Origin of the sequence: Pseudahrensia aquimaris (assembly GCF_042676045.1) — a bacterium.
GTDB classification, from domain to species: Bacteria; Pseudomonadota; Alphaproteobacteria; order Rhizobiales; family Rhizobiaceae; genus Pseudahrensia; species Pseudahrensia aquimaris.
In genome coordinates this window covers 401,993-629,038 of the sequence record NZ_JBHTJV010000002.1, presented here as the reverse complement: position 1 = coordinate 629,038, position 227,046 = coordinate 401,993, and the positions used below count along the sequence as shown (strand labels likewise).

Genomic DNA, 227,046 nt, shown 5'->3' with positions numbered 1-227,046 from the left:
TGGGCGGCTCGTGGGACGTCGACTTGGGGATAATCGCACCACGCGTTCAGCTTATCGCTTCCATCATCGCGCATATGTGAACCCCTCAAGAATATTCTTCCTCAAAGCGAGATTACCCCCGCTTCACCCTCTTCCGAGCCAAAAGCCAGACGCATTCCTGCCGCATCCCATGCAAGGGACGAGATCGCGCCGTTGCCGGGGCGCCGCAGCATGTTTTCGGCAGCGTCTTCAATGCGAACGGCCATCACCATGCCATCGGCATAGCCGATCGCCAAAACGTCTTCCATGGGGTGGCAGGCGACCTGCACCACCATCGTATCGCCTCGCGTTCCCAGTTCTTTGGGCGCTTTGCCCATCGGGCCATCCTTGCCGGAAAACGGCCAGCAGATCGCAGCCTGCGCACCGGAAGACGCGAGCCACTTTCCCTTCGGCGACCATGAAAGCGACTTCGGCTTGGCGGGATATCCCGTCATCCGCATGTGTTTGCCATCGCCGGATTTCTTATCATCCAGCCGCCAGCCATGCAGCGCGTTTTCAACCATTGAAGTGACGATATATTTTCCATCGGGCGAAAACGTAACGCCGGTATGCGCACCGTCCCAATGCAGATCGACAGTCGCGGCACTGCCCACCGCCCAGTGCATGGAGACGCCGTTATAGCGAGCGCAAGCCAACCGCATGCCCTTGGGCGCAAACGCCAGACCTTCCACTGCCCGCTCATGCGGAAATTCCTTCAACGTGCCGTCAGCCTGCGCCAACCAAGCCGTCCGACCACTGGCAAATGCCACTGCATCCTGCGGCCCGGCTTCCACCACATCAATCCATTTAGAACCCATATTAACGACTTGTGCGACACTGCCATCAGCACCGACGCGCATCACTTTGCCGTCTTCACCGCCTGTGATGAGAGACTTGCCGTCGAGCGCGAGAGCAGCGCTCAACAAGCCATCATGTGCAGCCACGGTGCGATCTTTGCCTGTTGGCAAAACCACATCGCCTTCAACCAAAGCAAAGCACGGTTCGTCTTCTACAAAACCCGCCCATTCGACATGACAATCGAAGTCATAAGGAGCCACTGTCGCCACGATCTAAACCTATGCCGCAACGCAGGCATTGAACGTGCGTTCGATCTTCTCTTCATCAAGATTACGCCCAATGAAGACCATCCGCGTCTCGCGCTTTTCATCGTCTCGCCATGGTCGTTGATGATCGCCTTCAACGATCATGTGCACCCCTTGAATCACAAAGCGCTCCTCGTCTTCCTTAAAAGCAACAATACCCTTCAGCCGCAAAATATCCGGCCCATCGATCTGCGTCAGCTTGTTGATCCACGGGAAGAACTTTGTGTGGTCCATCTCACCAGCCCGCAACGAAATCGACTTCACCGTGGTGTCGTGGGTGTTGGCATCCAGTTTGCTGTGATCATGGGCATGATCGTGACCATGATGCGAATGGTCGTGTCCGTGATGATCGCAGGCCGGACTGCATTCGTGCTCCGGGTGGTCGTGATCGTCTGCGTGCAGGAAGTGCGGATCATTTTCCAAGATCCGCTCCAGATCAAACGCACCACGATCCAAAACCTTGTCCAGCGAAACGCCGGCGCGTTCAGAACGATGGATCACGGCGTGGGGGTTGATCGTGCGAACAGTCGCCTCGATTTTGACCAGCTCGGCTTCGTCCACCAGGTCCGTCTTATTGATCAAAACCACATCAGCAAATGCAACCTGATCTTCCGCTTCCGGCGCGTCTTTCAGACGTTGAGCGAAGTGCTTGGCATCGACCATTGCTACCACGGCATCCAGCTTGGCCTTGGCCCGCACGTCTTCATCCATGAAGAAAGTCTGTGCCACCGGCGCAGGGTCAGCCAGTCCCGTTGTCTCAACGAGGATGGCGTCAAAGCGCCCCTTGCGCTTCATCAAACCTTGAACAACGCGCACGAGATCACCGCGAACGGTGCAGCACACGCAGCCATTGTTCATTTCATAGATTTCTTCGTCAGACTCCACGATCAGGTCGTTATCAATCCCGATCTCGCCAAACTCGTTGACGATGACTGCAAACTTCTTGCCGTGATCTTCCGACAAAATGCGGTTCAGCAGCGTCGTCTTGCCAGAGCCGAGATAGCCGGTCAGCACGGTCACGGGGATTTGGTCGGTCATGGCGCATTTGCCTGCTTGGGTGAAATGTCTCCACCCTAACTAGGCTGCTGCGCCAGACTCTTCAATCACCCAATCTATTCCGCAGCGTCTGGCACCTTGGTGTCAGCATCATCCAAAGGCTTGGGGCGTTTGAACGGATAGAGAAACTGCTTCCAATAGCCCCGCGGAACCTCATCGCCCACCACCCCATAGGCCAACGGCCACGATTTATCTTTGGGCATGTGATGCGTGCCGAACAGAAAATCGAAGATCGGAAAATGCACCGCATAATTTATATCAATCGCCGCCCGTTCGTTGCCATGATGCCAATGGTGAAACCGTGGGGTTACAAAAAAGCGCTCGACGAAACCGAGGTTCCAACCAATGTTGGCGTGAACGAATGACGAGTAGAAATACACGACCAGCAGATAGGCCTGCACTGCAACCGGATCAAAACCCAGCGTCAGCATTGGCACGGCCGTCAAGCCACGCAACAGCGCGATTTCCAGAATGTGCATCCGAGCACCAGCAAGCCAATCCATCGACTTGGCTGAATGATGAACCGCATGAAAGCGCCACAAAAACGGGAATGTGTGGAATGCTCGGTGCAGCCAATACTGCACGAAATCCGTAAACAGCATGATGAGAACAATTTGCAGCACCAACGGCTGCCCCCCGATGTAATCGCGCACCGTTGTCAGATCGAAAGACGAGGAAATGAAATTAGCTGGCGCGGTCGACAGAAACGTCAGCACCTGCACGAGCAGCGAGGAAACCATGTAATAGAACATGTCCTCCTGCCATTCCCGGCGGAAAACGGGTTGCTGGCGATAACGCGGCGAAAGCCGTTCCAGCGGGATGAACAAGAAACCAATAATCAAAACATTCAATATGAAGAAATCGAGGCCGAAATAGATCGAGCCTCCGCCGCCTTCAGACACTTCGCCCGGCATCGTTCCGATCAGTGCCGCTGCCATAACCAGCGCTAGGCCAACGAAACCCAGCGTTTTATCTTTGCTCAAAAGCAATGCGAGAATGGCGCAGACATAGCCCCACATCAAAATAAGGTGCGTTGCCGGCTGCAACAATCCAGATTCGTGAATGAAATTCAGTTCCGGCGTGGTCAACCAACTGGGATAACGCAGTACCAAAACAAGCGCCAAACCAACAGCGCCTGAAAGCACCGCACCGGCACCACTTAACCAGCCTGTTCCAAACTTGCGTTCCCGCGTTGGCCGCTCCAGCGACTGTCTGATTTTTTTGATGATCGCCATGGTAATGGTTTCCGGCCCCTAAAGTTGGCAGGAAAACTACCGAAATTACTTAAACATTCGCTTAAGCAAGATAATCTCAAAGGATTAGTGTCGAGATAGGCGTTATACTGCTTCCAGAAAAGCTTTTGCCGCCTCGCCGTGCTCATAGCGAAGTTTAGCCACATCCATATTCACCGGCATGGCGTCTTCAACTTTCCACTCGCCCGTAATCATCACCCGATCAGCCTCATGTGCTCCGCACAAAACCAGCGCGGCGAGAGGGTCGCCCGCGCCGGAGAAGCGCAATTCATCGAGTGTGTACATGGCGAAGTCAGCCTGTTTACCCACCGCAATTTTACCAATGTCATCACGGTTCAAACACTTTGCCGAGCCTTCCGTCGCCCAACGGAAGGCATCGAAATGGGTGATGCTTGCTGCGTCGTAAGTCAGACGGTTTATCATCAACGCATGGCGCACGCCCTCGATGAGGTTTGAGTTATCATTAGAGGCCGAGCCGTCCACACCCAACCCGACGGGCGAACCGGCTGCTTCCAATTCCTTAGTGCGGCAATGGCCAGAAGCGAGCACCATGTTCGACGTGGGGCAATGGCAGACGCCAACCCCATGCTTGCCCAGCCGCGCAACTTCATCATCGTTGAAATGGATGCCGTGTGCCAGCCAGACCCGATCGTTCATCCAGCCGAGGTCTTCAAGATAGTCCACAGGCCGACAGCCGAAATGCTCAAGGCAATAATCGTTCTCGTCATGCGTCTCGCCCAAATGTGTGTGACAGGTGCAATTGTGCTGTTCAGCGAGCTTCATCGTCTCGACCATCAGGTTTTTCGTCACCGTGAAAGGGGCACAAGGCGCCAGCGCCACCTGCAACATCGAGCCTTCAGACGTGTCGTGATATTTGCCCAGCACCCGCTCGCAATCGGCCAAGATCTCATCATCGTCTTGCACGATGGAATCCGGCGGCAGGCCACCATCTTTCTCAGATAAGCTCATTGAGCCACGGTTGAGCGTCATGCGGATGCCGAGCCGTTCTGCCTCCTCCGCCTGAATGTCCATCGCGTTCTCCAGCCCATCGGGATAGAGATAATGATGGTCGGAAACGGTCGTGCAGCCTGACATCATCAATTCCGTCAGCGCCAACCGCGACGCCATGCGAAAAGCGTCCGGCTTCACGTTGCGCGCCCAAATCGGATAGAGCGCCTTCAACCAAGGGAACAATTCCTTGTTAATCGCCGCCGGATGCGCCCGTGTAAGAGTTTGGAACATGTGATGATGGGTGTTAATCAACCCCGGCAAAATCACATGACGGCTGGCATCAAATACCTTGTCATGCGCGGGAGCCTCGCCTGACGCGACCAGCGCGACGATCTTGCCTCCTTCAACAACAACACCACCTCCAGCGCCCTGCGCCAATATCGCCAACGGGTTCTTTATCCAAAGCCGCATGAATTCTCCATAAGGGTCGCGGTGCAAAGCATAGCAAGCTAGCCACTCCCACAACATTGCTCAACTGCCCATTACGGGCAGCACACGCCTTGCACAAAAGCGGATTTCCGTTCTAAATCGATTGATACGTGGCGGAGGGCGCCACTTTCCATAACGGAACGAACCCTTTGGCCGGCAAGATTACACTATCAACCATCGCAGACGACCTTGGCATTTCCACCGCCACGGTATCGCTGGCCTTGCGCGATTCGCCGCTGGTCGCCACCGCAACGAAAGAACGTGTTCGCACCAGGGCTGTTGAAATTGGCTATGTCTATGACCGCCGCGCCGCCAGTTTGCGCACGCAGCGTTCAGACATTGTCGGCGTTCTGGTGCGAGATATCATCAACCCGTTCTTTGCGGAAATCCTGCGCTCCATCGAAGCTGAGCTTGGCTCGAACCGTCAGACATTCTTGCTGTGCAATCATTCTGACAACATAGATCTGCAGAACGAATTCATCTCCACGCTCATGCAATTCGGCGCTGACGGGGTGATTATGTCGCCTTCGGTGGGAACAACGGCTGAAGACATTGCGCGCGTTGAAGCCAATGGCCTGCCAGTAACGCTGGTTGCTCGCACGGTCGAAGGTGCTGGCGTTCCCGCCTATTTGGGCGATGATCAAGCAGGCTTCAAACTCGTGACCGCACATCTGATTGAACGCGGTCACCGCGACATCGTGATGGTTGGCGGCACCCGCAAAACCTCAACGGGCCGCACACGCCGTGCAGGCTTCGCGCAAGCCTTTAAAGAAGCCGGTATCCCATTGCCGCAGCGCGAAGACTTTGAAACACCCTATGACCGCACGGCAGGTTTCGAGGCTGTGAAAACCATTCTTGCCTCCGGCAAACCACCCACAGCAATCGCCTGTGCCAGCGACACCGTCGCTATCGGCGTAATGCATGGCCTGCGCCAAAATGGGCTGGAACCAGGAAAAGATGTTGCAGTGACCGGTTATGACGACATCGAGGAAGCCTCCATTTCCGCCCCGCCACTCACCACGGTTGCAGACGGACACGATGAGATTGGCCGCCTTGCCGCTCGCACGCTGTTCGCCAAAATCCGCAAAGAAGAAACGATAAATGGCGACGTAATGATTGCTCCAAAATTAATGATACGCAGCTCAGTGCAACGCATCAGTTAGCGTTTTTGTTGATGGTCGGTTAACCATCTCGATAAACAGTTCAAAATATTCACGATTTGATCCATCCACTTAACGGTGCGGAAGCTCCGCTGCGCCATGCTTTGCGCCTTCTTGAAGGAGGCATGTATCATGGCCCATTTTTTCTCGGCCACATTGGCAACAACCGCCCTGGCCGGGATTGCTGTTCTGGCGAACGCACCCGAACATGAACCAATTCGAGCTCCCGAATTCCAAGCAGAAGCCTTGATTGAGGATTCAAAGACTTGGGTTTTCAAAAACAGGCAAAACGATGCTTCGTGCCTCGTCACCAAGACACGCCAAATCTCGCGCGCCACGAGCCTGATCGAATTTGAGCCAAAGTGCGCAAGCGTCTATCCGGAAACCGACAGCGTGAAAGTCTGGCAAGCAGACGGTGATGGCGTTATACGTCTCGCCGACGAAGCGGGAAACACGCTCAAGGAATTCCGGCGCAATGGCACCGACTTCACTTTCTCCAGCGACCGTCTGCGCCTCGCCCCAAGAAGCTAAATTGAGCCACCCAATTCATCTTCGATATGGGCTTGGATAATCTCATCGAAGGATGACTCCGCAACAAAGCCCAGGCTCTGCGCACGAGCTGCATGAAATTTGCGCGGCCAGTTATCCACGATCGACACGATGGTATCGTCGCGAACTTCGTCAATTCGTGCGACTGCCTCCGCACCTGCAACACGCCCCAACGCCTCGATCATTTCGCCCACAGTGATTGCAAGCCCCGGCATGGTGAGATTGCGTCTAGGGCCAATTTCCGTCCCGTCGATTTCAGCAGCCCGAACACAAAAGCCCACGGCAGAACGGGGGCTCGCCATCCAGTGCATCACATCTTTGGACACAGGCAATACGGCCCGTTTGCCAGCCAGCGGTTCGCGAATAATGTTTGAGAAGAATCCCGATGCAGCAAGGTTGGGCTTGCCCGGTCGCACAACAATTGTCGGCAAGCGCAAGCCCACACCATCCAAGTGTCCCTTACGGGTCAAATCGGCCAACAGGAGTTCGCCAATCGCTTTTTGCGTGCCGTAAGATGTGAGCGGGGTAAGATGAAAATCATCTTGAATCGCTTCTGGAAACGGCGCGCCAAACACTGCGATAGACGAAGCGTAGACGACGCGGGGTGTATAGCCCTCTCGCGCCACAACAGCATCAAATAAATTCTGCGTGCCGCCCTGGTTGATCCGGTAGCCCTTATCGAAATCCGCTTCCGCCTCTCCCGAAACAATCGCTGCCAGATGGAAAATTACGTCAGGCTTCGCCGAAACCATTCCATCGACTGTCGCCTTATCAGCCACGTCGCCATGCGAAACCGTGATGGGAAAGCCATCGCTTTCAAAAGCAGGCTCCACCACATCAAAAGCGTGCAGGCCGGTGATCTTCTCACCACGCAGACTCCCAATAGAAATCAAATGCTCGATCAGTTTGCGGCCAACCATACCGGCCGCGCCAAGAACCAGAATTTTCATAGCGCGATCCTCAAAGCGTCCAACCGCCATCGATCGGAATAACAGTACCAGTGGTGAACGCGCTTTCATCGGACGCCAGATACAAAGCCAAAGCAGCGATTTCATTCGCCTCACCCACACGTCCCATCGGCTGGCGAGACACGAACACTTCCATCGCTTTTTCTGCGCTGCCAACTTCCTTGCCAAGCTCCGCAACCCGCTCCTCCCAAGAGGGTGAACGAACCGTACCGGGGCAGATCGCATTGCAACGCACGCCCTGTTTGATGAAGTCCACGGCTACTGATTTTGTCAGCCCGATCACGGCAGCCTTGGTCGCGCCATAGACATAGCGGTTGGGCGCTCCTTTGATTGATGACGCACCCGAAGACATGTTGATGATAGAGGCTTTGCCGCCCGCCGCTGTGCGTTCCAACATGCTCGGCAAAAAGGCACGGATCATGCGGTGCATGCTCTTGACGTTCAGATCGAACGAAAAATCCCATGCCGCGTCGTCGCAATCCAGCACAGAACCATGGTGAACATACCCCGCAATATTCGCCAGAATATCTATACTGCCGACATCTTTTGCCAAAGCTACGACCGCATCGCTGTCACAGACATCCAGCGCCCGAACAACACCGGAAAAGCCGTCCAGCTTATCCACCGATAAGTCTGTAGCAATCACTTCAGCGCCTTCGGCAGCAAACATATCCGCAATCGCTCGCCCGATTCCCTGTCCTGCCGCTGTTACCAAAGCTCGTTTTCCATCCAATCTTCCGGCCATGCTTCCCCGTCTTTCAAATTTCATTGAGTGTCGCAATTTGCCTACCTTGGCTGTCGAAATTCTCTGGCGCAAGCCAGCGCTCAAAGCGGGCCTTGGTTGCTGGCCATTCACGGTCCAGCAACGAATACCAAGCGGTATCACGGTTCTCTCCCTTCACAACAAGCGCTTGGCGAAATACCCCCTCAAACGTCATGCCAAACCGCTCCGCTGCGCGTTTAGATGGCCCGTTACGGTTGTTGCATTTCCATTCGAACCGACGATAGCCGAGCACATCAAACACGTATTGAGCGAAGAGAAAATACGCCTCGGTCGTCACCGGCGAGCGCGAAATAGCGCCACCCCAAAACACGTTGCCAACCTCGATTACCCCGTTAGCAGGATCAATCCGCATCAGTGTTTGCCGCCCCTCAGCGCGGCTAGTGCGTTTGTCTATGACGGCGAAAAACAGAGGATCATCGCTGGCTGCGGCGTTTGCCATCCATTCATCAAATTCCACCCGCGTGGCTGGCGTCACTTCAGGCAACCACCGAAATCGTTCATCGGCATCTTCAGCAGTCGCCGCCGCAAACAGATCATCGCCATGAGCTTCTACGCTCAGTGGTTGGAGACGGCAAAAGCGTCCCTCCAAGACCAACCTTTCGGGTTGTGGGCACGGCTTCCAAGCACTCAAATCATTCGTATCTCTTACCCCACAGCTTTGGTCTGTCTGGCGAACTTGGCGCGGGCCGCCGGCTTGCAACAGAACCAGTTTCCCGCGAAACTACATCCAACGCCGTTCCATACATTTTCCAGAAGAGCCATTCCATGCACGTCATTTCCGGTTTCGACCGCATCGGCGAGGAAAACGCCTTTGCCGTTCTCGCCCGCGCCACGCACCTTGCTAGCCAAGGGATGGATGTCATCAATCTGGGCATCGGTCAGCCCGACTTTCCAACGCCAGAACACATTTCGGAAGCCGCCATCAAGGCAATCCGCGACGGCCACCATGGCTACACTCCCGCCACCGGCATTCTGCCGTTACGCGAGGCGGTCGTGCGACGCACACTGGCCACAACAGGTGTAGAAGTTTCGCCCGAAAACGTGTGCGTCATGCCCGGTGGCAAAGTGACTATGTTCGCCGCTATCTTGATGTTCGGCGCACCGGGCCGCGAAATCATGTATCCAGATCCAGGCTTCCCCATCTACCGCTCAATGATCGAATTCACGGGCGCAACACCCATCCCGATCCCGGTCCGCGAGGAAAACGGCTTTGCTTTCTCAGGCGAGGAAGCACTGTCGCTCGTCAACGACAAGACCTCACTCATCATTCTCAATTCACCCGCGAACCCAACGGGCGGCGTGACGCCAAGGGCTGAAATCGAGACGTTGGTGCATGGCCTTGAAGGCTTTCCAGACGCTGCCGTTATGTCGGACGAAATCTATGATTCCATGACCTATGATGGCGAAGAGCATGTCTCATTGCTGACATTCGAATCCATCCGCGACCGCCTGATCATCCTAAACGGCTGGTCCAAAACATGGGCGATGACAGGCTGGCGCATGGGGTGGTCAATCTGGCCCGATGCGCTGATCGACAACGTGCGCAAACTCGCCGTCAACGCTTGGTCCTGCGTCAACGCCCCATCACAATTTGCCGGAATCGCGGCAATTGATGGACCACAAGACGCGGTGTTCTCTATGATGTCTGCATTTGATGAACGCCGCCAGATGGTTGTGCAACGAATGAACACGCTGCCCGGGATCACCTGTGCCACACCGAAAGGCGCATTCTATGCCTTTCCCAACATCTCGCAGACCGGCTGGAAGGCCAAAGAACTGGCATCTGCTCTGCTGGAAAAAGAAGGCGTTGCAACAATCGGCGGACCAGATTTCGGCATTTTAGGTGAAGGTTTTCTGCGCTTATCCTACGCCAATTCAGCGGAAAACATCGAAAGAGCCATAGACCGTATGGAACGCTTTTTAATTGAGGAGAAAGCCGCTTAGGGCAGATTGTGCGTGCGCTCTATGCCGTCCAACACAGCGCGCGCACCCGGCAATGCGGCGTAGGAGTCAGTTATGGTTGCCAACGCCGCCCGCCATTCTTGGCGCTGCTGACGGGTGAGCAGGTAAACAGCTTTTCCAGACCGCATGATCTGTTGCATCGCCCGCTCCTCCCGCTGCGCTTGACGTGTTGAGAATAAATCAACAGCGCGGCGAATTGAGCGTTCAATGGCCGCGGCATCATCAGCCTTCAACTCACCGAACCAATCGGCAGCGGTTAGAACCTGGGCACCGACAAGAGCATGGTTGGTTTGTGTAAACACTGCGTGCTTATCGCTTGTGCCCGACTTTACAAAACCATCCCAACGCGCCATCTGCCCATCCAGCGTGGCGTCTTCAAATGCCTTTCTCATATCCGCAACAGCAACGACACGGCTGGTTGCACGAAGACGCGAGATCATTGGGCGCGTCGCTTGACTGGATGTTAGCGCAAACCGAACACCAGCCATTTCCCCCGGCTCAAACAGAGCCTTGCGGCCGCCAATCTGCTCTAACCCGAAAGGAACCAAAGCAAGTGACCGTACGCCATTTGTACGCCATTGCCGCAAGGGTTCACTTTCAGCACTGTTGAGAAAAGCGCGAACAGCGAACATATCGCGAAACACGAAAGGCAATTCAAAAACACGGTGCAGAGGAGCAGCAAACGAAAGATCATCAAGCGTGATCAACGCCAAATCAGCCAGCTTATCCCGCAATTTCGCAACATTTGCGCTGCCCGCTTCACCTTCTTTCGGCTGAACGAATTCCACACACCACTTGCCGTTCAAATTGCGCTGGAACTCGGTCTGTATCTCTTTTGCCAACTGCCCCTGCGGAGTAGCGTCATTTCCACTGAGCACAGCCAGACGCACCCGCACCTCACTGCCCTCGCACCGCGCGAAGGCGCCGCTAAGCGAGAGTGACACAAGGCCCAAAGCCAAGACCAAGATAGAAAGAGAGCGCCGCATCATCACCACCGTCAAATCATGGTTCGCCATTTGAGGGAAGCCGTTTACGCGCGAATTCGTCCACACTCATATCGCCAATTACGCGTCCGCTGTCGACACTCAACACCCGTTTTGCAAGACGATCGATTTCGTCCTCGCTGTGCGTGACGTAAACAATCGGCACATCCGTGAGCTCCGGCAGACACTTCAGATACGGATAAATCGCCTCGCGCAACGTCCTATCAAGGCCTGTCAGCGGTTCGTCTAGCAATAACAGGTGCGGCTGGGAAAGCAGCGCCCGCCCCAAGGCCACACGCTGCGCCTCACCGCCGGAAAGATGGCGTGGTCGGCGGCGTTCCAGGGCCGCGATATCCAGCAGTTCCACAATTTGTTCGTATTCAATCGAACCATCCCGAAGGCCATATCGGAGGTTATCGCGCACGTTCATATGCGGAAACAAAATCGGTGCCTGAAAAACACAACCAATGCGCCGCTCGTGCACGGGCACGTCTGAAACACCCGCTTCAAACAGCAACCGTTCGCCAAGTTTAATCGATCCCGCTTCGGGCGACCAAAGCCCCGCGACGGCCCGCAAGATGCTTGTCTTACCGCTACCCGAGCGGCCAAACATGGCCGTTATACCAGCGCCAACCTCAAAGCTCGCGTCAATGGACAATTCTCCGCGCTTGCCCGAAATCGACACTTGCAAAGCCGCACTCATCGGTCTGCCCGCAGCGCCATGCGTGCCGTAAGAATTTCGGAAGCTAAAACCGCCAGCACCGAAAGCAGTATCGAAAAGCCAATTAACTTCAGCGCAGTATCATCGCCGGCAGGCGATTGCAGCAATGTATAAATTGCTAGGGAAAGCGTCTGTGTTTCACCGGGAATGTTGGAAACGAACGTGATCGTTGCGCCAAACTCGCCCAAGGCTTTGGCAAATCCCAAGACAAGACCTGCCAGCAAGCCAGGAACAGCAAGGGGTATCGCAATGGTCGCAAACCGTCGCAAACCGTTTGCCCCAAGGGTCGCCGCCATTGCGTCCAATTGCGGATCTTGCTGCTCAAACGCAAGACGTATCGGCCGCACCACCAGTGGAAAGGCCATGACCGCAGCAGCAAGCGCAGCACCTGTCCAGTTAAACGAAACACCCAGCCCAATGCTGTCAAGAAACTGCCCCACAATCCCCCGTCGCCCAAACACGATTAGCAGCACGTAGCCCGTCACCACCGGCGGCAAAACGAGCGGCAGATGCACCGCGACGCTCAAGATCGTGCGCGGGATGGGCGCAAGCCGAACCAGTGCCCATGCCGCCAAGATCGCCAGCGGCAAAACCAAAGCCGTGGCGAGAAAAGCCACCTGTAGCGATAGGAAAACTATTTCTGACATCAACCGAACAGCGAGCCTATTGCGCTTCCAGCGGAATAAAACCCGCATCTCGGAACACCTTGCCAGCCTTGGGCGATTTCACAAAGCGCAGAAACGCGGCAGCGCCATCCGCGCGTTCGTTGCGCGCCACGAGCCCAGCCTTATATTGAATAGGCGAATGCAGTTCAGGACGAAATGCCATCGCCTCACGGACGTTCTTGGCAAGGTTTAGATCAGAGGCATAGACTATTGCCGCCTCCACTTCGCCAAGCTCCAGCCGACGCAAAGCTAGGCGCACATTCTCTCCGAACACAGCATTGCTCTTCGCTTTGTTCCACAGCCCGAGAGACATCAACGCTTCACGAGCATAGCGTCCAGCCGGAACACTTTCTGGCTCCGCCATCGCAAAACGTGAACGCGTCAGCAATGCTGGCACATTGGCCCAGTTCTCGGTTTCGCCACGCACCGCAACGATCAATCGATTGCCGGCAATTGGCAAAACGCTTGTCACATTAACCAGTTGGCGTTGCGCCAGCCAATTCATCCATTCCTCATCAGCTGTCACCACCAAATCAGCAGGCGCTCCCGCCTCTATCTGGCGTGCAAGCTGTCCTGTTCCCGCAAACGAAAGCGTAACGGCAACGCTGCTTTCTTGCTCAAAAGCCTTTGCGAGATCCTTCATAACATCGGTAAGGCTGGAGGCGGCAAAAACCAAAATTCGGTCGCTCGCCTGAGCAGAGGCTGCAGAGAGAAAGACCAACAAAATGAAAATTAAGCGAGGCATGGCAGCGCCCTAGCCCAATGCCACAGCCTCGGCTGCAAGTTTTGTAATCCCATCCCAGTCTTTATCAGCGATCATGCCGGCCGGAGCCACCCAAGAACCTCCGACGCAAGCAACATTTGGCAGCTTCAAATAGTCAGGTGCGGTCTTGGCGTTAATCCCACCAGTTGGGCAAAAAAGAATTTCCGGCAAAACAGGCGCGAGCGATTTAAGGAAGCCCGCACCACCCGATTGCTCAGCGGGGAAAAATTTAAGCGTATCAATTCCCTCGGCATAAAGGCCCATTGCCTCACTCGGCGTACAAACACCCGGAAGCAGCGGAATGTCGATCTTGCGCAGACCATCGATCAGATCAATCGTTGCACCGGGCGACACGAGGAATTGCGCGCCAGCCGACACGCAATCCTTCATCATTGCGCGGTTCAGAACGGTTCCGGCACCAACAACAGCACCGTCAACATGCTTCGCCACAGCCGAAATGCACTTCAGCGCTACAGGAGTGCGCAGCGTGATTTCAATCACAGGCAAGCCACCCGCGACAAGCGCGCGGGAGGTCTCAATGGCGTCATCAACGTCATCGAAGGCCAACACAGGAACAACGGGGCCAAGCGCCAGTATCTGACGTATGCGTTCGCTTTTGGTTTTCATGCGCATTGTTTAGGCGAAGTGACGCGAAAGGGAAAGCAGGCGTTTTTTCAATGCCGCACCACCGCACTTTATCCCCGAAAATAAACGCTTGGCAGCCGAACGGGCTTTCCAACCGCTTCCACGCTTCACAGCAACCCCTGTCTGCAGAATGGTATTGGCAATCGGATTGCGATTCGCTGCCAAAAAAACACGCTCGGCACGCCCCACCACGCCCGTCTCGGCAAGCTGGTGGTCGCGTTGGAACGCACGCACGGTGCGATCGGTTTTTAGCCCGAAAATACCATCAGGCCGCAGAACATAGCCCAGTTTCGCAAGGTGCTTTTGCAGCGCTTTAACGGCAGAGCCACGCGCACCAAACATCAGTTGACTTGCATTTTCATCTGTTGCTTCGGGAAGAACCGGCCGCTTAGCCAACAGCTTTGAATGGCGCTCGAACGCCGCAGCCATCTTCTTGTCATATCGGTTCTTGGCGTAGGCGGGTCCATTATATTTTCGTGCAAATGTGCGCCAATCCTGTTTGCGCAAAGCACCCGTCAGCCCAGCCTTTTCAATGAAACGAGCCATCAAACGCACCTGTCCGTCCACGCCTGAACGCGCTTCAGCCACCAGCGCGTCGACGGAACCATAGCCCAACCATTTCCAGTGAGACCCCATCACCTGGCCCAGCCCCCAGGAGCAAGCGGACAGCGCAGCCACCCGGTTTATCGCTATTGCCTTTTCTAGCTTTTTCCAGCGGCCCGCTTGCGAGCGTGGGTTGGTTACGCGCCCTGCAATGGGGCTCGCAAGCCGCGCTTTCCGCGCTTGCACGCGTGCATCGCCCCGCAGGAAACGATCAAAGTAGTGACCTTCAAATCGGATCAAGGGTTCTTTTCTAGCGCCCACTTCCGCTAGCACCCTCCCACCCGATTCAACTTCTGCAACGGCAAGCAAGGCGGCCGCGGGAACGTCCATAGCAGCCGCAATTTCAATGATGGAATCGTATGTCTTGGCCTCGAACATAAGCAGGCTCCTCGATTGTGATAATCGAGGAGAACCTGACCCGGAGTCGAGGTGCGGGGATTATTTCAGCACGTCTTTGCCAGCGCGAAGCCACACTACCCCATAGTGGGAATAGAGAATTCAGCCCCATCTTTGATGCCTGAGGGCCAGCGCGAGGTGATCGTTTTGGTGCGTGTGTAAAACTTGAACGCATCCGGCCCGTGCTGATTCAAATCGCCAAAACCGGAACGCTTCCAGCCACCAAATGTGTAATAGGCTAGCGGCACAGGGATCGGCACGTTAATGCCCACCATGCCGATATTGATACGCGAAGCGAAGTCACGCGCAGCATCGCCATCACGGGTGAAGATCGCAACGCCATTGCCATATTCGTGGCTCATGGCAAGGTCGAGACCTTCCTCATATGTCTGCGCGCGCACGACCGAAAGCACAGGACCAAAGATCTCTTCCTTGTAGATCGACATGTCCTTGGTGACGTTGTCGAACAAGCAGCCGCCGAGGAAATAGCCATTCTCGTAGCCCTGCATTTTGAAATCACGGCCATCGACTACAAGATCAGCGCCCTCTTTAACACCTGCATCAATATAACCGCGCACGCGCGTCTCTGCTTCTTTTGTAACCAAGGGCCCAAAGTCGGCATCATCGCCCGCCGTGTAGGGCGCAATTTTCAAGGCTTCCACGCGCGGTGTTAGTTTTTCCATCAAACGGTTTGCCGTGTCTTCGCCCACGGGAACAGCAACCGAAACTGCCATGCAGCGCTCGCCCGCTGCACCGTAGCCCGCGCCGATCAACGCATCGACCGCTTGGTCCATGTCCGCATCCGGCATGATCAACATATGATTTTTCGCGCCGCCAAAGCACTGAACGCGCTTACCGTTGGCGCACCCACGGGTGTAGACGTATTCAGCAATCGGCGTTGAGCCGACAAAACCAACGGCCATAATATCTTCGTGGTCAAGAATGCCGTCCACGGCTTCCTTATCGCCGTGCACCACGTTCAAGATACCGTCTGGCAAACCAGCTTCGCTCATCAATTCGGCCAGCATATTCGGCACGGACGGATCACGCTCCGAGGGCTTGAGGATGAAGGCATTGCCGCAAACGATGGCTGGGCAGAATTTCCACATCGGGATCATTGCAGGAAAGTTAAATGGCGTAATGCCGGCCACAACGCCCAATGGCTGTTTCACCGAGTGCATGTCGATGCCAGGGCCAGCACCTTCAGAAAATTCGCCTTTGAGAAGATGTGGCGCACCAATACAGAATTCGGCTACTTCAAGCCCCCGGATGATGTCGCCTTTTGCATCAGGGATCGTCTTGCCGTGTTCGCGCGAAAGCGCTTCGGCAAGCTTATCCATGTCGCGGTGCAAAAGACGCACAAATTCCATCATCACGCGGGCACGTTTTTGTGGATTTTGCGCAGCCCAAAGTGGTTGAGCTGCTTTGGCGTTGGCGATTGCAGCGTTCAACTCGTCAGCAGATGCCAACGGCACCTTTGCCTGAACTTCGCCGGTCGCCGGGTTGTAAACGTCAGCCGTTCGGCCCGATGTGCCGGAAACATATTTGCCGCCGATATAGTGCTTGATCTCGTCCATAACGCCCATCCGTTTGTCGCTAAAGTGTTCAGCCTGTGGTGTAGGCAAAAGCGAAACGGCTGTGAAGCACTTTGAAAAATTTCTACCCGCTCATTTGAAACGCGGCCTAACCCATCTTCAAAATGATCTTAGGTGGCGCGTTGCCCTCGTGGATATCAACGAAGCTCTGCGCACCTTGCTCCAGGGGCCGCACTTCAATCCACTCGCGATTGCCCACCAACCCACGGGTCAATAATTGAAGCGCAGCAGCGAAGTCATAGCGGGTGTAGCAATAGGTGCCAGCAAAAGTGATTTCTTGCAGCGTAAAATAGCGGGTATCCAAACCCTCGCCCGCTTCTTGCAACCCCACATGAACAATCGTGCCGCCGGGCATGACCAACCCTGATGCCGCTTTTCGAGTGACTGGCGCTCCAACGCAATCGATCACCAGATCGGCGCTTTTCTCTGCCGGCCCACCTTGCGCTGGATCATAGGCCTTCACCGCACACGCCTTTTCCAGCACCTCGCGTCGCAGGGCGTTTGGTTCCGCTATCCAAAGATCTTTAGCTCCCTGATCAGCCAGGACCATTGCCGTCAAAACCCCAATCGCGCCCCCGCCAAGCACGACACAACGGCTCTCGGACACGGGGCGGCGCAGCGTTTTGCGAGCTATTTCAACTGCGTGAACACAGACCGCCAGAGGCTCGGCCAACGCGGCGTCTTCATCAGAAATTTCGTCAGCCAGTGGATAGAGGTTGCGCTCGGCAACAACCACCTGTTCGGCATAGGCGCCTGCCTTAAACATGCCGATCAAGTCCCGCTCAGCGCACAGATGATCGTCGCCACTCAAGCAATGGCGGCAGGAACCGCATGTCATCAATGGATTGATCGCCACCCGCTTGCCTGCATATTGGCCAGCGCGAGCAATGCCCACAGCTTCATGACCCAAAATCATTGGTGGCACTCGTCGCGGGTCATGCCCATGCCAAGCATGCATGTCGGATCCACATATTCCGCAATACGAAACATCAACATGCGCTTCACCGTCAACCGCCACAGGGTCCGGCGTTTCACGAATTTCAGATTGTTGGGTGCCAGTGTAAAAAAGCGCGCGCATGATATGGTTCCTGATACGATCTAACCGCACATTCGCGTCCGCACCGCACCAAGGCAAGACTGTAAACCGATGGACAGCGACAGCCCACAGAGTTTCGCCCCTTCTCACGACGCCATCGTCGTGTTGGGCGCCGCTGTATGGGCCGATGAGCAGCCAAGCCCAACTCTCAGATTGCGCACTGAACATGCCATTCACCTTTACCAAGAAGGAACCGCAAACCTTATGGTTTTGTGCGGTGGCTTGGGCAAAAACCCGCCATCGGAGGCCGAAGTCATGGCTCAGCTTTGCCGTGAGGCAAATGTGCCGGAAAACGCTTTGATATTGGAAGATCGTTCGACCACAACACTGGAAAATGCCAAGTTTTCCGCCATTTTGTTGGCTCCACACAAGGCAAAACGGTTGATGATCGTCTCAGACAAGTATCATCTGCGACGGGCAAGAATGGTGTTTCAGTCTCTCGGTTTTAGCGTTGAGACCTCCGCCCCAGTTTCTCGCCTTCCCCTTTTGAAACGGATGGCGGCAAGTATCCGGGAAGCCATTGCAATGCCGTACTATTGGGTTCGGATAAGTCTGAACCGTTAGCGCCACTACTTGTCATTCCACGGCTATCAAAGTGAGAACGCGGAACCCGCTGCCGCCGCGCCTGTTCTGGGTTCCAAAAGTGTCGGATCCGGAATGAGGAGTGATGATAACCCACCCCAAACGCAAAAAACCCGACCAAAGCCGGGTTCCTCACGAAGATTGGATTGTCTTGAAGGCTTAGGCGCTTTCGGCCAGTTGCTCTTCTTCAGGCTCGCGCAGCACGTAGCCACGGCCCCAAACAGTCTCGATGTAGTTCTTACCGCCGGTTGCCGAAGCAAGTTTCTTGCGCAGCTTGCAGATGAAGACGTCGATGATCTTCAGTTCCGGCTCGTCCATACCGCCATAAAGGTGGTTCAGGAACATTTCTTTGGTCAGTGTCGTGCCCTTGCGGAGCGAAAGCAATTCCAGCATCTGGTACTCTTTGCCCGTCAGGTGAACGCGCTGGCCACCCACTTCGACGGTCTTGGCATCCAGATTGACCTTCAGATCGCCGGTCGTAATGACCGATTCTGCATGGCCCTTGGAGCGGCGCACAATTGCTTGAATACGGGCGACCAGTTCGTCCTTATGGAACGGCTTGGTCATGTAATCATCGGCACCAAAACCCAGTCCACGCACCTTGTCCTCAATTCCAGCAAGGCCGGAAAGAATAAGGATTGGCGTCTTCACTTTAGAGAGACGCAGGGTGCGTAGAACCTCGTAGCCGGACATGTCCGGCAAATTCAAATCCAGCAAAATGATATCGTAATCATAGAGCTTGCCGAGATCGACGCCCTCTTCACCAAGATCGGTGGTATAGACGTTGAAACTTTCGGACTTAAGCATCAGTTCAATCGACTGAGCGGTCGCGCTGTCATCTTCAATCAGCAGAACTCGCATTGTATTCCCCTTGCAAGCGGCTTCATGGTCCGGACACGCTTTTTTCGCGCTTAATCCGCCATAAGGCCCGATTTACAAAACTACCCGAACGCAACGCTGACACCGAATGGTTAACAAAAGATGATTCCTTCATGCAACCCTTAAGTCCAGGAATCAGGTTTTATCTTTTACAGCATTGAATTCCTTGAATTTTCACAGTTTGAAATTAGTTAAAGTGCTGCGTTAACAAAGGGTTTCAACCCTCACTCAACACCCCAACCTATTTCGGGTGACTCGAAATTGAAGCGTTTTGCGTCTCTTTGGTGAATCGCAAATCAGCCTCAAATCCTGAGCCATGATTAAACAATCGGGTTAACGAACCTTTACCAAAAAGGATTTGGTAGGGATTGTTAATGAAAATAAGGGTTTGCAGGGGATGCGTTTTCTTAAGCGGAAAGCATCGCTGAAATTTCATCTTTTAAGATCATCCGCTTTTTGCGCAGTTCGGTCTCAACAGTATCAGACGCAGGCTCGACGCGGGTCTCGATGCGGTGAACATGCCGATTGACCTCGTGATACGCATCGAAAAGCTTAGCAAAATGAGCATCGCTTTGCTTCAACTCACTCATTTTTGCGACATGCTCGGGAAATTCTTCTGCAAGTTCATGCGGAACATTGGACATGATATTTTCTTTCCATTTCAATCGGGAACGCGAAATCGCCACCCGACGGAGAATAGCCATCAGCGTCAACCTAAATCATTGATGCAAGTCAACCAATCCAGCCTAAGACGCTACACGCCCAGTTTTTCCAACAGCGCTTTGGGATACCTTCGTGGCCTGCCGTCAGGGTTTACCAGCACAACAGTCACAAGCGCCGAGAGCAACGTTTCATCGCCGCGTTTGATACGCTGATTGAACGATAGTTTGGGCCCGGCCAACGTGCCCCGCTCAGTTTCCACTGTCAGCACGTCATCAATCCGTGCTGCACCTGAAAACGTGATGTCCATGTGGTGGACGGCAAAGGCCAAACTTTCGCCAAACACACCAGCCGCCATTTCGCTGTGATGCACGCCAAGCATGCGCACATAATCGGACCGACCATGCTCCAAAAAGTCGAGATAGCGGGCGTGATAGACGACACCGGAAAAGTCAGTGTGTTCGAAATAGACCCGCTCTGTGCGGGCGTGGGAATTTTCAAACAGTTGTCCGTTATCCGGCTCGCTCACTCATCCCCCTCCTCGAACAAAGTAGCCTGACGCGTAACCAGCGTTTCCGGCGTCGCCATACCCATGTGGTCGAACGCACGAGGCATCAAAACACGGCCCCTTGGTGTGCGCTGAATGAAACCCTGCTGGATCAGATAAGGCTCGATAATGTCTTCAATTGCGTCACGTGGTTCAGACAACGAAGCCGCGATCGTCTCGATTCCCACCGGCCCACCACCAAAATTCTCACCAATTACAGTGAGATAACGGCGGTCCAATTCGTCCAGCCCAATCGGATCAACACCCAATTGGTTGAGTGCCTTATCGGCAATCGCCCGCGTCACCTTCTCGGAACCATCCACAATCGCAAAGTCGCGCACCCGACGCAGCAAACGCCCCGCGATGCGGGGAGTGCCCCGCGCCCGACGCGCCACTTCCAACGCGCCTTCGTCGTCCATGCCAATGCCAAAAATGCGGGCACCGCGTTTAACAATCAATTCCAGCTCCGGCACAGTGTAGAATTGCAGCCGGATGGGGATGCCAAAACGGTCGCGCAAAGGCGTGGTCAACAGGCCAAGCCGTGTGGTCGCCGCCACAAGCGTAAACTTCGCCAGATCAATCTTCACGGACCGCGCCGCAGGCCCCTCGCCGATGATTAGATCAAGCTGATAATCCTCCATCGCCGGATAGAGAATTTCCTCCACCGCCGGATTGAGCCGGTGGATTTCGTCGATGAACAACACGTCACGGTCTTCAAGATTGGTCAGCAAAGCCGCCAGATCGCCCGCCTTGGCGATCACTGGCCCGGAGGTCGAGCGGAAATTTACCCCCAATTCCTTCGCCATAATCTGCGCCAGCGTCGTCTTCCCAAGCCCCGGCGGTCCGACGAACAACACATGATCCAACGCCTCACCGCGCTGCTTCGCCGCTTCGATAAAGACAGCCAAGTTAGCCCGCGCCTGTTCCTGCCCTGTAAAATCGGCGAGACGATCAGGTCGGATGGAAGCATCAAAATCGTCGGGCTTGCGCTCACCATCCAGTATGCGGGGTGTTGTGTCGCTCAAGAGCTCAATTCCTTCAGCCCGAGCCGAATAAGCGTCCCGCTATCCGCATCTTCTCCGGCACTCGCCAGTGCCACTGATACCGCCGCACTCGCCTGCTGGCTTGAATAACCGAGATTGGAGAGCGCCGACACGGCGTCCTGCACCGCGCTTCCCGCAACACCCGCGCCCAATTCTTGCTGCAAGCCAATCGTGCCGGAAGCATCTCCGGAAAGCGCGGGCGCTTTGTCTTTCAGTTCCGCCACGATCCGCTGCGCCACTTTCGGTCCCACTCCGGGGGCGCGGGAAACCATCGCTTTGTCTTGCAGCGCTATGGCCGACGCCAGATCGCCCGGCGCAAGCGTGCCCAAAATGGCGAGTGCGACTTTCGCGCCCACGCCCTGCACGTTTTGCAACAGGCGGAACCACTCGCGCTCCAAGTCGGCTGTAAAGCCAAACAGCTTGATTTCGGTTTCGCGCACATGGGTCTCAATCGCCAGCACCGCCGCTTCACCAACCGAGGGCAAAGCGCTCATGGTGCGGGTGGAGCAATGAACTTGATACCCAACGCCGTGTACGTCGAGGATCACCCAATCCTCGCCGTATGAATCTACCGTGCCTTTGAGTTTGCCGATCATCGCACAACCATCCGCTTTTCGCTTCGTTCGGGGTTACGGCTGGAAAGAGAACACGTCAAGAACATTCACCGCGCCGCAGCCGCTGCAATCCGCGCACCAGCTCCTCCGCGATGGTGCGCGTGGCAGATGGCGATTGCGAGCGCATCGGCAGCATCATCGCTGTCCCACGTCGCTTTCGGCAACAACATACCGACCATCAACTGAATTTGCTTTTTATCGCCGTGGCCAACACCGATCACGGCCTTTTTCACCGCATTGGGCGCATATTCGGCAACCCGAAGACCTGCCCTCGCTGGCACGAGCATGGCAATGCCTCGCGCCTGGCCAAGTTTCAGCGTCGCGCCAGCATCTTTGTTGACGAACGTGTTTTCAACCGCAGCTTCGTGTGGTTGGTGGCCATGCAGCACATCCGCCAAGCCATCGTGCAGTTGGCACAGCCGCGAGGCGAGGTCGGCCTTCGCATCGCTCTTTACCGTGCCAGCAGCAATAAACCGCAAGCTGGAACCCTGGCTTTCCACCACGCCCCAACCGGTAAAGCGCAGGCCGGGGTCAATACCGATAATGCGGATGGTGTCGGTCACGCGCTTCCTTGGGTGCAAATCACTCTTTGCCCGTCCCTACCAGAAGCCGGTCCAACCGCAAACGCTCGCAGGGAAGCGCACGGGCAAAACCCGTTGCACTTCCACGCAGGTATTAAGTATTTCCGCCGACAAGACGCCGGCGCAAAGCAGACTATCCGATCATCCCCGCAGCGAGCGGGTCCGGACCTTTTTCGGGCTCTGTCGATTTGCCGTCACGCTCTTCGAGCTTTTCGACTTTGACGAGTTCTTCCTCAACGTCGGAAAGTGCCAGCTTTGCCGCAGCATGCTGTTCTTTCAAATCGTTGATGGATGTTGTCAGGTTTTCCCGGCGCAACCGCGCAGCCTTTGCGAAGGTCGGATAAGCGAAGTGGTCGACATCATCGATCCCCGCTTTTTTCTCTTCATATGCAATTTGGCTATCGAGATCCGCTGCCATGCGGTCAAATTCCGCAATCATCGTCTCGATCTGGGCCACCTGTCGGGCCTTTTCCTGCACCTGAAAACGTTTCAGGCGCAGCACACTTTCACGCGACTTCATACTCAATACTCCTGCAAGTCCTGCGTGTTACTCGGAACCGACGCATACACCGCCGATCTTGGCCCGGTGCAAACACCACCGCGCATCCAGCCACTGTGCCGTCAAATTGTTAAAATTGTTTCCACGCGGGCAAAGAGCAGTCCACCATGGGCACAATATTCGCAATTTCGCCCGATTCTCGCACGTCCAAGAGGAAAAATGTCCACCACCACACATCTGCCAAAGATCATGGTTGCTCCGAACGGAGCCCACAAAACCAAAGCAGACCACCCCGCACTGCCGATGACAATCGCGGAAACGGTTGCCACCGCCAAAGCCTGCTTCAAAGCTGGAGCACAAGCTCTCCACGCCCATGTACGTGACGATACTGGCCGCCACGTCTTGGATGCGGGCCTTTACACCGAATTGCTCAGCGAAATGAAAAACGCTGTACCCGATATGGCAGTTCAAATCACCACCGAGGCCGTTGGCCGCTACACCCCAGATCAGCAACGTGCACTTGTACGAGCGGTGCAGCCCAAATTTGTTTCAATCGCTTTGAAGGAAATGGTTCCAGACAACAACACAAAGGAGGCCGCCAGCTTCTACGCATGGGCACAAGAAGCGCAAATTTCGGTTCAGCATATTGTGTACGAGGCCAAAGAAATCACCCGTCTTGCAAATTTGGTAGCCACCGATGTTATTCCCACTGATGGGCTGACGCTCCTGTTCGTTCTTGGCCGCTATTCCCACGCTCAACAGAGCGAACCGTCCGATCTCAACCCGTTTATTGAAGCACTGGAAAAATCCGAGCTTCAGACCGATTGGGCATGCTGCGCATTTGGCCATCAAGAAACCAATTGCCTGCTTCACGCTTTGAACAGCGGCGGGAAGGCCCGCATTGGTTTTGAAAACTCGCTTTTCAATTCCGACGGCTCGATCGCCCAGAACAATGCAGAACGGGTGCGGGAACTAACCTCGCTGATTTAGGCCGCATCAATCCAGCAAAGGCGACCATGCCGGATCCGAAGCGAAGGACGGCGTTGGCACCTTCAATTCGTTGAAACCCGTAAGGTCGATTGAATGAAGCGTTGGGCCACCAGCACCCCGTACATCGCGGAAGAACATCAACGTGCGCCCATTGGGCGCCCATGTCGGGCCTTCATTGTGAAAGCCCTCGGTCAGAATGCGCTCGCCCTTGCCGTCAGGCCGCATAACGCCAATCAGAAATTTGCCGCCAGATTGCTTCGTAAAGGCGATCAGATCGCCACGGGGCGACCATACGGGTGTCGAATAGGAACCGGAACCGAAGGATATACGCTGTGGGTTAGAGCCGTCCGCACCCATCACATAAAGCTGCTGCCGCCCGCCACGGTCGGACTCAAAGACGATCCGGCTGCCATCCGGTGAATAGGAGGGTGAAGTGTCGATGGCGGTCGTGTTTGTCAGCCGTGTCGTGCGGCGCGACCGCAGGTCCATTGTATAAATATTGGAATTGCCGTCGGCGTTCAGGCTCATGATCACCCGCTGCCCGTCTGGCGAAAAGCGCGGCGAGAACGTCATATTGTCAAAATTGCCCACGGCTTCGCGCTGACCTGTCTCGATGTTGAGCAGATAGACGCGCGGCTGGCCGCCCTCAAACGACATGTATGTGATTTCCTGACGCGATGGTGAAAAACGCGGCGTCAGAACCAGATCGTTGCCATTGGTCAGATAGCGCACATTGGCACCATCTTGATCCATAATCGCAAGCCGCTTTTTGCGGTTCGACTTCGGACCGGTCTCGTCCACAAACACGATGCGCGTATCGAAATAGCCCTTCTCGCCCGTCAGCGATTCGTAAATTGTGTCCGCAATGATGTGCGCCACACGCCGCCAGTTTTGCGGATTGGTAGAATATTGCTGCCCCGTGATTTGCTCATTCGCAGCCGTGTCCCAGAGACGAAATTCCGTGCGGAAGCGGTTGCCACCCTCGCTTACAACCTGCCCCGTGACCAGGGCTTGCGCACGAATGGCTGTCCAATCGGCAAAACGGGGCGTTGCGTTGGAATCTGAAATTCGCTCAATGAAAGCTGCTTGCGAAATTGGCTCAAACAGGCCGGATCGTTTCAAGTCTGCTTCCACCACTGCGGAAATTTTTTGACCCAATTCAGACGAGCCAAGAAACGGCACAATCGCAATCGGCAGTGGCTCGGCATTGCCTTTTGTGATGTCGATTTCAATACGCGCTTGCGCTGGCGTAAGCGTGGCAAGCGCAAGCGTAAACAGAGCAACGAATGCAATGGCAGGGCGCAAAAATTTCATCATCAGTTGGTTCGTCACTTTCTGGATTTGGCTTTTGCTTAGAGCATATCTTTAAGGCTGAAATTCACAACGACATCGGACCATGTGTCATACTTGTCGGCGGGCAATCGGTAAGGCGCGCAAGACATCACAGCACGGCGAGCACCGCCTGCAAATGTGCGGTTAAGGCGGTTGTCACCCCCTGTTGCAGTCGCTTTAGGGCGCCCTTCAATGGCGCCAGAACGGTCCAGGCGAAACTCCACCCGTGCGCGAAGAGCCTCCGCGCCTGGCAAGCCAGCAATTCCCATCACGCTCCAACACTGCTGAATCTGACCGCGCAAAGCATCCAATTCGCTCTGGGACATCTTCGCGTTGTTGTTGCCCTTTTTCGCCCCAAGGCCAGCCTTCTTGTCTGATCGTTTTGCGCCACCAGCGGAAGATTCTTCCTTGTTCAGCAACATGGCAATTTCGTCATTGGCCTTTTTGTCAGATTTCTTTGAGGCCTGTTTGGTTGGCTTTTTTTCGTCCTTGCGGTCGTTCGTCTTTGCTTGCTGAGGCTGCGGCCGTGTTGGTCGCTGCTTGGGTGTGACAACACGCTCTGGCTTTTCAAACGTCTCTTCTTTGGGCTCTTCTGCCGCTGGTTCAATCGCGTCTTCGGCAAGCTTTGCAATATCAGTCTTCGGCTCCGGCTTGGGCGCAACTTCCGGTGTGGGCACGGGTGTTGGCTTTGGCGTTGGTGCTACGGGCTCTGGCTTGGCAGCAGGCGCTTCTGCCTTCTCAACGGCTGGCTTTGGCGCAGGCTCGGGTGCATCAGCTTTCTTGTCATTGTCAGCGTCACCGACATTTTGAGCATCCGGCACCGTTTCTGGACGGGTCGTCGGCTTCACAGAAGGTGTAGGGGAAGGATCGGCTTTTCTCTCACCCTCAATCGTCTTCGTGATGCTTTCAATCGGAATGATATCGATGGGCAGTGCCTCAACCTCGGCAACGCTAAGCGGCGCTGGCGTCGACAACGACATTACGCCAAAAGCAAACGCTCCAATATGAGCAACCACCGATGTTGTAAGACCTGCTTTCATGGATTGCGCGCGGGCGTCAGCCCTCTTGCTCCTGCAATGTCACAAGGCCGATTTTCCTGAAACCAGCCTGATTGAGAAGACCCATAACCTGCATCACGACACCATAATTCGTGGTTCGATCACCGCGCACGTAAAGGCGCTCGTCGTAGCCGTTTTTGGCAATCGCCTGCAGCTTGGGCACGAGTTCAGAAGCTACGATTTCCGTTTCCTGAAGATAGATTTTGCCTTCGTTGTTGACAGAAATCGTGATCGGCTGCGTCTCCTGATTGAGCTGCTTTGCCTGCGTCTCAGGCAGATCAATCGGAACACCTACCGTCAGCAACGGAGCAGCGACCATGAAGATGATGAGCAGAACCAGCATCACGTCCACAAAGGGCGTGACGTTGATTTCGCTGATCGGTTGGTGGCGCTTGGCGCGCCGACGACGTCCGCCGGAAACACCGGAACCGCCTACAGACATTCCCATCGGGTCGCTCCTCGTTTGGCTCTATGCAGCCGTCTCATCAATTTGGCGCGAAAGTATGGCCGAGAACTCATCGGCAAAACCTTCCAAGCGCGTCGAAATCTTCGCCGCATCGGCGGAGAGTTTGTTGTAGGCGATGGTCGCCGGAATGGCCGCCAACAGGCCAAGGGCGGTGGCCAGCAGCGCCTCCGCGATGCCGGGTGCAACCACCGCAAGGCTTGTGGATTTCGAGCCTGCAATCGCCTGAAATGACGTCATGATGCCAACAACCGTACCGAACAATCCAACGAAGGGAGCGGCAGAACCGAGGGTTGCCAAGAACATCAGCCGCTTTTCCATTTTTTCCATTTCCCGCGCCAGCGACACATCCAGCACCTTGTCGATGCGGGTCTGCAAGCCGATGGGCGAACGGGCGTTGCGTTCGAAAGACCGCTTCCATTCGCCCATAGCGGCGACGAACAATGCGCTCATGCCGGAAACGGGGCGACCGTTTAGCGTCTGGTAGAGATTCTCCAAGCTTTGCCCTGACCAGAAGGTCTGCTCAAACAAATCGATCTGCTTCTTCATGCGCGAGAAGGCCAGCCACTTGTCCACGATGATCGCCCAGCACCACACGGATGCGAGGATAAGCCCGATCATTACGATTTTAACAATCAGCCCCGCTTCCATGAACAGGCCGATCAGCGATGTGTCGACTGTCGCCTCCAACCCGCTGGACTGCACCTCTTGGGCAAAACCAGCGCTTGCAAGCAAGCTGAACAAAAGGGCCGTAACACTGGCGCGGCTAAGCAAACGGTTCATCATTAAATCACTAGTAAAAAGAGGGGCAATCGCGATGCGGCTTCCTGCCGGCCCTTATGCTCTAGCGTTAATCTTGGTGAAACCATGACACGCACATCCGGCCGCGAACAGTTAGCCGTAAAGTGCACGATTTATGGTTAACGAAGTGTTAGGAAATGAGGCGATGCGCGCATTGTTCAAACGCACATTCGCCTCGCTTGTTTTGTCAGGTCAATTCGGCAAACGCCTCGGGCTTGAACTCGATATGCGGCTCCGGGTTGGTGCCTTTTACCTTCGACACCCAATTCGGGTCCGCCAAAATGGCCCGCCCCACCGCGATCAAATCAAACTCGTCGCGCTCCATGCGCTGCACCAGTCCATCCAGTTCGGTTGGCTGCGATGACTTGCCACCGAACGCGCCGAAGAAGTCGCCTGACAGGCCAACGGAGCCGACAGAAATCGTCGTTGCGCCGGTCAACTTTTTCACCCAACCGGCGAAGTTCAGCCCTTCAGCTCCATCAATCTCGGGAAATTCCGGCTCCCAGAAACGCCGCTGGGAGCAGTGCAGCATGTCGGCACCCGCCTCAACCAACGGCATCAGCCAGTCGGTCATGGCATCCGGTGTTTCCGCCAGGCGCACCTTGTAATCCTGCTGTTTCCACTGGCTTACGCGCAGCGCAATCGGGAAATCATCGCCCACCGCAGCCCGCGTTGCCTTCACCACTTCAGCGGCGAAACGCGAACGCTCTTTCAGCGTGGCCCCACCCCAGCGATCATCGCGCAAATTAGTGCCTTCCCAGAAAAACTGGTCAATGAGATAGCCGTGCGCGCCGTGCAGTTCGACCATGTCGAAGCCAAGGCTTTTCGCTTCTCCAGCAGCTTTCGCATAGGCAGCGATCGTGTCGGTCACGTCTTCATCGCTCATCGCCTTACCGCGAGGATTGTCAGGGCCAATCAAGCCAGACGGGCTCTCAACCTCATGGGGAGGCACCCATTTGCTCTGCCCCCAGTTCGAGCCGGTGTGCCAGATCTGTGGGCCCATTTTACCCCCCGCCTCATGAACGCCATCGATCACCTGCTTCCAGCCGGCAAGCGCTTCCTGTCCGTGAAAATCTGGAATCCCTTCCTCATTTTTGGAAGTCGGCCTGTCGATCACCGTGCCTTCGGAAAGGATCAGCCCGACATCACCAGCCGCGCGGCGGCGGTAGTAATCGGCAACATTTGTCTTCGGCACACCACCCGGCGAGAAAACCCGCGTCATCGGCGCCATGACGACGCGATTCTGCATCGCCAGCGACTTCAATTTGAAAGGTTGAAAAAGGATATCGGTCGCATCTGTGTGGGTTTGGGTCATGAACTGGGTCTCAATTGAAAACGAGCACTGCTCTTAAAAAAACATGGGTTGGAAACGAAAAAGGCCGACCCATAGGTCGGCCTCTCGTCGGATTTATAGCCCTGATTATTGGGCCGCTTCGAGTTGCGGAACTGGCTTTGCCAATTCTTTTGCAGCGTTCAGCATGGCCTTTTGGACCTTCTCGAAAGCGCGGACTTCAATTTGGCGCACCCGCTCGCGGGAAATGTCGAACTCGCCTGACAATTGCTCCAGCGTCAGCGGATCTTCCGAGAGACGACGCGCTGTGAAAATGCGCTGTTCGCGCTCGTTCAGGACTTCCATCGCATCGCCCAGCATTTCGCGGCGTGCTTCCAGTTCGTCCTGCTTCACCAGCATGTCTTCCTGGTTTTCGCTCTCGTCCACCAGCCAGTCCTGCCACTGCCCGCTTTCGCCTTCAGCCGCGCGGATCGGCGCGTTGAGCGATGCGTCGCCGGAAAGGCGCTGGTTCATCGACCGCACTTCTTCCTCGGATACACCGAGAGTTTTGGCGATCTTCTGGGTGTGATCGTGGGTCAGGTCGCCGTCTTCCAGCGCCTTCATCTTGCCCTTCAACTTACGAAGGTTAAAGAAAAGCCGCTTCTGGTTGGCGGTCGTGCCCATTTTCACAAGGCTCCAAGAGCGCAGGACGTATTCCTGAATGGAAGCCTTGATCCACCACATGGCATAGGTCGCGAGGCGGAAGCCACGCTCGGGGTCAAATTTCTTCACCGCCTGCATCAGGCCCACATTGCCCTCGGAAATCACTTCCGACATGGGCAAGCCATAGCCGCGATAACCCATGGCGATTTTCGCCACGAGACGCAGATGGCTCGTCACCAGCTTGTGGGCAGCCTCGGTGTCATCGTGTTCGGCAAAGCGCTTGCCGAGCATATATTCTTCGTCCGGCGTCAGCATGGGGAATTTGCGAATCTCCTCCATATAGCGCTGCATACCGTTCGCACTTGCGGAAATTGTTGGCATCGTATTGGCCATATCTATTTTTCCTCTTTCTTAGTTCCGGCCCCCATTCAGGCGAGCCGCCGACATCTTCCTCTTTCTGATGCCGGTCAGTGATCAGCACTTGCAGATGCAAAACACCTGTCGTTCTGTCTAGTTCCCATATAGGGCTATTTTCGGATCTTTCATCGGTAAAATACGATGAAAGAGTGAAAATCGCATATCTATATGATTTCGTTTGCTTAATTCAATGTAAATTTTTGTGCAATTGGGCAAAATGGCACGTCAAAGCCCCTTCAAGAACGTCTCTGAACGCTCCAGATGCCCTTGAAGCTTCGCTTCATCCATTTTGCGCACCTGAGCGCACATCATGGCCCAGCGGGGGTTTTTAGAAAGCTCATCTTTATGCTTGTTGATCCAGCGCCAATACAGTCCGTCCCAGATCGTGGCCCATTCGCCTTCGTTTTCCTTGCCCGTGTAATGGCTCATTTTCTTCACATAGGCAGAGCCGGAGAAATACGGCTTGGTGGTTATCAACCCGCCATCAGCATTCTGGCTCATCGCATAGACGTTCGGCACCATCACCCAATCGTAGCTGTCGATAAACATCTCCATGAACCAACGGTAGATATCATCCGGGTCGATCTCGCACAGGAACATGAACCCGCCAAGCACCATCAACCGCTCGATATGATGGCAATAGGCGGTCTCGTTGAGCCGTTTGATCGCATCATCGACGGGAAGCACGCCGGTGGTGCCGTCATAAAAACTGTCCGGCAGTTTGCGCATGTGGTTCCAATGGTTGGTCGTGCGCATTTTCACACCGAGATCGTCATAGGTCGCCCGCATGAATTCGCGCCAGCCGATGATTTGACGAATGAAACCTTCCAGTGAATTGAGCGGCACTTCGTTTTTCTGCGCAAAGGCCAGAGTTTCGTTGATGATCTGTCTTGGGGTCAGCAAGCCAGTGTTCAGCATCGGCGTCAGCACCGAATGCCAAAGCCAGCTTTCGCCCTCCAAGATCGCATCTTCGTAAGGCCCGAAATCGTGAAACCGCTCTTCAAGAAACGCCTGCAACCACGTCTGCGCCTGTTTGTGGGTAACAGGATAGACCAGTGTATTAAGCGCGCCGGGATTGTCGGCGAAATTCGCTTCGACCCACTCCTGCGACGCCGCATCCACATCATCGCCCTTGCGCATGGGTATGTGTGGCAGGGAGCCGAGCAGTTTTTTTGGCACCTTCTTGCGGTTATCCTCGTCAAAGCTCCATTGCCCGCCTTCCGGTTCGCCATCATCGTCGACCATCACTTTCAGCCGCTTGCGCTGAAACTTGTAATAATCAGCCATGAACCAGCGCTTTTTGCCCGCCCGATAGTCTGCGTTCAGTTCCGGCGTGTTGATGAAAGCGGGGCTGTCCAGCACCTCCAAGGTTAGGCCGTGCGCTTCCGCGGCTTTGCGCAGCCGTTTGTTGAGGGTGAAATCGTGCACATCGCACACCACGATGTCCGAGACACCGTCTTCCACCAGCTTTCCCAATTCGACAGAGACAAAATCCGCCTCCTCTCGCGTCTCGATATGACGCACGTCCACACCGCTGTCTTTCATACTCTGAGCGTAGTGCGTCATCGTCGTGCGGTGATAGGCGAGTTTCTGCTTGTGCATTTTCGCGGGATAGGTCGGATCGCGGAAGAACAACGGCTCTTCCAACAGAAGCACCTTAGATACGCCTTCCAGCGCGGGGTGATCGTCATACAGCTGGTGCGGGAATATCAGTGCAGCTTTTTTCATTATTTTCTCCTGCTCAAAATCCCCAACGCACAAACGCCCGAAAGGTGGCGGGAAAGCTCAATTTGTCACCTTGCACGCGGCTTCGCTAACCGCCATCTTGAAGGTCAATCGAATGATCGCAGGAGCTTTCCCATGCCCGTCAACAACCGCATCGCAGACCTTTCCGACGAAGTTGCCGAATGGCGTCGTGAAATCCATCAGCACCCCGGCCTGCTCTATGATGTAGAGGAAACGGCGGCATTGGTGGAAGCCAAGTTGAAGGAATTCGGCTGCGACGAAATCGTCACCGGCATTGGCCGCACCGGCGTCGTTGGCATCATCAAGGGCCGCCAGAATGGCTCCGGCAAAGTCGTTGGCATGCGCGCCGACATGGATGCCCTCCCCATCGTTGAAAAGCGCGACCTGCCATACAAATCCAAATACGAAGGCAAGATGCACGCCTGCGGCCATGATGGTCACACCGCCATGTTGCTGGGCGCAGCCAAATATCTGGCCGAGACCCGAAATTTCGACGGCACCGCCGTCGTTATCTTCCAACCTGCCGAAGAGGGCGGCGCTGGCGGCAAAGCTATGGTCGACGACGGCATGATGGACAAATTCGGCATCCAGGAAGTCTATGGCCTCCACAACATGCCGGGCCTGCCCGTGGGAGAATTCGCCATCCGCACCGGCCCGATCATGGCCGCAACAGACGAGTTCACGATCACCGTCAATGGGCGTGGCGCCCACGCCGCCATGCCGCACAACGGCAACGACCCAATCATCATTGCCACGCAGATGGTGCAGGCCTTGCAGTCCATCGTTTCGCGCAACGTAGACCCGCTCTCCTCCGGCGTTCTGTCCGTCACCGCCATTGAGGCTGGCAAGGCCTATAACGTGATACCGCAGGAAGCGAAGTTCTGGGGCACTATTCGCACACTTGACCGCGACGTGCGTAACTTGATTGTCGATCGTCTGCATGAAGTGGTGAATGGCATCGCCAGCGCCTACGGCGCGGAAGTGACCATCCACATCAAAGAAGGCTATCCGGCAACCGTCAACCACGCCGAACAGACTCAGTTCGCCGTCGAAGCGGCGGAAGAAGTCGTCGGCAAAGGCCGCGTGGACACCGAGCAATTGCCCGTCATGGGCGGCGAGGATTTCTCCTATATGCTGGAAGCCCGCCCCGGTGCCTTCATCTTCATGGGCAACGGAGACACGGCTGGCCTCCACCACGAGGAATATGATTTCAACGACGAGGCCATCCCCGTCGGCTCCAGCTATTGGGCCCGGATCATCGAGAAGAGCATGCCCGCCAGCGCCTAGCGCAGGTCGATGCGGCTCAACAGCCCGCCATTGGCTTCATAGATCAAGATGGTGCGGGAGCCGGAAGCCTCCCGCACCGTCAGCATTATACGGTTGCCTTCAAACGCCGTGTGCAAGATTTCACTTCCCGCGGGCAACGCAATGGCCGATTGCGGCGGCAAGGGCGCGTTCACGCTGGCAGCCGCAGCGGCAGCCTCATCAGGGTCCGCGCGGTTCACGCGGTAGACAATCGCCGCCAGCACCGTCATAAGCCCGATCATCATGATCCCACCCGATACGGCGAGCAGGCGCACCATTTTGCGGCGGATCGCCTCTACTTTGGGATCAAGCGGTTCGTCTTCTTGGGGCAGATCGGTCATGGATAATTTTCGTCATGCGGGAGCTGGCTGTTGAGTGAAGCTGATAAAGCCCCTGCCGGGCAAATGGAAGCGCTACTTGTGCCTGCCGAGGCCGATGGCAAACGCGTAGACCTTTTCATTGCCGCCAATGCGCCTGACGATATCTCCCGCGCCCGCGTGCAGGCGCTGGTGCGCCAAGGCCACGTGACGATCAACGGCGTTGTGCCACCGGGGACATCAACCAGGATCAAGACCGACGACGTGGTGCGCTGGCTGATGCCAGAGGCCGAAGAAGCCATTCCGCAGCCGGAACCGATCCCGCTCGAAATCCTTCACGAAGACGCCGATCTGATCGTCATCAACAAGCCAGCAGGCATGGTCGTCCACCCCGCGCCGGGCAATTGGTCCGGCACGCTTGTCAACGCCCTGCTCTATCACTGCGAAGGCTCACTTTCAGGCATTGGCGGGGTGCGCCGCCCCGGCATTGTCCACCGGCTCGACAAGGAAACCAGCGGCGTGATGGTGGTTGCCAAAAGCTACCGCGCCCATCTCGATCTGCAGGAGCAATTCGCAGATCATGGACGAACCGGCCCACTGGAACGCGCCTATCTCGCCCTCGTCTGGGGCGCACCATCGCGCATGAAGGGCACGGTTGACGCGGCTCTGGGCCGCCACCCGAACGACCGATTGAAACGCGCAGTCGTGGACATCACCAAGCCGGACGCGAAAGAAGCGATCACTCATTTTGAACTCCTCAAGCGTATTCCCGACCCGAAGAATGACGGGGAGTTTCTAGCCAGCCTCACCCGCTGCGAACTGGAGACGGGCCGCACCCACCAGATCCGCGTTCACATGGCCCATATTGGCCATCCGCTGCTCGGCGATCCGGTTTACGGCAAACACTTCGCCACCCGCGAAAGCCGATTGCCGGAAGCGGGGCGCGCGGTGCTGAAAACCTTCCACCGCCAAGCGCTCCACGCCCAGACCCTCGGCTTCCGCCACCCCTCAACCGGCAAAAGTGTGCGCTTCGAAGCCGGCCTGCCGCAAGACATGCAAAATCTGCTGGAAGCCCTATCGGTTAGCGACTGAGTGATTGTTGGCGCTGGCGTGCCTAGGGAATGCGCGGCCTCGCTATAGCAAGCCAACACACTCCCGCCGTTATCCGATATCCACCACCTGTCGCTCCAGACCCACCCGCCGTCATTACCGGGCTGGGGCAGCCAAAACCCGAAACCCAGTTCGGCGTGGGTGGGCCTCTCGGTGCTGGATCACGGATTCCGGCTCAGGCGACTCCGTGATGACGGATTGTAGATAGAGGACGTGCGTTCGCATCTCCGCCGGACGAACCGTCCGCGAGAGGATGCTGCTTTCCACCCTTCTGGCAGAACTGATGGAGCGGGCGGAAGTCCGCCGTGTCTGTTGTGTGTTTGTGTGGCAGGCTGCCGCCCGCTCCACCCGATATTTTTACGACTACCCTTCCGACTGCGTTTGCATGGACCTTTTCAGCCCATGGGAGCAACGACCGCGTGACCTTCGGGCTTTAACCGAATGGCGCTGGAAACTGGGTGACGTGCACTTTGGGATGCGATCCGGTCATCGCCCCCAGTTACATACCGGCCCCTTGCGCATGACGAAGCCGGACCGACGCCACCGTTCTTACGCACGAGATGGCGGCGAGGTTAGAGGAAGGGGAGGAAGCGTGAATAAGTCTTTTTCGATTTCCCCTCACTCCACCACCGTCATTCCGAGGCTGGCATTGCCAGAACCCGGAACCCAGAGCCGCGCGGGCAACGCTCTCAGCATTGGATCCCGGACTCCGCCTCCGGCGTCTCCGGGATGACGAATTGCGGTGCGGTGCTTCGTTGTTGGCTTTTCGCATAGTCGCCTTCAATCGAAAGAATGCACCCCGCCGTTTGCTATGGCACAGGCCTCAAAACACCCTATCGCAACTCCACGGCGTAGCTTTCAAGCGGCACGGTTTCTTTGATGAGACCACTCGCCTTCATGAAATCCGCAAAACGCTCGTAGCGTCCGCTGTCCAGAGCCGCGGGGCGTTTGGCGAAGCGGGGCAGCGTGTCGACCCATGCGCGGCGGTTCAACTCGTTGTCGAGGTCGGGATAGGCTTTCAGGAAGGCGGCCAAAGCGGCGTCAGAATCGTTTGTGAGGTATAGTGCGGCTTTCTCGATGGCCAACATGAACTTCCTGAAACGCGGATCGTCCAATCGCTCGTTGTTCACGACGAAAATCAGTTCGTCGTAAACCGGCACACCATGCTCCTCAGGGTAAAACGCAATGCCGGGACGCTTTTCCAAATCCAACTGGTTCAATTCGAAATTCCGAAACGCGCCGATAACACCATCTACCGCTCCGGTGATGAGCGAAGGCGACAACGCGAAATTGATGTTGATGAGTTCAACCTCTGACAGTTCAACACCATGCGTTTTCAGCATCGCGCCGAGCAGCGCGTCTTCAAACCCACCGACCGAAAAGCCAACCTTCTTGCCCTTAAAATCAGCAATCTGCTTGATCGGACCATCGGCCAGAACAACCAACGAATTGAGCGGCGTTTCAACAAGCGTTCCAATGCGCGTCAGCGGCAGGCCCTCAGCCACCTGCACATGCAATTGTGGCTGGTACGAAATCGCGATGTCCCCCTGCCCCGCAGCAATCAGCCGTGGCGGCGCGCTGGGGTCGCTGGGCGGGACGATTTCGACCTCCAACCCTTGTTCGGCGAAATAGCCTTGGGTTTCAGCAATCACCAAGGGCGCGTGGCCGGGATTCACGAACCAGTCGAGGTAAACGGTCAGCTTTTCCGCTCGTGCGGGCAGAACGGCCAGCGCCGCGAAGGCAGCGACCAGAAAAAGGCGAAAGAAAGACATGGATTTTCTCCTGTTAAGCGGGTGACGCGATGCTGCGCGGAGCCCAATGGACGAGACGGTCAAGCGCCATATCGACGAGCAGCCGCAGCGCGATGACCATGATGATGAGAACGACCAGACCGGCGAAGACGGTATCCGTCTGCATCCGGGCATTGGCCTGATTGATGATGTAACCGATGCCAGCCGCCGCCCCGACCCATTCTCCAACCACCGCACCAATGGGCGCCACGGTCGCTGCAACACGGATGCCGGAGGCGAGCGACGGCATGGCCGCAGGCAGGCGAAAATGCACCAGCGTCTGCCACGGTCTTGCCCCACACAGCCGCGCAAGATCGATGAGCGAACCTTCGGCCCGCGCCAAACCGTCGTTCAACGCCGAAGCGATCGGGAAGTAGATTATGAGCGTGGCCATCGCGATTTTTGAGCCCAGCCCAAGACCGAACCACAAGATCAGCAGCGGCGCGATGGCAAAAACCGGCAGTGCCTGGCTCGCCACCAGCACCGGCATGATCGTGCGGCGGGCGAAGGGAAATGCGTTGACCAGAAGCGCAGTTGACGTGCCAAGGACGATGCCGAGCGCAAGGCCGATCAGAATTTCTGCCAGCGTGATGCCCGCGTGATAGGCGAGCGAGGAGGATTGCGCGACAAGGCTGACCAGAACGCGCTCCGGCCCTGGTAGGATGAATGGTGCAGGCTCAAACACAGCAACGCCGAGCCACCAAAGCCCAACCAAAAAAGCCGCAACCGCAAATCCGCGCAGGATTGAATTGCTAACGCCTTCAGTTTTCGGCTTGATGGTGGCATTTAGCTCGCGCACGGCACACTGTTCCCGCTCAATTTGCGGCCGTGCTGCGAATTTTAGAGAAGCGGAGTGCGCCTTGTAAGGCGCTCGTCTTTTCCCGTCCCTTCGCCGGCATGACCCGGATCAGGTTCCCGATCAGCTTTCCAGGAAAGCCGATCAAGGGTTTGGCCGATGCCATCTCAGCCGCCGGAAGCGACACCCCTTGGAACACGATATTTGTGTGCGAAATATTCGCAGATTGCAAGACAGATTAGCCGCTTAGATTGCCCGATCCCAAACGGCGAAAACTTCCTGAAAAACACGCTCGCCCTCGCTGCCTTTTTCAATCGTCACCAGAGCGCGACGGCCCGTGCGGTATTGCACCGGAATATCAATCCAGCCCCGCGCTTTCAAAAGATCTACATTGGCTTTGCGTGACGCTTCGGCATTGTCCAGCGCGATAAGGAAAATACCGCTTTGAATTTTCACCGAGGCGGCAGTCAGCGTTTCGCCGCGTCCTTCCTCGGTTTCCTTCATCACAATGCGGTTGATCTCTTCAATCGCGCCGCCCGAAAAATCATCAGGAACCGCGAAGATGATGTCGATCAGATGGCTGGCCGATAGGCTTGGGTCGGTGTTGCGCTTGATCGTCATGATAAGAACGGTCTTGCGCTCGGGAATTTCAATTTGCGCACGGATGGCGGGTTCTTCAGGCTTACCAGGACCGGGGCTTTCCTGCACGACGCTCCACGAAACCGAGCCTGTATCCACACTGCTCGTGCCGCTGGCGGCGTCTTCTTCGTAAAGGAACGCACGAATTCCGGTTGCGGCATCGGCAGTTTGCTCTGTCGCCGGCGCAGCTTCGGTTTGCTCAGGCGCGATCGTCGGAGCTGTTGCCTCCGGCGCAACCTCTTCTCCATCTTCGGTTAGGCGAACCTCGTTTTTCGGCTCCGGTGCCGGTTCCGCTTCTGGCGCTGGTTCTGGCGCTGGTTCGGCGGTTTCTTCTTCGGTCGCAGGCTCGTCTTCTGATGGCGGCGTAACTTTGATGGTTTTCACCTTGGTCGGAGGTGCCGTCGCCGTCTGTTCCGCCAGACCCAATGTCTGCATGACTTGATCTTTGAAAGTAATGTAGGCCGCTCCAAGGCCGCCTAGAATGACCAACAAAAGCAGCAGCCAGAGCAACCAGCGGCTTTTCTTTTTGCGCACTTCGCCGCCGCCCAAACCGGGCGCTGGTGGTATCGCCAACTCATCCGCACTGCTCGCACCAAAGTTTACAGGGCTCAATTCAGCCAAGGACGGATCAGATTTGGGAAGCGTTGGCCGCGAGGCATCGGCAACGCGCGGCCCTGACAAGTCAGCAGCGGGATCGGTGTAGTCTTGTTTAGCGGCACCTGCGCTCAAATCGGCCTGAATGGATGATTCCGGCTCCAAGCTCAGGGGCTTGTCTGTCAATGTCGCGGCAGTTGGCATCTCTGCCAAGGCCCGCTGCACCGCGCTGGCTGCCGCACTTTCAAACTCAGGCTGCGGCACTTGTTGGAGAGACCTTGCAGCTTCAACCACATCCCCGGTCGTCTTTTCAGCCTTCCTTTCCGCATCCGCCTTTGTGAAATCAACCAAAGCTGCGGCGATGGGATCTGATGCCACTTCAGCGGCCACAGGCGTCTCTGGTTCAGGCGTGGGCGCTGGCTCTGGTTCGGGTACAGGTTCTGGATCCGGGGTGAAAACCGGAATTGGCGAAGTTTCCTCAACCGCTTCAGGCTCAGGCTCTGGCTCAGGCTCTGGCAGAACCTCTTTCACTATTTCGGGCTCAGGTTCAGATTCAGGTTCAGGTTCAGGTTCAGGCTCCGGCTCCGCAGGAGCTTCAGCAACAGGCTCCGGCTCCGGATCTGGATCCGGTTCTAGTTCAGGCTCTCGCGTTGGCTCTGACGGAGATTCTGGTTCAACAGCCTGCTCCAGATCATCTTCCGATATCACCGAACCGCTATACTCAAGCTCAATATCAGCAATCGCCTTCTCAAGTTTAGCCATTTCGGCCGTCACGGCTTCTGGGCTTGGCGCGGGGGTACGGCCATCCAACTGACGCCGAATGGTCAGCCGCGCGCGCTCATACAGTTTTTCGCGCAATTGCTCTTGCGGGGAGTCAAACCCTGCAAGGGTTCGCTGAAGTACGGCGAAATAGTCAGCCATGAACCATCAAATTCCTGTAACGTGCCCAGCCTGACTATTCAGCGCCAAGCCTCCCGAACCTAATCATGAAAAGGGTCATCAACAAGTATCGTGTCCTCGCGCTCTGGCGATGTCGACAGCATCGTGACCGGTGCGCCAATCAATTCTTCGATATGGCGCACGTATTTAACCGCCTGCGCTGGCAGATCAGCCCAACTCCGAGCCCCCACAGTTGGCTCATTCCAGCCTTCCAATGTCTCGTAAATCGGCTCAACCCGCGCCTGCTCGCCCTGGCTTGCAGGAAGGTAATCAATCTCGCGACCATCAATTTTATAGCCAGTGCAAATTTTTAGCTCTTCCATACCATCGAGCACATCCAACTTCGTAAGCGCGATGCCAGTGATGCCGTTGACCTTCACAGCTTGGCGCACCAGTGCGGCATCAAACCAGCCGCAGCGTCGCTTGCGGCCTGTCACAGTACCAAATTCATGGCCGCGTTCGCCGAGCAATTGCCCAACTTCGTTTTGCTGCTCTGTCGGAAACGGCCCTTCGCCCACGCGGGTCGTATAAGCCTTCGTGATGCCGAGAATAAAGTTCAAAGAGCCAGGCCCGACACCAGAACCCGCAGCAGCTTGTCCTGCCACCACATTAGAAGATGTGACGAACGGATAGGTTCCGTGGTCGATATCCAGAAGCGTGCCCTGCGCGCCTTCAAACAGGATGCGCTTGCCACTGCGCTTGGCTTCATCCAGCAGTTTCCAGACACTCTCGCGAAACGGAAGGATTTTGTCGGCAACCGAGGTCAATTCTTCTAAGATAGTCTCAACCGAGACTTCAGGCTCACCAAAGCCGCGCAGCAAGGCGTTATGGTGCGCCAGCAGTCGCTCGATTTTCGCAGGCAGGCTTTCGAGATTTGCCAGATCCATCACGCGAACGGCGCGGCGACCGACTTTATCTTCATAGGCCGGGCCAATGCCGCGGCGCGTCGTGCCAATCTTCGTGCCAGACTTCGCAGCGTCCTCACGCAATCCGTCCAGATCACGGTGTAGCGACAGGATGAGCGTTGCGTTGTCAGCGATGCGCAGATTGTCCGGCGAGATGGTGACACCCTGCTCTGCCAATCGGCCAATTTCGGCAACGAGCGCATGGGGATCGATGACCACGCCGTTTCCGATCACACCCATTTTGCCGGGCCGCACAACACCCGAAGGAAGCAGCGACAGCTTATAGCTAACCCCATCAATGACCAGCGTATGGCCAGCATTGTGCCCACCTTGGAAACGAACAACCAAGTCGGCGCGTTCCGACAACCAGTCGACGATTTTGCCCTTGCCTTCATCACCCCATTGGGAGCCTACGACAACCACATTGGCCATGCCTGAATTCCTTGCTTGCGAGCCCGCGAAAAAGCGCTGTTCGTTTCGGCCTTTGCGCCGCGAAGGTCAAGGGCGCAAGCGAGGCTTTGCCCACCTCATGCAATCAAGCGCTTGCCCCTTCCCCCGCCGCACATTAACGCTGACACCTGCCCAGACGCTTTCAATCCCTTTCATGCCCGCTATTTTCAAAAACCCCTATTTGCTGCTCACCATCACCGCCCTGTTCTGGGGCGGCAATGCAATTGCGGGAAAATTCGCCATCGATCACGTCTCGCCAATGGTGCTGACTTTCGGGCGCTGGGCCATTGCCCTTACAATCATCGGCATTATAGGCCGCGCCCACATCGCCAACGATTGGCAAAAACTCAAACAGCGGTGGTTTTATCTGCTGATGATGGGCGGCTTCGGCTACACCGCTTTCAACTTCGCGCTGTATTCCGCCCTGCACTATACCAGCGCCATCAACATCACGATTGAGCAAACGGCGATGCCGTTTTTCATCTTCGTGATCAGTTTTCTTGTCTACCGCACCAGCATTCAAAGCCTGCAAATCATCGGCTACGCCCTGACTGTGATCGGCGTCATCGTCACGGCCACGAACGGAACACCCCTTGCGTTGCTGGAAGGGACGAGCGGGCTAAACCGGGGCGATCTGATCATGCTGGGCGGCGGAATTTTCTACGCTGCCTATTCAGTCGGCCTTCGCGCAAAGCCTGATATCCACTGGCAGAGTTTTCTCGCAAGCCTCATCGCCGGCGGCGTCGTGTTCGCCAGCTTTGGCCTGTTCTACGAAATGGCGCGTGGTGAATTGCTGTTTCCCACAACGTTCCAAGGCGCAGCCGTGGTCGCCTATGCGGGCATTTTCCCCTCGCTCGTCTCGCAAGGCTTCTTCCTGGCGGGCGTTGCCGCGATTGGGGCCAATCGGGCGGGCATTTTCATCAATCTTGTACCCGTCTTCGCCGCTATTTTGTCGGTCATGATGCTGGGCGAACAGCTCTATCCGTATCACGCGCTAGCGTTTTGCCTCGTTGTCGGCGGTGTGCTGATCGCCCAGCGGGGCACCCGCTGAGCGATCGATCAAGCACTAGAACGTAAATTCAAGCGGTTTGGCGCTGGTGATATCCGGATGTCCTTGCAGTTTCTCCAGGAAATCATCCGGCACGGGTGCGTCCAATTCCACAAGCGCAATCGCATCACCGCCCGGCTTGTTACGACCGAGATAAAAGTTGGCAATGTTGATGCCGGCTTCGCCAAACATGGTGCCCAGCTTGCCGATAATGCCAGGTGTGTCGCCGTTGGTTGTGTAGAGCATGTGCGGCCCGGCTTCAGCCTCCATGTTGATGCCCTTGATCTGGATGAAGCGCGGCTTTCCGTCGGAAAACACCGTTCCAGCAATTGAGCGCGTCGTCGTCGCCGTGGTCACATCAATGCGAATATAACCATCAAAGACGCCGCTTTTCGCGCGGTTAATCTCCATCAGGCGGATACCGCGTTCGCTCGCCATCACCGGCGCGGAGACCATATTCACATCAGCCATTTGGGGCCGTAGCAATCCCGCAAGCACAGCCGAAGACAGCGCCTTGGTGTTCATCTCCGAGACATGACCGTCATAGAGAATTTGCACATCTTTGATTGCGCTCTCCGTAACCTGCCCCACGAAAGAACCCAGCGTTTCAGCGAGTTTAACGAACGGCGTCAGGCGCGGTGCTTCCTCCGCGGTGATGGACGGCATGTTGAGCGCGTTGGAAACGGCGCCGCGGGTCAGATAGGCGGCCATCTGTTCGGCCACCTGCACGGCAACATTCTCCTGTGCCTCTGTCGTTGCAGCGCCGAGATGTGGGGTACAGACCACGTTGGGCAGGCCAAACAGCACGCTGTCCGTGGCAGGTTCCACCTCGAAGACGTCGATACCGGCGCCAGCGACTTTGCCCGACTTGATCGCCTCCGCCAGATCAGCCTCGACGATCAAACCGCCGCGCGCGCAGTTCACGATTCGCACGCCGTCTTTCATTTTGGCGATGGCGGCGGCGTCGATGATGTTTTTGGTCTTATCGGTCAGCGGCGTGTGCAGCGTAATGAAATCAGCGCGGGCCAGCAGTTCATCCATCTCCACCTTCTCAATGCCAAGGCGCTCGGCTTTCTCGTCCGTCAGATAGGGGTCAAACGCGACAACCCGCATTTTCATCCCTTGCGCACGGTCAGCGACGATGGAGCCAATGTTGCCCGCACCGATCAGACCGAGCGTCTTGCCGGTCAGCTCAACACCCATGAATTTCGATTTTTCCCACTTGCCTGCCTGCGTGGAGGCGTCCGCCGAAGGAATTTGACGGGCCACGGCCATCATCATCGAAATAGCGTGTTCCGCTGTGGTGATCGAGTTGCCGAAGGGCGTGTTCATCACGATGATGCCGCGACGGGAGGCGGCTTTGATATCCACGTTATCGACACCAATGCCCGCGCGGCCAATCACTTTCAGATTGGTGGCGGCGTCGATGATTTTCTCTGTTACTCTTGTGGCGGAGCGAATAGCGAGGCCATCATATTGGTCAATCACGGCCAACAGAGCGTCTTTGTCTTTACCCAAATCGGGCTGGAAATCGACGTCACAGCCGTTATCGCGGAAAATATTGACGGCGGTTTCGGACAGTTTATCGGATACGAGAACTTTGGGTTTGGTCATCGGTTTTGTCTTTCGAAATTGGTTTGCCTCGCCCTTTTGGGGAGGCCGGAGAAGCGAAGCTGATCCGGGTGGGGGAGATTGGGTTTCTGAGCGAATGTCCCCACCCGAAACTGATTTGCAGTTTCGACCTCCCCGCAAAGGGGAGGTAAGGAAGTTTAATCGCCTTTGGCCTGTGCAAAGGCCCAATCAAGCCATGGCGTTAGCGCTTCAACGTCGGCTGTTTCAACCGTCGCGCCACACCACACCCGCAGGCCCGGAGGCGCATCGCGGTAGCCGCCAATGTCCAGCGCAACGCCCTCTTTTTCGAGCGCCGTGGTCATGGCTTTCACAAACGCACGTTGATCCGCCTCTTCCATCGCCGCCACGTCCGGGTCCGTGATCGAAAGGCAAACGGACGTGTTGGACCGTGTGTCTGGATCAACGGCGAGGTTTTCCACCCAGTCCGTCTTCGCCACCCAGTCGTGCAAGACTTGCGCATTGGCATCGCAGCGGGCGTGCAATGCCGGTAAGCCGCCAAGTCCCTGCGCCCATTCCAGCGTATCTATGTAATCTTCGACGCACAGCATGGAGGGTGTGTTGATCGTCTCACCAACGAAAATGCCTTCGATGAGTTTGCCACCCTTCGTCATGCGGAAAATCTTCGGCAGCGGCCATGGCGGGGTGTAATTTTCAAGCCGCTCAACAGCGCGGGGCGAAAGGATCAGCATGCCGTGGGCCGCTTCGCCACCCATTACCTTCTGCCAAGAGAACGTCACCACATCGAGCTTGTCGAAGGGCAAGGGCTGCGCGAAAGCCGCAGACGTTGCATCGCAAATCGTCAGCCCTTTGCGGTCAGCGGGGATCATATCGCCGTTGGGCATTTTCACGCCGGACGTTGTGCCGTTCCATGTGAACCCAACATCTTGGTCATAGTCCAGCGCGGCCATATCAGCGATTTCGCCATAGGGCGCGGTCACGATGGTGGCATCGTCAAGCTTGAGCTGTTTGACGGCATCCGTCACCCAGCCAGCGCCAAAACTCTCCCACGCGACCATGGTGGCCGGGCGTTCGCCAAGCAGCGACCACATCGCCATTTCGTAAGCGCCCGTATCCGAGGCCGGAACGATGCCAATGCGGTAATCGTCCGGCACGCCCAGCACTTCGCGGGTCAACTCGATGGCCTGTTTGAGTTTGGATTTGCCCACAGATGCACGATGCGAACGGCCAAGCGCCGCATCGCCAAGCGCATCGAGCGACCAACCGGGTCGTTTCGTGCAAGGGCCAGAAGAAAATTGGGGGTTGCGCGGACGCACTTGTGGCGTCGCGACGTCATGTCTTTCAGTCATATCCTATCCTTCCAGATAGCTAGCCTCTCGTTGGGGAGAGGTGTCCCACGGACGCAGCTATTGGAGGATCGAATTCGCGTCAAGAGAAAATGACGCGAATGGTTGACCAAATGTCGTAAATTTTTGGCGCTGGTAGCTTACCAGAGTTCGACGCGAATGCCGGCGGTGACTTCATTCATCGTCCACGCATCGGCTTCGTCACGGTCTGCATAACGGCGACTGCCGCCCAAGTATGTAAAGCGATAGCCCAAATCGAGTTTGGTGTTTTGCGTGAGTGAGTATGAAACACCAGCCATAGCGTTGAAGCTTCCGACAAACTGACCATCGGTCTCAAAGTTGTCAGTGTCGCCAATCTGGTTGACGCCCGCGCCGCCTGCAACACCGCAATCAGATGCATTGTCGCCCCGGCAGTAATAAGCGCGCTCCAAAGGTCCACGGCGTACGAAACCAAAACCGGCACCAGCACCCACATAGGGCTGGAAGCTGCCAAATTCAGGCAAATCGTAATAGACGTTGGCCATCAGATTGGCCGCCCACGGCTCGGATTCAGACACCGAGTAGCAATCACCCGTAATCGGGATATCACCACCATTGGGATCGTTTGGATTAGGTTCCGTGCCGCATGAAATGTCTCCGGTCGAGCGCGATGCGAGGTTTTGGTAAAAACCAAGCGCTGCTTCCAAACGCACGTTTTCGGTCATGCTGTAACCAACGGCAGCTGATGCTTTAACAGGATGCCCAAGATTACCGACTTCGCTGTCTTCCAGCTCGGAAATGCCCACACCAATATCGCCGCGGATATACCAACCGGAGCCAAATTCGACCTCGGTCACCTCGGTCTGTTCGAAGACTGGAGGATCGAGATCTGCGGCCATAGCCGGGTTTGCGATCACTGCGCCTGCCATGCATAGCGCCAGTCCGAGAGCTTTAACACTGCCCCATTTGATATCCATCGAAGCCACTCCAGCGAGCTTGGTTACACAGTCACCCCATTGGTGACGCGAAAAGAAATTGCCTTTTCAGGCTTTGCCCTCAACGCATTGCGCGAAGGCGGCGGACCGGCCGTTATGGGCAGCCGGCCCGCAGCTTGTTAGGTCGGACCTACCAGAGAGAGTAGCGAACGCCTGCGCGGATGACGTGATCGGTGAAACCGTCGTCATATGCGCGTGGCTTGCCGCCACCCAGGAAAGAGCCCATCGCACCGCCAGAAATGTCGGTGTAGGAATAGCCAACATCGAGCTTCATTTTGTGGGAGACATCAAAAGATGCACCAGCATGAAGCGCGTATGCAAAGCGCCAGGAGCTTTCGCCGCCAAAGTCGTCAGCACGCTGATCGAGGGTCAAGCAGCAAGCCTGAACCGTACCAGTCGTGGTCGACTTGTAGTCGTCATACATGACGTATGCGCCACCGATACCGGCACCAACATACGGCGTGAAACCGCCAAACGTGCCAAGATCGAGGTATGCGTTACCCAAGAGTTTGATCATGGAAACATCGGCACTCTCGTTCGTGGCGCATGTGCCAGGCTCGGTGCCGTCTGTGATCGAACCACCGCCAGCGGCTTGAAGGCCGGCGCAGGTGAAGTCTGGGTTCAACGTGTTGCCGCGCCATTCAGCGCCGAACACATACTCACCCGTCACGTCTGCACGGAGGTAATCGTTGATCTGATAACCGATACCGATGCCGATATCGTAGGAATCATCCATATCGACATCGGAAAACATGCCCATGCCGTTTTCGTAATACGTGCCACCCTCGGAGGAGCGGAAATCGTAGGTGATATCGCCACGCAGATACCAACCGCCCGTCGAATATGTTTCGGGTGCTTCGATGACCGGGGGGTCAACAAGCAGATCGGCTGCAATAGCCGGAGATAGGGACATCGCGCCAACTGTCATCGCGACAGCAGCAGCCAGTCCAGAGAGTTTTGTTACGGTGCCCATAACATCGTCCTTCCTTACTGAACCGTGAGCTTATGCCCACGGTGAACATACGGTTCGGGAAGGAAGATGACAGCGATTGGTTAAAGCACGCTTAACCGTATTTTTTAACCGCGTTTGGTAAGGATAATTCTTCGTAAACGTCAGCAAATAAAAGGGTTTAGCGTTGTGCAGCTTTCAACACAATGTCCTCTCCATCGGCCGTAGCCGTTAGAGAAAGACCACATTCTTGGGCCAAAAGGATGGTGTAATAGGGCTGAACACCGTGGGCGGAAATCTCTTCCTCTTCGTCTTCCACCACCCCATTCAACATAGACACAAATTCAGATGGCACCCGCGCACGCGGGCCAACACATCTGATATCGAATGTCGCCGTTTCACCTTCGCCATGTATGGATATGTGCAAAACACCGCCACGTGGCACAGCACCAAGCGCCAAAAGCACCAGATTGAGCAGAAGCTTCACACGGTTTTTCGGCACAAGAGAGCGCATGCCTTGCCATTCCATGTCAGACTTTTCGCCTTCCATATAAAGAGCGACAACTTCTTGCGCCTCGCCCGTATCGATAAAGGCACCGGCAGAACCGGATGCACCGAAGGCCAGACGGGAGAATTTCAACTTGGCAGATGCAGATTTCGCGCTCTTCTGAATGAGTTCCATAGCGAATTCTTGCATTTCCTCGCCCTGATCTTCGCCCAGCACCTCCAGCCCATTGGCCAGCGCGCCAACGGGGGAGATGATGTCATGACAAATGCGGCTGGCGAGCAAAGCCGCCAAATCAAGTGCGGAAAGTTTAGGCAATTCAGGCATGGTGATCCCCTCATGGATCGGGCGATGCGCAAATACTGTTGAACGAATCACCCGCAAAACCAGACTGCCCCTGCGTTACACAAGCCCGCGATTCCTGCCAAGCTCAACGCGGCTTTCAAAAGCGGTGAAAGCCTTTGTTTACTTAAACGCAAACCTTTTCATTCAAATTATATCGATATCCCGCCTGTTGCCGCATTTGTTGGCCACATCGGGACCAAGCCTCCCGTTCACGAGGTTCATGCGTTTTTCGTCTTCCAATGGAGGTTGACCCTATGTTGAAATTTATCCGCACCAAAGCAAAAGCCACTCTTGCCGTAACGGGCCTCGCGCTTGCGCTGGCCGTTTCCGCCCCCGCACTGCTGCCCAACGCGCCAACCATTGCGCACGCTTCGCAAACTCAGGCTTTCTCGTCTGGCGAATTGGTGAATGTTGGCCATAAGTTCTTTGGCTCCACATCCTCCGGCCTCGCCTCGCTGATTGAGCGGGCGGTGAGCAATTACGGTCTGCCAAACGGCTATGTCTTGGGCGAAGAGGCCTCCGGCGCACTTGTCGGCGGCCTGCGCTACGGCGAAGGCACACTCTACACCAAAAATGCGGGCGATCATAAAGTCTATTGGCAAGGGCCATCCATCGGCTGGGATTTCGGCGGCGATGGCAACCGCTCCATGATGCTGGTCTACAATCTCAACGAGACCGACAAGATTTTCCGCCGCTATGTCGGTGTTTCCGGCTCCGCCTATCTGGTTGGTGGCCTTGGCATGACAGTTATGAAACACGGCGACACGATTCTTGTGCCCGTGCGCACCGGCGTTGGTGCCCGTCTTGGCGTTAATGTCGGTTATTTGAAAATGCGGCCATACGCGACCTGGAACCCTTTCTAGGGCTCCAAACACCCGCGTTTACGCTGTTGACGGAAAGTCCGCGAGCATCAGCACACAATCCTTGTGAAGAGCCTGCCCCCGTGGCAGGCTTTTTTCATTGTTCAGTAACCCTGATGAAAGCCTGTGCCCGTGCTTGAAAGCGGTTTATTCTTCGCCCTTGGGTTTTTAGCCAGCGCCCTGCTCGCGCTGATGGTCGCGCCCGCGATATGGCGGCGCGCAGTCGTGCTCACACGCCAGAAGATCGAAAGTTCGGTCCCGCTTACCCTCAACGAAATTCAAGCGGACAAAGACCAGCTGCGGGCAGAATTCGCGATGAGCACCCGTCGCCTCGAAGTCAGCCTTGAGGATCTGAAGGAACGCGCTGCCGAACAACTGATTGAAATCAACCGCCGCCGCGACGAAGTTTTGGCGCTGGAAGACGAACAGGAAAAACGCGGCGAGCGGATTGCCGAATTGCAAAACCAGTCCGAAGAACTGCGTGCGGAACTTCATGACCGCGAAGAAAAACTTTCCGAAACCACATTCGCGCTGCGATCTTTGGAAACCCAGCTTGAGGAAAAAGCAGCAAGCCTTGAAGCGCTTGACCGCCGATACAAAACCGTCATGAGCGAATTTGACGATCAAAAAATTGAACTTGTCGCTCGCGAAACCCGTCTTGATGGAGTGACTGACGAAGTCCGCGAACTGAAAAATCAGGTTAAGTCCTTTCGCAACGAAGCCGATGCCGCCCGCGAAGAAGCAAAAGCCAGCAAGATCATTGCCGAACGGGAAATCAGGCGTGCAGCCGACCTTGACGAAAAAATATCCCGCCTCACCTCCACTATGGCCGACATGGAAGCCCGCCTCGAACGCCGCGACCGCGATCTCGCCAAGCTGAAGGAAAGAGCAGGCAGCGACGACAAACGCGCGTCTAAGGCACAAGGTGACGCAAGCAACCTGCAAGAGCAAAACGTGAAACTTAAAGCCGAACTGGCTGATGCCGCATTGCGCATGGAATCACTGATGCGGGATGCTTCAGGCGAAAACGTTGAAAATGCCATTGCCACATTTGAAACCGAGCGCCGCGAACTGCGCGATCGCCTCAAAATGGCCGAAGCCGAGCGCGATGCGTTAAAAGCTGAATTGCAGGGCACACAATTGGCAAGCGGAGAAGATTGGGAAGTGGAGCGACGCGAAAATGCGATCATCCGCGAACGCATCAATGATCTGGCCGCAAAAGTGACAGCGATGACCGCACAACTGGAAGGCCCTGACTCGCCCATCAACGAAGCGCTGGCGCTCAAAGGCAAGCGCACGGACGCTGGCAAGAGCGCGCAATCGGAGGTCAATTCTCTCGCAGACCGTATCCGTGCCATTCAGCAAGCGGCGGAAAAAGCCTAGAGCGGCATGGCCCACAAGAAGCCCATTTTGCCAGAAAAGGATTGCGTAACTTGCGGCCGCCCATTCACGTGGCGCAAAAAGTGGGAGCGCAATTGGGACGAGGTGAAATACTGCTCCAAGCGATGCGCCACCAACCGCCCCAAAAAGACTGACCAGCAGGCTTCTTAACGGCCGGCACTGCGTCACAAACTTCCGGCGTACTTATCTTGTGATTGCCATATTGCCGTGTAATCAGACTTGAGAGAACAACCAAATCCGGCAGTTTCATGAGACGCACCATCACTACCCTGGTAAGCAGCTTTGCCACTGTTGCCTTGCTGACCTTTTCCGCAATCGCAGCCGATACAGTCATTGGTGACCTAACGCTCAGCGAGCCCGTTGCTCGGGCAACACCAGCCACGGCGAAAGTCGGCGGTGGCTATATCAAAATCACCAACAACGGTAGCGAAGCTGACCGTCTCGTCAGCGTGTCCGCAGATTTTGCAGGCATGAGCCAAGTGCATGAGATGAAAATGCAAGACGACGTGATGAAGATGAAGCATCTCGAAGAAGGGCTTGAAATCCCTGCTGGCGAGACTGTCACGCTGAAGCCCGGCGGCTATCACCTTATGTTCATGCGCCTGAAAGAGCCGCTGTCGAAAGGCGAAGAGCGCAAGGTCACGCTGACGTTTGAAAAAGCGGGCAGCGTCGATCTCACCTTTACCGTGAAATCGCTTGCCGAAACGATGGAAATGAACTGAGGGCTGATCTCACCCCACATGATCTTTCCAGCTATCGCGAATTTCATCTAGAATCGCAGGATCATCGATTGTGGCGGGCATTTTAAAGTCCGCCCCATCGATGACCTTTTGCATTGTCGCCCGCAAAATTTTGCCTGACCGCGTTTTCGGCAATCGCTTGACTGGAACGGCAATCTTGAACGCCGCCACCGGCCCGATCTTTTCGCGCACCAGTTTGATGACTTCCGCCTTGATCTCGTCAATCGGTCGGTTGACACCGGAATTAAGGATCATAAATCCGGCAGGCAACTGCCCCTTGAGATCATCTGCAATCCCGATCACTGCGCATTCAGCAACATCTTTGTGGCTCGCGATCACCTCTTCCATTCCGCCTGTCGAAAGGCGATGGCCAGCAACGTTGATGATGTCGTCAGTGCGAGCCATGATGAAGAGGTATCCATCCTCGTCCATAATCCCCGCGTCAGCGGTTTTGTAGTAGCCGGGAAACTCCTCCAGATACGCCTGCTTAAAGCGCTCATCTGCATTCCACAGAGTCGGAAAACAACCCGGCGGCAACGGCAGTTTCACCACCACGTTGCCCAACTCGCCTGCGGCAAGGGAGTGCCCCTCGTCGTCCAGCACCTGAATGTCGTAACCCGGCATCGCAACCGTGGGGGAGCCATATTTGATCGGCAGCATTTCCACACCAATTGGATTGCCCGCTATCGTCCAGCCCGTTTCCGTCTGCCACCAATGGTCAATTACCGGCTTGCCGGAGACATTCTCCAACCAATGGATCGTATCAGGGTCAGCCCGCTCGCCCGCCAGATAGATTATTTTGAGCGCTGATAGATCGAATTCGCCGGCGAGCTTGCCTTCAGGATCCTCTTTCTTCACCGCTCGAAAGGCGGTTGGAGCCGTAAAGAACGAAACTACTTTGTGCTGAGCCATCACCCGCCAGAAGGTTGAGGCATCCGGCGTCCCAACGGGCTTGCCCTCAAACAGGATCGTTGTGTTGCCGTGCAGAAGCGGCGCATAGACGATGTAGGAATGGCCAACGACCCAGCCGACATCGGACGCCGCCCAATAAACCTCGCCTGGGTCAACATTGTAGATGTTCTTCATAGACCAATGGAGCGACACCGCATGGCCACCATTGTCACGTACAACGCCTTTTGGCTGGCCGGTCGTGCCGGATGTATAAAGGATGTAGAGCGGGTCCGTTGCCGCCACTTCCACGCAGGGAACGTCAGTGCCTTTGGCCTTTGCAACTTCGCTCGCATAGTCGAAGTCACGTCCCTCGATCAAATCACAGCCCTGCTGCTCCCGCGCGAGAATGATCGTGCTTTGCGGCTTGTTCTTTGAAATCTCGATCGCTTCATCAAGCAGCGGCTTATAGGCAATCACACGCCCCGGCTCGATGCCACACGAAGCCGAGATGATGAGTTTGGGCGCACAATCGTCTATGCGCGTTGCTAGTTCGGCGGCTGCAAACCCTCCGAAGACGACGGAATGAACCGCTCCCAACCGAGCGCACGCCAACATGGCAATCGCGGCTTCTGGCACCATCGGCATGTAAATGATAACCCGGTCGCCCTTCTCCACGCCCCGTGCGCGAATAACGGCAGCGAGCGCGGAGACTTCGTCTTGCAAGGCAGAAAACGTGTAGGTGCGGGCGCTTCCGGTAATCGGGCTGTCGTAAATGATAGCCGCTTGATCGCCACGCCCTGCTTCCACGTGACGGTCGACGCAGTTGTAGCAAGTGTTCAGCGTGCCATCGGCAAACCAGCGCCCGTAAATCCCTTCATCCGCGTGAAACGCTTTCGTCGGAGAACGCATCCAGTCGATCTGACCGGCAGCCTCCATCCAGAAACCTTCCGGATTGTCTTTCCAACCTTGGTAGAGTTCGCGATACGCGCCCATAACGTCCTCCCAAATGCGCCAAACTGTGCGACCTCTGATCTACAGCGCTGCTGCAAGAGCGTCTATCGCCACTTTTTGCTAAGACGCCGTGTCGGACACATCCATGTGCGCAATCATATGATCGGCCCACGCATCATAGCCCCCGGCATTGGCGTGGAAGCCGTCGAGGCAAAATCCCGCCGCTGTCACGTCCGGTAACGGCGGCACGCAGACGGCCCCGCGCTCCAGACACAGTTTCGCGCCGATGCGGTTCAGCACCTGTTTGCGCCAATTCAAAATCGTTGCCAGCGGGTGCGGCAGTGCTGGCGCGACAGAAAGGTCAATCGCCTGATGCCACAGGATAGTGGAGGCCGGAAAGCGCGTGCACAGTGCGTAGATCAGCGTGCCGAATTCCTTCTTCCAGCGCGGGCCGGAATGGAAATTCTTCATGTCGTTGGTGCCAAGCATAAGGACAATATGGGTGTAGTCGGATGGCTCAAGATGCGGCACCACATAGTCGCGCACCTGCCCCGCCGTTGCGCTGTTGTGGCCGCTGGTTCTCCAACTCACCGTCTTGCCAGTAGTCTCGTGCAGCTTTCGCGCCATCTGCGGTCCAAGCTGATCGTTCGTTGTCTCCAAACCCACGCCAGCCGCAGATGAATCGCCCACCACAAGCAAGCGTAGGCTCGGCTCACCTTTACCGAACACACCATGAAGCGGCCCTACGGGCGGCGGCAGACGCATTGAATTCATGCGCACCCACGCGCCCTGGCCAAAATAGACCGGCAGTGCGAGCCAAGATAAGAAAGAAGCGAGAGCGGTATTCATAGCGCGGTCTATTGAAGCCAAACGTAGCAAATGTCACGCCCTTGCGGCGGCTTTTGCGCAATGATTGTCTAAAGCAAAAAGGCCAAGGGAAAATCAATGAGCAAGAAGGCGCGGGGCGATCACCATGCGGGCAAGACCCCGCCGAAAGCGCCCAAGCGCATTTTCCTGTTTTCAGACGGCACCGGCAACGCCGCTTCTACACTCACCAAAACCAATGTCTGGCGCATGTATCAGGCGCTCGAAAAAAGTGGGGAGGGCGAACCGATCCAGGTCGCGCTGTATGACAATGGTGTCGGCACCTCTTCCTTTCGCCCGCTGACGATCATCGCAGGGATTTTCGGCTTTGGGCTGAAGCAGAACGTTCTCGATCTCTACCGCTTCTTGTGCCTGCAATATGAGGAAGGCGCCGAGATCTATCTGATCGGCTTTTCACGTGGCGCTTTCACCATGCGTCTGCTCGCCTCAATGGTGGCGTTGAACGGCATTTTGAAACTGGGCCGCGCCGAGGGCGGCATTGACCCCACGCAGATCGACCGTGCTGGAAACATCGCTTTCCAAAGGTTGAGTGATCTGTTCCCCGCACGAAACCCGCTGCTGCACCCCCTGCGTTGGCTGCGCAACCGTTTTACCCGCAAGAGCTTTGGCGAAGATAAAACCCATTTCGACGATCTCGCCCGTCATACATCGCGCGATATCACCTTCATGGGCCTGTTCGAAACGGTGTCCGCCTATGGCGGTCCGGTTCAGGAATTCACCGATGCATTCTCGTGGCTGTTTTTTCCCACCGAGCCGGAAGACTGGACCGTTGGCCCCCATGTGAGACAAGTCTGCCACGCGCTTGCTCTGGATGAGCCGCGCCATTCGTTCTGGCCAAAGCTCGTCAACGAAGCAAAAGACCCAAATTGGAACGATCCCCACACCGTGCCGGAACTGGAACCGGGAGATCGTATCGAGCAGGTGTGGTTTGCCGGAGCGCATGCCCATGTCGGCGGCGGTTATGCCAATGACGGGCTTTCAATGGTGCCGCTGAACTGGATGTTCGACAAGCTGCGCTTCGGCCACAACATCAGATTTGATGAAAGCGCATTGGATCAATTCAAAGCGGCAGAAGATGTTTGCGCACCACTGGCGGACCCGCGCGACGGGGCCGGTTTCGTCTACCGCTACAACCCGCGCAACTTGTCACGAATGACCGAAGACCCGCGCAACAACATTTACACCGCCAAGCCCAAAATACACCATTCGGTCTTTGATCGGATGAAACAAAACCCCGACTACGCGCCCATCGCTATCAACCGCGACTACGAAATCGTCGATAAATGGAAGGCCAAAGACCACCACGCCGTTTACGACCGCAAGGCCGATTTCCATCTTAACGAATCCGAATGGACACCGCAGGACACGCAGGGGCGCGCCTTTGTGCCGGACGCAAACCCTATGAACCCGCTTTTCACCGCCAAGCGGTTCAACGCTCATGTGGAAGCGGCATGGGACGACGTTTGGTTGCGCCGTATCCTTTTCGCGGTTCAGATGATTTTGATGTTCGCGCTCATAGCCTCACCGTGGTTGCTGGGTGCAGAGAAGAATTCAGCCTGCGAAAGCCCGTTATGCTTCTTGCGCGAACCCATCCGCACCCTTGCTTCGCTCTTACCCGGACCAGCGCAACCCTGGGCCGATGTCTTCAGCGCCAACCCAACCATCATAACGCTGGGGCTGATCGCGTTTGCAGGCACCATCGTCACGGGCCGCCGCATACGCCACGGCATCAACGCGACGCTGATCGGCTACTGGCATTATCTGGTGGGCCGAACGGACACGAAACCACCAGAACCGGAGAAAAGCTGGATTTACACGCTTCGCAACAGCGCTTGGTATCGCTTTTTCTTCCATAAACTGAAGCACAACCTGATGACGGTTTTTTTCGGCCTCGTCATTTTGAATATCCTGATCGTCGGCATCAATCAGGGCGTGTTGTATGTGCGCGACCGATCTTCGCCACAGCTTGCCGTTTGCAACCCGCCCATACCACAAACCAAAGAACCGATCACATTCAATAACCGGCAGGTCTGCATAGACACTGGTGTTGATGTGGTTTTAGGCGGGCAATATCGGGTAACGCTCACACCAAAAGTGGAAACGGGAAACACCGCCCGCTTTCCATGGAAAGACGGATATGCCGCCGCAGGCCCCAACGGCTTGGAAGACACATTCTATGCGTTCGCCGCGAAAGTGTTCTCCATCAGCATAAAGCGCCATCCTACCCGCGCACTCGGCGTGCCGGCCGTCACAATCGGACAGCGGTTTCCGACGCTGCAAAAGGTTACAGACTTTGAATTATCAGAAGATGGCAGCGAATGGAGCGCAACGTTCACCTCTACGGCAGAAGGTCGCGCCTACATGACGATCAACAACGCCGTCATCAGCCCATTGCCTGCAAGGTGGCAATTCTTCTACGCCAACAATCAAGGCGGGGGCAACGTGCGGATAGCTGAGTTTTTTGGTCCGGTGTTTTAAGCGGCTCTAGCCAGCCTCCTGTTCTTGCGTCCACTCACCCAGCGAGGCCAACGAATTCATTCGTGCACGATGGGTGAAGGCAGCACTGGCAGCGCCGACATTCTCCGCCTTGCCACCCCAAGCCGAAAGGGCCGCCGCCTGCAAGGCACGGCCATAGGAATAGGTCACAGCCCATGGCAGTTCATATTCTGCGTTCATTGCAGAGAGGTTCGCTGTCGCTTCGATATCTGATTGTCCGCCGGAGAGAAACGCGATGCCCGGCACAGCCGCTGGCACATTGCGCAGCAGAACAGACACAGTATGCGCCGCCACCTCTTCAGGATCGCATTGGCGCGAGCACTTGCAACCGGGAACAACCATGTTCGGCTTCAAGATCATGCCTTCCAGCATGACCTGCTGTTCATAAAGCTCATCGAAAACGGTTTTCAAAATCGCGCTGGTCACTTCATGGCAGCGTTCGATTGAATGGTCTGCCGGGTCGCCATCCATTTGCACTTCCGGCTCTACGATGGGCACAATGCCCGCTTCCTGACAAAGCGAAGCGTAGCGGGCCAAGGCATGGGCGTTGGCTTTCAACCCACCCAAAGTTGGCAAATCTTCGCTAACGGTTATGACCGCCCGCCATTTGGCGAAGCGAGCACCGGCTTCATGGTATTTTTTCAAACGATCGCGCAGGCCGTCCAAGCCTTCCGTCACCGTCTCACCGGGATGGCCAGCAAGCGGGTGGGCGCCCTTATCGACCTTAATGCCCGGCACCGCACCAGCGGCTCGGATCAAATCAACAAATGGCGTTCCATCGGCAGCTTTTTGAAAAAGCGTTTCTTCAAACATGATGACGCCGCCGACATAGTTTTCCATCGCCTCGGTGGAGCGAAACAGCATCTCGCGATAATCGCGGCGGTTCTCCTCGATGTTCTCTACACCGATGGAATCAAAACGCTTCCCGATTGTCGCGGTGGATTCGTCCGCCGCCAAAATGCCCTTTCCGGGCTCGACCATCTGGAAAGCAATATCATCAAGCCGTTCACTCATCGGGGATTTCCTAGCTCTTTGGCAAAAGGTTTCGCCTTAGCTACCAGCAAACAGGCGTGGCGCAATCCCCGCGCAAAACTTCAAACGGTTTATGTTGAAAATTGACCGTGGAAAAGCGTGCCTCAGGCGCTCAGCGCTGCAACACCAGGCAATTCTTTGCCTTCCATCCATTCCAGAAACGCACCACCCGCTGTCGAAACATAGGTGAAATCGTCGGCCACACCCGCATGGTTGAGCGCTGCCACCGTATCGCCACCACCAGCGATGGAAACCAGCGTGCCAGCCTTCGTCGCTTTGGCGGCCACTTTCGCAGCAGCCACTGTTGCAGCATCGAAAGGCTCGATCTCGAATGCGCCCATCGGGCCATTCCAAACCAAAGTCTTGGCCGCAGCGATACGCTTTTCAATCAGTGCCAGCGTTTTTGGCCCCGCATCCAGGATCATCATATCGGACGGCACTTCGTCTCTCCCGCAAACATGGTTGGGGCTATGCGCTGCAAACGCTTGCGCGACGACAACATCCTCCGGCAGTATGATTTCGCAGCCAGCGTCTTGGGCTTTCGCAACGATGGAAAGCGCAGTGTTCGCCAAATCGTGCTCACACAGGCTTTTGCCGACACCCAGACCGAGCGCGGCGAGAAACGTGTTCGCCATACCGCCGCCAATGACCAGATGGTCGACTTTAGCCACCAGATTGCCGAGCAGATCGAGCTTTGTAGACACCTTGGCCCCGCCAACGATCGCGATCACAGGACGGTCAGGATTGCCGAGCCCTGCCTCCAGCGCCTCCAATTCCTGCTGCATCGTGCGCCCCGCATAGGAAGGCAAAAGCTGTGCAATGCCTTCGGTAGACGCATGAGCGCGGTGTGCTGCAGAGAACGCATCGTTGACGTAGATGTCGCCCATTGCCGCCAGCGCCTTTGCAAATTCAGGCTCGTTGCTTTCCTCGCCCGGGTGGAAGCGTGTGTTTTCCATCATCAGCACCTCGCCATCGCCCATGTTTGCAATTTGCGCGGTGATTTCATCAGGCATCTTCGTCCCAACAAATCCGACAGCAACGCCCAGCACGTCCGCTACTGCAGAAACGATGCGCCCGAGGCTCATCTCCGGCACATACTGACCTTTGGGCCGCCCATAATGCGCCAGCAAAATCACTTTCGCGCCTTTGCCAGAAAGCTCCATAATCGTCGGCTTCACCCGCTCGATGCGCGTAGTATCGCTGACCCGATCACCGTCCATCGGCACATTGATATCCACCCGCACCAAAACGCGCTTACCGATAATGTCTTGAAGATCGTCGAGGGTTTTAAAGGTCATATGTGCGGCTCACACGTTAAGATTTGAGTAACCATATATATTTACGGGTTGTTAAAACACTCCGGGCGGCAGCAATCCAATGAACATTCACCTCGCAGCGGCATTTGCCGCCACACTCACGCTTTCTGCCTGCGCCAACGCAGTCAAGCCAAGCGAATTGCCTCAAATGCGGATCGTCGATGTTCAGGTGGAAGTCAATCCAGGCGTGCAAGCGGCTTCCGACATCAGCACCAAAGTACGTCAATCTAGCCTTGCAGCAGCGCAGGCCTACAACGCCTATATGCCTGCCGATGCGCCTTTAAAAACGATGCAGATCAACATCGACAAGGTTCACTACAAAAATCCGCTTGCCTCTCTGCTTATCGGCGATGCCAACTCAATCGCAGGCGTGGTCGCGGGCGGTGTCACACCAGCAACACGCGTTGGATATTTGGATGCGGGATCTGGCGCCATCAACGGGATTGCTGGCGCAGTCATTGCCGCTGCCAGCGACAAGGCCAAAGCGGACACGCGCCTTGCCAAGGGCCTTGCAAACTCAGCAGTTGCGAAAGTTTACGGACAAAACAGCGTTCCAATGTTCGTTTCCAGACACATGGAAGGACGTCCAACCAAATTCACGCCGCAGCGTCAGACGGTTGCTGCGCAAGCGCCAACAGGAAACTCTTACGCACGCCCCAAAAGACAGCCAGCAAGTTCACCAACAGCGCCAACCGCACCCGTGAACTAGAGCAGCCCGCCCATGACCCGTGTCACGTCCGTCATGCGGCACGAAAAGCCCCATTCGTTGTCATACCACGCCATGATCTGAACCATCGTGTCGCTCATCACCCGCGTTTGTGCCGGCGCAAAGCAGGACGACGCAGGATTGTGGTTGAAATCGACGGAAACCTTCGGCTCAGGATCATAATCCAGAATACCTTGCAGCGGTTCGCTTGATGCCGCCACCCGCATGGCCTCGTTAATTTCTTCAACGGTCGTCTTGCGAGATGCGACGAATTTCAGATCAACGAGCGACACATTCGGCGTCGGCACACGCACGGCAGACCCGTCTAGTTTGCCCTGTAGTTCCGGGATCACCAGCCCAACAGCCTTCGCAGCGCCCGTAGACGTCGGGATCATGGACACAGCAGCCGCGCGGGCGCGGTAGACGTCTTTGTGGTGACGGTCGAGTGTCGGTTGATCGCCGGTATAGGAATGGACGGTGGTCATGAAACCGTGGTCGATCCCGATGGCGTTGTTCAAGGCAAAGACAACCGGCGCAAGGCAGTTTGTGGTGCAGGAAGCAGCGGAAATCACCAGATCATCCCTGGTGATATCGTTGTGGTTCACGCCGTAAACAATCGTCTTGTCAGCAGGCTTGCCCGGCGCAGAAAGCAGAACGCGCTTAGCACCCGCCTGCGTGATATGCGGCATTGCTTTCTCAGTGGAATTGAACGCGCCAGTGCATTCCAAAACGATATCAACGCCCAACTCACCCCACGGCAGATTGGCGGGATTGCGGTCTGCGTAAAACGGCACGGGCCCACGGCCGATATTGATCGTGTTGTCTTCGACCTTGACCTTGTCGGGGAAATTGCCGTGCACACTGTCATAGCGCAGCAGATGGGCGTGGGTTTCCACAGGACCGGAATTGTTGATCGCGACGACTTCAATGTCATCGCAACCCAACTCGTGAATGGCGCGATAAGTCAAACGCCCGATGCGGCCAAAGCCGTTGATGGCAACACGAATAGCCATGAATATCTGCCCCTGAAGATGCTCGGACTGCTTGCCTAAGATCAGACAAGCGGCGCTCTTGGCAGCCTCTTAAAGACAGCAATTGCCGCGCACCACCCTTTGAAAAAACATCAAACGATTGAAATTGGGGACTGTCGTTATTCTTTGGTCGAAGGGCCGAATTTATGCCTGAAGCCGTGCCTGAACAGCATCCACTAGCGCATCAGCGGTTATGCCAAAATGCTCGTAGAGTTCCTTATACGGCCCGGACGCGCCGAAGCTGTCCATGCCGATAAAGATGCCATCGGAACCGATAATCGCGTCCCAGCCTTGGCGAACCGCAGCTTCCACACCCACACGGATAGGCGCATCACCCAATGTGGCGGCGCGGTATTCGCCGCTTTGCGTCTCGAACAGCTCGAAACACGGCACCGAAACCACGCGGGTTGGCACACCGGCGCTATCAAGCTTCTCTTTCGCTTCCAAAGCCAGTTCAACCTCAGAACCGGAGGCAAAGATAGAAACCTGCGCTTCGTCTTCGGCAGCAGCCAGTTCGTAAGCACCCCGGGCGCAAAGGTTTTCGGCTTCAAACGTCGCACGAACTGATGGCAAATCCTGGCGCGTCAGCGCGATGGCCGACGGAGTCTTTTCCGCTTCAAGCGCCAATTGCCAACACTCGGCAGTTTCGGTCACGTCAGCAGGGCGGAACACATTGAGGTTTGGGATCGACCGCAACGCAGCCAATTGCTCTACCGGCTGATGGGTCGGACCGTCTTCGCCCAGGCCGATGGAATCATGGGTCAGCACATGCACAACCCTGATCTCCATAAGCGCCGCAAGGCGAATAGATGGGCGGCAATAATCCGAGAAAATCAGAAAACCACCGGAATATGGAATAAGCCCGCCGTGCAGCGCGATGCCGTTCATTGCAGCCGCCATCGCGTGCTCACGAATACCGTAATGGACAAACCGACCGGAAAAATCGTCTGGCGTAATCGGCGGTGTCTGACTCGTATTGGTGTTGTTCGATCCAGTCAGATCAGCCGAGCCGCCAATCGTTTCCGGCACCACGCCGTTAATGACTTCAAGCGCCGCCTGTGAAGCCTTGCGGGTCGCTTTCTTTGGCTGTTCGTCGGCAAGCTCTTTCTTGTAGGCGGCAATCGCATCGCCAAATCCGGCAGGCAATTCGCCCCGCTGACGGCGTTCAAACTCGCCGCGCAACGTGCTGTCGCTCGTTTCCAAACGTTTCTGCCATTCCTTATGCGCCTGTGCAGAACGAAGACCGGCAATGCGCCAAGCGTCGCAAATATCGGCAGGCAGTGTGAACGGCTCTGCGTCCCAACCGAGCGTTTCGCGGGCGATCTTGATTTCTTCATTGCCAAGCGGCGCACCATGCGCGTCTTTAGTACCGGCCTTGGTGGGCGCTCCGAAACCGATAATGGTCTTGGCTGCAATCATCGTCGGCTTGTCCGATTTCTTGGCCTGCTCCAGCGCGGCGGAAATGTCTTCCGGGTCGTGGCCGTCTACCTCAATCGTGTTCCACTGGCAGGATTTGAACCGCATGATCTGGTCGGTGGAATCCGACACGGAAATCGGGCCATCAATCGAAATGTTGTTGTTGTCCCAGATCACTATCAGCTTGTTGAGCTTCAAATGACCCGCAAGCGTGATCGCCTCTTGGCTGATGCCCTCCATCAGGCAACCATCGCCGACAAGGCAGTAGGTGTGGTGATCGACGATATCAGCACCGAACTCATCTGCCAGCTTGCGCTCCGCCATCGCCATGCCAACAGCGTTTGCGATGCCTTGGCCCAGTGGTCCCGTTGTTGTCTCGATGCCAGCAGCGTGGCCGTATTCGGGGTGACCCGCTGTCTTCGAACCGATTTGGCGGAAATTGCGGATCTGATCCATGTCAATGTCTTCATAGCCCAGCAGGAAAAGCGAGGAATAAAGCAGCATCGAACCGTGGCCAGCAGACAAAACGAATCGGTCGCGGTCCGGCCAGTTCGGGTTCTTCGGGTCAAACTTCATATGCTGGGTGAAAAGCACCGTTGCGATGTCGGCTGCGCCCATTGGCAGGCCCGGATGGCCGGAATTGGCGGCTTGCACCGCATCGGCAGAGAGAAAACGGATGGCATTTGCCATACCGGCATGTTTCGATTCTGAGGTCATGAAATTGCGCGGAACGTCCGCTTCCTTCGCCTTGGCCGCACCATGTTTTTCCCAACACGATCAACGGTCTGTGTGACAAATGGCAGGAACGGCGGATGCCTGAGGCACGTCTCCACCACGCCCTGCCGGAAAGTGGGCGAGACATAGCACCCTGCCCCGATGAGTCAATTCAACCTGTGGTCACAAATTCGCCTCTGTGGAGACTGCTGCAAACGTCACAATTTCAGCCACTTTGTGCTTTGCCTAAATGCATCGGGATAACCTCCCGTGCTGATTGACGATTTGAGCATTTTGGAGTTTGACTGTGAACGAGTTCGACTAACGCAGGCACGCAATAGACGCGCGCGCCAGCTTTTTGGAAAACAGAGAAAGCATCTCTTTCATGGCAGAAGACGCCAAAGACAAAGCGGCTAGAGAACCCAAAGTCGGCGTGAGCGATGCCGAAGCCCAGGGAAAATCTCTTACGGCTGCTTTGAAAAAACTCAACGATGCTCTCGACAAACTTGAGCACAAAGCGGGCGCTTATGTACCAGCCGACAAAGACGAAGAACTGCAACGTCTCGCAGACGACCGCGCCCGTCTGGGCCGTGACCTCGACGCTGCGGCGGCCCGCGCCGAGCGGTTGAAAGAGGTCAACAGCGAAGTGTCCCGCCGTCTCGTCGGCGCTATGGAAATGGTGCGCGGCGTCATCGAGAAAAAAGGTTAGTATGATGCCTCAGGTGGCAGTTCAGATAAACGGCAAGACGTATCGCATGGCGTGCGACGAGGGGCAGGAAGACCATCTTCTCGACCTCGCCAAGCGCTTCGATAAGACGATCACCTCTTTGAAGGGTTCTTTCGGCGAAATCGGCGATCAGCGCCTCACAGTCATGGCCGGTATTATGGTGCAGGACGAGTTGGTGGAATTGAAACGTAAAATCGCTGGCATGGAAGCGGAACTGGCTGAATTGCACCGCGAAGCGGATTCCGGCAGCCAACAGGCCGAAATCGCAGCAGCCCTCACCAAAACCGCAGAGCGCATTGAGGCGGTGACACGCAAATTGGCATAGCAGCCCCAAGTGCAGCTAGCTATTCCCTCGGCCGCGCCCTATATTCGCGCTCTGGCGGGCTGCGCGGTTTGTGTCGATCTTCACATCCCCGGGGCCTTACCATTCCGAACGGGAGTTGTCCCTGTCCTCGACCGTGGTCTTGGCTACACGACGCCCACCTACCTAGTAGGTTTCCGGGATCGAAACATATCGCACGGCCGATGTGGCTCGCCTACTCATTCCGTTTAACGGGGAACTTGTTCAAAACCGTGCATAGGCAGACATGACTGAACTTGTTTTGAACAACCCAACCCAACAAAAAGCCAACCTTCGCAAGACCGCCCTCTCCCGCCGCGATGCGCTGGCGGAAGACGCGCGCATTGAAGCCTCGCTTGCTGCGGCAGAATTCGCCGCCAACTACGCGCCTCTCAATCAAGAATTCATGCCCGGCACGGTCGTTGCGGGATTTCATCCCATCCGCTCCGAAATTGACCCCCGCCCCTTGATGGCCACCCTAGCCGCCCGCGGCGCGCGGCTTTGCCTGCCGGTGGTCACCGATAAAACCACCATCATCTTCCGCGAACTCATCCGCGGCGCACCGATGGTGAAAACAGGGTTTGGCACTGTCGGGCCAGATGAGAATGCTGCCGTTCTCGACCCTCAAATCCTGCTTGTCCCGCTCAGCGTGTTCGATACGCGCGGCGGACGCATTGGCTACGGAGCGGGCTTTTACGACCGCGCCATCGACAAACTCATCGCAAAAGGCATTACGCCCAAACTGATTGGAATGGCTTACGCTTTGCAACAGGCCGATGAAGTGCCAATGGAACCCCATGATCGCTTTCTTGATGCGGTCATCACCGAAAAAGGCGTGATAGACGCCAAAGGAAACAATACATGAGACTGATGTTTCTCGGTGATATGTGCGGAAAGACAGGCCGTGAAGCGGTGTGGGATTTCCTGCCGGATGCCCGCAAAAAACTCGATCTGGATTTCGTTATCGTCAACGGCGAAAACGCAGCCGGTGGCTTTGGCATTACTGAAAAAATATATCACCAAACAATCGAAGCCGGTGCAGATGTCGTCACCACAGGCAACCACGCCTTCGACCAAAAAGAAGCACTTGGTTTCTGCCAGCGCGAAGACCGCTTTTTACGGCCTGCCAACTACCCGTCCGGCACGCCCGGTCGCGGCTCAAACCTGTATGAAGCGAGAAACGGTGCGCGCGTTCTGGTCTCCAACATCATGGGGCGCCTTTTCATGCACCCCGATCTTGACGACCCGTTCCAGGCCGCCGAGCGCGAACTTGCAGCCTGCCCACTGGGCGAAGCGGCGGACGCGGTGGTGATAGACTTCCACGCGGAAGCGACGAGCGAGAAACAGTGCTTCGGCCATTTCGTTGATGGCCGCGCCAGCCTTGTTGTCGGCACGCACACCCATATCCCAACCGCCGACCACCAAATCCTAAGCGGTGGCACGGCCTATATGAGCGATGCGGGCATGTGCGGCGACTACGATTCATCCATCGGCATGGCGAAGGAAGAACCGCTCAATCGCTTTCTGTCGAAGATCGGCAAGAACCGGATGGAACCGGCAGAAGGTCCAGCAACCATTAGCGGCGTGATGGTGCAAACCGACGACCGCACAGGGCTGGCCACCAACATCGCGCCCATAAGAGTTGGCGGACGCTTGAGCGAAGTCTGGCCGGACTTCTAAGCCCGACTACGCGCCGATAAAGCCCGTCCGTTCGAAGAACCAGAACGCGCCCATCGCAGCGATGCCCAAAGATGCGGGAATGACAATCAGGCGACGATACCAGGACTTGCGCATAAACCAGCCGACCAGGGCGAAAGCGATGGCGATCACCGCCAGCTGACCAATCTCCACACCCACGTTGAACGAAATAAGCGCGGTCGCGAAATAATCCGCGGGCAAGCCGACTTCTCCCAGAACACCAGCAAAGCCCATCCCGTGCAAAAGCCCGAACAGGAACACAATGATCGGTCGCCAGATATGAAGTTTCTGCGTCAGAATATTTTCAACCGCCACATAGACGATCGAAAGCGCAATCAGCGGTTCCACGATTGATGGTGCCAAAGCCACCACACCGTTTACGCTCAGTGCCAGTGTAATCGTATGCGCGATTGTAAACGCCGTGACCTGCGCCAGAAGTGGCTTCCACGACTGGCTAAGCAGGAAGAGGCCCAGAACAAACAAAATATGATCCAGACCAGCAGGAATGATGTGAACGAAACCTTGGTAAAGGTAGTAGCTGACGGTTCCCCAGAAAGTGCGCTCCTCAGCAACCGATAAATCCATCGGCCCACTTTCCGCACCTGTGTTGAAGAATTGCGCAAACTGCTCTTGGCCAGGACGGTTGATACGCAAAATCGAAGCGCCATAACGTGACGCATAAGCCCACGCAACCGTCTGTGTGCCTTCTGGAACCATGCCCGTCAGTTGCAACGTTGAAAGGCGAGCCAGCTCAGTGTCACCCACTTCAGGGATTGTCATGCCCGCAATGTCAAAGGCGGCAGTGCTATCGCCAAAAGACAGCCCGACCGCTGCCAGCCAATCCGGCGCAACGGCGCGGAATGCCTCTTCCAGCGCGGCAGGCTCAAGCGTGCGCAATTCGTTGTAGCGCTGCGCATTTGGGCTTTCACTCGTGTCTTCGTGTTCGCTGCCAATATCGGCAACGATCGCCTCTATATTGGCTGAAACATCGAGCTGAAACGATCGATCCTCGTTGAGCGTCAGTTCAAAAATCGCTGGACGTATTTCATGGGCGTAGACGCTGGCAACAAAAGACAAGACGAAAGCGAGGGCGAAACCGAACAAAGGCAGGCGGCGCATCGTATACAACTCAACTAATCAACTGACACTATGCCTCCCTTTAATCACGCTCTCATTTGCTGCACAATGCGACTTCCAGATTACGTCTCCCCTCCAACACGGATATCCAAAACGTGAAACGCTTCGCCGCATTTTTCTGTCTAACGCTGTTTTTGTGCAGCGCTGCCGCCGCCCATGAATACTATCTTGAGCCGACAAAATATTCTGTCGCGCTGGACGAGCAGTTTGGCGTCGAACACAAAAACGGCATGCGCTTTAAGGGCAATGCCTATCCATTCATCAACGCATGGAACGTGCGCTCCGAAGCATGGCAAAACGGCGCGAAGGTCGATTTGCGTGGCAAAGACGGTGACCGCCCTGCACTGACGCTGAAATCCAACCGACCCGGCCTCGTAATCCTTGTGCACGAAAGCAAGCCTGAGACGCTCAAATTCTTGAAGTGGGAAAAGTTCGTGAGCTACCTCGCTGACGAAGGGCTGGAGCATATGGAGGCCGAGCATTTAAAGGCTGGCCACCCCCGTGAAGGCATCAAGGAAATTTACACCCGTTTCGCCAAAACGCTGGTTAATGTTGGCGGCACCGAGGGGAACGACCAGCCCACCGGCTTAAAATTCGAGCTTGTCGCCCTGGAAAATCCGGCCCGCCTTGCCAAAGGCGCTCCACTGCCTATTCAAGCGCTGCTTGATGGCAAACCATTGGCGGACGCTACGATCAAAGTCTTCGCCGGCATCGATACCGAAGCCGCTCACCGCATCAAGACGGACGCTGAAGGCAAAGCAATGATTCCAGACGATGGTGCTGGGCCTTACCTGCTCAACGCCGTGCACATGGTCCCACCCGTTACAAACGGCGGCCAGTATGACGATGCCCATTGGGAAACTTACTGGGCCTCGCTGGTGCTGGCGCGTTAAGCGGATATGCGAACGCTCATCGCCTTGCTGCTGCTGTTTGCTGCCATCGGTTTCGGCATCGGCATCAGCCTGCCAATTGTTCGCTTCGAGCGGCTTTTCTTCTTCGAGGACACACCGTCGCTGATAGACCTCGTCATCGGATTATCGGCACAAGGCAGTTGGTTGATTGCGCTCGCAGTTCTTCTGTTCTCGATCATCTTTCCAATAGTAAAATTGTCGATCACCTATCTAACGGCCTTTGCCCCCGAAGCATTCACCGAAACAACGCACACATCGCTGGCACGTTGGGCACCGGCGTTGGCAAAATGGTCGATGATGGATGTTCTGCTGGTCGCGCTGGTAATCTTCGCGGCCAAGACCTCGGGCTTGGCAACAGCCTTTACGCAGCCCGGCCTGTGGTTCTACGCGGCTTCATCAATTTGTGGCGCAGTCGCAGCAAATTTGCTGAAGCGGCAAGAAACGAAAATTGCTGATTAAGACGGCAAGCAATTTCCTGGATTGAAAGACTTCAAACGTGACGTCATTGCGTCTTCATCAGCGCTGGCATTTTCTGAACGGGTAAAATGGGGATCGCGCGGCTGGCCGGAGGAATAACGGTTCAGCTTGTTGCGCAGTGTGCGCACGGAGATGCCAAGAATATCAGCCGCCCATGTTCGGTTTCCACCACATCGGGTCAGCGTTGCCAAAATCAGATCCTTTTCCACATCGTCCAAAGTGCGGCCCACATGGGGATCAATGTCGAACAACTTTACACTATCAATGTTCGAAGACGCTGGTTTGGAATTTGGCATGTGCGGTATGGCCCTGATGCTGGTGGGGCGCCGATCAACGTGCAGCGCTCTCAGCCACCAGATTTGCAAACTATGGTAAACCGCGCGTTAAACCTCAAAGAAAAAACAAGAAAAATTGCCCGAAGAATTCTTCGAGATCACATCCAATATCAAAAAATGGATTCGCCCCACCACAAAGCCTGCCCGGCAAAATTTCCGGGTAAGCGCAAAGGAGTGCTGGCTAGTGCCTGTATTGCTGAATGCGCGTGGTGCGCAAGCCGGCAAGTCCATGGCTCTCGATAGAGGCCTGCCAGGACAGGAACTCTTCCACCGTCAACGTATATCGCTGACAGGCTTCTTCGAGGCTCAACAGACCACCCCTCACCGCCGCAACGACTTCCGCCTTGCGACGGATAACCCAGCGACGCGTGGTCGTGGGGGGGAGATCAGCGATCGTTAGTGGACTTCCGTCCGGGCCAATGACGTATTTTACGCGGGGCCGAATGTGCTCGGTCATATTACTCTCAACTCGATACAAATTACACTGTCTGACCAGACAAGCCCAAGTTACGCCGCAGCCCTTAAATTTCCACTAAGTCGCCACTAACCTTTCGGTAACACTCCCAAATACGGAAAACGGCCCCCAAAAGACCAACAAACCAGCGGCGAAGAAGCGCGGAAACCCTTGAAACACTTGCCGTTGAGCGTTTCTTGTTTCACAACACGCCACCGCTGAATGCGCCCTTTTGAACCTGACCAAAGAACTTTTTCGATGTCGCAAACCAATTTTTCTTCACGCGATTTGCGCAATGCGCTCTCAAGTTTCGCAACCGGCGTCACAATTGTAACATCCCGTGAGGACGATGGATCGCCTGTAGGAATGACGGCATCCAGCTTCAATTCGGTGTCTATGGAGCCGCCGCTTGTTCTGTGGTCGGTTACAAAAACCGCCCATTCGGCTGAAATCTTCAAATCTGCCAAGCACTTCAATGTGCACGTTCTGGCAAGCGACCAAACCGACCTGTCGAACGCATTCGCTAAATCAGGCGCCGATAAGTTCTCCGGGGTCGAATACAAAACCAACGATCACGGCATCCCAATCCTTCCCTATGCAGCGGCGCGGTTTGAATGCAGCACATGGGCGGTATACGAAGGCGGCGATCACTGGATTATCGTCGGTGAGGTGCAAGCCATTGAGAGGCAACCGACAGAGCCGCTCGTCTTTTCCGGCGGAGCTTATGCCACCGCTGCTTCTCTGCGTCCCGCTTCGCCAGACCCGGAGGAAGCCGCCAAAGACCAAAGTCACGTCGATGGCCTGCTGATCTATAATCTTTCCCGCGCTTACCGGCAGCTGGCCGACACTTTCCACGCCACGGTGCGCGAAAGCGGCTTGTCTATACGCGAATGGCGGGTGCTGGCATCGCTACACGGCGAAACACCAAGAACGCTGAACGAACTGACCACGCGCACCTTCATCAACCCGCGGGGCTTGATGGAACTGCTCGCCAATATGCGGGAGGCCGGCCTTTGCATAATCGAAGGCAGCGGCGACGACACACGCTACAGCGGCACTGAAAAAGGCAACGAACAGGTTGAGCGCCTTTTCGCGCTCAGCGGCAAGCAGGAGCAAGCGGCAGTTGGCGACGACGAGAAGCGCGATCAACTGCTTGATCTTCTTCAACTCGTCGTGCGCAATACACACGACTAAGATCGGCCTTGCGAGAGGCGGCCGACGGGACTCTAGGTGTCCGTTGGCAGCTTTATGCTGTCGCGAAGCCTTTGCTTCGTCTCGCTGTCCAGAGCGCGCCAATCGACGTCTTCAAGACCCGCGGCCATTGCGTAAAGAGCGTTCAGCGAAACGTTTCGGCCAAAACGAAAAACCATCCGCTGATAAGCGGCGACGGCACCAATTTCACGCAACTCTTCTTCGCTATGGATATCAACCTCGGCCAACATTTCTTCAGTGGCGGGACCGAGGTTTCGGATGTTGCGGATTTTGCCCAAGGCTCCGACAGCCGCTCGCAGTCAGCCGGCAGCTGCGCTTGCTAGCGCTTGGCGCTCGGCGGTGGCGTATGGCTTCTCAGCGGACTTGATCCAACCGCCGCCCAACACCCGCGTGCGTGGGTCGTCGCTTGCATAAAATACGCAAGCCTGACCGGGCGCGATACCATCTTCGCCATCGGCAAGCGTTATCACCGGCACGCCATTTTCCAGCGCCAACCGTGCAGGACGCGGAGGACGGGTCGAGCGCACGCGCACGAACATGTCGATGCCAGCGTCGCCAACCGATTCCAGATCGCCATCACCCAGCCAGTTAACATCACGCAAGTGGATGCGGCGCGTCGCCAAAGCTTCTTTGGGCCCAACGGTCACGGTCGCAGAGGAGGAATCCAGATCCACCACATAAAGCGGATCACCGGTCGCCACCCCAATGCCCCGTCGCTGGCCGATGGTGTAGTGAATGATGCCTTCGTGACGCCCGAGCACGCGGCCATCGACATGCACGATGTCGCCCGGTTCGCCCGCACTGGGTTTCAGCTTGGAAATGATATCGGCATATTTGCCCTTAGGCACGAAGCAAATGTCTTGGCTGTCAGATTTAGTGGCAACCGAAAGCCCCATATCCTCAGCCATTTGCCGCGTTTCTGATTTCGGCACTTCGCCCAGCGGGAAGCGCAGAAAATCCAGCTGGTCCTGCGTGGTGGCGAAGAGGAAATAAGACTGGTCTTTGTCCCCATCCGCAGGGCGATAAAGCTGACGGTGACCGTCTTCGCCTTCGCGGCTTACGATATAATGACCTGTCGCAAGGCAATCCGCACCCAATTCGCGCGCGGTCGTGAGCAAATCAGAGAATTTCACTGTCTGATTGCATGAGACGCACGGAATCGGCGTTTCGCCTTCGATGTAGGAATTGGCGAACGGGTCGATCACCTGTTTGCGGAAGCGCTCTTCATAGTCGAGCACATAATGTGGAAAGCCCATCTGCTCCGACACGCGCCGTGCATCGTGAATATCCTGCCCCGCGCAGCATGCCCCTTTGCGGTGGACGGCCTCGCCATGATCGTAAAGCTGCAACGTCATACCGACGACGTCGTAGCCCTGCTCTTTCAACATGCAGGCAACAACAGACGAATCGACGCCCCCAGACATGGCAACCACCACGCGGGTATCTTCAGGCGATTTATCGAAACCGAGGCTGTTGAGAGCCATAGGACTTTACCTTGCTAACTGATCAGGCACTTTTCTTTTGCACAGGTTGGAACCGGCGGCAAGAAAATCGCTGTTTTCGGCCAGTTACATGGGGTCGCAACCCGTAAAGCGCAAGCGAAAGGCTATGCAGGCACCGCAACCCTTGCCGCATTGCGCTTGGAAAGGAACACCGCAAGCAACACGCAACCAGCGCCAGCAAGGTTCGCAAACAGCATAAGCGGCCAGAATGTGAGAACCACGCCTGCAATCAACAAAACAATCGCTACTGGCCCGATTGGCCCTTCGGAATAGAACTGGATCAAACAATTGAGCGCATAGATGCCGAAAATGCCGAAAAACCCGATGTGCATGACTTCCCAGAAGTCTCCCGAGATAAGCGGCGTGTAAGCGAACATGATGGGCATGATGTAGAGCCCCTTAGCGATCTTCCACGATTGGAAGCCCGTCTCCATGGGCTTTGACCCTGCAATCCCGGCAGCAGCAAAAGCGGCCAGACAGACCGGCGGTGTCACGTTCGAATCCTGACTCAACCAAAAGATGATGAGATGCGCCGTTAGCAAAAATGTCGCCTGCAGCGTCGGATCAATCAGCAGCGGGCGAACTGTGATGGAAAGCTCAAACGGCATGGCAGCCATCAGCGCCACGGCTTCTTCGCGCGCCATGCCTGTCGCCACCTTGGCCGCATAGGGCGAATCCACCAACATGAACATCGCCGATTTTGCAGGGTCCGTTATGCCTCCCACCAATTGCTCAATGATAATGCCATCCGCCAGCAAGCCAGCAAGAGCAGGCGCTGTGAGAATTGCCAGAATGATGTAAGCGGCCGTCACCGGAAGCCCCATGCCAAGAACCAGCGAGGCCAGCGCGATCAACAAAATTGCTACCACAACCGAACCTTGCGACCACTGCGCGATCATCAAGGAGAAGCCATTGCCGATGCCGCTGGTCACAATCGCATTGTTCATGATGCCTATGGCAACCAACAGAATACCTGTCATGACCGATGACTTCATACCGATCAACAATGCTTCCGCGATTTTGCCCGGTCCCATGGAAACGGGTGCGAACAAATCGCCACCCACAAACTTGGAAAGCAGCGTTGTCGCCCATGATGCAAGAATGAGCGCGGCAATCGCCCACGAGGCCGCGTAAGACGGCGTCACACCGGACATGAGCAGCCAGATCATGACGGTCAGCGGCAAGATGAAGACAATGCCACCAGAGATCAGCTTGCCGCGATCAACGGTCAGATCAACGCCATCACCCACCTGATGCTTCATCGCCTCAATGCGAACGATGAACGCGACCGACAGAAAATAGAGTATGGCGGGAATGATGGAGACTGAAACAATCGTGGCGTAGGGAATGGATGTGTAGCTGGCCATCACAAAAGCCCCCGCCCCCATGATCGGTGGCATGAGCTGCCCGCCCGTGGAGGCCGCAGCCTCAACACCAGCGGCGAACTTCGCGCGAAAGCCATTCGATTTCATCAAAGGAATGGTGATAACGCCCGTCGATGCAGTGTTGGCAATTGCCGAGCCGGAAATCGTGCCTGTGAGCGCGGAGGATATGACGGCGACAAAGGCAGCACCGCCGCGCACCTTTCCCGCCACGATCTTCGACAATTCGATCACGAAATCGCTGGCGCCAGAGGCCACGAGGAAGCCGCCGAAGATCATGAACAGCGTGATATTTGTAGACGAGATCGTCGCCAAAATGCCGAACATGCCTTCGTCATTATAGAGAGTGCGGAACAGCACATCATTCGGCGGCAGGCTGGCAGCGCGGAAAACGCCGGGAAGATAGGAGCCGAGAAACATAATATAGGAGAGCGACAGGATGATGAGGATCGGAATGACCCATCCCGCCACGCGCTTGGACAGATCAAGCGCTGCGAAAATCAGCAGCAGACCAGCCGCCCAATCGATCACACCGAACTGCCAGCTTTGCCCCGTCACCGCCAGCGAACGGTCGTACAAGCCGCTCTCCCCCGCCGCGATCCACAGCGCAGCCGCAGCCACCAGCGCACCATAAAAAAGATCAAGCCCCTTGGCCCAGCCTTCGTCGGCTCGTTTGCCGAAAGGACTGACGGTCAGTGCGGCAAGAAACGCAAAACCGGCGAAGTGTATGGCATTCTGCCATTTGCCCGGTTCAGTCAGCCAGATGTTTGTCGCAATGTGCCAAATCGCGAACAGAACGGCGAATGAAACGGTGAGAATTTGTAGGGGACTGCTCCCAAAGCCTTCAAGGCTCATCAGGTTAGGACGTTCACCCGACGGGCGGTCCAGCACGATATCGGCTTGGGTGTCACTCACCAGCGCCCCTCCCAGAACGTCGTGTAGTCTATGTCACAAAAAGCAATCGGCGAGGCAACACGTGCGCCCCGCCGAAAAGCATTGGTTCTTACTTCGCCATCAGGCGCTCAGGAACGGTCAGACCGACTTCCTTATAGTAGCGTGCAGCACCGGGGTGCAGCGGCAGCGGCAGACCAGCCATCGCGTTTTCAATCGCCATCGCTTTCGTGGCCGGGTGAATGGCCTGCAAGAATGGCAGGTTTTCATACATCGTTTTGGTCAGAAGGTAGACGTGATTTTCATCAACATTGGCATTCACAGCCAAGAAGTTTGGCTGGGCGATTGTCTGAATGTCAGCGGTTTGGCCCGGATACGTGCCAGCAGCAATCGTGTACGGCACCCAAAGGTTGCGGCCGCCATCCATAGCTTTGGCTTGCTCTTCGGTAACGTTCAAAATCGTGAACTTGTCGCCGTTTGCCGCCATCAGTTTGGTGATCGCACCTGTTGGCGGGCCGGATGGGATACCGGCAGCCATCGCTTGGCCGTTGGCCAGCGCGTCAGTCGTCGGGCCGTAACCAGCATAGACGAGATCGAAGTCTTTCTCGATATCCATCCCAAGGCCAGCCATCAACACGCGGTTGGAACCGAGCGTGCCGGAGTTCTTGTTGCCCATGCCGGCAGCCATACCTTTAAGCTCCATCAAATCGGCAACGGTGCCTGTTTTGGCCTTCTCTTTGGGAACGACAAATTGCTCGACATTCTGCCAGAGCATCGTGACCGAACGCAGGTTTGTCTGCGGTTCTGTGATCGGCCCTGTGCCGGTCGCAGCGTAGGAGCCAAACAGACCTTGCAAAATCGCAAAGTCGGCTGTGCCAGCACCCAGCGCTTGGACGTTTGCGCCAGAACCGGCGGAGTTCACGGCGGTAAGGCTGAACTTTTCCTTGGGCAGCAATTTCACCTTGGACAGCGTGGAAATCGCCGTGCCAACGGGGTGATAGGTGCCACCGGTTGATGCGGTGTTCAAAATGTAATCTTTCGACTGCGCGAACGCCTGGCTTGCGCCAAGGGCCATCGCCATGCCGAGAGCGGCTGTAATCAGTTTTTTCATGTGGGTTCCTCCAGATACTCGAATGAGAACAATGTTGTAACGACAACGCGGCACGAAAGCCAAGGCCCTTGCAGCGAGCAGGTCAAACTGGCGCACCGTTATGGACAACCATTTCAGTAAAGAGCGACGATCACAGTTAATACAATACTAGCGATTTACACCGACAATAGTGTTGTTGCGTGACTTGCGCCTAGCGTAACCCATTTCCATTCTCGTGTCCCTCGCAAGGGCACGCAGAGCATCGGCGCGTATTGAATATACGGGTGGATCGTATGGCTAAAAAGGGGGCATCGCTGTTTGGGCGCAAGCGCATGCCGCTTGTCGTGCCAGCGCCAACCAATGCCCACATGCAGGCATTGGAACCCCGTATCCTGCTTGATGCTGCTGCGGTTGAAACAATCCAAGACGCGGCAAGCGCAGCGGTGCATGCAACGCTAGCAGAAACCTATACTGCAGAAAAACCAACAGATACTTTGGTCGAGAGCGGCGCAGCTCCAACCGGGCAATCTGAGTTTTTTGCCGATAGTGACGACAGCGAAATCTTCTCGTTCGATACAACAGAGCGTGTGGAAATCGCCTTCATCGCACCCGATGTTCCGGACATTGAAGCATTGCTCACCACTCTGCCAAAGGGTGTAGAAGTTGTGCTTCTGGAGCCGGAGCGCGATGGCGTTGTGCAAATGGCCAACCTTTTGGAAGGTCGCTCGAATGTCGACGCGATTCACATTCTCAGCCACGGCAAACCCGGTGAACTGAGCCTGGGCAATGCGAGTTTGAACACATCCAGCGCGATTGAGTCCTATGCCAAGCAATTGGTGATAATCGGCAACGCCCTCACAGATGCAGGCGATATCCTAATCTACGGTTGCGATTTCGGTGCTGATGAGGTTGGCGCTGAAACGTTGGAGGTTCTCTCCGTTCTCACCCGCGCTGACATTGCCGCAAGCTCCGACATCACCGGCCATGCAGACAAGGGTGGCGATTGGGATTTGGAAGTGTCGGTTGGTGACATTGAAGCCCGCAGTGTTGATGCAGGACTTTTATGGCAGGGCACTTTGCCAGAGCTGCTCAACCCTGTCGGTGATCAGAATGATCCCGGCAACGAAGACAACCTCCGGGTCGGTGACGATCTCGCACAGGAATTCACCGTTGTACCAAGACCTCAAGACACGGGAAGCCACTATGAAGTTGACTTTGCCACTATCGTCCTTCTTCGAGACAGCAATGCGGGCGGCGCGCAACTGACTGCAACAATCCGCACTGAATACGATGGAACAATTCTCGGTTCGGTCACCATTCCAGCATCCGACGTGACCAATTCCTTGACGCGTGTGGAGTTCGACTTCGTCCCTGAGATAGTGTTGGCGTATAACCAAAAATACGTTCTGCAGGTGAGTACCGACAGCGACAGCCCGGATTTTAAAGTCGGCATCCGGGGTGGGGACATATATAGCGGACACGATTATATAGACGGTGACGCCACGAACACCTCGTCTTCCGATGACATGAAGTTCGAGATCCACGGTTTCCGAAACGCTACCCCTCCAGTCAACACAGCGCCGGAATTTGACATTCCGGGCATGCCAGGAACCGATCTTGATCTACTGGTTCCAGAAGGCACCCAGTCACTTGGAATTTTTTCAGCAACAGATGCTGAGAACGATACGCTAACCTATTCGATTTCTGGCGGACTGTCGGCTTCCGCATTTACGGTTGATCCCACCACAGGCGAACTCAGCTTCCAGCAGGTTTCTAACTACGAAGACCCGCAGGATAATGGCGCTGACAACAAATACACCGTGCAGGTCAAGGTTGAAGATCCCTCCGGCGCCGCCGACTTCCGCACGATATTTGTTGAGGTTGAGGACATCGATGAAGTACCGGTGTTTGATCAGTCGGGAACCGGGCCCCTGGATCTCATTGAAGTTGGAGTGAACGAAGGACAGGCCGAGGTTGGTGTATTCGGCGCAACGACGCCCAACCCCGCCACCATTACATATTCAATCAGTGGCGGCTCGTCAGCGGCCAGCTTTGCAATTGATCCCACCACCGGTGCGCTAAGTTTCTTGCAAGCACCGAACTTTGAAGCCCCCACCGATCCGGGCTCAGACAATACTTATTTTGTTTTCATCCGGGCTACCAATGAAGACGACCAGTTTGATCGGCGCCTTATTCGCGTCGAAGTGCAGGACGTTGATGAAGCCCCCACAGCTTTTGACGTGACCGAAAGCACCATCGAAGACACGCCACTTGGGCTGAACAGATTGTATTTCGAGGTGTTCAACGACCCTGACGATGACAACACCATCGTCTCGGTGCAGTTCGACAACATTGATCCACAGTTTGGCACGCTGACGCGCGACAATGGCAATGTTGAAATCGTGAACGGCACTGAGCTTACGCTCGCTGAGCTGGATGACATCGTGTTCACCCCAGCTGAGAACTACAACGGCGATGTGACCATCGGCTACCGTGTGAAAACCACGGACACCTACAGCAACCTCGCCAACATCATCATCACCGTTGATCCGGTCTATGACCCACTTTACGCAATCGATACAACCGACCCATATCTGGAAGACGCTGAAACGCAGATAAACCCCGTTCGCTTTGGTTTTGTGGGAACTGAGCCCGGCGACATGCCGCAAACGGTCGAGTTCATATCGGTTAATCTCAACGCTGGCGACAGCTTGGTCTATGGCGCGGGCAACACGCCGATCACTAACGGCACCCTGATGCCGTATTCGCAAGTGTTTGACGTGCGCTTCACGCCCGCTCCCGACAGCAATGCCGATGCCTCGTTCGAGTTCCGCTTGAACGGTGACGGGCCGGGTGTTCGAACTGCCGTCCACACTATGGAAATCACTGCCGTCAACGATGCGCCCACGGTGTCAGACATAAACCTACCTGGCACAGAAGATACGACCCTAGCGATTGGCAACACGAACTTCGGATACAGCGACGTTGATTTTGGCGATCTGCCGGAGGAAGTGACATTCACCGGTCTCAATCTTCAAGGCGGCCGCCTCCTCTATGACGGCGACGATGAAGTTGAAGAAGGCGATACAATCGACTTCGATAAACTGGACGATCTGCGCTTCGTTCCACAACCAAACGTGAACGGCATGGCGACGTTCAACTTCTCGGTCAGCGATGGCGACGCCGACTCGGCGGTCGCAACGATGACGCTCGACATCGCACCGGTTAACGACCGGATGGTACCGTTGAATCAATCGGTGGATGTAATTGAAGATACGCCCACGGTCATTCCTGCCGACAAATATTCCTGGATCCAGTTTGATGATCTGGCCGAAGTGCCGGTCTCAATCACCTTCGACAATCTCGACCTCAACTTGGGAACGCTCATCGCAGCCGACGGCGGAGAAATCAGCAACGGAACAACAATCGCTTTCGCCGACCGTTTTGGTCTGACCTTCACCCCCGCGCCGAACAGCACGGAGAACGCCAGCTACGACTACTATCTCAATGATGCAGACACCGGCGATGTAACGGGAACGATGACGCTGCGATTGCAGGCTGTCAATGATGCACCAACGGTTCAGAACATCCTCGAAACTGCCACGGAAGACACTCCGCTAGTGCTCGGAAACACGCGCTTCGGGTTCGATGATGTTGATGCGGGCGATGCGCCAACCGACCCTACCTTCGCCGATATGAACCTCAACGGCGGTCGGTTGGTCTACAATGGCGGCGCAAGCACCGTATTTGCTGGCGTGCCGATCAATTTTGCCGATCTGGTTGACCTCACATTCCTTCCCGCGCCCAACAGCAATGCTGACGTCAGCTTCACGTATGTGATCGACGACAGTAACGGCGGATTATCCAACACAGGTACCGGCAACATTATCGTCTTACCAGAAAACGATGTTCCTACGGTAAGCAACGCTGCTGAAAATGTTACCGAGGACACCCCGTTCGTCATCGGCAACACACGCTTTGGTTTCCAAGATATCGACGCGGGCGACCAACCGGACGAAGTGCGCTTTGTTGCTCTCAATCTGGAAGCGGGCCGTTTGGTCTATGACAATGGCAACGAGCAGGTGAACCAAGGCGATGTTGTCGATTTCGCAGATCTTGACGATCTAACCTTCATCCCGGCACCAGACAGCACGACAGCTGCGAACTTCGTTTTCTCGATTTCTGATGGAGAAGCGTTCTCGAACGAGGCGACATTCGCTCTCAACATGATTGCGCAAAACGATGCGCCAACCGTCACCCCAATTAATGAAACCATCGCAGAAGACAGCCAGATACTGTTAGGCAATTCCCGCTTCGGTTTTGATGATGTCGACTTTGGCGATCAGCCCACCACAGTCTCCTTCCCCGATTTGAATTTGGGCCTTGGCACGCTCACCTATAATGGCGGCTTGGAGATCGCACAGGGCGATCTGGTTCTGTTCAGCAACCTGAACGATCTGACATTCACACCGGAGCCAAACAGCAGCGGCACATTCAGCTTTACCTTCAACATCGGTGACGGCGAAGCGCGTTCCAACACAGAAACAGCAACCATAACGGTAACACCCGCAAACGATGCGCCAACGGTGGACCCCGCCAATGCGCAAACCAATGAAGACACCGACGTGCTTCTCGGCAACACGCGCTTCGGTTTTGACGATATTGATCAAGGCGATACCCCGGACCGCGTGATCTTCACTGGTCTGAACGCTCTGCCTGGCCAATTGCTCTACGCCAATTCAGATATCGCTATCGCAGAAAACGATGACGTCGATTTTGCCGATCTTGCCGACCTGACATTCCGTCCGGCAGCAAATTATGGCGGGCCTGCGGTGTTCTCCTTTGCCATCACAGACGGCTTGGCGACCTCCAACACCGAGACCTTCACCATCAACGTTCTGCCTGTAAACGATGCGCCCGATGTTTCGCCGGTTGATGTAACCATTCAGCAGGGCGAGCCGCTGCGCATTGATCCATCAAGTTTCAATTTCACCGATATCGACTCAGCCGCAATTGACTACATTCGCGTTGAAAACTTCGATATTGGGTCAGGCCGCCTGACGGTCTCAAATGGCAACGTTACAATCTCAGATGGCGACATCATCCCCAGCGCCCAGCTGGCACAACTGGTTTTCGAACCGGGCGAAAATCAGTCCGGCCTCTTTTCTTTTGACTATTCCGCCAGCGATGGAATCGATGAATCTGCAACGCGCCGTTTCGAAATAACCATTGAAGAGGCAGCCGAGCCCGTTATCGCTGATCCGATACCAACACCTCCACCCGCTCAAGAGCCGGATGAGGTGGAAGACGAGGACGAAGAAGAGAAAAAAGAAGAAGTCATCATCTCTGATCCGCCAACGCCTGTATTGGAAACCGGAGTAACATCTGCCCCGGACTTGCCGACGCCGCCTGCTCCACCAACGATTGTGGCTATTGCAACTGTGGCTCCGCCCGCCGAAGTTCCAGCCGAAGAGCCGCAACCTTTTGCGCCGCAACCACAGCCGATCATACCCGAACCAATTGACATTACGCCGGACCGGCAAAGCGACTACGACCCTGAGCCGATTTCGCAGCCAACAGTGCTTGAGACGCCGCAATACAAGTTCACGCCGGTCAACAAAGTGGCGTTCGATCAGCAATTGGACAAAACCGGCGAGGAAATGCGTGATTCAGAGGAATTCTCCATCACAACCGTTGCTAAAGCGAGTTTTGCTTTCAGTTCGGTCCTTTCGGTGGGGTCAGTTGCCTGGATGTTGCGCGGCGGCGCACTCGCAGCCGCCTTCTTAAGCGCCCTGCCGGCATGGAACCGCTTTGATCCGATCTCGATTGTGGCTGGTAACGTTAATGAAACCGAAAGCGACGATACTCCTGATGTCGACATGATGCGCGACTTCGTAAACGACGCCCGCTCGCGGGTAAAAGAGGAATCGTTTCTTTGAACAGGTTCAAACCGACCCTTTTCATCAGCTTCGGACTTGTCTCCCTCACGCTCGCGCTGACGCTGACCGCTTATCTGTTCGGTTTGCTGCCCGATGGGCACAGAGCCGAGCTGGATTCTCGTGCAAAAGTCGCTGAAGCGCTCGCTGTGCAACTTGCTAGCGCTGCCAACCAAGACAATCCGCTGGCCATGCAAGAAACCATGCGCTCCGTGGTGGAGCGCAACGATGACGTGTTCTCAACCGCCTTCCGCAACGCCCAAGGCAAAATTGTTTTTTCCCACGGCGACCACGAGAAACACTGGATGCCAGTCGCAGAGGGCCGCTCAACGCCCACCCATGTATCGGTGCCTCTGCTTGGCGCAGACGGCAAACAGGGGACGATTGAGATTTCATTCAGCCCGCCCACAACGGGCGCGCACTATTTTGGTATACCCGGTTCGCTGCTGACGTTTCTCGCTTTCATCATGATCTGCGGATTTGCAGGATATTTCTTCATTTTGCGCCGCTCATTGAAGGAACTGGACCCAAGTCGCGTTATTCCCGAACGGGTACAGAAGGCTTTCGACACATTGTCGGAGGGTGTCCTCATTCTTGATGAGCGAGAGCGCATTCTTCTCGTCAACGCATCTTTTGCAGGCATGTATGATGACGAAGGCGAGAAACTCGTCGGTGCCAAAATCAACAACCTACCATGGCGCATGGTCGATGGCCGCGCTATTGCAGGCGGCTACCCCTGGCACACCGCACTGCGCGAAGAGCGCGAGACGCGTGAAGAAGCATTAAGCCTGCGCACACCAAGTGGCCACATCCACAATTTTAACGTCAACGCGACAGTGATTGCCAATGACAAGGGCAAGTCGATTGGCGCTATTGTCACCATGCGTGACATGACGAACGAAAATTACACCCGTCATGAGCTTGCCAAGGCACTCAAACTGCTGGGCGAAAAAGAAGCCGAACTTTCGCAGCAAACCCGCGAACTGACCTATCTCAACACCCACGACGCGCTGTCCGGTTGCCTCAACCGCCGCACCTTTTTCACCAAATTTGTTGAAGACATGGAACGGGCCCGCGAAAGCGGCGACGGCACGGTTGTTTTAATGGTCGGCATCGATGACTTCTCCACAATCAACGACCGCTTCGGCCCCGCAACCGGAGACAAGGCAATCATCGAAGTTGCAAAGACATTGCGTTCTATGGCGTTCGATCCGGCCTATGTCGCCCGATACGGTGGCGACGAATTTTGCATCGCGTTGCCACAATCCGACACCACCCGCGCAGCCGCATTGGCGGAAGCTCTGCGCAGCACTGTTTCCCGCCAAGGCAGAAACTTTCTGCCCGCAGGCGAAGCGATCACGATCAGCATCGGCGTTGCCATTTTGGAACAGGAAAAATGCACCGCGCACGAGCTCGTTCATCGCGCCTCCCACGCCCTCAACGCTGCACGCAGCGAAGGCACATCGCAAATCAAAAATTGGGATGGTTTGTCACTTCAGCTAGGCAACAAAGCCAGCGACGACAAGCGCATGAGGGAAACATCCAACGCTTCTGCACCATCCGCAGAACTTGCCTTGCCCATTACCAGTCGCATGAGCGAAGACGAAATGATTCAGGCCGCCGCTGCAGCCGCTGAATCTGAATTCACCTCCACCGTCGATAGTGCGCTGGAGGAAAGTGCTCGCAACAAGAAAATCGTTGCCCTGCTGCACCTTCGCATCGACTCCTGGGACTATCTGTTGGAAGCGTTAGGCGAACCGCTATGCGAATTGTTGATGCGAACGCTAAAGCGTCAGATTGAAGCCACGTTGCGCGACCAAGACAAACTGCTCATCGTCGGAAATACCGGCGACATGCTCATAGCACTCACTGACCTCAACCAGATGGACGATGTTCACTGGATGATTACGCGCATGTTGGATTCAACACGCAAGGCGGTCGATCTGTCGGAAGGCGTGGTCTATCCAACTTGCATGATCGGAGCTGCCATCTTCCCGGAAAGTGGCCAAACCGGCGAGATACTCATTCGCAACGCAGGCATTGCCATGAGACGCGCCTGCAGGGACAAACCGCTTTCTGGATATCTGGTCTATGAAGATGGTCTCGTCCAAGGTTCAAAGGCACGTTTGGAAATCGAGACAGGCATTCGCGAAGCGCTCGAAAACAATGAGTTCGATCTATCATTCCAGCCCGTTGTCTGCGCAAAAACCGGCGCATTGACCGCCGCAGAAGCTTTGCTTCGGTGTGAGAACAGCCGTTTGAAATCGGTCCGTATGGACCACATCATCAACACGGCAGAACAGTCCTCGCTGATCGCGGAAGTCGATATGTGGGTCATCCGCACCGCTCTTGCTCACATGCAAAAATGGTGTGCGGCTGGTCTGCAATTGCCAAAAGTATCCATCAACATTTCTGCCAAACAACTCAGCAATGTGACTTTCATGGATCAGGTCTACGATCTAATGCAGGCCCTACCTTTTGCTCCTTCACGGGTACAATTGGAAGTGACGGAAACCGCGCGTATGGCCGATGTTGAAATCGCAGCGCCACAGCTGAAGCGCTTGCAGAATCTCGGCGTTCACATCGCGCTTGATGATTTCGGCACGGGCCAAGCCTCACTTACATATCTTCAGCGGCTTCACCCTGATGTCATCAAAATCGACCGCTCCTTCATAACCGGCGTCAATACAAACCATGCCAATGCGACTATGGTTAGTGCCATGACCGTTATGGCCCACTGCCTTGGTTTGAAGGTCGTTGTTGAGGGCGTTGAGGACGAAGAACAACTCACCTTCCTTCGCGAGACGCGGTGTGACGAAATTCAGGGCTATTACATTTCCAAACCGCTGCCTGCCAAAGTCTTCACCGAATGGCTGGGCGTTTTCGTCTCGAAAAACGGCGCGGTGGAACACGTTACTGCATTTGAGGACGCAGCTTAAACCGCAGGACTTTCCAACAGCTGCGCCAACATTGGATGCGGATATTTGCGCGAGATGGTGACCGCGTAGAACGGCTCAGCGATATCCAGCGAAAACGGTGCTGTCGCCAAACGGCGTGAGGCGATTTCGTCTGCCAGCACCACCGCCGGCGCAACCGCCAACCCCGCCCCTTCCCGCGCCAGCAACCGAACCATCGCCATATCGTCGACACTGGCCGCAATGCGGGGCGTGATGCCCAGACGCGATAACAAACCTTCAAAACCTGTGCGGATTGCCGTGTCGGTCGGCAAGATCAACGGTTCGCTCTCCAGCAGTTCGCGCAACGTCGAATATTTCACTCGATCAGGAACCCCGTGAATGCCGACCTCCTGGTCAGCAATCCGCTGGGCAGCGAATTCCTGCCCATGCTCGCCTTGGGGAACCTCCGTCGTCAACACCACATCAAGCGACAGCGTGCGCAAACCCTCCAGCAGCGTTTGCGTGTTTCCCGATTTAAGTACGAAATCCACATCGCCCCTGCGGATGGCCGGACGCAAAAAAGCCATCTGAAAGTTGCGCGACAGCGTGGACAGCGCGCCGAGCTTCAACGGCGGCAAAACGGTCGCATTTTGGCTGAGCGTGGCCAGCAATTCCTCACCGGCACCGAAGATGCGGTCGGCGTGATCCAGCGCGATACGCCCCACCTCCGTCAAAACCAGCCCCCGCCCAACCCGTTCAAAAAGCGGGTGGCCGAGGCGGTCTTCAAGGTTTTTGATCTGAATCGACAGCGCCGACTGCGAGACGTTGAGCCGCTCCGCAGCACGGCTCAAATTTCCCTCATGGGCGACCTCACGAAAATAGCGCAGGTGATGATAGTTCAACGCAGCCATACATCTATTTTATAGAACGAAATTATAAATACTATATATTTTTATCATATTCTACGATGCGCTATCCACGACGAAATCAGCCCGTGCCCGGCTCCGTGCCGCGCACCCTGCCTCTTCGAAGGAAAGTCCCATGGAATTCGCCGCAGACATACTCAACACAATTTTGACCCAGTTCCAAAAGCCCACACTGGCTTTTCTCATCGGAGGCATGCTGCTGGCAGCCTTCAACAGCAAGTTGGAAGTGCCGGAGCCGGTCTACAAGTTCATCGTGATCTTGCTGCTGCTGAAGGTCGGCCTTGGCGCAGGCATTTCCGTGCGCGAGGCCGACTTCATGTCCCTTGCTGTGCCAGCGCTTGGCGCAGCGATCGCCGGCGTTGTCATCGTGCTTCTGGGCACGGTGACGCTGGCGCGGCTGAAAGGCGTGTCCCGAGTCGACGGCATTGCGACAGCAGGCCTGTTCGGCGCGGTATCAGCCTCAACGCTGGCGGCCGGAATGGCCGTTCTGGACGGCGATGGCATTGCCTATGAGGGCTTTATCGGCGCGCTCTATCCGTTCATGGACATCGCCGCTTTGGTGACCGCAATCGTGTTGGCACGCATTAGCGTTGCACGGCGCGAAGCCGCTCAAATGGCCGTAAGCGGCCAAGGCACGATGACGATGGGCGGCGCTGGTGGCGGCGGCAAACGCACACAAATCAGCGGTGTGGATGGCGACATGATCAAGGGCATCCTTGTGGACACGTTTCGCAGTCCAGCCATCTCCGCGCTGATGCTAGGGCTGGCGCTTGGCATATTCGCAAAGCCAGACAGCGTCTATCAAAGCTTCTACGAGCCGCTGTTCCGGGGTCTGCTTTCCATTCTCATGCTGATCATGGGAGCCGAGGCTTGGGCGCGGATTTCCGAAATGCGCAAGGTCGCCCACGCCTATATTTTCTACGGCATCGCTGGCCCCTTGGTTCACGGTATGATCGGCTTCGGCATCGGCCTTGCCGCCCATCACATGACAGGCTTCTCCGCCGGCGGCGTGGTGCTGCTGTCGATCATGGCCGCTTCTAGCTCGGATATTTCCGGTCCGCCCACCGTGCGCGCCGCACTGCCGGAAGCCAATCCGTCAGCCTATATCGGCGCATCGACAGGCATTGGAACGCCGGTCGCCATTCTCTCAATCCCGCTCTTCATGGCGCTGGCTGACATGGCGATTGGCTTCTAACCAGCCCTTGCCAGAGCCCGATTGAACTTCGCAACCAGTGCCGGTGTGAGATACATCGGTATCTGGTAGCAGCCGATAAAAACCATCATCGGCGCGGCAACCTGCTCCGGCAGAACGGTCAGGAAGAGAGCGATGTTACGGTTGCCGCTATAGACGGCAACCGGCAACGCCTCATCAGGACGCCGATTTTTCAGCACGGTAAAGGTGATCCATTGCAGCCCGAAATTCACCACCACAGCTGCGATGAACCACATGAGCAAGGTGAGCGGCTCAGAGCGCAGCAGCGGCCCAATAGCGGACATCAACCCGACAACAACCACCGCAAGCAACAGTGCCGCAACACCATCCAACGCGCTGCGGTTCCGCTCATCGCCGAGTGAGGGAACGAGCGCGCGAAGCGCAAAGCCAACAGCCACCGCGCCGAGGATGACCGTCAACAGAACGAATGCCAATCGCAACGACGCCCACACACCGCCGCCAAGCGGATCGACAACCAACAGCAGCGGCAGAGCCGTGAGCGGAAACAGCAGCGTGCCTAAAATGAGAATACGCATTCCAGGTGCGGGGTCGCCGCCAACCATCGCCACGAAGTTGGGAGCACCAGTCACCGACGGTGCCGAAAGCAGCAGCGCGATCACCAGCGCCAACGGCACGGACAGCAAGCCGAACGCATAGACCGCAGCCAAGACCGCAAGGGGCAGGACGATTTGCAGGAAGCCCACCGCTGCGAAAGCAGAGCGCACATCGCCCATTGATCCCAAAGCGGCCCGCGCGCCAACGCGGACGGCGGTGACCACAAGCAGTGCCGCAATAAGTTCGCCAATCCAGGGGCGCACGAGCAGTGTGATTTCCGGCAACGCCAAACCAACCACCAGACCGACGATCAGCCAATACCGCCCCGTTCGCCCTACCCATTGCAGAAGGCGCAGCACCGTTAGGGCAGTTGTTGGCGCATGTTTTCAGGCAACCAAAGCGCGATTTCCGGGAACCAGATCAGCACGAAACACATCAGCACCATGATCATGAACATCGGAAACGCAGCCCGCGTTATGTAGCCCATCTCGTGTTCGGTCATCCCTTGCAGCACGAACAGATTGAACCCAATGGGCGGTGTAATTTGTGCCATTTCCACCACCACGACCACGAAAATGCCGAACCACACAAGATCAATGCCAGCCTCACGGACCATTGGCTCCACCACGGCCATGGTCAACACGACGGAAGAAATCCCGTCGAGGAACATGCCCAACACGATGTAGAAAACCATCAGGATCATAAGCAATTGGAACCGCGATAATTCCATTGTCGCAATGCCATCAGCCAACGCGCGAGGCAGGCCGGTGAAGCCCATTGCAAGCTTCAGGAACGCAGCACCGGCCAAAATCAGCGCGATCATAGCGGAAGTGCGCGTCGCGCCCATCAGGCTTTCGGTGAACGTGTTCCAATTCAGCGACCCCTGCCCGGCCGCCAAAATGAGCGAGCCGATCACACCGATTGCAGCAGCTTCGGTTGCCGTGGCAAAGCCGCCATACATGGAGCCGATGACCACGAAAATGAGCAGCATAACCGGAATGAGAAACCGCGAATTTGCCAGTTTTTCCGAAAGCGACATTCCGGTTTCCTGCTTGGGATTCCATGTGCCGGAAATCTTTGAGTAGATCGCAACATAGCCCATAAACATCAGCGCCAGAATGAGACCGGGAAACACACCAGCAAAGAACAATTGCGTGATGCTTTCGTTCACCGTCACTCCGTAGACGATCAGCGCCAGCGACGGCGGGATCATCAAGCCGAGAGTTGCCGCGCCGGCCAATGTGCCAATCACGATTTTCTCGGGATAATCCCGCGCCCGCAATTCAGGGATCGACATTTTGCCCACCGTTGTCAGCGTCGCAGCCGAAGAGCCGGAGACGGCGGCAAACACCGTGCAGCCAACGATATTGGTGTGGACCAACCCGCCCGGCAGACGCGCCAGCCACGGCGACAGGCCGCGAAACATGTCCTCGCTAAGCCGCGTTCGGAACAGGATTTCCCCCATCCAGATAAACAGCGGCAGGGCCGTGAGCGTCCAACTCGACGAACTGGCCCAGATCGTCGTAATCATCGTATCGCCCACCGGGCGCGTGGTGAAGAGTTCCATCCCCACCCAGGCAACGCCCATCAGCGCGAGGCCAACCCAGACGCCGGTGCCGAGCAGCAGAAACAGCACAAAGAGAAAAAGCGCAATCGCGTAGAGTTCTTCCATAACGTTCGTGCGCCCCTATTCCGCGTGACTCTGGTCAACCAGATCGCGGGTGATGCGGTGGTCACCGCGGAAAATGATGTGAATGAGATGGTCCGTAAGAGATATGGCCAGCATGACCCCGCCGATCACCATCACCGATTGAGGTATCCAAAGCGGCGTGGCGTCCTGTGCCTGACTGACCTCGTTGAACTTCCAAGACCAATAGGTGAACCAGTAGGCATGGTAGGTAAAATACCACATCACCGCTGCGGCGACGCCAAAGCACCAGACTTCCAGAATTCTGCGAACCGGCGCAGCCACAGCGTTCAGCAACAGCGACACCCGGATGTGTGAGCCGCGATTGAGCGCGTTGGCAAAGGCAAAAAAGCTCGCCGCTGCCATGGCATAGCCCGCATAGTTTGCGGCTCCGGGGAATATCTCACCCGTCCAACGGGCAATCATCTGCGCGACGATCAGCGACAAAATCGCGATCAGGCACAATGCCGCCAACACACCACAGGCCAAATAGGCAAAGTCTAAAATGCGACGCGTGCCCCGTAGCAAGGCTGCCATAAGAAAACTCCTGAAGGAAAAGGCTGGACCCGCAAACCGTGTGCGGGTCCAGCGTTCAACCGCTAGACGGTTGGCGCTTTACTGCGCTGCTTTGTAGGCGTCGAGGATCGCCTTACCGGTATCACCGGCAGCTTCCAGCCATTCAGCCGACATCGTCGCGCCGATTTCCTTAAGCTCGTTCATCAGGCCATCGCCAGCGCGTTCCACGGTCATGCCACCAGCGCGAAGGCCAGCCATTGTGAAGCCGGTATATTCCTTAGCACGCCACGTGCCCGCATATTCAGCCATGTCGGCGCACGCCTGAATGATGTTCTTGTTGGCATCCGACGTTTTGTTCCACACCTCGGAATTGACCATGATGTAGTTGCGCGGCAACCAGGCATCGACTTCATAAAAGTGTGTCAGGCTCTCCCAAACTTTACGGTCGTAGCCAGTGGCACCGGAAGAAACCATCGATTCAGCAACACCGGTTGCAAACGCTTGGCTGATTTCAGCCGCTTCGATCTGCACCGGCAACATGCCCGTCAGCTCTGCAAGGCGTGCGGTGGCGTTGTTGTAGGAACGGAACTTCACGCCCTGCATGTCGGCAACCGATTTCACTTCTTTCTTGAAGTAAAGACCCTGCGGCGGCCACGGCACGGAGTAGAGCAAGGTCATGCCTTGTTCACCCAATAGTTTTTCCACATGCGGCTTGGCAACGCTGTAGAGTTTGTCGTGCTCGTCAAAAGACGAGACGAGGAAGGGAATGGAATCCCAGCCAAAAATCGCGCTCTCATTCTGGTGGCCGGAAAGCAGGCGCTCACCGATTGGCACCTGACCCGTCTGAATGGCGCGTTTGATATCCGCACCGGCAAAAAGCGAGCCGGACGGGTGCGTGGTGATGGAGATATCTCCGCCGGTTCCCTTCGTCACACATTTTGCAAATTCAGCACCGGTCACAGAATGGAAATTCGAACCGGAATAGGCCATCGGCATATCCCACTTTTCCGCAGAGACGGCAGGCGTGGCGATCATCGCCGTCGCGGCAAAGGCTGCCAGAGTTGATGTCAGTTTCTTCATAGGTGTTCTCCCTTAGGTTTCATTTTATCTGCCTCGCCCCTCACCCGTCAGCCAAAGCGCATCGGGTTGAAAGGCGAAAGATCGGTGTTGGCGGGTTTTCCCGCAACGAGGCCAGCTGTCAGTCTTCCGGTCTTCGGGCCACCCGTCAATCCGATATGGTGATGGCCGAAGGCGGTATAGATGCCGGTATCGCGGACTTGCCCGATAAGCGGCAAGCTGTCGGATGGTGCGGGGCGATGGCCCAGCCATTCGATTTCTTCCGAATATTCAAGATCGGGAAAGGCGGCTTTGGTGAACTTGCGCAGCAGAGCGAGAGCCGCGTCGTTCGGCCCAGCATCAAGCCCGCCAAACTCGACAATGCCCGCGCAGCGAAGACCGGCCGCCATGGGCGTTGCCACGAATTTGCCGCTCGCCACCATGATAGGGCTAGCAGGACCACCCGTGGCATCTTTGAAAACGATGTGATAGCCGCGCTCGGTTTCCAGCGGCACATCGATGCCCAACTTTTTCATCAAGGGTTTGGACCACACACCAGTGGCCAGAACCGCACTGTCACATTCCATGCGGCCCTGATCGGTGAGGAAAGCGGAAATATGCTCGCCCGTCAGTTCCACATCCTTGATTTCAGCCCGCAGGATCGTTCCGCCAAGGGCCTCAAATTCGCCCGCCAGCGCCTTCACGTAGCCGCCAGGATCGCGAATGAAACCGTGGTCCTGCATGCTGGCCAGCAGGCCGATGGAGGGCGAAAGGTTTGGCTCGTATTCGCGAACGGCATCGCCTTCTCGCAAGACGGGTTCAAATCCAGCCGCTTTGCGCAAGCCCCACGTATAGGCGTCCGCCTCGAAGGCTGCGCGGTCGGCATAGGCGAAGGAATAATCGCTCTCCATCACCCAGTCTTCCATATTCGTGCCCGCGACGAGCGACTTGTGCTGGTCAACGCTGTCGCCAACGATGACCTCCAACCCCTGCGCGATACGGCGCGTGTCCGTGTCGTTGGCGTTGCGCAGATATTTGAGCAGCCATGGCACGAGTCTGGGGAAATAGCCCCAGCGCATGAACAGCGGAAAGTCCGGATTCATAACCATCTTCGGCGCTTTGCGCACCAATCCCGGCGCAGTCACCGGCGCGACCGAACATGAGGCCAAAACGCCCGCATTGCCGTGGGACGTGCCTTCGCCGGGTGCAAGCCGGTCGATGATCGTCACATCCATATCGCTCATGCGGCGCAGCCAGATGCCGGTGGAAACACCGACAATCCCAGCACCCGCGATGATGACTCGCTTTACCAAAAACTGGCTCCCCGCAACGCAAAACGACGTTCACCAGTCGGCCACAGCTTGACTGAACGGTCAAGACAAAAGCGGCTCATCCCATCCACCGGCGCACGGGAGCCGCTGCCTCTTCCAGCGGCTGCGTGATGATATCCACCAAGGTCGGCCCATCATGGGCGATAGCTTCGCGCATCACCTTTTCCAGATCGGCAGGGTTTTCCACACGCCAGCTTTTCACCCCATAGGCACTGGCGATGGCGGCATGGTCGGTGCGGTTGAAATCGACATTGTAATACCGCGCACCTTTGTCGGCCATCTGGCTTGCCTTGATCCAGCCAAAGCTGGAATTGGAAAGCACAACGAAAGTGATATTTGCCCGCGACCGACATACCGTCTCAAGCTCGCCGCAGGTGAAGCCGAAGGAGCCATCGCCCATGAGCGCGACAACCTTTGTGCCCGGCTCGCCATACCAAGCGCCAAGCGAGGCCGAGAGCGAATAACCCAGCGCCCCGTGGGCGCGGTTGGTGATGAAGCGTCGGCCCGCTTGGGGCAGTTGGTAATAGGCAGAAAAATAGGGGCAGGTCGTGCCGGGGTCTGAGACAATGATGGCGTCTGGCGGCAGCGTTTTTTGAAGGGTCGCGATCACCCGTTCTGGACGGATCGGCGCTTCGTCGCTGACTGCCAGATTGTCGAGGGCATCAAACTTGCGCCGCTTGATTTCCTGCGCGGCCGCCGCACCGCCAAAAGTTTGTGCTCCTTGCTTCCGCGCATCAAGAACCGCGTTGACCTCCGCCAACGCCAGCCGCAAATCGGCCACCACCCCCACTTCGGTGGGATAATTGGCGCCAATAACCATCGGGTCGGAATCGAAATGTACGATGCGCGCACCGGGCTTCGGCGCTTCCCACCGCGCAGTCGTTGTGGAGCCTGCGCGACAGCCCATGAAAATCACCAGATCAGCTGCTTCCATCGCCTGCCAGGTCTCGTCCGTGCCGCCATTGGAACCGACAACGCCCACGGCGTTGGAATGCGTCTCGGCAAGCGAGCCTTGGCCGGAGATCGACGTGGCAACAGGAATGTCCAGCCTCATGCTCAGCCGCTCCAACTCCTCCATCGCACCAGAAATAACAACGCCGCCGCCACAGACAATCAGCGGGGATTTCGCGGACAAGATTGCATCCACAGCCGCCTCAGCAGCGCGCGGTTCGGGTGCTGCGCGATAGGCAGGATAGGTGGACAAAGCCTCGTCCGCCCAAATGTCAGACGGGTCCACCATGTCGTATTGGATGTCATAGGGCAGACCAAGATGAGCCGCTCCGGGCCGCCCAGTCGTCATTGCGCGAAACGCTGCCCGCACCATGCGCGGAATGTGGGTCGCCTGTTTGATGACGGTGTTCCACTTGGTCAGCGGACGCATCAGCGCTTCTTGATCCACCTCTGTGAGCGGATATTTGCCGTAGCTGCCAACAGAAATGTCAGACGTGATGCCCAGCACCGCATAGCTCGATTCACTTGCCTCGATCAGACCCGGCAAAATGTAAGTCGCCCCGCCACCCGATGGCCCTTCGCAAACGCCGGGACGGCCGGTGATGCGCGAATAACCATCCGCCATATAAGCCGCCGATCGCTCGTCGCGGGTGAGAACATGGGTGATGCCGTGGTCGAGTTTCAAAAGTGAATCGTAGAGCGGGAGGGTCGTATCACCGCAGAGGCCGAAAATGTGGCGCACACCGTGCGCCTCAAGCATCCGCACCATTGCATCCGCGCCATTCATCTCGTTCGACATTCCCGCTCCCAAAGAAAGTTCGCATAAGCTCCGTGAGCGTTACATAGCGTTGCCAGCCTCACAAGAGCCGGTCTACGCTGCCTGTCACTGCGGGGCTTTCCGCCTCAATCAGTGCAAAAAGGTGGTCGTTTCAAATGATGGGTGGCAAGACAGTTTTCGGCGCAACGCTCGGCATCTTGATGCTGGATACGCAGTTTCCCCGAATTCCGGGCGATATTGGCAATGCGCTGACATGGCCGTTTCCCGTTCAGTACAAAGTCGTGCGCGGCGTCACGCCCGATGACGTTGTGCGCGGTGATGCGACTGCTTTCCTGAACGCATTCATCGAAGCCGGTCGCGAACTCGTTGCGATGGGCTGCGATGGGATCACCACCAATTGCGGTTTTCTAGTCGGCTATCAAGATCAGATGGCGGCAGCCCTCGGCGTGCCCGTAGCCGTATCTTCGTTGCTGCAAGTGCCAATGGTCCAGCGCACACTACCGGCTGACCAGAAGGTCGGCATCCTGACGATCTCCGCAGAAACCCTAACTGAATCACATATCGCCGCCGCGGGAATTGCGCCCGACACGCCGGTTATCGGCACAGGCGCGGGATCGGAATTCACCGACCGCATTTTGAACAACGATCTGGAGATTGATTTCGTCAAGGCACAAGCCGACAACATCGCCGCTGCCCGCAAGTTGGTGGAGGCGCATCCCGATATCGGCGCAATTGTTCTCGAATGCACCAACATGGTGCCCTATGCCGCCGACATTCGCCGCGCGACGGGACGACCCGTCTATTCGATTTACACTTATCTTGTGTGGTTTCAGGCAGCGCTCATGCCCCGCCGTTTCGCTGACGGAATAGACGACACGCGATTTTAGATCACGTTGCTGAACGACAAATACAATCGAGAAAATTACGCACTCGCTGCACGTTGCACCATCCCGAACAAATCACGCGGGTCGTCGGGGTCCGCCAACAGATCCAATTCGACGAAATGCCCGGTTCTGGCCAGTTGATCACGAATATAACGCAAGGCCGAGAAGTCTTCTGTGGCGAACCCGACGCTGTCAAAAAGCGTGATCTGATTGTCCGATGTGCGCCCCTGCGCTTGGCCTGACATGACTTGCCAAAGCTCGGTCACGGGATGGTCATCAGCCAGTTGCTGTATCTCGCCCTCAATGCGGGTCTGGGGTGGATATTCTACGAAAATATCGGACCGCAAAAGGATGTCTTTGTGCAATTCTGTCTTGCCGGGACAATCACCACCAATCGCGTTGATGTGAATGCCTGCGCCAATCATGTTGTCGGTCAAAATCGTGGCGCATTGTTTGTCGGCAGTGCAGGTGGTCACGATCTGTGCGCCGGCCACAGCGTCCTCTGCGGAATTGCAAGCGATGACAGACAGGCCGCTGTCGGCAAGATTGTGAACGACTTTTGCCGTTGCGGCGGGGTCGATATCGTAAAGACGCACGGTGTCGATACCGACCACTTCTTTGAAAGCCAGCGCTTGAAACTCGCACTGCGCACCATTGCCGATCATGCCCATTACCTTGGAGTTTTTAGGTGCCAAGTGCTTCGCGGCCACTGCAGATGTTGCCGCCGTACGCAGAGCGGTCAGGATTGTCATTTCCGAAAACAGGACCGGATACCCGTTGTCTACACGCGCAAGCACGCCAAATGCCGTCACCGTCTGGAAACCCCGCGCCATATTGGCGGGATGGCCGTTCACATATTTAAACCCGTAAGTTTCGCCATCACTGGTGGGCATGAGTTCAATCACGCCCTCCTTGGAATGCGCCGCAACACGAGGCGTCTTATCAAACTGATCCCAGCGCAGAAAGTCCGCTTCGACGTATTCGGCAATCTCCGAGATTATTTTCGGCGCACCAATCGTGTTGACGATTTTCATCATGTTCTCGACGCTGACAAACGGCACCATTGCCAGCTTTGATGGATTTGGGTTCGTTAAAGCGGTCATAGAATTTCCTTCGACGTATCGGTTTGAAGAATTGTTGGTTCAATAGCTGCGGGTGGGACGGTCCAATACTTTACGGCCCAGCAGACTGGCGCAGAGATCGACCATGAGTTTGGCTGTGCGCCCACGTTCATCGAGAAAAGGATTGAGTTCCACGAGATCAAGCGACGTCACCAAGCCGCTGTCACACAGCATTTCCATGACGAGATGCGCTTCGCGGAACGTCGCACCTCCCGGCACCGTGGTTCCGACAGCCGGCGCAATCTGTGGCTCCAGAAAGTCTACATCCAGGCTGACATGCAAAACGCCATTGGTCTTTTTGATACGCTCCAGAAAGGCGCGAAGCGGTCCAGCGACTCCGCGCTCGTCAATTGCGCGCATATCATGCACCTCAATGCCAGTTCGGGTGAGATGTTCGTTCTCTGCCGGATCAACCGAGCGAATGCCCATCATGCAGATATTTGCCGGATCAACCCTATACCGCAGCTCTGGATAAACGCCGTCAAAGTCTTCTTGACCCGTGAAATAGGCAACCGGCGTGCCGTGGAGGTTGCCGCTGGTGGTGGTCTTCAACGTGTGAATGTCTGGATGCGCATCCAGCCACAAAACGAATTGTTCTCGCCCCGCCTCCGCCGCATGACGCGCCACACCCGGAACAGTGCCGATTGAGAGGCTATGATCGCCACCAAGGAAAATCGGCAGGCTCGATGATTTGATCGCCCTATAGGCAACGTCTTCCAGCGCGCTAGCCCAGCCAATAGTCTCGCCTAGATGGTGGATCGAGGGATTTACATGCGCTGCATCGCCATAGGCCCTTGGCACGATATTGCCGAGATCAACAACCCGATAGCCAAGATCTTCGATCGTCGTTTTCAATCCCGCAGTGCGAAAGGCATCCGGGCCCATCACACAACCGACTTGGCTTGCACCGCTTTCAACGGGTGCCCCAACCAAAGTGCAAGTCAACATCGCCAACCCCTTTCAACAATCGCCCCAACAGACGTCTTTGTTGAAAGTGTTTAGGAAAAGCATCTGCGCATATAGTGGAAAAATTGCCTATTCTGATTTATATAACTATCATAATGATAGGCCTTATGGGCAAATTGTTAAGCGTTTCATATGTTCGACCTGACACCCACCGATCGAAAACTGCTCGCTGCCCTGAAAAGCAACGCACGCGCTTCGATAACAACGCTCGCTCAGCAAATCGGCGTCTCCCGCGCAACCGTGCAAAGCAGCATGGAAAGGTTGGTCAATTCCAACACGATCCAACGTTTCACAATCGACATAGACAGTTCGGCTGGCGGCGAATTGGTGCGCGCCGTCATGACGATTGAGGTTCAAGGCAATCTCACATCCACAATCATTAAATCCTTAAGGCAGATGCCAGAAATCGTAAGCCTTCACAGCACCAACGGCGCTTGGGATCTGGTTGCCTACATCGAAACATCAAGCCTGCCGGAGTTTGACGGATTGTTGAGGCGAACACGCGAAATCGCCGGCATCCTCAACAGCGAAACCAGCATTTTGCTCAACACAGCGAAATAAGAAGTCTGCTCGATACATTGGCTCGGCCAAGTCCGCATCTCCGGCTTCAAAACGCTATTTGGCGAAATGACAGGCAGCAAATTGCGACGGCTTTATCTCTCGGAGTTGTGGATCTCGCTTTCGACATTCCTCAGTAAAAATGGGGCAGCGAGGAGAGAAATTACAGCCTTCCGGGGGTGAGAGCGGCGAAGGAATTTCGCCCTTGATCACGTCCAGCGTGACCAGTGCATCCTCATCAAGCACCAGCCGCGGCACACTGGCGAGCAATCCTTTGGTGTAAGGGTGACACGGTGCTGTATAGACTTGTTCCGCCGGTCCTTCTTCAACAATTTTTCCCAGATACATCACTGCAACCCGATCCGACAAATGCCGCACCACGGAAAGATCATGGCTGATGAAAATGAGCGTCAATCCGAGATCGCGCTGAAGTTTAAGAAACAGATTGATGATTTGCGCCTGAATGGAAACGTCGAGTGACGCCACCGGTTCATCGCAGACAAGAACTTCAGGCTGCATCGCCAATGCGCGCGCAATGGCAATGCGCTGGCGCTGGCCACCGGAAAACTGATGCGGGAAACGCCGGGCGAGAGAAGGATCCAATCCCGCACGAACCAGATAGCCCGCAGCGTAGTCAGCGGCATTTTCTTTGTCGGTGAGCCCGTGGACAAGCGGCCCCTCAGACACAATATCGCCAATTCTCATTCTGGGGTCGAGCGAGGCAAATGGGTCTTGAAAGATCATCTGGACCCGCGTGTCGACCTTCAATCCCCCGGACATAACCGGTGCATTATCGACCTGCACACTGCCTTTGTCTGGCGCAATAATCCCGGCAACCATTCGCCCTAACGTCGATTTTCCGCAGCCCGATTCCCCAACCAATCCCAGCGTCTGACCTCTAGCGATCGCAAGACTAACATTATCAACGGCACGTACGGAGCGGGTCTCAACCTTCGCGCCCAATCGGTGAGCGATTTTATCGCCTAGCGTCAATTGCGGTCCAAAGTGCTTGTAAAGTTTTTCTAGCTGAATAAAGCCTGACGCTTCTTGCAGGTGCCCGGTCATGGTGTTTTCCCATCCAGATTGAGAGGATGAAAACAGCGGTAGCCGCGTGAACCTTCGGCTTCCAAAACAGGATCTTGAGCACACTCATCGCTTGCATGGTCACAACGGGGACGAAATGGACAACCGACCGGAGGGTCCAGCAAAGATGGGGTTGTGCCACGTATTTGTTGCAACTCTTCGCCCGGCTTTACCGTCGCTGGAAGCGAACGAAGCAACCCCGCTGTATAAGGGTGGTGTGGCGCCCGCAGCACCGATGCCACCGGCCCCTCCTCCACGATGCGGCCAGCATACATGACCATAAGCCTGCTGGCCAAAGTTGATACCGTAGCAAGGTCATGGCTGATCCAGACCAGAGCGGTTCCCATTTCGGCGGCAAGATCTCGCATTTCTGTCAGGATTTGCGCCTGAATGGAAACGTCCAACGCCGTTGTTGGTTCGTCCGCAACAAGCACCTGCGAGCCGTGCAACAGCGCGACAGCAATGGCAACGCGCTGCCTCATGCCACCTGAAAACTCATGGGGGTATGCTGACAATCGCGAACGCGCCTCGGGAATTCCAACCCGTTCCAAGGCTTCAGCCGCACGGGCATCCGCAGCCTTTTTTGAAACTTTCTCATGGGCCAGCAGAGCAAGCCGCATCTGCGTTCCAATTTTCAAGACAGGGTTGAGCGTCGCCATCGGATCTTGAAAAACCATCGCAATACGCGAACCGCGTATCGCCCTCAATTCTTGCCACGGTTTTCCGATTAGCTCTTCACCGTTCAGTTTCACCGAGCCGGAGACAATGCGTCCCGGCGGGTCAACAAGGCCCAAGAGCGAGAAGCCTGTCACAGATTTGCCTGAACCGGATTCCCCCACCAAGCCGACAATTTCACCTCGATTGACAGTGAAAGACACACCATCAACCGCCTTCACAACGCCTCCCCGCGTGAAAAAGTGGGTCCGCAAATTATCGACTTGCAGGATAGGATTGCTCATGGCGACCTACCGATCCAAGCGCGGATTAAGAATGTCGCGCAAGTGATCGCCAACGAGATTGATGGAGACGATCAGGATAATCAGCGCAAGCCCCGGATAGAGCGATATCCAGGTTCGCCCGCTCATCATGTATTTAACGCCGTTGGAGATCAGCATCCCCAACGAGGGCTCAGTGACCGGAAGGCCCAAACCCAGGAACGACAAGGTTGCTTCCAATGCAATCGCATAGGCAATTTGAACGGTGGCAACGACGATCAGCGCGGGCATGGCATTGGGAAGGATGTGCCGAAACACGATGCGCCGCGCACTGAGCGGCGTTGCAGCGGCGGCTTCAACATAGTCCTTTGATCGCTCCGCAGATGCCGCCCCATAGGCCGTGCGGGCAAAATATGCGTATTGAGCAGCCACAAGAGCAATGATCAATTGCATCTGCCCTTGGCCAAGAATAGCGACAAGGACCAGAGCCAAAAGAATAGCGGGAAACGAGAGCTGCAAGTCCACAATACGCATCAGAATCGCCTCAACAAAACCACGCGCATAGGCAGCCGTGATGCCGATAGTGGTGCCGATCACGAGGGCCGCAGCACCGGCCGCTATGCCAATTTGAAGCGACACCCGCAGCCCGTAGAGGATAGCGGAAAGCAGATCCCTGCCCTGCGCGTCGGTGCCGAGAAGATGGATATAACCGCCAGAGCCCACATGCCCGGGAGGGCGTCTCGCATCGCGCAGCGACAGGCCGGACAGATCATAGGGGTTCTGTGGCGAGATCAGAGGCGCAAAAACTGCAAGCGCCAGAAGAATGATCACGACGGCTAAGGCGCAGACAGCAACTTTGTCTTCTTTGAAGCGCGCCCAGAGATCTTGCCACGGCGAAACAACTTTAACAGTCTTGGTCTGCGGATCACTCATGCCGATTGGCCTTTGCGCAAACGCGGATCGAGTAATGCGTAAACCAGATCAACAATGAGATTGATCGCAACAAAAAGACCGGCAGTAAGCATAAGATAAGCCATCATAACCGGCCGATCGAGATTTTTGATCGAGTCGATGATCAGCTTTCCGACACCGGGCCAAGAGAAAATGGTTTCAGTCACCACAGCAAATGCCAGTGTTGAGCCTAGCTCCAATCCAAAGACGGTAACAATGGGAATCGAGATCAGTTTGAGCACGTGGCGGGTAACAATCGTCCATTCCGATATGCCGGCAGCACGTGCGAATTTCACAGTGTCACCCAGCATAATCTCACGCGTTCCCGCTCGCGCAAGTCGGATCATGATGGCGATCTTGAACAAAGCCAGATTGATGGCTGGAAGCAGAATGTGAGACAAACCGTTTATCGTAAGAAAACTCCAGCCCACACCAAACAGCTCAACCGTATCCCCCCGCCCACCGGAAGGCAGCCATCCCAGTTCAACCGCGAACGTAAGAATGAGGATCAGACCCACCCAGAAAGTCGGAACGGAAAACCCAAGGATTGATATCCCCATGATGATGCGCGACGAAAGCGCCTCGGGCCGATATCCGGCCAGCACGCCGAGGGGGACGCCGATAAACAGAGCACCGAGAACTGATATCAGGACCAGTTCCAGCGTGGCAGGCAGCCGCTCCGCGATTAGTTTTAGAACTGGCTCGTTATAAATGTACGATCGGCCAAGATCGCCTTCGAAAAGGTTTCGGATGTAAATGAAATATTGTTCCAGCAGCGGACGGTCTAAGCCAAAGCGGGCGATAGTGCGCTCGCGAACGTCTTGCGTCGCTTCCGGAGGAATGAGAATATCGAGCGGATTGCCGATGGAATAAATGCCGGCAAAGACGATCACCGACATAACAGCCATTACGAGAACGGCCTGCATCAAACGCTGAATGATATACCCCGACATTGATGCTCAACAGCCCGTCAAAAAAAGCGCCATGCGGGTGATTTCTGCCCGCATGGCGTGGGTGTGTTTTCCAGTTTATTGCGCTGGCTTGATAAAGTAAGCCTGCGTTTCCTCGTCAGCCCGTGGCGTCACAACAACCTTGTCGGCGCGGCCTGCCCAAACCGATTGCAAAACCACAATCGAAATATAGGCGCGGTCTGCCATTGTCTTCTCCATAGCCTGCTCGAAAAGCGCCTTGCGCTTGTCTGCATCAGGTTCCTGCGCACCCTCTTGCAGAAGACGGTCAACCTCGTCGTTCTTGTATTCAATGCGGTTGAACGCGCCCATTTTCACCATGTCGTTGGGCGAGTGGGCCAGCGAACCGAGCGTGTAGGAGGCTTCGCCAGTTAGCGTTCCCCAGCCATTCATAAAGACGGAATATTCCTTCCGCGCTTGTGTCGGGAAATACACCGTCTTGGAAATAGCGTTCACGTTCGTGTCTATACCAATTTGCGAGAACATCTGGCCGAGCCCCTCGCAGATTGCGCCATCGCCAGGCAAGCGGTCATTGGTGCAGAAAAGGTCAATCTCAAAGCCATCAGGATAGCCTGCTTCCGCCAAAAGAGCCTTCGCCTTTTCAGGATCATAGGCAGGGGTCGGGATTTTGTCTGAGAAGCCGAAGAAGCCTGCGGGCATCATCTGGTTTGCTGGCTTGCCAAGACCTTCCAAAACCACATCGACCATCGTTTCGCGGTCGATCGCTAGATCAATCGCTTCACGTACACGCGGGTCACGCAGCGGGTTCTTGTCCAGTTTGCCGCCGCCTTTCGCGCGAACTTTTGGCGTTTCTTCGCGCTGATCAAGCTGCAAGTTCATCACATAGACCGAGTCGCCGATAAACGTTGCGATATCGGAATCATTCTCCAACGCCTTGTAGTCAGCAGATGAAACGTAGTTGATCACATCGACATCACCGGCCTTGAGCGCGGCGAGGCGTGAGGAATCGTCAGAAATCTCACGGCGCACGACCTTTTCCCAAGGTGCAGGCCCACGCCAATGGCTGTCAAAACGCTCCAGAACCAAGTCGCTCTTCGGTGCCCATGAAACATATTTGAACGGGCCGGTCCCGATTGTGGCCTTGCCGGAGTTGAAACCTTCAGCGCTCGTTTCAGCGGTGGAGAAGTCTTTAGCCGCATCTGAAGACACGATGAACAGGCGCACAAAATCATAAGGCAAGGTCGCCGCTGTGCCGTTCGTATGAATGTGGATGGTAAAAGGGTCGATGATTTCGACTTCTTTCACCCGACGCACATAGATTTCGGTGGTTGTTGGTCCGGTGACATTCGGGATGCGCTCGATGGAAAACTTGACGTCCTCGGCATCGAATGCGGACCCGTCATGAAAAGTGACGCCCTCGCGCAGCTTAAATTCCCATGTGTCGTCATCAACAGCCTTCCACGAAGTTGCCAGTCCCGGCTCCAGCTGAAGATCATCACCCGTCCAGACCAGCGGGTCGAAAATGTGTTTTACGGCGTCAGCCTGCGAACCGAGCGCGGAAAAATGGGGATCCATAGATTCCGGCCCACCACGTACGCCAACGGTGAGCGTTTGCGCGCTGGCAACGAATGTCGTCGCCCCCATCGCTGTCGCTAACACGAAGGTTTGGATCAGTTTTTTCATAAAAATTCTCCTTGCTGGGCTGACAATCGTGGGTCACAAGCTCCGACAGAAATTCTTCCATTTGGAACTTGTTTCACAAAAGATGCTGCGCCATCATGGGTTCGTCAAGACAATTTTTTAATGCGGTCACCGGAATGGAAGACAGCCAAGGCAAATCGCGCAACGGTGAACAGACGCTACCGACTGTGGTGGGGGCACCCATTCATGATGGCCATGACCAGATGACGAGCGTCAAATTATGGCAAAACCCCTGCTGGTTCACTTACCGCCTAAATTACCTCGCTTTGCGCTATAACGGCCCTCTTTATGCGTGGGTTGAGGAGCATTACGGCCTGTCGAGGCCAGAATTCGTCGTTATTTTCTCGCTCGGGCTGATGGATGGCGCATATGCTCGCGATATAGGAGCATCGTCAGGCTTCCCGCAAAACACGCTCAGTCGAGCCATTCATAAATTGACTCAAACCGGACTGATTTCGCGCGAACCGGACCAACAAGATGGCCGCCGCTACATTGTGTCGCTCACCCGCGACGGGAGAGACCTTTTCAATGAGGCGCTTCCGAAATTTGTGTCATTCGAGAAAATGATGCTGGATTCACTATCGGACAGCGAGCAACAAACGCTATCGCATTTGATGGCCAAAATGGTTTTGGCCTCGCCGCAATGGCCTAAGTCCATATCTGAAAAAGCCGATGCCTGAACAAGACACACTGGGAGAATAAGATGCGCGTTGCTGATATGAATTGGTCCGATATGGAAAAACGGATCGCCCATGATGATAGATGCATCTTACCGATCGGTTCGACAGAGCAGCACGCTCAATTGTCGCTATGCGTCGATCTCATTCTGGCTGAGCGCGTTGCCACTGAGGCTGCGGAAAAAAGTGGTGTCCCGGTCTTTCCGGTCATGCCTTATGGGTTGGCCCCTTACTTCGCTGAATATCCCGGCACGGTGACTTTGCGGGTGGAAACCCTCCTAGCCGTGGTCCGCGATGTGATCGCATCGTTTGCCCGCATGGGCTTCAAACGTGTTCTGATTGTCAACGGCCACGGCGGGAACCAGCCGGCCGCAGCCGTTGCTAACGAATTGATGATCAACTTTCCGGACATGAGCATCAAATTTCACAATTGGTGGAATTCTCCGCAAGTTTGGGCCCATGCCCAGAAAATTGATCCGTCTGGCAGCCACGCAAATTGGATGGAGAATTTTCCATGGACGAGGCTTGCTCACGCAGCAGCGCCCAAGGAGGAAAAGCATGCACCCGACATGACGGCACTAAAGGCAGCGGCACCCGCAATCGCGAAGAAAATGCTGGGTGACGGCAGCTTTGGCGGCGCTTACCAGAAAGATGACGAAACCATGCTGGCCCTTTGGGAAACCGGTGTAAACGAAGTGCGAGAAGCTCTCGACGGCCCTTGGCCCGGTTTTGACTGAGGAAACCAAGATGGCTGATCCCATACTCATCTGGGGCGCGGGCGCAATTGGCGGTATTCTTGGTGCTTATTGGGCGCGAGCGGGCGAAGATGTTTTGTTGGTAGACATAGTGCCTGAGCACGTAGAGGCTTGCCGCACGACCGGCCTGTCAATTACCGGTCCGGTGGAAGAATTCACCCAAGTGATCCCTGCGGTTTTGCCAGAAAATTTGGAAGGCAAATACACGCGGATCGTTCTGGCAGTCAAAGCGCCGGCGACTGCAATCGCTATGAAGCAACTGGCACCTTTTCTCGCCGAAGATGGCTATGTTCTGTCGGCTCAAAACGGGCTGAATGAATTGACCATTGCCAAAACAGTAGGGGAAGAGCGCACAATGGGTGCCTTCGTCAATTTCGGAGCTGATTGGCACGGACCAGGAGAAATTCTGTTTGGCAATCGCGGTGCTGTGGTCGTCGGTGAAATTGATGGCTCCGTAAAAGAGCGCACCCGAGACATGCACCGGCTGCTGTCCATTTTCGAGCCTGACGCCATTTTGACCGATGACATCTGGGCCTATCTGTGGGGCAAACTGGGCTACGGCGCGATGTTGTTTGCCACCGCACTCACCCCCGATTCAATGACAGCAAATTTCGCAGATCCCAACCGTGTCCCCGCCTTTGTCAAACTGGGCCGTGAAGTTATGGCGGTTGCCTCCAGTCGCGGCGTCGAACCGAAGGGGTTCAACGGCTTTGACCCCGCCGCCTTCATGCCAAATGCAAGCGAAGAAGCGGCCCGCGCTTCCATCGCCAACCTGGCAGCGTTCAACAGCACCACAGCCAAAACCCACAGTGGAATCTGGCGCGACCTCGCGGTGCGCAAAAGGCGCACCGAGGTTGACCCCCAAATTGGAATCATTTGCGCGTTGGCAAGAGAAGAAGGAATTGAGACACCCGCACTCGATGCCGTAAAGCGCTTGATCAACGAAATTGAAAATGGCCAGCGCGAACAGTCTGCCGACACCTTTGGGGAGCTTCTCAAACAATGCAGCTAAGGTTTGATGAAAAGACCGTTCTTGTGACAGGCGCTGCGCAAGGCATTGGCCACGCAATTGCAGCCGAATTTGCAGCAGCGGGCGCGCGTGTCGCGTTGGCAGATATAGATGCAGACCGCCTCGCCAAAGTGGCGTCAGAACTAGGAGCAACAGCCCACGCGCTTGATCTGTCCGTACGCCAAGAAGTAGTGACCCTTATTGCCGACATGGAGGCACCGCCCGACATTTTGGTTCATGCAGCCGGTGGCACACGCGGCCAGTTTGGCCAATCCATCGAGCAGGTCGATGAGGAAAGCTGGCGCGCCATCTTCGCAGCCAATACCGATGCGTTATTCTGGCTTGCCCAAGCCTGCGCTCCGCACATGAAGGCCAATGAATTCGGACGGATCGTCGCCATTTCTTCCGGCGCTGGCCTGCGCCCATCACTGACCGGAATTCAGGCTTATACGGCGGCAAAACATGCGCTTGTCGGGTTGGTTAAGCAGTTGTCGTGGGAATTCGGGCCCTTCGGCATTACAGTAAATTCGGTTGCGCCGGGCTTCGTGCGATCCAACCCGACGACCGAGCGCCAATGGGAGGCGATGGGCAAAGACGGGCAACAACGACTGATCGATTCCATCCACACAAAGCGACTAGGAACCGCTGAAGACATTGCAGCCGCCACCCTGTTTTTTGCAAGCGACCAAGCCTCATGGATTTCCGGTCAGATCTTATCGGTCGACGGAGGACGCTCATGACAGATCCCGTTCTTGCTCACTTGCGTTCTGATGCCGATGCCATTCTTCAACGCCTCATCGACTATGCACAAATCCCCTCCGTCAGCACCGACCCAGCTTATTCAAACGGAATGGCGCAGGCCCGTGCGCTGTTGGTGCAACGCCTCACCGATGCTGGATTTGACGATGTTCAAACCATTCATGCAGGCGGCCATCCGGCGGTTTTTGCCCAATGGATACACGCAACCGATGCGCCCACTTATCTCGTTTATGGCCACTACGACGTCCAGCCGCCAGATCCGCTGGACAAATGGCATTCTGCGCCCTTCGAGCCGCAAATACGAAATGGTCGACTGTATGGGCGAGGCGTCTCGGATGATAAGGGACCAGCCTCGATTGCTTTGGAAGTGCTGTTTGCGTTTCTCAAAGTGGAAGGCCGCCTGCCCATAAACATCAAAATACTTCTGGAAGGCGAAGAGGAAATTGGCAGTGCATCGCTGCCGAAACTGTTGCGCGACAATGCGAATCTATTGCGAGCCGAAGCAGTGATCTCCGCCGACGGGGCACGCTGGCGCGCCGACTTGCCGAGCGTTAACACGGGTTCGCGGGGCAATATGGCTATGGAAGTAACCCTGAAAACCGCATCAAAAGATTTGCATTCCGGCCGCTTTGGCGGAGCGGTTCCAAACGCAGCGCATGTCTTGGCCCGCTTGGTTGCAAGTCTGCACAAAGATGACGGTTCGGTCGCCGTCCCCGGTTTTTACGAAGGCATTGAAGAGGTTGACGAAGCCCTGCGCTCTCAAATTGCAGACCTTCCTTTTGATGAGGATTCCTTCTTTGCAGGCATCGGGTCAGTTGCCTTTGGGGAAGCAAATTTCTCAACACTGGAGCGACTGTGGTTGCGCCCCACACTGGAGATCAACGGAATGGGAGCCGGTTATGCCGGAGAAGGCGGAAAGACCATCACGCCCGCCGAGGCATTCGCAAAAATTACCACACGGTTGGTTCCCGGCCAAAAGCCGGCTGAAATTGCCCAAGCCGTTCGCCATCATCTGGAACAAGCCTGCCCCGACAGCGCCGAAATGGAGTTTCGAGCACACGACGAAGGCAATCCGGCATATAGCGTTCCTGCGGACCTACCGCTCCTACATGCAGTGGAGGGAGCCATTGAACAGGCATTGGGCAAAAAGCCTGTCCGCGTCAGGGTCGGCAGCACACTGCCGTTGTCCGCTATGATAAAAGAAGCCCTCGGCATGGAAACCGTAACACTGTCGTTTTCAACGGCCGACGAAGACTTCCACGCCCCCAACGAATTTTTCCGCCTAAGCGCTATAGACGAAGGCACAGCAGCATGGGTGGCTCTGTTACGGTCTTTGGAAAACAGCTAAGTGAGCTCTTGTTCGACACTTCTGTTTAGATGCCGAAAACACCGGCCTCTCGCCCCGCCACCGCAACACAATCAATCCCAATCGCACAGACAGCATTTTAAGAAACTGTTTCTTGGCTGGTTACATCTAGCGACCAAACGTTCGCTGGAAACCATTCAGAACGTTGGGAAAACAGCCCGAAGCGCGTCAAAACTTGGCAAGCCAACCCAAACCTTCTTCAGTTGACAGGCGCGGTTTGTATTCCGCTCCAAACGGCTTGGCGAAACCTGCTGCCGCTATTTCTCGCAGCAACCACGAATAGTTGACCTCGCCGCTGTCGGGTTCGCCACGGTCCGGCACTGCTGCGAATTGGACGTGGCCAACGTCTTGCTCTGCTGCCTTGAAACGGCGCAACAGATCGCCGCCCATTATTTGCATGTGGTAGCAATCAAACATGATTTTCAGGTTAGCGGCATCCACCTCGCGCAGCACGGTTTGGGCTTCTTCCACGGTTTGCAAATGATAACCGGGAACATCATACCAGTTGAGCGGCTCGATCAGGATTGTCTTGTTGTGCTGACGTGCGAGATCGCAGGCGTAGGTAAGATTTTCAATAAAAGCCTCTCGGGCGGCGGCGCCTTTGTCGGTGAAGCCGGCCATGACATGAATATTGCTGCAGTCGATCGCAGTTGCGTATTCGACAGCTTGTTCAATGAAGCGTCTCGCATCCGCCTCACGTCCTGGCAAGGCAGCAACACCATTGTCACCCGCCTCAACATCGCCCCGCAAGGTGTTCAGGCCGAGCATAGGAAGACCTGTTTCGCGCAATGCCTGCGCAACTTCTTCTGACGGCGTGTCGTAGGGCCAGTGGCATTCGACGGCTGCAAATCCGGCCCGCTTGGCGCAGGCAATAGCTTCGGGCAGCGAACGGTCAGTCCAAAGAAATCCTAAATTGGCTGAAAACTGAATCAATCATCCCACTCCACATCGAACTTATTTATGACATTGCGCACGTCCGTATGAGACAGCATGTTGGCTTTCATGCCACGCAACATCATGGCGAGGCGGGCGGTGTCTTCTAATTCTTCAACCGCGTTGCAAGCCGCTTCAATGTCTTTGCCCGCAACCACCGGTCCGTGGTTTGCCAACATGACCGCGCTGCGCTTTCCAGCCAAACCACGCACAGCTTCGCCCATAGCGGGATCGCCCGGCAGGAAGAAGGGGAGTAGTTTTACGCGGCCCAATTTCATGATCGAATAAGGCGTTAGCGGTGGTAGAAAGTTATCCGGATCCGCATCCGGCATCATAGAAAGAGCAACCGAATGGCATGAATGCAGATGCACGACCGCACCCGCGCTGCTCCGCGTGTCGTAAAACGCGGTATGCAACGGCATTTCCTTCGTTGGCGCATCGCCGCCCGTCAGCTTTCCCCCACTGTCAAAACGCGACAGCCGCGCCGGGTCCAGACGTCCAAAGCTGGTGCCGGTGGGCGACACCAAGAAGCCGCCATCGTCGGTGCGTGCAGAGATATTTCCTGTGCTGCCGCCGGTCAGCCCACGGTCGAACATGGACTTTGCAAGCATGCAAATATGCTCGCGCAATTTGTTTTCATCCATCAGTCACCACCCAGAACTCCGGCTGCCTTTTCGAAATAATCGATGCTGCCGAAATTGCCTGACTTCAGCGCAATCACCAAATTCTCGCCCGCACGAAGAGCGGGAACGCCGGGGTCGATTTCGGGGCCTATCTCTAGTGTTGATAGCTCCAAGGCTTCCACAACTGCGCCGGAAGTCTCGCCCCCGGCCGTTAAAATACGGGTTGCGCCCAGTGCGACTAGATGCTGGGCCGTCTTTCCGAAAAACGTCTCCAGAGCGGCTGCTGATTTTTCCATACCAAATACGTCTTGCACCCGCTGCACCTCATCAGGGTCAGCAGAACTGTATGCGATGGGCAGGTCGGGCGCCTGCATCAACCAACGGGCAACTTCTTGCGCACTTTGCTCTCCTGCGATCACCTTTTCAGCATCTATCTTTAAGCCTGGATTGGCCTTCAGGTGATGTTCGATTTGCCCCCTTGTTGCTGCGGAACAAGAGCCGGACAACACCACCGCCTTGCCTTTTTGCCCGCGCCAAGCGGCTGCTTTCGGCACACAGCCGAAATTCGCTGGGAGGCCTAAGGCAACGCCGGAGCCACCCGTGATAAGAGGCAGATCTTTGGCCGCTTTGCCGATCTCGATCAAATCATCATCGCGCAAGGCATCAACCACAATCATCCTGTGGCCGGATTCGCGCTCTGTGCGCAAATGTTCAGCGATGGCGTCGGCGCCAGCAAAGACCTTACTGGCGGGGACCAAGCCGACAGAATGTTTGCTTTGCGCTCCCATCAGGCGACGCAGGCTTGAGTCACGCATGGGGGTGAGCGGGTGGTTCTCCATCCCGCTTTCGTTCAGCAACGTGTCATTGACGAAAAGATGGCCCTGATAGATCGACCGTCCGGCACCGGGAAAGGCCGGGCAGACGATTACACGATCAGCGTCCAGCGCATCAGCGAGAGCATCCGCCACCGGTCCGATATTGCCTTTTGCTGTGCTGTCAAAGGTGGAGCAATATTTGAAGAAGAATTGCTGGCAGCCCTGCGCCTTCAGCCAAGCCAGCGCTTCCAGCGACATCGCAACCGCCTCATCGACTGCAATGGAGCGGGACTTTAACGCTACCACTCCGGCCTCCACATCTGCGCTCGCAGGTGATGAAGGGATGCCGGTATATTGCACCGCACGCATCCCGGCTTTTGACAGGGTGTTCGCCAAATCGCTCGACCCCGTAAAGTCGTCTCCGATGCATCCTAGCTTCATGCCATTGCCCCCTTATCGCAATCCAAAGAACACTCAGCCATGAGTGCCAAAACGGCGCTTGTAAAGTCTGCGATAGGCTTCAGCAGACGCGGGCAAATGCTTTTGGGTGGCTTCCACATACGCCCGTTTGTCGACCCCGCGCATCGCCTTGATTATCTCGAAATGCTGCTCGACGACTTCGCGCATATGATCGGCATCGTCGTACTTCACCACCCGGATCGGCTGCGCGATGCGGGCGTGCTCCTCAATCAGCGATTCCAGCCGTTCATTGCCGCAACAGGAAAACTGAACTTTATGGAATTCTTTGTTGAGCGCAAAAACGCTGCGGAAATCTTTGTCCTCGATGGCTTTTGCGTGCTGTAGAGCAAGTTGTTCCATTTTATCAGAAATGGCGGCATCCACCGGCAGTTGTGTGTGCTCCGCCGCCGATGTCTCCAAAATAATGCGCACCTGATAAAGTTGATCTACCTGATCGGGGGTGAACTCCACCACCTCAACGCCACGGTGGGTGTGATGGACCAATAGGCCCCGTTGCTCCAAAGTGCTGAAGGCGGCACGTACCGCATGGCGTTTGGCGTCGTGGCGCTCGATAATGCGATCCTCGGTCAAACGGGTGCCGGGGCCATAGACGCCGAAAACAATATCGCTCTCTATTTGAGCAGCAAGCGTGTCTTTCATCTCATGCTTTCCTCGCCGACGCCTTCCCCACTTGCCACGGCACCTTTCCGATCGCAAATCAATTCGTCAATAAAATTATCAATAATATAATTGACAATCAAGGAAGCCAGTTTTACGGATTGAGTAGATCATCAGGGAGGAAATGATGAAAAAATCCACGATTTTCGCCGCGCTTGCCGCATCTTTGGTTGCCACAACAACCTTCATCTCCAGCGCTTTTGCGTGGGAGCCAACACCTGGAAAACCCTATGATGGGCAGAAGGTTAAGGTTCTTGCGGTGAAGTCGAGCCAGTTTGAGGCCCATGAGGCGCGGCTGGAAGCTTTCGAAAAAGCCACCGGCATCGACGTCGAAGTGGACTATGTGCCCTTCCCCAACATGAAAGAGGCGCTTACGGCGGAAATGATTTCCGGCGGTTCCGAATATGATGTTGTCTCGGTCATGGACCAATGGGTGTCTTCGCTGGAAAATCTGCTGGAGCCTATTGATGAAGGCATCGCCGCGCAGGGAACCGATCTATCCGACTTTCCCAAAGCGCATCTGCGCCACGGCATGATTGACGGCAAATTGCACGGCTTGCCGGTGCGCGGCCACGTGCAATTGTTGTTCTATCGCAAAGATCTGCTGGAAAAAGCCGGCGCAAAGGTGCCCCAGACATGGGACGAGGTAATTGCAGCCTCAAAGGCTGTGCAGGAAGCGACAGACGCATCGGGTATCGCCCTGCCCTATGGCAAACTTAACGGTCAGAACCTGATGGTTTGGATCAACCTTCTTTGGGGTAATGGCGGTGATTTATTTGACGCCGATGGCAAGCCGATCTTCAACTCCGAAGCGGGCGTTAAGGCCACGCAGGCTTACATTGACATGCTCCAGAAGGAAAAAATCGCGCCTGCCGGTTCGGCTGTTTTTGTCGAGCAAGACGCGGTAAACAGTTTCAAACAGGGCAATTCGGCGATGCTGCCACTTTGGTGGTGGGTGCGCTCGCAATTGACCGACCCCAAGCAATCCAAGGTGACGGCAGAACAGTTGGGTTTCACCTCGCTTCCTTCTGTTGGCGCAGCAGCCAAAACCACCTTCACCAACACTTGGATTTTTGGTGTGACAGAGGGCTCTGACGCGAAAAGCGCTGCCGTTGAATATCTTGGCTGGTTGACCGACCCCAAGCTGGAGCGCGACGTGTTGCTTGACCCCAACTTAAACGAAGTGGTGGCGGTGCATTTTTCAAATCTCCGCGACCCTGAAGTAAATGCACGATGGGGTGGCATGCACCAAGCGGCGGCAGACGCCTTGGCCACCGCACCGGGACTTGGCTTCGGCCCCAATTGGCCACGCATTGCAGAGATTATGGAAACCGCAATCTCCAGCCTCGCTTCAGGCGAGATGACGGACACCAAGGCCGCGCTCGACAAAGCGGCCGAAGAAATCGCTTCCATTCGCTAACCTCCCTGCCTGAAGGACGCGGCGCACATGTGGCGCTGCGCCCTTCGGGATTCTTTCCGCCGTCTAATCGGCTCGCTTCAAAGTTGGATTCATGCGCGACCGGTCCCTCCAGTATTATCTGCTGATCCCGGCCTTCTTCATCGTTCTGGTGACAACGCTTTATCCTCTCGGCTATTCATTGGCGACGTCCTTCCGCGAATGGGATTTGACAAGGCAGCGCCGACCCAGTGGCTTTGTTGGATTAGAAAACTATGGCCACGCCTTCAACGAAAGCGGCTTCCAGAACTCTCTTTGGGTAACAACCGTTTTCGTTGTTACCAGCGTCATCATAACCGTGATTCTGGCAATGTCGCTGGCACTTCTATTGCGCCGCACCGGGCGGCTGCACACGTTCACCCGTGTCGTTCTCATCCTGCCGTTCGCCATGAGCCCCGCACTGATCGGCGTGAGCTATCGGTTCATGTTCAATCCGGAATTCGGCGTTCTGGCCAAAGGTCTCGCGGTCGTTTTTCCTGCCTTGGAGGGAACGCCGTGGTTGGCCGACCCTGATCTTGCTATGGGCATTCTGATCGTAACAGATGTGTGGCATTGGACACCATACATGACGTTTATGTGCCTTGGCGGCCTCGCATCCATCCCGCGTGAAACAGAGGAAGCCGCACGCATTGATGGCGCATCCAGCTTCCGCATCTTCTGGGAAATCGTGCTGCCGCAAATGAAGGGCGTGCTGGCCGTTACTGCGGTTCTCAAAACTATTTTTGCCCTGAAGATGTTCGATCAAGTCGTAACGCTCACCGGCGGTGGCCCTGGAAAATCGACAGAGACACTCGCCTATTTCATCTTCAACGTCGGCTTTAAATGGTACGACATGGGTTACGCTTCAGCGCTCGCCTGGATCTTGACCGCCATCATGATGCTGATTTCCATCTGGTACGTGCGGATGTTGCTCACGGAGAAAAAGGCGGCAACAGCATGAATAAGACACTTGCATGGTGGCTCGAACGCGCCACCCTCGTTTTCGTCTCCACCATCGTCTTGTTCCCGATTGGCTGGATGTTTCTAACCGCATTCAAGACACCGCTGGACGCTTATTCAGTGTCGCTGAACTTTACGCCAACGCTGGAAAACTTTTTCACCGTTTTCTCCGATCCGTGGAATTTGGGTTCAATGGTCCTGAACTCGGTGATTGTAGCCGGGGTGACCGTATTGATCGCCGTCCCCTGCGCATCGCTCGCAGCCTATGCGTTTTCGCGATTTAAACGGATGCGCGGGCGCAAATTTCTCTTTTTTCTGGTCCTTTCCACCCAGTTCATTCCGGCAATTGTAATTGTTTTGCCCTTCTTTTTGATGTTCCGCACGCTTGGTCTATTGGACACGCGCATCGCGCTCATCATCGTCAATCTGGCAATCGTTACACCCTTTGTTATCTGGATGATCAAAGGGTTCATCGACGCCATCCCGCTCGACAGCGAAGAGGCTGCGATGATTGACGGCGCATCGCGGCTACGGGTGATAAAAGACATCGTAGCGCCAATGGCCGCGCCGGGTATTCTCACATCATCCATCTTCTGCTTCATTCTGACGTGGAACGAGTTTCTCTTTTCGCTCATTCTCACCCGCCGCGATGCGGTCACGCTGCCGGTGGGTTTGGTCAGTTTCCGCACCGAGCGGGGCGACCTTTGGGAATTGATGAGCGCGGCTGGTGTAATGATCACCGTGCCGATTTTCATCATGGCGCTTCTTATTCAAAAGCACTTCACGCGCGGCATGACAGCCGGCGCGGTTAAGTAGGAGTTCGCCCGATGGCGCAAGTCAAACTCGTCGACGTGGAAAAACGCTACGGTTCCTTCGTTGCCGTCGCCAATCAGAGCCTGACGATAGAGGACGGCGAAATTCTGGTCCTGCTCGGCCCATCGGGCTGCGGGAAAACTACGACCATGCGCATGATTGCCGGGCTGGAGGACATTACAGAGGGCGATATCTTTATTGGCGAGGAGCGCATCAACGACAAACCGCCTAAAGACCGCGACATCGCGATGGTGTTTCAGAATTATGGCCTATACCCGCACATGACGGTCAACGACAACATCGCCTATCCGCTTAAACTGCGCGGCCAATCGAAAGAGCAGCGTAATGCCCGCGTGCGGGAAATCGCCGAGAAGGTTGAACTTGGCGCGCTGTTGCATCGTCGTCCTTCGGAGCTTTCCGGCGGCCAGCGGCAGCGCGTGGCACTCGCCCGCGCCATCGTGCGCACGCCGTCAATATTTCTTATGGATGAACCGCTCTCCAACCTCGACGCAAAGTTACGGGTCACGATGCGGGCGGAATTGAAGCATCTTCACCACGAGTTGGGCGTCACCACTGTCTACGTCACCCACGACCAGATGGAAGCCATGACGCTTGCCTCTCGAATAGCCGTAATGCGCGACGGTCATATCGTTCAATTGGACACACCAAAAAACATCTATTCCAACCCGGTCGATCTGTTTGTGGCAGGTTTCATTGGCTCGCCCTCCATGAACTTGATCGAAGGCACCATAACAAAGGGTCGCTTTGAAGCACCGGGAGTTTCCATCAAGGTGGAGGCGGCAGATCGTGGTGATGTGGTGCTGGGCATTAGGCCAGAAAATCTGGAACTCGCTACCGGAAAGGGCGCCATAAACGGCCCGATCTACGCGCTGGAACTGACGGGTGACGCAACGCTGATTACTATCCGGGAAGGCGCCTCACTCATCTGCGCGCGAGGACCGGCTGACTTTGAAGCTGCGATGAACAGCCCCTGCTCCCTCAAACCCACATCAGACGCCAAGCTACACCTTTTCGACAAAACAAGCGGTCAGCGCATCTAATCAGCACGAGTCATATCCATGCAGACCATCACACAAGATCAGGCCAATTCCCGTCACATCCGGCGAGACCAATATGTATCGTGCAACGTCGCTTTTATCGATTGCAAAAAGCCCGGCTCCCACCTGAAGGAAAACTACTCAATCATTGGACCCGGCGTAACATCGTCTTCAGATCAGGTCATCAACTTGCCGGAACCCCACGGCTTCAACATCGGCGCTGCCGCAATGCCCCACGGCATAACCAACAATCTGCATATCCATTTCACTGCGGAAGTCTTCATCGTGCAAAAGGGCACTTGGACGTTTCGTTGGGGCAGCGAGGGCGAGCACACTTTTACGGGCAACGAAGGCGATATTCTTTCCGTGCCGACATGGATCTTCCGCGGCTTCACCAATGCCGGACCGGACGATGGCTGGCTGTTTACAATCCTTGGCGGCGACAAAACCGGCGGCGTGATCTTCCACCCCGAAATCATCCATGAAGCCGCCAACTACGGTCTCTACATTTCAAAACACAACACACTGATCGACACGTCCCGCGGTGATGCGGTCCCACAAGACGGGGAAACCACACCGCCTATGCCCAACGACGCAGTCGCGGAGTTAAAACCCGTTTCGCCCGCCGAGATGATGCAACGGTTGGTAGCAGCGCACGACCGCGATTTCCGCCCGGGATTTATCGATGCGAGCCTGCCAAACTGTGGCGCTGAGCTCGCGCCTGTTATCGGTGCAGGCATCACCCAGAACCGCGATCATACGGCGAAGATCACAAATCCTCACGGCTTTTCCGCCGAATGGATGCGACTGCAGCCGGGACAGAAAGTCAGCCCCTTTTCGCTCGATGAAAAGATGGTTTTGATCGTCCACAAAGGGAAACTTGCCGTACGGCTAAATAATTCTCTCAATGTGGAATGCACGGTGAATGCTTGGGACACATACTCTGTACCCGGCGATACCATTCGAACCTTTGAAGCCTTGGGTGACGGGCCTGTTGAAGTCTTGATTATTGTTTCGGGTGATCACCGAAAGGTACCGCACTTCTCCAGAGAGACGCTGGAAGCAGCAGCACAAAACGACAGAGCCTTGGATGCGGGTGGCTTCGTGGCACGCGCTTCGATTTTGCCAAGCTACAAATTGGGAGCCTGAACCATGCGCGCCAACACAATCAAACAGCGGCTTGCGAATGGAGATGCTGTCATCAACGCATGGCTATCCATCGGATCGTCCTATTCTGCTGAGGGCATGGCCCATGCCGGGTTTCACAGCGCTACCGTCGATCTGCAACACGGCATGTTTGGTTTCGAGACAGCGCTGCAAATGCTTCAGGCAATCTCAACCAGCCCCGCCATCCCGCTCGTTCGGGTGCCCGGCCTGGAACCCACGCAAATCATGCAAGTACTCGACGCTGGCGCCTATGGCGTAATTTGCCCCATGATCTCCACGGCACCAGAAGCCGAGAAACTTGTTTCTGCCTGCAAATATCCGCCCGTCGGCACACGCAGTTTTGGCCCGTCGCGCGGCCTTCTTTATGGCGGGCCAGACTATGTTGCCAAAGCCAATGAAACGATCATGGCGATCCCGATGATCGAAACCGAAGACGCGGTGACCAATATCGACGCCATTTTAGCGGTTGATGGTGTGGACATGATCTATATCGGCCCCAACGATCTGGCGTTCAATCTCGAAGGAAGCGTTGGCTTTCCGCGCACGAAATCCGAATCTGCGATCAGTCACATCCTCAAGCAGGCGCAAGCGCAAAGTGTGCCGGTCGGCATTTTTTGCGCCGATGCTGAAGAAGCACGCCGCCGTCTTGATGCCGGTTTTGCGATGGTCACTCCCGCCAACGATTTCGGCCATCTGATCCGAAGCGGCACTGCTGCCGTCGCACGTCTATTGGAGAAAAAAGAAAGTCCCGGCAGCCCCATGGCGACAGTCAAAGCAGGATACTGAACCCAATGCCTGTTGGAAGATGGCATCTTCTGCCGGGAACACTGTGCACGGCAGAAGTCTTCAGTGGTTTTCTCGATCATTTGCGCGTGCCCGTAGCGTGCCGCATTCCGTGGGAAATATCGCAACCGTCAGTCGATGATTATCGCCAAAAGTTTATTCAAGAAATCCGCAGCGGCGATGTAGTTTGTGGCTTTTCCCTCGGTGCAATCGTGGCCGCTCATCACGCGGATACTCTCCCTGCCGATTGCCCGTTGATCCTCTTCGGCATCAACCCACTCCCGGATGCTCCCACTCGCAAGCCTGATAGGGAAAGTCTGCGCAACGATGTTACTCAATACGGTGGCCGCGCTGCACTTGCCAATCGTTTGAGGGATGGAAAAAACGCGATGAGCGATGATGTTATCGAGCGTATTCTGGTTATGGCGGAGCAAAGTGAGAACCTCATTGACGCCCAAACCCAGCTCGCGCTTACGCGGCCAGGCGCGATGGATGCTCTTTCGCAATCGCAAGCGCACATCATCGCCATATCCGGTCGGATGGATCAGCAGGCCGATCCTACCCACGCAGTGAAAATCGCTAATTCCGTGCTGCGAGGCCAGTTTGCTGTCCTGCCGGATGTCGGCCACTATATGCTGCTGGAGAACGCGCAAGTCTGCGCAAACGCGGTTGCTTCTGCATTCGAAGCCACTTTTAGTCCGGAGAAACACAGATCGTGACCGATCCAATCCTGAGCGAAGTCGAGATTGATCTTCTCGCCCGATGCGACACGCCAACAGTTTGCAACGCCATCGAAGTCGCCCAAGGCAAACGGGGGTTTGAAAGTTTCACACGGCAACAAATGGTCTGGTCTGATCCGTCGCGCAGAAGCGTTGTCGGCTACGCACGGACAGCAAAAATTGCGGGCGCAAACCCACCCACACAAAGCGCGGAAGTCCTGCGTGCACGCCGGAAGAACTATTTTCGGCACATGGCAAGCGGTCCACGGCCCGGCATTGCAGTCGTAGAAGACACGGACGGTGACGCTGCCCGCGGCGCTTGGTGGGGCGAGGTGCACGCCTATGTTCATATGAATGTTTGCAATCTCAGCGGTGCGCTCACAAACGGGCTGCTGCGCGATATGGATGACATGCCGGAAGGATTCCCCATTCTCGCTGGATCACTTGGCCCCAGCCACGGCTTTGTCCACGTGGTTGAGACCGGCACGCCCGTGACCATCAATGGTTTGAGTGTGAAAGATGGCGATCTCGTCCATGCCGATTGCCACGGCGCGGTCGTGATACCCACCGATGTTCAGCCAAAACTCAAACGAGCGATAAAAACTCTATTTGACAGCGAGGCAATCGTTCTAGACCCCCTCAAACGCGGCAAAATATCGTTAGAAGAGTTTGAGGCGCTTTGGGCACGCTTTGAAGCGGCACGAACATGAGCGGGTGGAAAGTCCTCAAATGAAAGGCTTTGACCCCCAATTTGCCGACTTGCCCGAATACATCCTCAAATGCACTGCGATGATTTGGGAAGGTCGGCAGATCTCCGCTCTTGACTGGCACTATGGCGACGACCTGATGGTGCGCACACCCCAAGGCATCAGCCACGGGAACGGGGCGGGAAAGGCCAATACGATGGCCACATTGACGGAATTTCCCGATCGTCAACTGTTTGGTGAAGACGTGATATGGAGCGGCAACGAAGAACAGGGGTTTTTGTCATCCCATCGCATCATCTCAACCGCCACGCATCATGGTGGGGCTTTTGGCCCTGCAACGGGCAAAAAACTGACCTTCCGAACGATCGCGGACACGTTTTGCCACAACAACCGTGTTTCGGACGAATGGCTGATCCGTGACAACGGAGCAATCGTGCGCCAATTGGGTCAAACACCGGAAAACTTCGCCCGCGCCATCATCGCATCGGGCGACGCATCAATGCCACTGACACCCCAGACAGATTTGATTGGGCCGTATCGTGGTTTGGGCAACGACAACGAATGGGGTGAGCGGCACGCCGCTATTCTCAATCGGATTATGGCTTTCGATTTTTCCGTGATAGCCGAGGAATACGACCGAGCGTGTCAGCTATTTCTGCCTGGCGGCCTGCAGAGTCATGGCCGCGATGACGCCACCGCGTTCTGGCTTGGGCTCCGAAGCGCATTTCCATCAGCAAAGTTCACCGTCGAACATCAGATAGGCCGCGAAGACCCCATGATGTCTCCACGCAGCGCTATCCGCTGGTCTTTGACAGGCAAGCACGAAGGATGGGGGCCATTTGGACGACCCACCGGCACTTCTATTCACGTAATGGGTGTGAGCCATGCGGAGTTTGGGCCCAGAGGATTGCGAAGCGAAACGACCCTGTATGATGAAATTGCTATCTGGAAACAGATCCTTTTGCAGTCCAGCAATTCATAGTTCGGTTTTTTGAACACATATCATTCGTGAGAGGAATTTAGCCGCCGCAGCAAAAAACCAGAAAATCGCCTACTGCTGGCGTGGCGCATTTGAATTATGATGCCTCACAGAGCGGCCCGTACGTGTTCAATCGGTATCGATAGCAATAGCAAGTTGTCCATTCTTAGCTCACACTGCCTTCCTTGAACCACCAAGGGTCTATTGGCAAAGATCATTTAGTGTCATCGTCAACCCCAGGCATCGAAACAGGCCGTATCCATGTCCCATGTTTTTCCCCGTCATACCAAATCCAGGCTGCCCACGGTCGCTTCTGGTAAGGGTGTCTATCTCACCGACACCGATGGAAAACAGTACTTTGATGGTTCCGGCGGAGCAGCTGTTTCCTGCCTCGGTCACGGCGACCCCGACGTGACAAAGGCAATCAAAGATCAGTTGGACGAAATCGCCTTTGCTCATACCAGCTTCATGACATCCAAGCCCGCAGAAGACCTCGCAGATGCTTTGATTGAACTGGCACCGACGGGCATTGAGCGCGTTTATTTTGTCTCTGGCGGCTCAGAGGCAATCGAAGCGGCAATGAAGTTGGCGCGCCAGTATTTTTGGGAGAAGGGTGAGACTTCCCGTCGTCATTTTATCGCACGCAAACAAAGCTATCACGGCAACACGCTCGCCGCATTAGCAGCCGGTGGCAATGCTTGGCGTCGCGAACCGTTTTCGCCTCTGATGATCGAAACACACCACATCTCTCCCTGCTACGAATATCGCGGACGTCAGGTTGATGAAACAGCTGAGGCATACGGTCTGCGCGTTGCAAACGAGTTGGAATCGCAGATCGAGCAATTGGGCGCGGAAACCGTGATTGCCTTTCTCGCAGAACCCGTCGTTGGGGCCACAGCTGGTGCCGTGCCGTCTGTACCTGGATATTTCAAGCAAGTGCGCGAGATTTGCGACCGAAATGGCATTTTGCTCATTCTCGACGAAGTGATGTGTGGAATGGGGCGCACAGGCACGATGTTTGCCTGCGAGCAAGACGGGATAGCGCCCGACATCATCACGATTGCCAAAGGGCTAGGCGCAGGCTACCAGCCGATTGGTGCAACGCTGTGCAGCGCAGAAATCTATCGCACGATTGAGAATGGTTCAGGATTTTTCCAACACGGGCACACATATGTAGGCCACCCCACCGCTTGTGCCGCATCTCTTGCCGTTGTTCAAAAACTAAACCGCGAAAAACTGGTCGAGCGCTGTGCTGTCATGGGTGACAAACTGCAAGACGCTTTGCAAAGCGCATTTGGTCAACATGCTTTTGTTGGTGACATTCGCGGTCGCGGCCTTTTTCGCGGTATTGAATTCGTAGCGGACCGTGAAAGCAAACAACCATTTGATCCCAAAATCGGCATTGCCAAGAAAATGAAAGCGATTGCCTTCGAGGCCGGACTCATTTGCTATCCAATGTCCGGCACAATTGATGGCGTCCGCGGCGATCACATATTGCTCGCGCCCCCGTTCATTATCGAAGACGCCCACATCGACGAGATCGTTGGCAAACTTAGCAGCACATTTGATAAAGTGCTTCCTGCTTAGAAGGCCGGTACAGTCTGCCGGCGGCGTTGTAGCCCGATCACCAACAGCAAGAGCAAGAATGCCGGAATGTAGAATATCTCCTTCGGCAAGCGTTCCGCTTGCGCTTGAAGCTTTGTAATCTCAACTGGCGTATCGCCGTAGAAATCGTAGTTGGACAGCGTTTGGAAGTACGTCGTACCGGCCAACGGCTCCTCAAGAAGCGCCTTGCCATCTTCCTCGCGCACGATCAGTCCGGCCTTGTTGAGACGCTCGATTCCGTCGCCCGCTTCCCCCAGATCAACGATCATGGTCTGGGAGGCAATCTTGTCAGGATCGTCAAAATCCGGCCCCGCAAGCACAATCCGCATTTTTGCGTTAGCGGGCGCGTTGGCAGCGTATTCAATGGCTGCGACACCGGGCTGATCGTCAAACGGGGGTTGAACCTGATCGAGCCAGAAGCCTGGTCGGAACAGAGTAAAGGCGACCAGCAGGAGCGCGACAGATTCAAACCACCGGCTTTTGGCAAAGAAGTAGCCCTGTGTTGCCGCAGCAAAGATGCCCATTGCGATGACGGCGATGAAAAAGATGAACACCGCTTTGGCGAAACCAACGTCAATCAACAGCAATTCCGTGTTGAAGATAAACATAAACGGCAGCAGAGCTGTGCGGATGTCGTAGGTGAACCCCTGAATACCCGTCCTGATCGGGTCACCACCTGAGATGGCGGCAGCGGCAAATGCTGCCAGACCCACCGGTGGCGTGTCATCCGCCAGAATTCCGAAATAGAACACGAATAAATGAACCGCGATCAACGGCACGATCAGGCCAGATGCCGCGCCAACCGAGACGATAACCGGCGCCATCAGCGATGACACGACGATATAGTTCGCAGTCGTGGGCAGGCCCATGCCAAGAATAAGGCTCATCACCGCCACCAGCAGCAACATGACAATTAGCGACCCACCGGACAAAAATTCCACGAACTCGCCCACCACTTGGTGAGCACCTGTGAGTGAAACTGTCCCAACGATGATGCCTGCCGCCGCTGTCGCCACACCTATGCCGATCATGTTTCGTGAGCCAGCAATCATACCGTCGAAGAAATCACGTCCGCCAGAGCGGAAGGCTTCACCGTAGCCGCCAAGACCACGGAAGAAATTCTTCATCGGCTTCTGGGTGAGAAGAATGAAAACCATCGCCACCGTAGCCCAATAAGCCGACAAAGTGGGTGACAAACGTTCGATCAGAATGCACCAGATCAAGACTATGATCGGCAAGATGAAGTGAAAGCCAGTGATTGCCACATCCATTGGACGGGGCAAGGTCGTGATCGGTGCGTTTGGATCATCCATTTCAAGATCCGGCACCTGAGATGCACGGTAAAGCAAGTAAACATAGGCACCGAGAAACAGTGCCACAGCGGTCCAGAACCCGAGGCCGGGGAATGCAGTTTTCACCCAGCCCAATCCGAAATAAACCGCACCCGCTAATATCGCCATAGCGATGAAGCCAAACAGTACACCGGACAAGCGTTGGGCAAGAGTGCCAACAACCGTGGGTCGCTCCATGCCCTTCAGGCCGAGCTTCAATGCCTCCAAGTGCACAATATAGACCAGTGCGATGTAGGAAATGACCGCTGGAAGAAAGGCATGTTTGATAAGTTCGGGATAGGAAATTCCGGTAAACTCCGAAATCAGAAAAGCCGCTGCACCCATCACTGGTGGCGTTAGTTGACCGTTGGTCGAGGAGGCAACTTCAACTGCTCCCGCCTTTTCGGGCGAGAAGCCTGTGCGCTTCATGAGCGGTATTGTGAAGGTACCGGTGGTCACCACATTTGCAATGGATGAACCTGAATAAAGGCCCGACAAAGCCGAAGCCACGACTGCGGCCTTCGCTGGTCCGCCACGCAGATGGCCAAGCAGCGCGAAGGCGAGTTTGATGAAATAATTGCCTGCACCTGCTTTCTCCAACAGGGACCCGAACAACACAAACAAGAATATCATTGAGGCGGAAACGCCCAGAGCGACGCCGAATACACCCTCTGTTTGCATCCAGAAGTGCCACATCGCCTTACCGTATGATGCGCCCTTCCACTGAATCGCATCGGGCATCAGATCCAGATGACCCGCAAAAACATAGAACACGAATACAGAAGCCACGATAACCAGCGGCAGGCCCAATGCGCGGTAAACGGCAACAGCTACGGCCAGCATCCCGATTGTCGAGAAAACCAAGTCGGCCTGCGTTGGCAGCCCGGCCCTGTTGGCGATGTCGGCTTTGAAAAACAAAAGATACAGGCAAGAAGACGCAGCAAGTGCCGCAAGAACCCAGTCATACACAGGAACACGGTCACGCGGTGCACTTTTGAAGAGGGGATAAGCAAGCATTGCCAGAACCAATGCAAAAGCCAGGTGAATCTGGCGCGCTTCCTGATTGTTGAAGACAACGTTGATTCCAGTCCATTCCGTAATCACAAAGGGAATGGCAGATGCAATGTAGATTTGAAAAGACGACCAAATGAACGCAATTGCGATGATGACTTTGCCTGCCAGCCCGGCGGCGTTGCGTGCGCCGGATTCAATTTCGGCAACCATCGCGTCAGGATCAGGGTCAGCACCTTCAGAATCGGCTGGCACCACATATTTATTGTTCATGGTCGTTACCCCTCGCGCCCTGCCCTGCCCCTAAATCGGGAAAAGCTATCTGACCTTCTGGTCCACTTGGGAGTGGAAGTGGGAGGGGCCAGACATTTCAGTCCAGCCCCTCGTATCAATCTTAATTCCAGCCACGCTCGCCGTAATATTTAGCGGCGCCGTCATGGATCGGGGCGGACAGACCGTCCTTCGCCATTTCCTCGGCCTTTAGATTGTTAAAGGCCGGGTGCAACTTTTTGAAGTCTTCGAAATTATCGAAAACCGCTTTGGTAACGATGTAAACCACATCTTCCGGCACATCAGCCGATGAAACAAATGTAGCACCCACACCGAATGTCGTGACGTCGGAATCTGTGCCCTTGTACATGCCGCCGGGCACTGTGGCCTTGCGGTAGTATGGGTTGTCAGCGATCAGCTTGTCGATTGGTTCACCAGCTACAGACACCAGTTCAACATCGCAGGTGGTAGCCGCTTCGGTGATAGCGGCAGCCGGGTGACCAATCGTGTAGATCATCGCATCAATCTTACCGTCACAAAGCGCCTGCGCCATTTCGGAGCCCTTTAGCTCGGCCGCCAAAGCGAAATCGCTCATGGTCATGCCGAAGGCTTCCATAACAACCTCGGTAGTCGCACGCTGGCCTGAGCCAGGGTTCCCGACATTCACTTTCTTGCCTTTCAGGTCTGTGAAGCCCGAAATGCCCGACCCCTTTTTCGCAATCAGTGTGAACGGTTCAGGATGGACGGAAAACACAGCACGCAGTTTTTCAAACTTGCCCTGATCGGCAAATTTCGACGTGCCATTGTAAGCGTGGAACTGCCAATCGGATTGAGCTACGCCAAATTCCAATTCGCCCGCACGAACGGTATTGATATTGTAAACTGAACCGCCAGTGGATTCGACCGAGCACCGGATGCCATGCTCTTTGCGGTTTTTGTTGACTAAGCGGCAAATGGCACCGCCGGTTGGGTAGTACACCCCCGTCACACCACCTGTTCCAATGGAAATGAACTTCTGTTCAGCAGCTTGTGCGGAAAGCGCAGTGGAGGCGGCTAAAACCAACCCCAGCAAAATCTTTTTCATATTCGTCTCCCGATGATACGGCTCCCCAAATCGCAGAAAAGCCTGTGTTCGAACCGCCAAAATCCAGCGGTTGCAAACAGTCTATGTGCCATGGCAACGGGATACAATGGTCAGCAAAGCCATTCCAATATGCGGGGTAATTTACGCAAGCGCAGACGTAGAATAGAGAAGCGACAGCTCGGCTGACCCGATTTAAGACAGGCTCTCGGGCATATTCTGGTAGCTGATCGGGCGCAGCCATCGGCGGATAGAGAGCGTTCCAACCGATGTGGCTGATGCATTCGTGGATGCGGGCCACGGGCCGCCATGCATCATTGCGCTGGCCACCTCAACACCCGTTGGCCACCCGTTAAACAACACCCGCCCCGCACGATCTTCCAGCAATGGCAGAAGACTTCGGGCTTGATCGACATCATCATCCTGCATGTGCATTGTAGCCGTGAGTTGACCATCAAAAGCGCGTGCGACGGCTTGCATTTCATCATCTGATGATACGACGCAAATGATGCCGGAAGGGCCAAAGACCTCGTGCATCAGTTTCGGCTTCGATATCAGATCAGATGCCTTCACCAGAAAAATAGTTGCACAGGCATCACGCGCCTCGGAACTTTCACTGCCCGTGGCAAGACGGGCAACCTTCGCCGTTGCTGCAAGCGTCTCGGTGCCCTTTCGGTAAGCGGCGGCAATGCCCTCTGTAAGCATGGTTGGGGCAGGCTGCTGCGATATTTCGCGCATAGCAGCCGTCACAAACGAATGGGAAAACTCGCTTGCGATCACGACAATGCCCGGATTTGTGCAGAATTGTCCGCCCCCCATTGTCAGCGAGGCAATCCAACCCTTTGCAAGATCTGAGGCGTTTTCCTGCGCAGCATGGTTCAACACAAACACAGGGTTGACCGAGCCCAATTCGCCGAAAAACGGAATGGGATCAGGCCGTGCACAGGCAAGGTCAAACAAGGCTCTGCCGCCAGTAAGCGACCCGGTGAAACCCACCGCCTTAATATGAGGGGCTTGAACAAGTGCTGCTCCGATGGCCCGGCTGTCGGCTCCACCATTTCCCTGTCCGCCATCATTGACCTGAGAGAATGTGCCTGGATGCAACTTGCACGATTTGACCGCTGCAGTGATCGCCTCGGCCACCAAACCAGCGGTAACGGGGTGAGCAGGATGACCCTTCACAACCACGGGACAACCGGCAGCCAGCGCCGACGCTGTGTCGCCGCCAGCGGTCGAAAACGCGAGTGGAAAGTTCGATGCACCAAATACGGCGACCGGCCCGATGGGGCGCTGCATCAACCGAAGATCGGGGCGAGGCAACGGCTCACGGTTCGGCAAGGCTTCATCGTGACGCAAGTCTAGGTGATCGCCAGTTTCGATGTAGTCGGCGAACAACCGCAACTGGCCGGTAGTCCGTCCACGCTCGCCTTGCAGACGAGCTTCTGGCAAGCCGGTCTCTGAGACGCCTGCTGCGGTAAGGGCGTCCCCACGGGCTTCAATTTCATCCGCGATTGCCCGCAAAAAGGCAGAACGTTCAGCTGTACTAGAACGTCCGTAGGTGGCAAATGCCTCCGCCGCAGCTTTCGCTGCTTGAGAGACGATTTCCACACTTCCAGCCGCGATGGACGTTGGGGTTTCTCCGGTAACAGGGCTATTTTGGAATGTTGTGTCGCTGGTGATGCTCTCGCCAGCGATAATATTTGGCACGGTGGGCATGTCTTACTCTTCCTTTGTGCCGGGGTGGTCTGCTGTAACAAACGCGCCGCCTTGATACTTCACGGCAGGGTCTAGCGGGCTAGGAACCTCGGTTGCAGCTTCCACTTTCCCGCGAAAGACTTCTGCAGTGTCCTGCGGATTCCAGCCGAGATAGTCAGTCTTAGAATTATCCCACCAGTTCTCGGAATTGTTCGATCGTCCATAAACAACCGGGCAACCAAGCCTCGGCACCATGACGAAACGCTCGATTGCGTGGATCATGTCTTGCGGCGACATCCATGTTGCGAGTTGGCGGCGATCAGACGGCTCCTTAAAGCACGAGCCAATGCGCAGGAGCAGGCTCTCGATGCCGAACTTGTCGTGATAGAGATGCGCGAGCCCTTCGCCATAGACCTTGGAAACGCCATAGAGCGAGTCCGGTCTCATAGGGCTGTCGGCGTCCAGCAAGGTTTCGCGAGGGTGGAAGCCGATGACGTGGTTCGACGAGGCGAAAAGCACCCGGCGAACGCCCTCCAGACGGGCAGCTTCGTAGAGATTGTAACTGCCGATGAGATTGGCGTTCAAAATGCGTTCAAACGGCGCTTCGGTAGACTGTCCGCCAAAATGCAACACGTCACCACCGCCTTTCAGTAAAGCGCGCACTGCGTCCAAATCGGCCAAATCGCAGGTCTGTGAGCGCTCGTTTCCTGAACAGGAAACGTCCGTCAGGTCTGACAGAACGATTTCGTCTGCAATGTGATCCAGCTTACCACGGATCATCTTGCCGATGCCGCCAGCGGCGCCTGTAATGACAAGGCGGGAACGGCGGGGACGGTCGGTGGGAAAAATGGCCATGGAGGATCTCTTAGGTGAGCATGTTTGGAAGTGTCATGGAGATGGCTGGAACATAAGTAACCAACAAAAGCGCAACGAGGATGGCGAGGTAGAATGGCCACATCGTGCGCACAGCTTTTTCGATGCCAATGCCACCAATAACGCAACCAACGAACAGGCAGGAGCCGACAGGCGGTGTGCACAATCCAAGCCCTAGGTTCATCATCAGCATAATGCCGAACTGAACCGGGTCCATGCCCAATTGCGTCGCGACAGGCAGGAAGATTGGCGTTGTGATGAGAATCAGAGCAGCCATGTCCATAATCATGCCAAGCATGAGCAGGATTAGATTGAGCATCAGCAGAATGACAATCGGGTTGTCGGACACAAACTGCAGAAGCATCGTGAGTTGTTCCGGCACACGGTAGATCGTGAGCAAAAACGCAAAAGCATTGGCCGCCGCCACCAAAATCATCACCATTGATGTGGTGGTTACAGCGTTGAGAACCGCTCGTTTAAAGCCTTCCCAAGTTAGCTCGCGATAGACGAACGCGGTAACAATGACAGCGTAAATCGCGCCAAAAGCACCCGATTCCGTCACAGTCATGATGCCGGAAAGTGTTCCGCCAACAATAATCACCGCTGTCAGCAATCCAGGAATCGACACCAGAAAGGCGATCAGGAGCGCTTGCCAGCCGGGAAAGTCTTCAGCCGGATAATTGCGTTTCACGGCAACCGCATAGGCGGCAACGGCAAGAAACAAGCACATCAACACGCCCGGCACGATGCCTGCGATAAACAGCGACGAGATCGAAATGCCTCCGCCAGCTGCAACTGTATACAGGATCATGTTGTGCGACGGGGGAATGACGATTCCAGCTATGGAAGAGGTCACAGTCACATTCACGGCATAGTCGGCGTCGTAGCCCTTCTCCTTCATCACCGGAATGAGAATGGAGCCCAAAGCTGAGGTGTCTGCCACCGCCGAACCAGAAATACCGCCAAAGAACATCGAGGCGGTCACGTTGACCGTACCCAAGCCGCCACGAATAGAGCCAACCGCCGCCGCCGCAAGGCGCACAAGACGTGTTGCGATGCCGCCTTGCAACATCAATTCGCCCGCAAAGATGAAAAAGGGTATTGCGAGAAGCGAGAAGACGGAAACGCCAGACGAAAACCTCTGAAAAGCGATCTGCAGGGGCAAGCCTTCGAATGCGAAGGTAACGACCGATGCAAAAGCGAGAGCGAACGCAACTGGGGCGCCCATGAAAAGACCGAGCGCAAAAAGGCCGAAAAGCAGCATCAAACCCATGAGATCAGTCTTCCGTCGTTAGGTTACGGTTTGCCACCATCCGGGTGATCCGGGCGGAAACAAATATGATAATGAGAACGCCACTGACGGGCAGCGCCGCCACCCTCCATGCTTCTGATACGCCCAGCATAGGAACCGCACGGCCCATACCGGCAGACACGAGGGTCCAGCCCTGCCAAGCCATGATGGCACCAAAAGAGAAAACGATTAGGTCTGCTAAAATGCGTGCGACAAATCTTGGAACCGGGGAGAACCCTTCCCGAATGAAATCCACGGACAAATGAGTGCCACGGTGAACGCCCACAGCGGCTCCGAGGAAAGTAATCCAGACCACGAGTATCAATGACAATTGCTCCACCCATGTGGGGGTATCATTGAGAACGTAGCGACCCCAAACGAGCCAACCGAAGACAACAATGATGATGATGAGCATAACGCCTGCAACCATCATGCAGAGCGCCGCAAGCCCATCGAGAGCCTTCGCCACGGGCCCTGTTTGATCGGGCCGAGGGGCTGCAACGGGCTGTGGATCGTTAATTTCCAAAGGCATGGATGCGGTTCTGTAAAAAGCGTTGAGACTTTAATAAACATCAGGGGCAGCAAACGCGCCGCCCCTGACCAAATTCAAGTGCGAAACCAATTTGGTTACATGCCCTGGATCTGTTTGATGAAGTCAGCCTGATCCGGATTTTCTTTCAGGTAGTTTTCGTAGACCGGCTGCATAGCTGCCTGAAACGCTGCCTTATCGGCAACTTCATTGACGGTCGCGCCACCGGCTTCCACCATCTTACGGCTTGCTTTTTCGCGCTCAGCCCACAGCCTGCGCTGGGTTTGGGCAGAGTCACGCGCAGCTTTCTTCACAGCCGCCTGATCTTCCGCTGACAGCTTGTCCCAAGACGCCTTTGCCACGCAAACACATTCAGGAATGATGAGGTGCTCGGTGATCGAATAGAACTTGGCGGCCTCAAAGTGGTTGGTCGACTCGTATGACGGGTAGTTGTTTTCCGCGCCATCAATCACGCCGGTCTTCAAAGACTGGAAAACTTCCGAGAACGCCATTGGCGTACCGTTGCCGCCCATTGCACCGATCATGTCAACGAAGAGCTGGTTGTTCATCACGCGGAACTTCATGCCTTCAACATCGGCAGGTTGTGTGATGGGTTTCTTGGAGTTGTAAAGCGAGCGTGAGCCGGAATCATACCACGCCAAGGCCACAATGCCTTTTTCCTGCATTGCTGCATCAAAGGCGTCGCCTGCTGCACCATCCATCGCGCGATGCATTTGGTCTACACCGGTGAATAGGAAGGGAAGAGACAGGATGTTGGTGAGCGGAACAATCGGACCCATTGGGCCCATATTAAAATTGGCGAAGTCGATCGCACCAGCTTGAATTTGTTCGATGGCGTCAGGCTGCGAGCCGAGAACACCGCCGTTAAAGACTTGCATCTTCACGCGGCCTTCGGTTGCCGCTTCAGCGTCTTTGGCAAACTGCTCAAGGGCGACAGTATTAGGATAGCCTTCCGGGTGAATGTTCCAGCCGCGCCAGTCTGCAGCAAGGGCAGAACCTGCGGCTGTGACAGCGAGTACCGCGGCCATTGCACCGGCTTTGAGGGATTTAGTGAGATTGAGCATCGTGTTTCCTCCGTGGACGATGGTAGCTTTATTTCATATTCATCATACTAATTTTGCTCATTCGTCAACCTATTATGAAAATTGCTCTGGTGAAAAGCCGTTCGATATGTCATGAGGATTTCATGGCGACGACAGACCACAGCAATCAAATACTTGAGCGCTCCTCCTTGGCAACCGATGCAAATGGAGCGCGGAAGACCCAGCGAGTAGCAGAGGTAGAAACCAAACTGCGTGAAGCAATTGCTTCCGGTCGTTACCCCGTGGGAAGCCGTTTGCCGACGGAAACAGAACTCACAGAAAGTCTGAATGTTAGCCGTTCAGTGCTGCGCGAAGCGGTGGCGGCGTTGCGCTCGCAAGGGTTGCTGCGCTCGCAACAAGGGGCCGGTGTTTTCGTTTTACGCGATCGGGCCGTTTCCTCTCCGCTTGGTCTGCTAACGGAAGCGAGTGCGACCATTTCCGACGTTATTGAAGAGTTGGAATTGCGCACAGCCGTTGAGATAGAGGCTGCAGGCCTTGCAAGTAAAAGGGGATCGCCCGCCCAACTGGCTGAAATCGAAAGCTGTCACACCCGCTTTGGCGCAGCCCTTGATGCAGGTGACAGGACCGAAGAAATTGATTCCGCTTTCCACAGGGCAATCGCTCGGGCGACAAACAATGCGCGCTTCAGCGCATTCCTTTCACACATGGGCGAGCGCACGATTCCTCGTGCGGCAATCCAAGCCAGGCTTGGCCGCGAGGCGTTGCCACGACGCGACATTCAACTTCATGAAGAGCACGCCGCTATCGTTCGGGCAATAATCGCCCAAGATGAAGACGGGGCAAGAACGGCAATGCGCGACCATCTTGGTGGCGCCATGCTGCGGTATCGCCAGATGATCCACGGCTGAGCAAGTCGTTTGGAATGTCCACCATTGATGTTGACACCCGTTTCTCTCTGCTCTTAATGAATTCATATGATGAATTTACGAGAGGTCACGATGTCTCCAGATCAATTGAAAGTTTCATTGGGGGCGGGGTTGCTCTCTTTTCCAGTCACACATTTTGATGAGAACGGCGAACTCGCGCTCGACAGCTACGGCGAGCACATTGACTGGTTGTCAAAATACCCGGCGACCGTGCTTTTTGCGGCTGGTGGCACTGGCGAATTTCACTCGTTATCACCGGGTGAAGTTGGTGCGCTTGCTAAAGCGGCTAAAGCGGCTGCTGGCAATGTCCCCATCGTCTCCGGTTGTGGCTATGGCACCCCGCTCGCTCTAGAGTTTGTGCGGGAGGCAGAAAGGGCTGGAGCCGATGGAATCCTGCTGCTGCCGCATTATCTCGTGGGTGCGCCGCAAGAAGGCATCGCTGCACATGTTCGCGCGGTTTGCGCTGCGACCGACTTGGGTGTTGTCGTCTACAACCGAGACAATTCCATTTTGCAAGCCGATACGCTGGCTCGCCTGTGCGACGACTGCCCCAATCTTGTGGGTTTCAAAGACGGCTCGGGTGGCATCCAAACCGTGCGCGAAATTACGGGAAAGCTTGGTGACCGGCTTACCTATGTGGGCGGTATGCCGACACATGAACTGTTCGCGGAAGCCTATAACGGCGCGGGTGTGACGACTTATTCATCGGCAGTCTTCAACTTCATCCCGGAAGTTGCTTTGCGCTTTTACGACGCTTTGAGATCTGACGACCGGGCAACCATGCAGGCAATACTGGAGACGTTTTTCTTTCCGTTCGCAAAACTGCGCGACCGCCAGCCGGGATACGCAGTCTCGCTCATAAAAGCAGGAGTTGCGCTCACGGGACGAAATCCCGGTGGCGTTCGCGCACCTTTGACAGACCCGACAAATGCAGAGCGCGAAACACTGCGCGAACTGATCGAAGCTGCCCAGGCCCTTTGAAGACGACTTTCCGTATATGCCTGCAAGGGTGAGCAACGAGGATAATTGAAGCAAATGACACTTTTGCCAAAGGGTGCGTGGGACACACACTGCCATGTTTTTCCTGAAGGGTTTCCTGCAGTTGCTGGAAAGTCTTTGCCCGATGGCGGCGGGTCACTAGACAGTTACCGTAGGGTATGCGCACAGCTTGGCATTGAACGGTCGGTTTTTGTTCAGGCCAACGCCCACGGGCTCGACAATTCTTCTCTGATCCACACGCTAGGAAAATTTGGCCCTGACGCACGAGGCGTCGCTGCCGTTGCTCCCGGTACAGCTGAACTTGAACTGCAAGCTCTGCACGACGCCGGCATTCGTGGGGCTCGCGTGATGGACCTGGGTGGAGGCGCAGTGCCGTTGAGCCAAGTGCTTGAGACAGTCGCTATGGTTCGCCCTTTAGGTTGGACGACAATCGTTCAATTCAATGGCAACGATTTGCTTCAGCATGAGGAAACACTGCAGCAAATCGAAGGCGATTGGGTGCTCGATCACTTTGGCAAGTTCATCACCGAGAACCCGTCAAAGCAAATATTGACCGCTTTGAAGCGCCTGATGGATGGTGGCGCTCACGTTAAGTTTGCCGCGCCCTATGAGTTTTCGCGCTCAGGTGCGCCAGACTTCGCAGATGTTGCTGCCATTGCACGCGAACTTTTGGACCACAGGCCCGACCGGGTTGTCTGGGGATCGAATTGGCCTCACATTCTCAATGCCCCCGATGACAAGCCCAACGATATTGAACTGACGGAACAAGTATTGGGTTGGATAGAGCCAGAGTTTCAAGAAGCTGTCTTCGTTACAACGCCTCATCGGTTGTTTGGTTGACGATAGAACAATACCAATCACAAATGCCGAACACATAACCGGGATACAGCAAGAGCCCGATATTTTCGGCGCGTGCGATAAACTGTGGCCTTCCAATCCATGCAGGTGGGTTCGCTGCGAGATTGACAGCGTAAATGTCGGGCTATGAAACGCGCTTCGCATAAACTGTGAGTAGAGGATCATGGGACAATGGTTGGGGTCCATGCCATCTGCGTGATGTTACTCGGTAACGGCATAAACCGACTTGCGAGCCACCAATGGAATTACAAAACAGGCCACATATAAGATGAATTGGCCTATCGCCCGGTGTGCGTCCCCTTCGGCTTTCACTTCCAAGACAACTTCACCGAGCGAGATTAGACATTACAGCCTCGACGCGATCAGGAAGAGTTGCCAACAGACTCTGTCTCGTTTCACCGGCTCGCGCACGAAGCGCTTGGGCGTTCATGAAGTCGATGGCGAGCTGCGCCTTCGCTGCAGCGTTTGGAATGCCTTGAAGTTGTGCAATCAGACCACTCTTCCCGCCTGCAAGGACCGCTGCAATCCGCTCCCGTACGCCGTCCACCACACCGGCGCTCGTTGCAGCAGCACATGCGTAAAGGCAGCCGGTAGGTGCGCCGGGCTTTGTATTGTTTTCCAGTGAGGTTCGAAGAAACGCTTCTACCGCCTCGCGGATATCTTCCTTGCCTTGCATAGCGCGCAAAGGCTCCATTCCAATGGTCTCACCATAACGATCCAGCACTTGCAGAAACAGCGCCTCCTTAGAGGCAAACGTGTTGTAGAAAGAGGGACGAGACATATTCATCGCATCGGTGAGGTCGCTCATGGATGTCGCTTCATAGCCCTTCAGCCAAAACACTTGCATGGCACTGTCCAGCAAATCTTCCTTACAGCTTTTGCGGGGGCGCCCACGCGGTTTTTTCAGCTGTGTTGTGGGCGAGATATCGTCCGCTGACGTCATTTTATTAACCGATCGTTCTAAAATTCTTGACTGGCTTGTTGAATATGTATTACTAACCGATCAGTTCAATAATTCAAGGCAACCAATATGACCCCTTCCGCTCCAACCATCTTGCGCATCGATTCGTCAGGCCGCTCCAAACAGTCCCACTCCCGCCCACTGGCTGATCGTATGATCAAACAACTGACCACCCGGTTTCCTGATGCGACGGTTATTACCCGCGATCTGACAAGCAATGTCCCGCCAGTTGTCGATGAGGCGTGGTTTGAAGCTGCCTACACCGTTGAGGACGAACGCAGCGACGAAAGCAACGCAGCACTGGCGATTTCGGACGAAATTGTCGATGAATTTATGTCGGCAGATGCCATCGTCATCACCGTTCCCATCTACAATTTCTCTGTTTCGGCTCAGTTGAAACTCTGGATTGATCAGGTGGCCCGTTTTGGCCGCACCTTCACCTATACTGAAAACGGGCCGCAGCCTTTAGCACCGGATCGTCCGACCTATTTGATTGTTGCTTCAGGCGGCACAGTTATCGATTCCGACATCGACTTCGCAACCGGCTATATGCGGCACGTTTTGGGATTCATTGGGATCAAAACCGTGCACGTTGTTGAAGCCGATCAGTTAATGTCCAAAGCGGATGAGAAACTCTCAGCTGCTCGAGCCGCCATCGACCGTCACGCCACAGCGTTCAAGATGAATGGTGAAGTTGACAGGCCGGAAATGGCATGAGCCCGCAACGCCCTGCCCGCCTGGTGCCGAATGAGGCTGACGGTGATGACGCAATCCGATTGCACAAACCTATTGCAGCACGCTTTCAAACGCCGACTGAAAACTCAGAATTTGAGGATGTTGTGTATGAGGCCAATCGCTTCCGTAGATCAGCCTGTTCTCTCCAAGTTCTTCGCGCAGCATGATCGTGAATTCTCTTACGGCTTCTGCTTGGTCGGCATCGGCTATGGGCAGCCGGTAAGGGGCCGAGGCTTTTACGAAGAGAAGTCCGTCATGGCTTAAGCTGGCCAACACTTTGAGTGTTTCGGCAGATTCTGCCAGTCCATAATGGTCCAGTATCAAACACCCGCCACGCGCCATGATCTGGGGGGCGATGGTCATGGTCTCTTTTGCTGGCGCGTGTAGTTCAATTGCTAACTGGGCGGCAATGATCCGCTCAACAAGGGGCCGGTCCAATACTGGATTTTGCTGGCCCAGCATGTTCAGCCGAACGGAAACAACACCTGCCTGTCGCAGCACTACCAAGTCTTCAACAGTGCAACTACCTTCTACCTGAACACTGCCTGTAACGTCCCATCCGTCTCGCTGGGCTTGCCTCATTGAAGCGAGGAGGCGGCTGTTGTCTGTTCCCAAAAATGACGGCTGGACGAGTGTTCCGCCTTTCAATTCGTTGGCCAACAAATGGCTCAGCCACTCACTCAAAGGTGCGTCTTGGCCCGGTGTATAGCGCCGATTTTCGATCATTGGATCGGAGAGATGGAAGACATGGGCATGGCCGTCGAGATCCCTCCGGCCAGCCAGTCTTTCGATCAAATTCACCGCATTTTCAGCGGTGATTTCCGACCTCTGACGAAAAAAGTCACGTTTCTTTTCAGTCGCATCAAGCATCGTCCGAGCTTTTCAAATTCACTGTTCCGCTTCTTTCGGATGGTCAACAAAAGCGGCAAATCCATCATGCCAGACAGCCGCGTTCTCTCATGCAAACTCGATGCAACCCATACCGATGCAGCCACTGCGTTGGGTTTGGCCAAGGGCACCGAGGCGATCAACATTTCGCGCCAGCGCTTGATCGAAGATGAAGTCCAATTGCTGGAAGATATCTGGCTGCCAGCCACACGTTTCAAAAAACTGCTCGACCGCGATCAGGCCTCCTTTGGCCCGTTGCTTTACCCGCTATACGAAAGCGAATGCGGTGCAACCATCGTTCATGCCAGTGAGACGTTTTTCGTTCGCCGCGCCATGAAAGCTGGTCTGCAAGACCAGATCGTGCAGCGTGTTGAGAGCAAGGCCGGTATCGACGTTTTGGGCGTTTACGAGAACGGTTTCCGCCATGTCATCAACTCGAAAGGCCCGATCAAAGTGCCTGCCGACATGAAGGGCATGAAGATCCGCGTCTCCGGCGGTAAGTTCCGTCAGGATGTGTTCGCGTCACTCGGCGCTGTGCCAACGAAAGTCTCTTGGGGTGAAACCTTCGCTGCCATGCAGACAGGCGTTGTCGACGGTGCAGAAGCCGCTGCTTACGGCTTCTACGGCAAGAAAATGTACGAAGTGCAGAAGAACCTGTCGCTGACCAACCATGTCTACACGCCTTCCTTCCTGCTTGGTTCACAAGACTTCATGAAGTCCCTAACTGAAGAACAGCGCAAGGTGTTTGAAGAAGTTGGCGCTGAGATCACGGAAGCGGCATACGATGAAGCCGCTCAGTTGGAGACGAAATATCTTGAAGATATGAAGTCGAAGCTGGCAGTGAACGAAACAGACGGTGCCGCTTTTCAAAAAGCCACTGAAGGCGTCTCCAAATCCTATATCGACAAGAACGGCGATGATTTCCTGAAGATCATCGACGCTACCCGCAGCGCTTCGTAAGCGCCCGCGGTGAAACTAAACAGAAAGGCCGCGCATTGTGCGGCCTTTTTTGAAACCGGGGGCAGCGGGTATGACGGCACTATTAAAATTTCTGGACCGAACGGTTGAAGCGTTTGCAGCCGCAGTGTTGGCGCTCTCCACCGCCCTCGTTTGCCTCAACGTGTTCTACCGCTACGTGCTGGAACAGGGCATCGTTTGGGCCAACGAAATTCCTGAGTTCCTGCTGATCTGGATCGCCTTTCTCGGCGCTTATCTCGCCTATCGTAAGGATGGCCATATCTCGTTTGATATGGTGCTGGACGCCCTGCCCGATGGCGCGGCGAAAGCGGCGCGAAGTTTTGCCGATCTGCTCGTGGCCGGCCTGTCGGTATTGATGATTAAGCTCTCTATCGAGTGGATTGGACGCACAGGCGGCACCGAAATCGAAACCCTGCCGATCGCCAAAGGCTGGTTCATGAGTGCGCTGCCGATTTCATTCACGCTCATTCTTCTCGCCCTCATCGTGCGCATCGCCGAGCGTCACACCAGTTGGCGGAGCGCCTGATGGCTTGGGCGGTCATATCCATTCTGATTGTGCTGATCTGCATCGGCGTTCCAATCGGATTCGCCATTATGGTGACGGCGCTGTCGGTGATGGTGATCTCCGATGTGAACCTGTTGCGGCTTCCAGTGCAGATGTTTTCCGGCACTCAAAACCTCGTGCTTCTCGCCATACCGTTGTTCATCTTGATGGGTGAGTTGATGGGCGCGACGTCGATCTCTGCCCGAATGATAAATTTTGCCTCCGCTCTGGTCGGCTGGATGCGCGGCGGGCTTTCGCACGTCAATGTTGTCACCTCCATGTTCATGGCGGAAATGTCCGGTTCCGCCGTGGCCGATGCGGCGGTTATGTCGAAAATCTTCGTGCCGGAAATGGAGCGCAAAGGTTATCCGCGCCCCTATGCAGCGGCCATCACCGCTGCGTCAGCCACGCTTGGCATCATCATCCCCCCGTCGATTCCGATGGTGCTTTATGCGGTGACGACCAACACCAGCCCGAAAGACTTGTTCCTTGCTGGCATCGTGCCAGGTATTCTGCTGGGCGGTGCGTTCATGGTGACAGCCTGGTTGTTTGCCAAGCGTGATAACCACCCTCGTGAAGCGCGGTTTGAATTGACCGTTCTTTGGGCAACCTTCAAAGCAGCTCTCATTCCGTTGCTGATTCCGATCATAGTGGTCGGCGGTCTGATTGCGGGTGCTTACACGCCCACAGAAGCTGCCGCGATTGGCGTTGTCATTGCGATGATTTTTGGCTTCGTCATTAGCCGTGATCTGACGATCCCCAAATTCTATGAGTTGCTCGTCACCACCACGCGCCAAACCGCAACTGTGATGATGATCATCGCAGGTTCCGCAGTGCTGGGTGTTTATCTGGCCAATGAGCAAGTGCCGCAGCAGATCGCGCAAGCCCTTGGCGGCGCGTCTGATATTTTCTGGGTGCAGCTTATTCTGATTAATCTCTTTCTGTTGATCCTCGGCATGTTCTTGCACGCTTCTGCAGCGATCATCGTCGTCGTGCCACTGCTGCTGCCGCTCGCAGTAAAAATGGGGATCGACCCCATTCATTTCGGCATCATCGTCTGCCTCAACCTCGGTATTGGCCAGCAAACCCCGCCAGTGGCCTCGGTGTTGCTGACGGTCTGCTCTGCTACGGGCGTGCCGATTGAGAAAGTTATGGTCTATGGAAAATGGTTCATTGCCACGATGTTCGTTGTGCTGATGATTGTCTCGTTCACGCCAACCACTGCGCTATGGTGGCGTTAGAACTTCTCAACTAACAGCTACACCGACCCTTGCTTGATAAGCTCAACAGACGGTTTGGAGAGACTGTCGATTTAATCACGGTGATTACCTCCTCTTTCGTTCTCATTGTGCTGTAAAAATCTATCCGCTTAGAGAAGCGAAGAGTGGATTCCCCTTCTAGAGCCGCTCACGTTCTCATTAGCTGATGGGCAGGATCATAGGGGCTGGCTTCTATGATCTGTGTGCCGACCATCTGTCCTAAAAGATCAATCGATAGGCCCGATTTGGAGGACGATAATTCAGGTGCCAAAAAGGCATAAGCGAGATTTTTGCCGATCCGATGCCCCCAATCTCCTGACGTGACGGTGCCAACCACTTTGCCGTCCAAGATGACGGACGCGCCGCCACAGGCTGGCGCGTGGGATGCAGCCACCTCCAGTGTTACGAGCTTCTTGCGAAGACCACGTGTAACGTTTTTCTCCAGCGCTGTTTTTCCGATGAAGTCGCCTTTGTCCATTTTCACGAAGCGATCCAACCCGGTCTCGAACGGGTCAAATTCCGTCAGCAGATCAGCTTTCCAATGAAGGAAACCTTTTTCCATCCGCATGGATTCGACCGCCCGCGCACCAAACAGCTTCAGTCCATGCGCTTCTCCCGCTTCCCTCAACGAAAGGTAAGCGGCATAGAGCGCATTGTTTGGCACGTGGATCTCATACGCCAGCTCACCGGAAAAGCTCACGCCCATGACGGTGGCCGGTGCGTGACCAATGAAACATTCTCGCACTGACAGCCATGGAAACGCTTCCCTCGACCAGTCGCCACGGGAGACTTGCGAAAGCACCGAGCGCGCTTTTGGGCCGGCCAGAACAAGGATGGTTTGAGCGTTGGTCAGCGATGCTATCTGTACATCTTCGTCGTCTCGCAGATGCTGACGCAACCAATCCATATCATGAAATTCACTGGCAGCCGCAGAGCCATACCAGACGCGGTCCGGTCCGCGATCCGATGCCGGAATATTGGCAATCGTCGCCTCGGCTTTGATCATTGCCTGATGGTTCAGCAAATAGCCCAGCCCGACCCGAGCTGGTTTTCTGGTCACTCTTCCGCAAAACATTCGATCAAGAAAAGAGTGAACATCGCCTCCGGTGAGTTCAAAGCGGTTAAACCCGCTCACCTCGCACAGGCCCACATTTTCCTGCACGTTCATCACCTCAGCCGCGACCACATCGAACGCCTCATCAAATTGGAACGTCAGCGAAGGGTGAAAGTCGGGCGTCGGCTTGATGTAATCGACACGCTCCCAACCGTTTACAACCGTGAACTCCGCTCCCTCCGCTGCAAGAACAGGCGTGAGAGGCGTTGTCTTGGCGTTTCGTCCAGCGGGGCGGTGTTCATGGGGGAAGTGGAAGCGAAACTCGTTTTGATAGTCCTCAATGGCCTTCAGCGCAGTCAATTCAACATTGGCGTGGCCCGTGAAGCGGCGCGGATCGATGCACCACGTATCGTAGCACGCTTCGCCGTGGACAATCTGCTGCGCAAGCAACCAGCCGTGTCCGCCGCCCTCGCCAAGGCCAGCGCGCAGGCCGATTATGCAAAACGCATTGCGCTTGCCCGGTATCGGGCCAACCAGCGGAGAGCCATCGATTGTATATGTGATCGGACCGTTGATAACGGTGTGGATGCCTGTTTCCATAAGCGCCGGCATGCGAGCGAAAGCGCCTTCCAGCACATCGCTCACCCGTTCCAGATCATCGGGGCAAAGCGCGTTGGTGAAGTTCGGATCGATCCCGTCCATGCCCCAAGTTTTGCAATCTTGCTCGTAGAACCCCAGCAGCAGTCCGTTCTTTTCCTGACGGCAATAATAGTCTGAGATCGGACACCGCAGCAGGGGCATCCGGTGGGCCGCTTCTTTGATGGCCGAAATTTCTTCGGTCAGGAAGTATTGATGCTCCATCGACATAACAGGGTGATGAACCCCCATCATCGCGCCCACCTCGTTCACTCGATAGCCACAAGCATTGACGACGATCTCACAATCGATATCGCCCTTGTCTGTATGAACTGTCCACGAATGGTCTTTGTGTTGCGTCAGCGCGATCACATTGCTGTGCCGGTAAACCTCCGCACCGGCCTTGCGCGCGCGACGGGCGAGTGCCTGACACAATTGCGCGGGATCGATATCGCCATCCATCGGGTCCCACAATCCGCCAAGCAGGTTGTCGGTCGAGATCAGCGGATGGCGGCGGGCACATTCTTCTGCATCAATGACTTCAAATTCAACATCCATGCCCCGCGCCATTGAAGAAAAATGCCGATAGCCGTCCATTTGCGCTTCGGTATTGGCCAGCCGAATGCCGCCGTCCCCGTGGTGATAGTTGATGGGATAATCAGGATCATTCGCCAGCTCCTGATACAGCGCAATGGAATGGCTTTTGAGGCCAACCATGGTCTGGTTCATGCCGAAATTCGTAACCTGTGCGGCCGAATGCCATGTGGTGCCGGAAGTCAGTTCATCCCGTTCGACCAACACAACATCACTCCACCCTTCCTGGGTGAGATGATAGAGCGTAGAGCAACCGGCAATACCGCCGCCAATGACGACAACTTTGGTTTGTGACTTCATTTTCTTCTCCCAGACTGCTCATGCGATGATGGTCATAAAGCGAGTGAGAGTCTTGAAAAAAGGTCGGTGCAAGAGCGAACTTCACTAGAAAGTTCATTGGTTGATGGTGCTTGATGAGAAGTGGCGACCGAATGCATGTCATCCAGCCACGGTTTTAATGTGGTAGCGGGAGAGGGACTTGAACCCCCGACACGCGGATTATGATTCCGCTGCTCTAACCAGCTGAGCTACCCCGCCACTGGGGTTGTTCGGTATATAGCGTTACACCGAAGACCATTGGTCCAGATGCCGAAGCGCAAGGACGCGAGCGATATAGAAGCGGGTCGGCGCACTGTCAATGGGCGGTTTTTAACGAAAGCGATGCTGCGTTTGCTGTTATTTTCTGTTGGCTACCAAGGTGATCGCAACACGCACTGAATGGCCCACAGTGTCGTTGCCTTGGTAGGCCTTGCCTATGCCAAATTCAAGGCGCTGCAACGTGGCTGTCGCTTCCACATTGGCGACACCGTCGACTTCGTCAAACGTGAAATCCAGCGTCACGGGTTGTGTGGTTCCGGCCAGTGCCAACTCGCCTTCGGCTCTGTAGCCACTTTCTGTTTTCGTCACCGTCTGAGAGGTGAAGACAGCCACGGGATACACTTCTGCATTCAGGAAATCAGCGGACAGCGCTTGGTCGGTGTTGCTGCCAAACGTGAATGTGGCGACAGGGATGCGTGCCTCGATGCGCGCGGCTTCAGGAGCTTGCGGGTCAAACAGCACATCAGCTTCAAACGAACCGAAGCTGCCCTGAACATCGCTGCCCATCTGTGCCACGCTCACGGTAATGGAACTGTTTTGCGGATCGATTACCCAATTAGCTTCAACACCGCTTGGTGCGGTCGCGGTGGCTGCCTGAGAGGGGGGCGTTTGGGTCTCAACCTGCGCCGCCTCGATGGCGACAGCCCGATCAGCGCCAAATCCGAAATGCACCACCGCGATGGCCGTCGCCCCCAGCAGAATTGCCAGGCTGGCGAGCCCCAGCGGCGTACGCCCCGTCGCCTTTTTCGGTGGCAATATCCCCGTCTCGACATAAGCTCCCGGAACCATACGCTGGAGCGTCATGTCCTTGTCGATCACTGCATGTTTGATCGCTCCACCAATGTGAAGAACAAGGCTTAGAACCAAGCCTATTGCGGCGAGCCAATGAGCCGTTGCCAAGAAATGCGCCACGGCTTCATTTTTGGGAACAAACGGCAGTGTGTCACCGATACCCCACCACCAGATTGGGGCATATCCCGTGGTCGCGGCATGGTGAAGCCACCCGAACACAGGCACAGCGATAATGAGAGCGTAGAGCAAGAAATGAATCGTTTGCGCCGCAATGGCTTCATTGCCGTGGTTCATGAGACGCGGATGAGGCTGCATCGCAGCCCACGTAATACGAGCGAGGGCGACAAACAGCGCCGCGATTCCAACCGACTTATGAAGCGAATAAAGCCAGATCTTGAAGTCGATTTCCAACTGGGTCTCGATGGGTAGCTGGTACATAAAAAACCCGAGCGGCAGCATGAACAGGATAAGCCCCGCTGTCGTCCAGTGCAGCACTTGGTGGATAAGCCCGTAGGTTTCTTCGCTGTTCGTCAGGCGCATTGCTGGCGTCTCCTTCTAGGACACGTTTTCGCGAATGAACGTGCCGTTTTGAAGGTCACGGATCGCTTCCATCAACTCTTGGCGCGTGTTCATGACAATAGGCCCGTGCCAGGCGACGGGTTCTTGGATGGGTTTTCCGGAAACAAGCAAAAACCGCATACCCTCGTCACCGGAGCGCACGAATATCTCGTCGCCCGTATCAAACCGCACCAGCGTTCGGTTGCCCGACATATCGCGGATGTTCAACTCCTCGCCGGCGAACTCCTTCTCCACCTTCACACCGACAGGCGCAGAAGCATCGCGGAATGTGCCGTAGCCTGCGAAGATATAGGCGAAGGTCGAGGAATAGGTATCCACCGGCAGCCGCTTGGTCACATTCGGCGGCAGCGAAACATCGAGATAGAGCGGATCAGCCGCAATGCCATCAACAGGGCCGGATTTGCCCCAGAAATTACCCGTAATCACTCGCACCACGGTTCCGTCATCGTCGATCACATGGGGAATGTCAGAGCCAGAAATATCCTGATAACGTGGCGTTGTCATTTTCAGCGACGACGGCAAATTGGCCCAAAGCTGGAAACCGTGCATCTGCCCCTGCGCGTTACCAGACGGCATTTCCTGATGCATGATACCGGAACCGGCTGTCATCCATTGCACCGCGCCGTCGGACAGCACACCACGATTGCCCAGCGAATCCGCATGTTCCACTTCGCCTGTCAAAACATAGGTAATCGTCTCGATACCGCGATGGGGATGCCAGGGAAAACCTTTGGCGTATTTCTCAGGGTCGTCGTTGCGAAAATCGTCCATCATAAGGAACGGGTCACACAGATTCTGTTCGTCAAATCCGAAGACACGGTGCAAATGCACACCCGCGCCCTCCATGGTGGGAACAGCTTTGCTCTGCGAAGCTACAGGGCGGAAAGTCATGGCTTACACTCCGGTATTTTGGTTGGGCAAAAGGTAAGCAGCCCCCGCATGCGCGACAAGGCGTATTGGCTTTGCACAATTACATGTTAGGTGTGCATTTTCGCGGCAACGCAAGAGACAGGCCTGTGACATGACGCTGCGTTGGCAGGAACTGAAGACCACCGACTTCGGCCAAACGGCCGACAACCGTATCGCTGTTTTACCAGTAGCTGCAATCGAGCAGCACGGCCCCCATTTGCCGCTTGGCACCGACGCGATCATCGCAAACGGCTTGGTGGATCGTGCCATCACTGCTCTGCCTGACGGTTCCCCTGCCCTCTTCCTACCCTGCTTGGAGATCGGCAAATCGACCGAGCACGGCACGTTCCCCGGCACGCTATCACTGTCTTGGACAACAGCCATCAAAACCCTGTTAGACATCGGCGACAGCATTGCCCGCAGTGGCGTGAAGAAACTGATCATCATCACCAGCCACGGCGGCAACTCGTCATCAATGGAAACCGCAGGCCGTGAATTGCGCGCCAAACAAGGCATGATGGTCGTCACGACAGCGTGGGAGCGCCTTGGCATGGAGCGCACCGACCCAATCGATATTCACGGCGGCGAATTGGAAACATCCATCATGCTCGCCCTGCGGCCTGATTTGGTGGACATGGAAAAGGCAGAAGACTTTAAAAGCACCCAAAGCGAGATGAAGTCTAACAATGACCACCTTGGCTTCCACACTTCCAACGCCTCAATCTCTTGGTTGGCCCAAGATTTGAACACAAACGGTGTGGTGGGCAATGCGGCCGCAGCGACGCGGGAGCAAGGCGAGAAACATATCGAGCGCAGCGTGTCAGGCTTCATTAAACTGCTGGAAGAAACTGCCAAAACATCCATCTGAGAGCCGACGCCCTTACTAAGTAAAAGTGTCAGCCACCGCCTGAGCTGCAATACGCTCAAAAACTTCACGCACATCAGTGCCCTTGGCACGGTCCAGTTCACCCTTTGCCACCTGATCCGCTGACCAGTGCAAAGACTGAGCGGGGTCATGCAGCATATCCCAGTCGGCAAACATCCGCTCGGAAATCGTTGCGTCAAAAACATTACGCACATTCACATGGCGGTCGTCGCGTTTGATGCGGGCATAGGCCTCAGTGACCTTATCCGCCGGCCCTTCCAGCAATTGCAAATAGAGATCACGGCGGCACACGAGCGCGCCAGTAATGCCGTCGCGTCGGTTCAGCCGCCTTGCATCGCTCAAGACGCTGCTCAGGATACTCTCGTCAAATCCAAAAGGTTGAGACGAATAGATGATCTGCTTCATAGGCATTCAAACGCTCCCTCGCACAACGTTATCGTAAGGCGAGAGCGAAGCAAGCGCTCAAACACCGCTAAGATCGAATCCGATAACAACCACTCCAACCTCGCGCCCCGAATCTGCAGTGCTGATGGCCCATCTCTGCCCAACCACCTGAACCAGTGTCATTCCATTCTCGCTCAATACAAACCCCTTCGCGCGGACAATTCCTTCATGCTGCGCCAAACTCTCGGCAAAAGCATCGGCATCAACGACCCCTTCTGGAATCACCACCTTGCTCTTCATTGGGTTTCGGTGGGAGTTGGTCAGATAAGCGCCCCTTGGCCGCCCGATAAAACTCTGCAAAATCAGAGAAGGGTCAACAGCGCTATGTTCGGAATTGATTATCGATGCTTGTGGAGCTTTCTGCGCCAGCCAATCGCGCACGTCAGCCAGCGTTTCAACGTCCACCAAATCGACCTTGTTGAGAACGATCAGATCAGCGTCCGATAGCTGCCGCAGCACGGTGTCATACATATATTTATCCGCGGCCCGAGAACGCACCGTCTCGGCATCCGCCACCACCACAATCCCATCATCCACCACATCCGGTAGCAGTGAGAGCGACGATGCGATCGATCCCGGCAACGCGACGCCACTTGCTTCCAGCACGATGTGATCGGGCGGCGGGTCCATCGCTGCCATTTGCTGCATCGCGGCCATCAGATCATCGCCGTAGGAACAACACACGCAGCCGCCCGCGAGCGCGATCATGTCATCGCCTTGGGCTTCGATCAGGTCCTCATCAATGGGCAAATCGCCAAACTCATTGACCATGATCGCGAGACGCAAGCCGTCAGCAGCGCGAAGCAGATGGTTGACCAACGTGGTCTTGCCTGACCCCAGATAGCCGCCGATGACGGTAACAGGCAGTGATACCATGGCCTACAAATCACTCGCCGCAAAAATGCGCCCGTCCTGCACGGTTCCCCAAACGCGAACGTCTTTCAGCTTGTCGCCGCCGATCTCTTCCGGGTCGTCTTCCAGAATCGCAAAGTCCGCACGTTTGCCTGTCTCGATAGAACCAACCTCATCGTCCAGCTTGAGCGTATACGCGGCACCAATGGTGATCGCGTAAAGCGCTTCGTCTACATCAATCTTCTCTTCCTCGCCCTGCGTGCGCCCGGACGCCGTCAGGCGATTGACCGCGCACCATGCGGTGAACAGCGGCCCCAGCGGCGTGATCGGCGCATCGGAGTGAATGGTCATCGGCACACCCGTTTCCAGCGCGGTTGCACAAGCGTTCATTCGCGTGGCCCTTTCTGGTCCAACGGTCAGATTGTAGTGTTCATCGCCCCAATAGAAATGATGGTTGGCAAACAGGTTCACACACATGCCCAGCCGAGCCATGCGCCGAAACTGTGCGGAATCTGCAAGCTGGCAATGCTGCAGCGTGAAGCGGTGATTGCCGGAAGGCTGGCGCCGCAAAACCTCCTCCATCGTGTCCAGCACAAGCTCCGTTGCCTCGTCGCCATTGGTGTGCGTGTGAACGTGCAGGTCGTGCTTTAGCGCCGCTTCCAGAATTTCCTTCAGATGCTCCGGCGAGATGTACCAAAGCCCGTTTGGTGCGCCGTTATAATAGCCCGGCCAGCGGATACGCGCAGAGAACCCCTGGATAGACCCGTCCACCACAACCTTGATCTTGCCCAGCCGCAGCCTGTCGGTCGATTGCTCTTTGAGTGCAAGCGCGTGATTGATCAATTCCTTTGGCGACACGCCGTGATGAAACCGCAGCGGCACAATTCGCGCTGGATAATTCTTCCGAGCCGTCACCTCACTCATCATCTTCACGGCTTCGTCGGGCAAACGCGCCGCGAGGTCAGTCGCAGTCGTCACGCCAGCACGGACGCACAGTTTCCCAAAGTCAATCAAGCCACCTTCATCGCAGGCCAGCATGTCACGGTCGAAACCTACATGTATGCCAACCGGCGTCATCACATCCGGTCCCTTCAATTCACCCGTCGGCAAACCGTCCTTACCGAGCGGAATTCCCGGATTGTTCAACCCAGGCTTCAACAGCCCCGCCAGTTCCAGCGCCTTTGAGTTCACATTCAGTATGTGACCTGAAGCATGCATCACTCCCACGGGCCGCGTCGTGGAGACACGATCCAAGTCTTCACGCGTTACCCGCGCACCGCCCGCTCCATCCTTGCCAAAATAGATCGGATCAAGCGACCAGCCGGGCAGCGGCTGATCGGGGTCATCCATCGTCTGATCCGCTTCTTGCAGACGTTTGATCACTGATTCTATGTCTTTCGCACCGCTCCAAACTTTGCCATGCGGGTCCATCCGGTCGAAGAAGCCCACATAAGTATATTTCCAAAGTGTCCCTTCCATCGCGTGACAATGGCCCTCAACCAAGCCCGGCATAATAATCTTGTCAGCGAAGGTTTCATCGAGTTTGTAGTCGCCCCAGCCTTCAAGCTCAGCCAAAGAACCAGCCCCTAGAATTCGCCCGTCACGCACGGCCACATGGGTTGCTACCGGCCGGGCCGGGTTCATGGTGATGATTTTCTTGGCTTTATAAATGACGGTCATCAAGCTCTCCACGTTTGCATGGCCCAACACTTGCGAGCCGCGCGCACTTTGGCAAGCGGGTTGGAAAAAAATACAATAATACCCTTCACAGACAGCCCTTTATCGTTGCAGTCTTTCAACTTGGAAAAGCGGGGTGGCCTTTCCGAGTGTTGAAACTCGCACCGCACCTCCCGCTTTAATTTGGTAAAAGGGAGCCCCTAAACATGCGCAAACTCATCAAATCTCTGGTCGCCGCCACCGCCTTGGCAGGGACACTTGCGGCCACACCGGCCTTCGCAGAAACCTGCCCGAACAAGGGCGGCACGCTCGTTTCATGGCTCGGCCAGACCCCGCGTCACCTCAATCCAGCCGTTCAGTCCGGCGTTGTCACTGGCGCGCCGGGCGCACAGCTCTTCGCAACACCGCTTCGCTATACCGATGGCTGGGAACCCGAGCCTTACCTGGCCGAAAGCGTCACAACATCTGACGATGGCCTGAGCGTGACGATCAAGCTCAAGGACGCCAACTTCCATGACGGCAAGCCGATCACTTCAGAAGACGTGAAGTTCTCGGTCGAGACGATCAAAGCCAACCATCCCTTCAAAGCAATGTTCGGCCCCGTGGAATCGGTTGAAACGCCAGATCCGAAAACCGCGGTTCTGAAACTCTCCCAGCCGCACCCTGCTCTCATGCTAGCCATGTCTTCGCAGCTGATGGCGATCATTCCAAAGCACGTTTATGGCGATGGCCAAGACATCAAGGCCCATCCACAAAACTCCGAAAACGTTGTTGGCTCCGGCCCGTTCAAGCTTGTTGAATTCACTCGCGACCAGCACGTGATCCTTGAACGCAACGACGACTATTTCATGGACCCGCCCTGCCTCGACCGTATCGTGATGCGGATCATCAAAGACCAGTCCGCCGCTTCCATCGGCTTGGAAAACGGCGAGTTGCACATGGCTCCGTTCATGAACACCGTGCGCAACATCAAACGGCTGGAAAAAGCCGAAGGCCTCAACGTCACTTCTGAAGGCTATGCGGCCATCGGAGCGCTCGACTGGTTGGCTTTCAATACCAAGAAGGGCCCGCTCGCGGACAAGCGCGTGCGTCAGGCCATCGCCTATGCCGTGGACAAAAAGTTCATCATGGGCGCGCTGATGCAGGGCTTAGCGCAAGAGGCCAAAGGCCCCATCCACCCCGGCTCGCCGCTGGCTGAACCAAATCTGCCCAGCTACGACGTCGATCTGGAAAAAGCTGCAGCGTTGCTTGACGAGGCAGGCTTCCCGATGAAAGACGGCAAACGAATGGACCTGTCCATCAATTTCGGCTGGCCTTCTATCAAGCCGCAGGCTGAATACGTAAAAGCGGCGCTTAAAAAAGTTGGCATCGAAGTAGCAGTGAAAGCCTCGCCGGACTTCCCGACATGGGCGAAAACCGTGTCCAACCACGATTTCGACATGACGATGGACACCGTGTTCAACTGGGGTGACCCCGTGATCGGCGTCCACCGCACATACGATTCTAAAAACATCAAACCGGGCGTGATCTGGTCCAACACGCAGCAATATGAAAACCCCCGCGTGGACGAATTGATGGAAATGGCTGGCAAGGAAACCGACCCGGTGAAGCGCAAGGCGCTCTACAAAGAGTTTCAGGAAATCGTCGCTGACGAACTGCCAGTCTACTGGCTAAACACCCTGCCCTATCACACGGTTTATTCCGATAAGGTCGGCAATCCGGTCAAAGGCATCTGGTCGTCATCCTCACCGATGGACCGCGTCTATCTGAAGTAAAATGGTCGACGGGCGCAGCACAATGCTGCGCCCGTCTCCTTCATTGCGCAGGCCATTCCTGCCGCAGCCTGATCCGTCAGCAACAGGCCACCATCTGTGAACTATGTCCTGCCCATCCTGAACCGCGTCTTCTATGCCGTGCTGCTGCTCGCCGCCGTGCTCGTGCTCAATTTCTCGATGATGCATATGGCACCGGGCGATATTGCAGACACGATCGCCCAGGCTTCTGGCGGCGCAGACGCGGAAATGCTTGAGCAAATCCGGCGCGATTACGGCCTCGATCAGCCCTTCATCGTCCAGTTATTCAGCTACATCGCTAAAGTTGCGACCTTCGATCTCGGCTACTCGTTCTTTTACAACCAACCCGTCACCACACTGATTTTCGAAAAGCTCCCGGCAACGCTTTTGCTGGTAATCACCGCACAAATTCTGGCGCTCGTCGTGGGCGTGTTGCTCGGCGTTTTCTCGGCGCGCAACCCTAAAGGCTTCCTCAGCTACCTCGTCACCGGCATTTCGTTGTTCGGCTATGCCGCACCCGTGTTCTGGACGGGCATCCTGCTGCTCATCGCCTTTTCGCTAAAAATTCCACTCTTCCCTGTTGCGGGCATGATGGACGTCACCGTCGAGGGAAACTTCTTCTCGCAAGCCGTCAGCATCGCCCATCACATGGTGTTGCCCACTGTGACGCTGGCCTCGATTTTCCTGGCCCTCTATTCCCGCCTGTGCCGCGCTTCCATGCTGGAAGTCTTGGGCTCCGACTACATCCGCACCGCAAAAGCCAAGGGCCTATCCGAACGCGAAATCGTTCTCAAGCACGCTTTGAAAAACTCGCTGTCGCCCGTCATCACCTTGGCTGGCCTGCAATTCTCCGCCGTTGTCTCCGGCGCGGTTCTGGTGGAAGCCGTCTATTCGTGGCCGGGCCTCGGCACATTGGCCCTGCAATCCATCATCGCACGCGATACGCCCACAATCCTCGGCATTCTGTTCTTCTCTGCACTTGTCGTGATCGTTGGCAACCTGCTGACCGATCTAGCGCTGCGCCTCGTTGACCCCCGTGTTGGGAGCAAAGGATGAGCGAGCAAGACCTCACACCTGCTGAAGCGCTGGAAAAAGCGCGTTCGCCATTCTCCGAAGCTTTTGAGATGTTCCGCAAGAACCGCTCTGCCGTTGCCGGATTGATCTTGCTGACCCTCATTGCACTGGCAGGTCTCATTGGCCCTTACGTCTATCCCGGCGATCCCTACGAAATGGTCTGGGCACCGCTGTCTGCACCGGGAGAAGAAGGTTATCTGTTTGGCACCGATTATCTGGGCCGCGACCTCCTCTCGATGCTCATCCACGGCGCCCGCGTTTCCATCGCCATCGGCCTATCCGCTGCCTTCCTCACTGTTTTCATAGGCATCACCATTGGTGCTCTGGCAGGTTTCTACAAAGGCTGGGTCGAAGAATTACTGATGCGCATAACCGAGTTTTTCCAAGTGCTGCCGACGCTGTTGTTCTCCATGGTCATCGTCGCCCTCTTCGGCGCATCGCTCCCGATGATAACGCTGGCGATCGGACTTGTTTCATGGCCAGCCGTTGCCCGTATCACCCGCGCCGAATTCCTGCGCATCCGCGAGTTGGAATACGTCATGGCGGCCCGCGCTTCCGGCGTGTCCAACGCCAAGTTGATCTTTTCCGTCATCCTGCCCAACGCCCTGCCGCCCATCATCGTGCAAGCCGCCTTGATGGTCGGCTCCGCGATCCTGTTTGAAGCGGGCCTGTCCTTCCTCGGCCTGACTGATCCCAACGTTGTCTCATGGGGTCAGATCATTGGCTCCAACCGCGAATATATTCTGGACGCGTCCTTCACCGTTACCGTGCCGGGGCTTGCCATTTTCATCACCGTATTGGCGATTTCGCTCGTCGGTGACGGCCTCAACGACGCGCTTAACCCCAAGCTGAGACAACGCTAATGGCTGCGCTTCTCAAGGTTGAAAATCTGCGCATCGAACTCGCCACCCGAGACGGCGTCGCTCCAGTGATCGACGATCTATCGCTCGAACTCGGCGCCGGCGAAACGCTCTCTTTCGTTGGTGAATCCGGTTGCGGCAAATCCATGACGGCATTGGCGCTGATGGGCCTGTTGCCCGATGTGGGCCGCGTGGCTTCCGGCTCCATTCTGTTTAACGGCGAAGATCTCACCCAAGCCAGCGACGCCCGCCTGCGCGAAATCCGTGGCAACGAGATCTCGATGATTTTCCAGGAACCAATGACCTCGCTCAACCCGCTCTACACCGTGGGTGAGCAGATCGCTGAAGTGCTGCGCCGTCACCAAAATCTCGGCAACGCCGCCGCCCATGCCAAAGCCATCGAACTGCTCGACGCCGTGCGCATCCCCAACCCCAAAGCGCGGGTCGGCGACTACCCGCACCAAATGTCCGGCGGCCAGCGGCAGCGCGTGATGATCGCCATCGCACTTGCATGCCAGCCGCAAATTCTGATCGCGGACGAGCCGACAACCGCGCTCGACGTCACGGTTCAAGCTCAAATCTTCGACCTGCTGCGCGACCTTGGCCGCGAAACGGGTACTGCCATCATTCTCATTACCCACGACATGGGCGCGGTCGCAGAAATGGCAGAGCGCATGATCGTTATGTATGCAGGCCGCAAGGCGGAAGAAGGCCCAGTCGATACGGTCATCGAACACCCGCGTCATCCTTATACGAAGGGCCTCATTTCCTGCGTGCCGCATCTTATGGCGACGCTCACCGAAGACCGCCCTGACTTAATGGAGGTGCCGGGCATCGTACCAAGCCTGAAAGACTTTGGCAGAGATGCCTGCCTTTTCGCCGCCCGCTGTTCGATGGCGCAAGACAAATGCCACAAGACGCGCCCGCCGGAAATACAGTTCAAAGACGATCAAACCTCTGCCTGCTGGTTTGCGAAGGAGGTGTGATGAGCAAGCCCCTTCTCGATGTTCAAAATCTATCCGTCCGATTTCCCGTCAAGCGTGGCGGCATGTTTGGCGGAAAATCATGGCTCTATGCGGTAGACGACATATCCTTCACCGTGCCCAAGGGCGAAACGCTCGCCATCGTCGGTGAATCCGGCTCCGGCAAAACCACCGCTGCGCTTGCCTGCGCCCGTCTTGTCAGCGCTTATCAGGGCAAGGTGCAACTGGGCGATCACGACTTCCTGACGCTGAAAGACGAAGCGTTGCGCCAAGCCCGCGCCCGCGTTCAAATCATATTTCAAGACCCCTATGCGAGCCTCAACCCGCGCCTGCGCTCGGAAGCCATTGTGCGCGAACCCATCGACAGCCTAGAGACTGCACCGCCCAGCGAACGCCAGAAAATCGTCGATGATCTGTTCAAATCCGTCGGCCTGCGCCCCGAACAACAGCGTCTGTTCCCACATCAGTTTTCTGGCGGCCAGCGCCAGCGCATCGGCATTGCACGCGCATTGGCCACAAGCCCCGATTTGATCATATGCGATGAACCGGTCTCGGCGCTCGATGTTGCTGTGCAAGCGCAAATTCTCAACCTGTTGCGCAAGCTGCAAAAAGACTTGGGTCTCACCTATCTGTTCATCAGCCACGATCTCGGCGTGGTGCAGCACATGGCTGACTCAATCGCTGTTATGTATATGGGCAAAATTGTCGAACAAGCCGATCGGCTGTCGCTGTTCAACAACCCGCTCCACCCCTACACATCGGCGCTGCTTTCCGCTGTGCCATCGGTGGACCGCAAACGCCGTGAGCAACAAAAGCGCATTCTGATCCCCGGCGATCCGCCAGACCCGATCAACCCGCCCAAAGGTTGCCGTTTTGCCAACCGCTGCCCCGTTGCAAAGGATATGTGCCTAAACAGCCCACCGCCGCTGCGCGAGCTAAAAGGCGGGCACAAAGTTGCGTGTCACTTGGTAGGCGACGACGCTAAGTCACCGCTCTAACCCGCGTTCCCGGCGCAGGCGGCATCTCGGCCGCGCCGGCAAAACACTGCGCGAGCGCCATCCAGCGCGTTGCGGTATCGCCTGTCACTCTAAGGCGCGTATCGGCGATGTTCCGAGTTTGCGTCACAACCTGACAAAACTCCTCCGCCAAACCCTCAATGCGCTCGTGGGCGCTTTCGTCTCCATAAGTCCAAACCGCACCCGAAGGTCCGGTCAAAACCAAATGCGGCATGGCGTCGGGAACATCCAACCCGTTCACCTTGAAGGTCCATCCGAATGTGTTCACTCCCAGAACCACAATGTTGCGGATGCGGTCGGTGTTGACCCTCTCCACGCCAAGCAGATCATAGACCTCTTGCCCATGCGCCCATGTTTCCATAAGCCGCGCAGTCGCAGACGAGCGAACGCTCATGCTTGGCCCTGCCCAAACAACCCGCGCGGATGGATCGGCGGTGGCAAAATGTGCGGCCAATTCCTTACATCCCTCCCACCACGTTGATACCAAGTCAGCACCAGTGAGATCGCTTAAATAATCCCGCTCGAACGCCTTCATGGAGCCAGTCTTCAGTTGTTCCGCCACGCGCGAAAAGAAGGCATGGAAACCGGCCTCGTCTCGCAAAGACAAATCCGCTGCCATGTTCCAGATGTGCAGATGGCCGATCACATCTTCGATGGTCCAACCTTTAAACGCAGTCGGCTTGCGCAAAACCGAAGCATCCAGATCGGAAACGAGACCGCGCAAGGCTGCGCTTTCGTCAAGAAAATCCTGCGCCTGTTCCATTACCGCTCCAACATCGCTTTGACCGCATGCCAAGATGCTTTTGGCGTCCGCTCCAGCGTGTCGAAATCCACATGAACAAGCCCGAACCGCTTGTCATAACCGAGCGACCATTCGTAATTGTCCATCAGCGACCAGATGAAATAGCTCTTCACCGGCACGCCGTCTTCAATGGCCCGCAGCACTTCGCGCAGATGAAGATCGAGATAGCGCATCCGCTGTTCGTCGTTTACCGCGCCGTCCTTTACCACATCCCAAGAGGCCATGCCGTTTTCAGTCACATGAATGGGGATATCACCTGCATATTCCCGATGCGCCCATGTCAGGAAATGGTGCAGACCTTGCGGATAGATTTCCCAATCAACGGAAGTCTTCTCCAGCGGCCCTGGCACCTCTTTCAGAGCAGGCCAGATGCCCGTGCCATCATCGGCGATCAGTTTGCGCGTGTAATAGTTCACCCCCAACCAATCGACTGGCGCGGCTATCGTATCAAAGTCCTTCTCCCAGCCGGGCGGCATGTGCGGACCAAGTCCATCCAGCACATCGGCAGGGTATTCCTTTTTAAACACACCCCCCAAAAACCAGCGGTTGTAGATTCCGTCATACAGCTTCGCTCTAGCCAGATTCTCCGGCTTGTCATCTGCCGCTTGCGCGTATTCAAAATTCATGACCACGCCAACATCTTCCATGCCCAACGCCCGCATAACTTTGACGCTTTTGCCATGAGCAAGAAGCACGTGATGCATGGCGTGCGCAGCGGCGCGAATATCTCGTAAGCCGGGCGCGTGGTGGCCCATGAAGTGTGACAGCCAAGCGATGCACCACGGTTCGTTGAACGTCGCGGACGCCGCCATGCGATCACCAATTCGGCGCATCACTATGTCGGTATAGTCTGCAAATCGGTCGGCAATATCGCGGTTTTGCCAGCCGCCTAAAGTCGCCAATGGTGCGGGCAGATCCCAATGATAGAGGGTTGCGTAAGGTGCAAGCCCACGCTCCAGCATGCCGTCCACCAACCGGTCGTAAAAGTCCAAGCCTTCCGCATTGGCTGCTCCACGCCCTTCCGGCTGAACCCGTGCCCACGAAATCGAAAAGCGGTAAGCGTCCAATCCACAATCGCGGATCAGGTCTAAATCCTGTGGCCAGCGGTGGTAGTGATCGCAGGCAATTGCCCCATTCTCGCCTCGCGCGGTGTTTCCCGGTGTTGTCGCAAAAGTGTCCCAATGGGAAACCCCGCAGCCCCCGAAAGACGATCCCTCAATCTGATAGCTTGATGTCGCTGTTCCAAACGAAAACCCGTTTGGAAAGTGCGAGCGATTCAACCCCAAGCCACCACTCATGGTGCGTCTCCAGTCGATGCACCCAGCACAAATTCAGGCTCCCACAATTCGTGGACATGGTCAGCTGAGCCATGATCGATACTCTTGATCAACATTTCTGCTGCCCTGCGTCCGGCGTCGCGAATAGAAGACCGCATCGAAGTGAAGAAAGGCGCGTTTGGAGAGGTCTCCTCTCCAGCGCTTGCGAGAAACGAGAGAGCGTCATCATAAATGATCACAGCGATATCCGAGCCTATTTTGCAGCCAATCTCGCTCAGTGCCCGTGCACCGCCCATTGCCACCAAGATGGATGAATAAATGATCGCTGAAGGTGGTTTTGACAGCCCCAGCAACTCGTGCGTGGCGTGATAGCCGTAAGGCTCGACCATGTCTGCGCTGTGCAACAAGTCGCGGCGCGGATCGATGTTCCCCTCTTGCAAAGCTGCCCGATAACCCTGCATCCGTTGATGGGCGAAATTCATCGTCTCCAAGCCGTTCACCAGCGCAATATCATGGTGCCCTCGCTCGATTAGAAATGTTGTCGCATCGCGAAAAGATCCGGCATTGTCCACGTCCAACCAAGAATAAGATGCCTCATCTCGCCCGTCACGACCGTGCACCAAAAATGGCAATTCCAATTGCTGCAACAGATCGATGCGACCATCACCGCGCAACGGCCCATGAACCACAACAGCATCCACGCGGCGACGGTTGGCAAAATCGCGATAGACCTCGTGTTCGTCGCGCTGGGCCACAACACGCAAGAGCATGTCATAGCCTAACCGCGCATAGGCCTCGCCTGCGCCGGCTATGAAGTCGGAGAAGTGGGGGTTGATCATGGTGTGGTCAGAAAGTGGAATCACGTGCCCAATCTGTCGCGCCTTGCCGGTAGCGAGGCTCGCCGCGCTGGGATTCGGCTGATAATTCAACTCTCGTGCCGCCATTCGCACGCGCTCACGGGTTTTTTCATTGACCTCAGGAAAACCGTTCAGCGCACGGCTTACCGTTGTTTGCGAAAGCCCCAGATGCTGGGACAGCTTCTTAAGATTCGTGCCGCTCTTGGTCATCCTACTGCTCACACCATTTGATGGCCTTCTACAAGAAGACCAGAAATCAAAGCGCTTTGGAAGCCTTGGTGTAGGCTGATGCACACCCGATGATCGCCCTGTGACAAGCACCTGATACAAACTTGACACCACGCTATCATAGAGGAACACTATCGCTTCCAAAGCGCTTTGGAGAAAGCGTAGGAAAGTCGGTCAGGGAGGGGAGTGCGTCTCCTTGCGACCGACACAACATTGCAAGCCCTCTCGGGCATGCCACTGGAGGAACTATGAAAAAATCCATTCTCGCTGGCGCCGTTGCGCTGGCCATGTCTTGCACCGCCGCCTTTGCTGGCGGCCACATCAGCCTTAAATTCGCACCGGGCGAGGACAAGCGCTTCTCGTGGGATACCTACGAAGCCTTTGCGGCCAAGCACGACCTGACGGGTCAGAAAATCACAGTGTTCGGCCCATGGCGTTCGGAAGATCAGAAGCTGGTCGAGTCGATGATTGATTACTTCGAGGCCGCTACCGGCGCGGAAGTCACGTATTCATCCTCAGAAAACTACGAGCAGCAGATCGTCATCGACACACAAGCCGGTTCGCCACCAGACATCACCGTGCTGCCACAGCCGGGCCTGCTCGCAAACCTTGCATCCAAAGGCTATCTCACGCCGCTCGGTGATGATGCCGCCAACTGGATGAAAGAGAACTATGCTGCCGGTCAGTCATGGGTCGACCTTGGCACGTTCAAAGGCAAAGACGGAAACGCATCGTTTTATGGCTTCCCCTACAAAGCAGATGTGAAATCGCTCGTCTGGTATTCGCCAGAAAACTTTGAGGATGCCGGATACGAAATCCCGCAGACAATGGAAGAACTAAAGGCGCTAACCGACAAAATCGTCGCTGACGGCGGCACGCCTTGGTGTATCGGCCTGGGTTCAGGCGGTGCTACCGGCTGGCCAGCAACCGACTGGACAGAAGAATTCATCCTCCGCACCCAACCTGCCGACGTCTATGACAAGTGGGTGACGAACGAGATCAAGTTCGACGATCCGCGCATCGTGGCAGCGATTGAAGAATTCGGCGCATTCGCCCGCAATGACAAATATGTCGACGGCGGCGCAGGTGCGGTCGCAACGACCGACTTCCGCGAGAGCCCCAAGGGTCTCTTCTCCTCGCCGCCCAAGTGCTACATGCACCGTCAGGCTTCGTTCATCCCGGCTTTCTTCCCCGAAGGCACGAAAGCTGGCGAAGATGTCGATTTCTTCTACTTCCCGGCCTACGCATCGAAAGAAGCCGAACTCGGCAAGCCCGTTCTTGGCGCAGGTACGCTCGTATCCATCACAAAGGATTCGCCCGCTGCGCGCACCTTCATCGAATGGCTGCAAACGCCAATCGCACACGAGGTCTGGATGGCTCAGGGCGGTCTGCTGACCCCGCTGAAATCGGTCAACACGGAAGTCTACGCCAACGAAGCGCTAAAGAAGCAGGGCGATATCTTGCTCAACGCAACCACGTTCCGATTTGATGGTTCGGACCTGATGCCCGGCAAAATCGGCGCAGGCGCGTTCTGGACAGGAATGGTTGACTATGCAGGCGGTAAAGACGCTGGCGAAGTCGCCAAAGGCATTCAGGAAACCTGGGACTCGCTCAACTAACGTAATTTCCTCTCCGCGCGTAACAGCGCGGGGAGGAACCACTTCGGTCTGATAGGGTGACAGTCGCAAAGAACGCCTGAACCCGAAGTCAGCCAAGGCGGCGCAGAACCGCCCGGCGCCAACGCGCCGCTTCCGCGAAGGCCGTTCGCCCTTGAGGCGAAAGAACGCCGTGAGCGAATAAAGAGGGACCAAAGATGCAAGACTTGATGTGGGCCTTGTTCACCATGGTGATCGGCGTTGCCGGTTGCATAGCCTACTTTTATGGCTCGAACGCTTTGCTTGACCGTCTGTACCCGGCAGGAAACTCAGCACGCGCAAGCGGCATGTCGGCCCATGATATTTCAGTCAACATCAACAAGGCCAACGCGATCCGACCTTGGCTCTTCCTGTTTCCCGCCTTCGCCCTGCTCACGATTTATCTCATCTACCCCGTTTTCAAAACGCTCCAGCTCTCTTTCTTTGACGCGTCCGACACAAACTTCGTCGGCCTCGACAATTGGCGCTGGATGCTCACCGATCCTGGCTTTCACGAGTCCATTTTCAACAACGCACTTTGGCTCATCGTTGTGCCTTCGGCTGCCACGTTCTTCGGCCTCATCATCGCGGCGCTGACAGACAAAATCTGGTGGGGCAACATCGCCAAATCATTGATCTTTATGCCAATGGCGATTTCCTTCGTCGGTGCATCGGTGATCTGGAAATTTGTCTACGACTACCGTGCAGAGGGCTCCGAGCAGATCGGCATTTTGAACGCCATCGTCGTGTTCTTCGGTGGCGAACCGCAGGCGTGGATTACCGTGCCGTTCTGGAACAACTTCTTCCTGATGATCATTCTGGTCTGGATTCAAACCGGCTTTGCCATGGTCATCCTCTCGGCCGCGTTGCGCGGGATTCCGGAAGAAACCATTGAAGCGGCGGTGATCGACGGTGCCAACCCGTTGCAGATTTTCTTCAAAATCATGATCCCCCAAATCTGGGGCACAATCGCGGTTGTCTGGACCACCATCACCATCCTCGTGCTGAAGGTCTTCGACATCGTATTTGCGCTCACAAACGCCCAGTGGAACACGCAGGTTCTCGCCAATCTCATGTTTGACTGGATGTTCCGCGGCGGTGGTGATTTCGGCCGTGGCGCGGCCATTGCGTTGGTTATCATGATCCTCGTCATCCCCATCATGGTTTGGAACATCCGCCGCGCCAACGCAGAGATGAAGGGGCACTGATATGGCGACCGTCTCCAAGCGCTCCTCTCTGACATGGGCCGTGCATCTAACCACCTTGTTTTTGGTAACGATCTGGGTGCTGCCCACGCTCGGCCTGTTCGTTTCCTCCATCCGCGACAAAGACCAGATATCCGTCTCCGGTTGGTGGACCGCCCTTTCAAGTTCCACCCAAAACCAGATCTTCCGCGCACCGGGCGCAGATGGCCAAGTCGAGCGCGATGGTGTGTTCGTCATTTCGGGCAATGTGCTGGAAGGAACGGCTGGCAAAATCGCGACATTCGGCATTTCCAGCCGCGAACCCAAAGCTTATCAGGTTGGCGAGAGCGCGGTCTTGCGCAACGGTGCGGCGCTGACAGTGCAAGCCGATGGTTCCTTTGAAATTGTCTCCACAGAACGCATCACTTCGAGCCGTGGGCAGCGCATTTTCTACGAGGCTACTGCCCCGCCACGTTTCACGCTTGAGAATTATCACGAAGTTATCAACGCCGAAAACCTTGGTCGTTCCTTCATCAATTCGCTCACGGTAACAATCCCGGCGACCGTCATCCCAATCTTGATCGCCGCCTTTGCCGCCTATGCGCTTGCGTGGATGGAATTCCCCGGCAGAGCGCTGCTAATCGCGGTAGTGGTTGGCTTGCTCGTTGTGCCGCTACAGATGTCGCTCATCCCGCTGCTGACCGCCTATAACGACATCGGCGCATTCTTCGGCGTTCCGGCGAAAACCTATCTCGGCATATGGTTGGCGCACACAGGCTTTGGTCTGCCGCTCGCAATCTATCTGCTGCGCAACTATATCGCTGGCTTGCCCCGCGAAATTTTGGAATCCGCGCGGGTCGATGGCGCGACGGACTTCGAAATCTTCATCAAAGTCATCCTGCCGCTTTCCTTCCCCGCGCTCGCTTCCTTCGCGATCTTCCAGTTCCTATGGGTGTGGAACGATCTGCTCGTCGCAATCGTTTTCCTCGGTGCCGGCGACGATGAATTGGTGCTGACGGGTCGCCTTAACAACCTGCTCGGCATGCGTGGTGGCCAATGGCACATTCTCGCCGCTTCCGCCTTCGTCACCATCCTCGTCCCGCTCCTCGTCTTCTTCGGCCTCCAGCGCTATCTCGTGCGCGGTCTGCTGGCCGGTTCCGTGAAAGGTGGATAAGTCCCATGAACGTCGTCAACGATAGCCCCACCCGCGAAGCCCCCGGCCTCGTTACCCAACACGCCGTCGATAAAGACTGGTGGCGTGGTGCGGTGATCTATCAGATCTATCCGCGCTCGTTTCAAGACAGCAACAACGATGGTATCGGCGACATTCGAGGCATCACCAGTCGCCTCACCTACATCGCAGATTTGGGCGTTGACGCCATATGGATTTCGCCGTTCTTCAAGTCACCGATGAAGGATTTCGGCTACGACGTCTCGGATTACACCGACGTCGACCCGATGTTTGGTTCCCTCGCTGATTTCGACGCAATGATCGCCGAAGCCCACCGCCTCGGCCTCAAAGTGATGATCGACCAGGTGATTTCTCATTCATCCGACCATCACGACTGGTTCACTGAAAGCCGCTCTTCGCGCGAAAACCCCAAGGCAGATTGGTATGTCTGGGCAGACGCTAAAGAAGACGGTTCACCGCCCAACAATTGGCTGTCAATCTTCGGCGGTTCGGCTTGGCAATGGGACACCAGCCGCTGTCAGTATTACCTGCACAATTTTCTCGACAGCCAGCCCGATCTGAACTTTCACAATATGGACGTTCAAGATGCGCTGCTTGACACCGTACGCTTCTGGCTTGACCGTGGCGTCGACGGCTTCCGCCTCGATACGATCAACTTCTACATCCACGACAAGGAGCTTCGCGATAATCCGGCGCTGGCCCCGGAGAAGCGCAATGCCACCATCGCGCCAGCTGTTAACCCCTACAATTATCAACAGCACCTCTACGACAAGAACCAGCCGGAAAATCTTGATTTCCTAAAACGCTTCCGCGCGCTGCTGGACGAATATCCCGCCGCAGCCGCTGTCGGCGAAGTGGGCGATGCGGAACATGGGCTTGATATTGTCGCGCAATATACGGCCGACAACGACAAAGTGCATATGTGCTACGCGTTTGAATTTCTCTCTCCCGACCCGCTGACACCAGAGCGCGTTCGTGGCGTCGTGGAAGAGTTCGAAACCAAGGCGCCGGATGGCTGGTCCTGCTGGGCATTCTCAAACCATGACGTCGTGCGCCATGCCTCGCGCTGGGCAGACCAGTTTGAGGACCGTGAGGGCTATCTGAAGATGACGGCTAATCTCATCCTGACTCTGCGCGGCTCAGTCTGCCTTTATCAGGGTGAGGAACTTGGCCTCACCGAAGCGCTGCTGTCGCAGGATGACCTGCAAGACCCATACGGCATCCGCTTCTGGCCCGTTTTCAAAGGCCGCGACGGGTGCCGCACGCCCATGGTCTGGACCCACAATCTGAAAAACGGCGGCTTTTCCGAAGCCAAGCCGTGGCTGCCTGTGCCACCGGAACATCTCCACCTCTCCAGCGCCATGCAGGCGGCGGACGAGAACAGCTTGCTTGCCCACTACAAGGAACTCCTGCGCTTCCGCGCCCGTCATCAGGTCTTTGCCAAGGGTTCCATTCGCTTCATCGACACCAAGCCTGGTCTGCTCGCATTTGAACGGGCACAGGGCGAGACACGCATCACTGTTTTCATCAACATGAGCGACCGCGCTACTGAACTGCCGTGGAAAACGGACAAGACCAAGCTGATGTCAGCACCCATTTCTGAAGCCACGCTTGAAGCGGGTATGCTCACCATTCCGCCCTATGGCAGCGCCTTCATCGCCCACGCGGCAGGAGAAAATTCATGACCGCTGTTTCCCTCTCTAATATCAAGAAAAGCTATGGCACGACCCAAGTTATCCACGGTGTCGACCTGGAGATTGACGAGGGCGAATTCGTTGTCTTCGTCGGCCCATCCGGCTGCGGTAAATCGACATTGCTGCGCATGATTGCTGGACTGGAGGAAATTTCCCGCGGCGAATTGGTGATCGACGGAAACCGCGTCAACGAAGTGCCGCCCTCGCAGCGGGGCATCGCCATGGTGTTTCAATCCTACGCGCTTTATCCGCACATGACAGTCTACGACAACATGGCCTTCGGCATGCGCATCGCCAAAGCCTCGCGCGAAGAAATCGAAACCCGCGTGCGCAACGCTGCGCAAATCCTTCAACTGGAAGACTATCTCGACCGTCTGCCCAAGGCGCTTTCAGGCGGGCAGCGCCAGCGCGTCGCCATTGGCCGCGCCATCTGCCGCGACCCAAAAGTCTTCCTATTCGACGAACCCCTGTCAAACCTAGACGCTGCCCTGCGCGTTGCAACCCGCATCGAAATCGCCAAGCTGAAAGAAAGTCTGCCCGGCTCCACGATGGTTTACGTCACCCACGATCAAGTGGAAGCCATGACCTTGGCAGACCGCATCGTCGTGCTGTCGGCAGGTTATATCGAACAGGTCGGCGCACCGATTGAACTTTACGAGCGCCCCGCAAACCTTTTCGTCGCCCAGTTCATCGGCTCCCCGGCCATGAACATCGTGCCTGCCAAAGTCACCAAGACAGGCAAGACCACCACCGTCGCCATACACGGCGGCGGCAAGGTGTCAGTCCCCGTTCCATCGACCGTTGACATGAAAGACCAAACCGTCAGCCTTGGCTTTCGCCCGGAAGACATGGCGCTGGCTACTGGCAAGGCCGTGATGCTGAAAGGGAAGATCACGCTGGTGGAATCGCTTGGCGAAGTGACCAACCTCTACGTGGAGATCGAAGGCCACGCCGAACCAATCGTCGCCAAGATCGGCGGCATCCACGAATACCGCCGCGGCGAGACGGTGAACCTTGCTGCAGACGCGCAAAAAATGCACTTGTTCAACGCAGACGGAAAATCCCTCCTTTACGTGTGAGCACCATGTTCGACCCCGCCAAGCGCAACGCCGACACCACCACGATCATCACTGGCGGCACGCAAGGCTTAGGCTTTGCGGTTGCCGAGCAATTGATGGTCGAGGGCGCAACCCGCTTCGCGCTCGCTGCCCGCAGCGAAGACAAAGGCGAAGCGGCAGCCGGTGAACTGCGCAAGCGCGGCGCGGACGCGATCTTCATTCCGGCGGATATGGCTGTCGTGGAGGACTGCACGGCAATGGTGGAAAAGGCAGTTGCGCATTTCGGCACGGTCAACGGCCTCGTGAACGCCGCTGCCAACACCGAGCGCGGCACGTTGCTCAATACGTCAGTGGAATTCTACGACAAAGTGATGGCGATCAACACACGTGGGCCGTTCTTCACCATGCAAGCCTTTGTGCGCCATTGTCTGGACGCAGGCCACCCAGGCCGTATCGTGAACATCTTGTCTACCGAGCGCCATTGCGGCCAGCCATTTCTGTGCTCCTACGCCGCCTCGAAAGCGGCACTCGGCGTCTTTACCAAAAACGTCGCCCACAGCCATCGCCACGACCGCATAAACTGCAATGCCGTCGCGCCGGGTTGGATGGATACGCCGCAGGAGCATTTGGTACAAACCACCACCGAGGGAAAGCCAGAAAACTGGCTAGAAATGGCCGAGAAGAACGAACCCTTCGGCCAACTGATTAAGCCCCCGGAAATTGCCGGCCTGATAAGCTATCTTCTCAGCCCTCAGATCGGCGTGATGACAGGGGCGATCTTAGATCACGACCAACAGGTAATGGGCGCGCCGGAGGGGTGATGGTCAGAATGGAATATTCCAAGAAACTGAAACCTCTGATCAACACCGTCTGTGATCGATAAGCTCCAGATCAAGAGAATTGATGCCGTTGCGCGGTTGCGGATCTGGACCAATTTTCGGCTTCCTTGCTTCATAGGAGCAAAAGGCTCACTTTATGGCCATGAGACGTCATTCCTCCAAAAAGACCTGCCCGACGGCACGTCGAGAAAGTAGCACGTCATGGAATATTCAGAAAAAGTTGCCAATCACTACGCGCACGGGAAACTCCTGACCGCAATTGAAGCGGGACTGATCGCTCAGGGAATTAGCGCACAGAATGCTAGTGTGGAAGACCTTGCACCGGTTGATGAATTTCACATTGGTGGTCGCATAGCTACTGCACACTTTCTGGACCAACTTGAGATCGAGCCTTCTCAGTCCATACTTGATATTGGGTGTGGTTTGGGAGGGTCAGCGCGCTACGCGGCGAAGACCTACGGCGCAAAGATAACTGGCGTTGATCTGACTCCAGAGTACGTGGAGACAGGGCAAGCACTCTGTGACTGGGTTGGCCTATCTGATCGCATTCAACTTCACCAAGGAAGTGCGCTTTCTCTGCCCTTTGAAGCAAACAGCTTCGACACTGCGTTTATGATTCACGTTGGTATGAACATTCAAAACAAGCGCAGCTTGGTTGCAGAAGTATCTCGTGTCCTCAAACCCCGAGCGAAATTCGGCATCTACGACATCATGAAGACAGGCCACGAACAGCCAACTTATCCTGTTCCTTGGGCCAGCACTTCCGACACAAGTTGGCTAGCCGCGCCTAGTGAGTACCGGGCAGCGTTCCAAGACAATGGATTTGACATTGTAGCGGAAAACAATCGCCATGAATTTGCCAATGAATTCTTCAAAAAAGCAAAAGCTTCAATTGAAGCCGCAGGTGGTCCGCCACCTCTAGGCCTGCATGTTCTAATGCAGCAATTGAGCGTGGAGAAGATCTCAAACATGGTTGCAGCGTTGGTCAAAAACCGAATCTCGCCCATAGAAATGATCGCGATTAAGGGAGACTAGACTGGACCACCTGAACTTTGGTGCGGTGACTAAGTTATGTTGCGAGTCTTAGAGACCTCAGAGCCCTCGCTTTCCATCTGAGGTGGGTTAAACTTTGGCTGCAGGTCAATTCACGGCGGTCAACTGGTGAGGATTACGGTAGGTTTGGTATTTGCTGCAAATACCGACACCGGAGTTCGTATTCCCTAAAAACGCCTAGACTCCCTGCACCTAGAAACCAAAGGCCCCCGCTTCGTGATGAAACGGAGGCCGCTAGGGTAGTCAGATGCTCACCCCTCAGATCGCATCCAACTCCTGTGCTAGGTCGGCCATCTCGGCACCGCCAGCCATCAGGCGGCGGATTTCTTCATGGTCCATGTCGGCGGCCTTGCCCGCGCCGATCACCTCACCCAGCGACAGGAACACGAAACGGTCGGCCACAAGCTGCGCGTGGATTTCGTTGTGAGTGATTAAAATGATGGCAATGTTGCCGTAGCCGCGCACCTTTTTGATCGTCTTCAAAACTTCCATCTGCTGCTTCTGGCCAAGCGCCGATGTCGGCTCGTCAAGGATAAGCACCTTCGCGCCAAAATAAATCGCGCGCGCAATCGCCAGCGTCTGACGCTGGCCGCCGGACATGGTGCCGACTGCCTGAGTCGGGTCAGAAATATCGATCCCGATCTTCACCATTTCGTCGTGGGCGATCTTGTCCATCTCGTCCATTTTCATCAGGCCAAACGGCTTGATGCCCGCATAAAGCTCGCGGCCCATGAAAAAGTTGCGTGTCACCGACATGAGCGGATTGAGTGCCAAGTCCTGATAGACCGTGCCGATGCCAGCATTGCCCGCATCTTGCGGCGAGCGGAAATTGACCGGTTTCCCCTCAACATAGATCTGCCCGCCATTGGGCTGATGCACGCCGGAAAGGGTCTTGATCAGCGTCGACTTGCCAGCGCCGTTGTCACCCAACAGCGCCAGCACCTCACCGGAATGAACCTCCAGATCAACGCCGTTAAGCGCCGTGAAAGGGCCAAAGGTTTTGATGATGCCTTCAAGGCGGATAAGCGGATCAGCCATGGTCAAATCCCTCCCGTAATGCGTTTGCGGATGCTCTCGTTCGCGAAAGCGGCCACCAGAAGCACGGTGCCGAGGAAGACGCGGTAGTAGGAGCCATCGAGCCACGGAATGAAGAACACGGCGTTCTGCACAAGGCCGAATATCACCGCGCCAAACACGATGCCCATGATGGAGCCGAAGCCACCGGTCATCAGCGTGCCGCCCACAACGGCAGTTGCGATGGCTTCCAGTTCTTTAAGGTTGCCCTTCGCGGCATCAGACGTGTTGGTGTCAAACACCTGACAGGCAGCAAACAAAGTGGCGCAGAAAGCGGTGAACATGAACAGGCCAATTTTCACCTTGTTCACTGGCACACCGTTGGCCCGCGCCGCGTCCTTGTTGTCGCCCGTCGCATAAATCCAGTTGCCCAACTGAGTGCGCGACAGCACAATCCAGGCGACGATGGTCAGCCCTATCCACCAGGCTACGCGGGCGTCCAGCCCGGTAACCCACTGCTCGCCCCGGCGGTTCAGGTTGAAGCCCAGTTCATAGGCCCACGTGTATAGAAACTGGAAACTCTCGCCCCCGAAAGCATAAGCCACCCAGCTTTCTTCTTTGAAATCACGAAGTCCGGAAATCTGCGTCGAGCCTTCGTTGAACAGGCGGAAGCACACTTCCGTCAGGCCGCGCAGGAAGAAGAGAAAACCCAGGGTCACGATAAACGAAGACAGCCCCGATCGAACCACAATCGTCCCGATCAGCCAGCCAATCGCCAGCGTCATGCATAGCGTCAGCGCAAACGCCGCCAGCGGCGTCGCCTCTCCCATGCCGAAAGGAAGTCCCCATTTCATCATCATGGCCATCGACATGCCCGCAAAACCGATCATGGAGCCAATGGAAAGGTCAAATTCACCCGCGATCATCAACAGGCAAGCACCTGTCGTAATGATACCCAACAGAGCGATGATCGACAGGTTGTTGCGAATACCAAGCGCGTTGAATGCTAAGCCGTTGGACGCCCAAGCAAGCGCGATAACCACAACGATCATAGCCACAAAAGCACCGATCTCCGGTCTTTGTATCGCTCTGCCGAAAAACCCTCGTTCGGCCAGACGGTCGCTCTCCGAGCGCGAGACATCAGTCTCCGCCATGATAATTCCTCCCCAAAATATAAGAAACAAAAGGCCGGACGGGCTTGTTCAGCACGCCCGGCCAATTGATGTGGCGACACCCAAACAGGACGCCGCCAAAACGCACCGCTTAGCGGTTTACGCCAGCCTGCGATTCCACTTGTGCAGCGTTCGACTTATCGACGAAACCTGGACCTGACGGAATGTTTGAGCCCGGCAACATGCCTGCATTGGAATTGTACAGATGCAGAACGATCACTGGCATGTAGCCCTGAAGGCGCTGTTGCTGGTCAATCGTATAGGCAACTTTGTCTTCTTTGATGAGCTTCATCACCTCTGGCGAAAGGTCGAAGCAGGAAAGATGCGTGCCATCCGCGCCCACCTCAGCAATAGCTTCGGCAGCAGCTGCACACACGTGCGGGCCAGCGGCCATTACGCCATTGATCGAAGGATCAGCCTGCAGAGCAGCGGCGGTACGCGTCTTGATCTGCGCAACGTCGTTGGACACGTCGATCATGTTCAACTCTTGGCCGATACCGTCAAAATAGCCTTGGCAACGATCAACCAAAGCAGTGTTGAACGCTTCCTGGTTCAAGCAAAGGCCTTTTGAAACGCCCTCGCTTTTGGCGCGCTCACCGGCTTTTTGGCCTGCAAGTTTTTCTGGCTGGCCAACGTGCATCAAAGCACCCACTTCGGCGGATGCTTCCAAGCCGGAGTTGATGGTAACAACAGGAATGCCAGACTCGCTAGCAGACTTAATCGCCGGCCCAAGCGCCGCAGCGTCTGGCAGCGAAACGATGATGCCATCAGGCTGCGTCGCAGCAGCGGCTTCAATCAACTTGGCCATGCCAGCCATGTCGCCAGAGGCATCGAAGTTGTATTCAAGTTCGGCACCGACAGCAGCAGCTGCGTCCTTAGCGCCTTTTTCAACCACCGGCCAAAATGGGTCCGTGCCCTGTGTGTGCGTGATCATCACATAACGTTCGGCCAAAGCTGACGTCGACATGGCGAGTGCAGCAATACCTGCAAGCAGAATTTTTTTCATAGTGAGGTTCTCTCCCTGGAACTAAAACGACACCAAACGGTCCCTCCCAGGACGTTCGGCTAGATGGAGCCTATCGGGCTGAATATTTTTTACAAGAGCATGAACCAAATTATTAAACCGATTGAATCGACTTAGCCACTTTCGCGCAATTGAATACAATTTCCACCCTCCCGCGCTTGAGATACCGGCCATATAGTGCAATCTTAAATCACCCGCTTTCGCTGGCGGAGCAGAGTATGGGGTCCATTTTGAGCGAAATCCTAATCACCGGCATCAACGCGCAGCACGGTCGACCGGCATGAGCAGCAGCGCCGCCGCCGCCAACACTGCCATCGATGTTCAGGGCCTTCACAAGAGCTTTGGCGATCTTGAAGTGCTGAAAGGCATTTCAATGCAAGCAACAGATGGCGATGTAATTTCTATCATCGGCGCTTCCGGCTCTGGCAAGTCCACATTCCTGCGCTGCATCAACCTGCTTGAACTTCCGTCAGCTGGATCCATCGCGATCAATGGTGAAGGCATCCGGTTCAATCCGCCCAAGAATGGCGAGATGCATCCGGCAGACAAAAAGCAGATCCAACGCCTGCGTACACGCCTCGGCATGGTCTTCCAGAGTTTCAATCTGTGGCAGCACATGACCGTTCTGCAAAACGTCATTGAAGCGCCCGTCCATGTGCTTGGTGTGCCAAAAGCGGAAGCCAACGAACGCGCGGAGGCCATCCTCAATCGCGTCGGCCTGTGGGAAAAGCGCGACCAATATCCAGCCTTCCTCTCCGGAGGCCAACAACAGCGCGCCGCCATTGCCCGCGCACTGGCCATTGAGCCGCAAGTGATGCTGTTTGACGAACCAACCTCCGCGCTAGACCCGGAGCTTGTGGGTGAGGTGTTGAAGGTTATTCAGGGCTTGGCCGAAGAGGGCCGCACGATGATCCTCGTCACCCACGAAATGAAATTTGCCCGCGATGTATCGAGCAAGGTAATCTACCTGCATCAGGGCTTGGTGGAAGAAGAAGGCCCGCCCAAGCAGGTTTTCTACGACCCCAAAAGCGAACGCTGTAAAGCCTTCGTCAGCTCAATTCACTAACCCTTATAAAAATGCCCCGGGGCTAATGGGGCAAACCAACAGGAGCCACTCCAATGAAAAAACTTCTCACCACCCTCGCCGCAGCCACCATGCTGATGACCGGTGCTGCTTTTGCAGAAATCAAGCTCGGCCTCGACGTTGCGCCGTATCCCCCATTCGCTGACCAAGACGCTTCCGGCAAGCGCATGGGTTTCGAAATCGAACTCGGTGAAGCCATCTGTAAGGCGATGAACGAGACCTGCGTTTGGACGCCCATCGCATGGGACGGCATCATCCCTGCGCTGCAGTCCAACAAGATTGATGCGATCTTCGCGTCCATGTCGATCACGCCCAAGCGCATGGAGGTCATCGACTTCTCAAACAAATACTACAATACGCCAGCCGCCGTGGTTGCAGCCAAAGATATGGACATCGACGGCTCTGCAGAAAGCCTGAAAGGCAAGATCGTAGGCGTTCAGGTTTCCACCACCCACGCCGACTACGCCAATAAGGTTTTCAGCGAAAGTTCCGAGGTGAAAACCTACAGCGCCTTTGACGAGCACAACAACGACCTGATCGCAGGCCGCGTTGATGCCGTGGTAGGCGACTCGCTTGCTTTCAGCGAATTCCTGAAAACCGAAGCTGGCATGAAATTCGAAATCAAAGCCACGCCGACCGATGAAGCAGTATTCGGCAAGGGCGTTGGTGTCGGCGTGCGCAAAGGCGACGCTGAACTGTTGAAGAAATTCAACGATGCAATCGCCAAGGTCCGTGCAGACGGCACCTATGACGAGATTGCAAAAAAGTATTTCGAATTCAACATCTACGGCCAATAAGCCGCTCGACCTTACCTTCTCCCCGTTCGCGGGGAGAAGGTCTTCTGCCGCTCGAACCCCAAATGGCCCATGTTTGAAAGCCTGCAATTGCTGTGGATCGAGCCGCCCGGACGTGGCCTTTCGCTTTTGCAGGGCCTGCTCAGCACACTTCAAATCGCATTGGGCGCGTACGCACTTGGCCTAACAATCGGTCTGCTTGGCGCGCTTGGCAAAATCCACGGCAATGTGGTTTTGCGCTGGGCACTGGAATTCTACACGACGATCATCCGGGCGGTGCCTGAGCTGGTTCTTATCTTACTGCTCTATTATGCCGGTTCCACCGCGCTAAACTCAGTGCTGGTATCTCTGGGCTTTGAAACGGTGGACATTTCAGGACTTGTCGCGGGCATCGCGGTGCTTGGTCTTGTGATGGGAGCCTATTCCACAGAAGTAATTCGCGCCGCCATGTTGGCCGTGCCGAAAGGGCAAACCGAAGCCGCGCTCGCCTTTGGAATGAGCCGCTTTCAGGTTCTGCGGCGTGTGACCATTCCCGCCATGATCCCCTTTGCCCTTCCCGGCCTGTCGAACCTTTGGCTGATCGTAACAAAGGACACTGCCCTTCTTGCCGTTGTCGGCTTCTTTGAGCTGGCAACCGTCACCAAAGCAGCCGCTGGCAGCACACGAAACTATCTGCTTTTCTATTGTGCCGCTGCGGTGTTGTATCTTTGCGTCACGCTCATTTCCAATATGGTTTTCCGCCGTATCGAAAAGCACTACCGTGTGGAAAAATCTGCCGATGCCTCAACCCCTGCCATCGTCGGAGTGCCACGATAATGCGCTGGGATTGGATACCGGAATACGCCGACAAACTGATCTCCGGCCTTTGGCTGACGATCGAGCTTCTGCTCGTCTGCGCCACGCTGGGTTTTCTGCTGGCGATCCCCATTGGCCTCGTACAGGTCACCGGCCCACGCCCGCTGGCGCTGCTGGCGCGGGGCTTCTGCACCTTCATTCGCGGCACGCCGCTGCTCATCCAGCTTTGGCTGATCTATTACGGTCTTGGCTCAATCTTTCCATCCATCGACGGCATACGTGACTCCTTCCTGTGGCCCTATCTTCGCGCAGCTCTGCCCTACGCCATCTTCGCCTTCACACTGTCCGTTGCAGGCTATACCGGCGAAGTCATGCGCGGCGCTTTTGCGGGCGTACCGAAGGGCGAGTTGGAAGCCGCACGCGCGATGGGCATGTCACCCTTCACCGTTTTGCGCCGGGTCTGGTTGCCCCGCGCGGTGCAAAACGTCTTCCCGACTTTGGCAGGCGAATTTGTGCTGACTTTGAAGGCGACACCATTGGCCGCCACCATCACCATCCATGAACTCTTCAGCCGCTCCACAGAAGTGCGGCAAGACACGTTTCTCACCTATGAGCCGCTGCTGCTTGTCGCCGGAATCTACATCATACTCACAGGCATCATCGTCGTCATTTTCCGCTGGATGGAGAACCGCATTCCCAAACCGGCGCAGGCGTGAGATAGGGCCATGACGCGCATTCTGGTCGCCGGTGTCGCGGTTCTCGATTTCATTTTCCACATGCAGGAATTTCCCCGTAAGCCTGAGAAATACCGCGCTACAGGCGCAAACGTCACGGGCGGCGGCAATGCGGCCAATGCTGCTGTTGCCATCGCCCGTCTTGGCGGTGAAGCCCTGCTTGCCGGCCGAACGGGCAATGATGAAGTCGCAGACATGATCGAAAACGGATTGCTTAAAGAGGGTGTGGACACAAGCCTCGTCAAACGCTTTAGCGCCTGCCGCTCATCTTTCTCCTCCATTTACATGGACGCCGCAGGCGAGCGCCAGATCATGAACTACCGCGATATGGAAATCTCGATGGACGCTGCATGGCTGGCGCAAAGCCTGCCAGAAAATCTCGATGCCTGCCTCTGCGATACAAGATGGCCTGACGGCGCTCTGGTCGTCATGGAAGCCGCCCGCTCACGGGGCATTCCCGGCGTCATCGACGCCGAAGCGCCAGTCATGGAGGCAATCGAAGCCGTTCAAGCCGCAAGCCACGTTGCCTTCTCCGCTCAGGGACTGCGCGACTTCACCGGCATAGACAATCTACAAACAGCGGCACTGGATGCCGACAAGAGGCTACAAGGCCACGTCACTGTCACCGATGGCGGAAATCCAGTCATCGATATTATCGATGGAGCGGTCCGTACTTTCGAAGTCTTCCCCATCACGCCCGTCGACACACTCGGCGCAGGCGATGTTTGGCATGGTGCCTTCACCTTGGCGCTGGCACAAAAGCGGTCGCATGAAGAAGCCATCCGCTTCGCAAACGCTGCAGCCGCCATAAAATCCAGCCGCCCCGGCGGACGCGATGCGGCACCAACGTCGTGTGAAGTAAGCCAGTTTCTCGAAAGCCAAAACCCGTGATTGAACCTTTCGGAACCACATCAAACGGCATTTCGGTCGAGCGTATAACGATCACAGGTGGTGGGCTGACAGCCCGCGTCATCACCTACGGAGCAAGCCTGCAGGACCTGCGGCTAGAGGGCCATCTGCCACCGCTTGTTCTCGGCTTCGACACCCTGTCGGCTTACGAAACACACGGTCGCTTTTTCGGCGCAACGGTCGGGCGTTTCGCCAACCGGATCGCAAAGGGGCGTTTCGAAATTGATGGAGTGGCACACCACACCGATCTGAATTTCCGCGAACGCCACACGCTTCACGGCGGCAGCCAAGGACTTGGCGTGAAAGTCTGGAGGATCGAAGATCAAACGCACCACAGCGTTACTTTTTCAATTGAAGATCCGGATGGCGCAATGGGGTTTCCCGGCAATTGCCGCCACACCTGCACCTATTCACTGGAGCCAAACGGCACGCTTGCGATCATCATGGAAAGCAAAACAGATGCGCCAACAATCACATCGCTGGCGCATCATTCCTATTTCATTCTCGATGACAGCGGTTCGTGCCTTGACCACACATTGCGCATCGATGCCAACGCCTATTTGCCTGTCGATGAAGATTTGATCCCAACGGGCGAAATACGCCCCGTTGACAGCACAGACTACGACTTCAGCACGCCTACCCCTCTTCGCCAACGCATCGCTAACGGAGCGTTGTTTGATCACAATTTCTGCCTCGCCAACACACCGCACCCGCTCACTGAGATTGCCGAGGTCGCGTCCCACAAATCGGGCGTCAAAATGATTGTCGCAACCACTGAGCCTGGTCTGCAATTTTATGCTGCGCACGCTATGGATATTCCCGTAACAGGCTTAATGGGTGAACCGTATGGCCCTCATTCCGGCTTCGCACTTGAAACACAAATCTGGCCTGATGCGCCAAATCATGCCAACTTCCCCACACCACTGCTTCGCCCCGGCGAGACGCGTCAACAGACCACTCATTACAGGTTTTCGAAATGAAACTTTCTGGAAAAACTGCCATCGTTACAGGGGGCGCCCAAGGCATCGGTTACGCCATAGCAAAACGCTTTTTGACCGATGGCGCACAGGTCGTGCTTTCCGACGTAAACGATGAAGCGGGCCTGAAGGCAGCAGACGAGCTCAAAAGCATCGGCAATGTCAGCTATATCCACGCCGATGTTGGAGAACGCCTTGACGTTCACAATCTCATCGCTTCAGCCATCGACAAGTTCGGGGATATCGACGTGTTGGTGAATAATGCGGGCATCGTGATCGGTGGCGATTTTCTTGATCTATCGGAATCCGATTTCGACAAAGTGCTGCGCGTGAATTTGAAGGGCGCGTTTATGTGTTCACAAGCCGCTGCGCGCCACATGGTCGAGCGGGTCGAGGCCGGTGGACCGGCTGGCTCCATCATCAACATGTCATCAACCAACGCCAAGCTCGCAATCCCGAGCCAAATTCCGTACACAATATCAAAGGGTGGCGTGCGGCAACTCACTAATGTTTCAGCGCAAGCACTTGCCCCCTACGGCATCCGGGTGAACGCCATCGGCCCTGGCTCCATCGCCACGCAAATGTTGGATTCGGTCAATTCCAATCCTGAAGCCAAGCGCAAAGTGCTCTCACGCACGCCCCTTGGGCGCATCGGCGAGCCGGATGAAATCGCCAGCATCGCATCGTTCCTGGCCTCTAGCGATTCAAGCTACATAACCGGACAGACAATCTACGCCGATGGCGGTCGTCTCGGCCTCGCCTATGTTGTGGATGTGGACAACGACGAAGACTGAGCCGCCGTTGTCCCAATAAAATGATCGCGCAGATCAGCTCTTGTCGTCGCCGTTGCTTCCTTCTCCCAGCGAGGCAAAGTTCTTGAACACCTCATCAGCGCTCTTGTTCTCATCGGCGAGAGGATTGACTACCGCTTCCTGAGTTTCAGACGCAGGCACAAGCGTGTCTTCGGCAGGTGCTTCTGGTGCAGCAGGAAGATACTTCGCAGCCTTGGCCACTTCAAAATCCAGATCAATCTGACTGCAAATGCCAAGCGTGACCGGATCAAGCGGCTGCAGGTTGTTGATGTTCCAATGGGTTCGATCGCGGATTGCGGCAATCGTTGTCTTGGTTGTGCCGACCAGACGGATGATCTGCGCGTCTTTCAGTTCCGGATGGCTGCGCACCAGCCACAAAATAGCACTGGGGCGGTCCTGACGGCGCGAAACAGGCGTGTAGCGCGGGCCTTTTTTCTTAAGCTCCGGCACCCTTACTTTTGGGTCGAGCAGTTTCAAGCGCTTGGTAGGATCAGCTTCAGCAGCCTTAATGTCATCGCGCGAAAGTTGGCCAGTCGACACAGGATCAAGACCTTTGATGCCCTGAGCTGAATCGCCATCGGCAATCGACTTAACTTCCAAATGGTGCAGCGAGCAAAAATTGGCGATCTGTTCGAATGTCAGCGCCGTGTTGTCCACAAGCCATACGGCTGTGGCCTTGGGCATGAGAAGCTGATTTGCCATAGGTCTATTCCTTCACAAAAAGCGCGAATGCCGCGCAGCAGACACAATTCTTCCCCGTTCGCTCGCCCTGTCTTCCTCAGGGTCAAGCCGTGGAGAGTGCCACGTTTTGGGGAGTTGACCTTCAAATAAAGCTGGACAGCCAAAATTGCAAACGAATTAGACGCTCAGCACGATCTTCCCGACATGTTTGCTCTCTTCCATCATTGCGTGGGCCTTAGCAGCTTCAACCAACGGAAACTCCGCGTGCATGACGGGCGCGAACTTGTCAGTCTCGATCAAAGGCCAGACCTCGCGCTGAACCTCCTGCGCCAACGCTTCTTTAAATTCGCGTGATCGCGCGCGCAGGGTCGAACCCGTCAGTGTCAGTCGCTTCAACATCAATTGGGTGAAATTCACCTCGGCTTTCGGCCCGCCCAAAAACGCGATTTGCACAATGCGCCCGTCCATCGCAGCCGCAATTATATTGCGTTGGATATAGGAGCCGCCGACCATATCAAGGGTCAGATCCACACCCTTACCATCGGTGGCATCTTTCACCCGTTCGACAAAATCCTCATTGCGATAATTGATCGCCAGATCGGCACCAAGATCGAGGCAAGCCGCGCATTTTTCTTCGCTGCCGGCGGTGGCAAATACAGTTGCTCCACGCGCCTTTGCCAACTGGATCGCCACCGTGCCAATGCCAGACGTGCCGCCATGCACCAAAAAGCTCTCGCCGCTCTTCAGCCCGCCGCGCTGGAACACATTATGCCAAACGGTGAACACTGTTTCCGGCAAAGCAGCAGCCTGATTGTGCGAAAAGCCTTTGGGTATTGCCAAACAATGTCCCGCATCTGCCACCGCATATTCGGCGTAGCCGCCACCGGAAACCAGCGCACAGACCGCATCGCCATTCTGCCACTGCGAAACGCCCTCGCCCAATGCGACAACTTCGCCAGAGATTTCCAGCCCCGGAGTTTCCGGCGCACCGGGCGGCGGGGGATAGCCGCCGAGACGCTGAAGCACATCAGGCCGGTTCACGCCCGCAGCCTTAACCGCAATCAGCACCTCTCCCTTTGAAGGCGCAGGCACCGGCAAGGCGATCGGCACCAATACATCTGGTCCACCGGGTTCACGGATGGATATCGCTGTCATGGAAGTAGGGAGTTCAGCCATGAAGCGGCCTCCATCGGTGTTGCGAGTTAACGCCTGATTGATCGAAATTCTCGATTCGGTTTAGCATGAAGGGAAGCAAAACGGTCAAAGAGAAAAGACGCAAGCATGTTTGAAGATCTGGAACCGACAACCAAAAACCCGAACACAATTGTCTTGGGCGAAGATGTTTCAACCCTTTCCTTGGTCGAACTGGACGAGCGGGTCGCGCTGCTACAAGGCGAGATCGAGCGCCTTACAACAATTCGTAAAGCAAAAGCTGAAAGCATGAATGCAGCTGAAGCGTTCTTTAAAAAGCCGTAGAAGAATTTGGTTAAATATTAACCATTTTAACCTTTGGTTAAGATTTATGGACGTTAATAGGGGTGTGTTCGGCATTGCTGGACTTGTCGTTTAGATGATTTTTCATTGGAACGTCCTCCCCTGTTAACTTTTGAGGGTCAGTTCGCTGACCCTTTTTTTTGTCCAAATTCGCGTTAGCCATTTTCCCAGAAGTTGCTCACCCCACCTTTAATCCCTTTTCGCGAGGGGCTAGTGTCTTTGAACAAACGATCCGGGGGACTTCAAATGAGCGCAGGCGAAAACACGTCGACCAACGAGGCAGGGGCAAAGCCTGTCTCGCTGGTAGAGCATTTCACCCGCAGCGAAAGTTTCAGTGTGCTGTTCACCAGCGGCATGGAACTGGTGGAGGAGACGGCTGATTTTCTCGACAATGACGGCCGCGCCGCGATCAACAAATTGCCGGAGGCCGCCAAGGCGCTCTACGGAACCGAGTCAATGCGCCTCACCACACGCTTGATGCAGATGGCCTCGTGGCTTCTGTTGCAACGTGCCGTAGCTGAGGGCGAAATGAGCGTTGAGCAGGCGATGAACGAAAAGCAAAACGTGAAACTATCGCAGATTCCACCGCGCGTTGAAGGGGATACGTGGGAGCACCTGCCGGAGAAATTCGTCGCACTCGTGGAACGCTCAATCAGCCTCCAACAGCGTATCCGTCGTCTCGATACCGAGATTTATACTGACGATTTGAAGCCCGGTGATCAGCCAGCGGACAACCCTGTTGCAGCGCAACTGGGTCTGCTCAAAACCGCATTCGGCAACGACTGAAAAAACCAAATTTCAAGGCACATTCTTCGAAACTGACGATCAGTTCATTGCCACGCGCGCAAACGCGACGCGGGTCATAGCGCGACCGGTAAAGCGGTCGGAACGAATTTTCTTGCGGCTGCTTTCGAACCCTGGCGAATAAACCGAGCCGGGCATTATGCGGCGCGTACCTTGGTCGAATGACGGAGCCTGCAGTGCAGCGATCGGGCCAACGCGCGTTGATGTTGCAATCGCCCATTCCTTCACCGTTTCGCCCTCAAGGTTGCCAAGGGCAAGCTCGCCGATCATTGATGCCGTTGGTTGCTGTACCGATTTGTTGGCAACCACCGCAGGCGCTTTTTCTTTCAGAGCAGGCTCATCAGCAGCCTTGGCCGCAACCTTAGGGGCAGCAATCGATTCAGCCGCTGGCGTTGGCACTTGAGAAACGGGAGCAACTTCAGGCTCAGGCTGACGCCAAGAAGGTGTCGTTACGATTGGCGCTGTGGGTTGCAAAGCGGCCTGCAAGACAGGCTTATCAGGTTCTTGCTTGGCCGGCGTTCTTGGCGCAGGCACAGCCAGTTTCGCGACCCTCTGCGTCAACTGTTCTGTTGCGCGCTCAGCAGCACTCAACTGGCGCTGGCGGGCAAGAGCAGTCTGAATACGGCTTTTCAAAGCGTCCAACTCGTCGGCGGTTGGCCCAGACGCTACGGTATTTCCTGTACGCTCGTTCACATCCACCACAGGGCGCACGATTGGAGTTTCAGGCGATGGTGTCGCAAGGGCCAATTCGGTCTGGGCTTCCTCTACAGGCGCTTGCGCAACTTGCGGTTCTGACTCTGGAACAGCGATCCGCGGGCGCGGCGTGGGCACAATCACACGGGCAATCCGCTCCGCAGCTTTCGCCGCTTCATCTTGCTCATTCCCACGTTGTGCAGAAACAGCTGCCACCTCTTGAGCGAACGGGTCAGGGCCCTTCGGCGCGGCAGGCTTCGGAGCAGGCTTCGCGGCCACAGCACGTTTCGGCTTCTTGGCAGGCGTTGGCTTGGCTTCAGCAACGTTCGTGTTGCCTTCACTCTCATCCCCATCGCCACCGGAATTGTTAAAAATACGAGCGAGCAGCGTTGGCTTTGCGCCGGTAAGGCGGCGCGAGCCATCGTAGTTTAAGCCTTTGCGCAGGTTTGCAGCCGCAGTTTTATAGCCCTTCATCTTACGGCCATCAGAAGGCACGTGTATCGTGCGACCGCGCGGAAATACTTTGGACAATTGACGGCGGCTCATGCGCGGCCAGTGGCGCACGCGGCCTGTATCAACGTGAATGAACGACCCGCGGTAGAAGCCGACGCCCCCGGCGTGCGCTTTAAGGGCGAGAGCCCGCAATTTGGAAACCGGTACATCCGGCAGGAAGAAGTCGAGCGCTTTGCCCCGTGTGTGCTGCGAATTCTTGGCAACCTTGCGGCCGCGGCGGCGCAGCATCTTGTTTGTGCGCGGCGAACGATACCCAGAGATCACATGGATAGGTTTGCGCGAGCCGGACGCCTGATAGATTTCCCAGACAATATCGAAAAGCTCCGGGTCCATACGCGTTGGTTCGTTGCGGCGGAAATCGCGCAGGAACCGGTTGAGTTTGCGAAGGCCGCTTTTCTGATATTTGCCGTTCTTCTTATAGGTGACTGTGATGCTCTCTTTCGTATGCGTGTAATACATACGAAGGGTGCGGGTCTCCGCATTGGCGAGAGCAACGCTGGCAAAAGTCAGTAGGAATGCAAGAAGCAAGACAAGCGCACGCAACGCAAATGCAGGCGCGGCAAATGCCGATCCAAACACACGCTCAGCGCTTTTGCAGGTTGATACCCCTAATGAAGCCATGGGCTGCTGAAAGCCTTCTCTCCTGCGCGGCGCAGGCACTGAAACTGAACTCGTTTTCGACCGGCTCTTTGGCGTTCAAAAGGCGCAAGGTTTGCGCTCTGCATGAACCCGCCCGGGCCAGACAATTGCGTGCCCCGCAAATGCGGTGCTTTCGGGGCATTGGCTAGTTTGGTGCCAACACGGTTAATATAGCGTTTCCATCGGCTTTGCAAAAGAGCATTGCAGTGCCAAACCCACTGGATTTACATGCACTTTTGCTAAATCTACGCTGCGTCAGACGCATCTGTAGCAGTTTCCGCGCCATCAAGCCCGTATTCCTTCAATTTACGGTAAAGAGTGGACCTTCCGATCCCAAGGCTACGCGCCACCTGCGCCATACGGCCATCGTGGTGTTCGATGGCAAAACGGATGATATCAGCTTCAAGATCATCAATGCTGCGAAGGCTGCCGGATTGATCAAGCAAAAGACCGTATCCCGCCGCTACACCATCATTTGGATCGTGGTGTTTCTCAGCACCGCTGCCCTCCAAGGAAACAGCTGCAGAGGGATAGATGCTCGCCTCTGTCCCAGTTGCGGCAGCAATCTGGGGAAATTCGTCAATGGTCAGCTCAGTCCCATCACACAAAACAACGGCCCGAAAGATCGCGTTCTCAAGCTGTCGGATGTTACCCGGCCAATCATACGTTTCCAGCATGGCAAGCGCATCTGTGCGGATGTCGGAAATATTTCTACGTCCCTCTTCCAAGCAAATCTGAGCCGTGAAGTGACGAACCAGAGCTGCAATATCGCTTTTCCGCGCTCGCAGCGGCGGAATTGCGATTGGAAAGACGTTCAGCCGATAGTAAAGATCTTCGCGGAACGCGCCCGATTTGACCTGTTCGATCATGTCGCGATTGGTCGCGGAAATGAGCCGGATATCCACCTTAACCGGACGTTTTCCGCCTACGGGATCAATCTCACCTTCCTGGATAGCTCGCAGCAGTTTCACCTGAAGGTCGAGCGTCAATTCTCCGACTTCATCAAGAAACAACGTGCCGCCATCGGCTTCTTTGAACTTGCCCGCGTGTGCCTTGTCGGCGCCCGTAAACGCGCCCTTCTCGTGACCGAATAAAATGCTTTCGGCCAAATTCTCCGGAAGCGCACCGCAATTAACCGTGACAAACGGTTTGCCTGCCCGCTCACTGGAACCCTGAATGGCTTTGGCTATCACTTCCTTACCGACGCCAGATTCCCCTTCGATCAGAATCGGAATGTTCGATGCAGCAGCCCGTTGACCCAGCCTCACCACTTTTTCCATTGCGGGGCTTTCAGCAATCATGTCGTCGAAAGTGAATGTTCCTGCCGTGGTCTTTTGCACTTTCTTCACGACTTGCTCCATCGCGCCCATTTTCAAAGCATTCTGGATGGAAACCCGCAGCCGTTCTGGCGCGGCCGGTTTAACAACAAAATCGCTGGCGCCAGCCCGCATAGCGGCAACGGCGGTGTCTATACTACCCTGTGCGGTTTGCACGATCACCGGCTGTGCCAGCCTGTCGACATGCATTTGGGCCAGCACCCCCATGCCATCTAGGCCCGGCATGATGAGATCCAGCACCACACAGTCAATCGACGTTCCTTGTTGGCCGCGCAAGACAGCCAGAGCCAGCTCGCCATCTTCGGCCAGCACGACGCGGTGGCCGAGTTTGTTCAAAACGCCCTCCAACAAACGGCGTTGTACAGGATCATCATCCACCACCAAAATCGTCGCACTCATATAAATCTCCACAAACAGCCGGCACGCGTTTCCATGCCAAAATGGCACAACTGCTTGAAAGCGTCCTTAAGCAGCAGCGTGAACAAATGGTTACCCAAATCGATTTCCTGCTTTATAGGGGAGCAAGCCTCCACAAGATTCCATCCAGAAAAAGCGCGCCCAACGCCCATGACTTTTATCTTGCGTCCGACCAACGATCCCCAATCCGCAGCCAAAGCAAAAGCCGGTGCAGCCAAATCCGAATTCGGCGACCTGCCAGAATGGAATCTTGATGATCTCTACCCTGGCATGGAATCGGAAGCCTTCAAGAAAGACTTCGATTCCGCCGTGCCGCACTGCGAGGTGTTTTCGACCAATTACAAAGGCAGGCTTGAAGAACTCGCCACTGATCATCCAGACGGCTTGGCAAATGCAATCATTGATTATGAAAAGCTGGAAGATCGTCTGGGCCGTGTTATTTCTTATGCGGGGCTCATTTATGCCGGCGATTCATCAGACCCTGTCCGCGCGAAGTTTTACGGCGACGTGCAAGAACGTCTTACTTCCGCCGGCTCGCACTTGCTTTTCTTCCCGCTGGAACTGAACCGCATCGACACCGGCGTGATCCAGCAAGCGATGGCGAAGAGCAAGCAACTCGCCCACTACCGCCCGTGGATTGAAGACCTGCAGTTAGACAAGCCCCACCAGCTTGAAGACCGCATTGAGCAGCTTTTCTTGGAAAAATCGGCCACTGGCCGCGGCGCGTTCAACCGCTTGTTCGACGAAACGATGGCAAGCCTTCGCTTTAAAGTGAATGGCGACGAAATCGCGATCGAACCGACCCTCAACCTGCTGCAAGACAAAAACCCAAAATTGCGCAAGGCAGCGTCCGATGCGCTTGCTGTCACTTTCAAGGAGAACCTGCGTCTCTTCACGCTCATTACAAACACGCTCGCCAAGGATAAGCAGATCAGCGATCAGTGGCGCGGCTTTGAAGATGTGGCCGATAGCCGTCACCTGGCAAACCGTGTTGAACGTGAAGTGGTGGACGCGCTGGTAACCGCTGTGCGTGATGCCTTCCCGCGCCTATCTCACCGCTACTACGCCATGAAAGCTAAATGGCTGGGCATGGAACAATTGAACCACTGGGACCGCAACGCACCACTTCCCACCGGTTCACAACGTTCCATCGGTTGGGACCAGGCCCGCAAAACAGTGCTGGACGCCTATAGCGGTTTTGCGCCGGAAATGGCCGACATTGCTGCCCGCTTTTTCGATCACAACTGGATCGACGCCCCCGTGCGCCATGGCAAATCGCCGGGCGCGTTTGCGCACCCAACGGTGCCGTCTGCACACCCCTACGTCTTGCTAAACTATCAGGGCAAACCGCGTGATGTGATGACATTGGCCCACGAACTCGGCCACGGCGTCCACCAAGTCTTGGCCGCCGAGCAAGGGGCATTGATGGCCTCCACCCCGCTGACTTTGGCTGAAACTGCAAGCGTCTTTGGCGAGATGCTGACTTTCCGTTCCTTGCTCGATGCAGCCAAAACACCGCAAGAGCGCAAGACAATGCTCGCCGCCAAAGTGGAGGACATGATAAACACGGTCGTGCGCCAAATCGCGTTTTACATGTTCGAACGCAAGGTCCACGAAGAGCGCCGCAACGGCGAATTGACGTCAGACCAGATCAACGAATTGTGGATGTCCGTGCAGGCCGAAAGCCTCGGACCAGCAGTCAAATTTGGCCCCGGTTACGAAACATTCTGGACCTATATTCCCCACTTCATCCATTCACCGTTCTACGTTTATGCCTATGCCTTTGGCGATTGCTTGGTGAACTCTCTCTACGCCGTCTACCAAAACAGCGAAGAAGGCTTTCAGCAAAAATACTTCGACATGCTTCGCGCCGGCGGCACAAAGCACCACAGCGAACTGCTCGCGCCTTTCGGTCTGGACGCCAGCGATCCAACGTTCTGGAGCAAAGGCTTGGCCGTGATCGAAGGCTTGATCGACGAATTGGAAGAAGCGGACGCCGCGCAATCCTGATCTCGCAAAATCAAACTTCCTGTGGCATAACAGGCAGCAAATGGCGGTATGTATCGCCGCGGCACACTACTGAATTTCGGAAAACACCAAGACCATGACCCTTTTTGCCAAATCCAAGTCGACGGCACTGATCACAACCCTCGCAGCCGCAGCGTTTCTCGCTGGCTGTCAGTCACGCAGCAACAATTCTCCCGTCGTTGCCATTGCGCCTTCACCGAAACCGCAACCGACAGCACCCGCACCCGCGCCGACGATTGAGGGCAAATGGGTGCCTAAAGATGCATCCGCCCGTCAGGTTTATTACAACGAATTCCGCAAAGGGAAGTTTGGCGCCTATTCAGCAGACGGCAAGAACACTCTGGCCCTTGGCAGCTACACGGCAACACCCAACGGTGCGACGATCAAATATTACAGCGAAGCCAACAAGCGCAACGTCACCGCAAATTGCGTTCGCGCAGACGCCAACAACATGACGTGCACCACAGATTCCGGCAGCGTCGCCGAACTCGTCCGCGCCTGACACAGCAGATTTCAACGCTTTGGACACCATCCAGGCAAGCTACCCACTCATCGACAGGAATATGACGTTTGAGCTGCGTAATTAACTTGCACTGCCCGCACAGGCTGTTGTATTCCAATGACACTGCGTCAAGCTGACACGTTAGCAACATGAGTATTATGGCAGATCAAAGTTACGACTTAGGCGACCAAAACGGCGCTCCGATGGACTACCCGGAGCACGAAGCGACATATTCAATGTTCATGTCGCTGGTTAAGTGGGGCATCATTTTCAATGTCGCCTTGCTCATCGCAATGGCCGCAGGCTTCTTCATGGGCGCTGGCTTCGTCGGCGGAACACTGATTTTTATCTTGCTGATGATTGCATCAAAGGTACTGGCGTAAGCTACGCGCCTGCACGGCCAGTTTGTCGGCCCGAATAATGATACTACAAAATTTGTGAGAAGCGCTTTTATGATCCGCGCGTGCGCTCCATACCGTCCCGTGCCGGGCGGTAGTTGCGGTCGAGCGAAGCCGCACGCGAATAGCTCTTGAAGGCACGTTTCTTGTCGCCTCGTGCCTCATAGATAACGGCCTGGTTCACCCATGCCTCCGCATAGCGCGAATCGATTTTCAGTGCGGTGTTCACATCATCAAGCGCGTTTTGCTCTGACCCCAAAGCTAAATACGAAAGCCCGCGAGCGTTGTAGGGCTCTGGCTGCTGATCCGCGAGTGAAATTGCCTTTGAAAAGTCTTCAATCGCTTGATCGTGCTGACGCTGGCGTTGAAAAATCAAACCCCGTTGATGGTATGCGCGTGGATTGGTCGTATCCAACTGGATGGCACGAGAGAAATCACGGAATGCGGACTCGGTTTGGTTCGCAGCCATGTATACCTCGCCTCGTCCTATATACGCCTCGTCATAGTTCCCATTGATCGACAGAGCCGCATTGTAATCCCGCGCGGCCAGGTCAAAACGGCCTTTCTTGCTGTAGATCAGCGCCCGGTTGGAATAGGCCTGATAATATTGCCGATTGAGCGTCACAGCCTTGTTGAAATCAGCCAGAGCCAAATCAAGCTTGCCAGCACGGCCATAAGCCGAACCACGCACATTATAAGCAATGGGATCATTGGGGTTTTGCCGAACAACCTGCGTCAACGAAGAAATGTTGGCGTCGGAGCCCTGCTCTTTCTCAATTTCGAATGTCGGAGCAACCGACTGCGTCACGCAACCGGCAAGTGACAGAACCAAAACGCAAACTATCGCGCCGTGAAGCGGTCGGGTAAATGCTGGAAAGTGCTTGGCACCCATGAAAGGCCGGTTTCCTAAAAGCTGCGCCGATCCCCAAAACCGACTGTGCAATTCATCGGTGTCGTATCATCACACAAGCGGCAGGGCAAAGGGCAAACGTGTTCAATGCTGGCGCTCAACAATACGAAACAGGGGCACCCGAACGCGTCGGCCACCCCTGAACCTTATCTATAGCAATTCTGGCAAAACAGCGGCGGTTGCTGCAGCATCAAACGCAGTACGTTAGCGCGGGGCTTTGCCTGGAATGAGGCCTTCACGCTGCGCGCGCTTGCGTGCCAGCTTGCGGGCGCGACGAACGGCTTCAGCCTTTTCACGGGCACGCTTTTCAGAGGGTTTCTCATGAAAATTCCGCAGTTTCATTTCGCGGAAAACGCCTTCGCGCTGAAGTTTTTTCTTCAGGGCGCGCAGGGCTTGATCAACATTGTTGTCACGTACGACGACTTGCACGGGCTATATCCGTTTCTTCCAGTGTTCAATTTTATTACGAGGAAACAACGTCTTGACCAAGTGGGTGGTTGCGCAGAGGCAGCCAACGAAAGGCAAAAGACGCCGGTCTCGCGCACTCAAGAGAGTGCCGATGTGGTTTGCTAGGCCAAAATAGCGGCTTTGTCCAGTCCACAATCACCAAAGGGAAGCCGCAAAAGACAAGCCATTTTAGCGAAGCCGCGTGACATGCCCCATTTTTCGACCGGCCCGGCTTTCAGCTTTGCCATACAGCGTCAAAAGCGCGTGTGGATCGTCCAGATAACGGGCCACATCATCGGCTTGTGACCCGATAAGATTGATCATTTCACAATCGCTGTGTCGCGCCACACTGCCGAGCTTGTGGCCGGTGATAGCGCGGATGTGCTGCTCGAATTGGCCGGTTACACAGGCTTCGCGGGTCCAATGGCCGGAATTGTGCACGCGTGGAGCGAACTCGTTGACGAGAATTTCCTCGCCCGTGCAAAAAAACTCCACACCAACCACGCCAACATAATCCAACGCTTCCAATAACTGCGCTGAGACAGACCGCGCTTCTTCCACAACACCCAGCGCCAAACCTGAAGGCACAGTTGATGTGCGCAATATACCGTCTTCGTGAACATTCATTGATGGCTCATAAGCCGCAATCGTACCATCCACAGCCCGCGCTGCGATGACCGAAAACTCGCTATCAAAATCGATCAAACGCTCAAGAATAAAGGGGCCTTGCCCCAAACCGCCAAGATCGAAGTCATCAGGCAGGTCAGCGCTTTGAAAAACCTTCTGCCCCTTCCCGTCATATCCAAACCGCCGCGTCTTCAAAACGCCACCGCCGAATTCAAGCAGCGCACTTTTTAGACCGTCAAACTCATCAACAGCGATGAAATCTGCAACCGCAATTCCAGCTTCCCGAAGACTGCGCTTTTCCATCAAACGGTCCTGCGAAACCTCCAACGCCCCGGCCGGCGGATAGAGCGGCTTTGCGTCTTCAACAATCCGCGCGGCTGCCATCGGCACGTTTTCAAATTCGTAAGTGACCACGTCGCAAGCTGCAACGAGCTCGTCCAAAGCTGCCGGATCATCATAAGCCGCCTCGATATGGCGGTTGCATACCTGAGCTGCTGGCGGCTCGTGGCCCGGTTCCAGAACGATGCTCTTGAAGCCCAACCGAGCGGCAGCGCTCGCCAGCATTCGGCCCAGTTGCCCACCACCGATAATTCCAATCGTTGAATTCGGCGGTAAAGGTTTGTTCGAGGAAGCCGTCACAATTAATCCATCGGCGTTTCAGCGACAGAATCGCTCTGCGCCGCGCGCCAGGCATCCAGCCGCGCTGCCAAATCATCATCGTTAAGCGCCAAGACGGCAGCCGCCAAAAGCGCCGCATTTTTTGCACCTGCTTTGCCAATGGCCAATGTACCAACAGGAATTCCGGCGGGCATTTGAACAATCGACAGCAACGAATCCTGACCGGACAATGCAGCCGACTGCACCGGCACGCCGAATACGGGAAGCGGCGTCATGGCCGCTATCATGCCAGGCAGATGTGCAGCACCACCTGCGCCTGCGATGATAACCCTGTGGCCCGCATCGCGCGCACCCTTGGCAAAGACCGTCAAACGGTCTGGCGTGCGGTGTGCGGAGACAATTTTAGCCACGTAGGAAACCTCGAGTTCCTCAAGTATCTCCACGCCGTGGCGCATTGTTTCCCAATCGCTTTGACTGCCCATCACCACGGCTACATCAGCTTTTTGTTTGTCGGTCATGCGATGATATCCGGTAAAATACGTGAGGCTGTTTGGGCGATACGGTCTTTAATTTCCAGCTTCTTCTTCTTCAGCCGCTGAATGCGCAATGGGTCGCTGCCTTGCGCTGTCATCGCATCAATGGCGGCGTGAAGGTCGTCATGATCTATCTTGAGCCGGGCAAGACGCATCTTCAATTCGATCTGTTCATGATCGTCCTGCATCGCACACCTTCAAACGCATTCGCCTAAAATCAAGCCGCTTTATACACGCTTGTCCGCAGCAACAAACAGCCAGAGCGTGATTTTCTCGACACCAAAGAAGATTTGTGGGACGATTCAAATGTTGAGTCCGTCACCTCTAAGAAAGGAAGCCAACATGGCGCTTGATACGCACATTGAATCCCTCGAACAGAAGCACCAAGCTCTCGAGGACCAATTGTCCGAACTCACGCAATCACCTTCCACTGACGCAATATCGCTCAAAGAGGTAAAACGAAAAAAGCTCTATCTAAAAGATCAGATTGAGCGGCTGCGTTCCGGCGCGAGCTAAACCGCTCCAACCTTCGCGGGCTCAGGCGGACGATGTTCCGCCGCCCGCTACAATACAGGGCGATGCGGCAATCATGGGCCCCGTTTTCTCCAGCACGATTTGCTGGACGGAACTATTTTGTGCAGATCGCTATCTTCGCGGCATACTAGTCAGGTGATGGGAGCGTGATGGGATCGTCGCTATCTTGGTTCAGATTGAAGCGTCGCACCACCATTTTCACCTCTCGGCATATAGCACCGTAGCACTCTCCGTCATCCTCTAGCACTTTCTGCCAGCGATCGAGAGCACGGGAGTAGAAGGCTGACCTCATCTCCCGCAGGTTTTCAGCGGAAATGTCCAGCAGCATGTCGGCATAGAGGAGACTCACCTTGCGTTCATCAAGCGCCACCAAACACTCATCACCAGCCAATCTGGCAAGCTCAATTTTTTCGATCAGTTCATTGTGTCTAATTTTAGAATCTGTGCAGCCAAAATTCATCAGAAGCGCGAGCATAACGGCAAAGAGGCGGTTCATAGCGTCGTATTCCGTTACGTAATATAATGCATGTATGCAAATTACACACTATTTGCAATTCGCCTTGTAAACGCCCAGCAAGTAGCAAGGTTCTCTCAGCAAGACCCGGTGGAGGCATGCAGAAGCACACCGCGCAGCTTGTGCGGGGCTGCGGCTCGGCTTATGTCACTTTGCATGACGAAGCACTCCGAAATATCCGCTGCAAATATGTCACTGGCTCCCACTCCAGAGGGGGGCCATACGGACACCAGCGTACGCTGCCGCCTTGTTTTGGTGCTGACCGGCGAGCAACTGGCTGTATTCGCAAAAGACGCACCCAGAGTTCTTGAAAACGCGCTTTCCGGTGGCGATGTTTCAAGTGTTGTATTGTCCCAAAATACGCTGGACGAAGCCGAGTTCACTGAACTTGTGAGGCCTTGCGTTGAAGCGGTGCAGCAAATGAACGTTGCGGCCATTATTGCAGGCGACCCGCGCGTTGCGGGACGATGCGGCGCAGATGGCATCCAGTATGGTCAGGATCTTGAAGGCGTGCGCGATGGCGTTGACCGCTACGCACCAAAATTCATGATCGGTGCAGGCAACATCCGCTCCCGCCACAACGCTCTCATCATCGGTGAAGCGCAGCCGGACTACATTATGTTTGGCAAACCCGGCGGCGATACACAGGCCCCCCCTTTGCCCCGAAATCTCGAACTGGGCGCTTGGTGGTCTGCAATGATCGAAATCCCATGTCTCGTTATGGGCGGCACCGCCGTAGACAGCGTTGTGGAAGTCTCCAGCACAGGAGCCGAATTTGTCTGCCTGGGTCACGCCATCTTTGGGCCAAAAGAAAGCCCTATCCCCGTTCTTGAAGGAAACGACACGCCAGCAAGCCGAGTTGCCAAAGCCAATGAACTTCTGGACGCCCAAGCACCCCTCCTGCTGGAAGCAGACGAGAAACGCCGTGACGTCCGAGCCTAGTCGAACGTCATCACTAGCGCTTGCAGCACTTCTGGCGCTGTCACCTGTGGCCTCGGCACAGACTTACAAAAAACCGCTCAAAGGCCCACAGTTGGAAGGCCCGGTCTCTCCCCAGCAGGGACGGGATCAAGCGGCTCCGGAAACGAGCGACGCACCGCTGGCAAACGGAACAGACCGTGCCGCCGATTCCGCATACGGAGCTTTTCAGCGCGGCTTCTACCTAACAGCATTGCGCCTTGCACTGCCCCGCGCCGAAACCGGCGATCCGGCGGCCCAGACCCTGATAGCAGAGATTTACTGGAACGGCTTCGGTGTTGCCCGCGACACCAAAAAGGCACTCGAATGGTATCGGTTTGCAGCCAACGGCGGCAACCGCGAGGCGCAGTTTGCCCTCGCCAACATACTGCTGAAAGGCGATACTGTTCCCGCTGACAAAAAGGCCGGTCGTGCGCTGATGGAAAAAGCAGCCGCAGCAGGCCACAGCCGCGCGCAGTTCAATTTGGCCCAAATCATCGTGGCCGAACGCCCAACGTGGCAAGGCTATAAGCGCGCTATGCCGTGGTATCAAAAAGCAGCCGAAGCCGGCGTTCCAGACGCACAATATGCAATGGCCAATATCCACGCCGAAGCACAAGGCGTGACCGTTAACAATGAAGTCTTGGCAAGACAATGGCTTTCCAAAGCGGCCCAAGCGGGTATGCCCATCGCACAGCTTGAATATGGCATTTGGCTCGCCAATGGTCGCGGAGGGGCAAAAGACGAGAAAGAAGCGCTGCAATGGTTTGGTCGCGCCGCCCGCCAGCGCAATGTTGTGGCACAAAACCGATTGGCCCGCATGTATGCTTTTGGCATCGGCACCACGCCCGATGTCGTTAAAGCGGGCGCATGGCATGTTGTCGCCCGCCGCGCAGGCCACACCGATGTGCAACTGGACCGTCGCTTCGCTGACATGAGCCCGCTCGACCGCAAACGTGCTATTGACCTCGCAAATCGCCTGACCCAGCGTCTCGCACTGCGTTAAGCGCTCATCGGTATTGAACGGGGCCGCAAAGTGTGGTCAAGACGGGCGACTTTATTCCCTGTTTGCAACGCACGAGTTCCCCGATGAAAATCAACGGCAACGAAATCAAACCTGGCAATGTGATCGAGCACAAAGGTGGCCTTTGGGCAGCGGTGAAAACCAACGCGGTCAAGCCCGGCAAAGGCGGCGCGTTCAACCAGGTCGAACTCAAAAACCTGATCGACGGCACAAAGCTCAACGAGCGCTTCCGCGCCACCGAGACAGTAGAGAAAGTTCGCCTTGAGCAGAAAGACTTTCAGTATCTTTATGAAGAAGGCGACATGCTGGTGTTCATGGATACAACCACATACGAGCAACTCGAACTGCAAAAAGACTTCGTCGGCGATCGCTCCGCATTCCTGCAAGACGGTATGCAGGTGCGCGTGGAAATGTATGAAGAAAAGCCCATCGGCGTCGCCCTGCCGGATTATGTGACGCTGGAAATCGTGGAAGCCGATCCGGTGGTCAAAGGCCAGACCGTCTCATCGTCATACAAGCCTGCTGTCATGGAAAATGGTGTAAAAGTTATGGTGCCGCCCTTCATTGATGCTGGAGAAAAGATCATCGTCGACACCAACGAAATCACTTATGTACGCCGCGCCGAAAGCTAGGCCACACTCCTCTTTCCTCTGAAACCAAAGGCGCTGTTATGGCCCGCTCTGCGTTAATGAACATCATGGTTCAAGCCGCCTCCAAGGCTGGCCGAGGGCTAACGCGCGATTTCAACGAGGTGGAAAACCTTCAGGTTTCTAAAAAAGGCCCGGCCGACTTCGTTACGCAGGCGGATATCAAAGCTGAAAAGACGATCCGACAGGAACTTGAAAAGGCCCGCCCCGGATATTCATTCCTGATGGAAGAAGCCGGCGAGATCAGTCGCAAATCCGACTACCGCTGGATTATCGACCCGCTCGACGGCACAATGAATTTTCTCCATTCCATCCCCCATTTCGCCGTGTCCATAGCCTTGGAACATGACGGCGCTCTGGTCGCTGGTGTGATTTACAACCCGATCACCGAAGAACTGTTTACGGCAGAAAAAGGCAGAGGCGCGTTTTTCAACGACCGCCGTATGCGCGTCGCTGCACGCAAAGACTTGGCCGAATGTGTGGTTGTCACAGGGATTCCCGCACTCAACAAAACCGGCCATCCGCACACAAACCGCGTTCAAAAAGACCTTATGATGCAACTGGCCGGTCTGCGCGCATCCGGTTCGGCTGCGCTAAACCTCGCATGGCTCGCCGCTGGCCGTTATGACGGCTACACAGAAACGGGCCTTGAGGCATGGGACGTGGCGGCTGGCATGTTGATGGTCCGCGAAGCGGGCGGATACGTGTCCGAACCAGACCCCAAAGCCTCCATCTACGAGACAGGCCGCATCATCGCTGGCAACGAATTCGTCCATGCCAAACTTCGCGAGATCGTCCACACCAAAGCGTGAACCGTCCAATCGCTCTTCAATTGACCGCAATTCCGGTTTTCAACTGTCGCCACATTTGGCATAGACGGTAAGCACATCTTTACACCAGCAATTTGGAGAACGCGCGTGGCACGGGAATACGATCCACACAGACTATCCTCACCCCGCGTCTATCTTCTCAGCATGGTGATTTTCATCGCGCTGGTGACGTTTCTCGTCCTTATTCTCTATCGCCAAATCTCCGAAGCCTTTATCACCAATCCAGGCCTAAACGGCTTGATACTTGGCGTTCTCGTGGTTGGCGTGTTGCTGGCCTTTCTGCAAGTCATCCGGTTGATGCCGGAAGTCTCTTGGGTCAATTCTTTCCGGCAGCGCAACGCGTCAGGCAAAGTGCGTGACCCTGTTTTGCTTGCGCCTATGGCGGCTTTGTTCAAAGCCAGCGGAGACGAAGTGGCCCTGTCTACGGTCTCCAGCCAATCCATCCTTGATTCCATCGGCAACCGCCTTGACGAGCGACGCGAAATCTCGCGATACCTGATCGGCCTGTTGGTATTCTTGGGTCTGCTCGGCACATTCTGGGGCTTGCTTGGCACGATTGGCTCCATTGGTGACACCATACAAAGCCTGGACCCCTCCTCTGGCGATACAAACGATGTGCTTGATGCCCTGAAAAGCGGCCTGAAGGCGCCGCTTGACGGCATGGGCACGGCATTTTCATCGTCACTGTTCGGCCTAGCAGGTTCGTTGGTGCTGGGCTTTCTCGATCTGCAATCCGGTCAAGCGCAGAACCGCTTTTATCTCGAACTTGAAAATTGGCTTTCTTCCGTCACCGATCTTCAACGCGATCTGACCGCTTCAGGCGGCGCCAATAGCAACGTCACAAAAGCAATGGAGCGTCTGGCCAGCACAGTGCAAGACGGCGGATCCGGCCCACGCACCAACGCAGCGCTCGCTAATTTGGCCGAGGGCATTCAAGGCCTCGTCAAACACATGCGCTCGGAGCAACAATTGATCCGCGACTGGGTCGAGACACAAAACGCCTCTCAAACAGAAATCAAAAGACTGTTGGAAAAATTGAACACCACCATGTCCGATAAGGACGGAAGATAAGCGATGGCCTTAGCCCGCAACAGACGGCGCAACGAGCGGGTTGATTACTGGCCGGGCTTCGTTGATGCGCTCTCAACCCTTTTGCTGGCGATCATGTTTCTGCTGTCAGTCTTCGTGTTGGCACAGTTCATTCTGAGCCAGGAAATTTCGGGCAAAGACACAGCACTGGAACGCCTCAACAACCAGATCAACGAACTGACATCACTGTTGGCTCTGGAGCAAACCACCAAACAAGATCTCGAAGACCAGCTATCCAACCTTACTTCAAACCTGTCGACCAGCGAACAAGAACGCTCACGCCTGCAACAGCTTTTGGATGAAGGTGCCGGCGCGGCGGGAGACGCTGAACAACGCGCCGGAGCGCTTTCGCAGACGCTGGATGAAGAGAGAAAGCTAAGCCAACGCGCCCTGTCTCAAGTGCAATTGTTGAACCAGCAAATCTCCGCTCTGCGCAAACAGATCGCAGCGCTCGAAGACGCACTCGACGCATCGGAAGAAAAAGAGCGCGAATCCACCGCCAAAATCTCTGAACTCGGCAACCGCCTCAACGTCGCGCTCGCCCGCCGCGTGCAAGAACTCAACCGCTTCCGCTCGGACTTTTTTGGTCGCCTGCGCGAAATTCTCGGCAACCGAGAAGACATTCGCATCGTAGGCGACCGCTTTGTCTTTCAATCCGAGGTCCTCTTCCCTTCAGGCTCCGCCACGCTCAACCAAGCGGGACTGGGTGAAATGACCAAACTCGCCCGCGCACTCATCGAGCTTGGCGCGGAAATTCCCGACGAAATCGACTGGGTGTTGCGCGTCGACGGCCACACTGACAACATCCCCCTGTCCGGCTCCGGCCGCATCCGCGACAACTGGGAACTCTCCGCCGCTCGCGCCCTATCCGTAGTCAAATACCTCATCGACCAAGGCGTCCCCGCCAACCGCCTCGTAGCCGCAGGCTTCGGCGAATTCCAACCGCTTGAGACAGAAAACACGCAGGAAGCGCGGGATAGAAACAGACGGATCGAGCTGAAGCTGACTGAGAAGTGAGTTAGACTATGGCCTGCGGAGCGCTCTGGGACGATCATGCTGAAGCACTTAGGAAAAGAAATCTGGATATTTGATGGTGCGCCGGTCGAGGTTTTAGGCTTTCAGTATCCCACGCGCATGGCGATCATTCGGCTGGCAAATCGTGAATTGTTCGTGTGGTCGCCCATCGCAGCCAGTGACAGTTTGATGTCTGAGTGTAATGCCTTGGGACAGGTTACGCATATCGTAGCGCCGAACTCACTTCATCATCTTTCCATTCCGCAATGGTCAAGCGCTTATCCCCAAGCGAAAGTCTATGCGCCACCACGGCTTCGACAGAAGCGAACTGACATTTTGTTTGATGACGACCTTTGCAATTCTCCGATGCCGGCTTGGATGAAGGAAATTGATCAGGTGGTTTTTCAAGGCAACCGCATAACGGACGAAGTCGTCTTTTTTCATCAGCAAAGCGGAACGGTGCTGTTCACCGACCTGCTTCAGCAATTTCCAGATGAATGGTTTTCAGGTTGGCGCCGGTTGGTCGCCAAATTTGATAAAATGATCGCGTCCGAACCTTCGGTGCCGCGAAAATTTCAGTTAGCTTTCACGGATCGAAAAGCAGCACGCGTATCTCTGGAAAATATATTGTCGTGGCCTGCACAAACGGTTGTTATGGCTCACGGCAACCCCGTCACAGAAGATGCTCAAGCCTTCTTGCAGCGAGCATTTGGTTGGTTGTCAGATTGATCTGCATTTTGCGTTGATAGCATTTGGGCGGGCTCCGATACGTGGAACCCGCCAACACCAATTACTTCATCGAGCTAATGCCGAAGATATTCCCTTCCGTATCCTGACACAGCGACACAAAGCCGAACTCGCCAATCGAGAATTTCGGGCGGATGACCACCCCGCCAGCCTCATTCACACGCGCTTCTTCGACGGCGCAGTCTTCGGCGGAGAAATAGACCACCGTTCCGCCGGGGCCGGGTGAGGAGTGGGCGGATTTCGAGAGCGCCCCTCCGGCGCCATAGGCGCTCATATCGGCGGGGAAGCTCATCATCTGGTTTTCGCCCGTCGGGTCGCCAAGCGGCTGCAACTCCCGGCCCAGCACCGTTTGGTAGAACGCAGCAGCGCGTTCCATGTCGTTCACATAAATATCGAACCATCCAATTGCGTTCATCTCGGTCATATCTCACGTCCTGTTTTGTTGACTATGCAACACCAATAGCGCCGCACCCTCAGGCCGTATTGTAGATTTCAGACATCGAACTTTCGCGCATATCTGCCAGGCGTATAGCCTGTTGCTTTTTTGAACGAGTGGATGAAGTGGGATTGATCGGCATAAGCCAGCGAAGGCTCCCCGCGCAGGGATTGCTGCAACCGTAAAATCTTCAAAAAATCGTGCGGCGAAAAGCCTGTTGTGCGCTTCAAGACCCGCTGCAATTGCCGTGGAGACAGATCAGCCACTTCTGCCATATCCGTCACGCTGAAAATGTCATCCACATGGCTGAATATTTTCTCCGTTACGGGATTTTCAACAACCAGTTCCCACGCCCGAAGCATTTCCACGAGCTCCACCAGAACGGGAACACTGCTTTCCAAAGACTGCCCCACCAGCCGCTCGTTGAACGCCACCAGAGGCAAATCGCCTGCATAAGGCTCTTCAATAGACCCCAACTCGACCGGCGAACGCTCGCTTTGCCACACACCGGGCAGGAACCGCACGTTGATGAAGTGAAAGGAACGACCAAGGTTCAATTCCTGAAACGATGCCCGCAGCCGCGTGATGCCAGCCACCACCGGCTTCTGCTGATCGAAGATCGCGTATGTGCAAGCATCCGGCAAAGCGTGAAACCGATAATCGTCTTTTAGCAGCCCCTCGGTTTTCAGCTCAAGAAAGCGATGGACAATTGATTTCAAGCGCGCGGGAGGCTCAATTTCCTCAAACCGTACACCATCCACAGCTCGATCTATGCTGTTACCCTTGGGATCGTATCTCACCAATGCATTAGATCCCCTACCCCTTAATCAGTTGTCAGACTTGTCCGCTAAGCTCCGTTTCAAACTGTAGCTTGGCGAGCTTAGCGTAGATGCCTTTCTTCTTGACCAGTTGAGCATGCGTGCCCTCTTCGACGACACGGCCCTGATCCATCACCAATATTCGGTCAGCCTTCAAAACGGTCGCCAAGCGGTGAGCGATAACGATTGTGGTTCGCCCTTCCATCAGACGGTCCAGCGCCTTTTGCACCAGCGCTTCACTTTCTGCATCGAGCGCGGAGGTTGCTTCGTCCAGGAGCAAGATCGGAGCGTTCTTAAGTATCGCGCGCGCAATCGCAATGCGTTGCCGTTGGCCGCCTGAGAGGGTAACACCGCGCTCGCCTACGGTCGTTTCGTACCCGTCGGAGAGTTCGCGAATGAAGCCGTCAGCCAAGGCCATTTTGGCGGCTTCTTCCAACCTTTCATCGGTGGCATGGGGATCGCCGAAGCGGATGTTGTCAGCAATGGAGCTTCCAAAAATCACCGTGTCCTGCGGCACCAGCGCAATCCGGTCACGGAGAGCTTCCGGGTCAGCGCGGGTCACGTCTACGCCATCCACCAACACCTTGCCGCTGGTGGCATTATAGTAGCGCAAGATCAAATTGAAGATCGTACTCTTGCCTGCGCCCGATGCGCCCACAAGCGCCACGGTCTCCCCGCGAGAGACGCTCAGGTTAATGCCTTCGACAATGTTTTGGTCGGGCCGGGTCGGATAGGCAAAACTGACCGCATCGAATTGCACCTCGCCAGCCGATGGCTCAGGCAGCACGATGGGATTTACCGGCCGATCAATTTCCGGCTCGGTTGCCAGCAGCTCGCTCAAGCGCTCCGCCGCTCCGGCTGCTTGGGATAGCTCCCCCCACACTTCGGAAAGACCACCAAGCGCACCGGCAGCAAACACTGAATACAGCAGGAACTGCCCCAGCGTACCCGGCGTCATCGTACCCTCCATCACCGAATTTGCTCCGATCCAAAGAACCGAAACCACGGATGCAAAGATGGTGAAAATAGCAAAAGCGGTCAGCAATGCTCGCGCTAGAATGGACGACTTAGCCGCATCGAAAGACCGCTCTACCGATTGCCCAAACACGCCCGATACCAATTCTTCATTTGTAAACGCCTGCAATGTCTTCACCGAAGAAATGCTCTCGGACGCATAAGCCGACGCATCGGCCAGCGTATCCTGCGCCATACGCGAACGTTTGCGCACCGCGCGACCGAAGGCGAAAATTGGCAAGATGATTACAGGGATGGCAACCAATACAATGCCAGCAAGCTGAGGGCTTGTGACGATCATCATGATGATCGCGCCGATCATCAAAACCGTCTGCCGCAGCGCCATAGATGCCGTCGCACCGGCTGCAGATTTAATTTGCGTAGTGTCCGCCGTCAGCCGCGAAACGAGTTCGCCCGTCTTGGCCGTGTCAAAAAATGAGGCGGAAAGCCGTGTGATATGGGTGAATACATCCTTGCGTAGGTCGGCAACCACACGCTCGCCTAACCAGATAACGAAATAATACCGTGCCGACGACGAAATCGCGAGCATGGCTGCGATGCCCATCAGTGCCAGAAAATACTGTCCAACCAGCTCGCTGTTTTCCTGCGTGAAGCCGTTATCCAGCATCGAACGCACAGCAAGAGGCAGGCTAAGCGTGGTCAACGCCGCCAGTACCAGGGACAGTAGAGCAAGAAGCACCCTGCTTCGATAGCGCATGAGATAAGGGATAAGGCGCTTTAACGGCCGAAGATTATTGCTCCGCGTCTTTTCGCCCACCGCATCAGTCGTGGTGTCAGTCACAGGATCGCAGACTCCCTTTGCGCCCTTCTTGTCACTTGCCTATAGCTGATGTATAGCCTGCGCCAGCAAATTCAAAGACTGCGATCTTGTGTCCGGTCTTTTCCCAAAATTAATGCACGTCCTTCAAGGTCGCTCCAGAGCTTGAAGACACAGATTCGACGAACAGGACAAGACGCATGAAAGCCGATATTCACCCCGACTACCACACGATCAAAGTCGTCATGACCGATGGCACCGAATACGAAACCCGTTCCACTTGGGGCTCCGAAGGCGACACGATGAACCTAGACGTTGATCCAACGTCCCATCCTGCATGGACGGGCGGAACTGGCGCTATGCTCGACCGCGATGGCCGCGTATCGAAGTTCAACAAAAAGTTTGGCGGCCTTGGCATCTAAGTATTGCTGCATCGCGAATAAAAAAAGCCCGGTTCAAACGAACCGGGCTTTTTTATTGACCCTTCAGACCCGCTTGCTCGCCAGTTCGGTGCCCTCAGCAAGGGCTGCGAGCTTGGCATAGGCAATCGCAGGATCGACGGAGCCGAAGCCCGCAAATGTTCCAAACCCGCAGTCAGAACCTGCGATCACACGATCAGCACCGACAATGCCAGCAAACCGCTCCACGCGTTGCGCTACAACTTCGGGATGTTCGATAAAGTTCGTCGTCGTATCCACCACACCCGGAACCAGAATTTTGTCGTCGGGTATCTCCGCCTTGCGGTCGCGGAACACGGTCCATTCATGGGCATGACGCGGGTTTGAAGTCTCAAAGAGCACATAGCGCGACTTTGTTTTCATCAGCGTGGGAAACACCGTGTCCATGTCGATATCGCAACAATGGGGGCCCTCATAGTTGCCCCAGCAAATATGCACCCGCACCTTTTCCGCTGGCACATTCTCCAGCGCATAGTTCATCGCTTCAACGTGGCTTTCGGCCACCTTCAGAAATTCTTCATCGGACAAATCGTTGAAAAGCATGTGCCGCGACAGCGCCAAATCGGGGCAATCAAGCTGCAAGTCGAGCCCCGCGCCCACAATGGTCTCGTATTCCTCGCGCATGGCTTCCGCCAAGGCTTCGAGGTATTTCTCGCGTGTAGGATAATGGACGTTTTGCAAAAACAGCGAAATGACCCCCGGTGACGCCGCATTCATGAAACCGCGCGTTGCCCGGTGCTTGGCCATCGCCGCTTTCAGGTTCGCAATATCCTTGTTCAGCTCGTCCTGCCCCTTGCTCTTCACGTCGCCCGTGCACTGGGGCCGCGCATAGGTGGGCGTACCGCCGCTATCGGCCAGCCGTTCCAGAAAACTCGGGAACATTTTCAGATCAGCAGGCGCGTTGCGGTCGCTGTCGCCGGAAAAGCCGGTATAGCGGTCCTTCACATAGGTCGCGTACGAGATCTTCGACGTTTCGCCGTCGGAGACGATATCGATCCCCGCCTCCACCTGCTTGCGCACAGTCTCATCGACCGCCGCCACCATCTGCGCATCAAACGCTGCTTGGTCGTAGGGCTGGTCCTTCTCGCGTGCAAAGATGAAGTCCACAGTTTCCTGCGTGCGCGGCAATGAGCCAACATGGGTGGCTGCAATTTTTGTCATATCATTTCCTCAGTTCAAATCTGTAGCTGTCGGCCCGGCCGGATCATCCGTCGCGACGATGTGGAACAAGGCCGCGTCACCCGTCATGCTGGGATAGGCTGTGTGATTGAGATTTTCCGGCACGCTCATCGTGTCTCCGGGCGCCAAAGTCGTCTCGCCGCCGTCCCAAACCACGCGCCAGTGGCCTGTCACGGGCATTAGAACGGAAGGCCGGTCATGGCTGTGCATGTCAGTGGTCGAAGCGCCGCGCGTCAGCAAGCCAACTTCAAAGCCGGGCCGGTCGCGCAACATGCCGTTTTCACCGATCACCAGAACAGGCTTGCGATCAGCCAAAGCCACCATGTCCCAATAGCGAGCGACATAATGCGGCACCACTTCCGCGGTCGTCGGTGAGGGGTAACGATTGGCGTCTTCATCACTCATAATCGGCATCGGCTTCACACCGTCCGGCAGGGCTTGGCCCTGCTTGGTGTCATACAATTTTCCCGTCTCGGCCAACACCAGCCCGTGGTCCTGAGCGTCTTGGATCACCTGTGGAGCCCAAACCACGCCACCACCAGCATCATCGCCGCCGAGGATCGCCATGATCATCCCGTAATCGGTTCCAATATTTTCAAAACCCCGAAAGATACCCGTCGGAATATTGATGATGTCGCCCTTCTCCAGCGTCACCTCACCCGCCGTGCCATAGCGCCCCCAGAAGAACCGCCAGCGCCCGGACAGCACGAAGAACACCTCCGCTGTGCGGTGCGAATGCAGCGAATTGCGGCACTTCGGCGGCTGCCCCGCAGCGCCAATGTTGAAACCGTGCGGGATCGCGATATGCACGTGCTGATCCGGGCTTTCAGAGACACCACCACCAATGATCGTGAAGTTCTCTTTTTGGTCGCTGCCAGGCGTGTGCGCATCGATAAATGCCGTCTTGCACGGCTTCAGATCGCCATAACGAACGATACGGGATTCCATTTCTTCAGGAGTCATTTTGCTTTCCCATACCTTGCTTAAGCGCGGAAATTTCCGCCTCCAATTGCTGATTGCGCGTCGACAATGCTTCGATCCGGGGGGCCATCATCTTGGCAATTTCGGCTTCCGTGAAACGTGGTTCAATATATTTCGGACAGTTCCAGTCCATTGCCGCTACATCAATCACGACAAGCCTTTCCGGCCGAGGCCCATTTTCCTGCTCAAGTTCTTTGGCAAGAGCATAATCCGCAGACGCTGCCATCATAGTTGCATGGCCTAGAAGCTTCAAACGTGCCTGACGCGGATAGTCCATCAAGATGAGCGCCACGCGGCCATCTGCATCGAGATTGCCCTGCGTTACAAACTGCCGGTTGCCGGGGTAGTCGGCAAAACCTATCCGCGTCGGGCCGATCACTTTGAGGAAACCAGCAGGCCCGCCACGATGCTGGACGTAAGGCCAGCCATCGCTGTTTTGGCTTGCCATGTAGAAAGACGTGCGACTTTCAATAAAGGCTTTGGCGTCCTCATCAAGATCGCCCTTGAAACGGTTTTGGTACGATTTCTGAAAACGCTCGTACGAGCCGTCCGCTTTTTGATAGGCGGACACAGCATCTGTGAACATTAGATCAGCAAAACTATCCAAGACATCACCCCGTCTGCATCAAAATCTGTTTCCAGATCGCCACTTCGTCATACAGCGCAAACTCGCGCCGCAAGCCCCAAGGGCCGAATTCAGCGTGGCACATGCCCATCACGTGAACATGCGCGCCGGTTGGCCGCCCGAAGGCGCCCCAGCCTTCGTGCTTACCGTCCAGCGACCAGCGCACGGAAGCACGCGGCGGCATCATGTTGCCCTCATTGCCGATCTGATGGTGGATCTTGAACTCCGCATTGGGAAAGGCCGACCGCAGACCAACCCAGAATTCATCCACGTCGCCAAAGCTCAAACCGATGCGCCCACCGGCATATTCGCCGACCACGGCGCGGTCGTATTCGCGTTTGATGACGTTGAAATCCATCTCCATGATCGAGGTGAGAATGGCCGCGTATTTCTCGCCCCATTCGTTGTCATTGCCTGTCCCGTGATAGCCGCCATCAATATCTTGGTCCGGTGTAAACGGCTTGGAACACTTGTCCGGCCCGCCCTCGTTTTTGATCAGTCGCTTGGCATATTTGCGTGGGTTCATGCCGAGCTGACGCACGATACCCCCATAGTCGCGGATCAGCCATTCGTCGAAAATCGTGTTCTCTTTAGCGGCGCAATCGGCAATCACCTTGATGTTGAAGGGCAGAAAGGTCGCCTTGCCAAACGCGCCGTCGTGGGTGTGCGTCGCCCGCGTGTTCAGCCGGTGTGACGACAGATAACCCGTTGGATCGCTGCTCCAGATCACATCTTCGCCAAACAGTTCGCGGTCGGGAAATTCGTAGCACGTTGCCATCGTCGATGCCTTCACGACTTCGTTGCCGCGCTGAATGCCCATGGGCGAGCGGACAACGATATCTTTGGCGTAGTACTCGTTCAGCGTGGCGATGCCGCGATCTTCCCAAATCTCTTTGGTGATGCCGATGATGTAATCGGGGAAGTCTTTCCAGCGCTGCGAGAAGCCTTTGAAGTCGTCGCTCATGTTCGGTCCTTAGTCTGCGGTCCAGCCGCCGTCGATCAAAAGGGAAGTCCCCGTCACCAGAGACGATGCCTCGGAGGCGAGGAAAACCACCGCCCCCATGATGTCTTCAATCTCGCCCACACGGCCGAGCTTGATCTTCTCTTCCAGCCACGCAACACGCTCCGGATTGTCGAAGGTCGATTGCGTCATCGGGGTGCGGATGAAGGTCGGGCAGATCGTATTTACGCGAATCTGGTGTTGGGCCAATTCGATGGAAGACGCTTTGGTCACGCCTTCAATGCCGAATTTCGAGCCGCAATAGACCGAACGGTCGATGCCGCCCACATGACCCATCTGGCTTGACGTGTGGATGATAGAACCGCCTTTGCCAGCCTTGATCATGCCCTTAGCCACTTCCTGCGCCACGAAGAAAGCCGCCTTCAGATTCAGGTCCGTGATCTTGTCAAAATTCTCTTCCGTCACCTCAATGTAAGGCGTCGGGTCATTCGTGCCCGCATTGTTGAACAGCACGTCGAAGGGTCCGTATTGGCGCACTGTGGATACCATCTGATCGTGATCGCCCACATCGAGCGAAATGCCCTTGGCCTTCCATCCCTGTGCGCGCAGCATTTCCGCCGCGTGGCCAATCTCTTCCTCATTGCGCGCCGCCATCACCACTTCAGCCCCGGCTTCCGCCAGCGCCACAGCGCCCCCAAGGCCGATACCCCGCGACGCCCCCGTCACAAGCGCACGTTTGCCGTCGACGCGGAAGGAAGGTGGTTTGGGAAGGTTGGTCATGACTGCGCTGCCTTGAAGTGAATTTTTGTGGCGTTCTTCATAGCACGCGGTCGCCCGCCCGCCGCACAATTAATCCGCTCTTTCACAGCCGTTCCCCCACGAGCGTATGGCCCGTCAGTTCCCGCATACGCGCGAATACATCGACGCCAACCTGTCGGTAAAAATCGAGCAAATCCACCAGCACCCAGTTTTCGCGGATCACATCGCCTTCCATGCGCCAGAAGTCGAGGCTGCGCAGCAGGACTTCCTTGCCGGAGGGCGCAACGCCCATCCAGCCATCGCCGGAAAGTGTGAGCCGCATGTTGGGCCAGCCCGTTTCACAGACATATTCGCCCTCACCGATCCAATGGGACATCAAATCACCCATCGCATCGAGCTTGCGGTCCGGCATGCCGCGCAGAAACGGTATTTGATGCACGTTGCGAAAACCGCTCACACCCCGGCACGTGCCGATGCCCGCGGGGCCATACCAGTTGAACCGCTCGTGCCAGTGTTCTTCCAGCCGCATGACTTCGGGCCCGCCTTCGGCCGGGTGGCGGCACATGTCGGTCAGCATGGCTATCACCGCATCCATCGCCGCTTTGCCATCGCCTTCAACCGTCAGGCCGTCGCCGCTCATCGGCGCAGGCGTCATCAACAGGGCGCCAAGCTGCGGTGCCATCGGCCAGGCCCGCGCCTGCATGATCAGTTCAGGAATATCCCAGATCGCCTGCATCTCAACGACCTTATCGTCCTCCAGCAGAAAGAACTCATGATACCGCATATGCACCAGACGGCCCGTTGGCGGGATGTGGAGAAAAGGCGCATGGAACGTGCCAAAGTAATTGCCCATCATGCCCACCATTGAGCGCCCTTCGAGCGACGTGCCGGCCATTACGATCATGTCCCGCCGCTCCAGATCAGGGATCGCCTCGATCAAGGGCTTATAGGCGCTTTCAACCAGAGCCTGCGGCCCAACCATGCTGCCAAACGGATGGCACAGGTGGACCTCCGCATCGTCTGCAAACACATCAGCCACCGCCGCCGAAATATCCGAAAGTGTGGCCGTTGCGAAGGCTTGGCGAAACGGTTCAAGCCGCGCTTTCAGCGATGAAGGGGATGCGGACAAACGGTTTACTCCGCCGCGTCCGTCAATGGTTCGGCAGCCGCACCATAAGGCACATTGCGACCGCCATAACGGCGCACGCGCACGTTGCACTGCTCCGCATGGCCGACAAAACCTTCCAGCATGCAAAGTCGCGATCCGTATTCACCAACGGTAGTCGCCGCTTCGTCGGTCAGAACTTTCTGATAGGAATGCGTTTTCAGGAATTTCCCGACCCAAAGACCGCCCGTATAGCGCCCGGCCCTCTTCGTCGGCAGCGTGTGGTTCGTGCCGATCACCTTGTCCCCATTGGCAACATTGGTGCGTGGGCCAAGAAAAAGAGCGCCGTAGCACGTCATGTTCTCAAGGAACCAGTCGTCGCGGTCTGTCATCACTTGCACGTGCTCGGAGGCGATATCGTCAGCGACTTCCAGCATCTCGTCATAGGTGTCGCAGACGATCACCTCACCATAATCTTCCCAGCTTTTCGCAGCCGTTTCAGCCGTCGGCAGAATGGTCAAAATCCGCGCGATCTCATCCATCGTCTCCCGTGCCAATTTCTCGGAATTGGTCAACAAAACAGCGGGCGAATTGTAGCCGTGCTCGGCCTGCCCCAGCAGATCAGTGGCGCACATTTCGGCGTCCACCGTCTCGTCCGCGATCACCATCGTTTCCGTCGGTCCAGCGAACAGATCAATCCCAACGCGGCCAAAAAGCTGCCGCTTGGCCTCCGCCACAAACGCATTGCCCGGCCCCACGAGCATGTGAACCGGCTCCACCGTCTCCGTGCCAATCGCCATCGCGCCGACAGCCTGCACGCCGCCGAGGCAATAAATTTCGTGCGCGCCGCCCATATGCATGGCGGCGACAATTGCCGGATGTGGTTCACCGTTCTGCGGGGGCGCGGAAGCGACGATGCGTGGCACGCCGGCGACAGATGCTGTCAGCACCGACATATGCGCAGACGCCACCATCGGAAATTTGCCCCCCGGCACATAACAGCCGACCGACTGCACGGGGATGTTTTTGTGCCCCAAGATCACGCCTGGCATCGTCTCAACTTCAATATCCGTCATGGAAGCCCGCTGCGCTTCGGCAAAAGCGCGGATTTGCACTTGGGCAAATTTGATGTCCTCAATATCGCGCTTTGCCACTTGGCTCATCGCGCGCTCAATATCTTGCTCAGACAGGCGAAATTTCTCCGGCGAATAATTGTCAAACTTTTCAGACAATTCCCGCACGGCCGCATCGCCGCGTTTTTCAATATCGCCCAAGATACCTTCAACGGTTGCGCGAACCTTCGCGTCGTCCTCAGCGCGCAATTCCTCACTGCGCGCGGTTTTCAAATGGCGGATCATTACGTTTCTCCTCGTTCACGGGCTGTCAAAACCGATGGCGCGTCCAATTTATCGTACAGCACTAACCCAGTTGCATACGTATGCAAGTGGAAACAACAAGCGCCATAAAGTGCATTGCACACCATCTCAGTCCACTATTTTTGTTGCCTGGATATTTCGGCAAACAGGTCATACCCCATCTGCAAAAGCACGTGCGGTATATCGACAAATACCCAGTTTTCCACCAGCAGATCGTCTTCGCGCCGCCACCAATCGCATACCCGCATATAGAGCGTTTTGTTGGTTGCGGGTTGGCTCAAAAACGGCTTGATCTGGTGCGCATTCAGCGATGGCCAGCCGCCAGAGCAGACGTAATTGCCATCACCATGACGGGTGAAATGTCTGGTCTCGCTGCCCTCTTTCGAGCCACCGATCCAGTGCGAAAACAACCCTTCAAACGGCACCTGAAACGCGTGAAAATTGTCCACGCCGATAAAACTGCCAAAAGCGCCGGGGCCATACCACATCATGTTTTCGTGCCAGAACGGACGCCATGCTTCATCCTTCGTGGCAAGTCCATCAAGCATCTGTGTGACGATCTTAAGGGAAGACTGCGACAGGACCGGATCACGGGGCGATAAATCCAGACCGTCACTGGTCGCGGGGCCGGGAATCATGCCTGTATACCCTGGCACAACCGCCGGACTTTCAAGTTCCGGCCACTGGTCAACCGAGATCATCAATTCGGGAATATCGAGATAGATATAGGCTTCAACCGAGCGACCATTTTCAATCCGGTGAAATTCGCCCACCCGCAGATATTGCAAAGCATCGCTGGCCTTGATGCCCAGCCAATCCCGCTTGAAATGCCCCACATAATAGCCGGTGGATGACACCCAGTCACCGCCCTCAAATCCACCCTCCGTGAGCAAATAGTCACGACGGTGAAGACCATCGAATGAACCAAGCAATGAAGCGATAAACGTGTCGAAATAGTCCGCGCCGGACATGTCGTTAAACGGATGGACAACATTCATCTTCGCATCGGGCGCGATGAAACCAGCCACGGCATCGCGGAATTGCTGTTCGCCCGGATGCGCGAACGCATCAAGATAGTGCTTATAAAGCGGCTTGTTTGTCTGGGCCATTAGACCGCAATTCTTTCACCTGTGGACTTATCGAAAAGGTGGCAGATCGAGGGGGGAACTGAGGCAGAAATTGCGTCACCAATTTTGGAGCGGTATTCCTTACCAGCCTTCACGGCCACAAGCGCTCCGCCAGCTTTCATGGTCACCATGGTCGCTTCGCCGAGCAGTTCCATCGAATAGACCTTTGAACCAATCTGCGCCTTTTTGCTAGCAATCTCGGCATCTTCAGCGCGGAAACCCAAGGTGACAGGGCCGGAATATTTTTTGGTCAAGCCTTTGATCGTGACGTTTTCTCCATTGAAAACACCACCTTCCAACTTGCCTTCCATCAGGTTCATGGCGGGCGAACCAATAAAACCAGCAACGAATGTGTTGGCAGGCGTATCGTAAATATCGGTCGGCGTACCGACCTGTTGCACGAGGCCTTTGTTCATCACCACAACCCGATCGGCCAAGGTCATGGCTTCGATCTGATCATGGGTGACGTAGATGGTCGTCGTGTTCAGTTGGCTGTGCAAATTTTTAATCTGCGCACGCGTTGACACACGCAACTTGGCATCCAGATTCGACAGGGGTTCATCCATCAGGAAGACCGTCGGCTTACGCACAATCGCACGCGCAAGGGCAACTCGCTGACGCTGACCGCCGGAAAGTTCCGCAGGGCGGCGATGCAGGAAATCATCAAGCTCAACCATTGCAGAAGCCTGCATCACTCGGTCATTGTGCGTGGCCGGATCAACCTTGCGCACCTTCAGCGGGAAGCGGATGTTTTCATAGACCGTCATATTCGGATAAAGACCGTAAGACTGGAACACCATAGCGATGTCGCGGTCCTTTGGCTCCAGATCGTTGACCCGCTGATCACCGATATAGAGATCACCGGTCGTTGGCGTTTCCAAGCCAGCAATCATCCGCATCGTTGTTGTCTTACCGCAGCCTGATGGGCCGAGAAGAACGAGAAATTCCGCATCGGGAATGTCCAGCGAGAACGTGTCCACGCCGACGAAATCGCCCCAGCGTTTTGTGACCTTATCGAGCCTGATACCAGCCATCGAATTTAACCTTTCACCGCGCCTGCCGTCAGCCCACTGACGATCTGGCGCTGGAAGAACATGACGAGAATGAACAGCGGTGCCGTGGCGGACACCACTGCCGCAACTGCAAACATGACATTGCCTTCGGTCTGCGTTGTGCCGAGGAAGGACGCGATTTTCGGTATCATCGTCTGGTTCTCTTTCGACAGAAGCAGCGTGGTCACGGCAAAATCATTATAGGCAAGCAAGAACGAAAACAGACCCGTGGTGATCACACCTGGCCACATCACGGGAATGATCACGTGGCGGAACGCCTGAAACTGGGTACAACCATCCACCTTGGCGGATTCGTCGAGGTCTTTCGGGATGTTCTCGAAGAATGAATGCAGCATCCAAAGCGTGAACGGCTGATTGATAGCAACCAGCACAATGATCGTCGTCGGCAAAATGCCCCAGACATTGTAGGCAAAGAACGGCTCCAAATAGCCGGAGACCAGCGTGATAGGAGGCAAGGCGCGGAAGATCAATGCGATCAGCAACAACCAGAATGTGTAGCGGAAGCCTGAGCGCGAGAGAGCATAGCCGCCCAACGTGCCGATCGTGAGCGATGTGCACACAACGAAAATACACACAATGGCGGTGTTCATCACCGCTCGCCAAAACTCTTCCTGCACCCAAGCGCCATAGTAGCCGGCGCCAGTAAACGGCGTGCCGTATACGACCTGCGTGCGGGCTCCCGTTAGCGCGTTTGTCCAATCTGCGATAGAGAAGAAATCCAACTCCACCTTGAAGGATCCCCACAGCGTCCAGAAGAATGGAAAAGCGGCGACGATCAACCAGATCGTGATGAAGGCTGCGGAGAAGATCCGAAGTCCAGTGCTTTTTCTTTCAACCGAGGTCGACATATCAATGAGCCTTCCTGTTGAAGTCGCGGTACGTGCGCACCAGAACGGGTGAAAGCAGAATCGCGACACCAATCACCGTCAGCACGGACGTTGTTGCCGCGGAAGAGAGCAACCGCGTCTCTCCGCCCAAATCGTTGAGAATAATCCACGAGAGCGATGTCGCGTGGGCCTCGGCGCTGAAGCCGATGATCGGTTCCAGCACGCGAAAATTGTCCATGATCTGTATGAGCGCCACGAATGTCACCAGCGGCATCAGGTGCGGGATCACAACATAGCGAATGCGTTGCCAGCGGGTCGCGCCGTCAATCATGGCGGATTCAAGTGTATCCTGCGGAAGCGTTTGCAATCCCGCATAGAACACCACAAAAGCGAAAGGCGCGGAACTCCAAACACCGTAAACGATCAGCATTATCCATGTCAGCGTGGTGGAGGCTTTCAAAGAAAGGTCTGGATCGTTGACCAGCCATTGCAAGAAATTACCCAGAATTCCGCGCGAGTCGATCATCCAGAACAAGATTAGCGAGCCGATCAGCGGGGTGACGATCATCGGCAACAACGAGAAGAATATCACCAAACCTTTGAGGTTTTTGTTCAGCGCGTTCACAGCAACCGCAATCGAAAAACCCAAAATAATCAACAGAGGCGTGGCCGTGAAAGTGTAGGTCAGCGTGAATGTCAACGCGCGGTAGAACGGCAGATTTGTCAGTTCCGAGAAGAAAGCTCCCAAAGTTGGCGCAGTGCGCCATGCAGCCGCCACTTCCTTTGTCGCTAGATGCCCACGGTCAAAGTAAATATCGAGGCCGACAAATTTACCCCAAGGTTCCGCAGCGTTCAGTTCCGCCATCGCTTCATTGTCGACGTTGGTTTCTTCCGTGCAGCCAAAAGGCCCACAATTTTGCACGGTTTTGAAAATCTGGTCATGGTCCGTGTAGACCGACTGCATCAGTACAGACACGATGGGGAACGCGATGAACAACATCATCGCTAGCGCGGTTGGAAGGAAAAACCAAAAGAATGTGCGGTGTTTCATGCCCCGTCGGACCCTCCCAAGCCCACCTGATACAAATTAAGCCAAGCGCGAAATATGCGCCGAAAATCGACAGTCTCTAAAAGAAAAGGGCGGGCCTGAAATCTTCGGCCCGCCCTTGTGACTTTCTACTTGAGGAAGCCTTTTTCAGTTGCGGCGGCTGTATACGCCGCTTCGACATCAGCAAGCGTCTTCTCCGCGCTTTCCTTACCTGTCATGAAGTCTGCAATTTCAGCACCGAGAGCGGTATGAAGAAGACCCTGGAACGGACGCATTGGATAGGGCTTTGCACCCATTCCAGCTGTCTTGAACACGCCTTCAGCTGCAGGAGTTGGCTTATAACCATCGATCAGCCAAACAGCCTGCGGTGATGTCTCATCATTCAGCATGGAAGGATCGATCGCTTTCGTGAGCGCAATGAAGGTGGCCTCTGCGTCTTCATCGGAGATGTTTTTGGCGACTGTAAAGCCATCCCACCATAGCGTGGTTGCTGGCACTGAACCGCCACCGACGGTTAGCGGAGCATCAATTGCAGTGTTTTCGGAAACCTCTTTGCTGGAGCCTTCCGTGTCACGCAGCGGCCCGACGCGCGAACCCCACATATGCATCATGGCCACATTGCCGGCTTTCCATTCCGCGCTTGTCGCGTTGGAATCGTGAGTCAGATAGTCTGGATTCATGTATTCAGACAGCGCCTTCATCATTTCGAGAGCCTTCACGCCCTGCTCGTTATTGATGGAGACTTTGGCCGTGCCCGGTTCAAAGAACTCGCCGCCGTAGCCAATATACATATTGTTGAATTCCTGCGCGAGGTTCCAACCGGCCTTGTACGGTCCGCCAAGAGGATATTCCAGCAGGCCCATGTCCTTGATCTTTTTGGCGCCAGCCAACATTTCTTCGTAGGTCTTCGGCGGTGCGATACCAGCTTTTTCCAGAATATCCTTACGATAGACGAGGTGCTGCGCGTTAGCCATGAACGCAACAGCCATAACCTTGCCATCAATGGTGATGAGCTGGTTCGACTTCAGCTTGCCACCGTGCTTTTCAACCAAATCGTCAAGCGGACGGATCACGTCTTCGTTCATCAGCGCAACGATCGACGAATTGGCAACGATGGCTGACGTGTATTCGGCAGGATTGTTGGACATGCCCTGCACGTTGATCTTCTGGTGATCGGCGGTCAGATTGGCTTTAACCTCTACACTGTCGGTAGCGCAGGCCATTGCGCCTTTACCAACGGTTTGAATGGCTGGAAATTCGTTGCCAACGATGCTGACACGGCCTTTGGAAATGCCGCAATCGGCATAAGCATAGCTGGAACCGGCCAGCATGAGCGCACCGACGAGTGCTGTTTTGATCATGGATTTCATGGAAGTCTCCCTTTGAATTTTTAACCCTGTTTCACTTGTCTGATCGACAATGCGAGCTGGAGTTGCCGAAAGCTAAGCATGGGCCTGCGGTTCTGCCAAGGAAAACACAGGCTTGCATACGTATGCAAGTGCTTATTGTGTTACAGGTTAGACCTGTACGCAAAAGGGCGCCGTTAGCCAGTGCGCGCACTGCCCCGAATGATGAGCTCACCGTGCAGGACGCTGGCCCGGCGCGAGACGGCACCAGCAGCAATCTGCTCCAGCAAAATATCTTTTGTCGCTGCAATCATAGCATCTGCAGGCTGCTCCACCGTTGTAAGATCATAAGCGCCCCAAGCAGCTTGCGGAACATCATCATATCCGACCACGGAGACATCTTGCGGGATGCGCAGGCCCAGATCATTGCGTAAAACGTCCATCACCGCGAAGGCCATATGATCGTTGGCCACAAAAACTGCGTCCGGCTTGTCTTTGCGGGAAAACAGCTCCCTCGCGGCGTCAGTGGCCCCCATTGATGTGTAAGCGCCCACAGCACGTGCATGGCAAACCATGCCTTCTTCCGCCAAACCTTGATAAAACCCCGCCTCTCGGTCGCGGCTTGTCGAAGCCAATTCAAACCCCGCGATAAAGGCAATACGCTCATGCCCACCTTGCGCGAGAAACCGACCCACAGCCCGTCCGCCAGCAATGTTGTCGGAGGTGACCGAGCTTGCTGGCGTTGAAGAAACATAACGGTTGAACAACACCACCGGAATACCGTGGTCAGCACATTCCTGCGCCATCGACGATGACAGATGGGCCGATGCCATCACTACGCCTTCGACTTGATATTGCAGAATTTCCTGAACCACTTTGTCTTGATCGCCAGGGTCGGTCATGAACAACAGCGTATGATACCCCTCAACCTGCAACGCGCGAGACAGCCGTTCGATGACAACGGGATAGAACTGATTGTCCAGATAAGCGACGGCAATTCCGATTATTCCGGATCTGCCTGAAATCAGTGAACGGGCCAAGGCGTTGGGCCGATAACCAAGTTGCTTGGCGGCAACCATCACTTTGCTGCGTGTATCCTCGGAGACGGAAGCCCCCCGTGTAAACGTGCGACTGACGGCCGACTGAGAGACCCGCGCAAGACGGGCAACATCGGCAGAGGTGACTGAAGGTTTAGCCATGGAAAACAAGTAATCATGGGTGGAGGGCTTGGTGCAAGCCTTCCCTCAACTGTGCTCAGCGCTGGGTGCGAACCAGTCCGGCAACTGGCAAGACCACCACCAGAATCATCAGCATGGTCAAAACCGAAACGCCCAGCGCAGCAGCGTGATAGGGCGCAATTCGCGCAACCATCTCAACGCACATCAATGCGGAAAGGATCAGCAGCGCAAAGGCTGCGAGCGGGCGTTTGTTGAGATCGAAAACCATTCATCAACCCTGCACCAAAATCGCCAACACTCGGTTAACCGGCGGCAGGAGCATAGAGAATGGGTTACTTAAGCGTAAAACCGCTGGCGATCAGATGGCAAGGTAATCGTGACGCAATTGCTCGTTGTCGAGAACCTCTTTCGCCGTCCCCGTAAACGCCACTTCGCCCGTGTCGAGAATAATCGCTGTATCAGCCAGTTTCAGCGCAGCAACAGCATTCTGCTCCACAATGATTGTGGTAATGCCCGCATTGCGAACTTCAATGAGCGCCTTTTCGATATCGTGGCGAACGACAGGTGCAAGCCCCTCATAAGGCTCGTCCAGCAAAAGCAACTTTAGATCTTTGGCAAGCGCACGCCCGATCGCCAGCATTTGCTGCTCGCCACCGGACAACGTTGTGCCTTCCTGCTTGCGACGCTCTTTCAGGCGCGGAAAAAGATCGTAGATCCGCTCGAAATCCCAGCCTTTTGTGCCGGCAATGACAGCGAGATCGAGATTTTCTTCAACCGTAAGACCCTGAATAATCCGTCGGTCCTCTGGCACGAGCTGGATACCAGCAGCCGCAGCCTGATAGCTCTTGCACGAATGAATCGGTTGGCCTTCCAGCCAGATTTCGCCGGAGCGTACTTCTGGTTCGTCCAGTCGTGCGATTGCGCGGAGCGTAGACGTTTTGCCAGCACCGTTTCGGCCCAACAAAGCGCAAATCTCACCTTCAGCGACGTCGAATGAAATATTCTGTACAATGTAGCTGTCGCCATAATAGGCACTGACTCCACGAATGGAGAAATATTCCGCCTGCGCGGTCTCTGGCTCTTCGATGATTTCTGCCGCGCTCATACCTGTTCCTCCCCGAGATAGGCTTCTTTCACCTTCGGATTGACCTTGATTTCTTCTGGTGTGCCCTGCGCAATAATGCGCCCGCCCGCCAAAACGGAAATACGGTCGGCCAGTGAGAAGACAACGTGCATATCATGCTCGATGATCACCTTAGTCATGCCGCCTTCTTTGATCTTTTTGAGAAGATCAATCGTGGCATTGGTATCAGCGCGCGCCATGCCCGCCGTCGGCTCATCCAGCAGCAACAGACGCGGCTTCTGGATAAGGCCCATGGCCAACTCCAATCGCCGCTTGTCGCCGCGCGACATCACTGAAGCATTGTCAGACAATTGCGCTTGCAGGCCAACGCTTTCCAGAACGTGCTCCGCTTCTTCGCGCAGCTCCTTTTCGAGTCGCATATGCTTGAACGGATCAAGTGTGAATTGACCATCGCGCTTTGAGAGGCCCGGCACCATCACGTTTTCCAAAACCGTCAGATCAGGAAACACTTCTGGCGTTTGGAACACCCGCGCAACACCGAGCTGGTTGATCTCATAGGGCGTCTTGCCCGTCAGCACTGTTCCATCAAAAACGACAGCGCCACGATCCGGCTTCAAACGGCCGACGCAGACGTTCAGCAGCGTGGATTTGCCCGCTCCGTTAGGTCCGATAATCGCGTGCGTCTCTCCCTCACGCACATCAAGATCAACATCGGATAGCGCATGCAGTCCCGCGAAGCTCTTGTGAACATCGTCAATGTGCAGAACGGAATTGGGCGTCCCGCGTTCGAAGGTGCGGCCTGCTTCGGCTTCAACTGTTTCGCTAGCAGTCATGTCACCCTCCTTCATTCCGCCGGCGCGGTTTGCGCCGCTACCGATGGCGATTTCTTGCGCGAAAACTTATCGCCAATGCGTTTGACACCTTCCATCAACCCGCCGGGCAGGAAGATAACAACCAGCATGAACACCAGACCCAAAGTCAGATGCCAGCCCTTGCCAACAAAGGGATAAACAACGCTTACAAAGATATCCTGCAGAGTTTCCGGCATCCAAGCGAACCAGCCGTCCAGAACTCTCTCGTTAATTTTGGAGAAGATGTTTTCCATATACTTGATCATGCCCGCGCCCAGCACAGGCCCGATCAGTGTGCCAGCACCGCCCAGGATGGTCATCAACACCACCTCACCAGAGGCGGTCCAGAACATCCGCTCGGCACCAGCCTGTGCGTCCATAGACACCATCAAGCCGCCGGCAAGACCGGCATACATGCCGGAAATGACAAACGCTGCCAGCGTATAAGGCTTGGTGCTGATGCCCGTATAACCAAGACGATTCTGGTTCGACTTGATAGCTTTCAGCATCAGTCCGAAAGGCGAGCGGAAAATTCGGATGGCAATATAAAACGAAAGCACCATCAGCAGAGCAGCGATGTAGTAGCCAGCGTTGAAGGTGAAAAGCCAGCCGCCAATCGCCAATTCGTAGCTTGCTCCCATATCCAATCCGAACAGATTTGCGCTTGGTGAAGCGCCCGGCTCCAACGGTCCGTCCAAAATGCGCGGATCTGCCAACTTAGGCTGCAAACCAGTCTCACCGCCGGTGATCGGCGTCAGCACCGAATAAGCGAGCGAATACGACATTTGAGCGAAGGCCAGTGTGAGAATCGAGAAATAAATGCCCGAGCGCCGAAGCGAGATATATCCCACCGCCAGACTGAACAGCCCGGCCACAACAATGGACAGAAAAATTGCCGGGACAACATTCATCGTGAGCAACTTCATCATCCAAATGGCGGCGTAAGAACCGGCACCGAGAAACGCCGCATGACCGAAACTGAGATAACCCGTTAGGCCGAACAGTATGTTGAAGCCGATGGCAAAAATTCCAAAGATGACGAAGCGCTGCATCAAGTCGGGGTAACCCGCATTGAACTGATCCATCGTTGAGTCAACCGGAAACGGATTGAGGAAAAACGGCGCAAACAGGGTCAAAACGATGACCAGCATCAGCAGTTGAAAGTCCTTTTTCTCAAGACCAAGCATAGCGTTAATCCTCCATCACGCCGGCGCGGCCCATCAGACCCCGCGGACGGGTAAGCAGAATGATAATTGCGACGAGATACAAAATGATCTGGTTCAGCCCCGGCAAATATTCGAGCACCTCACCCATTGATGCGAAGCTTTCCAAAATACCGAGTAGGAAACCTGCCAGCACAGCGCCAGCAAGGCTGCCCATGCCACCCACAACAACAACCACGAAACTGAGCACCAGAAAATCCATGCCCATATGGTAGTTGGGCGAGTTGATCGGCGTGTACATTACCCCGGCAAGGCCAGCGACCGCTGCCGCCAATCCGAACATTATGGTGAAGCGCTTGTCGATGTTGATGCCGAGCAGCCCCACAGTCTCTCGGTCTGCCATACCAGCGCGCACAACCATGCCAAACGTTGTGAACTGGAGGAAGGCAAAGACAGCTCCCACGACAACCGTAGCGAAGCCAAAATAGACCAAGCGCCAATAGGGATAGATTATCACATTGGGATCAAAGCCCATTGCCGCACCGAAATCGAAAGAGCCTTTGAACGCATCAGGCGCAGGCGTTGGGATCGGGTTGGCTCCGTAGAAATATTTGATGATTTCCTGAAGGACGATGGCAAGGCCAAACGTCACCAAAATCTGATCCGCATGGGGGCGCTTGTAGAAGTGTTTGATCAGGCCGCGCTCGATAGCGACGCCGATCAGCATCATCACGGGGATAGCGAACAAGATGGATATGGGCACGGCCCAGTCGATGATGACGTTCCCCGCAGCCTCCCCGAAAAAATCGTAAATATACGGCACTTCCACCTTGAGCGGATTGCCGAGAAAGTCGGTTTTCGTTTCGTCGATGATCGTATGCGACAGCGTCAGGATACGGCTGAGTGTAACCGCGCAAAACGCACCGATCATGAACAACGCACCGTGGGCGAAGTTAACCACGCCAAGCGTGCCGAAAATGAGCGTCAGGCCCATAGCGATCAACGCATAAGCGGATCCTTTATCCAGGCCGTTCAAAATTTGAAGAACAATAGCTTCCATAGTCGGTGCCCGTGAAGGCCCTCCCCGTTCCGTCGTCGCATCATGCTAGATGAAGTTCGGGGCGACCCTTTGAGGAGCCGCCCCGAGAAGTGTCCCGAGGCTTAAGCGCCCGGGTTACAGGTGCCAATGTTTACGACATTGCCGTTTGCATCGCGCATCTGTGGGTGATCAGGAGCATAAGTCACCTGCTCAACCGGTGTCACTTCGACGATTTCGAGAAGATCGAACTCGGAAGTTGGGTTCTCTTTACCCTTCACAACCAGCACGTCTTTGAAGCACTGGTGATCTTCCTTGCGGTAGAGCGTCTTGCCGTTGCCCATACCGTCGAATTCAAAGCCTTCAAGCGCTTCGACAACACCGCACGGGTTGAATGTGCCAGCGCGCTCACACGCATCTGCGTAAAGCAAAGCCTGAACATAGCAGGTGTGCGCAGCCTGTGATGGCGGGAAGCCATACTTCGTGCCGAACGATTTAACGAACGCTTTGGAGCCTTCGTCCTGCAGCGACCAGTGCCAGTTTGTCGAACCGAAGATACCCTTCACGTTCGCGCCAGCACCCTTCGCCATCAGGCGGGAGTAGAGCGGCACGATGATCTGGAAGTCTTTGCCGTTCACCTGCTTGTCGCGCAGGCCAAACTGCACAGCGTTGGTCAGCGAGTTGACCATGTTGCCACCGTAGTGGTTGAGAACCAGCGTGTCGGCACCGGACTGAAGAACAGGCGCGATGTAAGACGAGAAGTCGGTCTGCGTCAGCGGTGTTTTCACGGCGCTAACGGTTTCCCAACCGAGAGCCTCGGTCGATTCACGCACGGCCTGCTCTGTGGTGTAACCCCAGTTGTAGTCCGCTGTCAGGTGATAGGCTTTACGGTCTGTGCCATAGGCTTTCGCAAGCACCGGCGCGAGCGCGGCGCCGGACATGTAGGAGTTGAAGAAGTGGCGGAAGCCGTTGGCCTTCTTGTCCTTGCCGGTCGTGTCGTTGGAGTGGGTCAGACCCGCCATGAAGATGATGCCTGCCTCTTGGCAAAGCGCCTGCACAGCCACGGCCACACCGGAAGACGATCCGCCGGTGATCATCACCGCGCCGTCTTTTTCAATCATCGAACGGGCCGAAGCACGCGCAGCGTCTGACTTGGTTTGCGTGTCACCGGTCACGTAAGCGACCTTCTTGCCAAGGATACCGTTACCCTTCAGCGCTTTGGACGAGAACGTGTTCATCATGCCGCCATCGCCGCCGCCATTGAGATGTTCAACAGCAAGTTCATATGCGCGAAGCTCGTCCGCACCTTCGTCGGCGTATGGGCCGGACTGGGGAACGTTGAAGCCCAGAGTAACCGTGTCGCCTTGTGGGGCATTCAGATAGCCGGCGTGGTTTCCAGCGGATGCGCGGGAAAAGAAGAAAGGCGTTGCGCCAACGGCAGCGGCTGCTGCTACGCCGGTTTTCACAACGCTACGACGTGTGATGTCTTTGTTGCTCAAGTTAAATCCTCCCAAGGATATAAGGTTCGTAAGCCGAAGCGTCCGGCTGCACGATCGCGCAGCCATGACCTCCCATCCTCTTTGTAAGCCGCAGCTTAGCACAGCATCAATCGAGTCTTTGGGATTAGAGCGCCGGGATGGCACTCAAAACGTAACACTAGAGTATAACACTACGTCACATCCGCAGCGTTTGACGCCACCACTACCATCTGACATTTTCGCGCTAACATCGGAGCCCGATTTTCACGACATACGAGAGCGATCCACATGGCCTATGAACTCGCCGCGCAAAGCCTGCCTTCCCTCAACACATTCTCTTGGGATGACGCCTTCTTGCTGGAAGACCAGCTCACAGAAGAAGAACGCATGCTGCGCGATGCGGCCCGCAATTTTGCGCAGGAAAAGCTCGCCCCGCGCGTGATCGAAGCCTACCGGGAGGAAACCGTCGACACCTCAATCTTCCGCGAGATGGGCGAGATGGGGCTTCTTGGCGTAACGGTGCCGGAAACCTATGGCGGCTTGGGCGCAAACTATGTCTCTTACGGCCTCGTGGCCCGCGAAGTGGAGCGGGTCGATTCCGGCTACCGCTCAATGATGTCGGTACAATCCTCGCTCGTCATGTATCCGATCTACGCCTACGGCTCGGAAGAGCAACGGCGCAAATATCTGCCCAAACTCGCTACCGGCGAATGGATCGGCTGCTTTGGCCTCACCGAACCCGACGCTGGCTCTGATCCGGGCGGGATGAAAACCACTGCCAAACGCACCGCCAACGGCTATGTGCTCAACGGCTCGAAAATGTGGATTTCCAACGCCCCGATAGCGGACGTCTTCGTCGTCTGGGCCAAGTCCGAGGAACACGGCGGCACGATCCGCGGCTTCATTCTCGATAAAGGCACAAAAGGCCTGACTGCGCCGAAGGTTGGCGGCAAGCTTTCGCTGCGCGCTTCGGTCACGGGCGAAATTGTTATGGACAATGTGGAAGTCGGCGAAGACGCGTTGATGCCCGACATTCAGGGCTTGAAGGGCCCATTCGGCTGCCTCAACCGCGCCCGCTACGGCATTTCATGGGGCGTTTTGGGTGCCGCCGAATTCTGCTGGCACGCCGCGCGCCAATACGGCCTCGACCGCAAACAGTTCAACCGCCCGCTGGCGCAAACCCAATTGTTCCAGAAAAAACTCGCCGACATGCAGACCGAAATCACGCTGGGCCTGCAGGGCAGCCTGCGCGTCGGTCGCCTGATGGACGAAGCCAACGCCGCACCGGAAATGATCTCCCTCGTCAAGCGCAACAATTGCGGCAAGGCGCTGGACATTGCCCGCATGAGCCGTGACATGCACGGCGGCAACGGCATCCAAGAGGACTACCAAATCATGCGCCACATGGTGAACCTGGAGACGGTAAACACCTATGAAGGAACGCACGATGTGCACGCTCTAATCTTGGGCCGGGCGCAGACGGGGTTGCAGGCGTTTTTCTAAGAACAACGTGGCCGATCTAACGCTAAGCGGTTGTCCATTTTCGAACCGAAGTAGCAAGTTTTTGGTATTCATCTGATCCTCTCATATGGGGTTCTAGCAAAAAATAACGCGACCTATTCGAAGCATAGAAAGGCTTTGACTTCAGTTTTCCGTATATTCCTAAAATTTTAATACATTTGTATTTACGTTAGTTCCGATCCAGCGCACCGCTTTTGTGGCGCCACGGCGGAGAACGGTACATGAAGTCTTTTACCCGGTTTTTTCGATGCGAGAGTGGTGCCACAGCAGTTGAATACGGTTTGTTGGTTGCTCTGGTCGTGATGATTGTCATTGTTGGGATCATGAATGTTGGTGATGGCGTAAGCGATAAGTTCGACGGTTTATCGGAAGAGTTCAGCACTCTTGAAACCATCAATTCCGTAGTCCGCACATAAGTGAAGTTCAGGCCGGTCAAACTCTGGACTGTTCAAACCATAGGCTCGCTAACCGCTTTAAACATGCTGAACGGCGACAACGGCAGCTAACAGCAGCCCGCTTTCCTGCAAAAATCGAATGCATCACATCTGGGAAACAATAGACCGAATTATACTTCAATGGGGTGTATAAGATACGTCCATGAAATCATTGATGGAACCGTCGTCATCCAATCCGTTAATGTTAACGTTTCACTAATAATCAGCAATTCGATAGACATAAATCCGCATTATTGTATCTCAACATCAGGCTATTTCGTTTTGATGGAGGGCATCAATGTCTATATTAGAAAACACTGCGGATATCATAAGCAAGCATCGCTTCAACGGCTCGGACAGTGCCGAGGCAATTGATGCGGAAGAGCGTCCGAACGCCAAAAAGAACATCATCCAGTCTGCGTTCAAAACCGTAGAGCGGCATTTTGGCATTTCCCAATCCCTGAAGGATCAGGTGGAGGATGAGTATATCGATTTGGAGTTTCTCAAGAACCTCAGTGAAGAAGACGATCTGGGACTTGAGCCAACGCAGGAGCTAGAGCCATTCGAGCCAGACCAGATGGATGGATCATCCTCGGCTCGTTTGCTGACACTCGCGAACAAGAAAAACGCCTGCCAAAGCGTCCATTCGAGCATTCTCCAAGGTGTCGATGTATTGAAGTCTGTCGCTGAGCGCGCGGCTCAAGTGACGAGTTATCTGGAATATCTGGAAGGCGAAATCGAGCGTCTGGAGAATATCGAGACCCACTCTCAAGCGCTGCGAACGGCCTCCGCCAATTTGGCGCAGGAACAACGAGACCAAATCGCGAAAAACTCCGAGTTGAAGCAAACCGTCGTTGAACTTGAAACCCAAGTTGCCAGCACCCGCGAGGAACTTGAAGCGACAAACATTCAGCTTACCCGTGTGGTTGACGAGAAACGCCGCCATGAGGACACAATCTCATCAAAGTCGATGCTGATTGCTAAACTCGAAAACGACAAGGCACGTATGCTCGATCAAATCGAAGATTGGGAGCGTGAGCACAGCGATGTCAAACGCAAGCACTACGAAGCTGTAGTCCAGATTGAGCAATTGACCGAAAGCATCAAAGAGAAAGATGCCAAGGCTGCGCGAAAGAAACTTCTCGCTCAGGAAACGGATCAACTCATAGAGGAACTGAGAGTTGAACTGGCAGACATCCGGGCCAAATTCCAAGCCTCAAGCTCGAGCAATGTGGCGTGCAAAGCCAAGTTGAACGAAACGATGTCAAAATACGAGGCCGTACGCCGCGAACACGAAGCGAAAAACACTCTTCAGCTGAAACGGATTGCCGAGTTGGAAGCCCAAAACCAAGCTATGATGCGTGAAGCCTCGATCAACGAAGATCTGATTTCCGAATTGAACGGCCAACTCATCAGTGCAGGTTCCATACCGGATATCGAAAAGCAGACGAATGCAAGGAAGAAAGCCAGAGCAAGCACAAAATCTGCTGCTGGTGCCAAGAAATCCAAAGGCACCAAATGCGCGATCTAGTGCAGTGCTGATAATGGATCACTTCCATGCGCCGGATGGTTGCAACCATCCGGCGCATTTTTTTAAAGGAACGGCAGTTCCACGAGTTCGCCCTGCACGACGCCGCCTTCGCGAACGACGCTGACGCGTTCTCCGGCTTTGATATGGCTGGAAATTAGCGCGTAACCGATGTTCTCCAGCAGGCGCGGCGACCACACGGCGTTGGTCAGATGGCCAACCTGTTTGCCGTTTTGCTCAATCGGCTCCCAAGCAAAAGACAGAGGCATTGGCATCGTGCCACCCAGCTTCACGCCAAGCATATGGCGCTTGGGGCCTTCCGCCTTGATGCGGCGCAGAGCGGCCATACCGATCACCTCGTCATCGAGATCGGTGTTCGTATACTTGTCCAATCTGACTTCAAACGGCGACGTGTTCACATCCGTGTCGCCACCCACAGATACCAACCCACTCTCTGTGCGCTCTGCGGTTGTTGGGCCGCCGGGACCGATGCCGAAAGGCTGGCCTGCTTCCTTGAAGATGTTCCAAAGCTGCGTGCCCTTTTTGCCGTCGCGCAAGTAAATTTCAAATCCACCCTGCTTCGACCAGCCGGACCGCTGCACGGCCACGGGAATGCCCTCAACCTCGGTCTCGCGGAACCAGAAGTATTTGATCTCACGCACCCAATCGCCACAAACAGACGCCACAACGTCTTCTGCAAGCGGCCCTTGTAAAGCCATCGGTGACACGTCCGGCTCAGAGATCTCAACATCCAGTCCGCGTTCAGCTGCAATACCCCGTGCCCAAAGCCACATGTCGCTATCTGCGATGGAAAACCAAAACTTCTCGTCGCTGAATTTCAACAGGATGGGATCATTGATGATCGTGCCACGATGGTTGCAGATGGGGACGTATTTCCCCTGCCCTTCTTTGCAGTTGGAGATATCGCGAGCCGACAAAATCTGAGCCAATCGCGCGGCGTCCTTGCCGGTAATCTGAACCTGCCGTTCTGCTCCGACGTCCCACTGGGAGACGCCTTCGATAATGCGCCAGTATTCAGCTTCCGGATCGCCGAACGAACTGGGCAACAGCATGTTGTTGTAGAGCGAACAGGAAACCATTCCCTCCGCCAAAACCGCTTCATAAAAAGGCGAAGGCCGCAGCCTGGCCGTTGGAAAAATCGCAACCATCATTCTCTCCCAGTCAACGGCGCTCCCACTATTCTCGCTAAGGCCGAAAACCACACGCCGCTATCGCAGAACCGTCATTTGAAAGGCGCTCATGTCGCTGTCGCCATTTTCCTATCTTGTGTTAGGAAGTGGCAATTGCCTGAAGGAGACGGACCAGTATGAATTTCGACCAGCCGATTGAACGCCGCGACACCCACTGCGCCAAATGGGACATGATGGAAAAGCTCTACAACGTCCCCCGCGAGGACGGTCTGGCGATGTGGGTTGCCGATATGGAGTTCAAAGCGGCAGACCCTATCCAGCGCGCGGTGCAGGAGATGCATGACCACGGTGTCTACGGCTATTTCGGCGATGATGCGAAATACAAAAGCGCCATTCAGTGGTGGATGAAAAACCGCCACGGCTGGGAAATTGAACCCGACTGGATTTTCACCACCCACGGCCTGGTGAATGGTACCGCCATGTGCGTTGATACCTATACCGAGGTCGGCGATGCCATAGTGCTGTTCACACCAGTCTATCATGCCTTCGCCAAAGTGATTAAGGCCAACAACCGCACGGTGACGGAACTGCCGCTGGCGCTCACCGATGGCCGCTACACGATGGATTTTTCTTCCTATGACGCCCTGCTGACGGGAAAAGAGAAAATGCTGATCCTGTGTTCACCGCACAATCCAGGTGGCCGTGTTTGGACAAAATCCGAGCTGGCACAAGTAGCGGCCTTCGCCAAGAAGCACGATCTGATATTGGTGAGCGACGAAATCCATTGCGATCTGGTGTTTGGCGGCACGACACATATTCCGATGGCCAACATAGAAGGTGTGTCAGAGCGCCTGGTTATGATGAACGCCACCACCAAGACGTTCAACATTGCGGGCTCCCATTCCGGCAACGTTATCATTCCCGATGCCGATCTGCGCGCCCGCTTCAATGCCCGGATGATGGCCTTGGGCATTTCTGCCAATTCCTTTGGCGTGTTCATGGCGACGGCTGCTTACACGCCAGAGGGTGCGGAATGGGTAGACGCTTGCGTGTCTTATCTTGATGGGAACAGAAAGCTGTTTGACGAAGCGATCAACGCGGTGCCAGGCCTCGCATCTATGAATCTCGAAGCAACTTACCTTGCATGGGTCGATTTCAGCGGGACCGGCATGGGTGCAGACGAGTTCACCCGCCGGGTAATGCAAGACGCTAAAATTGCCGTTAATGCCGGCCCCACATTTGGCCTCGGCGGCGAGAGTTTCCTGCGCTTCAACATCGCCGCCCCCCGCGCGATGGTGGAAGACGCGTGTCAGCGGATGCAGCGGGCCTTTGCCGATTTACAATAGGGTTAATGGCCCAATCCACCCAAGCAGAGCCAACAACTGCTTCCCCTCAACGTGGCAAACACTACTGAACACAAAGGGATTTCTGTAGATTCCAGTTGACATGTGTCGACCCGACATGGTGCGACAATCATGAGGGCGATGAATGTTGAAGTCTGACCACGCGCAAATGCGTGCGAACATCAGATCGCGGCAACCACACGCTTGGGGATGAAGTATGGCGTTTGTAAAACTTCCCGGACAATTGGCCAAAGCATCGGCACTTGCCCTTGCTGCCTCTCTGCTCGTCTTGCCAACAACGACCACATCAATGGCCGAAAGCATGACCTCGGCTGTCAAACGAGCAGTCAAAACCCACCCGTCCGTAAAGTCGAAACGCGCCAATCAACGCGCTGTTGCCAACGAACTTGAAGAGAGCCGCTCATCTTTCCTGCCGCAAGTCAGCCTTTTCGGTGATGCGGGTATCGAGCGCGTGGAAAACGACAGTTCGCTTTCCGTGCGGGATAGCGGACGCACCAATTTCACCCGCGAAGCCGGTGTTTCGGTTCAATACACACTTTTTGATGGCTACGAACGCGCCAACATCCTCTACCGCAACGCTGCTCGTCTGGATGGCGCAATTTGGGGTCTGTTGGCCACATCTGAAGCGACAGCGCTGAATGCGGTGGAAGCCTATATAGACGTCGTACGCCACCGCGAGCTTCTTGCAGCAGCGCATCGCAATATCAAAAGGCATAAACGCATTTTGCGCCTCATTCGCGCTCGTGTTTCCGGCGGCAAGTCGCCAGCAAGCGATGCGTTTCAGATCGAAGAGCGGGTTTTCGCGGCACAGGCCGTCGAAGTTGAAATCACCAAGGCACTGAAAGACGCTAACGCCAAATATCGCAAAGCTGTGGGCCGCAGTCCCGGCAAAAAGATGCGCGTTGCGCGGGTGAAACACTTGCCCAAGTCACGCAGTCAGTTGGAACAAACTGCCATCGCCAACAGCTATGAAATCAAGGCGCTTGAGAAAGTCGCCAACGAAAATCAGTACGCGGGTGATGCAAGCGCATCCGGCCTGTCCCCAAAAGTCTCGCTGGAAGGCCGCGCATCGATTGGTGCGGACCGCAACGGCTCACGCGGAACCCAAAACGACGCCTATGTCGGGCTTCGCCTGCAATGGAAGCTGTTTGACGGCGGCGCAACAGACAGCCGCGCAGGCGCTTTTGCAGAACGGGCGCAAGAAGCGCTCTACGAAAGGGACGTGCGTGTCCGTGACATCCGCGAGATCGCAGAAAAAAGCTGGGCAGCGTATCACGAGGGCAGAAAACGTAACGCGATTTTGCTCAAACAACTGAAGCAAAACAAAAAGATCGTCACAAATTACCGCGAAGAATACGAACTGTCCAAACGGAGTTTGCTCGACGTGCTTGATGCGGAGCGTGCGCGTTTCAACAACGAATTCCAACAAATCAGCGTTTCAGCCGGTTACCGCTTTTCCGCCTTCCGCATGTTGGCTATTCAAAGCCGTTTGATGCGTTTCTTTGGCCTGCATCGCGATGCGGTTGCGCCTCGCGCAAACAACGAGCAACGGTTCCGCTCCACCAATGGACGCGCCATCAGCACAGGCTCAAGCCAAAGCGTATTTGACATCAACATCGAACCGCTGAAATAGGCCGCTGAACGGGCAATTTAAAGTGACCCAGGATAACGCAGGCGAACACACCTCCCCAGGCACATCGGAAAATGCGCCTGTTGATGCAATTGGCAAGGCCGTCGACGAACTGAAAGCCAACGCTGCATCGCAAAAAAACTCTGACGAGGCTCCGCCCAACACTTATATCCGCCTAACAGAACTGCTGGCCCGGCATCACAAAATGCCGTTTGCCCGCGCTGCGGCAGAACGAAACCTGCCCGCGGGATACGAGCAAATGCATCGGCACATCCTGCCACGCATTCTAGAAAGTGTTGGTCTGCGTTCTCAGTTCGTATTGCGCAAACTGGCACAGATCGACGAAATCGTTTTGCCCTGCATCGTCTTCGACAAAACAGGCAAGGCTCTGCTGCTGATTAAACTCGACAAGGCAGCCAAGCTCGCCACGTTCGTCGATCTAGCTGAGGGCGCATTCACCCAAGAGGCGAAATTTCGCGCCCTGCAAAAGCGGCTGGAGCCGGAAGTTCTGTTCGTCACCGCCGATGCGGAAGTGACCGTCTCGCGGATGGACGAAGCCAACGTCGCCCCGGACAAGGCACGCAAACACTGGTTCTGGAAACCTGTGCGCGAGAACAAAGCAGCATGGATGCAAATCCTGCTTGCCGCACTGGGAATCAACATCTTTGGTCTGGCGCTCCCAATCTTCGTGATGAACGTCTACGACCGCGTGATCCCCAATCTCGCGCTGGTTACCATGTGGACGCTGGCAATTGGCGTCGGCATCGCGCTGTTTCTCGACCTGGTGCTCAAGATCATCCGCACCAATGTGCTAGAGCTGGCAGGCCGCCGCATCGATATGAAGGTCGCCTCGTCGCTGTTTCAGCACGCCATGAACATCCGCCTGCTGGAACGACGCGGCGGGGCGGCGGGTATTGCCAACCAGATCCGCGAGTTCGAATTTGTGCGGGAATTTTTCACCTCCTCCAGCTTTATCGCAATGGTTGATATGCTGTTCGTCGGCATCTTCGTTTTTGTGCTTTGGGTGATCGTCGGCCCCATCGCGCTGGTGCCGCTGCTGGCCGTGCCGCTGGTCATCATCATCGCTCTCATCGCACAAATCCCCATCGGTCGCTCGGTGGAAAAGGCACAGGCGCTTTCGTCAAAGCGGCACATGGTGCTCATCGAAAGCCTTATGGGCATCGAGACCATCAAGAGCCTGAACGGCGAACCCGTCATGCAGCGCGAATGGGAAAACGCGGTCGCCGCCTCAACGCAGATTTCAGGCCGCACGCGCTTCTGGTCGAATTTCGCAATCTCCTCAACCGCACTCATCCAACAGCTTGTCAGCGTCTTTATTCTACTGTGGGGCGTCTATCTGGTCACCGCTGGCAAGATCACAGTGGGTGGGTTGATCGCTGCAAACATTCTGGCAGGCCGCGTGCTCGCACCCCTGGGCAATATCTGCCAAACGCTCATCCGTGCACAGCAGGCATTCAAGTCGCTCTCCGGCCTGTCGGACTACATGAACCTGCCGGTGGAGACGGGCAACGATGTGCGCAGCGAATTGAAAGTGCGCGACGGGGCAATTGAATTCCACGACGTCTCTTTCACCTATCCCGATGCAAAAGTGGCAGCCCTGTCGAATGTGAATTTGAAACTCGCCCCCGGCGAAAGCATCGGTATTCTGGGTCGGGTCGGTTCGGGCAAAACCACATTCGGCAAAATGACGGTAGGGCTGATCCAGCCGTCTAGCGGTATCATTCTGGTCGACGGCTACGAAATGCAGCAATACGAGCCTTCAGTCCTACGTGAGGGCATCGGTTATCTGCCGCAAGACCCCGAATTGTTCACCGGCACAATCCGCGAAAATCTTATGCTTGGCCGCGTGCAGGCTACGGAAGAAGACATAAACCGCGCACTCTATTTCGCGGGAATGGACTATTTTATCGCGGAAAACCCCGAAGGATTGAACCAGTTCGTTGGCGAGAAAGGCAACCGCCTTTCCGGCGGCCAGCGTCAAGCCATCGCCCTCGCCCGCCTTTTGCTGCGCAAGCCGCGAGCACTTTTCCTCGACGAGCCCACCAACGCGATGGATTCGGCAACCGAAGCCATCGTTATCAAACGCTTGAAGGAATTGCAGGATGAAGGCGTGGCGATGATCATCTCCACCCACCGCCATTCACTCGCCAACATCGTTGATCGCATTATCGTGCTCGACAACGGCAAGATGATCGCTCACGGGCCAACGAAGGCTATTTTGGACAAACTGTCAGGCAAGGCGCCCCCGAAACAGGAGGCGAAAGGCTAATGTTCGGCAATCAGATCGAAGACCAATACGCCAATTCCATCTCGCTCGCCTCGGCCAATGCGCGGGGCGCGAGCTATTGGCCGATCATCCTGTTCCTCAATTTCGGCATCGCCCTGCTGATCGTCTGGGCCTATTTCTACGAGATCGAAGAGGTGACAACAGGCACCGGCAAGGTCATCCCGTCGAGCCAATTGCAAAAGGTGCAGTCGCTGGAAGGCGGCATCGTTTCCGAAATCGCCGTGCGAGAAGGCCAAGAGGTCGAGGCCGGCCAGGTGTTGATGAACATCGACGCGACCAATTTTGCCTCACGGTTGGGAGAAGTGACCGGTAAAGAGGTGGCGCTGCGTGCCGAGCGTATCCGCCTGCTGGCGGAAGCGGCAGAAGCGGAGGTTCTCGAATTTCCGCCGGAACTGATGAGCGAAGCCCCCACTTCGGTGGCGGCGGAAAACGAGGTCTTCAATTCTCGGCGCAAGCAATTGGCGGGTGAGCTACAAGTGCTCGACGACCGCCTGCGTCAGCGCCGCGCGGAACTGACCGAACTCGCCGCGCGCGAAAACAAGCTGCGCAGCCAGTTGGCCCCGCTGTCGCGCGAAGCCGAACTCACCCGCCGCCTGTTCCGCCGCGGCGTGGTGCCCGAAGTCGACTATCTGCGCCTGTCCAGCCAAGTCGCGGAAATTCGTGGTGATCTGGAAGTCGTGCAAGCGGAAGTGCCAAAAATCGAAGCCTCCATCGAAGAAGCGCAGAACCAGATACAGACGACCCGCAACACCTATGCGCTCACCGCCCGCGAGCGGCTGGCAACCCTGGAAGGCGAGTTGGCCGTGGTGCGTGAAACGATGAAGGCCGCGACCGACCGCGTGACCCGCACCGAATTGCGCTCGCCCGTGCGCGGGATCGTCAACCGCGTGAACACGTCGACGGTTGGTGCGGTGGTGCAGCCGGGTCAGGATCTGGTGGAAATCGTGCCCATCGATGATGGTCTGCTGATCGAGGCCTCCATCCGCCCGCAGGACGTCGCCTTCATCCGCCCCGGCGAGGAAGCATCGGTGAAACTCACAGCGTATGATTATCTCATCTACGGCGCGTTGAAGGGAAAGATTGACCGCATCGGCGCAGACACAATTGCCGACGCCAATGGCGAACAGTTTTTCAAGGTGATTGTCCGCACTGAAAAGAACCATCTCGGCACGGAAGAAAACAAGCTGCCCATCATCCCGGGCATGGTGGCGAGTGTCGATTTGCAGACGGGCCGCAACACGGTGCTCACTTACCTGATGAAACCTCTGCTACGCGCCCAAGGCGAGGCGCTGCGCGAGCGCTAGACTACTTTGTCAGAGCGTCGAAGACGCCGTCCCACGAGCGGCCCGGCGGGTTGGCTTCGTATTCGGCAATGCGCGTTTCATAGATAAGCAAATAATCGTCCAGGCCGAGCCCCAGATCATCATCCAGTTCGCGCATCAGTTCCAGTGCGGCAAAAGCCGTCTCCCAATCCTGCTTGCGATAACTTCCAAGCATGGATTTGTTTAACCGTTGCATTTCTTGAAAACCATCAGATGCCAACAGGTTGTCGCGCCCGAACAGGCCATAGATACGCTCGGCGTCCTCTTTACCCTTCACCCGAATCAGATCAATTTCCAACAGCGCCAGCCGATCCGCAACTAGGTCAGCCGTATTGCTACCGATGACGATGCCAATACCATAAGGTTTCGACTGTCCTTCCAGCCGCGAAGCCAAGTTCACCGTGTCACCCAACGCCGTGTAGTCGAAGCGGTTGTCGCTGCCCATATTGCCAACAACACAATCGCCGGTATTGATACCTATTCCAACGTTAATGCGAAAAAACTGGCCTGCGTAGTCAGGATCATCACGCTTGCGAATACGA

214 protein-coding genes, 1 tRNA gene, 1 other RNA gene and 1 pseudogene (2 of these 217 only partly in view) are annotated in these 227,046 nt (G+C 55.6%); 90 read left to right on the top strand and 127 right to left on the bottom strand.

The window, feature by feature from the left end; all coding sequences use genetic code 11:
* The 5 genes from ACFQ14_RS02775 to ACFQ14_RS02755 all read right to left on the bottom strand — a co-directional run.
* Positions 1 to 74, bottom strand: the beginning of a protein-coding gene (locus tag ACFQ14_RS02775; protein ID WP_377211170.1) for an amidase. The gene continues 1,114 nt to the left of window position 1, outside the view; 74 of the gene's 1,188 nt are visible here — the first part of the coding sequence; its start codon is at positions 72 to 74; its stop codon lies beyond the left edge, outside the window.
* 27 nt (positions 75 to 101) lie between these two features.
* Positions 102 to 1,085: a WD40 repeat domain-containing protein gene (locus ACFQ14_RS02770; protein ID WP_377211169.1), complete on the bottom strand. Its 984-nt coding sequence runs from the start codon at positions 1,083 to 1,085 to the stop codon at positions 102 to 104.
* Positions 1,086 to 1,094: 9 nt separating this feature from the next.
* Positions 1,095 to 2,159, bottom strand: a complete 1,065-nt coding sequence (locus ACFQ14_RS02765) for a CobW family GTP-binding protein (protein ID WP_377211168.1) — start codon at positions 2,157 to 2,159, stop codon at positions 1,095 to 1,097.
* Between the two features lie 74 nt (positions 2,160 to 2,233).
* Positions 2,234 to 3,412 (bottom strand): sterol desaturase family protein, encoded by a 1,179-nt coding sequence (locus ACFQ14_RS02760; RefSeq protein WP_377211167.1) that lies wholly within the window; start codon positions 3,410 to 3,412, stop codon positions 2,234 to 2,236.
* A 102-nt stretch (positions 3,413 to 3,514) separates the two neighbouring features.
* Positions 3,515 to 4,852: an 8-oxoguanine deaminase gene (locus ACFQ14_RS02755; protein WP_377211166.1), complete on the bottom strand. Its 1,338-nt coding sequence runs from the start codon at positions 4,850 to 4,852 to the stop codon at positions 3,515 to 3,517.
* A gap of 167 nt (positions 4,853 to 5,019) precedes the next feature.
* On the opposite strand from ACFQ14_RS02755, the gene ACFQ14_RS02750 reads away from it, so the two are divergent.
* The gene (locus ACFQ14_RS02750) at positions 5,020 to 6,033 is read left to right on the top strand and encodes a LacI family DNA-binding transcriptional regulator (RefSeq protein ID WP_377211165.1); all 1,014 of its coding nucleotides are present in this window, start codon (positions 5,020 to 5,022) and stop codon (positions 6,031 to 6,033) included.
* 129 nt (positions 6,034 to 6,162) lie between these two features.
* Positions 6,163 to 6,561 (top strand): hypothetical protein, encoded by a 399-nt coding sequence (locus ACFQ14_RS02745; protein WP_377211164.1) that lies wholly within the window; start codon positions 6,163 to 6,165, stop codon positions 6,559 to 6,561.
* Here the strand turns inward: ACFQ14_RS02745 and denD are convergent.
* The 3 genes from denD to ACFQ14_RS02730 are packed head-to-tail and all read right to left on the bottom strand — an operon-like array spanning position 6,558 to position 8,962.
* Positions 6,558 to 7,529, bottom strand: coding sequence for a D-erythronate dehydrogenase (denD, locus tag ACFQ14_RS02740; protein WP_377211163.1), 972 nt, complete (start codon positions 7,527 to 7,529; stop codon positions 6,558 to 6,560). The genes ACFQ14_RS02745 and denD overlap by 4 nt on opposite strands.
* 10 nt (positions 7,530 to 7,539) lie before the next feature.
* Positions 7,540 to 8,292 (bottom strand): SDR family oxidoreductase, encoded by a 753-nt coding sequence (locus ACFQ14_RS02735; protein WP_377211162.1) that lies wholly within the window; start codon positions 8,290 to 8,292, stop codon positions 7,540 to 7,542.
* Between the two features lie 13 nt (positions 8,293 to 8,305).
* Positions 8,306 to 8,962 carry a GNAT family N-acetyltransferase gene (locus tag ACFQ14_RS02730; RefSeq protein WP_377211161.1) on the bottom strand — a complete coding sequence of 219 codons (657 nt, stop codon included), beginning with the start codon at positions 8,960 to 8,962 and terminating at the stop codon, positions 8,306 to 8,308.
* Positions 8,963 to 9,096: 134 nt separating this feature from the next.
* On the opposite strand from ACFQ14_RS02730, the gene ACFQ14_RS02725 reads away from it, so the two are divergent.
* A complete protein-coding gene (locus ACFQ14_RS02725) occupies positions 9,097 to 10,275 on the top strand; it encodes a pyridoxal phosphate-dependent aminotransferase (RefSeq protein WP_377211160.1) in 1,179 nt (392 codons plus the stop codon).
* On the opposite strand, the gene ACFQ14_RS02720 is transcribed toward ACFQ14_RS02725, so the two are convergent.
* From ACFQ14_RS02720 to ACFQ14_RS02685, 8 genes are all read right to left on the bottom strand, one after another.
* On the bottom strand, positions 10,272 to 11,309 hold the full coding sequence (locus ACFQ14_RS02720) for a TRAP transporter substrate-binding protein (protein WP_377211159.1): 1,038 nt from the start codon (positions 11,307 to 11,309) through the stop codon (positions 10,272 to 10,274). The two genes, ACFQ14_RS02725 and ACFQ14_RS02720, sit on opposite strands and share 4 nt — an antisense overlap.
* Positions 11,296 to 11,979: an ATP-binding cassette domain-containing protein gene (locus ACFQ14_RS02715; protein WP_377211158.1), complete on the bottom strand. Its 684-nt coding sequence runs from the start codon at positions 11,977 to 11,979 to the stop codon at positions 11,296 to 11,298. The genes ACFQ14_RS02720 and ACFQ14_RS02715 overlap by 14 nt, the downstream gene beginning before the upstream one ends.
* Positions 11,976 to 12,644, bottom strand: coding sequence for a molybdate ABC transporter permease subunit (gene modB / locus ACFQ14_RS02710; protein ID WP_377211157.1), 669 nt, complete (start codon positions 12,642 to 12,644; stop codon positions 11,976 to 11,978). Before modB ends, ACFQ14_RS02715 begins: the two co-directional genes overlap by 4 nt.
* 16 nt (positions 12,645 to 12,660) lie before the next feature.
* Positions 12,661 to 13,407, bottom strand: coding sequence for a molybdate ABC transporter substrate-binding protein (gene modA, locus ACFQ14_RS02705; RefSeq protein WP_377211156.1), 747 nt, complete (start codon positions 13,405 to 13,407; stop codon positions 12,661 to 12,663).
* Positions 13,408 to 13,416: 9 nt separating this feature from the next.
* Positions 13,417 to 14,052: a bifunctional 4-hydroxy-2-oxoglutarate aldolase/2-dehydro-3-deoxy-phosphogluconate aldolase gene (gene eda / locus ACFQ14_RS02700; RefSeq protein WP_377211155.1), complete on the bottom strand. Its 636-nt coding sequence runs from the start codon at positions 14,050 to 14,052 to the stop codon at positions 13,417 to 13,419.
* 9 nt (positions 14,053 to 14,061) lie between these two features.
* A complete protein-coding gene (locus tag ACFQ14_RS02695; protein WP_377211154.1) occupies positions 14,062 to 15,051 on the bottom strand; it encodes an N-acetylmuramidase domain-containing protein in 990 nt (329 codons plus the stop codon).
* 95 nt (positions 15,052 to 15,146) lie between these two features.
* Positions 15,147 to 16,646, bottom strand: a complete 1,500-nt coding sequence (locus ACFQ14_RS02690; RefSeq protein ID WP_377211153.1) for a CoA-acylating methylmalonate-semialdehyde dehydrogenase — start codon at positions 16,644 to 16,646, stop codon at positions 15,147 to 15,149.
* A 106-nt stretch (positions 16,647 to 16,752) separates the two neighbouring features.
* Positions 16,753 to 17,742: an alcohol dehydrogenase catalytic domain-containing protein gene (locus tag ACFQ14_RS02685; RefSeq protein ID WP_377211152.1), complete on the bottom strand. Its 990-nt coding sequence runs from the start codon at positions 17,740 to 17,742 to the stop codon at positions 16,753 to 16,755.
* Between the two features lie 69 nt (positions 17,743 to 17,811).
* Between ACFQ14_RS02685 and ACFQ14_RS02680 the strand changes: the two genes are divergently transcribed.
* A complete protein-coding gene (locus ACFQ14_RS02680; protein ID WP_377211151.1) occupies positions 17,812 to 18,324 on the top strand; it encodes a YdcF family protein in 513 nt (170 codons plus the stop codon).
* Positions 18,325 to 18,501: 177 nt separating this feature from the next.
* Here ACFQ14_RS02680 and ctrA read toward each other — a convergent pair whose 3' ends face one another.
* From ctrA to ACFQ14_RS02645, 7 genes are all read right to left on the bottom strand, one after another.
* Complete coding sequence (gene ctrA, locus ACFQ14_RS02675; RefSeq protein WP_377211150.1) at positions 18,502 to 19,203, bottom strand: response regulator transcription factor CtrA; 702 nt, start codon at positions 19,201 to 19,203, stop codon at positions 18,502 to 18,504.
* A 425-nt stretch (positions 19,204 to 19,628) separates the two neighbouring features.
* A complete protein-coding gene (locus ACFQ14_RS02670; RefSeq protein ID WP_377211332.1) occupies positions 19,629 to 19,925 on the bottom strand; it encodes a YdcH family protein in 297 nt (98 codons plus the stop codon).
* Positions 19,926 to 19,975: 50 nt separating this feature from the next.
* The gene (locus ACFQ14_RS02665) at positions 19,976 to 20,410 is read right to left on the bottom strand and encodes a YbgC/FadM family acyl-CoA thioesterase (RefSeq protein WP_377211149.1); all 435 of its coding nucleotides are present in this window, start codon (positions 20,408 to 20,410) and stop codon (positions 19,976 to 19,978) included.
* On the bottom strand, positions 20,407 to 21,432 hold the full coding sequence (gene ruvB, locus ACFQ14_RS02660; protein ID WP_377211331.1) for a Holliday junction branch migration DNA helicase RuvB: 1,026 nt from the start codon (positions 21,430 to 21,432) through the stop codon (positions 20,407 to 20,409). The genes ACFQ14_RS02665 and ruvB overlap by 4 nt, the downstream gene beginning before the upstream one ends.
* Positions 21,433 to 21,449: 17 nt before the next feature.
* Entirely contained in the window at positions 21,450 to 22,067 is a 618-nt protein-coding gene (gene ruvA, locus ACFQ14_RS02655) for a Holliday junction branch migration protein RuvA (RefSeq protein ID WP_377211148.1), read from the bottom strand.
* Positions 22,068 to 22,132: 65 nt separating this feature from the next.
* Positions 22,133 to 22,648: a crossover junction endodeoxyribonuclease RuvC gene (gene ruvC / locus ACFQ14_RS02650; protein WP_377211147.1), complete on the bottom strand. Its 516-nt coding sequence runs from the start codon at positions 22,646 to 22,648 to the stop codon at positions 22,133 to 22,135.
* Positions 22,649 to 22,799: 151 nt separating this feature from the next.
* Positions 22,800 to 23,186: a flagellar export protein FliJ gene (locus ACFQ14_RS02645; RefSeq protein ID WP_377211146.1), complete on the bottom strand. Its 387-nt coding sequence runs from the start codon at positions 23,184 to 23,186 to the stop codon at positions 22,800 to 22,802.
* Positions 23,187 to 23,384: 198 nt separating this feature from the next.
* Here ACFQ14_RS02645 and ACFQ14_RS02640 point away from each other — a divergent pair, with 198 nt between their 5' ends.
* The gene (locus ACFQ14_RS02640) at positions 23,385 to 24,155 is read left to right on the top strand and encodes a BKACE family enzyme (RefSeq protein ID WP_377211145.1); all 771 of its coding nucleotides are present in this window, start codon (positions 23,385 to 23,387) and stop codon (positions 24,153 to 24,155) included.
* Positions 24,156 to 24,161: 6 nt separating this feature from the next.
* On the opposite strand, the gene tolB is transcribed toward ACFQ14_RS02640, so the two are convergent.
* From tolB to ACFQ14_RS02605, 7 genes are all read right to left on the bottom strand, one after another.
* On the bottom strand, positions 24,162 to 25,472 hold the full coding sequence (gene tolB, locus ACFQ14_RS02635) for a Tol-Pal system beta propeller repeat protein TolB (RefSeq protein ID WP_377211144.1): 1,311 nt from the start codon (positions 25,470 to 25,472) through the stop codon (positions 24,162 to 24,164).
* 35 nt (positions 25,473 to 25,507) lie between these two features.
* Entirely contained in the window at positions 25,508 to 26,527 is a 1,020-nt protein-coding gene (locus ACFQ14_RS02630) for a hypothetical protein (protein ID WP_377211143.1), read from the bottom strand.
* A gap of 16 nt (positions 26,528 to 26,543) precedes the next feature.
* Positions 26,544 to 26,993, bottom strand: coding sequence for a protein TolR (gene tolR, locus ACFQ14_RS02625; RefSeq protein ID WP_377211142.1), 450 nt, complete (start codon positions 26,991 to 26,993; stop codon positions 26,544 to 26,546).
* A gap of 21 nt (positions 26,994 to 27,014) precedes the next feature.
* Positions 27,015 to 27,791, bottom strand: a complete 777-nt coding sequence (tolQ, locus tag ACFQ14_RS02620) for a protein TolQ (RefSeq protein ID WP_377211141.1) — start codon at positions 27,789 to 27,791, stop codon at positions 27,015 to 27,017.
* Between the two features lie 205 nt (positions 27,792 to 27,996).
* Positions 27,997 to 29,124 (bottom strand): NADH:flavin oxidoreductase, encoded by a 1,128-nt coding sequence (locus tag ACFQ14_RS02615; RefSeq protein WP_377211140.1) that lies wholly within the window; start codon positions 29,122 to 29,124, stop codon positions 27,997 to 27,999.
* 105 nt (positions 29,125 to 29,229) lie between these two features.
* Positions 29,230 to 30,135: an RNA polymerase sigma factor RpoH gene (gene rpoH / locus ACFQ14_RS02610; protein ID WP_377211139.1), complete on the bottom strand. Its 906-nt coding sequence runs from the start codon at positions 30,133 to 30,135 to the stop codon at positions 29,230 to 29,232.
* A gap of 249 nt (positions 30,136 to 30,384) precedes the next feature.
* Positions 30,385 to 31,887, bottom strand: a complete 1,503-nt coding sequence (locus tag ACFQ14_RS02605) for a cryptochrome/photolyase family protein (RefSeq protein ID WP_377211138.1) — start codon at positions 31,885 to 31,887, stop codon at positions 30,385 to 30,387.
* 132 nt (positions 31,888 to 32,019) lie between these two features.
* Here ACFQ14_RS02605 and ACFQ14_RS02600 point away from each other — a divergent pair, with 132 nt between their 5' ends.
* Positions 32,020 to 33,192: a M20 aminoacylase family protein gene (locus ACFQ14_RS02600; RefSeq protein ID WP_377211137.1), complete on the top strand. Its 1,173-nt coding sequence runs from the start codon at positions 32,020 to 32,022 to the stop codon at positions 33,190 to 33,192.
* Here the strand turns inward: ACFQ14_RS02600 and ACFQ14_RS02595 are convergent.
* Positions 33,189 to 33,551, bottom strand: coding sequence for a DUF6476 family protein (locus ACFQ14_RS02595; protein WP_377211136.1), 363 nt, complete (start codon positions 33,549 to 33,551; stop codon positions 33,189 to 33,191). The two genes, ACFQ14_RS02600 and ACFQ14_RS02595, sit on opposite strands and share 4 nt — an antisense overlap.
* A 63-nt stretch (positions 33,552 to 33,614) precedes the next feature.
* Here ACFQ14_RS02595 and ACFQ14_RS02590 point away from each other — a divergent pair, with 63 nt between their 5' ends.
* Positions 33,615 to 34,619, top strand: a complete 1,005-nt coding sequence (locus ACFQ14_RS02590; RefSeq protein ID WP_377211330.1) for an RluA family pseudouridine synthase — start codon at positions 33,615 to 33,617, stop codon at positions 34,617 to 34,619.
* Positions 34,620 to 35,470: 851 nt separating this feature from the next.
* Here the strand turns inward: ACFQ14_RS02590 and ACFQ14_RS02585 are convergent.
* The 4 genes from ACFQ14_RS02585 to ACFQ14_RS02570 form a co-directional block, all read right to left on the bottom strand.
* Positions 35,471 to 36,409, bottom strand: a complete 939-nt coding sequence (locus ACFQ14_RS02585; protein WP_377211135.1) for an ABC transporter substrate-binding protein — start codon at positions 36,407 to 36,409, stop codon at positions 35,471 to 35,473.
* Positions 36,410 to 36,422: 13 nt separating this feature from the next.
* Positions 36,423 to 37,226, bottom strand: a complete 804-nt coding sequence (locus tag ACFQ14_RS02580) for an ABC transporter permease (RefSeq protein ID WP_377211134.1) — start codon at positions 37,224 to 37,226, stop codon at positions 36,423 to 36,425.
* Between the two features lie 243 nt (positions 37,227 to 37,469).
* A complete protein-coding gene (locus tag ACFQ14_RS02575) occupies positions 37,470 to 39,377 on the bottom strand; it encodes a hypothetical protein (protein WP_377211133.1) in 1,908 nt (635 codons plus the stop codon).
* A 59-nt stretch (positions 39,378 to 39,436) separates the two neighbouring features.
* Positions 39,437 to 40,732, bottom strand: coding sequence for an adenylosuccinate synthase (locus tag ACFQ14_RS02570; RefSeq protein ID WP_377211132.1), 1,296 nt, complete (start codon positions 40,730 to 40,732; stop codon positions 39,437 to 39,439).
* Between the two features lie 97 nt (positions 40,733 to 40,829).
* On the opposite strand from ACFQ14_RS02570, the gene ACFQ14_RS02565 reads away from it, so the two are divergent.
* Positions 40,830 to 41,801: a DMT family transporter gene (locus ACFQ14_RS02565; protein WP_377211131.1), complete on the top strand. Its 972-nt coding sequence runs from the start codon at positions 40,830 to 40,832 to the stop codon at positions 41,799 to 41,801.
* Positions 41,802 to 41,816: 15 nt separating this feature from the next.
* Here the strand turns inward: ACFQ14_RS02565 and serA are convergent, their stop codons facing one another.
* From serA to chpT, 5 genes are all read right to left on the bottom strand, one after another.
* On the bottom strand, positions 41,817 to 43,412 hold the full coding sequence (gene serA / locus ACFQ14_RS02560) for a phosphoglycerate dehydrogenase (RefSeq protein WP_377211130.1): 1,596 nt from the start codon (positions 43,410 to 43,412) through the stop codon (positions 41,817 to 41,819).
* Between the two features lie 155 nt (positions 43,413 to 43,567).
* Positions 43,568 to 44,737, bottom strand: a complete 1,170-nt coding sequence (locus ACFQ14_RS02555; protein ID WP_377211129.1) for a phosphoserine transaminase — start codon at positions 44,735 to 44,737, stop codon at positions 43,568 to 43,570.
* 137 nt (positions 44,738 to 44,874) lie between these two features.
* Positions 44,875 to 45,690 (bottom strand): outer membrane protein, encoded by an 816-nt coding sequence (locus tag ACFQ14_RS02550; protein WP_377211128.1) that lies wholly within the window; start codon positions 45,688 to 45,690, stop codon positions 44,875 to 44,877.
* A 148-nt stretch (positions 45,691 to 45,838) separates the two neighbouring features.
* On the bottom strand, positions 45,839 to 46,681 hold the full coding sequence (locus ACFQ14_RS02545; protein WP_377211127.1) for an outer membrane protein: 843 nt from the start codon (positions 46,679 to 46,681) through the stop codon (positions 45,839 to 45,841).
* Positions 46,682 to 46,838: 157 nt separating this feature from the next.
* Positions 46,839 to 47,489, bottom strand: a complete 651-nt coding sequence (gene chpT / locus ACFQ14_RS02540; RefSeq protein WP_377211126.1) for a histidine phosphotransferase ChpT — start codon at positions 47,487 to 47,489, stop codon at positions 46,839 to 46,841.
* Between the two features lie 272 nt (positions 47,490 to 47,761).
* Here chpT and ACFQ14_RS02535 point away from each other — a divergent pair, with 272 nt between their 5' ends.
* From ACFQ14_RS02535 to ACFQ14_RS02520, 4 genes are all read left to right on the top strand, one after another.
* Positions 47,762 to 48,370 (top strand): DUF1134 domain-containing protein, encoded by a 609-nt coding sequence (locus ACFQ14_RS02535; RefSeq protein WP_377211125.1) that lies wholly within the window; start codon positions 47,762 to 47,764, stop codon positions 48,368 to 48,370.
* Between the two features lie 123 nt (positions 48,371 to 48,493).
* The gene (locus ACFQ14_RS02530) at positions 48,494 to 49,750 is read left to right on the top strand and encodes a hypothetical protein (RefSeq protein ID WP_377211124.1); all 1,257 of its coding nucleotides are present in this window, start codon (positions 48,494 to 48,496) and stop codon (positions 49,748 to 49,750) included.
* 6 nt (positions 49,751 to 49,756) lie between these two features.
* A complete protein-coding gene (locus ACFQ14_RS02525; RefSeq protein ID WP_377211123.1) occupies positions 49,757 to 49,918 on the top strand; it encodes a DUF2256 domain-containing protein in 162 nt (53 codons plus the stop codon).
* A 98-nt stretch (positions 49,919 to 50,016) separates the two neighbouring features.
* Positions 50,017 to 50,490 (top strand): copper chaperone PCu(A)C, encoded by a 474-nt coding sequence (locus tag ACFQ14_RS02520; protein ID WP_377211122.1) that lies wholly within the window; start codon positions 50,017 to 50,019, stop codon positions 50,488 to 50,490.
* Between the two features lie 9 nt (positions 50,491 to 50,499).
* Here the strand turns inward: ACFQ14_RS02520 and ACFQ14_RS02515 are convergent, their stop codons facing one another.
* Positions 50,500 to 52,392 carry a propionyl-CoA synthetase gene (locus ACFQ14_RS02515; protein WP_377211121.1) on the bottom strand — a complete coding sequence of 631 codons (1,893 nt, stop codon included), beginning with the start codon at positions 52,390 to 52,392 and terminating at the stop codon, positions 50,500 to 50,502.
* Positions 52,393 to 52,470: 78 nt separating this feature from the next.
* Positions 52,471 to 53,199 carry an SGNH/GDSL hydrolase family protein gene (locus tag ACFQ14_RS02510; RefSeq protein ID WP_377211120.1) on the bottom strand — a complete coding sequence of 243 codons (729 nt, stop codon included), beginning with the start codon at positions 53,197 to 53,199 and terminating at the stop codon, positions 52,471 to 52,473.
* Positions 53,200 to 53,295: 96 nt separating this feature from the next.
* On the opposite strand from ACFQ14_RS02510, the gene ACFQ14_RS02505 reads away from it, so the two are divergent.
* On the top strand, positions 53,296 to 55,713 hold the full coding sequence (locus ACFQ14_RS02505; RefSeq protein ID WP_377211119.1) for a DUF2235 domain-containing protein: 2,418 nt from the start codon (positions 53,296 to 53,298) through the stop codon (positions 55,711 to 55,713).
* Between the two features lie 6 nt (positions 55,714 to 55,719).
* On the opposite strand, the gene ACFQ14_RS02500 is transcribed toward ACFQ14_RS02505, so the two are convergent.
* Complete coding sequence (locus tag ACFQ14_RS02500) at positions 55,720 to 56,745, bottom strand: class I fructose-bisphosphate aldolase (protein ID WP_377211118.1); 1,026 nt, start codon at positions 56,743 to 56,745, stop codon at positions 55,720 to 55,722.
* Between the two features lie 122 nt (positions 56,746 to 56,867).
* Entirely contained in the window at positions 56,868 to 58,061 is a 1,194-nt protein-coding gene (locus tag ACFQ14_RS02495; protein WP_377211117.1) for a phosphoglycerate kinase, read from the bottom strand.
* Positions 58,062 to 58,140: 79 nt separating this feature from the next.
* Here ACFQ14_RS02495 and ACFQ14_RS02490 point away from each other — a divergent pair, with 79 nt between their 5' ends.
* Positions 58,141 to 58,788 carry a hypothetical protein gene (locus tag ACFQ14_RS02490; RefSeq protein WP_377211116.1) on the top strand — a complete coding sequence of 216 codons (648 nt, stop codon included), beginning with the start codon at positions 58,141 to 58,143 and terminating at the stop codon, positions 58,786 to 58,788.
* On the opposite strand, the gene gap is transcribed toward ACFQ14_RS02490, so the two are convergent.
* Both gap and tkt read right to left on the bottom strand, forming a co-directional pair.
* Complete coding sequence (gap, locus tag ACFQ14_RS02485) at positions 58,785 to 59,798, bottom strand: type I glyceraldehyde-3-phosphate dehydrogenase (protein ID WP_377211115.1); 1,014 nt, start codon at positions 59,796 to 59,798, stop codon at positions 58,785 to 58,787. The genes ACFQ14_RS02490 and gap overlap by 4 nt on opposite strands.
* A gap of 162 nt (positions 59,799 to 59,960) precedes the next feature.
* Positions 59,961 to 61,949, bottom strand: a complete 1,989-nt coding sequence (gene tkt, locus ACFQ14_RS02480) for a transketolase (protein ID WP_377211114.1) — start codon at positions 61,947 to 61,949, stop codon at positions 59,961 to 59,963.
* A gap of 382 nt (positions 61,950 to 62,331) precedes the next feature.
* On the opposite strand from tkt, the gene ACFQ14_RS02475 reads away from it, so the two are divergent.
* The 5 genes from ACFQ14_RS02475 to ACFQ14_RS02455 all read left to right on the top strand — a co-directional run bounded on the left by ACFQ14_RS02475 (position 62,332) and on the right by ACFQ14_RS02455 (position 64,693).
* Positions 62,332 to 62,655, top strand: a complete 324-nt coding sequence (locus ACFQ14_RS02475; RefSeq protein ID WP_377211113.1) for a DUF4164 family protein — start codon at positions 62,332 to 62,334, stop codon at positions 62,653 to 62,655.
* 4 nt (positions 62,656 to 62,659) lie between these two features.
* Positions 62,660 to 62,998 carry a cell division protein ZapA gene (locus tag ACFQ14_RS02470; protein WP_377211112.1) on the top strand — a complete coding sequence of 113 codons (339 nt, stop codon included), beginning with the start codon at positions 62,660 to 62,662 and terminating at the stop codon, positions 62,996 to 62,998.
* 53 nt (positions 62,999 to 63,051) lie between these two features.
* Positions 63,052 to 63,211: non-coding RNA, 6S RNA (gene ssrS / locus ACFQ14_RS02465), on the top strand.
* A gap of 49 nt (positions 63,212 to 63,260) precedes the next feature.
* Positions 63,261 to 63,878, top strand: coding sequence for a 5-formyltetrahydrofolate cyclo-ligase (locus ACFQ14_RS02460; RefSeq protein ID WP_377211111.1), 618 nt, complete (start codon positions 63,261 to 63,263; stop codon positions 63,876 to 63,878).
* Positions 63,875 to 64,693, top strand: coding sequence for a TIGR00282 family metallophosphoesterase (locus ACFQ14_RS02455; protein ID WP_377211110.1), 819 nt, complete (start codon positions 63,875 to 63,877; stop codon positions 64,691 to 64,693). The genes ACFQ14_RS02460 and ACFQ14_RS02455 overlap by 4 nt, the downstream gene beginning before the upstream one ends.
* A gap of 6 nt (positions 64,694 to 64,699) precedes the next feature.
* Here ACFQ14_RS02455 and ACFQ14_RS02450 read toward each other — a convergent pair whose 3' ends face one another.
* Positions 64,700 to 65,830, bottom strand: coding sequence for a HupE/UreJ family protein (locus ACFQ14_RS02450; protein WP_377211109.1), 1,131 nt, complete (start codon positions 65,828 to 65,830; stop codon positions 64,700 to 64,702).
* A gap of 113 nt (positions 65,831 to 65,943) precedes the next feature.
* On the opposite strand from ACFQ14_RS02450, the gene ACFQ14_RS02445 reads away from it, so the two are divergent.
* Both ACFQ14_RS02445 and ACFQ14_RS02440 read left to right on the top strand, forming a co-directional pair.
* On the top strand, positions 65,944 to 66,741 hold the full coding sequence (locus ACFQ14_RS02445) for a DUF4198 domain-containing protein (RefSeq protein ID WP_377211108.1): 798 nt from the start codon (positions 65,944 to 65,946) through the stop codon (positions 66,739 to 66,741).
* A 6-nt stretch (positions 66,742 to 66,747) separates the two neighbouring features.
* Positions 66,748 to 67,218 (top strand): paraquat-inducible protein A, encoded by a 471-nt coding sequence (locus ACFQ14_RS02440; protein ID WP_377211107.1) that lies wholly within the window; start codon positions 66,748 to 66,750, stop codon positions 67,216 to 67,218.
* Here the strand turns inward: ACFQ14_RS02440 and ACFQ14_RS02435 are convergent.
* Together ACFQ14_RS02435 and sciP are read right to left on the bottom strand one after the other, a co-directional pair.
* A pseudogene (locus ACFQ14_RS02435) lies at positions 67,215 to 67,466 on the bottom strand (helix-turn-helix domain-containing protein); the annotation flags it as partial. The gene ACFQ14_RS02440 and the pseudogene ACFQ14_RS02435 sit on opposite strands and share 4 nt — an antisense overlap.
* 286 nt (positions 67,467 to 67,752) lie before the next feature.
* The gene (gene sciP / locus ACFQ14_RS02430) at positions 67,753 to 68,028 is read right to left on the bottom strand and encodes a CtrA inhibitor SciP (RefSeq protein ID WP_377211106.1); all 276 of its coding nucleotides are present in this window, start codon (positions 68,026 to 68,028) and stop codon (positions 67,753 to 67,755) included.
* Positions 68,029 to 68,283: 255 nt separating this feature from the next.
* Between sciP and ACFQ14_RS02425 the strand changes: the two genes are divergently transcribed.
* The gene (locus ACFQ14_RS02425; protein WP_377211105.1) at positions 68,284 to 69,219 is read left to right on the top strand and encodes a flavin reductase; all 936 of its coding nucleotides are present in this window, start codon (positions 68,284 to 68,286) and stop codon (positions 69,217 to 69,219) included.
* A 32-nt stretch (positions 69,220 to 69,251) separates the two neighbouring features.
* Here the strand turns inward: ACFQ14_RS02425 and ACFQ14_RS02420 are convergent, their stop codons facing one another.
* The 4 genes from ACFQ14_RS02420 to ACFQ14_RS02405 all read right to left on the bottom strand — a co-directional run bounded on the left by ACFQ14_RS02420 (position 69,252) and on the right by ACFQ14_RS02405 (position 74,123).
* Positions 69,252 to 69,515, bottom strand: coding sequence for a TfoX/Sxy family protein (locus tag ACFQ14_RS02420; protein ID WP_377211104.1), 264 nt, complete (start codon positions 69,513 to 69,515; stop codon positions 69,252 to 69,254).
* A 21-nt stretch (positions 69,516 to 69,536) separates the two neighbouring features.
* Entirely contained in the window at positions 69,537 to 70,721 is a 1,185-nt protein-coding gene (gene mnmA / locus ACFQ14_RS02415; RefSeq protein ID WP_377211103.1) for a tRNA 2-thiouridine(34) synthase MnmA, read from the bottom strand.
* Between the two features lie 122 nt (positions 70,722 to 70,843).
* The gene (locus ACFQ14_RS02410; protein ID WP_377211102.1) at positions 70,844 to 73,036 is read right to left on the bottom strand and encodes a TRAP transporter permease; all 2,193 of its coding nucleotides are present in this window, start codon (positions 73,034 to 73,036) and stop codon (positions 70,844 to 70,846) included.
* Between the two features lie 88 nt (positions 73,037 to 73,124).
* Complete coding sequence (locus ACFQ14_RS02405) at positions 73,125 to 74,123, bottom strand: TAXI family TRAP transporter solute-binding subunit (protein WP_377211101.1); 999 nt, start codon at positions 74,121 to 74,123, stop codon at positions 73,125 to 73,127.
* A gap of 272 nt (positions 74,124 to 74,395) precedes the next feature.
* On the opposite strand from ACFQ14_RS02405, the gene ACFQ14_RS02400 reads away from it, so the two are divergent.
* On the top strand, positions 74,396 to 80,041 hold the full coding sequence (locus ACFQ14_RS02400; protein ID WP_377211100.1) for a tandem-95 repeat protein: 5,646 nt from the start codon (positions 74,396 to 74,398) through the stop codon (positions 80,039 to 80,041).
* Positions 80,038 to 82,977 carry a bifunctional diguanylate cyclase/phosphodiesterase gene (locus tag ACFQ14_RS02395; RefSeq protein WP_377211099.1) on the top strand — a complete coding sequence of 980 codons (2,940 nt, stop codon included), beginning with the start codon at positions 80,038 to 80,040 and terminating at the stop codon, positions 82,975 to 82,977. Before ACFQ14_RS02400 ends, ACFQ14_RS02395 begins: the two co-directional genes overlap by 4 nt.
* Here the strand turns inward: ACFQ14_RS02395 and ACFQ14_RS02390 are convergent.
* On the bottom strand, positions 82,974 to 83,846 hold the full coding sequence (locus tag ACFQ14_RS02390; RefSeq protein WP_377211098.1) for a LysR family transcriptional regulator: 873 nt from the start codon (positions 83,844 to 83,846) through the stop codon (positions 82,974 to 82,976). The two genes, ACFQ14_RS02395 and ACFQ14_RS02390, sit on opposite strands and share 4 nt — an antisense overlap.
* Before the next feature lie 130 nt (positions 83,847 to 83,976).
* On the opposite strand from ACFQ14_RS02390, the gene ACFQ14_RS02385 reads away from it, so the two are divergent.
* Positions 83,977 to 85,056, top strand: a complete 1,080-nt coding sequence (locus tag ACFQ14_RS02385) for a sodium-dependent bicarbonate transport family permease (protein WP_377211097.1) — start codon at positions 83,977 to 83,979, stop codon at positions 85,054 to 85,056.
* On the opposite strand, the gene ACFQ14_RS02380 is transcribed toward ACFQ14_RS02385, so the two are convergent.
* From ACFQ14_RS02380 to ACFQ14_RS02355, 6 genes are all read right to left on the bottom strand, one after another.
* Positions 85,053 to 85,988 carry a hypothetical protein gene (locus ACFQ14_RS02380; RefSeq protein ID WP_377211096.1) on the bottom strand — a complete coding sequence of 312 codons (936 nt, stop codon included), beginning with the start codon at positions 85,986 to 85,988 and terminating at the stop codon, positions 85,053 to 85,055. The two genes, ACFQ14_RS02385 and ACFQ14_RS02380, sit on opposite strands and share 4 nt — an antisense overlap.
* A 2-nt stretch (positions 85,989 to 85,990) precedes the next feature.
* Complete coding sequence (locus ACFQ14_RS02375) at positions 85,991 to 87,301, bottom strand: TRAP transporter large permease (RefSeq protein WP_377211095.1); 1,311 nt, start codon at positions 87,299 to 87,301, stop codon at positions 85,991 to 85,993.
* 15 nt (positions 87,302 to 87,316) lie between these two features.
* Entirely contained in the window at positions 87,317 to 87,853 is a 537-nt protein-coding gene (locus ACFQ14_RS02370; RefSeq protein ID WP_377211094.1) for a TRAP transporter small permease, read from the bottom strand.
* 78 nt (positions 87,854 to 87,931) lie between these two features.
* Entirely contained in the window at positions 87,932 to 88,912 is a 981-nt protein-coding gene (locus ACFQ14_RS02365) for a TRAP transporter substrate-binding protein (RefSeq protein WP_377211093.1), read from the bottom strand.
* A gap of 47 nt (positions 88,913 to 88,959) precedes the next feature.
* Complete coding sequence (locus tag ACFQ14_RS02360) at positions 88,960 to 90,201, bottom strand: NAD(P)/FAD-dependent oxidoreductase (protein ID WP_377211092.1); 1,242 nt, start codon at positions 90,199 to 90,201, stop codon at positions 88,960 to 88,962.
* A gap of 76 nt (positions 90,202 to 90,277) precedes the next feature.
* Positions 90,278 to 91,969, bottom strand: a complete 1,692-nt coding sequence (locus tag ACFQ14_RS02355) for a thiamine pyrophosphate-binding protein (protein ID WP_377211091.1) — start codon at positions 91,967 to 91,969, stop codon at positions 90,278 to 90,280.
* A 134-nt stretch (positions 91,970 to 92,103) separates the two neighbouring features.
* On the opposite strand from ACFQ14_RS02355, the gene ACFQ14_RS02350 reads away from it, so the two are divergent.
* Positions 92,104 to 92,835 carry an aspartate/glutamate racemase family protein gene (locus ACFQ14_RS02350; RefSeq protein ID WP_377211090.1) on the top strand — a complete coding sequence of 244 codons (732 nt, stop codon included), beginning with the start codon at positions 92,104 to 92,106 and terminating at the stop codon, positions 92,833 to 92,835.
* Between the two features lie 35 nt (positions 92,836 to 92,870).
* On the opposite strand, the gene ACFQ14_RS02345 is transcribed toward ACFQ14_RS02350, so the two are convergent.
* Positions 92,871 to 93,935 carry an ornithine cyclodeaminase gene (locus ACFQ14_RS02345; RefSeq protein ID WP_377211089.1) on the bottom strand — a complete coding sequence of 355 codons (1,065 nt, stop codon included), beginning with the start codon at positions 93,933 to 93,935 and terminating at the stop codon, positions 92,871 to 92,873.
* Between the two features lie 39 nt (positions 93,936 to 93,974).
* Positions 93,975 to 94,901 (bottom strand): arginase, encoded by a 927-nt coding sequence (gene rocF / locus ACFQ14_RS02340; protein WP_377211088.1) that lies wholly within the window; start codon positions 94,899 to 94,901, stop codon positions 93,975 to 93,977.
* 150 nt (positions 94,902 to 95,051) lie between these two features.
* Here rocF and ACFQ14_RS02335 point away from each other — a divergent pair, with 150 nt between their 5' ends.
* Complete coding sequence (locus ACFQ14_RS02335; protein WP_377211087.1) at positions 95,052 to 95,480, top strand: Lrp/AsnC family transcriptional regulator; 429 nt, start codon at positions 95,052 to 95,054, stop codon at positions 95,478 to 95,480.
* Between the two features lie 54 nt (positions 95,481 to 95,534).
* Here ACFQ14_RS02335 and ACFQ14_RS02330 read toward each other — a convergent pair whose 3' ends face one another.
* From ACFQ14_RS02330 to ACFQ14_RS02310, 5 genes are all read right to left on the bottom strand, one after another.
* A complete protein-coding gene (locus tag ACFQ14_RS02330; RefSeq protein WP_377211086.1) occupies positions 95,535 to 96,542 on the bottom strand; it encodes an ABC transporter ATP-binding protein in 1,008 nt (335 codons plus the stop codon).
* Positions 96,539 to 97,519 (bottom strand): ABC transporter ATP-binding protein, encoded by a 981-nt coding sequence (locus ACFQ14_RS02325; protein WP_377211085.1) that lies wholly within the window; start codon positions 97,517 to 97,519, stop codon positions 96,539 to 96,541. The genes ACFQ14_RS02330 and ACFQ14_RS02325 overlap by 4 nt, the downstream gene beginning before the upstream one ends.
* A 6-nt stretch (positions 97,520 to 97,525) precedes the next feature.
* Complete coding sequence (locus ACFQ14_RS02320; RefSeq protein ID WP_377211084.1) at positions 97,526 to 98,428, bottom strand: ABC transporter permease; 903 nt, start codon at positions 98,426 to 98,428, stop codon at positions 97,526 to 97,528.
* Entirely contained in the window at positions 98,425 to 99,399 is a 975-nt protein-coding gene (locus ACFQ14_RS02315; protein WP_377211083.1) for an ABC transporter permease, read from the bottom strand. The genes ACFQ14_RS02320 and ACFQ14_RS02315 overlap by 4 nt, the downstream gene beginning before the upstream one ends.
* 75 nt (positions 99,400 to 99,474) lie before the next feature.
* Positions 99,475 to 101,058 (bottom strand): ABC transporter substrate-binding protein, encoded by a 1,584-nt coding sequence (locus tag ACFQ14_RS02310; protein ID WP_377211082.1) that lies wholly within the window; start codon positions 101,056 to 101,058, stop codon positions 99,475 to 99,477.
* Between the two features lie 95 nt (positions 101,059 to 101,153).
* On the opposite strand from ACFQ14_RS02310, the gene ACFQ14_RS02305 reads away from it, so the two are divergent.
* Genes ACFQ14_RS02305 through ACFQ14_RS02285 form a run of 5 tightly spaced genes read left to right on the top strand, consistent with a single transcriptional unit; the run spans position 101,154 to position 105,624 of the window.
* Positions 101,154 to 101,756, top strand: coding sequence for a MarR family winged helix-turn-helix transcriptional regulator (locus tag ACFQ14_RS02305; RefSeq protein WP_377211081.1), 603 nt, complete (start codon positions 101,154 to 101,156; stop codon positions 101,754 to 101,756).
* Positions 101,757 to 101,779: 23 nt separating this feature from the next.
* On the top strand, positions 101,780 to 102,490 hold the full coding sequence (locus tag ACFQ14_RS02300; protein WP_377211080.1) for a creatininase family protein: 711 nt from the start codon (positions 101,780 to 101,782) through the stop codon (positions 102,488 to 102,490).
* A gap of 10 nt (positions 102,491 to 102,500) precedes the next feature.
* On the top strand, positions 102,501 to 103,520 hold the full coding sequence (locus ACFQ14_RS02295; RefSeq protein ID WP_377211079.1) for a ketopantoate reductase family protein: 1,020 nt from the start codon (positions 102,501 to 102,503) through the stop codon (positions 103,518 to 103,520).
* A complete protein-coding gene (locus ACFQ14_RS02290; protein ID WP_377211078.1) occupies positions 103,511 to 104,257 on the top strand; it encodes an SDR family NAD(P)-dependent oxidoreductase in 747 nt (248 codons plus the stop codon). The genes ACFQ14_RS02295 and ACFQ14_RS02290 overlap by 10 nt, the downstream gene beginning before the upstream one ends.
* Positions 104,254 to 105,624: a dipeptidase gene (locus tag ACFQ14_RS02285; RefSeq protein ID WP_377211077.1), complete on the top strand. Its 1,371-nt coding sequence runs from the start codon at positions 104,254 to 104,256 to the stop codon at positions 105,622 to 105,624. The genes ACFQ14_RS02290 and ACFQ14_RS02285 overlap by 4 nt, the downstream gene beginning before the upstream one ends.
* Before the next feature lie 186 nt (positions 105,625 to 105,810).
* Here ACFQ14_RS02285 and ACFQ14_RS02280 read toward each other — a convergent pair whose 3' ends face one another.
* The 4 genes from ACFQ14_RS02280 to ACFQ14_RS02265 are packed head-to-tail and all read right to left on the bottom strand — an operon-like array spanning position 105,811 to position 109,132.
* Complete coding sequence (locus ACFQ14_RS02280) at positions 105,811 to 106,575, bottom strand: hydroxypyruvate isomerase family protein (RefSeq protein WP_377211076.1); 765 nt, start codon at positions 106,573 to 106,575, stop codon at positions 105,811 to 105,813.
* Complete coding sequence (gene otnC / locus ACFQ14_RS02275; RefSeq protein ID WP_377211075.1) at positions 106,572 to 107,219, bottom strand: 3-oxo-tetronate 4-phosphate decarboxylase; 648 nt, start codon at positions 107,217 to 107,219, stop codon at positions 106,572 to 106,574. Before otnC ends, ACFQ14_RS02280 begins: the two co-directional genes overlap by 4 nt.
* Positions 107,219 to 108,454, bottom strand: coding sequence for a 3-oxo-tetronate kinase (gene otnK / locus ACFQ14_RS02270; protein WP_377211074.1), 1,236 nt, complete (start codon positions 108,452 to 108,454; stop codon positions 107,219 to 107,221). The genes otnC and otnK overlap by 1 nt, the downstream gene beginning before the upstream one ends.
* Before the next feature lie 33 nt (positions 108,455 to 108,487).
* The gene (locus tag ACFQ14_RS02265) at positions 108,488 to 109,132 is read right to left on the bottom strand and encodes a GntR family transcriptional regulator (protein WP_377211073.1); all 645 of its coding nucleotides are present in this window, start codon (positions 109,130 to 109,132) and stop codon (positions 108,488 to 108,490) included.
* A gap of 145 nt (positions 109,133 to 109,277) precedes the next feature.
* Between ACFQ14_RS02265 and ACFQ14_RS02260 the strand changes: the two genes are divergently transcribed.
* The 10 genes from ACFQ14_RS02260 to ACFQ14_RS02215 all read left to right on the top strand — a co-directional run bounded on the left by ACFQ14_RS02260 (position 109,278) and on the right by ACFQ14_RS02215 (position 119,358).
* Positions 109,278 to 110,570 carry an ABC transporter substrate-binding protein gene (locus ACFQ14_RS02260; RefSeq protein WP_377211072.1) on the top strand — a complete coding sequence of 431 codons (1,293 nt, stop codon included), beginning with the start codon at positions 109,278 to 109,280 and terminating at the stop codon, positions 110,568 to 110,570.
* A gap of 91 nt (positions 110,571 to 110,661) precedes the next feature.
* Complete coding sequence (locus ACFQ14_RS02255; RefSeq protein WP_377211071.1) at positions 110,662 to 111,546, top strand: carbohydrate ABC transporter permease; 885 nt, start codon at positions 110,662 to 110,664, stop codon at positions 111,544 to 111,546.
* A complete protein-coding gene (locus tag ACFQ14_RS02250) occupies positions 111,543 to 112,361 on the top strand; it encodes a carbohydrate ABC transporter permease (RefSeq protein WP_377211070.1) in 819 nt (272 codons plus the stop codon). Before ACFQ14_RS02255 ends, ACFQ14_RS02250 begins: the two co-directional genes overlap by 4 nt.
* A gap of 11 nt (positions 112,362 to 112,372) precedes the next feature.
* The gene (locus tag ACFQ14_RS02245; protein ID WP_377211069.1) at positions 112,373 to 113,419 is read left to right on the top strand and encodes an ABC transporter ATP-binding protein; all 1,047 of its coding nucleotides are present in this window, start codon (positions 112,373 to 112,375) and stop codon (positions 113,417 to 113,419) included.
* Between the two features lie 18 nt (positions 113,420 to 113,437).
* Positions 113,438 to 114,565, top strand: a complete 1,128-nt coding sequence (locus ACFQ14_RS02240) for a hypothetical protein (protein ID WP_377211068.1) — start codon at positions 113,438 to 113,440, stop codon at positions 114,563 to 114,565.
* A 3-nt stretch (positions 114,566 to 114,568) separates the two neighbouring features.
* Positions 114,569 to 115,369: an HpcH/HpaI aldolase family protein gene (locus ACFQ14_RS02235; protein ID WP_377211067.1), complete on the top strand. Its 801-nt coding sequence runs from the start codon at positions 114,569 to 114,571 to the stop codon at positions 115,367 to 115,369.
* A gap of 5 nt (positions 115,370 to 115,374) precedes the next feature.
* The gene (locus ACFQ14_RS02230; protein WP_377211066.1) at positions 115,375 to 116,085 is read left to right on the top strand and encodes an alpha/beta fold hydrolase; all 711 of its coding nucleotides are present in this window, start codon (positions 115,375 to 115,377) and stop codon (positions 116,083 to 116,085) included.
* A complete protein-coding gene (locus ACFQ14_RS02225) occupies positions 116,082 to 116,795 on the top strand; it encodes an RraA family protein (protein WP_377211065.1) in 714 nt (237 codons plus the stop codon). The genes ACFQ14_RS02230 and ACFQ14_RS02225 overlap by 4 nt, the downstream gene beginning before the upstream one ends.
* A gap of 19 nt (positions 116,796 to 116,814) precedes the next feature.
* On the top strand, positions 116,815 to 117,774 hold the full coding sequence (locus ACFQ14_RS02220; RefSeq protein WP_377211064.1) for a nuclear transport factor 2 family protein: 960 nt from the start codon (positions 116,815 to 116,817) through the stop codon (positions 117,772 to 117,774).
* Positions 117,775 to 118,032: 258 nt separating this feature from the next.
* The gene (locus ACFQ14_RS02215; protein WP_377211063.1) at positions 118,033 to 119,358 is read left to right on the top strand and encodes an aspartate aminotransferase family protein; all 1,326 of its coding nucleotides are present in this window, start codon (positions 118,033 to 118,035) and stop codon (positions 119,356 to 119,358) included.
* On the opposite strand, the gene ACFQ14_RS02210 is transcribed toward ACFQ14_RS02215, so the two are convergent.
* The 7 genes from ACFQ14_RS02210 to ACFQ14_RS02180 form a co-directional block, all read right to left on the bottom strand.
* A complete protein-coding gene (locus ACFQ14_RS02210; protein ID WP_377211062.1) occupies positions 119,355 to 121,991 on the bottom strand; it encodes a TRAP transporter permease in 2,637 nt (878 codons plus the stop codon). The two genes, ACFQ14_RS02215 and ACFQ14_RS02210, sit on opposite strands and share 4 nt — an antisense overlap.
* A gap of 121 nt (positions 121,992 to 122,112) precedes the next feature.
* On the bottom strand, positions 122,113 to 123,072 hold the full coding sequence (locus ACFQ14_RS02205; RefSeq protein ID WP_377211061.1) for a TAXI family TRAP transporter solute-binding subunit: 960 nt from the start codon (positions 123,070 to 123,072) through the stop codon (positions 122,113 to 122,115).
* A 192-nt stretch (positions 123,073 to 123,264) separates the two neighbouring features.
* Entirely contained in the window at positions 123,265 to 124,785 is a 1,521-nt protein-coding gene (locus ACFQ14_RS02200; protein WP_377211060.1) for an aldehyde dehydrogenase (NADP(+)), read from the bottom strand.
* A 3-nt stretch (positions 124,786 to 124,788) separates the two neighbouring features.
* Positions 124,789 to 125,619 (bottom strand): NAD-dependent epimerase/dehydratase family protein, encoded by an 831-nt coding sequence (locus tag ACFQ14_RS02195; protein ID WP_377211059.1) that lies wholly within the window; start codon positions 125,617 to 125,619, stop codon positions 124,789 to 124,791.
* A 10-nt stretch (positions 125,620 to 125,629) separates the two neighbouring features.
* Complete coding sequence (locus tag ACFQ14_RS02190; RefSeq protein WP_377211058.1) at positions 125,630 to 126,910, bottom strand: TRAP transporter large permease; 1,281 nt, start codon at positions 126,908 to 126,910, stop codon at positions 125,630 to 125,632.
* A gap of 4 nt (positions 126,911 to 126,914) precedes the next feature.
* Entirely contained in the window at positions 126,915 to 127,460 is a 546-nt protein-coding gene (locus ACFQ14_RS02185; RefSeq protein WP_377211057.1) for a TRAP transporter small permease, read from the bottom strand.
* Positions 127,461 to 127,555: 95 nt separating this feature from the next.
* On the bottom strand, positions 127,556 to 128,542 hold the full coding sequence (locus ACFQ14_RS02180; RefSeq protein WP_377211056.1) for a TRAP transporter substrate-binding protein: 987 nt from the start codon (positions 128,540 to 128,542) through the stop codon (positions 127,556 to 127,558).
* A gap of 122 nt (positions 128,543 to 128,664) precedes the next feature.
* Here ACFQ14_RS02180 and ACFQ14_RS02175 point away from each other — a divergent pair, with 122 nt between their 5' ends.
* The 3 genes from ACFQ14_RS02175 (at position 128,665) to ACFQ14_RS02165 (ending at position 131,286) form a co-directional block, all read left to right on the top strand.
* Positions 128,665 to 129,429: a FadR/GntR family transcriptional regulator gene (locus tag ACFQ14_RS02175; RefSeq protein WP_377211055.1), complete on the top strand. Its 765-nt coding sequence runs from the start codon at positions 128,665 to 128,667 to the stop codon at positions 129,427 to 129,429.
* Between the two features lie 90 nt (positions 129,430 to 129,519).
* Positions 129,520 to 130,428 carry a 5-dehydro-4-deoxyglucarate dehydratase gene (gene kdgD / locus ACFQ14_RS02170; protein ID WP_377211054.1) on the top strand — a complete coding sequence of 303 codons (909 nt, stop codon included), beginning with the start codon at positions 129,520 to 129,522 and terminating at the stop codon, positions 130,426 to 130,428.
* A gap of 54 nt (positions 130,429 to 130,482) precedes the next feature.
* Positions 130,483 to 131,286, top strand: coding sequence for an amidohydrolase family protein (locus ACFQ14_RS02165; RefSeq protein ID WP_377211053.1), 804 nt, complete (start codon positions 130,483 to 130,485; stop codon positions 131,284 to 131,286).
* 343 nt (positions 131,287 to 131,629) lie between these two features.
* Here the strand turns inward: ACFQ14_RS02165 and ACFQ14_RS02160 are convergent, their stop codons facing one another.
* A complete protein-coding gene (locus ACFQ14_RS02160) occupies positions 131,630 to 132,247 on the bottom strand; it encodes a TetR/AcrR family transcriptional regulator (RefSeq protein WP_377211052.1) in 618 nt (205 codons plus the stop codon).
* A gap of 87 nt (positions 132,248 to 132,334) precedes the next feature.
* Between ACFQ14_RS02160 and ACFQ14_RS02155 the strand changes: the two genes are divergently transcribed.
* Complete coding sequence (locus ACFQ14_RS02155; RefSeq protein WP_377211051.1) at positions 132,335 to 132,982, top strand: FMN-dependent NADH-azoreductase; 648 nt, start codon at positions 132,335 to 132,337, stop codon at positions 132,980 to 132,982.
* A gap of 69 nt (positions 132,983 to 133,051) precedes the next feature.
* Here ACFQ14_RS02155 and ACFQ14_RS02150 read toward each other — a convergent pair whose 3' ends face one another.
* The gene (locus ACFQ14_RS02150) at positions 133,052 to 133,870 is read right to left on the bottom strand and encodes an amidohydrolase family protein (RefSeq protein ID WP_377211050.1); all 819 of its coding nucleotides are present in this window, start codon (positions 133,868 to 133,870) and stop codon (positions 133,052 to 133,054) included.
* A 66-nt stretch (positions 133,871 to 133,936) separates the two neighbouring features.
* Between ACFQ14_RS02150 and dctP the strand changes: the two genes are divergently transcribed.
* The 3 genes from dctP to ACFQ14_RS02135 all read left to right on the top strand — a co-directional run bounded on the left by dctP (position 133,937) and on the right by ACFQ14_RS02135 (position 136,651).
* Positions 133,937 to 134,848 carry a TRAP transporter substrate-binding protein DctP gene (gene dctP, locus ACFQ14_RS02145; RefSeq protein WP_377211049.1) on the top strand — a complete coding sequence of 304 codons (912 nt, stop codon included), beginning with the start codon at positions 133,937 to 133,939 and terminating at the stop codon, positions 134,846 to 134,848.
* 70 nt (positions 134,849 to 134,918) lie between these two features.
* Complete coding sequence (locus ACFQ14_RS02140; RefSeq protein WP_377211048.1) at positions 134,919 to 135,392, top strand: TRAP transporter small permease; 474 nt, start codon at positions 134,919 to 134,921, stop codon at positions 135,390 to 135,392.
* A complete protein-coding gene (locus ACFQ14_RS02135) occupies positions 135,392 to 136,651 on the top strand; it encodes a TRAP transporter large permease (protein ID WP_377211047.1) in 1,260 nt (419 codons plus the stop codon). Before ACFQ14_RS02140 ends, ACFQ14_RS02135 begins: the two co-directional genes overlap by 1 nt.
* A 166-nt stretch (positions 136,652 to 136,817) precedes the next feature.
* Here ACFQ14_RS02135 and ACFQ14_RS02130 read toward each other — a convergent pair whose 3' ends face one another.
* From ACFQ14_RS02130 to ACFQ14_RS02115, 4 genes are all read right to left on the bottom strand, one after another.
* A complete protein-coding gene (locus ACFQ14_RS02130; protein WP_377211046.1) occupies positions 136,818 to 139,253 on the bottom strand; it encodes a GcvT family protein in 2,436 nt (811 codons plus the stop codon).
* A gap of 160 nt (positions 139,254 to 139,413) precedes the next feature.
* Positions 139,414 to 139,490: transfer RNA gene (locus ACFQ14_RS02125), tRNA-Met, on the bottom strand.
* A gap of 138 nt (positions 139,491 to 139,628) precedes the next feature.
* Complete coding sequence (locus ACFQ14_RS02120) at positions 139,629 to 140,882, bottom strand: YceI family protein (RefSeq protein WP_377211045.1); 1,254 nt, start codon at positions 140,880 to 140,882, stop codon at positions 139,629 to 139,631.
* A 15-nt stretch (positions 140,883 to 140,897) separates the two neighbouring features.
* Positions 140,898 to 141,812 (bottom strand): pirin family protein, encoded by a 915-nt coding sequence (locus ACFQ14_RS02115; RefSeq protein ID WP_377211044.1) that lies wholly within the window; start codon positions 141,810 to 141,812, stop codon positions 140,898 to 140,900.
* Between the two features lie 130 nt (positions 141,813 to 141,942).
* Between ACFQ14_RS02115 and ACFQ14_RS02110 the strand changes: the two genes are divergently transcribed.
* A complete protein-coding gene (locus tag ACFQ14_RS02110) occupies positions 141,943 to 142,698 on the top strand; it encodes a creatininase family protein (protein WP_377211043.1) in 756 nt (251 codons plus the stop codon).
* A 15-nt stretch (positions 142,699 to 142,713) separates the two neighbouring features.
* Here the strand turns inward: ACFQ14_RS02110 and ACFQ14_RS02105 are convergent, their stop codons facing one another.
* Genes ACFQ14_RS02105 through ACFQ14_RS02095 form a run of 3 tightly spaced genes read right to left on the bottom strand, consistent with a single transcriptional unit; the run spans position 142,714 to position 145,692 of the window.
* Positions 142,714 to 143,127, bottom strand: a complete 414-nt coding sequence (locus tag ACFQ14_RS02105) for a BLUF domain-containing protein (protein ID WP_377211042.1) — start codon at positions 143,125 to 143,127, stop codon at positions 142,714 to 142,716.
* A 51-nt stretch (positions 143,128 to 143,178) separates the two neighbouring features.
* On the bottom strand, positions 143,179 to 144,036 hold the full coding sequence (locus tag ACFQ14_RS02100; protein ID WP_377211041.1) for a CobW family GTP-binding protein: 858 nt from the start codon (positions 144,034 to 144,036) through the stop codon (positions 143,179 to 143,181).
* A 3-nt stretch (positions 144,037 to 144,039) separates the two neighbouring features.
* Complete coding sequence (locus ACFQ14_RS02095) at positions 144,040 to 145,692, bottom strand: amidohydrolase (protein ID WP_377211040.1); 1,653 nt, start codon at positions 145,690 to 145,692, stop codon at positions 144,040 to 144,042.
* 203 nt (positions 145,693 to 145,895) lie between these two features.
* Between ACFQ14_RS02095 and ACFQ14_RS02090 the strand changes: the two genes are divergently transcribed.
* The 5 genes from ACFQ14_RS02090 to ACFQ14_RS02070 all read left to right on the top strand — a co-directional run bounded on the left by ACFQ14_RS02090 (position 145,896) and on the right by ACFQ14_RS02070 (position 151,397).
* Positions 145,896 to 147,464 (top strand): ABC transporter substrate-binding protein, encoded by a 1,569-nt coding sequence (locus ACFQ14_RS02090; RefSeq protein WP_377211039.1) that lies wholly within the window; start codon positions 145,896 to 145,898, stop codon positions 147,462 to 147,464.
* Positions 147,465 to 147,560: 96 nt separating this feature from the next.
* The gene (locus tag ACFQ14_RS02085; RefSeq protein WP_377211038.1) at positions 147,561 to 148,538 is read left to right on the top strand and encodes an ABC transporter permease; all 978 of its coding nucleotides are present in this window, start codon (positions 147,561 to 147,563) and stop codon (positions 148,536 to 148,538) included.
* Entirely contained in the window at positions 148,535 to 149,419 is an 885-nt protein-coding gene (locus ACFQ14_RS02080; RefSeq protein WP_377211037.1) for an ABC transporter permease, read from the top strand. The genes ACFQ14_RS02085 and ACFQ14_RS02080 overlap by 4 nt, the downstream gene beginning before the upstream one ends.
* Positions 149,419 to 150,402, top strand: a complete 984-nt coding sequence (locus ACFQ14_RS02075) for an ABC transporter ATP-binding protein (RefSeq protein ID WP_377211036.1) — start codon at positions 149,419 to 149,421, stop codon at positions 150,400 to 150,402. Before ACFQ14_RS02080 ends, ACFQ14_RS02075 begins: the two co-directional genes overlap by 1 nt.
* The gene (locus ACFQ14_RS02070; protein ID WP_377211035.1) at positions 150,402 to 151,397 is read left to right on the top strand and encodes an ABC transporter ATP-binding protein; all 996 of its coding nucleotides are present in this window, start codon (positions 150,402 to 150,404) and stop codon (positions 151,395 to 151,397) included. The genes ACFQ14_RS02075 and ACFQ14_RS02070 overlap by 1 nt, the downstream gene beginning before the upstream one ends.
* Here the strand turns inward: ACFQ14_RS02070 and ACFQ14_RS02065 are convergent.
* From ACFQ14_RS02065 to ACFQ14_RS02055, 3 genes are read right to left on the bottom strand one after another with little or no spacing between them, the layout of a single operon-like run.
* Complete coding sequence (locus tag ACFQ14_RS02065; protein WP_377211034.1) at positions 151,381 to 152,178, bottom strand: TIGR03084 family metal-binding protein; 798 nt, start codon at positions 152,176 to 152,178, stop codon at positions 151,381 to 151,383. The two genes, ACFQ14_RS02070 and ACFQ14_RS02065, sit on opposite strands and share 17 nt — an antisense overlap.
* Positions 152,178 to 153,515 carry a GH1 family beta-glucosidase gene (locus ACFQ14_RS02060; protein ID WP_377211033.1) on the bottom strand — a complete coding sequence of 446 codons (1,338 nt, stop codon included), beginning with the start codon at positions 153,513 to 153,515 and terminating at the stop codon, positions 152,178 to 152,180. The genes ACFQ14_RS02065 and ACFQ14_RS02060 overlap by 1 nt, the downstream gene beginning before the upstream one ends.
* The gene (locus tag ACFQ14_RS02055) at positions 153,512 to 154,561 is read right to left on the bottom strand and encodes a substrate-binding domain-containing protein (RefSeq protein ID WP_377211032.1); all 1,050 of its coding nucleotides are present in this window, start codon (positions 154,559 to 154,561) and stop codon (positions 153,512 to 153,514) included. The genes ACFQ14_RS02060 and ACFQ14_RS02055 overlap by 4 nt, the downstream gene beginning before the upstream one ends.
* A 266-nt stretch (positions 154,562 to 154,827) precedes the next feature.
* On the opposite strand from ACFQ14_RS02055, the gene ACFQ14_RS02050 reads away from it, so the two are divergent.
* The 7 genes from ACFQ14_RS02050 (at position 154,828) to ACFQ14_RS02020 (ending at position 163,215) form a co-directional block, all read left to right on the top strand.
* Positions 154,828 to 156,198 (top strand): ABC transporter substrate-binding protein, encoded by a 1,371-nt coding sequence (locus ACFQ14_RS02050; RefSeq protein WP_377211031.1) that lies wholly within the window; start codon positions 154,828 to 154,830, stop codon positions 156,196 to 156,198.
* Positions 156,199 to 156,392: 194 nt separating this feature from the next.
* Positions 156,393 to 157,421 (top strand): carbohydrate ABC transporter permease, encoded by a 1,029-nt coding sequence (locus tag ACFQ14_RS02045; RefSeq protein WP_377211030.1) that lies wholly within the window; start codon positions 156,393 to 156,395, stop codon positions 157,419 to 157,421.
* Position 157,422: 1 nt separating this feature from the next.
* On the top strand, positions 157,423 to 158,571 hold the full coding sequence (locus ACFQ14_RS02040; protein WP_377211029.1) for a carbohydrate ABC transporter permease: 1,149 nt from the start codon (positions 157,423 to 157,425) through the stop codon (positions 158,569 to 158,571).
* Between the two features lie 5 nt (positions 158,572 to 158,576).
* Positions 158,577 to 160,274, top strand: coding sequence for a beta-galactosidase BglA (bglA, locus tag ACFQ14_RS02035; protein ID WP_377211028.1), 1,698 nt, complete (start codon positions 158,577 to 158,579; stop codon positions 160,272 to 160,274).
* Positions 160,271 to 161,362, top strand: coding sequence for an ABC transporter ATP-binding protein (locus tag ACFQ14_RS02030; protein ID WP_377211027.1), 1,092 nt, complete (start codon positions 160,271 to 160,273; stop codon positions 161,360 to 161,362). The genes bglA and ACFQ14_RS02030 overlap by 4 nt, the downstream gene beginning before the upstream one ends.
* Positions 161,363 to 161,367: 5 nt before the next feature.
* On the top strand, positions 161,368 to 162,162 hold the full coding sequence (locus tag ACFQ14_RS02025) for an SDR family oxidoreductase (protein WP_377211026.1): 795 nt from the start codon (positions 161,368 to 161,370) through the stop codon (positions 162,160 to 162,162).
* Positions 162,163 to 162,381: 219 nt separating this feature from the next.
* On the top strand, positions 162,382 to 163,215 hold the full coding sequence (locus tag ACFQ14_RS02020) for a class I SAM-dependent methyltransferase (RefSeq protein ID WP_377211025.1): 834 nt from the start codon (positions 162,382 to 162,384) through the stop codon (positions 163,213 to 163,215).
* Between the two features lie 276 nt (positions 163,216 to 163,491).
* Here ACFQ14_RS02020 and ACFQ14_RS02015 read toward each other — a convergent pair whose 3' ends face one another.
* The 3 genes from ACFQ14_RS02015 to ACFQ14_RS02005 all read right to left on the bottom strand — a co-directional run bounded on the left by ACFQ14_RS02015 (position 163,492) and on the right by ACFQ14_RS02005 (position 166,425).
* A complete protein-coding gene (locus tag ACFQ14_RS02015) occupies positions 163,492 to 164,271 on the bottom strand; it encodes an ATP-binding cassette domain-containing protein (RefSeq protein ID WP_377211024.1) in 780 nt (259 codons plus the stop codon).
* A gap of 2 nt (positions 164,272 to 164,273) precedes the next feature.
* Positions 164,274 to 165,401, bottom strand: a complete 1,128-nt coding sequence (locus ACFQ14_RS02010) for an ABC transporter permease (RefSeq protein ID WP_377211023.1) — start codon at positions 165,399 to 165,401, stop codon at positions 164,274 to 164,276.
* A gap of 109 nt (positions 165,402 to 165,510) precedes the next feature.
* Complete coding sequence (locus ACFQ14_RS02005) at positions 165,511 to 166,425, bottom strand: substrate-binding domain-containing protein (protein WP_377211022.1); 915 nt, start codon at positions 166,423 to 166,425, stop codon at positions 165,511 to 165,513.
* 298 nt (positions 166,426 to 166,723) lie between these two features.
* On the opposite strand from ACFQ14_RS02005, the gene ACFQ14_RS02000 reads away from it, so the two are divergent.
* The 7 genes from ACFQ14_RS02000 (at position 166,724) to ACFQ14_RS01970 (ending at position 172,530) form a co-directional block, all read left to right on the top strand.
* The gene (locus tag ACFQ14_RS02000; protein WP_377211021.1) at positions 166,724 to 167,509 is read left to right on the top strand and encodes an ABC transporter ATP-binding protein; all 786 of its coding nucleotides are present in this window, start codon (positions 166,724 to 166,726) and stop codon (positions 167,507 to 167,509) included.
* Positions 167,510 to 167,562: 53 nt separating this feature from the next.
* Positions 167,563 to 168,324, top strand: a complete 762-nt coding sequence (locus ACFQ14_RS01995; RefSeq protein ID WP_377211020.1) for a transporter substrate-binding domain-containing protein — start codon at positions 167,563 to 167,565, stop codon at positions 168,322 to 168,324.
* 69 nt (positions 168,325 to 168,393) lie between these two features.
* The gene (locus ACFQ14_RS01990) at positions 168,394 to 169,137 is read left to right on the top strand and encodes an ABC transporter permease (protein WP_377211019.1); all 744 of its coding nucleotides are present in this window, start codon (positions 168,394 to 168,396) and stop codon (positions 169,135 to 169,137) included.
* Positions 169,137 to 169,832, top strand: coding sequence for an ABC transporter permease (locus tag ACFQ14_RS01985; RefSeq protein ID WP_377211018.1), 696 nt, complete (start codon positions 169,137 to 169,139; stop codon positions 169,830 to 169,832). Before ACFQ14_RS01990 ends, ACFQ14_RS01985 begins: the two co-directional genes overlap by 1 nt.
* A gap of 9 nt (positions 169,833 to 169,841) precedes the next feature.
* A complete protein-coding gene (locus tag ACFQ14_RS01980; RefSeq protein WP_377211017.1) occupies positions 169,842 to 170,741 on the top strand; it encodes a PfkB family carbohydrate kinase in 900 nt (299 codons plus the stop codon).
* Positions 170,738 to 171,739 (top strand): aldose epimerase family protein, encoded by a 1,002-nt coding sequence (locus tag ACFQ14_RS01975; RefSeq protein WP_377211016.1) that lies wholly within the window; start codon positions 170,738 to 170,740, stop codon positions 171,737 to 171,739. The genes ACFQ14_RS01980 and ACFQ14_RS01975 overlap by 4 nt, the downstream gene beginning before the upstream one ends.
* On the top strand, positions 171,736 to 172,530 hold the full coding sequence (locus ACFQ14_RS01970) for an SDR family NAD(P)-dependent oxidoreductase (protein ID WP_377211015.1): 795 nt from the start codon (positions 171,736 to 171,738) through the stop codon (positions 172,528 to 172,530). The genes ACFQ14_RS01975 and ACFQ14_RS01970 overlap by 4 nt, the downstream gene beginning before the upstream one ends.
* 33 nt (positions 172,531 to 172,563) lie before the next feature.
* Here ACFQ14_RS01970 and ACFQ14_RS01965 read toward each other — a convergent pair whose 3' ends face one another.
* Together ACFQ14_RS01965 and ACFQ14_RS01960 are read right to left on the bottom strand one after the other, a co-directional pair.
* The gene (locus ACFQ14_RS01965) at positions 172,564 to 173,250 is read right to left on the bottom strand and encodes a DUF1013 domain-containing protein (RefSeq protein ID WP_377211014.1); all 687 of its coding nucleotides are present in this window, start codon (positions 173,248 to 173,250) and stop codon (positions 172,564 to 172,566) included.
* Positions 173,251 to 173,406: 156 nt separating this feature from the next.
* Complete coding sequence (locus tag ACFQ14_RS01960; protein WP_377211013.1) at positions 173,407 to 174,405, bottom strand: NAD(P)H-quinone oxidoreductase; 999 nt, start codon at positions 174,403 to 174,405, stop codon at positions 173,407 to 173,409.
* A gap of 105 nt (positions 174,406 to 174,510) precedes the next feature.
* On the opposite strand from ACFQ14_RS01960, the gene ACFQ14_RS01955 reads away from it, so the two are divergent.
* Together ACFQ14_RS01955 and rcdA are read left to right on the top strand one after the other, a co-directional pair.
* A complete protein-coding gene (locus ACFQ14_RS01955) occupies positions 174,511 to 174,705 on the top strand; it encodes a DUF1192 domain-containing protein (RefSeq protein WP_377211012.1) in 195 nt (64 codons plus the stop codon).
* Between the two features lie 264 nt (positions 174,706 to 174,969).
* Positions 174,970 to 175,509 (top strand): protease adaptor protein RcdA, encoded by a 540-nt coding sequence (gene rcdA / locus ACFQ14_RS01950; protein ID WP_377211011.1) that lies wholly within the window; start codon positions 174,970 to 174,972, stop codon positions 175,507 to 175,509.
* A 39-nt stretch (positions 175,510 to 175,548) separates the two neighbouring features.
* Here the strand turns inward: rcdA and ACFQ14_RS01945 are convergent, their stop codons facing one another.
* Both ACFQ14_RS01945 and ACFQ14_RS01940 read right to left on the bottom strand, forming a co-directional pair.
* Entirely contained in the window at positions 175,549 to 177,354 is a 1,806-nt protein-coding gene (locus ACFQ14_RS01945) for a DUF882 domain-containing protein (RefSeq protein WP_377211010.1), read from the bottom strand.
* A gap of 263 nt (positions 177,355 to 177,617) precedes the next feature.
* Positions 177,618 to 179,108, bottom strand: a complete 1,491-nt coding sequence (locus tag ACFQ14_RS01940; protein ID WP_377211009.1) for a sigma-54-dependent transcriptional regulator — start codon at positions 179,106 to 179,108, stop codon at positions 177,618 to 177,620.
* 168 nt (positions 179,109 to 179,276) lie between these two features.
* Here ACFQ14_RS01940 and ACFQ14_RS01935 point away from each other — a divergent pair, with 168 nt between their 5' ends.
* From ACFQ14_RS01935 to ACFQ14_RS01925, 3 genes are all read left to right on the top strand, one after another.
* Complete coding sequence (locus tag ACFQ14_RS01935; protein WP_377211008.1) at positions 179,277 to 181,136, top strand: M3 family oligoendopeptidase; 1,860 nt, start codon at positions 179,277 to 179,279, stop codon at positions 181,134 to 181,136.
* 94 nt (positions 181,137 to 181,230) lie between these two features.
* The gene (locus ACFQ14_RS01930) at positions 181,231 to 181,656 is read left to right on the top strand and encodes a hypothetical protein (protein ID WP_377211007.1); all 426 of its coding nucleotides are present in this window, start codon (positions 181,231 to 181,233) and stop codon (positions 181,654 to 181,656) included.
* Positions 181,657 to 181,805: 149 nt separating this feature from the next.
* Positions 181,806 to 182,039, top strand: coding sequence for an aa3-type cytochrome c oxidase subunit IV (locus ACFQ14_RS01925; protein WP_377211006.1), 234 nt, complete (start codon positions 181,806 to 181,808; stop codon positions 182,037 to 182,039).
* A 67-nt stretch (positions 182,040 to 182,106) separates the two neighbouring features.
* Here ACFQ14_RS01925 and ACFQ14_RS01920 read toward each other — a convergent pair whose 3' ends face one another.
* From ACFQ14_RS01920 to ACFQ14_RS01900, 5 genes are all read right to left on the bottom strand, one after another.
* Positions 182,107 to 182,946 carry a tetratricopeptide repeat protein gene (locus tag ACFQ14_RS01920; protein ID WP_377211005.1) on the bottom strand — a complete coding sequence of 280 codons (840 nt, stop codon included), beginning with the start codon at positions 182,944 to 182,946 and terminating at the stop codon, positions 182,107 to 182,109.
* Between the two features lie 222 nt (positions 182,947 to 183,168).
* Positions 183,169 to 183,393, bottom strand: coding sequence for a 30S ribosomal protein S21 (gene rpsU, locus ACFQ14_RS01915; protein WP_377211004.1), 225 nt, complete (start codon positions 183,391 to 183,393; stop codon positions 183,169 to 183,171).
* A gap of 207 nt (positions 183,394 to 183,600) precedes the next feature.
* Positions 183,601 to 184,677 (bottom strand): 5-(carboxyamino)imidazole ribonucleotide synthase, encoded by a 1,077-nt coding sequence (locus tag ACFQ14_RS01910; protein WP_377211003.1) that lies wholly within the window; start codon positions 184,675 to 184,677, stop codon positions 183,601 to 183,603.
* Between the two features lie 2 nt (positions 184,678 to 184,679).
* Positions 184,680 to 185,174, bottom strand: a complete 495-nt coding sequence (gene purE / locus ACFQ14_RS01905) for a 5-(carboxyamino)imidazole ribonucleotide mutase (protein WP_377211002.1) — start codon at positions 185,172 to 185,174, stop codon at positions 184,680 to 184,682.
* On the bottom strand, positions 185,171 to 185,377 hold the full coding sequence (locus tag ACFQ14_RS01900; RefSeq protein ID WP_377211001.1) for a YdcH family protein: 207 nt from the start codon (positions 185,375 to 185,377) through the stop codon (positions 185,171 to 185,173). Before ACFQ14_RS01900 ends, purE begins: the two co-directional genes overlap by 4 nt.
* A gap of 154 nt (positions 185,378 to 185,531) precedes the next feature.
* Here ACFQ14_RS01900 and ACFQ14_RS01895 point away from each other — a divergent pair, with 154 nt between their 5' ends.
* A complete protein-coding gene (locus ACFQ14_RS01895) occupies positions 185,532 to 185,705 on the top strand; it encodes a YdcH family protein (protein WP_377211000.1) in 174 nt (57 codons plus the stop codon).
* A 145-nt stretch (positions 185,706 to 185,850) separates the two neighbouring features.
* On the opposite strand, the gene ACFQ14_RS01890 is transcribed toward ACFQ14_RS01895, so the two are convergent.
* Positions 185,851 to 186,219, bottom strand: a complete 369-nt coding sequence (locus ACFQ14_RS01890) for a hypothetical protein (protein ID WP_377210999.1) — start codon at positions 186,217 to 186,219, stop codon at positions 185,851 to 185,853.
* Positions 186,220 to 186,393: 174 nt separating this feature from the next.
* On the opposite strand from ACFQ14_RS01890, the gene ACFQ14_RS01885 reads away from it, so the two are divergent.
* The 7 genes from ACFQ14_RS01885 to ACFQ14_RS01855 all read left to right on the top strand — a co-directional run bounded on the left by ACFQ14_RS01885 (position 186,394) and on the right by ACFQ14_RS01855 (position 192,527).
* Complete coding sequence (locus ACFQ14_RS01885; RefSeq protein WP_377210998.1) at positions 186,394 to 187,179, top strand: thiamine phosphate synthase; 786 nt, start codon at positions 186,394 to 186,396, stop codon at positions 187,177 to 187,179.
* Complete coding sequence (locus tag ACFQ14_RS01880; protein WP_377210997.1) at positions 187,163 to 188,200, top strand: tetratricopeptide repeat protein; 1,038 nt, start codon at positions 187,163 to 187,165, stop codon at positions 188,198 to 188,200. Before ACFQ14_RS01885 ends, ACFQ14_RS01880 begins: the two co-directional genes overlap by 17 nt.
* An 83-nt stretch (positions 188,201 to 188,283) precedes the next feature.
* Positions 188,284 to 188,850, top strand: coding sequence for an elongation factor P (efp, locus tag ACFQ14_RS01875; RefSeq protein WP_377210996.1), 567 nt, complete (start codon positions 188,284 to 188,286; stop codon positions 188,848 to 188,850).
* A 38-nt stretch (positions 188,851 to 188,888) separates the two neighbouring features.
* Complete coding sequence (locus ACFQ14_RS01870) at positions 188,889 to 189,677, top strand: inositol monophosphatase family protein (protein ID WP_377210995.1); 789 nt, start codon at positions 188,889 to 188,891, stop codon at positions 189,675 to 189,677.
* A 60-nt stretch (positions 189,678 to 189,737) separates the two neighbouring features.
* A complete protein-coding gene (locus ACFQ14_RS01865) occupies positions 189,738 to 190,766 on the top strand; it encodes a flagellar motor protein MotA (protein ID WP_377211329.1) in 1,029 nt (342 codons plus the stop codon).
* A gap of 3 nt (positions 190,767 to 190,769) precedes the next feature.
* Positions 190,770 to 191,801, top strand: a complete 1,032-nt coding sequence (locus ACFQ14_RS01860) for a peptidoglycan -binding protein (protein WP_377210994.1) — start codon at positions 190,770 to 190,772, stop codon at positions 191,799 to 191,801.
* 36 nt (positions 191,802 to 191,837) lie between these two features.
* A complete protein-coding gene (locus ACFQ14_RS01855) occupies positions 191,838 to 192,527 on the top strand; it encodes a DUF4336 domain-containing protein (protein ID WP_377210993.1) in 690 nt (229 codons plus the stop codon).
* A 61-nt stretch (positions 192,528 to 192,588) separates the two neighbouring features.
* On the opposite strand, the gene ACFQ14_RS01850 is transcribed toward ACFQ14_RS01855, so the two are convergent.
* From ACFQ14_RS01850 to ACFQ14_RS01840, 3 genes are all read right to left on the bottom strand, one after another.
* A complete protein-coding gene (locus tag ACFQ14_RS01850) occupies positions 192,589 to 192,969 on the bottom strand; it encodes a VOC family protein (RefSeq protein WP_377210992.1) in 381 nt (126 codons plus the stop codon).
* Positions 192,970 to 193,037: 68 nt separating this feature from the next.
* The gene (locus tag ACFQ14_RS01845) at positions 193,038 to 193,781 is read right to left on the bottom strand and encodes a hypothetical protein (RefSeq protein WP_377210991.1); all 744 of its coding nucleotides are present in this window, start codon (positions 193,779 to 193,781) and stop codon (positions 193,038 to 193,040) included.
* A 34-nt stretch (positions 193,782 to 193,815) separates the two neighbouring features.
* Positions 193,816 to 195,615 carry an ABC transporter transmembrane domain-containing protein gene (locus ACFQ14_RS01840; protein ID WP_377210990.1) on the bottom strand — a complete coding sequence of 600 codons (1,800 nt, stop codon included), beginning with the start codon at positions 195,613 to 195,615 and terminating at the stop codon, positions 193,816 to 193,818.
* A 176-nt stretch (positions 195,616 to 195,791) separates the two neighbouring features.
* Here ACFQ14_RS01840 and rpmE point away from each other — a divergent pair, with 176 nt between their 5' ends.
* Positions 195,792 to 196,013, top strand: coding sequence for a 50S ribosomal protein L31 (rpmE, locus tag ACFQ14_RS01835; protein ID WP_377210989.1), 222 nt, complete (start codon positions 195,792 to 195,794; stop codon positions 196,011 to 196,013).
* Between the two features lie 63 nt (positions 196,014 to 196,076).
* On the opposite strand, the gene ACFQ14_RS01830 is transcribed toward rpmE, so the two are convergent.
* The 19 genes from ACFQ14_RS01830 to ACFQ14_RS01740 form a co-directional block, all read right to left on the bottom strand.
* The gene (locus ACFQ14_RS01830; RefSeq protein WP_377210988.1) at positions 196,077 to 197,210 is read right to left on the bottom strand and encodes a cobalamin-independent methionine synthase II family protein; all 1,134 of its coding nucleotides are present in this window, start codon (positions 197,208 to 197,210) and stop codon (positions 196,077 to 196,079) included.
* A gap of 9 nt (positions 197,211 to 197,219) precedes the next feature.
* Positions 197,220 to 198,191: a cupin domain-containing protein gene (locus ACFQ14_RS01825; RefSeq protein WP_377210987.1), complete on the bottom strand. Its 972-nt coding sequence runs from the start codon at positions 198,189 to 198,191 to the stop codon at positions 197,220 to 197,222.
* Positions 198,181 to 198,816: a pyridoxamine 5'-phosphate oxidase family protein gene (locus ACFQ14_RS01820; RefSeq protein ID WP_377210986.1), complete on the bottom strand. Its 636-nt coding sequence runs from the start codon at positions 198,814 to 198,816 to the stop codon at positions 198,181 to 198,183. Before ACFQ14_RS01820 ends, ACFQ14_RS01825 begins: the two co-directional genes overlap by 11 nt.
* 4 nt (positions 198,817 to 198,820) lie before the next feature.
* Positions 198,821 to 199,798, bottom strand: a complete 978-nt coding sequence (locus ACFQ14_RS01815; protein ID WP_377210985.1) for a nuclear transport factor 2 family protein — start codon at positions 199,796 to 199,798, stop codon at positions 198,821 to 198,823.
* Positions 199,799 to 199,807: 9 nt separating this feature from the next.
* Positions 199,808 to 200,575 carry an SDR family NAD(P)-dependent oxidoreductase gene (locus tag ACFQ14_RS01810; protein ID WP_377210984.1) on the bottom strand — a complete coding sequence of 256 codons (768 nt, stop codon included), beginning with the start codon at positions 200,573 to 200,575 and terminating at the stop codon, positions 199,808 to 199,810.
* An 82-nt stretch (positions 200,576 to 200,657) separates the two neighbouring features.
* The gene (locus ACFQ14_RS01805; RefSeq protein ID WP_377210983.1) at positions 200,658 to 201,683 is read right to left on the bottom strand and encodes an ester cyclase; all 1,026 of its coding nucleotides are present in this window, start codon (positions 201,681 to 201,683) and stop codon (positions 200,658 to 200,660) included.
* Positions 201,684 to 201,688: 5 nt separating this feature from the next.
* Complete coding sequence (gene hisD / locus ACFQ14_RS01800) at positions 201,689 to 203,017, bottom strand: histidinol dehydrogenase (protein ID WP_377210982.1); 1,329 nt, start codon at positions 203,015 to 203,017, stop codon at positions 201,689 to 201,691.
* A gap of 134 nt (positions 203,018 to 203,151) precedes the next feature.
* The gene (locus tag ACFQ14_RS01795; protein ID WP_377210981.1) at positions 203,152 to 204,144 is read right to left on the bottom strand and encodes a hypothetical protein; all 993 of its coding nucleotides are present in this window, start codon (positions 204,142 to 204,144) and stop codon (positions 203,152 to 203,154) included.
* A complete protein-coding gene (locus tag ACFQ14_RS01790; protein WP_377210980.1) occupies positions 204,144 to 205,196 on the bottom strand; it encodes an ABC transporter ATP-binding protein in 1,053 nt (350 codons plus the stop codon). The genes ACFQ14_RS01795 and ACFQ14_RS01790 overlap by 1 nt, the downstream gene beginning before the upstream one ends.
* 5 nt (positions 205,197 to 205,201) lie before the next feature.
* Positions 205,202 to 206,083 (bottom strand): carbohydrate ABC transporter permease, encoded by an 882-nt coding sequence (locus tag ACFQ14_RS01785; protein WP_377210979.1) that lies wholly within the window; start codon positions 206,081 to 206,083, stop codon positions 205,202 to 205,204.
* 1 nt (position 206,084) lies between these two features.
* Complete coding sequence (locus tag ACFQ14_RS01780) at positions 206,085 to 207,113, bottom strand: carbohydrate ABC transporter permease (protein WP_377210978.1); 1,029 nt, start codon at positions 207,111 to 207,113, stop codon at positions 206,085 to 206,087.
* 125 nt (positions 207,114 to 207,238) lie between these two features.
* Positions 207,239 to 208,480, bottom strand: a complete 1,242-nt coding sequence (locus ACFQ14_RS01775) for an ABC transporter substrate-binding protein (RefSeq protein WP_377210977.1) — start codon at positions 208,478 to 208,480, stop codon at positions 207,239 to 207,241.
* A gap of 173 nt (positions 208,481 to 208,653) precedes the next feature.
* The gene (locus tag ACFQ14_RS01770; protein ID WP_377210976.1) at positions 208,654 to 209,655 is read right to left on the bottom strand and encodes a LacI family DNA-binding transcriptional regulator; all 1,002 of its coding nucleotides are present in this window, start codon (positions 209,653 to 209,655) and stop codon (positions 208,654 to 208,656) included.
* 55 nt (positions 209,656 to 209,710) lie between these two features.
* Complete coding sequence (locus tag ACFQ14_RS01765) at positions 209,711 to 209,902, bottom strand: hypothetical protein (RefSeq protein WP_377210975.1); 192 nt, start codon at positions 209,900 to 209,902, stop codon at positions 209,711 to 209,713.
* Between the two features lie 90 nt (positions 209,903 to 209,992).
* Positions 209,993 to 210,739 carry an ABC transporter ATP-binding protein gene (locus tag ACFQ14_RS01760; RefSeq protein WP_377210974.1) on the bottom strand — a complete coding sequence of 249 codons (747 nt, stop codon included), beginning with the start codon at positions 210,737 to 210,739 and terminating at the stop codon, positions 209,993 to 209,995.
* Complete coding sequence (locus ACFQ14_RS01755; RefSeq protein WP_377210973.1) at positions 210,736 to 211,551, bottom strand: ABC transporter ATP-binding protein; 816 nt, start codon at positions 211,549 to 211,551, stop codon at positions 210,736 to 210,738. Before ACFQ14_RS01755 ends, ACFQ14_RS01760 begins: the two co-directional genes overlap by 4 nt.
* A gap of 11 nt (positions 211,552 to 211,562) precedes the next feature.
* Entirely contained in the window at positions 211,563 to 212,756 is a 1,194-nt protein-coding gene (locus tag ACFQ14_RS01750; protein WP_377210972.1) for a branched-chain amino acid ABC transporter permease, read from the bottom strand.
* Positions 212,757 to 212,760: 4 nt separating this feature from the next.
* Entirely contained in the window at positions 212,761 to 213,792 is a 1,032-nt protein-coding gene (locus ACFQ14_RS01745) for a branched-chain amino acid ABC transporter permease (RefSeq protein ID WP_377210971.1), read from the bottom strand.
* 101 nt (positions 213,793 to 213,893) lie between these two features.
* Positions 213,894 to 215,267 carry a substrate-binding protein gene (locus ACFQ14_RS01740; RefSeq protein ID WP_377210970.1) on the bottom strand — a complete coding sequence of 458 codons (1,374 nt, stop codon included), beginning with the start codon at positions 215,265 to 215,267 and terminating at the stop codon, positions 213,894 to 213,896.
* 267 nt (positions 215,268 to 215,534) lie between these two features.
* Here ACFQ14_RS01740 and ACFQ14_RS01735 point away from each other — a divergent pair, with 267 nt between their 5' ends.
* The 3 genes from ACFQ14_RS01735 (at position 215,535) to ACFQ14_RS01725 (ending at position 218,732) form a co-directional block, all read left to right on the top strand.
* A complete protein-coding gene (locus tag ACFQ14_RS01735; protein ID WP_377210969.1) occupies positions 215,535 to 216,749 on the top strand; it encodes an acyl-CoA dehydrogenase in 1,215 nt (404 codons plus the stop codon).
* Positions 216,750 to 216,988: 239 nt separating this feature from the next.
* Entirely contained in the window at positions 216,989 to 217,183 is a 195-nt protein-coding gene (locus tag ACFQ14_RS01730; RefSeq protein WP_377210968.1) for a Flp family type IVb pilin, read from the top strand.
* A gap of 316 nt (positions 217,184 to 217,499) precedes the next feature.
* The gene (locus ACFQ14_RS01725) at positions 217,500 to 218,732 is read left to right on the top strand and encodes a hypothetical protein (RefSeq protein ID WP_377210967.1); all 1,233 of its coding nucleotides are present in this window, start codon (positions 217,500 to 217,502) and stop codon (positions 218,730 to 218,732) included.
* A 62-nt stretch (positions 218,733 to 218,794) separates the two neighbouring features.
* On the opposite strand, the gene ACFQ14_RS01720 is transcribed toward ACFQ14_RS01725, so the two are convergent.
* Positions 218,795 to 219,898: a glycine cleavage T C-terminal barrel domain-containing protein gene (locus ACFQ14_RS01720; protein WP_377210966.1), complete on the bottom strand. Its 1,104-nt coding sequence runs from the start codon at positions 219,896 to 219,898 to the stop codon at positions 218,795 to 218,797.
* A gap of 158 nt (positions 219,899 to 220,056) precedes the next feature.
* Here ACFQ14_RS01720 and ACFQ14_RS01715 point away from each other — a divergent pair, with 158 nt between their 5' ends.
* The 4 genes from ACFQ14_RS01715 to ACFQ14_RS01700 all read left to right on the top strand — a co-directional run bounded on the left by ACFQ14_RS01715 (position 220,057) and on the right by ACFQ14_RS01700 (position 226,486).
* Positions 220,057 to 221,226, top strand: a complete 1,170-nt coding sequence (locus ACFQ14_RS01715; protein WP_377210965.1) for a MalY/PatB family protein — start codon at positions 220,057 to 220,059, stop codon at positions 221,224 to 221,226.
* Between the two features lie 214 nt (positions 221,227 to 221,440).
* Positions 221,441 to 222,877, top strand: coding sequence for a TolC family protein (locus ACFQ14_RS01710; RefSeq protein ID WP_377210964.1), 1,437 nt, complete (start codon positions 221,441 to 221,443; stop codon positions 222,875 to 222,877).
* Between the two features lie 22 nt (positions 222,878 to 222,899).
* A complete protein-coding gene (locus tag ACFQ14_RS01705) occupies positions 222,900 to 225,164 on the top strand; it encodes a type I secretion system permease/ATPase (protein ID WP_377210963.1) in 2,265 nt (754 codons plus the stop codon).
* A complete protein-coding gene (locus ACFQ14_RS01700; RefSeq protein WP_377210962.1) occupies positions 225,164 to 226,486 on the top strand; it encodes an HlyD family type I secretion periplasmic adaptor subunit in 1,323 nt (440 codons plus the stop codon). The genes ACFQ14_RS01705 and ACFQ14_RS01700 overlap by 1 nt, the downstream gene beginning before the upstream one ends.
* Position 226,487: 1 nt before the next feature.
* Here ACFQ14_RS01700 and ACFQ14_RS01695 read toward each other — a convergent pair whose 3' ends face one another.
* A protein-coding gene (locus ACFQ14_RS01695; protein ID WP_377210961.1) for a CHASE2 domain-containing protein crosses the window boundary here: on the bottom strand, positions 226,488 to 227,046 show its final stretch. The gene runs 1,682 nt beyond the window's last position; the window shows 559 of its 2,241 coding nt (coding positions 1,683-2,241); its start codon lies off the right edge, out of view — the gene reads right to left on this strand; the stop codon is at positions 226,488 to 226,490.

What these genes read in the sequence shown, in the direction of transcription:
- ACFQ14_RS02375 (WP_377211095.1), bottom strand. Translation starts at nt 87,301, where the DNA reads ATGGAAGAACTCTACGCGATTGCGCTTTTTCTCTTTGTGCTGTTTCTG.
- ACFQ14_RS02715 (WP_377211158.1), bottom strand. Translation starts at nt 11,979, where the DNA reads ATGAGTGCGGCTTTGCAAGTGTCGATTTCGGGCAAGCGCGGAGAATTG.
- ACFQ14_RS02050 (WP_377211031.1), top strand. Translation starts at nt 154,828, where the DNA reads ATGAAAAAATCCATTCTCGCTGGCGCCGTTGCGCTGGCCATGTCTTGC.
- chpT (WP_377211126.1), bottom strand. Translation starts at nt 47,489, where the DNA reads ATGCCTGAATTGCCTAAACTTTCCGCACTTGATTTGGCGGCTTTGCTC.
- ACFQ14_RS01965 (WP_377211014.1), bottom strand. Translation starts at nt 173,250, where the DNA reads ATGGCAAATCAGCTTCTCATGCCCAAGGCCACAGCCGTATGGCTTGTG.
- ACFQ14_RS02365 (WP_377211093.1), bottom strand. Translation starts at nt 88,912, where the DNA reads ATGAAGAAACTGACATCAACTCTGGCAGCCTTTGCCGCGACGGCGATG.
- ACFQ14_RS01760 (WP_377210974.1), bottom strand. Translation starts at nt 210,739, where the DNA reads ATGAGCGCGGCAGAAATCATCGAAGAGCCAGAGACCGCGCAGGCGGAA.
- tkt (WP_377211114.1), bottom strand. Translation starts at nt 61,949, where the DNA reads ATGACCTCAGAATCGAAACATGCCGGTATGGCAAATGCCATCCGTTTT.
- ACFQ14_RS02265 (WP_377211073.1), bottom strand. Translation starts at nt 109,132, where the DNA reads ATGAAAGACACGCTTGCTGCTCAAATAGAGAGCGATATTGTTTTCGGC.
- ACFQ14_RS02330 (WP_377211086.1), bottom strand. Translation starts at nt 96,542, where the DNA reads ATGACCGGGCACCTGCAAGAAGCGTCAGGCTTTATTCAGCTAGAAAAA.
- ACFQ14_RS02190 (WP_377211058.1), bottom strand. Translation starts at nt 126,910, where the DNA reads ATGGGTTTGATGCTGCTTTTCGGCCTTTTTGCGCTCGGTCTTTTCATG.
- ACFQ14_RS02010 (WP_377211023.1), bottom strand. Translation starts at nt 165,401, where the DNA reads ATGGCGGAGACTGATGTCTCGCGCTCGGAGAGCGACCGTCTGGCCGAA.
- ACFQ14_RS02260 (WP_377211072.1), top strand. Translation starts at nt 109,278, where the DNA reads ATGAAAAAATCCACGATTTTCGCCGCGCTTGCCGCATCTTTGGTTGCC.
- ACFQ14_RS02765 (WP_377211168.1), bottom strand. Translation starts at nt 2,159, where the DNA reads ATGACCGACCAAATCCCCGTGACCGTGCTGACCGGCTATCTCGGCTCT.
- ACFQ14_RS02305 (WP_377211081.1), top strand. Translation starts at nt 101,154, where the DNA reads ATGGGTTCGTCAAGACAATTTTTTAATGCGGTCACCGGAATGGAAGAC.
- ACFQ14_RS02210 (WP_377211062.1), bottom strand. Translation starts at nt 121,991, where the DNA reads ATGAACAATAAATATGTGGTGCCAGCCGATTCTGAAGGTGCTGACCCT.
- ACFQ14_RS02185 (WP_377211057.1), bottom strand. Translation starts at nt 127,460, where the DNA reads ATGCCTTTGGAAATTAACGATCCACAGCCCGTTGCAGCCCCTCGGCCC.
- ACFQ14_RS02180 (WP_377211056.1), bottom strand. Translation starts at nt 128,542, where the DNA reads ATGCTCAATCTCACTAAATCCCTCAAAGCCGGTGCAATGGCCGCGGTA.
- ACFQ14_RS01895 (WP_377211000.1), top strand. Translation starts at nt 185,532, where the DNA reads ATGGCGCTTGATACGCACATTGAATCCCTCGAACAGAAGCACCAAGCT.
- ACFQ14_RS02550 (WP_377211128.1), bottom strand. Translation starts at nt 45,690, where the DNA reads ATGGATATCAAATGGGGCAGTGTTAAAGCTCTCGGACTGGCGCTATGC.
- ACFQ14_RS02450 (WP_377211109.1), bottom strand. Translation starts at nt 65,830, where the DNA reads ATGCGCCGCCTGCCTTTGTTCGGTTTCGCCCTCGCTTTCGTCTTGTCT.
- purE (WP_377211002.1), bottom strand. Translation starts at nt 185,174, where the DNA reads ATGACCGACAAACAAAAAGCTGATGTAGCCGTGGTGATGGGCAGTCAA.
- ACFQ14_RS01930 (WP_377211007.1), top strand. Translation starts at nt 181,231, where the DNA reads ATGACCCTTTTTGCCAAATCCAAGTCGACGGCACTGATCACAACCCTC.
- ACFQ14_RS02115 (WP_377211044.1), bottom strand. Translation starts at nt 141,812, where the DNA reads ATGACTTTCCGCCCTGTAGCTTCGCAGAGCAAAGCTGTTCCCACCATG.
- ACFQ14_RS02325 (WP_377211085.1), bottom strand. Translation starts at nt 97,519, where the DNA reads ATGAGCAATCCTATCCTGCAAGTCGATAATTTGCGGACCCACTTTTTC.
- ACFQ14_RS02565 (WP_377211131.1), top strand. Translation starts at nt 40,830, where the DNA reads ATGCAATCAAGCGCTTGCCCCTTCCCCCGCCGCACATTAACGCTGACA.
- ACFQ14_RS02350 (WP_377211090.1), top strand. Translation starts at nt 92,104, where the DNA reads ATGATGGGTGGCAAGACAGTTTTCGGCGCAACGCTCGGCATCTTGATG.
- ACFQ14_RS01735 (WP_377210969.1), top strand. Translation starts at nt 215,535, where the DNA reads ATGGCCTATGAACTCGCCGCGCAAAGCCTGCCTTCCCTCAACACATTC.
- ACFQ14_RS02690 (WP_377211153.1), bottom strand. Translation starts at nt 16,646, where the DNA reads ATGGACGAGATCAAGCACTATATCGGCGGCAAATATGTTTCCGGCACA.
- ACFQ14_RS02680 (WP_377211151.1), top strand. Translation starts at nt 17,812, where the DNA reads ATGGACAGCGACAGCCCACAGAGTTTCGCCCCTTCTCACGACGCCATC.
- rpmE (WP_377210989.1), top strand. Translation starts at nt 195,792, where the DNA reads ATGAAAGCCGATATTCACCCCGACTACCACACGATCAAAGTCGTCATG.
- ACFQ14_RS02525 (WP_377211123.1), top strand. Translation starts at nt 49,757, where the DNA reads ATGGCCCACAAGAAGCCCATTTTGCCAGAAAAGGATTGCGTAACTTGC.
- ACFQ14_RS01750 (WP_377210972.1), bottom strand. Translation starts at nt 212,756, where the DNA reads ATGCTTGGTCTTGAGAAAAAGGACTTTCAACTGCTGATGCTGGTCATC.
- ACFQ14_RS02315 (WP_377211083.1), bottom strand. Translation starts at nt 99,399, where the DNA reads ATGTCGGGGTATATCATTCAGCGTTTGATGCAGGCCGTTCTCGTAATG.
- ACFQ14_RS02595 (WP_377211136.1), bottom strand. Translation starts at nt 33,551, where the DNA reads ATGACCGATCTGCCCCAAGAAGACGAACCGCTTGATCCCAAAGTAGAG.
- ACFQ14_RS02685 (WP_377211152.1), bottom strand. Translation starts at nt 17,742, where the DNA reads ATGCGCGCGCTTTTTTACACTGGCACCCAACAATCTGAAATTCGTGAA.
- ACFQ14_RS01815 (WP_377210985.1), bottom strand. Translation starts at nt 199,798, where the DNA reads ATGAGCGACGACTTCAAAGGCTTCTCGCAGCGCTGGAAAGACTTCCCC.
- ACFQ14_RS02520 (WP_377211122.1), top strand. Translation starts at nt 50,017, where the DNA reads ATGAGACGCACCATCACTACCCTGGTAAGCAGCTTTGCCACTGTTGCC.
- ACFQ14_RS02695 (WP_377211154.1), bottom strand. Translation starts at nt 15,051, where the DNA reads ATGTTCGAGGCCAAGACATACGATTCCATCATTGAAATTGCGGCTGCT.
- bglA (WP_377211028.1), top strand. Translation starts at nt 158,577, where the DNA reads ATGAACGTCGTCAACGATAGCCCCACCCGCGAAGCCCCCGGCCTCGTT.
- ACFQ14_RS02240 (WP_377211068.1), top strand. Translation starts at nt 113,438, where the DNA reads ATGCAGACCATCACACAAGATCAGGCCAATTCCCGTCACATCCGGCGA.
- ACFQ14_RS02400 (WP_377211100.1), top strand. Translation starts at nt 74,396, where the DNA reads ATGGCTAAAAAGGGGGCATCGCTGTTTGGGCGCAAGCGCATGCCGCTT.
- ACFQ14_RS02720 (WP_377211159.1), bottom strand. Translation starts at nt 11,309, where the DNA reads ATGGCGAACCATGATTTGACGGTGGTGATGATGCGGCGCTCTCTTTCT.
- ACFQ14_RS02205 (WP_377211061.1), bottom strand. Translation starts at nt 123,072, where the DNA reads ATGAAAAAGATTTTGCTGGGGTTGGTTTTAGCCGCCTCCACTGCGCTT.
- ACFQ14_RS01770 (WP_377210976.1), bottom strand. Translation starts at nt 209,655, where the DNA reads ATGGCTAAACCTTCAGTCACCTCTGCCGATGTTGCCCGTCTTGCGCGG.
- dctP (WP_377211049.1), top strand. Translation starts at nt 133,937, where the DNA reads ATGCCAGACAGCCGCGTTCTCTCATGCAAACTCGATGCAACCCATACC.
- ctrA (WP_377211150.1), bottom strand. Translation starts at nt 19,203, where the DNA reads ATGCGAGTTCTGCTGATTGAAGATGACAGCGCGACCGCTCAGTCGATT.
- ACFQ14_RS02080 (WP_377211037.1), top strand. Translation starts at nt 148,535, where the DNA reads ATGAGCGAGCAAGACCTCACACCTGCTGAAGCGCTGGAAAAAGCGCGT.
- ACFQ14_RS02130 (WP_377211046.1), bottom strand. Translation starts at nt 139,253, where the DNA reads ATGAAGTCACAAACCAAAGTTGTCGTCATTGGCGGCGGTATTGCCGGT.
- ACFQ14_RS02075 (WP_377211036.1), top strand. Translation starts at nt 149,419, where the DNA reads ATGGCTGCGCTTCTCAAGGTTGAAAATCTGCGCATCGAACTCGCCACC.
- ACFQ14_RS02295 (WP_377211079.1), top strand. Translation starts at nt 102,501, where the DNA reads ATGGCTGATCCCATACTCATCTGGGGCGCGGGCGCAATTGGCGGTATT.
- ACFQ14_RS02290 (WP_377211078.1), top strand. Translation starts at nt 103,511, where the DNA reads ATGCAGCTAAGGTTTGATGAAAAGACCGTTCTTGTGACAGGCGCTGCG.
- ACFQ14_RS02755 (WP_377211166.1), bottom strand. Translation starts at nt 4,852, where the DNA reads ATGCGGCTTTGGATAAAGAACCCGTTGGCGATATTGGCGCAGGGCGCT.
- ACFQ14_RS02095 (WP_377211040.1), bottom strand. Translation starts at nt 145,692, where the DNA reads ATGACCGTCATTTATAAAGCCAAGAAAATCATCACCATGAACCCGGCC.
- ACFQ14_RS02575 (WP_377211133.1), bottom strand. Translation starts at nt 39,377, where the DNA reads ATGGCTGACTATTTCGCCGTACTTCAGCGAACCCTTGCAGGGTTTGAC.
- ACFQ14_RS01955 (WP_377211012.1), top strand. Translation starts at nt 174,511, where the DNA reads ATGTTTGAAGATCTGGAACCGACAACCAAAAACCCGAACACAATTGTC.
- kdgD (WP_377211054.1), top strand. Translation starts at nt 129,520, where the DNA reads ATGTCTCCAGATCAATTGAAAGTTTCATTGGGGGCGGGGTTGCTCTCT.
- ACFQ14_RS02505 (WP_377211119.1), top strand. Translation starts at nt 53,296, where the DNA reads ATGAGCAAGAAGGCGCGGGGCGATCACCATGCGGGCAAGACCCCGCCG.
- ACFQ14_RS02030 (WP_377211027.1), top strand. Translation starts at nt 160,271, where the DNA reads ATGACCGCTGTTTCCCTCTCTAATATCAAGAAAAGCTATGGCACGACC.
- ACFQ14_RS01935 (WP_377211008.1), top strand. Translation starts at nt 179,277, where the DNA reads ATGACTTTTATCTTGCGTCCGACCAACGATCCCCAATCCGCAGCCAAA.
- ACFQ14_RS02005 (WP_377211022.1), bottom strand. Translation starts at nt 166,425, where the DNA reads ATGAAAAAAATTCTGCTTGCAGGTATTGCTGCACTCGCCATGTCGACG.
- ACFQ14_RS02440 (WP_377211107.1), top strand. Translation starts at nt 66,748, where the DNA reads ATGCGAACGCTCATCGCCTTGCTGCTGCTGTTTGCTGCCATCGGTTTC.
- ACFQ14_RS02230 (WP_377211066.1), top strand. Translation starts at nt 115,375, where the DNA reads ATGCCTGTTGGAAGATGGCATCTTCTGCCGGGAACACTGTGCACGGCA.
- ACFQ14_RS02020 (WP_377211025.1), top strand. Translation starts at nt 162,382, where the DNA reads ATGGAATATTCAGAAAAAGTTGCCAATCACTACGCGCACGGGAAACTC.
- ACFQ14_RS02570 (WP_377211132.1), bottom strand. Translation starts at nt 40,732, where the DNA reads ATGGCCAATGTGGTTGTCGTAGGCTCCCAATGGGGTGATGAAGGCAAG.
- ACFQ14_RS02245 (WP_377211069.1), top strand. Translation starts at nt 112,373, where the DNA reads ATGGCGCAAGTCAAACTCGTCGACGTGGAAAAACGCTACGGTTCCTTC.
- ACFQ14_RS02455 (WP_377211110.1), top strand. Translation starts at nt 63,875, where the DNA reads ATGAGACTGATGTTTCTCGGTGATATGTGCGGAAAGACAGGCCGTGAA.
- ACFQ14_RS02545 (WP_377211127.1), bottom strand. Translation starts at nt 46,681, where the DNA reads ATGGGCACCGTAACAAAACTCTCTGGACTGGCTGCTGCTGTCGCGATG.
- ACFQ14_RS01920 (WP_377211005.1), bottom strand. Translation starts at nt 182,946, where the DNA reads ATGGGTGCCAAGCACTTTCCAGCATTTACCCGACCGCTTCACGGCGCG.
- ACFQ14_RS01870 (WP_377210995.1), top strand. Translation starts at nt 188,889, where the DNA reads ATGGCCCGCTCTGCGTTAATGAACATCATGGTTCAAGCCGCCTCCAAG.
- ACFQ14_RS01940 (WP_377211009.1), bottom strand. Translation starts at nt 179,108, where the DNA reads ATGAGTGCGACGATTTTGGTGGTGGATGATGATCCTGTACAACGCCGT.
- ACFQ14_RS02735 (WP_377211162.1), bottom strand. Translation starts at nt 8,292, where the DNA reads ATGGCCGGAAGATTGGATGGAAAACGAGCTTTGGTAACAGCGGCAGGA.
- ACFQ14_RS02390 (WP_377211098.1), bottom strand. Translation starts at nt 83,846, where the DNA reads ATGGCTGCGTTGAACTATCATCACCTGCGCTATTTTCGTGAGGTCGCC.
- ACFQ14_RS02100 (WP_377211041.1), bottom strand. Translation starts at nt 144,036, where the DNA reads ATGGTATCACTGCCTGTTACCGTCATCGGCGGCTATCTGGGGTCAGGC.
- rocF (WP_377211088.1), bottom strand. Translation starts at nt 94,901, where the DNA reads ATGTTGACTTGCACTTTGGTTGGGGCACCCGTTGAAAGCGGTGCAAGC.
- ACFQ14_RS02150 (WP_377211050.1), bottom strand. Translation starts at nt 133,870, where the DNA reads ATGCTTGATGCGACTGAAAAGAAACGTGACTTTTTTCGTCAGAGGTCG.
- serA (WP_377211130.1), bottom strand. Translation starts at nt 43,412, where the DNA reads ATGACCAAACCCAAAGTTCTCGTATCCGATAAACTGTCCGAAACCGCC.
- ACFQ14_RS01780 (WP_377210978.1), bottom strand. Translation starts at nt 207,113, where the DNA reads ATGAAACACCGCACATTCTTTTGGTTTTTCCTTCCAACCGCGCTAGCG.
- ACFQ14_RS01960 (WP_377211013.1), bottom strand. Translation starts at nt 174,405, where the DNA reads ATGGCTGAACTCCCTACTTCCATGACAGCGATATCCATCCGTGAACCC.
- ACFQ14_RS02255 (WP_377211071.1), top strand. Translation starts at nt 110,662, where the DNA reads ATGCGCGACCGGTCCCTCCAGTATTATCTGCTGATCCCGGCCTTCTTC.
- ACFQ14_RS02745 (WP_377211164.1), top strand. Translation starts at nt 6,163, where the DNA reads ATGGCCCATTTTTTCTCGGCCACATTGGCAACAACCGCCCTGGCCGGG.
- ACFQ14_RS02015 (WP_377211024.1), bottom strand. Translation starts at nt 164,271, where the DNA reads ATGGCTGATCCGCTTATCCGCCTTGAAGGCATCATCAAAACCTTTGGC.
- ACFQ14_RS02250 (WP_377211070.1), top strand. Translation starts at nt 111,543, where the DNA reads ATGAATAAGACACTTGCATGGTGGCTCGAACGCGCCACCCTCGTTTTC.
- ACFQ14_RS02215 (WP_377211063.1), top strand. Translation starts at nt 118,033, where the DNA reads ATGTCCCATGTTTTTCCCCGTCATACCAAATCCAGGCTGCCCACGGTC.
- modB (WP_377211157.1), bottom strand. Translation starts at nt 12,644, where the DNA reads ATGTCAGAAATAGTTTTCCTATCGCTACAGGTGGCTTTTCTCGCCACG.
- ACFQ14_RS01945 (WP_377211010.1), bottom strand. Translation starts at nt 177,354, where the DNA reads ATGGCTTCATTAGGGGTATCAACCTGCAAAAGCGCTGAGCGTGTGTTT.
- ACFQ14_RS02175 (WP_377211055.1), top strand. Translation starts at nt 128,665, where the DNA reads ATGGCGACGACAGACCACAGCAATCAAATACTTGAGCGCTCCTCCTTG.
- ACFQ14_RS02165 (WP_377211053.1), top strand. Translation starts at nt 130,483, where the DNA reads ATGACACTTTTGCCAAAGGGTGCGTGGGACACACACTGCCATGTTTTT.
- eda (WP_377211155.1), bottom strand. Translation starts at nt 14,052, where the DNA reads ATGAAAACCAAAAGCGAACGCATACGTCAGATACTGGCGCTTGGCCCC.
- ACFQ14_RS02355 (WP_377211091.1), bottom strand. Translation starts at nt 91,969, where the DNA reads ATGTCGAACGAGATGAATGGCGCGGATGCAATGGTGCGGATGCTTGAG.
- tolB (WP_377211144.1), bottom strand. Translation starts at nt 25,472, where the DNA reads ATGATGAAATTTTTGCGCCCTGCCATTGCATTCGTTGCTCTGTTTACG.
- ACFQ14_RS01850 (WP_377210992.1), bottom strand. Translation starts at nt 192,969, where the DNA reads ATGACCGAGATGAACGCAATTGGATGGTTCGATATTTATGTGAACGAC.
- ACFQ14_RS02055 (WP_377211032.1), bottom strand. Translation starts at nt 154,561, where the DNA reads ATGACCAAGAGCGGCACGAATCTTAAGAAGCTGTCCCAGCATCTGGGG.
- gap (WP_377211115.1), bottom strand. Translation starts at nt 59,798, where the DNA reads ATGGCTATTCGTGTTGCCATCAACGGCTTTGGCCGCATCGGGCGTTTG.
- ACFQ14_RS01990 (WP_377211019.1), top strand. Translation starts at nt 168,394, where the DNA reads ATGTTTGAAAGCCTGCAATTGCTGTGGATCGAGCCGCCCGGACGTGGC.
- ACFQ14_RS02515 (WP_377211121.1), bottom strand. Translation starts at nt 52,392, where the DNA reads ATGGGCGCGTATCGCGAACTCTACCAAGGTTGGAAAGACAATCCGGAA.
- sciP (WP_377211106.1), bottom strand. Translation starts at nt 68,028, where the DNA reads ATGACCGAGCACATTCGGCCCCGCGTAAAATACGTCATTGGCCCGGAC.
- ACFQ14_RS02135 (WP_377211047.1), top strand. Translation starts at nt 135,392, where the DNA reads ATGGCTTGGGCGGTCATATCCATTCTGATTGTGCTGATCTGCATCGGC.
- rpoH (WP_377211139.1), bottom strand. Translation starts at nt 30,135, where the DNA reads ATGGCCAATACGATGCCAACAATTTCCGCAAGTGCGAACGGTATGCAG.
- ACFQ14_RS02320 (WP_377211084.1), bottom strand. Translation starts at nt 98,428, where the DNA reads ATGAGTGATCCGCAGACCAAGACTGTTAAAGTTGTTTCGCCGTGGCAA.
- ACFQ14_RS01795 (WP_377210981.1), bottom strand. Translation starts at nt 204,144, where the DNA reads ATGGCCCAGACAAACAAGCCGCTTTATAAGCACTATCTTGATGCGTTC.
- ACFQ14_RS02585 (WP_377211135.1), bottom strand. Translation starts at nt 36,409, where the DNA reads ATGTCTTTCTTTCGCCTTTTTCTGGTCGCTGCCTTCGCGGCGCTGGCC.
- ACFQ14_RS02405 (WP_377211101.1), bottom strand. Translation starts at nt 74,123, where the DNA reads ATGAAAAAACTGATTACAGCCGCTCTCGGCATGGCGATGGCCCTTGGC.
- ACFQ14_RS02345 (WP_377211089.1), bottom strand. Translation starts at nt 93,935, where the DNA reads ATGACCGCTTTAACGAACCCAAATCCATCAAAGCTGGCAATGGTGCCG.
- ACFQ14_RS02385 (WP_377211097.1), top strand. Translation starts at nt 83,977, where the DNA reads ATGGAATTCGCCGCAGACATACTCAACACAATTTTGACCCAGTTCCAA.
- rcdA (WP_377211011.1), top strand. Translation starts at nt 174,970, where the DNA reads ATGAGCGCAGGCGAAAACACGTCGACCAACGAGGCAGGGGCAAAGCCT.
- ACFQ14_RS02195 (WP_377211059.1), bottom strand. Translation starts at nt 125,619, where the DNA reads ATGGCCATTTTTCCCACCGACCGTCCCCGCCGTTCCCGCCTTGTCATT.
- ACFQ14_RS02370 (WP_377211094.1), bottom strand. Translation starts at nt 87,853, where the DNA reads ATGGCAGCCTTGCTACGGGGCACGCGTCGCATTTTAGACTTTGCCTAT.
- ACFQ14_RS02670 (WP_377211332.1), bottom strand. Translation starts at nt 19,925, where the DNA reads ATGGCTATTCTCCGTCGGGTGGCGATTTCGCGTTCCCGATTGAAATGG.
- tolR (WP_377211142.1), bottom strand. Translation starts at nt 26,993, where the DNA reads ATGGGAATGTCTGTAGGCGGTTCCGGTGTTTCCGGCGGACGTCGTCGG.
- ACFQ14_RS01970 (WP_377211015.1), top strand. Translation starts at nt 171,736, where the DNA reads ATGAAACTTTCTGGAAAAACTGCCATCGTTACAGGGGGCGCCCAAGGC.
- ACFQ14_RS02490 (WP_377211116.1), top strand. Translation starts at nt 58,141, where the DNA reads ATGAACATTCACCTCGCAGCGGCATTTGCCGCCACACTCACGCTTTCT.
- ACFQ14_RS02500 (WP_377211118.1), bottom strand. Translation starts at nt 56,745, where the DNA reads ATGAGTGAACGGCTTGATGATATTGCTTTCCAGATGGTCGAGCCCGGA.
- ACFQ14_RS02510 (WP_377211120.1), bottom strand. Translation starts at nt 53,199, where the DNA reads ATGAATACCGCTCTCGCTTCTTTCTTATCTTGGCTCGCACTGCCGGTC.
- ACFQ14_RS02600 (WP_377211137.1), top strand. Translation starts at nt 32,020, where the DNA reads ATGCCCGTCAACAACCGCATCGCAGACCTTTCCGACGAAGTTGCCGAA.
- ACFQ14_RS02045 (WP_377211030.1), top strand. Translation starts at nt 156,393, where the DNA reads ATGCAAGACTTGATGTGGGCCTTGTTCACCATGGTGATCGGCGTTGCC.
- ACFQ14_RS01730 (WP_377210968.1), top strand. Translation starts at nt 216,989, where the DNA reads ATGAAGTCTTTTACCCGGTTTTTTCGATGCGAGAGTGGTGCCACAGCA.
- ACFQ14_RS02110 (WP_377211043.1), top strand. Translation starts at nt 141,943, where the DNA reads ATGACGCTGCGTTGGCAGGAACTGAAGACCACCGACTTCGGCCAAACG.
- ACFQ14_RS02615 (WP_377211140.1), bottom strand. Translation starts at nt 29,124, where the DNA reads ATGACCCAAACCCACACAGATGCGACCGATATCCTTTTTCAACCTTTC.
- ACFQ14_RS02235 (WP_377211067.1), top strand. Translation starts at nt 114,569, where the DNA reads ATGCGCGCCAACACAATCAAACAGCGGCTTGCGAATGGAGATGCTGTC.
- ACFQ14_RS02475 (WP_377211113.1), top strand. Translation starts at nt 62,332, where the DNA reads ATGGCAGAAGACGCCAAAGACAAAGCGGCTAGAGAACCCAAAGTCGGC.
- ACFQ14_RS01890 (WP_377210999.1), bottom strand. Translation starts at nt 186,219, where the DNA reads ATGAACCGCCTCTTTGCCGTTATGCTCGCGCTTCTGATGAATTTTGGC.
- ACFQ14_RS01925 (WP_377211006.1), top strand. Translation starts at nt 181,806, where the DNA reads ATGAGTATTATGGCAGATCAAAGTTACGACTTAGGCGACCAAAACGGC.
- efp (WP_377210996.1), top strand. Translation starts at nt 188,284, where the DNA reads ATGAAAATCAACGGCAACGAAATCAAACCTGGCAATGTGATCGAGCAC.
- ACFQ14_RS02140 (WP_377211048.1), top strand. Translation starts at nt 134,919, where the DNA reads ATGACGGCACTATTAAAATTTCTGGACCGAACGGTTGAAGCGTTTGCA.
- ACFQ14_RS02040 (WP_377211029.1), top strand. Translation starts at nt 157,423, where the DNA reads ATGGCGACCGTCTCCAAGCGCTCCTCTCTGACATGGGCCGTGCATCTA.
- ACFQ14_RS01775 (WP_377210977.1), bottom strand. Translation starts at nt 208,480, where the DNA reads ATGAAATCCATGATCAAAACAGCACTCGTCGGTGCGCTCATGCTGGCC.
- ACFQ14_RS02310 (WP_377211082.1), bottom strand. Translation starts at nt 101,058, where the DNA reads ATGAAAAAACTGATCCAAACCTTCGTGTTAGCGACAGCGATGGGGGCG.
- tolQ (WP_377211141.1), bottom strand. Translation starts at nt 27,791, where the DNA reads ATGAACCGTTTGCTTAGCCGCGCCAGTGTTACGGCCCTTTTGTTCAGC.
- denD (WP_377211163.1), bottom strand. Translation starts at nt 7,529, where the DNA reads ATGAAAATTCTGGTTCTTGGCGCGGCCGGTATGGTTGGCCGCAAACTG.
- ACFQ14_RS02060 (WP_377211033.1), bottom strand. Translation starts at nt 153,515, where the DNA reads ATGAGTGGTGGCTTGGGGTTGAATCGCTCGCACTTTCCAAACGGGTTT.
- ACFQ14_RS02220 (WP_377211064.1), top strand. Translation starts at nt 116,815, where the DNA reads ATGAAAGGCTTTGACCCCCAATTTGCCGACTTGCCCGAATACATCCTC.
- ACFQ14_RS01765 (WP_377210975.1), bottom strand. Translation starts at nt 209,902, where the DNA reads ATGGTTTTCGATCTCAACAAACGCCCGCTCGCAGCCTTTGCGCTGCTG.
- ACFQ14_RS02535 (WP_377211125.1), top strand. Translation starts at nt 47,762, where the DNA reads ATGTTGAAATTTATCCGCACCAAAGCAAAAGCCACTCTTGCCGTAACG.
- ACFQ14_RS01860 (WP_377210994.1), top strand. Translation starts at nt 190,770, where the DNA reads ATGGCCTTAGCCCGCAACAGACGGCGCAACGAGCGGGTTGATTACTGG.
- otnK (WP_377211074.1), bottom strand. Translation starts at nt 108,454, where the DNA reads ATGAAGCTAGGATGCATCGGAGACGACTTTACGGGGTCGAGCGATTTG.
- ACFQ14_RS02070 (WP_377211035.1), top strand. Translation starts at nt 150,402, where the DNA reads ATGAGCAAGCCCCTTCTCGATGTTCAAAATCTATCCGTCCGATTTCCC.
- ACFQ14_RS02605 (WP_377211138.1), bottom strand. Translation starts at nt 31,887, where the DNA reads ATGAAAAAAGCTGCACTGATATTCCCGCACCAGCTGTATGACGATCAC.
- ACFQ14_RS01700 (WP_377210962.1), top strand. Translation starts at nt 225,164, where the DNA reads ATGTTCGGCAATCAGATCGAAGACCAATACGCCAATTCCATCTCGCTC.
- ACFQ14_RS02425 (WP_377211105.1), top strand. Translation starts at nt 68,284, where the DNA reads ATGTCGCAAACCAATTTTTCTTCACGCGATTTGCGCAATGCGCTCTCA.
- ACFQ14_RS02000 (WP_377211021.1), top strand. Translation starts at nt 166,724, where the DNA reads ATGAGCAGCAGCGCCGCCGCCGCCAACACTGCCATCGATGTTCAGGGC.
- ACFQ14_RS01855 (WP_377210993.1), top strand. Translation starts at nt 191,838, where the DNA reads ATGCTGAAGCACTTAGGAAAAGAAATCTGGATATTTGATGGTGCGCCG.
- ruvA (WP_377211148.1), bottom strand. Translation starts at nt 22,067, where the DNA reads ATGATCGGCAAACTCAAAGGCACGGTAGATTCATACGGCGAGGATTGG.
- ACFQ14_RS01785 (WP_377210979.1), bottom strand. Translation starts at nt 206,083, where the DNA reads ATGTCGACCTCGGTTGAAAGAAAAAGCACTGGACTTCGGATCTTCTCC.
- ACFQ14_RS01985 (WP_377211018.1), top strand. Translation starts at nt 169,137, where the DNA reads ATGCGCTGGGATTGGATACCGGAATACGCCGACAAACTGATCTCCGGC.
- ACFQ14_RS02640 (WP_377211145.1), top strand. Translation starts at nt 23,385, where the DNA reads ATGTCCACCACCACACATCTGCCAAAGATCATGGTTGCTCCGAACGGA.
- otnC (WP_377211075.1), bottom strand. Translation starts at nt 107,219, where the DNA reads ATGGATGAAAACAAATTGCGCGAGCATATTTGCATGCTTGCAAAGTCC.
- ACFQ14_RS01995 (WP_377211020.1), top strand. Translation starts at nt 167,563, where the DNA reads ATGAAAAAACTTCTCACCACCCTCGCCGCAGCCACCATGCTGATGACC.
- ACFQ14_RS02155 (WP_377211051.1), top strand. Translation starts at nt 132,335, where the DNA reads ATGACCCCTTCCGCTCCAACCATCTTGCGCATCGATTCGTCAGGCCGC.
- ACFQ14_RS01710 (WP_377210964.1), top strand. Translation starts at nt 221,441, where the DNA reads ATGGCGTTTGTAAAACTTCCCGGACAATTGGCCAAAGCATCGGCACTT.
- ACFQ14_RS02200 (WP_377211060.1), bottom strand. Translation starts at nt 124,785, where the DNA reads ATGCCCACCGTGCCAAATATTATCGCTGGCGAGAGCATCACCAGCGAC.
- ACFQ14_RS01980 (WP_377211017.1), top strand. Translation starts at nt 169,842, where the DNA reads ATGACGCGCATTCTGGTCGCCGGTGTCGCGGTTCTCGATTTCATTTTC.
- ACFQ14_RS01755 (WP_377210973.1), bottom strand. Translation starts at nt 211,551, where the DNA reads ATGACTGCTAGCGAAACAGTTGAAGCCGAAGCAGGCCGCACCTTCGAA.
- ACFQ14_RS01825 (WP_377210987.1), bottom strand. Translation starts at nt 198,191, where the DNA reads ATGACTCCTGAAGAAATGGAATCCCGTATCGTTCGTTATGGCGATCTG.
- ACFQ14_RS02120 (WP_377211045.1), bottom strand. Translation starts at nt 140,882, where the DNA reads ATGCGCCTGACGAACAGCGAAGAAACCTACGGGCTTATCCACCAAGTG.
- ACFQ14_RS02495 (WP_377211117.1), bottom strand. Translation starts at nt 58,061, where the DNA reads ATGACCTTTAAAACCCTCGACGATCTTCAAGACATTATCGGTAAGCGC.
- ACFQ14_RS02090 (WP_377211039.1), top strand. Translation starts at nt 145,896, where the DNA reads ATGCGCAAACTCATCAAATCTCTGGTCGCCGCCACCGCCTTGGCAGGG.
- ACFQ14_RS01885 (WP_377210998.1), top strand. Translation starts at nt 186,394, where the DNA reads ATGACGAAGCACTCCGAAATATCCGCTGCAAATATGTCACTGGCTCCC.
- hisD (WP_377210982.1), bottom strand. Translation starts at nt 203,017, where the DNA reads ATGATCCGCCATTTGAAAACCGCGCGCAGTGAGGAATTGCGCGCTGAG.
- ACFQ14_RS01745 (WP_377210971.1), bottom strand. Translation starts at nt 213,792, where the DNA reads ATGGAAGCTATTGTTCTTCAAATTTTGAACGGCCTGGATAAAGGATCC.
- ACFQ14_RS01715 (WP_377210965.1), top strand. Translation starts at nt 220,057, where the DNA reads ATGAATTTCGACCAGCCGATTGAACGCCGCGACACCCACTGCGCCAAA.
- ACFQ14_RS02645 (WP_377211146.1), bottom strand. Translation starts at nt 23,186, where the DNA reads ATGAAGTCGCGTGAAAGTGTGCTGCGCCTGAAACGTTTTCAGGTGCAG.
- ACFQ14_RS02460 (WP_377211111.1), top strand. Translation starts at nt 63,261, where the DNA reads ATGACTGAACTTGTTTTGAACAACCCAACCCAACAAAAAGCCAACCTT.
- ACFQ14_RS01720 (WP_377210966.1), bottom strand. Translation starts at nt 219,898, where the DNA reads ATGGTTGCGATTTTTCCAACGGCCAGGCTGCGGCCTTCGCCTTTTTAT.
- ACFQ14_RS01830 (WP_377210988.1), bottom strand. Translation starts at nt 197,210, where the DNA reads ATGACAAAAATTGCAGCCACCCATGTTGGCTCATTGCCGCGCACGCAG.
- ACFQ14_RS02555 (WP_377211129.1), bottom strand. Translation starts at nt 44,737, where the DNA reads ATGACTGAAAGACATGACGTCGCGACGCCACAAGTGCGTCCGCGCAAC.
- ACFQ14_RS02470 (WP_377211112.1), top strand. Translation starts at nt 62,660, where the DNA reads ATGCCTCAGGTGGCAGTTCAGATAAACGGCAAGACGTATCGCATGGCG.
- ACFQ14_RS02335 (WP_377211087.1), top strand. Translation starts at nt 95,052, where the DNA reads ATGTTCGACCTGACACCCACCGATCGAAAACTGCTCGCTGCCCTGAAA.
- ACFQ14_RS02065 (WP_377211034.1), bottom strand. Translation starts at nt 152,178, where the DNA reads ATGGAACAGGCGCAGGATTTTCTTGACGAAAGCGCAGCCTTGCGCGGT.
- ACFQ14_RS02285 (WP_377211077.1), top strand. Translation starts at nt 104,254, where the DNA reads ATGACAGATCCCGTTCTTGCTCACTTGCGTTCTGATGCCGATGCCATT.
- ACFQ14_RS02160 (WP_377211052.1), bottom strand. Translation starts at nt 132,247, where the DNA reads ATGACGTCAGCGGACGATATCTCGCCCACAACACAGCTGAAAAAACCG.
- ACFQ14_RS02590 (WP_377211330.1), top strand. Translation starts at nt 33,615, where the DNA reads ATGGAAGCGCTACTTGTGCCTGCCGAGGCCGATGGCAAACGCGTAGAC.
- ACFQ14_RS01810 (WP_377210984.1), bottom strand. Translation starts at nt 200,575, where the DNA reads ATGACCAACCTTCCCAAACCACCTTCCTTCCGCGTCGACGGCAAACGT.
- ACFQ14_RS02105 (WP_377211042.1), bottom strand. Translation starts at nt 143,127, where the DNA reads ATGCCTATGAAGCAGATCATCTATTCGTCTCAACCTTTTGGATTTGAC.
- modA (WP_377211156.1), bottom strand. Translation starts at nt 13,407, where the DNA reads ATGCCTCGCTTAATTTTCATTTTGTTGGTCTTTCTCTCTGCAGCCTCT.
- ACFQ14_RS01900 (WP_377211001.1), bottom strand. Translation starts at nt 185,377, where the DNA reads ATGCAGGACGATCATGAACAGATCGAATTGAAGATGCGTCTTGCCCGG.
- ACFQ14_RS01790 (WP_377210980.1), bottom strand. Translation starts at nt 205,196, where the DNA reads ATGGCTGGTATCAGGCTCGATAAGGTCACAAAACGCTGGGGCGATTTC.
- ACFQ14_RS02630 (WP_377211143.1), bottom strand. Translation starts at nt 26,527, where the DNA reads ATGAAAGCAGGTCTTACAACATCGGTGGTTGCTCATATTGGAGCGTTT.
- ACFQ14_RS01725 (WP_377210967.1), top strand. Translation starts at nt 217,500, where the DNA reads ATGTCTATATTAGAAAACACTGCGGATATCATAAGCAAGCATCGCTTC.
- ACFQ14_RS02725 (WP_377211160.1), top strand. Translation starts at nt 9,097, where the DNA reads ATGCACGTCATTTCCGGTTTCGACCGCATCGGCGAGGAAAACGCCTTT.
- ACFQ14_RS02300 (WP_377211080.1), top strand. Translation starts at nt 101,780, where the DNA reads ATGCGCGTTGCTGATATGAATTGGTCCGATATGGAAAAACGGATCGCC.
- ACFQ14_RS02025 (WP_377211026.1), top strand. Translation starts at nt 161,368, where the DNA reads ATGTTCGACCCCGCCAAGCGCAACGCCGACACCACCACGATCATCACT.
- ACFQ14_RS02760 (WP_377211167.1), bottom strand. Translation starts at nt 3,412, where the DNA reads ATGGCGATCATCAAAAAAATCAGACAGTCGCTGGAGCGGCCAACGCGG.
- mnmA (WP_377211103.1), bottom strand. Translation starts at nt 70,721, where the DNA reads ATGGCTCTCAACAGCCTCGGTTTCGATAAATCGCCTGAAGATACCCGC.